177 protein-coding genes, 1 tRNA gene and 3 pseudogenes (2 of these 181 only partly in view) are annotated in these 230,686 nt (G+C 73.2%); 82 read left to right on the top strand and 99 right to left on the bottom strand.

The genetic code is table 11. The features are described 5' to 3' along the window. A protein-coding gene (locus WMF24_RS46985; RefSeq protein ID WP_437734017.1) for a DUF4328 domain-containing protein crosses the window boundary here: on the top strand, positions 1-179 show its final stretch. Its footprint begins 652 nt before the window's first position; only the last 179 of its 831 coding nucleotides appear in the window; its start codon lies beyond the left edge, outside the window; its stop codon occupies positions 177-179. An 18-nt stretch (positions 180-197) separates the two neighbouring features. Further along, positions 198-1,400 carry a lanthionine synthetase C family protein gene (locus WMF24_RS46980; protein ID WP_437734016.1) on the top strand — a complete coding sequence of 401 codons (1,203 nt, stop codon included), beginning with the start codon at positions 198-200 and terminating at the stop codon, positions 1,398-1,400. A 125-nt stretch (positions 1,401-1,525) separates the two neighbouring features. Here the strand turns inward: WMF24_RS46980 and WMF24_RS46975 are convergent, their stop codons facing one another. The 9 genes from WMF24_RS46975 to WMF24_RS46935 all read right to left on the bottom strand — a co-directional run bounded on the left by WMF24_RS46975 (position 1,526) and on the right by WMF24_RS46935 (position 14,028). Further along, positions 1,526-2,533 (bottom strand): UDP-glucuronic acid decarboxylase family protein, encoded by a 1,008-nt coding sequence (locus WMF24_RS46975; protein WP_437734015.1) that lies wholly within the window; start codon positions 2,531-2,533, stop codon positions 1,526-1,528. Next, the gene (locus WMF24_RS46970) at positions 2,526-3,680 is read right to left on the bottom strand and encodes a CgeB family protein (protein ID WP_437734014.1); all 1,155 of its coding nucleotides are present in this window, start codon (positions 3,678-3,680) and stop codon (positions 2,526-2,528) included. Before WMF24_RS46970 ends, WMF24_RS46975 begins: the two co-directional genes overlap by 8 nt. Then, positions 3,677-4,918 carry a CgeB family protein gene (locus WMF24_RS46965; RefSeq protein WP_437734013.1) on the bottom strand — a complete coding sequence of 414 codons (1,242 nt, stop codon included), beginning with the start codon at positions 4,916-4,918 and terminating at the stop codon, positions 3,677-3,679. The genes WMF24_RS46970 and WMF24_RS46965 overlap by 4 nt, the downstream gene beginning before the upstream one ends. Continuing rightward, positions 4,915-6,039: a glycosyltransferase family 4 protein gene (locus WMF24_RS46960; RefSeq protein ID WP_437734012.1), complete on the bottom strand. Its 1,125-nt coding sequence runs from the start codon at positions 6,037-6,039 to the stop codon at positions 4,915-4,917. The genes WMF24_RS46965 and WMF24_RS46960 overlap by 4 nt, the downstream gene beginning before the upstream one ends. 49 nt (positions 6,040-6,088) lie before the next feature. Then, the gene (locus WMF24_RS46955) at positions 6,089-7,381 is read right to left on the bottom strand and encodes a TIGR04295 family B12-binding domain-containing radical SAM protein (protein ID WP_437734011.1); all 1,293 of its coding nucleotides are present in this window, start codon (positions 7,379-7,381) and stop codon (positions 6,089-6,091) included. Then, complete coding sequence (locus WMF24_RS46950) at positions 7,378-8,475, bottom strand: SDR family NAD(P)-dependent oxidoreductase (RefSeq protein ID WP_437734010.1); 1,098 nt, start codon at positions 8,473-8,475, stop codon at positions 7,378-7,380. The genes WMF24_RS46955 and WMF24_RS46950 overlap by 4 nt, the downstream gene beginning before the upstream one ends. 439 nt (positions 8,476-8,914) lie before the next feature. Next, entirely contained in the window at positions 8,915-10,339 is a 1,425-nt protein-coding gene (locus WMF24_RS46945; protein WP_437734009.1) for a hypothetical protein, read from the bottom strand. Between the two features lie 271 nt (positions 10,340-10,610). Continuing rightward, positions 10,611-11,726: a hypothetical protein gene (locus tag WMF24_RS46940; RefSeq protein WP_437734008.1), complete on the bottom strand. Its 1,116-nt coding sequence runs from the start codon at positions 11,724-11,726 to the stop codon at positions 10,611-10,613. A 43-nt stretch (positions 11,727-11,769) separates the two neighbouring features. Further along, positions 11,770-14,028, bottom strand: coding sequence for a substrate-binding domain-containing protein (locus WMF24_RS46935; RefSeq protein ID WP_437734007.1), 2,259 nt, complete (start codon positions 14,026-14,028; stop codon positions 11,770-11,772). 258 nt (positions 14,029-14,286) lie between these two features. On the opposite strand from WMF24_RS46935, the gene WMF24_RS46930 reads away from it, so the two are divergent. The 3 genes from WMF24_RS46930 (at position 14,287) to WMF24_RS46920 (ending at position 16,904) form a co-directional block, all read left to right on the top strand. After that, on the top strand, positions 14,287-15,495 hold the full coding sequence (locus WMF24_RS46930; protein ID WP_437734006.1) for a hypothetical protein: 1,209 nt from the start codon (positions 14,287-14,289) through the stop codon (positions 15,493-15,495). A gap of 342 nt (positions 15,496-15,837) precedes the next feature. After that, positions 15,838-16,353, top strand: a complete 516-nt coding sequence (locus WMF24_RS46925; protein ID WP_437734005.1) for a DoxX family protein — start codon at positions 15,838-15,840, stop codon at positions 16,351-16,353. A gap of 110 nt (positions 16,354-16,463) precedes the next feature. Beyond that, complete coding sequence (locus tag WMF24_RS46920) at positions 16,464-16,904, top strand: VOC family protein (protein ID WP_437734004.1); 441 nt, start codon at positions 16,464-16,466, stop codon at positions 16,902-16,904. Between the two features lie 208 nt (positions 16,905-17,112). Here the strand turns inward: WMF24_RS46920 and WMF24_RS46915 are convergent, their stop codons facing one another. From WMF24_RS46915 to WMF24_RS46895, 5 genes are all read right to left on the bottom strand, one after another. Further along, entirely contained in the window at positions 17,113-17,448 is a 336-nt protein-coding gene (locus WMF24_RS46915) for a hypothetical protein (RefSeq protein ID WP_437734003.1), read from the bottom strand. After that, positions 17,445-17,828, bottom strand: coding sequence for a phage holin family protein (locus WMF24_RS46910; protein WP_437734002.1), 384 nt, complete (start codon positions 17,826-17,828; stop codon positions 17,445-17,447). Before WMF24_RS46910 ends, WMF24_RS46915 begins: the two co-directional genes overlap by 4 nt. 341 nt (positions 17,829-18,169) lie before the next feature. Beyond that, positions 18,170-19,366 (bottom strand): glycosyltransferase family 4 protein, encoded by a 1,197-nt coding sequence (locus WMF24_RS46905; RefSeq protein ID WP_437734001.1) that lies wholly within the window; start codon positions 19,364-19,366, stop codon positions 18,170-18,172. Beyond that, a complete protein-coding gene (locus WMF24_RS46900) occupies positions 19,363-20,646 on the bottom strand; it encodes a phenylacetate--CoA ligase family protein (RefSeq protein ID WP_437734000.1) in 1,284 nt (427 codons plus the stop codon). Before WMF24_RS46900 ends, WMF24_RS46905 begins: the two co-directional genes overlap by 4 nt. 473 nt (positions 20,647-21,119) lie before the next feature. Further along, positions 21,120-25,148: a protein kinase domain-containing protein gene (locus tag WMF24_RS46895; protein ID WP_437733999.1), complete on the bottom strand. Its 4,029-nt coding sequence runs from the start codon at positions 25,146-25,148 to the stop codon at positions 21,120-21,122. Between the two features lie 214 nt (positions 25,149-25,362). Here WMF24_RS46895 and hisC (WMF24_RS46890) point away from each other — a divergent pair, with 214 nt between their 5' ends. After that, positions 25,363-26,445 (top strand): histidinol-phosphate transaminase, encoded by a 1,083-nt coding sequence (gene hisC, locus WMF24_RS46890; RefSeq protein ID WP_437733998.1) that lies wholly within the window; start codon positions 25,363-25,365, stop codon positions 26,443-26,445. A gap of 61 nt (positions 26,446-26,506) precedes the next feature. Here the strand turns inward: hisC (WMF24_RS46890) and WMF24_RS46885 are convergent, their stop codons facing one another. Both WMF24_RS46885 and WMF24_RS46880 read right to left on the bottom strand, forming a co-directional pair. Continuing rightward, positions 26,507-27,259, bottom strand: coding sequence for a hypothetical protein (locus WMF24_RS46885; protein WP_437733997.1), 753 nt, complete (start codon positions 27,257-27,259; stop codon positions 26,507-26,509). A 291-nt stretch (positions 27,260-27,550) separates the two neighbouring features. Beyond that, complete coding sequence (locus WMF24_RS46880) at positions 27,551-28,735, bottom strand: cytochrome P450 (RefSeq protein ID WP_437733996.1); 1,185 nt, start codon at positions 28,733-28,735, stop codon at positions 27,551-27,553. A gap of 43 nt (positions 28,736-28,778) precedes the next feature. Here WMF24_RS46880 and WMF24_RS46875 point away from each other — a divergent pair, with 43 nt between their 5' ends. The 3 genes from WMF24_RS46875 to WMF24_RS46865 all read left to right on the top strand — a co-directional run bounded on the left by WMF24_RS46875 (position 28,779) and on the right by WMF24_RS46865 (position 31,229). Then, positions 28,779-29,534, top strand: coding sequence for a helix-turn-helix domain-containing protein (locus WMF24_RS46875; RefSeq protein WP_437733995.1), 756 nt, complete (start codon positions 28,779-28,781; stop codon positions 29,532-29,534). 74 nt (positions 29,535-29,608) lie between these two features. After that, on the top strand, positions 29,609-30,781 hold the full coding sequence (locus WMF24_RS46870) for an aminotransferase class V-fold PLP-dependent enzyme (protein ID WP_437733994.1): 1,173 nt from the start codon (positions 29,609-29,611) through the stop codon (positions 30,779-30,781). A gap of 73 nt (positions 30,782-30,854) precedes the next feature. After that, complete coding sequence (locus tag WMF24_RS46865) at positions 30,855-31,229, top strand: hypothetical protein (RefSeq protein WP_437733993.1); 375 nt, start codon at positions 30,855-30,857, stop codon at positions 31,227-31,229. 90 nt (positions 31,230-31,319) lie between these two features. Here WMF24_RS46865 and WMF24_RS46860 read toward each other — a convergent pair whose 3' ends face one another. Together WMF24_RS46860 and WMF24_RS46855 are read right to left on the bottom strand one after the other, a co-directional pair. Further along, complete coding sequence (locus WMF24_RS46860; protein ID WP_437733992.1) at positions 31,320-32,564, bottom strand: phosphatase domain-containing protein; 1,245 nt, start codon at positions 32,562-32,564, stop codon at positions 31,320-31,322. Positions 32,565-32,712: 148 nt separating this feature from the next. After that, positions 32,713-33,765 carry a hypothetical protein gene (locus tag WMF24_RS46855; protein ID WP_437733991.1) on the bottom strand — a complete coding sequence of 351 codons (1,053 nt, stop codon included), beginning with the start codon at positions 33,763-33,765 and terminating at the stop codon, positions 32,713-32,715. A gap of 162 nt (positions 33,766-33,927) precedes the next feature. Between WMF24_RS46855 and WMF24_RS46850 the strand changes: the two genes are divergently transcribed. Beyond that, positions 33,928-34,647, top strand: coding sequence for an HAD family hydrolase (locus WMF24_RS46850; RefSeq protein WP_437733990.1), 720 nt, complete (start codon positions 33,928-33,930; stop codon positions 34,645-34,647). Here WMF24_RS46850 and WMF24_RS46845 read toward each other — a convergent pair. Next, positions 34,644-35,237, bottom strand: a complete 594-nt coding sequence (locus WMF24_RS46845; protein WP_436613954.1) for an RNA polymerase sigma factor — start codon at positions 35,235-35,237, stop codon at positions 34,644-34,646. The two genes, WMF24_RS46850 and WMF24_RS46845, sit on opposite strands and share 4 nt — an antisense overlap. A gap of 342 nt (positions 35,238-35,579) precedes the next feature. Here WMF24_RS46845 and WMF24_RS46840 point away from each other — a divergent pair, with 342 nt between their 5' ends. Continuing rightward, a complete protein-coding gene (locus WMF24_RS46840; RefSeq protein WP_437733989.1) occupies positions 35,580-36,944 on the top strand; it encodes an ATP phosphoribosyltransferase regulatory subunit in 1,365 nt (454 codons plus the stop codon). 110 nt (positions 36,945-37,054) lie between these two features. Next, positions 37,055-38,338 carry an adenylosuccinate synthase gene (locus WMF24_RS46835; RefSeq protein ID WP_437733988.1) on the top strand — a complete coding sequence of 428 codons (1,284 nt, stop codon included), beginning with the start codon at positions 37,055-37,057 and terminating at the stop codon, positions 38,336-38,338. Positions 38,339-38,474: 136 nt separating this feature from the next. Here WMF24_RS46835 and WMF24_RS46830 read toward each other — a convergent pair whose 3' ends face one another. The 5 genes from WMF24_RS46830 to WMF24_RS46810 all read right to left on the bottom strand — a co-directional run bounded on the left by WMF24_RS46830 (position 38,475) and on the right by WMF24_RS46810 (position 46,215). Next, complete coding sequence (locus WMF24_RS46830; RefSeq protein ID WP_437733987.1) at positions 38,475-40,880, bottom strand: FAD-dependent oxidoreductase; 2,406 nt, start codon at positions 40,878-40,880, stop codon at positions 38,475-38,477. 8 nt (positions 40,881-40,888) lie between these two features. Continuing rightward, entirely contained in the window at positions 40,889-42,451 is a 1,563-nt protein-coding gene (locus WMF24_RS46825) for a patatin-like phospholipase family protein (RefSeq protein ID WP_437733986.1), read from the bottom strand. Next, positions 42,448-43,824 (bottom strand): esterase/lipase family protein, encoded by a 1,377-nt coding sequence (locus WMF24_RS46820; RefSeq protein WP_437733985.1) that lies wholly within the window; start codon positions 43,822-43,824, stop codon positions 42,448-42,450. Before WMF24_RS46820 ends, WMF24_RS46825 begins: the two co-directional genes overlap by 4 nt. A gap of 121 nt (positions 43,825-43,945) precedes the next feature. Then, a complete protein-coding gene (locus WMF24_RS46815; protein WP_437733984.1) occupies positions 43,946-45,448 on the bottom strand; it encodes an MBL fold metallo-hydrolase in 1,503 nt (500 codons plus the stop codon). A 374-nt stretch (positions 45,449-45,822) separates the two neighbouring features. Next, on the bottom strand, positions 45,823-46,215 hold the full coding sequence (locus WMF24_RS46810; RefSeq protein ID WP_437733983.1) for a hypothetical protein: 393 nt from the start codon (positions 46,213-46,215) through the stop codon (positions 45,823-45,825). Between the two features lie 612 nt (positions 46,216-46,827). Between WMF24_RS46810 and WMF24_RS46805 the strand changes: the two genes are divergently transcribed. The 4 genes from WMF24_RS46805 (at position 46,828) to WMF24_RS46790 (ending at position 51,136) form a co-directional block, all read left to right on the top strand. Continuing rightward, the gene (locus WMF24_RS46805) at positions 46,828-47,826 is read left to right on the top strand and encodes an SDR family oxidoreductase (RefSeq protein ID WP_437733982.1); all 999 of its coding nucleotides are present in this window, start codon (positions 46,828-46,830) and stop codon (positions 47,824-47,826) included. A gap of 337 nt (positions 47,827-48,163) precedes the next feature. Beyond that, positions 48,164-48,904, top strand: a complete 741-nt coding sequence (locus WMF24_RS46800; RefSeq protein ID WP_437733981.1) for a type 1 glutamine amidotransferase domain-containing protein — start codon at positions 48,164-48,166, stop codon at positions 48,902-48,904. Positions 48,905-49,102: 198 nt separating this feature from the next. Next, complete coding sequence (locus WMF24_RS46795) at positions 49,103-49,906, top strand: class I SAM-dependent methyltransferase (protein ID WP_437733980.1); 804 nt, start codon at positions 49,103-49,105, stop codon at positions 49,904-49,906. A 567-nt stretch (positions 49,907-50,473) separates the two neighbouring features. Further along, a complete protein-coding gene (locus tag WMF24_RS46790; protein WP_437733979.1) occupies positions 50,474-51,136 on the top strand; it encodes a DUF4142 domain-containing protein in 663 nt (220 codons plus the stop codon). A gap of 171 nt (positions 51,137-51,307) precedes the next feature. Here the strand turns inward: WMF24_RS46790 and WMF24_RS46785 are convergent, their stop codons facing one another. Then, entirely contained in the window at positions 51,308-51,976 is a 669-nt protein-coding gene (locus WMF24_RS46785; RefSeq protein WP_437733978.1) for a hypothetical protein, read from the bottom strand. A gap of 195 nt (positions 51,977-52,171) precedes the next feature. Between WMF24_RS46785 and WMF24_RS46780 the strand changes: the two genes are divergently transcribed. The 3 genes from WMF24_RS46780 (at position 52,172) to WMF24_RS46770 (ending at position 55,775) form a co-directional block, all read left to right on the top strand. After that, positions 52,172-53,407, top strand: a complete 1,236-nt coding sequence (locus tag WMF24_RS46780; RefSeq protein ID WP_437733977.1) for a hypothetical protein — start codon at positions 52,172-52,174, stop codon at positions 53,405-53,407. Next, positions 53,404-54,420: a tetratricopeptide repeat protein gene (locus WMF24_RS46775; RefSeq protein ID WP_437733976.1), complete on the top strand. Its 1,017-nt coding sequence runs from the start codon at positions 53,404-53,406 to the stop codon at positions 54,418-54,420. Before WMF24_RS46780 ends, WMF24_RS46775 begins: the two co-directional genes overlap by 4 nt. 260 nt (positions 54,421-54,680) lie before the next feature. Beyond that, a complete protein-coding gene (locus WMF24_RS46770) occupies positions 54,681-55,775 on the top strand; it encodes a hypothetical protein (protein ID WP_437733975.1) in 1,095 nt (364 codons plus the stop codon). Positions 55,776-56,299: 524 nt separating this feature from the next. Here WMF24_RS46770 and WMF24_RS46765 read toward each other — a convergent pair. Next, entirely contained in the window at positions 56,300-57,142 is an 843-nt protein-coding gene (locus WMF24_RS46765) for a Uma2 family endonuclease (RefSeq protein WP_437733974.1), read from the bottom strand. 413 nt (positions 57,143-57,555) lie between these two features. Between WMF24_RS46765 and WMF24_RS46760 the strand changes: the two genes are divergently transcribed. Together WMF24_RS46760 and WMF24_RS46755 are read left to right on the top strand one after the other, a co-directional pair. Then, complete coding sequence (locus WMF24_RS46760; RefSeq protein ID WP_437733973.1) at positions 57,556-59,394, top strand: TolB family protein; 1,839 nt, start codon at positions 57,556-57,558, stop codon at positions 59,392-59,394. 276 nt (positions 59,395-59,670) lie between these two features. Next, positions 59,671-62,151, top strand: coding sequence for a beta-propeller domain-containing protein (locus WMF24_RS46755; protein ID WP_437733972.1), 2,481 nt, complete (start codon positions 59,671-59,673; stop codon positions 62,149-62,151). Positions 62,152-62,214: 63 nt separating this feature from the next. On the opposite strand, the gene WMF24_RS46750 is transcribed toward WMF24_RS46755, so the two are convergent. After that, the gene (locus WMF24_RS46750) at positions 62,215-62,952 is read right to left on the bottom strand and encodes a glutathione S-transferase family protein (protein ID WP_437733971.1); all 738 of its coding nucleotides are present in this window, start codon (positions 62,950-62,952) and stop codon (positions 62,215-62,217) included. Between the two features lie 200 nt (positions 62,953-63,152). Next, the gene (locus tag WMF24_RS46745) at positions 63,153-64,013 is read right to left on the bottom strand and encodes a helix-turn-helix transcriptional regulator (protein WP_437733970.1); all 861 of its coding nucleotides are present in this window, start codon (positions 64,011-64,013) and stop codon (positions 63,153-63,155) included. Positions 64,014-64,171: 158 nt separating this feature from the next. Between WMF24_RS46745 and WMF24_RS46740 the strand changes: the two genes are divergently transcribed. Then, positions 64,172-64,936: an SDR family oxidoreductase gene (locus tag WMF24_RS46740; protein WP_437733969.1), complete on the top strand. Its 765-nt coding sequence runs from the start codon at positions 64,172-64,174 to the stop codon at positions 64,934-64,936. Between the two features lie 158 nt (positions 64,937-65,094). Beyond that, on the top strand, positions 65,095-67,575 hold the full coding sequence (locus tag WMF24_RS46735; RefSeq protein ID WP_437733968.1) for a substrate-binding domain-containing protein: 2,481 nt from the start codon (positions 65,095-65,097) through the stop codon (positions 67,573-67,575). 82 nt (positions 67,576-67,657) lie between these two features. On the opposite strand, the gene WMF24_RS46730 is transcribed toward WMF24_RS46735, so the two are convergent. From WMF24_RS46730 to WMF24_RS46720, 3 genes are all read right to left on the bottom strand, one after another. After that, positions 67,658-68,236 carry a Uma2 family endonuclease gene (locus WMF24_RS46730; protein WP_437733967.1) on the bottom strand — a complete coding sequence of 193 codons (579 nt, stop codon included), beginning with the start codon at positions 68,234-68,236 and terminating at the stop codon, positions 67,658-67,660. 79 nt (positions 68,237-68,315) lie between these two features. Beyond that, positions 68,316-68,585 (bottom strand): DUF2277 domain-containing protein, encoded by a 270-nt coding sequence (locus WMF24_RS46725; protein WP_437733966.1) that lies wholly within the window; start codon positions 68,583-68,585, stop codon positions 68,316-68,318. Positions 68,586-68,656: 71 nt separating this feature from the next. Then, positions 68,657-69,445: a Uma2 family endonuclease gene (locus WMF24_RS46720; protein ID WP_437733965.1), complete on the bottom strand. Its 789-nt coding sequence runs from the start codon at positions 69,443-69,445 to the stop codon at positions 68,657-68,659. Between the two features lie 220 nt (positions 69,446-69,665). On the opposite strand from WMF24_RS46720, the gene WMF24_RS46715 reads away from it, so the two are divergent. Beyond that, positions 69,666-70,448: an HAD family hydrolase gene (locus WMF24_RS46715; protein WP_437733964.1), complete on the top strand. Its 783-nt coding sequence runs from the start codon at positions 69,666-69,668 to the stop codon at positions 70,446-70,448. 22 nt (positions 70,449-70,470) lie between these two features. Here the strand turns inward: WMF24_RS46715 and WMF24_RS46710 are convergent, their stop codons facing one another. Together WMF24_RS46710 and WMF24_RS46705 are read right to left on the bottom strand one after the other, a co-directional pair. After that, positions 70,471-71,409, bottom strand: coding sequence for a hypothetical protein (locus tag WMF24_RS46710; RefSeq protein ID WP_437733963.1), 939 nt, complete (start codon positions 71,407-71,409; stop codon positions 70,471-70,473). Between the two features lie 216 nt (positions 71,410-71,625). Then, positions 71,626-72,183 carry a glycine cleavage system protein R gene (locus tag WMF24_RS46705; RefSeq protein ID WP_437733962.1) on the bottom strand — a complete coding sequence of 186 codons (558 nt, stop codon included), beginning with the start codon at positions 72,181-72,183 and terminating at the stop codon, positions 71,626-71,628. Between the two features lie 169 nt (positions 72,184-72,352). On the opposite strand from WMF24_RS46705, the gene hisC (WMF24_RS46700) reads away from it, so the two are divergent. Both hisC (WMF24_RS46700) and WMF24_RS46695 read left to right on the top strand, forming a co-directional pair. Continuing rightward, the gene (gene hisC, locus WMF24_RS46700; RefSeq protein ID WP_437733961.1) at positions 72,353-73,441 is read left to right on the top strand and encodes a histidinol-phosphate transaminase; all 1,089 of its coding nucleotides are present in this window, start codon (positions 72,353-72,355) and stop codon (positions 73,439-73,441) included. A 307-nt stretch (positions 73,442-73,748) separates the two neighbouring features. Next, positions 73,749-75,302 carry a DUF4832 domain-containing protein gene (locus WMF24_RS46695; RefSeq protein ID WP_437733960.1) on the top strand — a complete coding sequence of 518 codons (1,554 nt, stop codon included), beginning with the start codon at positions 73,749-73,751 and terminating at the stop codon, positions 75,300-75,302. Positions 75,303-75,345: 43 nt separating this feature from the next. On the opposite strand, the gene WMF24_RS46690 is transcribed toward WMF24_RS46695, so the two are convergent. Further along, positions 75,346-76,023 (bottom strand): DUF4336 domain-containing protein, encoded by a 678-nt coding sequence (locus WMF24_RS46690; RefSeq protein WP_437733959.1) that lies wholly within the window; start codon positions 76,021-76,023, stop codon positions 75,346-75,348. Positions 76,024-76,073: 50 nt separating this feature from the next. Here WMF24_RS46690 and WMF24_RS46685 point away from each other — a divergent pair, with 50 nt between their 5' ends. Further along, positions 76,074-76,607, top strand: a complete 534-nt coding sequence (locus WMF24_RS46685) for a MarR family winged helix-turn-helix transcriptional regulator (RefSeq protein WP_437733958.1) — start codon at positions 76,074-76,076, stop codon at positions 76,605-76,607. A 192-nt stretch (positions 76,608-76,799) separates the two neighbouring features. On the opposite strand, the gene WMF24_RS46680 is transcribed toward WMF24_RS46685, so the two are convergent. Beyond that, positions 76,800-77,822 carry a hypothetical protein gene (locus WMF24_RS46680; RefSeq protein ID WP_437733957.1) on the bottom strand — a complete coding sequence of 341 codons (1,023 nt, stop codon included), beginning with the start codon at positions 77,820-77,822 and terminating at the stop codon, positions 76,800-76,802. Positions 77,823-78,014: 192 nt separating this feature from the next. Here WMF24_RS46680 and WMF24_RS46675 point away from each other — a divergent pair, with 192 nt between their 5' ends. Continuing rightward, a complete protein-coding gene (locus WMF24_RS46675; RefSeq protein WP_437733956.1) occupies positions 78,015-78,395 on the top strand; it encodes a hypothetical protein in 381 nt (126 codons plus the stop codon). A 53-nt stretch (positions 78,396-78,448) separates the two neighbouring features. Here the strand turns inward: WMF24_RS46675 and tam are convergent, their stop codons facing one another. Then, a complete protein-coding gene (gene tam, locus WMF24_RS46670) occupies positions 78,449-79,219 on the bottom strand; it encodes a trans-aconitate 2-methyltransferase (protein ID WP_437738942.1) in 771 nt (256 codons plus the stop codon). A 263-nt stretch (positions 79,220-79,482) separates the two neighbouring features. On the opposite strand from tam, the gene WMF24_RS46665 reads away from it, so the two are divergent. The 7 genes from WMF24_RS46665 to WMF24_RS46635 all read left to right on the top strand — a co-directional run bounded on the left by WMF24_RS46665 (position 79,483) and on the right by WMF24_RS46635 (position 90,657). Next, complete coding sequence (locus WMF24_RS46665; RefSeq protein WP_437733955.1) at positions 79,483-80,991, top strand: PQQ-dependent sugar dehydrogenase; 1,509 nt, start codon at positions 79,483-79,485, stop codon at positions 80,989-80,991. A gap of 13 nt (positions 80,992-81,004) precedes the next feature. Then, the gene (locus WMF24_RS46660) at positions 81,005-81,361 is read left to right on the top strand and encodes a c-type cytochrome (RefSeq protein ID WP_437733954.1); all 357 of its coding nucleotides are present in this window, start codon (positions 81,005-81,007) and stop codon (positions 81,359-81,361) included. Positions 81,362-81,477: 116 nt separating this feature from the next. After that, positions 81,478-82,200 carry an HAD family hydrolase gene (locus WMF24_RS46655; protein WP_437733953.1) on the top strand — a complete coding sequence of 241 codons (723 nt, stop codon included), beginning with the start codon at positions 81,478-81,480 and terminating at the stop codon, positions 82,198-82,200. Positions 82,201-82,296: 96 nt separating this feature from the next. Then, the gene (locus WMF24_RS46650) at positions 82,297-86,001 is read left to right on the top strand and encodes a thioester reductase domain-containing protein (RefSeq protein ID WP_437733952.1); all 3,705 of its coding nucleotides are present in this window, start codon (positions 82,297-82,299) and stop codon (positions 85,999-86,001) included. Between the two features lie 194 nt (positions 86,002-86,195). Continuing rightward, a complete protein-coding gene (locus WMF24_RS46645; RefSeq protein WP_437733951.1) occupies positions 86,196-86,807 on the top strand; it encodes an NADPH-dependent FMN reductase in 612 nt (203 codons plus the stop codon). A gap of 195 nt (positions 86,808-87,002) precedes the next feature. Next, the gene (locus tag WMF24_RS46640; RefSeq protein WP_437733950.1) at positions 87,003-89,120 is read left to right on the top strand and encodes an aliphatic sulfonate ABC transporter substrate-binding protein; all 2,118 of its coding nucleotides are present in this window, start codon (positions 87,003-87,005) and stop codon (positions 89,118-89,120) included. A gap of 919 nt (positions 89,121-90,039) precedes the next feature. Next, a complete protein-coding gene (locus WMF24_RS46635) occupies positions 90,040-90,657 on the top strand; it encodes a hypothetical protein (protein WP_437733949.1) in 618 nt (205 codons plus the stop codon). 136 nt (positions 90,658-90,793) lie between these two features. Here the strand turns inward: WMF24_RS46635 and WMF24_RS46630 are convergent, their stop codons facing one another. Continuing rightward, a complete protein-coding gene (locus WMF24_RS46630) occupies positions 90,794-91,783 on the bottom strand; it encodes a LysR substrate-binding domain-containing protein (RefSeq protein WP_437733948.1) in 990 nt (329 codons plus the stop codon). 85 nt (positions 91,784-91,868) lie between these two features. Here WMF24_RS46630 and WMF24_RS46625 point away from each other — a divergent pair, with 85 nt between their 5' ends. Then, positions 91,869-92,723, top strand: a complete 855-nt coding sequence (locus WMF24_RS46625) for an arylamine N-acetyltransferase family protein (protein ID WP_437733947.1) — start codon at positions 91,869-91,871, stop codon at positions 92,721-92,723. A gap of 92 nt (positions 92,724-92,815) precedes the next feature. After that, positions 92,816-93,541, top strand: a complete 726-nt coding sequence (locus tag WMF24_RS46620; protein WP_437733946.1) for an alpha/beta fold hydrolase — start codon at positions 92,816-92,818, stop codon at positions 93,539-93,541. Between the two features lie 92 nt (positions 93,542-93,633). Here WMF24_RS46620 and WMF24_RS46615 read toward each other — a convergent pair whose 3' ends face one another. Next, positions 93,634-94,197 carry a PadR family transcriptional regulator gene (locus tag WMF24_RS46615; RefSeq protein ID WP_437733945.1) on the bottom strand — a complete coding sequence of 188 codons (564 nt, stop codon included), beginning with the start codon at positions 94,195-94,197 and terminating at the stop codon, positions 93,634-93,636. A 37-nt stretch (positions 94,198-94,234) separates the two neighbouring features. Next, positions 94,235-94,579 carry a hypothetical protein gene (locus WMF24_RS46610; protein WP_437733944.1) on the bottom strand — a complete coding sequence of 115 codons (345 nt, stop codon included), beginning with the start codon at positions 94,577-94,579 and terminating at the stop codon, positions 94,235-94,237. A gap of 145 nt (positions 94,580-94,724) precedes the next feature. On the opposite strand from WMF24_RS46610, the gene WMF24_RS46605 reads away from it, so the two are divergent. Continuing rightward, complete coding sequence (locus WMF24_RS46605) at positions 94,725-96,143, top strand: STAS domain-containing protein (protein ID WP_437733943.1); 1,419 nt, start codon at positions 94,725-94,727, stop codon at positions 96,141-96,143. An 11-nt stretch (positions 96,144-96,154) separates the two neighbouring features. Here WMF24_RS46605 and WMF24_RS46600 read toward each other — a convergent pair whose 3' ends face one another. Further along, positions 96,155-98,371, bottom strand: coding sequence for a prolyl oligopeptidase family serine peptidase (locus WMF24_RS46600; RefSeq protein WP_437733942.1), 2,217 nt, complete (start codon positions 98,369-98,371; stop codon positions 96,155-96,157). Between the two features lie 405 nt (positions 98,372-98,776). Between WMF24_RS46600 and WMF24_RS46595 the strand changes: the two genes are divergently transcribed. From WMF24_RS46595 to WMF24_RS46580, 4 genes and pseudogenes are all read left to right on the top strand, one after another. Further along, the gene (locus WMF24_RS46595) at positions 98,777-99,457 is read left to right on the top strand and encodes a glutathione S-transferase family protein (RefSeq protein ID WP_437733941.1); all 681 of its coding nucleotides are present in this window, start codon (positions 98,777-98,779) and stop codon (positions 99,455-99,457) included. A 200-nt stretch (positions 99,458-99,657) separates the two neighbouring features. Continuing rightward, entirely contained in the window at positions 99,658-100,839 is a 1,182-nt protein-coding gene (gene ribB, locus WMF24_RS46590) for a 3,4-dihydroxy-2-butanone-4-phosphate synthase (protein WP_437733940.1), read from the top strand. A 343-nt stretch (positions 100,840-101,182) separates the two neighbouring features. Next, a pseudogene (locus WMF24_RS46585) lies at positions 101,183-101,371 on the top strand (nitrilase-related carbon-nitrogen hydrolase); the annotation flags it as partial. A 29-nt stretch (positions 101,372-101,400) separates the two neighbouring features. Beyond that, on the top strand, positions 101,401-101,523 hold the full coding sequence (locus tag WMF24_RS46580; RefSeq protein WP_437733939.1) for a hypothetical protein: 123 nt from the start codon (positions 101,401-101,403) through the stop codon (positions 101,521-101,523). 178 nt (positions 101,524-101,701) lie between these two features. On the opposite strand, the gene WMF24_RS46575 is transcribed toward WMF24_RS46580, so the two are convergent. After that, the gene (locus tag WMF24_RS46575) at positions 101,702-102,178 is read right to left on the bottom strand and encodes a hypothetical protein (protein WP_437733938.1); all 477 of its coding nucleotides are present in this window, start codon (positions 102,176-102,178) and stop codon (positions 101,702-101,704) included. 249 nt (positions 102,179-102,427) lie between these two features. On the opposite strand from WMF24_RS46575, the pseudogene WMF24_RS46570 reads away from it, so the two are divergent. Continuing rightward, positions 102,428-103,250, top strand: a pseudogene (locus tag WMF24_RS46570) (hypothetical protein). A gap of 25 nt (positions 103,251-103,275) precedes the next feature. On the opposite strand, the pseudogene WMF24_RS46565 reads toward WMF24_RS46570, so the two are convergent. Then, positions 103,276-103,381: pseudogene (locus WMF24_RS46565) on the bottom strand (ATP-binding cassette domain-containing protein); the annotation flags it as partial. 475 nt (positions 103,382-103,856) lie between these two features. On the opposite strand from WMF24_RS46565, the gene WMF24_RS46560 reads away from it, so the two are divergent. Together WMF24_RS46560 and WMF24_RS46555 are read left to right on the top strand one after the other, a co-directional pair. Continuing rightward, positions 103,857-104,987: a substrate-binding domain-containing protein gene (locus WMF24_RS46560; RefSeq protein ID WP_437733937.1), complete on the top strand. Its 1,131-nt coding sequence runs from the start codon at positions 103,857-103,859 to the stop codon at positions 104,985-104,987. Between the two features lie 494 nt (positions 104,988-105,481). Then, positions 105,482-105,874 carry a hypothetical protein gene (locus WMF24_RS46555; RefSeq protein ID WP_437733936.1) on the top strand — a complete coding sequence of 131 codons (393 nt, stop codon included), beginning with the start codon at positions 105,482-105,484 and terminating at the stop codon, positions 105,872-105,874. A gap of 78 nt (positions 105,875-105,952) precedes the next feature. Here the strand turns inward: WMF24_RS46555 and WMF24_RS46550 are convergent, their stop codons facing one another. Further along, positions 105,953-107,623: a 5'-nucleotidase C-terminal domain-containing protein gene (locus WMF24_RS46550; protein ID WP_437733935.1), complete on the bottom strand. Its 1,671-nt coding sequence runs from the start codon at positions 107,621-107,623 to the stop codon at positions 105,953-105,955. Then, entirely contained in the window at positions 107,620-107,949 is a 330-nt protein-coding gene (locus tag WMF24_RS46545; RefSeq protein ID WP_437738941.1) for an Rpn family recombination-promoting nuclease/putative transposase, read from the bottom strand. Before WMF24_RS46545 ends, WMF24_RS46550 begins: the two co-directional genes overlap by 4 nt. Positions 107,950-108,026: 77 nt before the next feature. Here WMF24_RS46545 and WMF24_RS46540 point away from each other — a divergent pair, with 77 nt between their 5' ends. Beyond that, the gene (locus WMF24_RS46540; protein ID WP_437733934.1) at positions 108,027-110,270 is read left to right on the top strand and encodes a cytochrome C peroxidase; all 2,244 of its coding nucleotides are present in this window, start codon (positions 108,027-108,029) and stop codon (positions 110,268-110,270) included. Between the two features lie 22 nt (positions 110,271-110,292). Here WMF24_RS46540 and WMF24_RS46535 read toward each other — a convergent pair whose 3' ends face one another. Then, a complete protein-coding gene (locus tag WMF24_RS46535; RefSeq protein WP_437733933.1) occupies positions 110,293-111,033 on the bottom strand; it encodes a 3-oxoacyl-ACP reductase family protein in 741 nt (246 codons plus the stop codon). Between the two features lie 101 nt (positions 111,034-111,134). On the opposite strand from WMF24_RS46535, the gene WMF24_RS46530 reads away from it, so the two are divergent. Then, positions 111,135-111,758 carry a TetR/AcrR family transcriptional regulator gene (locus WMF24_RS46530; protein ID WP_437733932.1) on the top strand — a complete coding sequence of 208 codons (624 nt, stop codon included), beginning with the start codon at positions 111,135-111,137 and terminating at the stop codon, positions 111,756-111,758. Positions 111,759-111,862: 104 nt separating this feature from the next. Further along, the gene (locus WMF24_RS46525) at positions 111,863-112,825 is read left to right on the top strand and encodes a class I SAM-dependent methyltransferase (RefSeq protein WP_437733931.1); all 963 of its coding nucleotides are present in this window, start codon (positions 111,863-111,865) and stop codon (positions 112,823-112,825) included. 207 nt (positions 112,826-113,032) lie between these two features. Here the strand turns inward: WMF24_RS46525 and WMF24_RS46520 are convergent, their stop codons facing one another. Then, the gene (locus WMF24_RS46520; protein ID WP_437733930.1) at positions 113,033-113,758 is read right to left on the bottom strand and encodes an SDR family oxidoreductase; all 726 of its coding nucleotides are present in this window, start codon (positions 113,756-113,758) and stop codon (positions 113,033-113,035) included. A gap of 391 nt (positions 113,759-114,149) precedes the next feature. Between WMF24_RS46520 and WMF24_RS46515 the strand changes: the two genes are divergently transcribed. The 10 genes from WMF24_RS46515 (at position 114,150) to WMF24_RS46470 (ending at position 127,372) form a co-directional block, all read left to right on the top strand. Continuing rightward, positions 114,150-114,923: an ABC transporter ATP-binding protein gene (locus WMF24_RS46515; protein WP_437733929.1), complete on the top strand. Its 774-nt coding sequence runs from the start codon at positions 114,150-114,152 to the stop codon at positions 114,921-114,923. After that, on the top strand, positions 114,920-117,025 hold the full coding sequence (locus WMF24_RS46510; protein WP_437733928.1) for a TonB-dependent receptor: 2,106 nt from the start codon (positions 114,920-114,922) through the stop codon (positions 117,023-117,025). The genes WMF24_RS46515 and WMF24_RS46510 overlap by 4 nt, the downstream gene beginning before the upstream one ends. A 38-nt stretch (positions 117,026-117,063) precedes the next feature. Beyond that, positions 117,064-118,497, top strand: coding sequence for a DUF3526 domain-containing protein (locus WMF24_RS46505; RefSeq protein WP_437733927.1), 1,434 nt, complete (start codon positions 117,064-117,066; stop codon positions 118,495-118,497). Beyond that, positions 118,494-119,996, top strand: coding sequence for an ABC transporter permease (locus WMF24_RS46500; RefSeq protein WP_437733926.1), 1,503 nt, complete (start codon positions 118,494-118,496; stop codon positions 119,994-119,996). Before WMF24_RS46505 ends, WMF24_RS46500 begins: the two co-directional genes overlap by 4 nt. Positions 119,997-119,999: 3 nt before the next feature. Then, positions 120,000-120,788, top strand: coding sequence for a methyltransferase (locus WMF24_RS46495; RefSeq protein WP_437733925.1), 789 nt, complete (start codon positions 120,000-120,002; stop codon positions 120,786-120,788). Positions 120,789-120,802: 14 nt separating this feature from the next. Continuing rightward, positions 120,803-122,167, top strand: coding sequence for an MATE family efflux transporter (locus tag WMF24_RS46490; RefSeq protein WP_437733924.1), 1,365 nt, complete (start codon positions 120,803-120,805; stop codon positions 122,165-122,167). Between the two features lie 69 nt (positions 122,168-122,236). Beyond that, positions 122,237-124,042: an asparagine synthase (glutamine-hydrolyzing) gene (asnB, locus tag WMF24_RS46485; protein WP_437733923.1), complete on the top strand. Its 1,806-nt coding sequence runs from the start codon at positions 122,237-122,239 to the stop codon at positions 124,040-124,042. Between the two features lie 354 nt (positions 124,043-124,396). Next, positions 124,397-125,317 carry a phytanoyl-CoA dioxygenase family protein gene (locus WMF24_RS46480; RefSeq protein WP_437733922.1) on the top strand — a complete coding sequence of 307 codons (921 nt, stop codon included), beginning with the start codon at positions 124,397-124,399 and terminating at the stop codon, positions 125,315-125,317. 13 nt (positions 125,318-125,330) lie between these two features. Then, positions 125,331-126,167: a nicotianamine synthase family protein gene (locus tag WMF24_RS46475; RefSeq protein ID WP_437733921.1), complete on the top strand. Its 837-nt coding sequence runs from the start codon at positions 125,331-125,333 to the stop codon at positions 126,165-126,167. Between the two features lie 53 nt (positions 126,168-126,220). After that, on the top strand, positions 126,221-127,372 hold the full coding sequence (locus WMF24_RS46470; protein WP_437733920.1) for a methionine aminotransferase: 1,152 nt from the start codon (positions 126,221-126,223) through the stop codon (positions 127,370-127,372). 49 nt (positions 127,373-127,421) lie between these two features. Here the strand turns inward: WMF24_RS46470 and WMF24_RS46465 are convergent, their stop codons facing one another. The 5 genes from WMF24_RS46465 to WMF24_RS46445 all read right to left on the bottom strand — a co-directional run bounded on the left by WMF24_RS46465 (position 127,422) and on the right by WMF24_RS46445 (position 132,685). Then, positions 127,422-128,303, bottom strand: coding sequence for an S-methyl-5'-thioadenosine phosphorylase (locus tag WMF24_RS46465; protein ID WP_437733919.1), 882 nt, complete (start codon positions 128,301-128,303; stop codon positions 127,422-127,424). A 126-nt stretch (positions 128,304-128,429) separates the two neighbouring features. After that, positions 128,430-129,158 (bottom strand): acireductone synthase, encoded by a 729-nt coding sequence (gene mtnC / locus WMF24_RS46460; protein ID WP_437733918.1) that lies wholly within the window; start codon positions 129,156-129,158, stop codon positions 128,430-128,432. Continuing rightward, positions 129,155-129,700, bottom strand: coding sequence for a 1,2-dihydroxy-3-keto-5-methylthiopentene dioxygenase (locus tag WMF24_RS46455; RefSeq protein WP_437733917.1), 546 nt, complete (start codon positions 129,698-129,700; stop codon positions 129,155-129,157). Before WMF24_RS46455 ends, mtnC begins: the two co-directional genes overlap by 4 nt. Continuing rightward, positions 129,697-130,341 (bottom strand): methylthioribulose 1-phosphate dehydratase, encoded by a 645-nt coding sequence (locus WMF24_RS46450; RefSeq protein WP_437733916.1) that lies wholly within the window; start codon positions 130,339-130,341, stop codon positions 129,697-129,699. Before WMF24_RS46450 ends, WMF24_RS46455 begins: the two co-directional genes overlap by 4 nt. Before the next feature lie 130 nt (positions 130,342-130,471). After that, a complete protein-coding gene (locus tag WMF24_RS46445) occupies positions 130,472-132,685 on the bottom strand; it encodes a DUF5916 domain-containing protein (RefSeq protein WP_437733915.1) in 2,214 nt (737 codons plus the stop codon). A 140-nt stretch (positions 132,686-132,825) separates the two neighbouring features. Here WMF24_RS46445 and WMF24_RS46440 point away from each other — a divergent pair, with 140 nt between their 5' ends. After that, positions 132,826-133,680 carry an aspartyl/asparaginyl beta-hydroxylase domain-containing protein gene (locus WMF24_RS46440; protein ID WP_437733914.1) on the top strand — a complete coding sequence of 285 codons (855 nt, stop codon included), beginning with the start codon at positions 132,826-132,828 and terminating at the stop codon, positions 133,678-133,680. A gap of 188 nt (positions 133,681-133,868) precedes the next feature. Beyond that, positions 133,869-134,375 (top strand): hypothetical protein, encoded by a 507-nt coding sequence (locus WMF24_RS46435; RefSeq protein WP_437733913.1) that lies wholly within the window; start codon positions 133,869-133,871, stop codon positions 134,373-134,375. Positions 134,376-134,428: 53 nt separating this feature from the next. On the opposite strand, the gene WMF24_RS46430 is transcribed toward WMF24_RS46435, so the two are convergent. From WMF24_RS46430 to WMF24_RS46410, 5 genes are read right to left on the bottom strand one after another with little or no spacing between them, the layout of a single operon-like run. Next, positions 134,429-134,785, bottom strand: a complete 357-nt coding sequence (locus tag WMF24_RS46430; protein ID WP_437733912.1) for a response regulator — start codon at positions 134,783-134,785, stop codon at positions 134,429-134,431. 40 nt (positions 134,786-134,825) lie between these two features. Next, positions 134,826-135,560, bottom strand: coding sequence for a response regulator (locus WMF24_RS46425; protein ID WP_437733911.1), 735 nt, complete (start codon positions 135,558-135,560; stop codon positions 134,826-134,828). Positions 135,561-135,574: 14 nt separating this feature from the next. Further along, positions 135,575-137,122 (bottom strand): sensor histidine kinase, encoded by a 1,548-nt coding sequence (locus tag WMF24_RS46420; RefSeq protein WP_437733910.1) that lies wholly within the window; start codon positions 137,120-137,122, stop codon positions 135,575-135,577. Then, a complete protein-coding gene (locus WMF24_RS46415) occupies positions 137,119-138,030 on the bottom strand; it encodes an ATP-binding protein (protein WP_437733909.1) in 912 nt (303 codons plus the stop codon). Before WMF24_RS46415 ends, WMF24_RS46420 begins: the two co-directional genes overlap by 4 nt. Positions 138,031-138,076: 46 nt before the next feature. After that, a complete protein-coding gene (locus tag WMF24_RS46410) occupies positions 138,077-138,700 on the bottom strand; it encodes a response regulator (protein ID WP_437733908.1) in 624 nt (207 codons plus the stop codon). A gap of 707 nt (positions 138,701-139,407) precedes the next feature. Here WMF24_RS46410 and WMF24_RS46405 point away from each other — a divergent pair. From WMF24_RS46405 to WMF24_RS46385, 5 genes are all read left to right on the top strand, one after another. Beyond that, positions 139,408-139,899: a GreA/GreB family elongation factor gene (locus WMF24_RS46405; protein WP_437733907.1), complete on the top strand. Its 492-nt coding sequence runs from the start codon at positions 139,408-139,410 to the stop codon at positions 139,897-139,899. Between the two features lie 169 nt (positions 139,900-140,068). Then, positions 140,069-141,202: a Spy/CpxP family protein refolding chaperone gene (locus WMF24_RS46400; RefSeq protein WP_437733906.1), complete on the top strand. Its 1,134-nt coding sequence runs from the start codon at positions 140,069-140,071 to the stop codon at positions 141,200-141,202. 29 nt (positions 141,203-141,231) lie between these two features. Next, on the top strand, positions 141,232-141,798 hold the full coding sequence (locus WMF24_RS46395; protein ID WP_437733905.1) for an RNA polymerase sigma factor: 567 nt from the start codon (positions 141,232-141,234) through the stop codon (positions 141,796-141,798). After that, complete coding sequence (locus WMF24_RS46390) at positions 141,791-142,204, top strand: hypothetical protein (protein WP_437733904.1); 414 nt, start codon at positions 141,791-141,793, stop codon at positions 142,202-142,204. Before WMF24_RS46395 ends, WMF24_RS46390 begins: the two co-directional genes overlap by 8 nt. Next, positions 142,201-142,665 carry a hypothetical protein gene (locus WMF24_RS46385; protein WP_437733903.1) on the top strand — a complete coding sequence of 155 codons (465 nt, stop codon included), beginning with the start codon at positions 142,201-142,203 and terminating at the stop codon, positions 142,663-142,665. Before WMF24_RS46390 ends, WMF24_RS46385 begins: the two co-directional genes overlap by 4 nt. 25 nt (positions 142,666-142,690) lie before the next feature. Here the strand turns inward: WMF24_RS46385 and WMF24_RS46380 are convergent, their stop codons facing one another. Together WMF24_RS46380 and WMF24_RS46375 are read right to left on the bottom strand one after the other, a co-directional pair. Beyond that, positions 142,691-143,278 carry a Uma2 family endonuclease gene (locus tag WMF24_RS46380; RefSeq protein WP_437738940.1) on the bottom strand — a complete coding sequence of 196 codons (588 nt, stop codon included), beginning with the start codon at positions 143,276-143,278 and terminating at the stop codon, positions 142,691-142,693. Between the two features lie 205 nt (positions 143,279-143,483). Then, positions 143,484-144,407: an NAD(P)/FAD-dependent oxidoreductase gene (locus WMF24_RS46375; RefSeq protein WP_437733902.1), complete on the bottom strand. Its 924-nt coding sequence runs from the start codon at positions 144,405-144,407 to the stop codon at positions 143,484-143,486. Between the two features lie 188 nt (positions 144,408-144,595). On the opposite strand from WMF24_RS46375, the gene WMF24_RS46370 reads away from it, so the two are divergent. Then, positions 144,596-145,762 (top strand): DUF4349 domain-containing protein, encoded by a 1,167-nt coding sequence (locus WMF24_RS46370; protein ID WP_437733901.1) that lies wholly within the window; start codon positions 144,596-144,598, stop codon positions 145,760-145,762. A 41-nt stretch (positions 145,763-145,803) separates the two neighbouring features. On the opposite strand, the gene WMF24_RS46365 is transcribed toward WMF24_RS46370, so the two are convergent. The 13 genes from WMF24_RS46365 to WMF24_RS46305 form a co-directional block, all read right to left on the bottom strand. Then, positions 145,804-146,571, bottom strand: coding sequence for a class I SAM-dependent methyltransferase (locus WMF24_RS46365; RefSeq protein ID WP_437733900.1), 768 nt, complete (start codon positions 146,569-146,571; stop codon positions 145,804-145,806). 222 nt (positions 146,572-146,793) lie between these two features. Continuing rightward, a complete protein-coding gene (locus WMF24_RS46360) occupies positions 146,794-147,714 on the bottom strand; it encodes a cyclase family protein (protein WP_437733899.1) in 921 nt (306 codons plus the stop codon). A gap of 182 nt (positions 147,715-147,896) precedes the next feature. Next, complete coding sequence (locus WMF24_RS46355; RefSeq protein WP_437733898.1) at positions 147,897-149,297, bottom strand: pyridoxal-phosphate dependent enzyme; 1,401 nt, start codon at positions 149,295-149,297, stop codon at positions 147,897-147,899. A 312-nt stretch (positions 149,298-149,609) separates the two neighbouring features. Continuing rightward, positions 149,610-151,331 carry a PHP domain-containing protein gene (locus WMF24_RS46350; protein WP_437733897.1) on the bottom strand — a complete coding sequence of 574 codons (1,722 nt, stop codon included), beginning with the start codon at positions 151,329-151,331 and terminating at the stop codon, positions 149,610-149,612. Positions 151,332-152,638: 1,307 nt separating this feature from the next. Next, the gene (locus WMF24_RS46345; protein ID WP_437733896.1) at positions 152,639-153,052 is read right to left on the bottom strand and encodes a hypothetical protein; all 414 of its coding nucleotides are present in this window, start codon (positions 153,050-153,052) and stop codon (positions 152,639-152,641) included. Positions 153,053-153,246: 194 nt separating this feature from the next. Further along, complete coding sequence (locus WMF24_RS46340; protein ID WP_437733895.1) at positions 153,247-154,866, bottom strand: hypothetical protein; 1,620 nt, start codon at positions 154,864-154,866, stop codon at positions 153,247-153,249. Between the two features lie 152 nt (positions 154,867-155,018). Beyond that, a complete protein-coding gene (locus WMF24_RS46335; protein ID WP_437733894.1) occupies positions 155,019-157,949 on the bottom strand; it encodes a hypothetical protein in 2,931 nt (976 codons plus the stop codon). A gap of 65 nt (positions 157,950-158,014) precedes the next feature. Further along, on the bottom strand, positions 158,015-158,446 hold the full coding sequence (locus WMF24_RS46330; RefSeq protein ID WP_437733893.1) for a hypothetical protein: 432 nt from the start codon (positions 158,444-158,446) through the stop codon (positions 158,015-158,017). 282 nt (positions 158,447-158,728) lie between these two features. Beyond that, complete coding sequence (locus WMF24_RS46325) at positions 158,729-160,102, bottom strand: SIR2 family protein (protein ID WP_437733892.1); 1,374 nt, start codon at positions 160,100-160,102, stop codon at positions 158,729-158,731. Positions 160,103-160,181: 79 nt separating this feature from the next. Beyond that, positions 160,182-161,258 (bottom strand): hypothetical protein, encoded by a 1,077-nt coding sequence (locus tag WMF24_RS46320; RefSeq protein WP_437733891.1) that lies wholly within the window; start codon positions 161,256-161,258, stop codon positions 160,182-160,184. A 4-nt stretch (positions 161,259-161,262) separates the two neighbouring features. Then, complete coding sequence (locus tag WMF24_RS46315) at positions 161,263-163,491, bottom strand: biotin carboxylase N-terminal domain-containing protein (protein ID WP_437733890.1); 2,229 nt, start codon at positions 163,489-163,491, stop codon at positions 161,263-161,265. A 493-nt stretch (positions 163,492-163,984) separates the two neighbouring features. Continuing rightward, positions 163,985-165,301 carry a FecR domain-containing protein gene (locus WMF24_RS46310; RefSeq protein ID WP_437733889.1) on the bottom strand — a complete coding sequence of 439 codons (1,317 nt, stop codon included), beginning with the start codon at positions 165,299-165,301 and terminating at the stop codon, positions 163,985-163,987. Then, the gene (locus WMF24_RS46305; RefSeq protein WP_437733888.1) at positions 165,298-166,086 is read right to left on the bottom strand and encodes an RNA polymerase sigma factor; all 789 of its coding nucleotides are present in this window, start codon (positions 166,084-166,086) and stop codon (positions 165,298-165,300) included. The genes WMF24_RS46310 and WMF24_RS46305 overlap by 4 nt, the downstream gene beginning before the upstream one ends. Before the next feature lie 303 nt (positions 166,087-166,389). Between WMF24_RS46305 and WMF24_RS46300 the strand changes: the two genes are divergently transcribed. Beyond that, the gene (locus tag WMF24_RS46300) at positions 166,390-166,614 is read left to right on the top strand and encodes a hypothetical protein (protein WP_437733887.1); all 225 of its coding nucleotides are present in this window, start codon (positions 166,390-166,392) and stop codon (positions 166,612-166,614) included. A 310-nt stretch (positions 166,615-166,924) separates the two neighbouring features. After that, positions 166,925-167,944, top strand: a complete 1,020-nt coding sequence (locus tag WMF24_RS46295; RefSeq protein WP_437733886.1) for a hypothetical protein — start codon at positions 166,925-166,927, stop codon at positions 167,942-167,944. 69 nt (positions 167,945-168,013) lie between these two features. On the opposite strand, the gene WMF24_RS46290 is transcribed toward WMF24_RS46295, so the two are convergent. Together WMF24_RS46290 and WMF24_RS46285 are read right to left on the bottom strand one after the other, a co-directional pair. Continuing rightward, a complete protein-coding gene (locus WMF24_RS46290) occupies positions 168,014-168,949 on the bottom strand; it encodes a ferritin-like domain-containing protein (protein WP_437733885.1) in 936 nt (311 codons plus the stop codon). 437 nt (positions 168,950-169,386) lie between these two features. Next, positions 169,387-170,757 (bottom strand): serine/threonine-protein kinase, encoded by a 1,371-nt coding sequence (locus WMF24_RS46285; RefSeq protein ID WP_437733884.1) that lies wholly within the window; start codon positions 170,755-170,757, stop codon positions 169,387-169,389. Positions 170,758-171,035: 278 nt separating this feature from the next. On the opposite strand from WMF24_RS46285, the gene WMF24_RS46280 reads away from it, so the two are divergent. From WMF24_RS46280 to WMF24_RS46270, 3 genes are all read left to right on the top strand, one after another. Continuing rightward, positions 171,036-171,887: a hypothetical protein gene (locus tag WMF24_RS46280; RefSeq protein ID WP_437733883.1), complete on the top strand. Its 852-nt coding sequence runs from the start codon at positions 171,036-171,038 to the stop codon at positions 171,885-171,887. Positions 171,888-171,894: 7 nt separating this feature from the next. Further along, complete coding sequence (locus WMF24_RS46275; RefSeq protein WP_437733882.1) at positions 171,895-176,361, top strand: serine/threonine-protein kinase; 4,467 nt, start codon at positions 171,895-171,897, stop codon at positions 176,359-176,361. A gap of 540 nt (positions 176,362-176,901) precedes the next feature. Beyond that, positions 176,902-177,768 (top strand): nucleotidyltransferase family protein, encoded by an 867-nt coding sequence (locus WMF24_RS46270; RefSeq protein WP_437733881.1) that lies wholly within the window; start codon positions 176,902-176,904, stop codon positions 177,766-177,768. Positions 177,769-177,771: 3 nt separating this feature from the next. Here the strand turns inward: WMF24_RS46270 and WMF24_RS46265 are convergent, their stop codons facing one another. The 5 genes from WMF24_RS46265 to aceB form a co-directional block, all read right to left on the bottom strand. Continuing rightward, complete coding sequence (locus WMF24_RS46265; RefSeq protein WP_437733880.1) at positions 177,772-181,719, bottom strand: serine/threonine-protein kinase; 3,948 nt, start codon at positions 181,717-181,719, stop codon at positions 177,772-177,774. Between the two features lie 10 nt (positions 181,720-181,729). Then, complete coding sequence (locus WMF24_RS46260) at positions 181,730-182,500, bottom strand: hypothetical protein (protein ID WP_437733879.1); 771 nt, start codon at positions 182,498-182,500, stop codon at positions 181,730-181,732. A 305-nt stretch (positions 182,501-182,805) separates the two neighbouring features. Next, positions 182,806-185,163: a glutamine--tRNA ligase/YqeY domain fusion protein gene (locus WMF24_RS46255; protein WP_437733878.1), complete on the bottom strand. Its 2,358-nt coding sequence runs from the start codon at positions 185,161-185,163 to the stop codon at positions 182,806-182,808. 270 nt (positions 185,164-185,433) lie between these two features. Beyond that, on the bottom strand, positions 185,434-186,732 hold the full coding sequence (gene aceA, locus WMF24_RS46250; protein ID WP_437733877.1) for an isocitrate lyase: 1,299 nt from the start codon (positions 186,730-186,732) through the stop codon (positions 185,434-185,436). A gap of 75 nt (positions 186,733-186,807) precedes the next feature. Then, positions 186,808-188,427, bottom strand: a complete 1,620-nt coding sequence (gene aceB, locus WMF24_RS46245; RefSeq protein ID WP_437733876.1) for a malate synthase A — start codon at positions 188,425-188,427, stop codon at positions 186,808-186,810. 215 nt (positions 188,428-188,642) lie between these two features. Here aceB and WMF24_RS46240 point away from each other — a divergent pair, with 215 nt between their 5' ends. Next, positions 188,643-190,073: a helix-turn-helix domain-containing protein gene (locus WMF24_RS46240; RefSeq protein WP_437733875.1), complete on the top strand. Its 1,431-nt coding sequence runs from the start codon at positions 188,643-188,645 to the stop codon at positions 190,071-190,073. Here WMF24_RS46240 and WMF24_RS46235 read toward each other — a convergent pair whose 3' ends face one another. Genes WMF24_RS46235 through WMF24_RS46225 form a run of 3 tightly spaced genes read right to left on the bottom strand, consistent with a single transcriptional unit; the run spans position 190,074 to position 192,594 of the window. After that, positions 190,074-190,445 carry a response regulator gene (locus WMF24_RS46235; RefSeq protein WP_437733874.1) on the bottom strand — a complete coding sequence of 124 codons (372 nt, stop codon included), beginning with the start codon at positions 190,443-190,445 and terminating at the stop codon, positions 190,074-190,076. Then, the gene (locus WMF24_RS46230; protein ID WP_437733873.1) at positions 190,442-191,137 is read right to left on the bottom strand and encodes a histidine kinase; all 696 of its coding nucleotides are present in this window, start codon (positions 191,135-191,137) and stop codon (positions 190,442-190,444) included. The genes WMF24_RS46235 and WMF24_RS46230 overlap by 4 nt, the downstream gene beginning before the upstream one ends. A gap of 23 nt (positions 191,138-191,160) precedes the next feature. Then, the gene (locus WMF24_RS46225) at positions 191,161-192,594 is read right to left on the bottom strand and encodes a sigma-54-dependent transcriptional regulator (RefSeq protein WP_437733872.1); all 1,434 of its coding nucleotides are present in this window, start codon (positions 192,592-192,594) and stop codon (positions 191,161-191,163) included. A gap of 823 nt (positions 192,595-193,417) precedes the next feature. Here WMF24_RS46225 and WMF24_RS46220 point away from each other — a divergent pair. Together WMF24_RS46220 and WMF24_RS46215 are read left to right on the top strand one after the other, a co-directional pair. Next, positions 193,418-193,873: a hypothetical protein gene (locus WMF24_RS46220; protein ID WP_437733871.1), complete on the top strand. Its 456-nt coding sequence runs from the start codon at positions 193,418-193,420 to the stop codon at positions 193,871-193,873. A gap of 75 nt (positions 193,874-193,948) precedes the next feature. Further along, positions 193,949-194,428, top strand: a complete 480-nt coding sequence (locus WMF24_RS46215; protein ID WP_437733870.1) for a hemerythrin domain-containing protein — start codon at positions 193,949-193,951, stop codon at positions 194,426-194,428. Between the two features lie 117 nt (positions 194,429-194,545). Here the strand turns inward: WMF24_RS46215 and WMF24_RS46210 are convergent, their stop codons facing one another. The 4 genes from WMF24_RS46210 to WMF24_RS46195 all read right to left on the bottom strand — a co-directional run bounded on the left by WMF24_RS46210 (position 194,546) and on the right by WMF24_RS46195 (position 196,362). Further along, positions 194,546-194,851, bottom strand: coding sequence for a hypothetical protein (locus WMF24_RS46210; protein WP_437733869.1), 306 nt, complete (start codon positions 194,849-194,851; stop codon positions 194,546-194,548). Between the two features lie 15 nt (positions 194,852-194,866). Continuing rightward, complete coding sequence (locus WMF24_RS46205) at positions 194,867-195,085, bottom strand: hypothetical protein (protein WP_437733868.1); 219 nt, start codon at positions 195,083-195,085, stop codon at positions 194,867-194,869. Between the two features lie 61 nt (positions 195,086-195,146). Beyond that, the gene (locus WMF24_RS46200) at positions 195,147-195,704 is read right to left on the bottom strand and encodes a hypothetical protein (RefSeq protein ID WP_437733867.1); all 558 of its coding nucleotides are present in this window, start codon (positions 195,702-195,704) and stop codon (positions 195,147-195,149) included. Between the two features lie 493 nt (positions 195,705-196,197). Further along, a complete protein-coding gene (locus WMF24_RS46195; protein ID WP_437733866.1) occupies positions 196,198-196,362 on the bottom strand; it encodes a DUF1328 family protein in 165 nt (54 codons plus the stop codon). A gap of 539 nt (positions 196,363-196,901) precedes the next feature. Here WMF24_RS46195 and WMF24_RS46190 point away from each other — a divergent pair. From WMF24_RS46190 to WMF24_RS46180, 3 genes are all read left to right on the top strand, one after another. After that, the gene (locus WMF24_RS46190; RefSeq protein ID WP_437733865.1) at positions 196,902-199,748 is read left to right on the top strand and encodes a PAS domain-containing hybrid sensor histidine kinase/response regulator; all 2,847 of its coding nucleotides are present in this window, start codon (positions 196,902-196,904) and stop codon (positions 199,746-199,748) included. A 355-nt stretch (positions 199,749-200,103) separates the two neighbouring features. After that, positions 200,104-200,520 (top strand): response regulator, encoded by a 417-nt coding sequence (locus tag WMF24_RS46185; RefSeq protein WP_061606753.1) that lies wholly within the window; start codon positions 200,104-200,106, stop codon positions 200,518-200,520. Next, positions 200,517-202,154 carry an ATP-binding protein gene (locus WMF24_RS46180; RefSeq protein WP_437733864.1) on the top strand — a complete coding sequence of 546 codons (1,638 nt, stop codon included), beginning with the start codon at positions 200,517-200,519 and terminating at the stop codon, positions 202,152-202,154. The genes WMF24_RS46185 and WMF24_RS46180 overlap by 4 nt, the downstream gene beginning before the upstream one ends. A 547-nt stretch (positions 202,155-202,701) precedes the next feature. On the opposite strand, the gene WMF24_RS46175 is transcribed toward WMF24_RS46180, so the two are convergent. The 6 genes from WMF24_RS46175 to WMF24_RS46150 form a co-directional block, all read right to left on the bottom strand. Then, a tRNA-Leu gene (locus WMF24_RS46175) sits at positions 202,702-202,783 on the bottom strand. A gap of 267 nt (positions 202,784-203,050) precedes the next feature. Continuing rightward, positions 203,051-204,286, bottom strand: coding sequence for an ATP-binding protein (locus WMF24_RS46170; RefSeq protein WP_437733863.1), 1,236 nt, complete (start codon positions 204,284-204,286; stop codon positions 203,051-203,053). 57 nt (positions 204,287-204,343) lie between these two features. Beyond that, complete coding sequence (locus WMF24_RS46165) at positions 204,344-206,050, bottom strand: carboxypeptidase-like regulatory domain-containing protein (RefSeq protein ID WP_437733862.1); 1,707 nt, start codon at positions 206,048-206,050, stop codon at positions 204,344-204,346. Between the two features lie 389 nt (positions 206,051-206,439). After that, complete coding sequence (locus tag WMF24_RS46160) at positions 206,440-214,344, bottom strand: hypothetical protein (protein ID WP_437733861.1); 7,905 nt, start codon at positions 214,342-214,344, stop codon at positions 206,440-206,442. Between the two features lie 131 nt (positions 214,345-214,475). Then, positions 214,476-216,272 carry a S49 family peptidase gene (locus tag WMF24_RS46155; protein WP_437733860.1) on the bottom strand — a complete coding sequence of 599 codons (1,797 nt, stop codon included), beginning with the start codon at positions 216,270-216,272 and terminating at the stop codon, positions 214,476-214,478. A gap of 58 nt (positions 216,273-216,330) precedes the next feature. Continuing rightward, positions 216,331-218,412: a zinc-ribbon domain-containing protein gene (locus WMF24_RS46150; protein ID WP_437733859.1), complete on the bottom strand. Its 2,082-nt coding sequence runs from the start codon at positions 218,410-218,412 to the stop codon at positions 216,331-216,333. A gap of 652 nt (positions 218,413-219,064) precedes the next feature. On the opposite strand from WMF24_RS46150, the gene WMF24_RS46145 reads away from it, so the two are divergent. From WMF24_RS46145 to WMF24_RS46135, 3 genes are all read left to right on the top strand, one after another. Continuing rightward, entirely contained in the window at positions 219,065-220,183 is a 1,119-nt protein-coding gene (locus tag WMF24_RS46145) for a hypothetical protein (RefSeq protein WP_437733858.1), read from the top strand. A gap of 190 nt (positions 220,184-220,373) precedes the next feature. Then, entirely contained in the window at positions 220,374-220,718 is a 345-nt protein-coding gene (locus tag WMF24_RS46140; RefSeq protein ID WP_437733857.1) for a YtxH domain-containing protein, read from the top strand. 199 nt (positions 220,719-220,917) lie between these two features. Then, positions 220,918-221,436: a hypothetical protein gene (locus WMF24_RS46135; protein WP_437738939.1), complete on the top strand. Its 519-nt coding sequence runs from the start codon at positions 220,918-220,920 to the stop codon at positions 221,434-221,436. 263 nt (positions 221,437-221,699) lie between these two features. Here the strand turns inward: WMF24_RS46135 and WMF24_RS46130 are convergent, their stop codons facing one another. The 4 genes from WMF24_RS46130 to WMF24_RS46115 all read right to left on the bottom strand — a co-directional run bounded on the left by WMF24_RS46130 (position 221,700) and on the right by WMF24_RS46115 (position 225,003). Continuing rightward, positions 221,700-222,011 carry a hypothetical protein gene (locus tag WMF24_RS46130; protein ID WP_437733856.1) on the bottom strand — a complete coding sequence of 104 codons (312 nt, stop codon included), beginning with the start codon at positions 222,009-222,011 and terminating at the stop codon, positions 221,700-221,702. Positions 222,012-222,021: 10 nt separating this feature from the next. Next, entirely contained in the window at positions 222,022-222,231 is a 210-nt protein-coding gene (locus WMF24_RS46125; RefSeq protein ID WP_437733855.1) for a hypothetical protein, read from the bottom strand. Between the two features lie 277 nt (positions 222,232-222,508). After that, on the bottom strand, positions 222,509-223,222 hold the full coding sequence (locus tag WMF24_RS46120) for an HAD family hydrolase (RefSeq protein WP_437733854.1): 714 nt from the start codon (positions 223,220-223,222) through the stop codon (positions 222,509-222,511). 2 nt (positions 223,223-223,224) lie between these two features. Continuing rightward, positions 223,225-225,003 (bottom strand): AMP-dependent synthetase/ligase, encoded by a 1,779-nt coding sequence (locus WMF24_RS46115; protein ID WP_437733853.1) that lies wholly within the window; start codon positions 225,001-225,003, stop codon positions 223,225-223,227. Between the two features lie 480 nt (positions 225,004-225,483). Between WMF24_RS46115 and WMF24_RS46110 the strand changes: the two genes are divergently transcribed. Next, on the top strand, positions 225,484-227,526 hold the full coding sequence (locus tag WMF24_RS46110; RefSeq protein WP_437733852.1) for a serine/threonine-protein kinase: 2,043 nt from the start codon (positions 225,484-225,486) through the stop codon (positions 227,524-227,526). 102 nt (positions 227,527-227,628) lie between these two features. Here the strand turns inward: WMF24_RS46110 and WMF24_RS46105 are convergent, their stop codons facing one another. The 4 genes from WMF24_RS46105 to WMF24_RS46090 all read right to left on the bottom strand — a co-directional run bounded on the left by WMF24_RS46105 (position 227,629) and on the right by WMF24_RS46090 (position 230,109). Further along, entirely contained in the window at positions 227,629-228,324 is a 696-nt protein-coding gene (locus WMF24_RS46105; RefSeq protein WP_437733851.1) for a hypothetical protein, read from the bottom strand. A gap of 189 nt (positions 228,325-228,513) precedes the next feature. Continuing rightward, positions 228,514-228,870: a YXWGXW repeat-containing protein gene (locus WMF24_RS46100; protein ID WP_437733850.1), complete on the bottom strand. Its 357-nt coding sequence runs from the start codon at positions 228,868-228,870 to the stop codon at positions 228,514-228,516. Next, positions 228,867-229,829: a prepilin peptidase gene (locus WMF24_RS46095; protein ID WP_437738938.1), complete on the bottom strand. Its 963-nt coding sequence runs from the start codon at positions 229,827-229,829 to the stop codon at positions 228,867-228,869. The genes WMF24_RS46100 and WMF24_RS46095 overlap by 4 nt, the downstream gene beginning before the upstream one ends. Positions 229,830-229,839: 10 nt before the next feature. Then, positions 229,840-230,109: a hypothetical protein gene (locus tag WMF24_RS46090; RefSeq protein ID WP_437733849.1), complete on the bottom strand. Its 270-nt coding sequence runs from the start codon at positions 230,107-230,109 to the stop codon at positions 229,840-229,842. A 138-nt stretch (positions 230,110-230,247) separates the two neighbouring features. On the opposite strand from WMF24_RS46090, the gene WMF24_RS46085 reads away from it, so the two are divergent. Beyond that, positions 230,248-230,686, top strand: partial view of a formylglycine-generating enzyme family protein gene (locus tag WMF24_RS46085; RefSeq protein ID WP_437733848.1) — the start only. Its footprint extends 860 nt past the window's final position; only the first 439 of its 1,299 coding nucleotides appear in the window; the start codon lies at positions 230,248-230,250; the stop codon falls past the right edge of the window.

The raw sequence follows: 230,686 nt of genomic DNA, 5'->3' as shown, positions 1-230,686 counted from the left end.
CGATAGCGGCCGCGCTGCTCGCCATGCGCGTCGTCCGGGCCGTCGACAGCCGCATCGCCGAGCGGCATCGACGGCTGCGGTACGCGTCCGACGACGAGCTCGACGGCCGCCTCGTCGAGCGAGATCGCCAGTTGCGGCAGGACCTCGCGAGGTTGCCCGGATTCGACGCGCCCCGGTAGCGCGCGCGGAGGCAAGGAATGACCCTCTACATCCCGACACGACATGTCGCGCTCCCCCGCGAGGCGTGGGACCCCGGCCGGGTGCAGGCCTGGCTAGAGCGATGGGCCGCCGACGCGCTGGCGATCCGGGCCCGGCAGCACTGGCCGCTGCATCCGCGCGACGCCGAAGATTTCGGGGGACAGGAGCCGCCCGGCCCGCTCCAGAGCCTGTACTTCGGCGCGTGCGGCGTCTGGCTCTCCCTCGCCCGCGTCGCCGCGGCGGGCCTCTGCGAGCTGCCGATGAGCCTGCCCGAGATCTTCGAGCAGGTGCTGGACGACTACGCGCGCGCGCCCGACACCGGCGAGCGCGTGCCGTCGTGGTTCCTCGGCGAGAGCGCGCCGCTCACGATGTGCTGTCTGGCGCGCCCCGACGCGCACAAGGCCGATCGCCTCGCCGGGATGATCCGCGACAACCGCGCCAACCCGACGCGCGAGGCGCTGTGGGGCGCGCCAGGGACGATGCTCGCGGCGCTGTTCCTTCACGAGGCGACGGGGGACGAGCGCTGGGCCGATCTCTTCCGCGACAGCGCAGCGGCGCTGTGGGAGAGCTGGATTCACGACGAGCCCCGCGACGTCTGGTTGTGGGAACAGGACCTGTATGGCCAGCAGGTCCGCTATGTCGGCGCCGGCCACGGCTGGGCCGGCAACCTCAATCCGCTCTGGCGCGGTCAGGCCCTGCTGAGCCCGGCGCAGCGGGCCGAGCTGCGCGCGCGGACGCTGCAGGGGCTCGGCCGTCTGGCGGAGATCGATGGAGAGCTGGCCAGCTGGCCTCCCCTGACGGAAGGGCCGCCGAAGCCGCTCGTGCAGTGGTGCCACGGGGCGCCGGGGATCATCACGTCGCTGCGCCACGCGGAGCTGCCCGAGGCGCTGCCCCTGTTGATCCAGGGCGCGCGGCTGATCGTGGCCGCCGGGCCGCTGGAGAAGGGGGTGGCCCTGTGCCACGGCACCGACGGCAACGGGGCCGCCCTCCTCGAGATGTACCGGCGCACCGGAGACGCCTCGTGGCTCGAGCGCGCCCGCGACTTCGCGATGTGGGCCGTGGCGCAGTCCGAGGCCGAGCTCAAGCGAGCTGGCCAGTGGCGCTACACCTTGTGGACGGGGGACGCTGGGCTCGCGTGCTTTCTGATCGACTGCCTCGAGGGGCGCAGCCGCGGCATGCCGGGAATCGACAGCTTGTGGTGACGGGCCTGATCGTCGCCGCCCGACCGCAGCCGGCGGGCCTGGCCGCCGCAGCCTGACCGCAGATCGCGGCCACGCCGGTTGAACTCATCGGCTCGCTCCTCTGGAGAGGGCGCCGGATCGACCCGTCAGCTCGCCAGCGCCGTCTCCCGCCGCGCCCCCTCCCCCGCCCCAGCGAGCGCCGCCCGGAAGCTCTGGATCGTCGCGTAGAGCCCCTGGCGCAGCGCGACGCGCGGCTCGAACCCCAGCGTCCGCCGGGCGAGATCGATCATCGGGCGCCGCTGCCTCGGGTCGTCCTCGGGCAGCGGCCGGAACGCGATCCGGCTCGCGCTGCCCGTGAGCCGCACGATCTCCTGCGCCAGCTCGAGCACCGTCACCTCCACGGGGTTCCCCAGGTTGACCGGCCCCACCTCCACCGGGTGCTCCATGAGCCGCAAACACCCCTCCACGAGATCGTCGACGTAACAGAAGCTCCGCGTCTGCGAGCCGGTCCCGTAGATCGTCAGCTCCTCGCCCCGCAGCGCCTGCACGATGAAGTTGCTCACCGCGCGCCCGTCGTCGATCGCCATCCGCGGCCCGTACGTGTTGAAGATCCGCGCGATCCGCCCCGACGCGCGCCCCTGACGGTGGAAGTCCATCACGAGCGACTCCGCGCAGCGCTTGCCCTCGTCGTAACAGGCGCGCACGCCGACCGGGTTCACCCGGCCGAGGTAGCCCTCCGGCTGCGGGTGGACCTCGGGGTCGCCGTACACCTCGCTCGTCGACGCCTGCAAGAGCCGCGCGCCGTGGCGCTCGGCGCACGAGAGCGCGTGCAGCGCGCCGAGCACGTTCGTCATCGTCGTGCGCACCGGATCGACCTGGTAGCGCGCGGGGCTCGCCGGAGACGCCATGTTGTAGATCCGGTCGACCTCGTGATCGAACGGCACGGTCACGTCGTGCTCGACGAGCCAGAAGCGGCTGCTCCGCATCAGGTGCGCCACGTTGGCGGGCGAGCCCGTCGAGAAGTCGTCGAGCGCGATCACCTCGTGGCCGTCCGCGAGGAGCCGCTCGCACAGGTGCGAGCCGATGAAGCCGGCGCCCCCCGTCACCAGGATGCGCATGCACCTCCCCACCGTCCTGCCGTTCGCGTCAACCATCGGAACACCTCCGCTGTCGCAATGCCGCCCCTCGTACACCGCCGAGCCCACCCCCGCCGCGACGGCGGCTCCCCGCGTCGAGGACCTCGCGCGTGTGGCGCTCGAGCGCCTCCGCCCTGTGCGCCGCCGTGTGCTCGGCGAGGGCGCGCCGGCGCGCGCGGCGCCCGACCGCGGCGCGCGCCCGGTCGGGCATGTCGCAGAGCAGCCGCAGCGCGTCCTCCGTCGACCGCGCGATCAGGATCTCCTCGCCCGGATGGAAGAAACGGTCGATCCCAGGCCAGCCGTCGCTCACGATCGCCGCGCCGCACGCCGCCGCCTCGAACAGGCGGGCGCCCGGCGAATACCCGGCGTCCGCCGCGCCCCGCGGCGTCACGTCGAGCGTGAACCGCTGCGCGCTGTAGAAGCCCCTGTGCGCGCCCGCCGGGATGCGGTCGACGCGCGACACGTTCTCCGGAAAGTCGACGCCCGCCGGGTAGCCCGCCCCCGCGACGGCGAAGCTCGACCGCGGCAAGAGGCGCGCGGGCTGGAGGAGCAGGCGCTCCAGCGGGCCGTGGACATCCTCCCGGTGATCGCCGAGGTGGCCGAGATCCCAGACGCACGCCGACGGCTCGGGGAAGTAGATCTCCGGATCCACGCCGCAGTACAGCGGGCGCGCCCGCGCCGCGCCGTGACGCCGCTCCAGGAGCTCGATCGTCGGGCCGCCCGCCGACGACAGGTAGAGGTCGTAGCGGGGCAGCAGCGCCGGCGTGATGTGCTCGTGCTGCCCCGCCGCGAGATCGCGGAGCGTGCCGTGCGTGTCGAGGTCGTGGAACGCGGCGCGGCCGCCCGCCTCGCCCGTCGCCCACGCGCCGACGGCGGCCCCCTCGGGCACGCGCGATCCGACGATCACGAGATCCGCCCGCCGCACCGCCCCGGAGAACCGGTCCTTCAGCTCCTCGAGGCTCGCGTACCGCGCCACCTCGCCGCGCCGGCGCGCCGCGAGGTCGCCGTCCGGGCAGGGCGTCTCGTCGCGCTCCAGGAACAGCGCCGTGTGCCCGCGCTCGACGAGCGCCCGGAGCAGCCCGCGGTAGGTCGTCGCGTGCTCGTCGCCCCGCGGCGAGGTGATGGGCGGCCCGAGGAAGACGTAGCTGTAGCCGGACGCGCTCATGCGAGCGGGCTCCTCGGGTGCGCGGGGCGGCAGCGGCGGACGCCGGACGGCGGGCCGCGATGATCCACCTCGTCCTCCCCGTCGCCGGCGGGCCGGAGCGACGGCGCGAGGAGGAGCTCGTCCACGAGGTCGAGCAGCGTGTCGACGCGGTGCGCGCACGTGTGGCGCGCGAGCACCGTCCGGCGCCCGTGCTCGGCGATGCCGCGCGCGAAGCCGGGGTCGGCGAGGAGCGCGCGCAGGTGCTCCGTCATCTCCGCGCCGGTGCGCGCGACGAGGTAGTCGCGGCCGGGCGAGAGGAGGCGCTCGGCGTCGCCCCACGGCGCGCTCACGAGCGGGATCCCGCACGCGAGCGCCTCGAGGGCCCGCATCGCCGGGGCGCCGCCGCGCCGCGCGTCCCGCGGCCGCGGCGGGATGTGCACCGTGACGCGGGCGCGCGCGAGGGCGTCGGGCACGAGGTGGGCCGGCAGCCAGCCGGCGAGCTCGACGCCGGCGTCCGCGAGCTCCGCGCGCGCGCGCTCGGGGTAGCCCGCCCCGTGCACGCGCGCGCGCAGCCCGAGCGCCCTCACCGGCTCGATCAGGAGCTCGCGCAGCGCCGCGGCCCGCTCGCCGTCCTCCCAGTCGCCGATCCACACGAGATCGCGCTCCTTCTCGACCTCCGGCAGCGGCCGGAAGAGGCGCGCGTCGGCGGCCTCGTGCCACACGACCGCGCGCCCCGCGACGCCGAGGCGCAGGTACAGCTCGCAGAGGCTCTTTGCGGCGCCGAGCACGCAGTCGTACCCGGAGAGATCGCGCCGCACGATCGCGGCCGGATCGGTGAGCAGGCGGCGCTCTGCGTCGTGGAAGAAGAGGCTGTAGCCGCCCGCTATCGCGCGGTGCTCGCCGAGGCGCCGGACGAGCGCGGCGTCGCTCCGCTCGTGGACGAGCGCGGCGTCGACGCCCTCGAGCGCGGCGTCGAGGTCCAGCGCGGCGAGCGCGTAGCGGCGCGGATACAGGCGCGGGTAGACGGCGGCCGCGTCGAGCCACGCGGCGTGGGCGCAGGCCGCGGCGGCGCGCGGGGCGGGCCGGGCGTCGCCCAGCGCGGAGGGCGGCGCGGAGGGCTCGGGCGGGTCGAGCGGCTCGAAGACGAGGACGTCGTGACCGCGCGCGTCGAGCTCCGCCGCGACGCCGCGGAGGAAGCGCGCGCTCCCGTGGTGGTCCCGATCGGAGAGCAGCGAGCGACAGAAGAGCGCTATTTTCATGGTGTCCCGCAGGGCGTCGTCGAGGAGGGAGGGCCGTCCAGCCGGGGCGCCGCTGGCCGGGCCGCGAGCGCGAGGGCGTAGACGTCGAGGTAGCGGCGGGCCATGGCGCGCGGGCTGAAGCGCACGGCGCGCCGCCGGGCGAGCGCGCCGAGCGCGTCGCGGCGCGCGGCGTCCCGGATGAGCTGCTCGAGCGCGCCCGCGAGCGCGGCCGCGTCGTCCGCGGGGACGTAGACCGCGGCGTCGCGCCAGATCTCGCGCAGGCTCGGCAGGTCGCCGAGCACGAGCGCGCAGCCCGAGAGGCCGGCCTCGAGGATCGACATGCCGAACGGCTCGTACCGCGCCGGGGAGGCGTAGATCGCGGCGCGGCCCATCCACCACGCGAGCTCGCCCTCGCTCACCCACCCGAGCGAGCAGAGGCTCTCCCCGCTGCGGCGCCCGACGCCGCCCGGCGCGACGTCGCTCCCCGCCACGAGCACCGGCCACGGGAGGCGGGGCGCGACCTTCTCGAGGGCGGCGAGGTTCTTTGCCTCGTCCCAGAGCCGGCCGGCCGCGAAGACGAACGCCTCCTTCGCCGCGGGCGCGAACCGCCGCCTGTCGCGCGCGTGCGGGATGACGTGGCCGCGGCCGACGCCGAGCGCCCCGTACTCGCCCGCGAGCGCGCTCAGCATCGCCGCGCTCGGCGCGACGACGGCCTCCGCGGCGCGGAGCCCCTCCGCGACGCGCGCGCGGTACCGCTCGTAGCGCACCGGCGCCGGCCGCCGGTGCACGGCGCGCCACCACGACAGCGCGCACGCGTGCGCCACGACGACGCGCGGCGCCACGAACGGCAGGGCCGCGTGGCAGTACCCGTTCAGATGGACGAGGTCGGGCCGCGTCCGCTCCTCGAGGCCGAGCAGCCAGTCGCCCGCGGCCGCCACGTCGTCCCACGGGTCGTCCATCCACTCGAGCCGGTAGGCGCCCTCGGCGAGCTCGAGCCCCGGGATGGCGGCCGCGTCCGCGCGCGCCGCGGGCGACAGCGGCTCGCCGAGCACCGCGAGCACCGTGGCCACGCCGGCGCGTGAGAGCGCCCCGGCGAGCTCGATCGCGGAGGTCCACACGCCGCCGTGCGGCTCGGCGGTCATCAGCACGCGTCCAGGCCGCGGCCGAGGCGCCGCCGCCGGGGCGCCGCCGTCACCGCGCGCCATGCTCGAGCTCCGCGAGCGGCAGCGGCCGGCTGTCCTGGAGATCGCCGAGCTTCCGGTGCTCGGCGATGTAGTGGGCGTGCGCCCGCTCCCAGGCGCCGTCGTCCGGCGCCCCCCACCGCGCGGCGTACGCCGGGGAGCCGGGGTACGGGAACGCGGGGGCCGGCTCGTTGGCCCACACGCCGAGCCCGAGCAGCCGCTGCCGCCACGCCTCCACCGCGCCCGGATCGTCGTCGCTCGACGAGACGAGGTTGGCCTGCACGAACGGCACGCTCCTGCGCGCGTGGACGAGCAGCGCGGTGAGCTCCTCGGCCGACGCGCTGCACCGCCTCGCGGGCGCGTCGGCCGCCTCCCTCGACGGGCCGTCGACGCAGGCCTCGATCGAGACGCACCCCGCGCGGCCGAGCCGATCGAGCATCTCGCGCGACCAGCTGTCGATCCTCAGCTGGACGCCGAACACGACGTCGCGCGCGCGCAGCGCCTCGAGCAGGGCCCTGTCGGGTGGGAAGCGCTCGTCGATGAAGTAGACGTACCGGACGCCCTGGGCGAGGAGGCCGTCGAGCTCGTCGAGCACCGCCTCGTCCGGGCGCCTCCGGGGCCGCTCGCAGAGGCCCTCCCCCGCGCGGGCGGCGCGGCGGTAGGGGCAGCCGCGCGAGGCCTCCAGCTCGGCGCCCGGCCCCTCGGGCACGGCGTCGAAGCGGCCGTGGTGGTGCAGGTGCCGCGCGATCGTGGCGCCGTCCCACCGCAGGGCCACGAGCTCCCTCGGGCTCGTGGCGTGGGGGCCGCCCTGCACGTGGTCGACGCCGTTCCTGCGGTAGGCGATCGACGGGATCTGCCAGAAGCGCGACTCCGGCGCGCCCGCGAGCCGGACGAGGATCTCCTCGCACTCGCCGAGGACCACGACGTCCACGCCGAGCTTGCGGAGGGCCGCGCGCGGCGTCGACGAGCCGTGGGGCCCGACGGCGACGAGGAGGCCGCCGTGGCCGCGCAGCGCGGCGGCGGTCGCCATGGGCACGCGCAGCTCGGGCGGCGGACAACGCCAGGAGAGGTAGCTCGGCGCCGTCGCGATCGCGGTGAGGTCCGGGCGGAGCGTTGCGACCTCGGCGCGCAGCGCGACGAGGTCGATCCCGCGCGCGTGGGCGTCGAGGAGGGCGGCCTCGTGCCCCGCGCGCTCGAGGAGCGCCCTGGCGTACCCGAGCTCGAGCGGCAGGTGCGGCTCGCGGCAGCCGAGGTACACGCTCCCCTCGAAGCTCCAGGGCGGGTTGACGAGCGCGACCTTCATGAGGCCATCCCGAGCCGGCCGTGCCGGCCGAGCCCGGCGGATACGGGGGCGTCCGCGTAGGCGGCCTCGAGGCGCTCCTCCACGCCGAGGCGCCATTGATAGAGCGCGCGCAGCCCATCGCGGACGGCGACGCGCGGCGCCCAGCCCGTGAGCGCCTGGAAGGCGCGGCAGTCGGAGACGTAATAGCGCTGATCGCTGGGCCGCCACCCGGCGAGCGAGACGGCCGGGCGTCGCCCGTCGAGCTCGGCGATGAGGTCGAGCAGCTCGACGAGGCTCACCGCCCTCGCCGGGCCGCCGCCGACGTTGAAGGCGCGGCCCGCCGCGGGCCGGATGTCGCGCCGCGCGAGCAGGAGGGCGTCGACGAGATCGTCGACGAACAGCGCGTCGCGGACCTGGAGCCCGTCGCCGTACACCGTGATCGGGTCGCGGCGGATCGCGCGCGCGACGAAGTGCGCGATCCACCCCTGGTCCTCGCTCCCGAACTGCCGCGGGCCGTAGGTGCAGCTCACCCGCAGCACGGCGGCGTCGAGGCCGAAGACGCGCGCGTAATCGAGGACGTACTGGTCCGCGGCGCCCTTGGAGCACCCGTGAGGGGTCTGGAGATGGATGGGCCGCTCTTCCGAGATGCCGTGTTCGCGCGTCCGCTCGCAGCGGGGCTGATACCGCTCCTCGCCGCGCTCGAGCGGGAGGTCGGCGAGCGCGCCGTAGACCTTGCTCGTGGAGGCGAAGAGGAGCGGCGGGGGCCGCTCCATCTTGCGGACCGCCTCGAGCACGTTGAGCGTGCCGCGCGCGTTCACCTCGAAGTCGAGCGCCGGGTCCGAGGCGCTCCGCGTGGCGGCGACCTGCGCGGCGAGGTGGAAGACGAACGAGGCGCGCCGCACGGCGTCGATCACCGCCTGCTCGTCCCGGATATCGCGTTGCATGATCTCCACGCTGCCGCCGTGGCGCTCCTTGAGGAGCGCGACGTTCCGCTCGACGAACGCGCGCGCGAGGTTGTCGAGGACGAGGACCGGCTCTCCGTGGCGGAGGAGCCGATCGGCGAGGTGAGAGCCGATGAACCCGGCTCCCCCCGTGATCAGGACATGGTCAGGCATAACTTGCTCCGTTCCGGTCTGGACGAGCAGCCGTCGGCGAGAGAGCGCACCTCGGGAACGGGCGGCGAAAGGCGGCGCACGAGGCAGATCGTCTGCCCGCCGCGCGATGTCCCCCCCCGGGTCCGCGCCGCGCTGCGCGGGGTTCTCTGGGGACACCGATTAACATGCGGTGTCGGGCCCCGCAAACCGATAAGAGGCGCTTTGTCTCTCGGGCTGTGTCGCGCCTGGCGCGCTCCCTGGGCCGCGTACGGGGCCGCCGGATGGCGGCGTCGACTCGATGTGTCGCAAACCGCTCTCGACGCGAGATCCGGTGTTCGAAGAGGCGATGAGAGCGGCCCGGGACAGGGCCGAGAAGGAGGGCGCGCGCTCGGCGCGGGGCGGAAATGGCGGGGGTGAGGCGGAGGCGGCGGGGACGCGCGCTCGGCGCGGCCTCCGGGGGTCAGCTCGCGATCGGCTGGCCGGTCAGGCGCAGGTAGATGTACGCGTACCCGAGGGCGGCGATGGGCGCGGCCACGATCGTGCCGACGCAGCAGGCGAGCAGGCCGCCGAGGATGAGCGCGAAGGCGAGCAGGGCATAGACGAACAGACCGCCCTTGTGCCCGGTCGTGATTCGCCAGCTTTCCTTCATCGCGTCGATGGTGCCGAGGTTCTTATCGACGATGCACATCGTCGTCATGCTCAGGCCGAGCCCGAGGATGACGCCGGGGACGATCAGGAAGAGGGCGCCGACGAAGACGGCGATGGATGTGAGGATCTGCGCGCCCAGGATCGGGAGGAACCACTGGCCGCCGGCGAGGATGTCGTTGAACGAGTAAGGCTGACCGCGCGCCACCTTCAGCAGGAGCAAGGAGAGGCCGCCGGCGAAGTAGCTGCTGATCGCGAGGCCGACGAGCTGGAGCAGGAGCTGGACGGCCGCCCCCAGACCCGGCGCGTCCCTGGCGAGCGCGCCCTGGATGCCGCCGCCGAGGCCGTTGGGGAGGCCCGCCGCGATGCCGACGACGGCGACGGCGCCGATGATGACGGCGGGGTCGCGCTTCACGCGCTCCCAGCCGAACGACGCCGCGTCGGCTGCTCCCCATGCGGTCGAGCCGCCCGCGCCCGGGGGCTGGCCGTAGGCGCCGCCGCCCGGGGGCTGGCCCCAGCCGCCGCCGCCGCCCGGGGGTGGACCGTAGCCGCCGCCCGGAGGCTGGCCGCCCGGAGGCTGCCCCCAGCCGCCGCCGCCCGGGGGCGGACCGCCCGGAGGCTGCCCCCAGCCGCCGCCGCCCGGGGGCGGACCGTAGCCGCCGCCCGGCGGCTGGCCGCCCGGAGGCTGCCCCCAGCCGCCGCCGCCGCCACCCGGAGGCGGGCCATAGCCGCTGCCGCCCGGCGGTTGACCGTAGCCGCCGCCCGGCGGCTGCCCGTACGCTCCACCCGGCGGCTGCCCGTACGCTCCACCCGGCGGCTGCCCGTACGCTCCACCCGGCGGCTGCCCGTACGCTCCACCCGGCGGCTGCCCCGGCGGCTGCCCGTACGCTCCACCCGGCGGCTGCCCCGGCGGCTGCCCGTATGCGCCCCCCGGCGGCTGCCCCGGCGGCTGCCCGTATGCGCCCCCCGGCGGCTGCCCGTATGCGCCCCCCGGCGGCTGCCCGTACGCTCCACCCGGCTGGCCATACGCGCCGCCCGGCGGCTGCCCGGGTTGACCATAGCTCCCGCCCGGCGGCTGACCTTGCCCCGGCGGCTGGCCGTAGCCGCCGCCCGGCGGCTGACCTTGCCCCGGCGGCTGGCCGTAGCCGCCGCCCGGCGGCTGACCTTGCCCCGGCGGCTGACCGTAACCACCACCGCCCTGACCGCCCCCCGATCCCCCGCCCCAGCCGCCTTGGCTCATCTTGTCTCCATCGGTATCGGTGTGAACACCAACTACCCCCCAGCCGACCAACGCCACCACCAGCCGACCAACGCCACTATACGTGGAGCGCGTCGTCGCGGAACCACCAACACGCCCCTGGCGCGCGCCGAAAGCCCATGTCCTCGGGACGGCTCGCTCCACCTACCTGCATACCTGCCTGCGCTGCTTGCGCTGCCTGCTACCTGCCGCGCGAACGACATCGGCACGAAATGAACGGGCAAGAAACCGGAGAGCACGAAACCGAGGAGGATCACCTCGGCGGCGCGCCATCCAGGCAGAGGCCGGCGATGCTGCTCGTGAACGAGGTTCCATCCGCACGACGCACCTCGACGGAGTTGCCCGTGAGCGGCGATGAGAACACCTCCTCCACGACGCCGGTCCCCTCCTTCGCCGTCACCGCGCGGCCGACGAGCGCGCCCGGCGACACGGCCTCGATCGGCGCCCCCGGCGCGAGCGCCTGCTCCTCGGGCAGCTCCGTGCGCCGGAAGCCGCCGAACCGCACCGCCGCGCCGCCGTCCGTTCCTGACGCAACTTTTCCGACACACTGTCCAACCGGCGTGCTGACGACCGCGTAGCGCACGGCGGCGTCCACCGGCGGCCGCCTCGACTCGGCGATCACGACGGCGACGACGGCGACGGCGAAGACGGCCACCGGGACGACCAGCGCGGTCGCGACGACCGCCGCGGCGGCGCCCGACGTCGCCCGGCCGAACGAGGCGAGCTCGGCGCTCACGGCCTGCTCGAACGACCGGAAGATGACGACCTGCCGCGCGCGCACGCGCTCGAGGACGGCGGGCGCGACGAGGTTGTCGGCGCCGCAGAACCCGCAGCGCGCGATCATCCCGCTGCCGCCGTCGTCGCCGCCGCCGTCGAGCGGCGCGCCGCACACGTGGCACGCCGCCGGCTCACCGGGGGCCGCGGGCGGTCGCGCGGCGCACGCCTCCTCGAGCCGGCGCTGCCGGCGGCGCACCAGCGCGAGCACGGCGGCGCCCGCGCCGACGGTGCCGAGCCACGCGGCCACCACCATGCCCCCGGTGACGAGCCTCCCGTCGCGGTCGGCGCTGATCCAGAGCCCCAGCAGGACGAGCGCGGCGAACCCGGTGATCGGCACCGACGCGAGCGCGAACACGACGAGGAGCCGCGCGTGCCGCCGCGACGCCGTGGCCAGCGTCCGCCGGAGCGCATCGGAGAGCTGGCGGCGGCGCACGTCGGCCTGGAGGACGATCTGCGCCGCGGCGCGCAGGCCCTGCGCCGCCTCCGCGGGCGGCGGGCCGCGGTGGTGGCACGCCGCGCACGCCATGAGATCCGGGCTGGCGAGGGACACCGGCGCAGGTCGCCCGCAGCGCGGGCAGTGCACGGCGAGCATCGGCCGATTCTACGGCAGCCGCGTCTCGGCACGTCAAGGCGCCTCACCGCGCGTCCCGCCTCGCCCCGCCGGCCCGCCTCCCCGCCGGCGCGAGCTCGCGGAGCGCCGCCGACAGCGAGGAGAACGTGGCCAGCCCGTCGAGGTCGACGTCGACGAGGCCCGTCGCGATCTCGGGGCGCACGCCGACCAGGTAGACCCGCGCCCCGAGCAGCGCCGCCGCGCGGCTCGTCATGCCCAGGAGGTGGGCGACCTGGGCGTCGACGAACGCGACGCCCGTGAGGTCGAGCAGCACGCAGCGCGCCTCGTGCCGGCTCACCGCCTCGGTCACCTTCTCGAGCACCTGCTGCGCGCGCCCGCCGTCGATCATCCCGATCAGCGGCACGAGCAGCACCCCGGGCAGGAGCGGGATGATCGGGCAGCCCAGCTCGCGCACCGTCTCCGACAGCGCGCGCTCGATCGCGAACGCCTTCTGCAGGTCGGCGTGCTGCGTCGACAGCGACTCCAGCAGCGCGTCGCGCTCGAGCGCCGCGCCGAGCAGCGTCCCCCAGATCGCGACCGTGCCCTCGTCCCCGGTCATCGCGACGACGGTCGGGCCGACGAGCGCCAGGATCCCCCAGTCGCGCTGGGCAGAGCGGATCGGCAAGAGAAGCACCATGAACGTGCCGTCCGTGGCCGACGGCGGCAGCATCTCCGCCGGCGGAAACGCCTCGATCGCGCAGCGGCTGCCGTCCGGGGGGACGGGGCTGCCGTCGCGGCTGTAGGCGCCGGCGACGACGAGGCCGTCGCGCGCGGCCGGGTCCTCCCACAGGGCGAGGCAGCCCCAGACCACCGTGGTCGTCTCGAGCCACCCGAGCGACCTGTATTCCTGCCGGGTGCCGCCGAGCAGCGCGAAGCTCACGTCGTGGTTCGTCCTCGCGAGCACCCCGAGCTGGTGGACGTGCTGTGTCTCGGCGCCGAGCCGGGCCCGCGCGATCGCGAGGCGCGTCAGCTCGAGGAAGTCGTCCACCCGCCGCCGGGCCGCGGCGTCGAGGGGCGCGCCGCGCCGCTCGGGGAGCTGGCCCATCAGCCGGGCGGTCGCCATCAAGGTCCCGAGATCGGGCGTGATGTCGACCGCCTGCCGGTAGGCCCTCTCGAGCTCGGCGGCCGGCGCCGGCGCCGTGCCCCGGAGCGCCGCGAGGAACATGTCGACGACCCGCGCGACCGCCGGCCATACCGCCGTCGGCGGGGTGTCGGGCGGGAGCGGCTGCGGCACGAGCAAGAGCTCGACCATCTGCCGGGCGAGGGCGCCGCCGGCGTCCTCCTCGGACGCCGCGCTGGGCGCCGCGCCGTCCGTGTCGAGGAAGCTCTGGATCACGTTGCACCCGCACGAGCTCCGCTGGATCAGCGCGTTCGCCGTGCGCACGCCCCCGGGCGGGGGGGCCTCGCCGTCGATCATCGAGGCGATGAGATCGCACGCCGCTCTCCCCATCATCTCGAACCGCTGGCGTATCGTGGTCAGCGGCGGATCGGCGCTCTGCGCCTCCACGACGTCGTCGAAGCCGACGATCGCGAAATCCTCGGGGACACGGACGCCCGCCGCCTTCATCGCCGACATCATCCCGAGCGCGTTCTTGTCCGTGCCGAAGACGGCCGCCGTGCACGCGGGCAGCTTCGAGAGCAGCGCCGGCGCGGCGCCCCGGCCGCCGCTGTACATGTTGTTGTCGCACGCGATGACCAGGTCGGGATCGAGCGGGATCCCCGCCTCGGCGAGCGTGTCCTTGTAGGCGTCGCGGCGCTCGCGCACGTCGTACGCGGCGAAGTTGCCGACGAACGCGATGCGCCGGTGCCCGTGCTCGATGAGGTGGCGCACCGCGCTCCGGATGCCGCCGTGGTTGTCCGGGAGCACGGCGGGGCAGTCGATGTCCGAGGGGCGGGCGCCGAGCGTGATGAACGGGACCCCGGCGCGCGCGAGCTCCTCGAGGCCGTCGAACTCGATGATCACGATCCACCCGTCCACCTGCTCCCTGGCGAGCGCGGGCGCCCGGACCTCGGACGGCGTGCCGCGCAGCACCAGCGTGCGGATCCCCCGCTGCTGCGCCGCCTCGTGAATGCCGATCAGGACAGGGCCCCAGAAACTGCCGGAGAGGATGGGGGCGATGACCCCGACGGTGCGAGGGCGGGCCGCCCCGCGCGCGGGCTCGGGCGGGCGCGCCTCCGGGCCCGGGGCGCCGACCTTTGCGCCGGGCTGCCGCCCCGCCGTGCCGGGCAGCTCGCCCCACTGCTCTGGCAACGGAACCCCACTGCCCTGGCGACCCTGACGCATGCCCAACCGCCTCCTGCTCCGCGCCTGGCCGCCCTCCCCACGATTCGTGCGGAACGACTGCAGCGTACACGCTGTCCCGACCGCCCGGGCGAGAAGTATGATGTTTGCCCCTGAACGCGGGGGAAATCGTCAACCTGCTGACATGGCCACCTCACGCGCGGCGTGCGGGCGTGCGACCCGGCCGCCGTCGCCCGACCACGCGCGGCGCTTTCCGGCGGCGGGCGCATCGGGCGAACCGCTGGGTGGTATCGTCGTGCGATGCGGTACCGCGACGAACGGGACGCGCTGCGCGGGCGCGTGGAGAGCCTCGAGGAGCAGCTCGCGACGGCCAGAAAGGAGCTCGAGGACCGCCGCGACGACGACAGGGCTGCCCGCGTCGAGCAGATCGAGCGCCAGATGGCGGACGCCCGTCGCGTGCTCGACCAGCTCGGCCGCGAGCTCGACGCCGTGCGCGGCCGGCCGAGGCGGACGCCGTCCGCGCCGGTCCTGGCGCTGATCGCGGGACTCGGGCTCTGCGCCGCCGTGCCCGTGTACGTGCTGTCGCGGTCCGCGACCGAGGCGCCGGCGCGCCCGGTCAACGCCGTTGCGCTGCCGACCCCGCTCCCTGCCGCGCCGCCGCCCGAGCCGCCGGCCGCGGCCCCCGCGCCGGCGCCGCCGACGCCGAGCACGCCGGCCCCCGAGAGGCCGCTGCGCACCGCGACAGCGACCTGGAAGGCGACCGTCACGCGCGCCACGGGGCTCCCGCTCGCGCCCGGCGCGGCGTGCACCGTCGAGGCGGAGCTCTCGAGCGCGGGCGACGACGTCCGTGTGCCCTCGCTCCAGGTCGTTTGCGGCGGCAAGCCGATCTACCGTTCGAGCGATCCGCTCAACGGCATGTCGATGTTCAGCAGCGGCGTGGAGGAGGACTCCGGCCCGGAGCCGGGCACCCATGCCTATGCGATCTCCTACCAGGACAAGGGCGATCGCGTCGGGGACCGATCCGAGGTGTCGCTCGACAGCATCCGCAGGGCCGGCGCCGTCTGGCGCGACGCGGCGCCCGCGTACCGCGTCGAGCTCACGCTGGCTTACCAGAGCTCGCCGGTCGCGGGGGAGCCGCTCCTCGACGCCACCCGCAGGGCGGTGCGCCGGGCCGCGCGCGTCACCGAGGCCACGGGACCGAGCCCGGTGAAGGCGGGCGCGAGGTGCGCGCTCCAGGTCTCGCCGCTGCCGCGAGGCGGCAAGTGCCTCACGCGCATCGCGTGCGGCGGCCGCATGCTCTACGGCGCGGGCACGACCGGCGTCTCCGAGTGCACGGTGGAGGGGGACCAGGTCGCCCGCGTCCACGACGGGAACACGACCCAGAGCGGGGGCGACCCGGCGCTCGATCTCGATCTCGCGACGGGGCGCGCGACCGTGCGCGACGAGGAGAAGCGCGGCGCGTGGACCGTCGGCATGCAGCTCGATCCGGCCGCGGGAGAGGGCGAGTGAGGCCCGGGGCTCGACGTCGATCCACGTGAATCGACACTTTCCCTTGCCCGGATGAGAATTCCAGACGAGTCGACGCAAGTATTCGACACTCGCCACGCGCTGAAAACGTCGCATTTTGCGCGATCGCCTGAGTCCTCGAGGTGGTATGTCTGCGGCGCTCGGCACCGCTGGGGGTGACCCGCACCTCAGGCGGTGACCCGTCGCACACCGGACCACCTCGCGCCGGGTCGGGCCGCGTGCCCGGCGGCCGGGCGGCGGAGCCGGTCGATTTTTTTTCGAGGCACCGATGATTTCGATCGGGCGCGAGGGTCCATGGATTCGAACCCGGACAGAGAGGCCACCATGAACGCGATCTCCACCGCCATTCACCATGCCGCGCCGACCCGAGACGAGAACGACACGCCCGAGGCCGGCGTCGCCCCCGGCGCCGCCGCGACCGGCTCGCCGAGCGAGCACCAGGGGCCGGTCCTGCGTTCCAGGAAGGCGCTCTGGGCTGGCCGGATCCTGAGCGGCCTCGCCGTCCTGTTCCTTGGCTTCGACGCCACGGGCAAGCTGCTCCAGCCGCCGGAGGTCCTGGAGGGCACGACGAGCCTCGGGTACTCGGCGAGCGTGATCTTCCCGCTCGGGGTGCTCCAGGTCGTGTGCCTGCTCTTCTATGTCATCCCGCGCACGGCGGTGCTCGGGGCCGTGCTCTGGACGGGGTATCTGGGAGGCGCCATCGCGACGCACGTGCGCATCGGCAACCCGCTCTTCACCCACACGCTGTTCCCGATCTACGTCGCGGCGCTGATCTGGGGCGGGCTCTGGCTGCGCGATCGGCGGCTCCGCGCCGTCCTCCCGCTCCGGTCCGAGGTGTGAGGGGAGACGACGCCCGCGAGGACCGGTGAGCTGGAGTCCCTCGCGACATCGAGGCATCAACGCATCGCAGAGACAAGGACGTTCGCGGCGCGGGCCGCACGGAGGCAGACATGTCGATCAAGAGCCTGAATCCCTATCTGATGTTCGACGGGACGGCCGAGAAGGCCATCAAGTTCTACGAGAGCGCGCTGGGCGCGAAGAGCGAGGGCCCGCCGATGCGCTTCGGCGACATCCCGGGCGACAACCCGGCCCCCGAGAACAAGGACCGGATCATCCACGCCACGCTGCGTATCGGCGGGGGAGTCATCATGATCAGCGACACGATGCCCGGCATGCCGGCCCCGAAGGGGAGCAACACCGAGGTCTGCCTGCACTTCGAGGATGCCGCCGAGATGTCGAAGGTGTTCGACGCGCTCGCCGCGGGCGGCAAGGTCACGATGCCCCTCCAGGACACGTTCTGGGGCGCGAGGTTCGGCACGCTCACCGACGCGTTCGGCATCCAGTGGATGTTCAACTGCCAGAAAGAGAACTGTCAGGGTCAGCAGACGTGATGTAGAGGCGTTCGCCGCGCCGCGGCCGAGGCGGCGCTTCGGAGGCCGCTCCGCGGGCGCGCCTCATCGCATCTATCACGTTGAGCGAGCCAGAAATGAACCGCCAAGACGCCAAGGACGCCAAGAAGAAGACGATGTCTTGGCGTCCTTGGCGTCTTGGCGGTTCGAAGTCCTGCTCGTTTCAGGCGGGTTCAACCCGTTTGTCGCTCTAGCGCCGCAGCGACTTGTAGACCATGTAGCCGAAGCCGAGCGTCAGCACGGCGAGGATGGCTCCGCCGAGCGTGACGTACGGCAGGATCTTCTCCCGCGCTTGCCGCTCCATCTCGCCGACGCGGCTCACGAGGTCCTCGCGGACCGCGTCGGCCCGCTGCTCGAGGCGCTCGCGCTCCGGCGAATTCTTCGCCTCGCTGTCCCTGACCGCGGGGCCCGCGGCGCCGGGGGTCACGGTGATCCGCTCGAGCTCTTCCAGGTTCGCGCGGACGTGGGAGCGGAGCAGGGCGGCGCGCTGTTCCAGGTCGTCGATGCCATTTGCGTTGGTGCTCATGCGATCTCTTCCTTCAGCAGGTTGGCCTGGGCCTGGGCGTGCTCCTTCGTGGCGTCGAGCGGCGGCTCTCGCGGGATGGCCCGGTAGCCGACCAACCCGGCGATCGCCGCCGTGACGAGCAGGACGCCCGCGATGACGAGCGCCGGCACCGCCCCGCCCAGCGCGAGGGCGGCCGCGACGAGGAGCATCGCGAGCATCAGGATGGCGGCGGCGAAGGCGACGCCGAACGCGATCGCCGCGTTCCTGAGCCTGGCGAGGTCCTGCTTCGTCTCGTTCCTGGCGAGCGCGATCTCGATCTTGATCAGCTCCTGGGTGTCCTCGATGGCGTCTCTGACGAGATCGACGAGCCCGCTCTCCTTGGGCTGCTGGTTGTTCGCCATGGCTTCCTCGCGTGTGATGGGTCGGTCGAAGGACCCCCATCCGGCGTCTCGCCGGCGGGTTCGTCCGGTCATGCGCACTGGCCAGCTCGTCCACCGCCAGTTCGTGGGACCTCCAAATGCATCGACCGGACCAGCCGGCGCGCGCTCCCGGGATCTCCGCCGAGCCGACAGCACGGCCGAGGGGGCGATCGACGTCCATCACGCCACATGTGGCGAGCCTGCGCGTGCGGCGTGAACACGCCTGTTTCCGCGCCCACGTCCTCCGTTTCAGGTCCCGAGAGCTCGTCGAGCGCGGCCGGGAAAGCCTCTTTTCCTGAGGCCCCCCCGAGCTCGTCGTGGTCCTACCCGCCGCCCCCGAGCACCTCGGCGTAGAGCTCCTCGTACGCCCGGATCATCCGGTCCATCCCGAACCGCTCGATCATCCGCGCCCGCCCCCGCCGCCCCATCTCGCCGCGGTCGTCCCGCACCGCCACCGCCTCGAGCGCCGCCGCCAGCGTCTCCGGCTCACCCGGCGGCACGAGCACCCCCGTCTCGCCCTCCTGGACGATCTCCGGATTGCCCCCCACGCGCGTGGCCACGATCGGCAGCCCCGCCGAGGCCGCCTCGATGAGCGTGAGCGAGATCCCCTCGGTCAGCGACGCGAGCACGAACACATCGAAGGCGGGCAGCAGCTCCGCCACGTCCCCCCGCGTCCCCGTGAACGTGACCGCCCCGGCGACCCCGAGCCGCGCCGCCTGCTGCTCGAGCGCCGGCCGGACCGGCCCGTCGCCGATCAGGGTCAGGTGCGCGTCGGACCGCACCTCGCGGAGCCGCGCGAACGCCGCGAGCAGCGTCGCGTGGTCCTTCTCCGGCGAGAGCCGCGCGACGCACCCCACATGGTACCCCCCGGCCGGGACGCCCAGCTGCGCCCGCGCCGCGCCCGCGTCGCCCGGCCGGAACACGTCCGTGTCCACGCCGTTCAGGATCGTCACGACCTTCGCCGGATCGACCCGCTCCACCTCGAGCGCGACCGCGCGCGCGTCGTCGCTCACCGCCACGACCCGGTCCGTGAGCGCCGTCGCCAGCCGGTTGACCAGCACCTTCCGCCTCTGCTTCGGGTAGTTGCGCCCGTGCTTCGTGTGGATGACGCGCGGCCCGCCCTCGCCGCCCGGCAGGCCCGCCGCCCGCGCCAGGCGCGCCGCCAGCGCGCCGTAGAGGTGCGGCCCCGGGTTGTGCGTGTGCACGAGCCGGATCCCCTCGCGCCGCAGCCACGCCGAGAGCCGCACGGGCAGCCCCGGATCGAGGCCCGGCTTGCGCGGGATCACGACGAGCGGCACGTCGAGCCGCGCGAGCTCCTCGGCCAGCGCGCCGGGCTCCTGCAGCGCGCACACGATCGGCGCGAACCGGTCGCGCGCCGTCCGCTCCAGCAGCCGGAGCACCACCCGCTCGAGCCCGCCCACGTTCAGCGACAGCACGACGTGCGCGACCCTCGCCGGCCGGACTGGCGCGGCGCGCTGCCCTGCCCCCGGCGTCGGCAGGGCCTCGGGGGCTCCCGTCACGCCGCGACCTCGCGGCCGAACTCGATGGGCACCTCGGACACCGTGAAGCGGAACTTGCCCCCCGACGTCACCGGGATCTCGTCGACGAGCTGGACCCGGATGTCCGCCCGCTCGCCGAGGAACCGGCGGAGATCGCGCTCGATCGCCAGCGACGTCTCCGGCTGGTAGCCCGGGCCGGGGATGATCCGGATCGTGATCGCCCGCGTCTTGTCCTGGTGGACCTGGTAGCGCTCCACCGTCGGGTTGTCCTTGAAGAAGTACGGGAAGAACACGGACGAGAGGAGCTGGCCGTCCGGCCCGACGATCATGTCGAGCACCCGCCCCTCGACCGAGGCGAGCAGCGGCAGCCCGCGGCCGCACGAGCACGACTTGTCGGCCGCGACGACCACGTCCTCGTTCTTGTAGCGGATGAGCGGCATCGACCGGCAGATGAGGTCGGTCAGGATCACCTCGCCCGGCTCGCCCGGCTTCGCGTGCCGGCTGCCGCACTGCACCTCGACGAAGATGTTCTCGATGTTGAGGTGCTTGCCCTCGCGGCGCTCGCACTCCGCGCCGATCAGCATCATCTCCCGGCAGCCGTAGCGATCGTAGACAGGCGCCTGGAACGCCTTCTCGATCGTCTCGCGCTGGTGCGGGAAGAGCCGCTCCGCCGTGGCGATGATCCCCTTCGGCGTCGGCAGCCGGTGCCCCGTCTCGAGCGCGTAGCGGGCGGTGTAGTAGAGCGGGCTCGTGTACCCGACGACGAGGTTCGGCTCGTAGCGGCGGATGTCGTCGACCACCCCCGCGAGCTGCTCCTCCGACAGGTTCCACGCGCTCACCGTCTTCTTCCGGATCGCGGCCTCGTGGAGCGTGCGCTTCAGCTTCTTCCACCGGGGCTCCTTGGTCGGGATGCCCCAGATGTAGAGCTCCTTCTCGCCGATCCGCCCGCCCGCCCACGCGTCGGCCCGGAGGGCCGCCGCGCTCCTACACTCGTAGGTCGTGTGATCGTAAAAGAACCGCGCCGGCTCGCCGGTCGAGCCGCCCGTTCCGCTACGGAAGAGCTTGCCGTTCCACCCCTCGGCGATGAGCTCGCTGCCGTGCGCGCGGAGATCCGCCTTCGTGAGGACGGGAAAGCGCACGAGATCCTCGGGCGCGTGCACGTCCTTCACCCGCACGCCGTACTCGGCGAAGCGGCGCCGGTAGAAGGGCACGTTCTCCTCCGCGAACTGGAGGGCCGCCAGCATCTTTCGCCAGTTGAGCTCGCGGAGCTCGCGCTCCGGCCGCCACTGGGACCGCTCCATCTCCTCGAGGTACGCCAGCGTCGCCCTCCTTCGGAGTTTCGTCTCGTAGAATGGATAGAGGACATTCCGAAAGAGCGCTGAATACATAATGGGTGCCGATTCTTCCGAACCTTCGTGAGGCCGTCAAGCCGCCCGCAGGCCGCCGCCGCGCGCGTCGACATCCGGTTCCAGTTCCCGTTCCGGTAACCAGGCTGTCGCGCTGTCGTGGTCGAACTCTACATCACGGCGGGACGCCGTGCCGTACGCCCAAAGGCGACACGCCCGCTGCGCGCGGCACGTCATCCAGCGCCGCCGCGCCCGCGAAGCGGCCCGGTCCGGGCGAGTTCCGTCCAGGCGCATCGCGAGGCGCGAGGGTCGCTCGAGACGAATCCGTGCGCTCGGCAGAAAAGAGCGACGAGTTTCCTGGCTTCTCGCCCTCACCGAAGGTCCTCCGGCGGACGCGGCAACGACCCGCCGGGGCACAGCGCGGCACCTCAGCCCAGGGTGGGCTCCGTCTCCTGCTGCCAGAGCGCCGCCAGCGCGAACGTCTTGGCGTTCTCCGGCACGGCCTGGCAGAAGCTCTGCCGCCGCGTCGGATCGTGGATCCACTGGGCTCGCGTCACGAGCCGCTGCATCGCCACGGCGATCGCCTCGCGCGCCGCCTCGTGGTGCCCGGCGGCCCGGAGCGACTCCGCGTACACGAGCCGGATCTGCGCCTCGCCCTCCTCCGTCCCGCCGACCGACACGAGCAGCCCGAGCCCGCGCCGGGCCGTCTCCAGCGCCTCGTGCGCGCGCCCCTGCTCGAGCAGCACCCGCGCGCGCACCGCGAGCGCGAGCGCCTGGAGCGTCGGCACGTGCGCCAGCATCGCCACCGCCGCGCCCGCCTCGTTGTCCGCCGCGCCGAGGTTGCCGAGCCGGGTCAGGATCGCGGCGAGGTACGCCCGCGACCGCGCCTCCTGCCGCCGGTTCGCCTGCGCCGTGAACGCCTCCACCGCCTCGGCCGTCACCGTGCGCGCCGTCGCCAGGTCGCCCTGCTGCGTCCAGAGCAGCCCCAGGTTCTGCTTCGCGAACGCCGCGACGTTGTGCAGCCCCATCCGCTCCGCCTCGGCGAGCGCGTCGCGCAGCTCCGCCTCGGCGCGCTGGTACACCCCGAGCTGCACGAGGCAGTGCGCCGCGTTCACGCGGCTCAGGCACGCGTTCCTCAGATCGCCCGTCTGGAGGTACGCGGGGATGCTCTGCTCCGTGCACTCCAGCGACGCCGCCGGGTCGCCGTAGCAGAGCGCCCGCGACGCGCGGAGCGCGTGGATGCGCGCCGCCACCGCCGCGTCGCGCTCCGCGAGCGGCATCGCCACCCGCGCGAGCTCCTGCACGATGTCCTCCGCCGCGGCGTACTGGCCCCCGTGCAGCAGCGCCCCGGCGATGCGCGCCAGCGCGCTCACCGAGGCGCCGGTCGGCTCCTCCACGTAGCTCGGCGGGCCGCCGCCGCGGCTCGCCGGGCCGCCGCCGTGGGCCGCAGCGCCGCCGTGGGCCGCAGCGCCGCCGTGTGCCGCGGCGCCGCCGTGGCCCGCGGCGCCGCCATGGCCCGCAGGGCCGCCGCGGAGATCCTCGACGAGGTCGGCGAGCCGGTCGCCCATGCCGAGGCGCACGCGCATCGACGCCGCCTCCGCCGCCGCCGCGTACCAGAGCGCGCTCTTCCGCGGGAAGCCGCGCATCGCCAGGACGGCGCACCGCTCGGCCTCGGCCGCCTCGCCGAGCCACTTGTGCGCCTCGGCCTGCACGAGGCGCAGCGCCGCGAAGAGCTCCCCGTCCGCGTCGGCGCTCGCCGCGCCCCGCTCCGCCCGCTGGATCGCGGCGCGGAAGTCGTTCGCCCCGAGCGCCTGCTCCGCCGCGCGCCGGAACCAGACGACCGCCCGCTCGGCGTCGCCGCCGCGCTCGAAGTGCTCGGCCAGCAGCGCCGCGTCGCGCTCGCCGGCCGCCTCGAGCCACTCGCCGGCGAGCAGGTGGCCGAGCGCGCGGTCCTCGTCGGTCAGCGTCGCGTACGCCGCCTCGCGCACGAGCGCGTGCCGGAACGCGTACTCCTCCTCGCCCCGGAACTTCCCCTCCCCCCGCCGCGCGATGAGCTCGCGGTCGACCAGCACCGCGAGCCACCCGTCCACCTGCGGGGCCCGCCGCTCGCCGCCGAGCAGCGCCATCAGCCCGCCGCGCCAGAACTTCTGGCCGAAGACGCTCGCCGCCCGGAGCACCCGCCGCGCCTCGGCGTCGAGCGCCTCCAGCCGCGCCTGCACCATCGACAGCACCGTCTCGGGCAGCGCCTCCGTCCGCCCCGAGGCGGCCGCGCGGATGAGCTCTTCCAGGTAGAACGCGTTGCCCCCGGCGCGCTCGCACAGCCGCGCGCACACGTCGGGCGTCACCGCGTCGCCGAGCACCTCGCGCACGAGCCGCTCGCTGCCGCGCCGCCCGATCTCGCGCAGCCGGATCTCCTGCACGCCGCGCGAGACCCACACCTTCGGGAACACGCTCTCGACCTCGGGCCGGGCCAGCGCGAGCACCATGAGCGGCTGGTCCCTGTGCGCGAGCGCCGCGTCGATGAGCTTCACGGTGGGCACGTCGCCCCACTGGAGGTCCTCGAGCACGAGGAGCACCGGCTCGCCGCGGCACTCGGCGAGCACGAAGTCCTCCCAGGCGCGCCGGATCTGGTCGCCCATGAGCATCGGGTCGCTCCGCGCGGCGCGCAGCTCCACGCGGCCCTCGTCGGAGAAGCGGATGCGCGCCACCTCGCCGAGGAACTCCGTCACGCGCGCGACGTCGGCGTCGCTCAGGTAGCGGCCTACCCGCGCGCGCAGGCGCTGCTCCCGCACCTCCTGCGGCTCGCCGCCGGAGAGCCCGGCCTCGCGGCGCAAGAGCTGGCGCAGCATCCCGAAGGGCGAGCCGGCGCTCATCGGGTCGGCGTGGCCGAGCCAGACCTGCACCCGCTCGTTGCGCTCCTCGACCCGGCGCAGGAACTCGTAGCGAAGCCGGCTCTTGCCGAGCCCCGCCGGCGCCGTGATCAGCACGGCGCGCGCGGTCGGCTCGGAGAGGCACTCGTCGAGCACGGCGTCGAGGATGGCGAGCTCGTGGTCGCGCCCCACGAACGGCGTCGCGCGCCCGAGCAGCGTCCGCGCCGCCTCGACGAGGTCGCGCTCGGCCCGCAGCACGAGCCCCGTCGCGTCGCCGCCGACGTCGAAGCGCGCGTCGAGCAGGCCGGCCATCACCTCGTCGAGCCGGATGACCCCGCCCTCGGCGCGGTCGAGCAGCTTCACGGCGCGGTCGATGGTCGGCCCCACCGGGAGCCTGTCGTCCGCGGCGGCGCGGCCGGCGACGAGCGCCATCTGGACGCCGGGCAGGAGGTCGCGCACCTCGATGGCGCACCGCGCGGCGCGCGCCGCCTGGTCGGTGATGAGGCCGCGCCCCTCGAGCGTGATGAGCAGCAGCCCGTCCGCCAGCGTCTGCAGCGCCCCGCCGAAGCGCGCGGCCACGCGCTTCACCTCGTCCTCCGGGACGACGCGCGCGAGCGGCATCGTCATCGGGAGGGTCATCGGCATGGTCGGCCCTTGCCAGGCCGCCTCCTGCGGGCCCATCCGCGCGAGCATCAGGCAGAGCGTCCGGCGCTCGCCGGTCGTGAGCGCGCTCTGGCGCCGGCTCACGGGCGCCGGCGGGGTGCTCTTGATCTCGCCCACCCGGAGCAGCTCGAGCGCCACGGCGGCGCCGCTCGCCGGCCGGCTCGCCGGGTCCTTCGCGAGCATGCGCGCCACGACGGCGTCGACGGTCTCCGGGACGTCGGCGCGCAGGTCGCGGAGGCGCGGCGCCTCGTCGAGCACCACGCGGAGGAGCGCGGTGTGGATGTCGTCGCCGACGAACGGCGGGCGCCCGGTGAGGCAGTGGAACAGCACGCAGCCGAGCGCGAACACGTCGGCCTGGGGCCCCACGGCGCGCTCGCCGCGCGCCTGCTCGGGGGCCATGTAGAACGGCGTGCCCATGACGACGCCGGTCATCGTGAGGGGCGCGAGCGACGTGAGCCGCGCGATGCCGAAGTCGAGCAGCTTGACCTGCTCGACCGCCTTGTCGACGAGGTACAGGTTGCTCGGCTTGAGGTCGCGGTGGACGATGTTGTTGCGGTGCGCCTCGGCGAGCGCCTCGGCGACGCGCAGCCCGAGCACGACGCTCTCGCTGACGGTGAGCCCGCGCCGTCGCAGCCGGTCGGCGAGGCTCTCGCCCTCGAGCCACTCCAGGGCGAGCCACGGCTCGCCGCTCTCGGTCGCCCCCTGCGCGATGTACCGGACGATGCCCGGGTGCCTGAGCTCGGCGAGCACCTGCGCCTCGCGGGCGAAGCGCTCGCCGTGCTCGAGGCCGCGGCCGGACATGACCTTGAGCGCGGCCGTCTCGCCGGTGTGCCGGTCGAGCGCGCGGTAGACGGAGCCCATCCCGCCCGACCCGGCGAGGCGCTCGATCAGGAAGCGGTCGGCGACGATGTCCCCGGGTTTCATCGGGACGGCGAGTATCACACGGAGCGCGGACGGAGAGGCCAGATCCCGGCGCCCGCCGCGCGCACGGGGGCCGACCGCGCCGGCCGCGCCCGGCGCCCTGGAGGATCTGCGCAGCGAGCGGCGGAGGGGCGCGCCAGCGCGGCGACGCCCGGGACGAGGCGGCATGTGTCCCGGTGTAGGCAGGGCAACGAGCCAGGTGATAGGATGCGCCCCCATGTCTGCGCTTGTTTTGCCCACCGTCGAGAACCTGGTGCCGTACGAGGGCGGGAAACCGCTCGATGAGCTCGCGCGCGAGCTCGGCGTGACCGACGCCGTGAAGCTCGCGTCGAACGAGAACCCGCTCGGGCCGAGCCCGCGCGCCGTCGAGGCGGCGCGCCGGGCGCTCGACAGCATGAACCTCTACCCCGACGGGGCCGCGTACCGGCTCCGCGAGCGGCTCGCGGCCGTCCACGGCGTCTCGATGGACGAGATCGTCCTGGGCAACGGCTCGAACGAGCTGCTCGACCTCATGGTCCACACCTTCGCGACGCCCGGATCGCACATGGTGTTCGCGGATCCGGCGTTCATCGTCTACAAGATCTCCGCGCTGGCGTACGGTGTCCCGTACACAGCCGTGCCGCTGCGCGACCTGCGGCACGACCTCGAGGCGATGGCCGCGGCGGTCACGCCGAAGACGCGCCTTCTGTTCGTCGCGAACCCGAACAACCCGACCGGCACGCACGTCGGCCGCGCCGCGGTCGAGCGCCTGCTCCGGGAGGTGCCGCCCGAGGTCATCGTCGTGATGGACGAGGCGTACCTCGAGTACACGGACGCGCCGGACTACCCGGACTCGATGCGCCTCCGCGGCCTGCGCGAGCGGCTCCTCGTCGTGCGCACCTTCTCGAAGATCTACGGGCTCGCGGGCCTCCGCGTCGGCTACGCCGTCGGCCCGGCCCAGCTCATCGACTACATGAACCGGGTGCGCGCGCCGTTCAACGTGAGCGCGATCGGCCAGGCGGCCGCCCTCGCGGCGCTGGATGACGCCGAGCACGTCGAGAAGAGCCGCACGCTGAACCTCCGCGAGCGCGATCGGCTCACGCGCGCGCTCACCGCGCTCGGGCTGTCGGTGGCCCCGAGCCAGGCGAACTTCGTGCTGGTGGACGTGAAGCGGCCGGCGCGCGCCGTCTACGACGCCCTGCTCCGCAAGGGCGTCATCGTGCGGCCGTTCGGCAACCTGCCGACGAGCCTGCGCGTGACCGTCGGCACCGAGCGCGGGAACCAGCGCTTCCTCGAGAGCCTGTCGGCCGTGCTGAAGTGACGCGGCGGCCGCCCTGGTTCCGCGCGTCAGGGATCCCTGACGGGGTTTCTGACGCGCAGGGCTAAGGGCGCCTCGCCTCCGGCCCCGCGGTGCGCGCCGCCGCGCGCATCATGCCGCCGAGGCTCAGCGGCACGAGCGCGATGAGCCCGTACCCCTCCGCGGGCCCGGCGTGCGCCGAGACGAAGCACCGGACCGCGGGGTTCTCGTAGAGGTGGAGGAAGTCGCAGCTCCCCTGGGGCTCGCTCCCCCGCCGCGCGACCTCGAACGCGAGAAGGCCGCCGTGCTCGCTCGGATCGAGGCCGAACGAGGAGGCGAGCCGGGACATCCGCTCGTCCGCGCCCGCGAGCCGGCTCTCGGCCGGGCTCGTGTCGGTGATGTCGACGAAGCGCGAGAGCAGGGCGTAGCTCGACGGGTGCGCGAGCGAGCACAGGAAGAACACGGGTCGGCCGGGGCGAGAGAGCATGTAGCGGAGGAGGCGCTCCAGGGCGGCGCGCAGGACGGCATCGCTGCTCGCCGGGCGCTCGCCGAGCGCCCCGGACTCGCTGCGCACGATCGCGATCGTCGCGCCGGCGACCTCCCGCTCGACGATCTGCATCGCGAAGTAGCCGACGAGCCGGCCGCCGGGGCTCCGCTGGAGCACGAGGGCGCCGTGCTCCGCGGCGGCGTGGACGACGTGGGCGGCGAAGCTCCTCTCCCGCCGCGATCGCTCGAAGATCGCGCGGCGCAGCGCGCAGAGATCGTCGTCGAGGAGCTGCCGCTCCTCCGGGGTCATCTCGCGTGGAACACGGACCTCGACCGAGGTCTGCTCGTTCATGGACTCCTCCATGCCTGCCGCTCTTGCCGGCACCCCGGCCGCGGGACGGCGGTCCGCCGGGCCTTACCGGCGTTGCCGGCGTCGCCGGCGCTGCTTGGTCAGCAATGGAGGTGCCAGCGGTGCGACAGGCGACGACCCGCAGCGGGGCGCCGCCATCCCGCGGGCGCGCCGCGGCGCGCGCCGGCGGCGAGGCTGCAGTGGGGACAGGGTGAGGCGGGGTGAGGCCCGCAGGCATCAGACCGGCAGGCCTCAGCGGATCCCGGGGAGCGGCGGCGCGCGGCGCCCAGGGCCTCACGCCCCGAGGCGCGGCGACGGCGCGAAGCGGATCGGAAGGCGGGTCGGCCCGTGGACGTGGATGGCCCGGCGCGGCTCCCACGGCGCGTCGCTCGCGCGCGAGAGGCCCGTGAGCCGCGCGAGGAGGTCCGACAGCGCGACCCTTGCCTCGAGGCGCGCGAGCGGCGCCCCGATGCAGAAGTGGATGCCGTGCCCGAAGGCGATGTGCGGGTTCGGGTCGCGCGCGATGTCGAAGCGCTCAGGCTCGCTGAACTGCCCGGGATCCCGGTTCGCGGAGCCGATCATCGCCAGCACCGGCTTGCCGGCCGGGATCACCTGGCCGTGCATCGGGACGTCGCGCCGGGTCACGCGGAACATCGCCTGGACCGGCGCGCGGTAGCGCAGGACCTCCTCGATCGCCGAGGGCAGGAGGTGGGGCTCGGCCCGGAGGCGGCCGAGCTCGGTCGGGTGCTCGAGGAAGCACAGGATCGCGTTGCTGATCAGGTTCGTCGTCGTCTCGTGGCCGGCGACGAGGAGGAGCTGGAAGAATCCGAGGATCTCGTCCTCGTTCAGCCGCTCTCCGTCCACCTCGGCCCCGACGAGCCGGGTCAGGAGATCGTCCCGCGGCGACGCCCGCCGCGCGGCGATCAGGCCTCGCAGGGTCGCCTGCATCTCGGCGGTCACCTCGGTGAACGCGGCGATCGCCCGGGCCGCCTCCTCGCTGCCCGAGACCGTGTAGCTGAGGTCCAGGATCACGTCGCTCCAGCGCTTGAACCGCGGCTGGTCCTCGACCGGGGCGCCGAGCATCTCGGCGATCACGAGCAGGGGCAGCGGGACGGCGTAGTCCTCGACGAGGTCCATCTCGCCACGCTCGATCGTCCGGTCGAGGAGCTCCCGCGACAGCGCGCGGATGCGCGGCTCGAGCTCCGCGACGGCCCGCGGGGTGAAGGCGCGCGAGATGAGGGCGCGCAGCTTCGTGTGCCGCGGCGGATCCGAGAAGATGAGCCACTCGGAGGTCCGGTTGCCCGGCGGCGACACCACGGAGCTGAACGCCTCGTGATCGTGAAGGGCCCGCCTCACCCCGTCGTGATCGAAGATCATCCAAAGGTCGGAGGGTGGATAATGGAGCACCGGAGAGCTGCTCCGGATCTGGTCGTACAGCGGGTACGGGTTTCGGCGCATGTCCTCGGAGAACAGGTTCATCGCTTGCGACCTCCGTCGCGGGCCAGGGTAGGATTCCGGCTCGGTGGGCCGCTTGAACGAATCCCGGATCGGCGCCGTGATCGCGGAGGCGTTCGCGGTGCGCGCCTCGACCGCGATGAGGTCGACGCTCCACGCCGAGCACGGCGCGGCGATCCTGGTCGGGCTCGACAGCGAGGTCACCGTGTCCTTGCCCGGGCCTGGCGGCGCGGTGGTGCGCGGGCGCATGGTCGCGGTGCCCCCCGACGTGTGGCACGCCGCCTCCTGCCCCGGCCCCACGCTCGGGCTGCTGTACGACCCCGAGGAGATGCCGCACGTCGCCGGCTACACGCGCCTCCGCGGCGGACCTTGCCCGCTCGACGGCGCCCTCGCCTCGCGCTTCGAGGGCGCGGCGGCGGCGCACGGCGCGTCCCTGTCGCGGCCCGAGGTCCTCGACGGCCTCGCGCGCGAGCTCGCGGGCTGGCTCGCGAGGGCGTCGCCGCGCCGCGCCCCGGACGCGCGCGTGGCCCGCGTCCTCGAGGCGCTGCGCGACCCGGCCGCGGCCCGGCGCCTCGCGACCGCGCGCGCCGGGATCTCCGAGGCGCACCTGCAGGCGCTGTTCGTGCGCGACGTGGGGTTGCCGATCCGCACCTACAAGCTCTGGCGCCGGCTCCTTGTCGCGCTCGTCGCGTTCTCGCGCCTCGACGCCACCGGCGCCGCCCACGCCGCCGGGTTCGCCGACCTGGCGCACTTCTCTCGGACCTGCCGCCGCATGCTCGGTTACTCTCCGACCGAGCTGCGCGGCGGGCTTCTCGTGGCATAGAGTCTTCCGGCGCCGCCGCTGCGCCCGAGCGGCCGACGCCGGCGGCCGCTCTGTCTCGCGAGGAAGAAGGCATCATGACGATGGACATCGCCGCGCTGCGCCGCGACACCCCGGCCTGCGCCGACGTCGTGCACTTCAACAACGCGGGGGCCTCGTTGCCCCCGACCGTCGTTGTCGACACGGTGGTCGATCACCTGCGCCGCGAGGCGGCCATCGGCGGCTACGAGGCGGAGGCGGAGGCGGGCGCGCGGCTCGAGGCGGTCTACGGCTCGATCGCGCGGCTCATCGGCGCGGGGCCTGACGAGATCGCCCTCGTCGAGAGCGCCACGCGCGCCTGGGACATGGCCTTCTACGCCCTGCGCTTCGGCCCGGGGGATCGCATCCTGACCGCGCGGGCCGAGTACGCCTCGAACTACATCGCGTTCCTGCAGGTGGCGCGACGCACCGGCGCCGAGATCGTCCCCATCCCGAGCGACGAGAGCGGCGCAGTCTCGCTGCCCGAGCTCGATCGCCTGCTCGACGAGCGGGCCAAGCTGATCGCGATCACGCACATCCCCACGAGCGGCGGGCTGATCAACCCAGCAGAGGAGATCGGCCGTCGGGCCAGGTCCGCGGGCGTGCCGTTCCTGCTCGATGCGTGCCAGTCGGTGGGGCAGTTGCCGATCGACGTCGAGGCGATCGGCTGCGACATGCTGTCGGCGACGGGGCGCAAGTACCTGCGCGGGCCGCGCGGCACCGGCTTCCTCTATGTCCGGCGCGCGTTGCTCGGTCGGCTCGAGCCGCCGTTCCTCGATCTCCACGCCGCCCGCTGGACGGCGCCGGACCGGTACGAGCTGCGGCCCGACGCCCGGCGCTTCGAGAGCTGGGAGAGCCACGTCGCCGGCCGGCTCGGCCTCGGCGCGGCCGTGGACTACGCGCTCCGGCTGGGCCTGCCGGCGATCCGCGACAGGGTCTGCGCCCTGGCCGAGCGGCTGCGCGCGCGGCTCGCCGAGCTCCCGGGCGTCGCGGTGCGCGACCTCGGCGAGCAGCGCTGCGGCATCGTGACCTTCACGAAGGCGGGCGAGGACGCCGCGGCCATCAAGGCGCGGCTCGGCGCGCGGGCGATCCACGTCAGCGTCTCGACCGCGGCGGGGACGCTCCTCGACTTCGAGGCTCGCGGGATTCCCGATCTCGTGCGCGCGTCGGTGCACTACTACAATGACGAATCCGAGATCGACCGCTTCGTCGCCGCGCTCGCGGCGGCCTGAGGGCGAGGACCGGCGCTGCGTCCGCTTCGTGCTCGCCGTTCTGGGCGAGGGTGGACCGAGCTATCATCGGACGATGCAAAGATCCTTGAACGTGCTTGGTAAAACGGTGTTCCTTGGTGCGATGGGCCTGCTCGCCGCGTGCGGCCCTGTCGATGTGAACGACGGGCCTGGCGGCTCGGACGACGCGGGCAGCCCGGACGCCTTGCAGGCGTGCCTGGATTACTGTCACGAGCTGGAGGCGAGCAACTGCGCTCCCGGGGCGGGTTGCGCCGACGGCTTCTGCGAAGAGCAGATCCAGCGCGCTGGCCCCGCGTGTGAGGACGAGTTTGGCGCGGCCTTCGCGTGCTACACACCCTTCGCGGGGGCCCAGTGTGGCTTCGAGCCGCCCTACTCGTGCGTGGACGAGATCCGGGCGCTGGAAGCGTGCACCGATCTCTACAGCCCCTGATCATCCCGGCGAGGGCGACGAGCTCCTCGTTCTGAGCTTGCCGCCTTCAGGCGCTCTCTTCCCGAGACTCTCGAGATCACCGGGCGCTGCTCACACGGCTGTCTCGACCCGCAGGGGCGCCGGCAAGGCCTCGTTCAGCCGCGCGAGGTCGCGCACCATCTCGAGGCGGCGCGGCTCGCGGTCCTCGTGCGACGGGAACGGGACCGCGGTGAACGCCGCGAGCGCCGCCTCGGCCACGCGCGCCGCGCCCTCCGGGCCGAGGAGGGCGGGCTCGAGCGCCTCGCGCGCCGCGCCGATGTACGTGTCGAACAGGCGCACCCCGCCGACCGCGAGCTCCCGCCGCGCGACCTCGGGCGTCGCGACGACGTCGTGGATGAAGACGGCTTTGACCGCCTCCGGCGCGAGCTCGAGCATGCGCTGGCCAAAGTGGATGTCGCCCTGCCCGCTGTCACCCACGAAGACGAAGCCGTACTCGGGGTACAGCCGCCGGTACTCGAGGAAGTTCTCGAGCTTCTTCTCCGCGATGGTGCGGTTGCCGATGAGGCGCGTGAACGAGCCCGCGAGGACGGTCGCGGTGAGCTGGCCGCGCGCGGCGAGCGCCTCGAGGGTCGCGCTCTCGACGAGGCCGAGGCGGTCGCCGGGGCGGGCGGTGACGAACGTCACGTCGCCTGGACGGCCGGGCTCCGGGCCCGGCCCGCGGTCGAGCTCCGCGTAGAACTGCAGGACGCCGGGATAGACGGTCTTCTCCGGGTACCGGGCGTCCTTCCAGTTCGCATAGAAGGTGTCGTCGATGTCGGAGAGGATCTTCACCTCGCCCGTCGAGACCATCGCCGCCTCGCGCGCGATGTGCTCGAGGAGCTCCTCGCGCAGGGCGTCGTCGTCGATGTCGTGATAGAAGAGCTGGTGAAGGTCGTGGTAGCCGCCCCGGCCGTCGAGCGCGTTCTTGAGCCGCGTGAGGTCGGCGCCGCGCGTACCGAGCCAGATACGGCGCAGCGCCTGCTCCTCGACGCGCCCCGTACGGCCGCGCTGCAGCGCCGCGGCGAGCGCAGCGCGCGCCGGGATACCCAGGTCGCCGAGGCGATCTCCGGTCAGCAGATCGAGCAGCGCCGTGCGGTTGTCGGGGCCGAAGAGGCGATCGTCGACGTCGCCGAGCAGCGCGCGCAGATCGATCTGGAGGAGCATCTCGTCGAGCTCGACGGCGGCCGCCCCCGCGAGGATCTCGAGGATCCGCCGCTCGTCGTGCCGGTCGGTGTGGGCGGCCATGCGCTGCCGGATCTCGTCGAGCTTCGGCAGCACCGACGGGATGGGCGCGTCGGGGGTCGTGTCGATCGTCATGGCGTCCCCGCAACATAACGGATCGGCTGGCGCCCTGTCCGGCTGTCCTCCGCGGTGCGAGCGGCGATGGCGGAGCGGCGGGCGGCCGTGACGGCGCGGCGAGCGGTAGCGACAGCGCGACAGGCGGCGGTGGCAGCCCGGCCGGGGCTCACCCGGCGCGCCACCCCCGGCCGCCGAGCGCCTCGACGAGGGCCGCGAGGACGCCGTCGACCCGCGGCGCCGCGCTGCGCAGCGCGCGCAGGAAGCTCACCAGATCGGGCGCGAGCAAGTGAACTGGAGAGGTATAGTCGCCGGCGGTCATGTAGATCTCCGCGGTCCCCACGCGAACTGCTAGATAGAGGGCCACGGTGAGCTCGACCTCGACGCCGTGATCGCACTCCGTGTGCACGATGTGCCCCGGCAACGGGACGAGCGTGAGGAGATCCATCGCTCCCATCCTGCTCGACGAGCTCGATTTGCGGAGGACGGTCACCTTCTCTAGCGGCGACACGAGGACGACCGCCGCCGGCGGGAGCACCGCGGGCCACGGCACCCGGGCGGGTGAAGAGCCCAGGTCGAGGAGGGCCAGCCCGTCGACGGAGGCATAGAGCGCCTCGATCTGCGGGTGAAGCGCCCCGCGCCGCGCCTCGAACGCGGCCACCTCGCGCGCTCGGTCCGGAGAGGGGGTCTTCACCGCGACGGACCAGCCGGCGCGCGGCGCGGAGGAGGCGAAGCTTCCCCGCACGAGGGCGCTGCGGAGCGCGTCGTCGATGCGGTCGTCCGCGGGCGGCGTGCCCCGCTCGCCCGCGCCGGGCGCCGCGCGCGGCGGGCCGAGGCAAGCGTCGATGAGCCGCGCGAGCGCCTCGTCGACGGCCGCGTCGGCGCGGAGCGGAGCGCGGTCGAGGAACGGCGCGTAGCGGAGATCGGCGGCGATGCGGGCGACCTCCTGGCGGCCGCGCGCGCCGTGGCGCCGCTCGAAGTGCGCGCGCCAGGCCAGCGCCGCCTCCGCGAGCGCCGGGAGCGCCGCGCGCACGAGCGCGTTGACGTGCTCGCCGGCGAGGACCATCCCGAACACCATCCCTCCGCCGCGCTCCACCGCGATCAGGCCCTGCAACACCGAGGTGAAGCGCGCCTGCGCTTCGGTGAACGAGACGGCGTCGTCCGGCTGGTGGCGCGCGAGGGTCTCGGCGAACCACGCAAGCAGGCGTCCCGCACCGTCCATCGTGCCTGCATTCTACTCCTGGCACGGCACCGGCCCAGACCGATACGAGCTCTTCTGTACAGAGGCGCTCGAGCCGCCCCCCCACCTTTCACCCCTCCACGCGCGGGCTAGGTGCTCGCCACACCTTCCGTCAGCGAGGGCACCGGCGTACGCTCCCGGGCGATGGTCTCTCCCACTGCGATCGTGTTCGACCTCGACGGCACGCTGATCGACAGCCGAGGCGACATCGTGGCGGCGGTGAACCACGCGCTGGAGGCGACGGGGCGCGCGCCGCTGCCCGGCCAGGTGATCGTCCGGTACGTGGGCGACGGCGCGCGCGCGCTGTGTGCGCGCGCCGCCGGGCTCCCCGAGGCGTCGCCCGAATCGTCGCCCAAGTCGTCAGAGGACGTCGAGGAGCTCCTCCGCCACTTCCTCGCGTACTACGAGCGGCACCCGCTCGATTTCACCCGGTGGATGCCGGGCGCGCAGGAGATGATCGAGCGGCTCTGGGACCTCGGCGACCTCTCGCTGTGCGTCTGCACGAACAAGCCGCGCTCGACGACCGACGCGGTGCTCGCCGCGCTCGGCGTCCGCGGGCGCTTCCAGGCCGTCGTGGCGGGCGGCGACATCCCCGAGAAGAAGCCTTCGCCGGCGCCGCTGCTCCACCTCGCCGAGCGCCTCGGCGTCCCGCCGCGCCGGATGGTGATGGTCGGCGACGGCCCCCAGGACATCGAGTGCGCGCGCCGCGCCGGCGTGCGGTCGATCGCCGTCCTCGGCGGCTTCGGCGCGCACCAGGAGCTCCTCGACGCGCGGCCCGACGTGCTCCTCCAGAGCATGGGCGACCTCTGGGACGTCCTCCGCCGCTGGCGCGACGCGACCGTCCGGATCTCCGCCGGCCGCTAGGCCGCCACGCCCTCCGCGATCTCGCGCCCGAACGCCGTCGCGTTGAGGATCGCCCGCAGGCGCACGCGCGCCCGGTGCAGCCGCGAGCGCACGGCGCTCTCGCTCACGGCGAGCTTCTGCGCGATCTCCTGCAGGCCGAGGTCCTCGTGGTAGTGCGCCAGCACCACGTCGCGGTAGTCCTCCGGCAGCTCGCACAGCGCCTCGCGGACGTACGCCTCCCGCTCCGCCGCCGACGCGGCGTCGTCCTCGCCGATCGTGCTGCGCATCGTGGGGAGCAGGCCGAGCTCCTCGAAGTCGAGCCCCTCGACGATGCGGGCGCGCTGCCGGCGCTGCGACCGCATCAGCATGAGCGCCTCGTTCGCCGTCACCCGGAACAGCCACGTCGTGAAGCTCGAGTCGCCCCGGAACGAGCGGATCGTCCGGACCACCTGCAGCAGCGTCGACTGCACGAGGTCGAGCCGATCCTCGTCGGACACCGGGTAGCGCGCGAGCTGCCGCTCCACGTGCGGGCGGATGAGCCGCGTCAGCTCGTCGAGCGACTCCCTGTCGCCCTCCTTGGCCCTGCAGATCACCTCGGCGAGCGGGCCCACGCTCGCGGCGCCACGGCGAGCTGACGCAGGGCGCGACCCGACCGCGGCGGGCGGGGTGAGACCGCACGGCGCCAGAGGAGTCTCGGGCCTCGTGCTGGCGCTCGGAACATCGGTCGGAACGGCGGTCAGAGCCATGAGCCATCTCTCCGTCGAGGGCGCCGCGTGCGCTTCCGGCCCACGGGCCCGGTGGTGCGCTCCGATCAGCAAACGCCTTGCCACGGCAAGCTCAACGGACGTGCGCGCCGCGTGCGCACCGCGTGCTCAGCCGGTATAAGCGGGGCCAACATGTCCAGCGACGCTCCGCGATGGGACCCCTCCCGAGGGGGAGACCGCCATGTTCCGATGCCCGAGGTGGACCGCCCAGCGCCGGCCGCCGCGGCGCCGCCGCGCGCGCTCGCGCACCCGCTGCCCGCCGGCATGCGCGACCTCCTCCCCGAGGAGGCGCGGCGCCGCCGCGCGCTCGCCAAGCGCGTGCTCGACCACTTCGTCCTGTACGGCTACGAGCCTGTCGCGCTGCCGGCCTTCGAGTTCGCCGAGGTGCTCGAGCGCGGGCTCGGCACCCTCGACGCCGCCGACGTGCTGCGCTTCATCGAGCCCGAGTCCGGCGAGGTGGCGGCCCTCCGCCCCGACATGACCCCGCAGATCGCGCGGCTCGTGGCCACGCGGCTCGCCGACGCGCCCCGCCCGATCCGCCTCTGCTACGAGGGCACCGTCCTCCGCCGCCGCCAGGGCCGCGCGCGCCGCCACCGGCAGATCCCGCAGGCCGGCGTCGAGCTGTACGGCGTCGGCACGCTCGGCGGCGAGCTCGAGATCCTCCGCCTCGCCGCCTCCGCGGTGCGCGAGGCCGGCCTCGACCGGTTCGTCGTGGACCTCGGCCACGCGATGATCGCGCGCTCGCTGCTCGACGCGGTCCCGGCCGGGCTCGCGGCCGAGCTCTCGGAGGTGCTCGAGCTGAAGGACGCCTCGCGCCTCGCCGCCGTGCTCGCGAGCCCGCGCGCCACCGACGTCCCGCGCCGCATCGTCGAGGCCATCGCCGCGCTCCCGGACCTCGCGGGCGGCGGCGTGGGCGACCCGGACGGGGCCGCGGTCTTCGAGCGGGCGGGCCGCCTGCTCTCCGGCACGCCCGCCGAGGCGCCGCTCGCCGAGCTCCGCGCCCTCTGGGATGCGGCAAGGACGAGCCCCGAGCTCGGCCCGGCGCTCCGCGTCGACCTCGGCGAGCTGCGCGGCCTCGCCTACTACACGGGTGCAATTTTTCACGTGCTCGCCGAGGGCCCCGGGGAGGCGATCGCTGCGGGCGGGCGCTACGACATGCTGCTCTCGCGCTTCGGGCTGCCGATGCCGGCCGTCGGCTTCGGCCTGAACCTCGACGCCCTGGCCTGGGCGCGCGACGCGGCGGGCGCGGCGGACGAGCCGGCGCCGCGGGTGCTCCTTTCGGTGCCGCCCGAGCGGGCCGAGCGGCTCGCGGCGGCGCTGCGGGGGCTCGGCGTCCCGGCCGTGACGCACCCGCCGGACCAGGATCCCGAGGGGTACGCGCTGTCCTGGCGGTTCTCCCACCTGGTGCGCGAGCGGGACGGGGCGATCGTCATCGAGGCGCCGCCCGGCTGCGGGCCGGCCGGGGTGACCGCCGTCTCGGCCACCCTCGAGGACGTCGCGGTCGCCCAGGCGATCGTGCTGAAGACGAGGGCGACCCCCCCGGGCGAGCAGTAGACGCTCGCTCGTCACGCGCGCCTGGGGTAAAGGCGAACGTGAACCCGGAAGAGCCGCTCGATGTGACGGGCGGGCACAGCACGGGCCACGTGACTCGGAGGAGCTTCGGAATGACCGCGATCGTGATCGTCGGCGCGCAGTGGGGCGACGAGGGCAAGGGGAAAGTCGTCGACCTTTACACGGAGAGCGCCGACCTCGTGGTGCGCTACGCCGGCGGACCCAACGCCGGACACACGCTGGTGGTGGGCGGGGAGAAGCTCATCGTACGGCTGATCCCGAGCGGCATCCTCCGCTCGAACGCCCGCTGCGTGATGGCGCAGGGCATGGTGGTCGACCCGGGCGTGCTCGTCTCGGAGATCGACGCGGTCGAGGCGCGGGGCTGCTCGACGCAGGGGCGGCTGTTCGTCTCGGATCGCGCGCACCTGATCCTGCCGTTCCACCCGCTCGTCGACTCGCTGCGCGAGGCGAGCGCGGCGGACGGGGTGCGGCTCGGGACGACGAAGCGCGGCATCGGGCCGTGCTACGAGGACAAGGCGTCGCGGCGCGGGGCGCGGCTCGGCGATCTGCGCGACATGAAGCGGCTCGCGCAGCTCGTGTCCCGCTCGATCGAGGCGTGGACGCCCACGCTGCGCGCGCTCGGCGGCGAGCCGCCGTCGCTCGACGCGATCCTCGACGAGCTCACGCCCCTGGCGAAGCGGATCACGCCGCTGCTCGCCGACACGTCGCAGCTCATCGACGGGGCGCTCCGCCGGGGCGAGCGCGTGCTCCTGGAGGGCGCGCAGGGGACGCTGCTCGACATCGACCACGGCACGTTCCCCTTCGTCACGTCGTCGTCGGCGATCGCGGGCGGCGCGTGCGTGGGGGCCGGGGTCGGCCCGACGCGCATCCGCCGGGTGCTCGGCCTCGCCAAGGCGTACTGCACGCGCGTGGGCGAGGGCCCGTTCCCGACGGAGCTCGGCGGCCCGCTCGGCGAGCGGCTGCGGTCGGTCGGCGGGGAGTACGGCTCGGTGACCGGCCGGCCGCGGCGGACCGGCTGGCTCGACCTGCCGGCGCTTCGCTACGCGGCCCGGGTGAACGGCCTCGACGGCATCGCGCTCACGAAGCTCGACGTGCTGACGGGCATGCCGGAGCTCAAGGTGTGCGTCGCCTACGAGACGCCGTCCGGGCGGACGCGGGAGTTTCCGATCGACGAGCTCGGGGTGGCGAAGCCGGTGCTCGAGCCGGTGACCGCGTGGAGCGAATCGATCGACAGCGCGCGCTCGATGACCGAGCTGCCCGCGGCGGCGCGGCAGTACGTGGAGCTCGTCGAGAAGGAGACCGGCGTGCCGGTGGACGTCGTCTCGGTCGGCGCGGATCGCGACGCGACGATCGTCCGGCGCAACGCCTTCGCGTGACGCGGCGGGCGCTCGCCCGCGATGACCTCGCGGGCCGGGCGCCGTCGCCGGGCTGGAGCGCAGCCCGGCCGGCACGGAGCGACGCGCGGCCGGCACGGAGCGACGCGCGGCCGCGCTCCGGTCGGGAAAGGCGCGGCTACGCTCCGGGCGGGGGGACGCTGGGGGCGCGCCCCAGGGCGACCTTCGCCAGGTTGCCGACGTAGAGCTGGAGGAGCTCGAACCGCGCCTGCACCTTCTCGAACGGGCTCGTACGGCCGAGGTCGTGGACCGACGCAGCCGTCCGGACGACCTCGTGCAGGCCCATCCGCAGCACCCCTCGCCCCCTCACGGACCCCCGCGGATCCGACCCTTCGTGGATCTGGAACTCGAGCGTCGTGTTCTCGTCCCATAGCCCGACCCCGGGGCGCGGGGTGAACACCTTCGCGCCGTGGAGCGTGTAGGGACGGCCGTCGCCCCCCTGGAACGGGAGCGTGTACCGGATCTGCCGCGACCGGCCGTCGCCATGGGGGACGAACAGGTTCCACACGCCGTTCGTGATGTCGGCCGCTCCCTTCGTGAGGCCGCCAACGACGACGGTCCCGGTGACGACGCCGACGTGGGCCGGATCCGCGACGAACTCGGCGATGTCCGGGATCCTGATCTCCAGGTCGCATTCCGCGCCCGAGCGGTGCCCGGTCACGGCCTCCCAGGAGCCGCCAAGGCGCTCGCGCAGCCCGAGGCCCAGCGCCGCCTTCACCGGGGGCGCCGTGCCCTCGGGCGGGATGGAGACCTGCGACAGCGCGTCCACGAACGGCTGGACGTCCTTGCGCTCCGGCGGCGACCAGTCGGGTTGCCCGGTCACGCGACGGACGATGCGCTCGATGTTCCGCTCCGCCACGGCGGCGATCGTGTGCGACGGGTTCACCCCCGTCGCGCTCGGCAGGACGGCCCCATCCATCACGAACAGACCGGGGTAGTTGAAGACCTCGCCGACGTCGCTCGTGACCCCTTCGGCCTCGCTCTTCGCCATGCGGCAGCCCCCGAGGCTGTGCACCGTCACCGGGAGCCGCGCATACCGCCAGAACGGGCTCGGCCCGTACGTGCCGCCGAGCTGGCCGACGAAGTCGTGAATGAAGCGCTCCTCGAGGCTGTACAGCTGGAGGTTATTGCACACGCTCCATTTCACGCACAGCGTCTGGTCCGAGAGCAGATCGAGCTGGCCGTTCGCCATGTCGCGCCCCATGGCGAGGAACACGGCCGACCGCGCCATGCGCGCGGGCACGGCGGGCGTCATGGGCCTGCTGTGCGCTCCGTCCGGCGCGATCGGCAACGATCTCACCGCCTCGCGCCGGTAGGTGTCCTGGATGTCCGGCGTCAGCGGGGGCTCGGCCCGCGTCCCCGCCGGCGCGGCCTCGTCCGTTTCGTTCGTGACGCGCGCGGGCGCCGACGCGGCCGCGCCGTGGTTCCACCCGTTCGTGAACGGCGGCGAGGAGCCCGGGAGCGCCGCCGTCAGCCACACCTGCTTCGGCGTGGCCAGCTTGACCAGCGACCAGAGGTGCTGTGAATAGCCGCCCTCCTCGAGCAGGAACCAGCCGCGGTCGTCGTCCTTCCGGCCATCGTAGAGGACGGCGGAGGTGATGGTGGGTCCCTTGTCGGGCGCCCACTCGTCCGCCACGTCGAACGCGAAGGCGAGGAGATCGCCGTTGCCCGAATAGCCCATCCCGAGCTGGGCGCTCACGCGCGGGAGCCCCCCGGCCGCGCGCGACCGGAGGAGGAGCTCCGTGGAGTTGACCGCCCCCGCGCAGACGAACACGTGATCCGCCTCGATCGATTGCCGCTCGCCGCGCGACCAGTCCACGATGTCGACGCGATAGCCCTCGCCGGGGCCGAGCGACCAGATCAGCTTGACCTCGCACTCGGTCCGCATCACGGCGCCGTGGCGCTCGGCGACGGCGAGGTAGTTGCGATCGAGCGAGTTCTTCGCCTTCGCGTCGCAGCCGATCACGCACTCGCCGCAGTAGGTGCAGCCCGCCTGAGGCACGCCGAACTTGTTGGGCCGAAGGCCGGGCGCGTCGCTGAAGTTGACGGCGATCGCCGGGTAGAAGAACTGGTCCTCGCGGCCCAGCCCCTCGGCCGCGTCGCGCATGCGGAGCGCCTTCAGGGGCACGCCTTGCGGCGACGACGTGATCGGCTTGATGTCGAGCATGTGGGCGACGAGGTCGTAGTAAGGGTCGAGCGCCTCGCGGCTGTACCCCTCCGGCCATCCCTCCGCGAACACCTCGGTCGGCGCGCGCAGGTGCACATTGGCATAGATCAGCGAGCCGCCGCCGTAGCCGGCCGCCTGCACGATCTGGATCTCGGAGACGAGCCGTACATCGAAGAGCCCGCGCGACGGGTCCCAGAGCCATGGATCGAGCACCGTGCGGGGCAAGCCCGAGCGAGCCCCGTCGTAGCGCCGCCCGCGCTCGAGCACCGTGACGTCGAACCCCGCCTGCGCCAGCCGGCAGGCGGCGACCGCGCCGCCGAACCCGCTCCCGATGACGATTGCACGCTTCTTCGCCATGGTTCACCTCAGAAGGGGCCGTACGCGACGATGTCGCGCCCGTACACGTCCCAGAGCTTGCCCAGGAACAGCCTGCCGAAGCGGAGGAGCGCCTCCCTGCGTTCGGCCGCCGTCTCTCCGTGGGCGCGGAATGTCGTGAGCTGCCGCATGAAATCGAGCAGGTGAATGCGGAGGATCCCGGACGCGACGACCTCCGCCGTGGGCTCCAGCGCGGCGGAGACGTGCCCGCGGTAGATGCGGGTGGTGAGCGTCGACGTGTCGTCCCAGAGATCGAGCCCGGGGTCGTCGCGGACGTCCTTGCGCCCGCTCAGCGTGAGCGCGCGGCCCCTGTCGTCACGGAAGAAGAGGCGATACAGCATGTGCTTGCCCGTGGGGTCCGGCGCGCCGTCCGTCCGCTGATCGAGGAGCAGGTTGAACGTCCCGCGCTCGATCGGGAGCGCGCCGCCGAACGCGTCGCAGACGACGTTCCCCTCGACCTTCGCCTCGTGCTCCGGCGATGTGACGAAGCGGTCCACGCCGTCGACCGTGATCGTGAGGCGGACTTCGAGCGGCGTGCCCTCACGCTTCCCCCGCGCGAGCGCGTCCCTGGGATCGAGGTCCCCGCGCGCGATATGGCCCTTCATGACCTCGCTGAACGAGAGGCCTGGAGACGTCCTTGGCGCGTCGACGTCGCGCGCGGGATCGCGGCCGGGCTTCCGCGGGACGCCGTTCGCGTCGCACCACGCGCGCGCCTCGCGCACGCCGAGGTGCACCGCCTCGGCGAGGCGGTCGGCGCTGAGCGCGAGCACGTAATGGACAGGGACCTCGGACCGGAGGATGCGCAGGCGGATCACGCGGTCGAACTCGCCGCGTTCGCCTCGCGCGATCGCCGCGTTGCTGTCCTCGATGCGGCGCACGATGCGACGGAAGTTGCTGTTGGCCGCCATCTCGATGATCTGGAAGTAATGGGCGATGAAGCCGTCGTTCCAGTCGCCGCGCTCGCTGACCGTCCAGATGACCCATATCTCGTCGGCGCCGCGCCGGATCGCCTCCTCCAGGTTGGCGTCGGTGCTGAAGACGGAGTCGACGTAGGTGTCGCCGCCGATGACGACCGGCGGGAACCACATGGGCAGCGAGATCGCGGCCATCAGGTGATCTTCGGTCATCACGGACGGGGGCAGCGCCTCGAGCGCGTGCTTCGTGAAATTGTAGACATTGAACGTGGCGTCGACGTGGCTCGCGCGGATCGCGCCGAAATCCAGCCGCCAGGCCTCCCGGATCGCCCTGCGGAAGCGATCGAGCGTCGCGATCGACTCCGCGCGAAGGGGCCTCATGTACTCCTCGAGGTTCAGGTCGAAGCCGAGGCTCGGGTCGAATCTCCGCCAGCTGTCCGCGATCTGCGAGCCGCTGAGCCCCTGGCAGAGCATGGCGAGGTTGAGGGTGCCGCCGCTGGCGCCGTCGACGTGATCGAAGGTGAGCCCTGCCTCGTCGAGCCACACCTCGAGCACCCCGGCCTGGAACGCCACCTTCATCCCGCCGCCGGCGAGGATCAGCGACCGCCTCGTGGGCCTCTCGTCTCGCGCGGCGCTCACTGGACCACCCCTTCCGCCCCGAGGATCGACGCGGGCGCATCCGCCTCGGCGCGGGGCGCCGGGGCGCTGTCCATCGCCGCGGCCGGCTCGGCCTCGGCGTCGGGGATCCTCGCGGCGAGCGCCGGCAGGACGACCCGCGGGAGCGGCGCCCTGCGGTCCCGGCCCGACTCGGAGGCGAACGCGAAGCTGCGCACCGAGCGCCACACATCGAGGAAGCGCTCGCGGTTGAAGCCGGAGCTGGACAGGAAGATGTCGTACCGCTTGTGGGCGGGGTTCACGACGTCCTCGTCCGGCGCGCCGGGCCCGCCGTGGTGCCCGATGATGTCCGCGTGATCCGCGTCGACGAAGACGCTGTCGTCCGGCGTGGGCCACACCATGGATACGCAGTTGACGATCCCGTCGTTGTGCGCGCGGTCGAGCGCCACGCTCCCCGCGGCGTCGAGCCTGCGGACCGAGCAGCCCGGTCCGAGCTCCTGTCCGGGCTCGCACGCGGTCCATCGGTGGAAGATCTTGAACAGGTCGTGTTCCGGCGTGCCCGGGAGTGGCTCGGCCCTCGTCACGATCGAGCGGAGGCGCACGTGCGCGTACGTCGTCCTGAAGAGCTCCTCCGCCTGGACGGAGTCGGCGGCGTGACGGGCCGGATCGAGGTCCGCGACGACGCCGAAGTCGTCCGAGGCGTCGTTCAGCCATTTCAGCGTGTCGAAGTAGACGCCCCTCGCACGCGCGCGCGCCAGGCCGTCCTGCTCGTCGCAGGCGCTGAACAGGCTCATCGTGTCGAGGATCGCGTGGACCCAGCCGGCCGACCACCCGAGCTGCTTGAGCGCGCTGGCCAGGAGGCGCGCGCCCGGCTGGCGAAGGGTGCGGCTCGTCTCGTAGAGCACCGTCACGAGCGCCTGGAGCTTGCCGGACCAGCCGCCGACGACGCGGGCCAGGTTCGAGCCGCGGTGCGGCGTGGACAGGAACTGGACGGAGCAGATGCTCCGGATGATCGCCTCCGCGGGGAACTTCTCGATCGGCTCGTTCCTCGCCGCGTGCTCGTGGAGGTACTTCATCATCCACCGGACATCCATCCCGCCGGTGGAGTGTCCGATGAAGTGGATATAGTCGCCGCGGTTCAGGCGGAGGATCCCCCGCTTGTACCGCTGCAGGAGCCAGTCCAGGAGGAGCTTCGCGCGCGTCTCGATGCGGGCCGTGGGCAGGTTCGGGAAGTAGTGGAGCGTGAGCGGCGCCTCGTACATGGCGCCCTTCCACCCCCGCAGCGCCTCGGTCACGCCATGGTAATAGTGCAATGAGCCCAGGGCATCGAAGCCCGCGAACCCGGGCACGAGGATGAAATGCGTCCTCGGCTCGTCCGTGCGAGTCATCACGTTCATGGAAGCGTCTCCTCCGCTCTGTGATCGCCCTACCGCGCGCGGGCGTGTGGGCGTGGACCGTTGTGGATGTAGCCGTTATCGACGAACGATGCGTGAGCGCGCCGAGCTGCCTGCTCGACGCTCACAAGGCGCTTGAATCCGAGCTCACGCTCGGCATTGGCCCCGTCGAGGCGCTGGCCGGGCGCGCGGGTCGCGCCGCGGGCCGGGGGCTGGCGTTCTGAGCGCGGCTCTCGACGAGCTCGTACATCCAGCGGATGTTGCTCTCCGCGCTCGTCCAGACGAGCCGCCCGCGATGCGACACGGGCAGCTTCTCGAGGTCCCACGGCGAGAGATCGACGAGCAGCACCGCCTCGTCCGCGGTGGCGCCGCGCCGGACGACCTCCTCCACAGAGGCCTTGAGCGACTCGAGGTAATCGGCGAAGCGCACGAGATCTCCGGCCCGGGCGATGGGGCCGTGGCCGGGCACGAAGGCCGCGGTGGGATGAGCGGCCGCGAGGCGGCGGATCGCCGCCGCGAGCCCGTCGATGTCGGCGCCCGTCGGGGAGAGGTCGAAGAAAGGGTAGTGCTCGTGAAAGACGAGGTCGCCCGTGGCGACGACGTCCGCGTCGGGGACGTGAACCCACAGGTCCCCGTGCGTGTGCGCGGCTCCCGGGTGCCCGACGCGGACCTTCCGCCCGCCCACGTCGAGCTCCGCGCCTTCCTCGCCGACGAGGACGACGGGCACCCCGTCGCGGTGCGATGCCCAGTACTTGCCGTCCTCGGCGTGCATCGAGGCGGGGACGGTGTGGTACGCGACGAGGGAGGCGCGAGGGTAGAGGGCGTTCCCCCGCGTGTGGTCGTAATGGTAATGGGTATTGACCACGGTCTTCACCGGCGCGGCGACGTGCTCCCTGATCCAGCGCCGCAGCATGTACGAGCCGGGGAAGAACTTCGTGTCGACGAGGAGCGACTCCCCGCGCCCCTGGACGACCAGCGAGTTGCCGCCGCCGCCGAAGACGGCGTGGACGCCCGGCCCGAGCTCGACGGCCGACTGGCGGACATGGGCGCGGTAGAACGCGAGGGCTGCCCCCGCGGGCGACGCCGCCTCGCGGAGCAAGGGGTGCGAGCGCGGAAGGAGCTCCGGGGCGAGCCGCCCGTGCTGCTTGTACACCGTCTCGAGGAGCCGCGCCCCCGCGAGCGACCGATCCTTGACGAACGTGAAGTGGGCAAGCCAGAAGTCGCGCATCGCCCGGAAGCTCGGCCCCATGGCCTGCTCCCAGGAGCCGAAGCGAGATCGGCCGTTGCCCGCGTCCTCCACGAGGTAGCTGTGGCGCGCATGGAAGCCTGGCAGGGCAGTGACTTCCCAGGTGACCTTCCTGCGTGGCTCGACCTCGACGACGTCCGCGACGGCCGGCATCACGTAGGGATAGAAGGGATGGATGGGACGGAAGCACCAGGTCAGCCGCTGACCGAGGGCGAGCCGTTCGTTATGCACCCAGAGGAAGCAGGGGTTCCAGCGCGGCCAGGCGCGCGCCTGGGTGAAGAACTCCCAGAGGACGTCGACGGGGATGTCGACCTCGATCGTGCCGGCGACGGGCAGCATGTCGCGCGAGTGCTGAAAGGCCGCGGTGTCGTGGGTCGTCATGGGATGATCTCCAGCGCTCGGCGTGCACGCGTCGGGCTGTGCACGAGGAGTGCACATCTCCCCTGACGCGTCACCCTTGATGGGAGAAGTGAGCGGGCAGGATGGCGCTGCGAGTGACCACCCCGAGCTCCCTTCCGACAGGTCCGACCGGACGGGTCGCTCGATGGCGAACCCTGTCGCTGTCGTCGTCGGTGTCCCAGGCATGTCCCGCGCCATCCGGGCTCAGCGCGCGTTCGGGGGCGGATCGACCGCTGGAGCGCGCTGGATGCAGCGATCGCGGTCGGGCCGCTCACGTTGCGAGTCGACCTCCGGTTGCGCAATCCCGCAGGAACTTGCGCAGCGCCCGGTGCTGCTGAGGAGGATGGAGGCGGGGTTCACCGGCCGGAGCCGCTACCGGTCGCAGGGGTGCTGCCGCCCTGCGTGCCGGTGCCGCTGCCCTTCGTGCCGGTCCCGCCCTGCGTGCCGGTCCCGCCGCTCGGCGGCGTCAGAGAGCTACCGCCGTGCGTACCTGAGCCGCCCGTCGCGCCGCCGCCCGGGGTGCCGCCCGTCGTTCCGCCCGTGCCGCCCGGAGTGCCGCCCGGAGTGCCGCCCGGGGTGCCGCCCGTCGTGCCGCCCGGGGTGCCGCCCGTCGTGCCGCCCGTGCCGCTGCCCGGGGTGCCGCCCGTGCCGCTGCGCGGGGTGCCGCTTCCCCATTCCTGCGTGCCGCCCTGGGTACCAGCCCCGCCCTGAGCGCCGCCTTCCGGCGTCCCCGTATCGCCGCCGGGCATCGCGCCTGTGCCGGGACTTCCGCTCTCAGGTGATCCCGTTCCCTCGGTGCCCGCGGGGGTCTCTCCGCCCGTCTGCCCGGCTCCGGGCGAGGTCGTCTGTTCGCCGCTCCTGCTCCCCCCGCAGGCCATGAGCGGCACCGCGGCCACGACTACCAGAAACATGCTTCTCATGTTGTGTCTCCCAGGTCGTCTTCGTTCGCGGCTCGTGCCGAGCCGCCGGCGATGCGGACGCGTCCGCGCGCACGAGGCCGGCCAGGGCCTGGCGTAGCGTCCCACGCTCGACATGCTGGGGCCGGCTCCGGCCCTCGGAATCGAGACGAGTCCGGAACGGCGCATCGGGCGACACCCGATGGAACACCGCTTCTCGCGGAGCAGACAGGCCTGCTGATGCCAGCGCTCACGGGCGCTCGTTGTCGATGAGTTATCCGCCGGCCCCGCAGCGAGCGAGTCGAAGCGTCGCGCGACGAGCCAGCCGCCGCCGCGGCGGACAGCGCCGGCTCCCATGCGGCTTGCCCGGCGCTTGCATGAGGGCACGAGCACCTGTGATCGCGGAGCACGCCGCGCGCCGGCCGCGGCCGCTTGCGCTCCGCGGCGCAGCAGAGGGGGTGAGGCATGCGCGAGAGATTCCGGAACGCGGTCGTCGTCATCACGGGCGCTTCGAGCGGCATCGGCCGCGCGACAGCGCTGGAGTTCGCCAGCCGCGGGGCCGCGGTGACGCTGACGGCCAGGCGCGAGCAACCGCTGCGCGATCTCGCCGCCGAATGCGAGAAGGCCGGGGGCAAGGCCCTCGTCGTGCTCGCCGACGTGACGAACGAGGCCGCAGTCCTGGAGGTCGCGCGCCGCACCACCGAGGCGTTCGGCCGGATCGATGTGTGGGTCAACAACGCGGCGGTGACGCTCTTCGGGCTGTTCGAGCAGACGCCCTCCGAGCCCTACCGGCGCGTCATCGAGACAAACCTGTTCGGCTACGTCCACGGCGCCCGCGCCGCGCTGGCGCAGTTCCGGCGGCAAGGTCACGGCGTGCTCATCAATGTCGCGTCGATGGTGGCGAGGCTCTCGGAGCCCTACGTCAGCGCGTACGTGGCCTCGAAACATGCGATCCGCGGTCTCTCCCAGAGCCTGCGGCAGGAGCTCGAGGTGCTCCGGGCCCGCCATATCCATGTCTCCACCGTCATGCCGGCGACGATCGACACACCGTTCTTCCAGCACGCCGGCAACTACACGGGGCGCACGCCAAGGGCCATGCCTCCGGTATATCCGCCGGAGCGCGTGGCGCGCGCCATCGTTCGTCTGGCACGGACACCCCGGCGGGAGGTGTTCGTGGGCAACGCGGCACGGCAACTTGCTCTGCTGTCGTTCCTGGCGCCCGGCCTCGCCGAGCGCCTGCTCGCGCGGAGCGTCGACAGGCTCCACCTGCAGCACGACCGGACAGCGTACGCGACGAACGGCAACCTGTTCACGCCCCTGCCAGAAGGGACCACCGCGAGCGGCGGATGGAAGCCGCGCGGGAAGAAGCGGGCGCTGCGCGCCGCGGTCGTCGGACTGGCTGCCCTCGCGCCCGCCGTGCTGGGACTGCTGTGGCTCCGCCCGAGGCTCCTCGCGGCGCGGTGACGGCGCTCTGCGCAAGCCGCACGTCACCCTCGTCTGGGACCATGATCCGCCTGTCGCAAAAAGACACACTCGCCGCGTCGGCCGCGGTGCGCGGCCACGGCTGGGCTCGCGGAGTCCATGAAATCTGCTCTGGCCTCGGTTGCGACGCGGGGCGCCGGCTCTAGAACAACGACCACGTTGATCGAGCGAGAAATGAACCGCCAAGACGCCGAGGCCCCCAGGGAGAAGCCAGAGTCCTGGCGTCCTCGGCGTCCTGGCGGTTCGACGTCCTGCTCGTTTCAGGCGGGCTCAACCCGCTTGTCGCTGTAGGTGGGTCGGAGGAGACGTTGAGGGGAGCATGAGAGAGCGAAAGAAGCTTGCAGGGAAGCGGATCGCGGCGCTCGTGGCGGACGGGTTCGAGCAGATCGAGCTGACCGTGCCGATGAAGGCGCTCCGCGCCGCGGGCGCCGAGGTGGACGTCGTCTCGCTCCGCCACGGCAAGATCCGCGGCATGAACCTCCACGAGCCGGGCGGGAGGGTGCGCGTGGACAGGACCGTCGGCGAGGCGGATCCGGCCGAATACGATGGGCTCCTCTTGCCAGGAGGGTTCATCAGCCCGGATCTGCTCCGGCAGAGCGAGGAAGCGCGCCAGTTCGTGCGCGCCTTCGACGCGCTCCGCAAGCCGATCGCGACCATCTGCCACGGCCCCTGGGTGCTCGCGTCGGCGGAGCTCGTGAGCGGGCGACAGCTCGCGTCCTGGCCTGGCATCCGCGACGACGTCGTGCACGCCGGCGGCGTCTGGCGCGACGAGGAGGTGGTGCGGGACGGCAACTGGCTGTCGAGCCGCGGGCCGCAGGATCTGCCGGCGTTCGTGCGGGAGATGGTCGATCTGTTCACCGAGACGGCGCCGATCCACGCGGCCGTGGCGTCGCCGCTCGCCGCCCAGTCGGCGCCGGCGCGAACGTCGCCGCCGCTGGCGGCGCTCAGCGCGACGGCGTTCCTGCCGTCGCCGTCCACGGGGCGGCGGATCCTCGGCGGGGTGGCCACGCTGGCGGTGGGTGGGCTCGCGGTGATGGCGTTGCGGCGGGCGGTCGCGTAAGGGCCCCGGGGTTCAGCGGCGCCTCGAAGATCCACGTCTGGACGTATCTGCGGGAAGAGCGCGGCTGTTCAGCCCGACCCGAACGGCACACGACCGTGTGTCGCTCAACACATCGAAGCGACCGCGGGGCGCTCACGCGTGGGCCGTGCGGAGAAGTTCGCTTCTTCGCCGACGGAGTTCGACTAGTATGTCCATCCCATGGCCGAGAGTAGCTATGTCTTCGCTGGTTCGGAACGTGCGCGAGAGCTCGAGCGCCTGCGGCGGATCGAGGGCTTCTTCGACCCCGGCAGCCGGCGCCTCCTCAAGGCGGCCGGGATGGGTCCGGGCTGGAGCTGCCTCGAAGTAGGAGCCGGCGCCGGGTCGATCGCCTCCTGGATGGCAGAGCGCGTCGGCCACGAGGGCGAGGTGGTCGCGGTCGACCGCGACGTGGGATTCCTGGACGCCGCTCGGCTGCCCGGCGTACGGATCATTGAGGGCGATATCCGCCAGCTCGACTTCCACGCAGCCCGGTTCGACCTGGTGCACGCCCGCTACGTGCTCATCCACAACGCGGATTTCCAGGTGATCCTCGACGCGATGCTGGCGGCGCTGAAGCCCGGCGGCCACCTGGTCCTCGAAGAGCCCGACTTCACCGCGGCGAGGGGCGCCTCCGGCGCGGATATCGACGCCTTCAACCGGGTCAACCAGTCGATCCTCGCGATGTACGAGGCCGGCGGCATGGACCCGGGCCTGGGCTTGCGGCTGCCCGCGATCCTCATGGCGCGCGGGCTCGCCATCGAGGCCGTCGAGAACGAGGTGCCGCTGTGCCCGGGCGGGCATCCGCTGTCCGAGATCATGAGCCTGTCGGCCGTTCAGCTCCAGGACAGGTATCTCGCGACCGGGCAGATCAGCGAGGAAGATCTCTCCGGCTACGCCCGGTTCGCGTCCGATCCCTCGGCGTGGGGCATTTACTACGGCAGCGTCGGCGTCCTGGCCCGCAAGCCGGCCAGAACCGCGGACTGACGCGCCGCCCGCGCCCGGGTCGCCGGGCGCCGATACCCCTGCCTCGGCCCCGTCCTCCAGCAAAGCGACGGTATCCATCCTGCCGCCTCCGTCGCGCGCGCACACGGCGAGCGCGCCGCACCTGCGGGCGCGCCGCCCCCTCGCCCGGCCAGCCCTCCCCCGAGGGCGCCGGCGCCGCCGCCCGGGCGCGCGCGCGTCCGTTCACCGACGCCGGGATGTGGCACCTGCGCGCCGGTGCGTCGCGCGGCGCGGAGGGTTCAACCGATCCTGTGCGGTGGTGAGCATTGGTTATTTGATGAGATCGCGCTTGCGTCTCCCGGCGCCGGTTCAAGATACATGGCGGGGCGGGCCAGGCATCACCGCCAAGCGCTTCAGCGCCGGACCCGCTTCCGTCAATGACATGGGGGGATTATGAGCATTCGAATCGATTCTCTTCGTTTTGCATGGTTGACAGCCCTGGCGCTCGCGGGAGCCAGCGCCTGCTCCGTCGCGGCGGAAGACGGTGTTCTGGCGTCGGCGGACGAGGACGAGGCGGTCCAGTCGACCTCACAGGCCTTCACGCTCTCGATGCCTGAGCTCGCAGCGGTGCTCGCGGCCTTCGACGCGGCCGAGCTCAACGCGGCGCAGCTCGCGTTGAGCCGCGCGAGTGACCCGCACGTCCTCGAGTTCGCTCAGGAGCTGCTCGAGCATCACACCCTATCGAGCCAGCGGCTCCTGGCCGCGGTCGGGCAGACCGGCGTGAGGCCGCTGGACAACCAGATCAGCCTGGCGCTGGCGGAGCAGGGCGCGGCGGATCAGCAGACGCTCGAAGGCCTCACCGGGCAGCTCTTCGACTGGGGGTTCGTTGACCTGCAGATCCACCGGCACCGGGAGTACCTCGCCCATCTCCAGGAGCAGATCTCCGTCGTCGGGCCCGAGCTGCACCCGGGGATCTCCCACCTCGTTCCCGAGGTCCGGAACGCCACGTCGCGGCACCTCGCGCACGCCACGTCGCTCCCCGCGATGATCGGCAGCCCGTACGTCCGGGATTACGGCCCGCTGCCCGGCGCACCCTATTACGGCTATGGCACGCCCTATCACGGCGGTTACGGCACCGTCATCCCTGGCCCGAACGGGCCCTACTCGCCGGCTCGCCCCTCGTACCCCTATTACGGGTATCCCGGGCGCAGCGGGTCGTTCGGCTCAGGCGCTCCGGACCCGTACGCGCCGTTCGGAGGCCGTCGCCCGTGAGCCTGGCCAGGTAAACGGCGGGCGGCGCGCTCGCCCGCACCGCGGCGCCTGAAACAGCCCGCGCCGCGGCGCCTGCGCTCGATGGAGCACGGGCGCCGCGGCGCTCCCACCTCGTGCGCGAGAGCATCCGTGACGCCCACAGGCGACGCCGGCGGTAGACGGCGCGGCGCGCTACAGCCGGCGCCGCGCGCGGCCGCGATCCGGGATGACGCCGTGGATCTCCGCCTCGCTGAAGCCAGCCGCCTTGTAGAGGCGCTTCAGGTGCACGAGCTCGATGTGCGCGCTCTTCGCCACCGCGGCGCGGATCCGATCCAGCACGCTGAGCCGCTCGAGCGGGAGCCGGGTCGCCTCGACCGTCGAGCGCAGCGCTGCGGCGGCGGACTTCACCTCGGCCGCCGCCGCCTGCGCCTTGTCCAGGCTGAGCTTCGGGTGGATCCCCGAGCCGAGGAGCTGCGCGAGCACCTCCAGCCGATCCGGCTGCCCGGTGATGTCGCCGTCCTCGTGGTCGGCGAAATAGGCCATGCCGCCGGGGAACAGGATCGACAGCGCGGGATCGGCGGTGGGGCGCCCGACGGCGCTCCAGACGTCGTCGGCCACCTTGCTGAGCGCGTCGTCGGCGCGCGCGGACTCGGCCTCGACCTTGGCGAGCAGCGGCTCCGCCTCGGAGCGCGCGGCGTTGCGCTGCGCCTCCACGCCGTCGAAGAGCGTCAACACGGGCACGAGCCGCTGCTCGGCGAGCTCCCGAAGGGGCCCTCCCTTCGCAGAAGCGCTCTGGAGCGTCGCGCGCACGTCACCGATGATGTCGTCCGCTGGCGCATCCTTGCGAATCACCTCGCCCATGATGTCGATCCTCCTCTGGCCTCACGAGGCTCCAAGGCTGCGGAGTCCGGCGATACACGACCCGCGAACGCCCCCCGTCGGCGCTGTCACCTCGGGCACCATAACGGAGCATCGACCGCGCGATCAACCGGATCGCAGCCCCGCGCCTCCGGCCGGGCGTGAGCCTCCGGAGCGCGTCGCTGGTACACTCGCCGCGTGCACCTCGGCTCGCTCTTGCTCCCGGCCCTGCTCGCTCTCCCGCTCGCCGCGCACGCCGGACAGAGCAGCGGCGATCTGGTCGCCGCCGCCGCGGCGGCAGGGCGGCCGCCCGAGTGCTCGGCGCGCACGAGCCGCGCGATCGCCCGGGGCCCCACCGTCTGGGAGAGGGCGCGCGCGCCGGAGCTCCCGCGTTACTGCGACCTCCTCGCGCGCGGTCAGGCGCAGCTCGGCAGCAGCCCCGAGGCGGCGCGCGAATCGGCGCGCGTCGCGGACCAGATCCTCCCGGGGCACGCCGCGCCGCAGGTCCTCCTCGCGCGCGCCGCCCTCGCGCTCGGCTCGCCCGAGGACGCCGCGCGCGCGTTCGACCGCGCGCGGCACATCGACCCCCGCAGCGTCGAGGACCCGCACACATTGCACGACCTCGCCCGGTCGCTCGCCCGCACCGGCAAGCGCGACGAGGCGCTCGCGATGTACCGCGCGCTCGTCCCGCGGATCGACCTGCTCGGCACCCCGGATCAGCGCGCGCTCGTGCTGCTCGAGGCAGCGCACCTGTCGATGGCCGCCGCGGGCGCAGCGGCGTCGGCCGCCGGCGCGGCTGCGTCGGCCGCCGGCGCGGCCGCGTCAGCCGCCGGCGCGGGCTCGGCCGGGGCGCCACCCGCCGGCGCGCGCGGAGAGGCCAGCCGTGCCGATCTCGACGAGGCGATCGCCTACCTGCGCGAGGCGCGCCAGCGCGCGCAGTCGCAGCTCGCCCGCGACGTCACGCTGTCGCTCGCGCTCGCGCTCGACCGCGCCGGCGACCGCGCCCAGGCCGACGCCGCGCTCGAGGGCGAGGTCGCCGGGGCCGCTCCCCAGGCGATGCGCGCGCGCGGGGCCGATCCGCGCGCCGGAGCGGCGGCGCGCGAGCACGCCGACGACGACCTCGCCAGCGCGGCGGCGCGCCTGCGCTCCGTCGACTACCTCGCGGTCCCGGAGGACAGGCTCGCCCTGGAGGCGCTCGCACTCGAGCGGACCTCGGAGGCGGCGGCGATGGCGCGCTGGGAGGCCTACCTGTCGGGCGCCGGTGGCAAGGGACCGTGGGCCGCGGCGGCGCGCGCGCGCCTCGACGCGCTCCGGAAGGGCGCCGGCGCCGGAGGCCACCGGCCGGCGCGCGCGGCCGGCTCGACCGCGGGGCCGGGCGCGCGCGCGCCGCGGGAGCGCGTCGCGCCCGGGCCGAAGGCAGGAGGGGCGCCGTGAGCCGGCGATCGCCCCTGGCCGGCGCCACGGCGCTCGTGTCGCTCGCGCTCGCGGCGATGGGCGCGCCCGGCCCCGCCGCCGCGGCGCCGACCGTCTGGTCCCGCGCGCTGGACCCGGCGGCCGACGAGCGCGCGGCGCTCATCGCCCAGGCGGACGGGCTCCTCCTCCGGTACGACCGGCTCCGGCGCAGCCCGCTCCTGGAGCGCGTCGAGGAGATCGGCCCGCTCTGGCTTCGCGAGGCGCGCACCCTGTACGAGCGCGCCGGCGCGGCGACCTCGCGCGACCCGTCGGTGCGGCTGCGCTACGCCGACATCCTCGAGCACCTCGGCGACGTGGAGGGCGCCGCCGCGACGCTCGAGGGGCTCCTGCGCCTCCATCCGCCGGCGCCTTTCCGGGCCGACGCGTCGCACGCGCTCGCCGTCTGCTACGCGCGGCTCGGCAGGTACACGGACGAGATCAAGGCGTATGACGAGGCGCTCGCCCTCGAGCCCCACGCCGCGTCGCGGGCCCTCCTGCTGGCCAACCAGGCGGAGGCCTACATGGCGCTCGGCGACATCACCGCCGCGGTCGAGGGGTACCGGGCCGCGCTGGCGACGCTCGGCTCGCTCGACATGTTCCGGTACGGCGTGACGACGCTCTGGGGGCTCGCGGTGGCGCTCGACCGGTCGGGCGACCTGGAGGGCGCCCTCGAGCACATCCGGCTCGCGAGGACCTACGATCGGAGCGACCAGCAGATCAACGGATCAGGCTGGTTCTACGTGCCTGCCCACGACGACGCCTGGTACGCAGCGCTCGGCCGCTGGGCGGCTGCGCGGAGCGCCGAGCTCGGCGCCGCGCGCGCGGAGGCGTACCTGCAGGCCGTGGCTGCGTGGGAGTCGTACATCGCGCGCGCGCCCGCGAACGACCACTGGCTGCCGCTGGCGAAGGCGCGCCGCGCGCAGTGCGAGAGGGAGCGGGAGCAGACGATGAAGCGCCTGCGGAAGCCCGCGGCCGCGGCGCCCGGGCGGCGCTGAGCGCAGCGCGCCGGCGCTCGCCCCGCGTGCTGGGCAGCCTCACATCCCTTCCGGTTGCCCCCGCAGCGCGCTCCGGTCGCGCCCGGATTGCGCTCGGTTCGCGCCCGGATCGCGCTCGGTTCGCGCCCGGATTGCGCGGCAGCGCGGGCGGCGATGCCCCCCTTTACGAGCCAGCCCGGCGGGGTCACCTTACCGATCGTTGCCGCTCTCGCGCGCGAGGGCGGCGCCGGCCAGCTCACCACGAACGGAGATCCGTCGAGATGCGCGACTCGGTTTTCAATGAGACCGTGCTCTGGTCCGGACGTCCCAAGGTCGTCGCGACGCCGCTCCTCTACGTCGTGGCCGCGGCGGTCTGCGGCGTGACCTCCGCGATCAGCACGGCGTCGGCCATCGTCGTGACCAGGGCGCTCGGCGCGTCGCCGACCCAGCTCCTCGCGTTCGCGGCCTGGATGGCGAGCCTCGCGGTCGCGTTCAGCTACCTGCCCCGCTGGTGGCGCTCGGAGCTCGAGTACATGCTCACCGACATGCACATCGTGGTGCAGCGCGGGAAGCTCCGGCGCTCGATCGAGCGGCGGTCGATCAGCTACGCGCGCATCCACTGGCACCCGAAGCACCCGGGCGTCGGCGACCTCGAGCTCGTGAGGGCGGTGCCGACCGGCGCCCTCCGGCGGCGGCTGTCGATCGTACTGAACGGCGTCGTCGCCCCGGATCGCGTCTGGGCGATCCTGCGGGGCGTGGTGCCGTCGGCGCCAGCGGGCGACGGTCACCGGCTGCTGTCGCAGCGCCTCGACGAGGGCGAGCGGGTGCTCTGGTCGGCGCACCCGGCCGACGGCTGGCACAAGTGGCTCCCGAGCGGCCTTCGCGGCGTCGTCTCCGTGCTGCTCGGCGTGCTCCTCGGGGGCTTCGCGGTCGTCACGGCGGTGCACGCGGTGCGGAGCATCCGGATCGTGACCGCGGCGGGCATGGATCCGCAGAGCGTGTCGTTCGTGGCGCTCGTCGCGTCGCTGTCGCTCACGATCGTGCTGCTCGTCGCCGCGGGGGCGGCGATGCTCTACGTGTCGGTGGTGCGCCCCGCCCGGCTCGCGGCGCGCACGCGGTACCTCATCACCGACCGGCGCGTGCTCATCCAGCGCGGCGACGAGGAGCTGCACCTCGATCGCTCGCGCATCGTCGACGTGATCGACGCGCCGGGCGCCGGGGGCCTCCGGGACGTGTTCCTCGTGCTCGACGGCCCCCGGGCGCGCGCCGTCGCCGCGAGCGGCGCCTTCGGCGAGGCCTCGGGCGCCGGGCTTCAGCCGGTGCTGCACCGGGTCGCGGACGTCGACTCGGTGCGCCAGATCCTGCGACCGGCGTAGCGCGAGCGCCCCTGGCGCGCATCGCGGGGTTGCTGGGTCGGCGCTTCGCGCCAGGCGTTCGAGGAGCCGCCGCCGCTGGGTGAGCCGGCCGATGCGACGGCGGATGGGACTCCGCCGGAGGTGCGGTCGACGCTGCGGAAGGCGGAGGCGGCTCTGGTGGCGACGGAGGCGCCCCTGATCTCGACGGAGACGACTCTGGCCTCGGCGAAGGCGGCTCTGGCCTCGGCGGAGACGACTCTGACCTCGGCGGAGACGACCCTGACCTCGACGGAGACGACCCTGACCTCAGCGGAGACGACTCTGACCTCGGCGGAGACGACTCTGGCTTCGGCGGAGACGACTCCGAAAAATCAAGGACTGGACGCGCACTTACATCGCTTCGCCTGGCCCGCGCGTGCCCGTCTGCCCCCTGCTCCCGGGCCCGGTGATAAGGCAGACAGCGTCATGTAGGAGCACCTGCTGACGAAAAGACGATGAGCGGAAGACGGAAGAGGGGAGACGGCGACGGGGCCCGGGGGGGCTCCTCACCTGCGGGAGACGCGCGCCTCGAGGTCTCTCACGCGCGCCTCCAGCTCGCGCACGCGCGCCTCGGCGGCGGCGCGGGCGCGCTGCTCCGCGACGCGGGCGCGCTGCTCCTGGGCGCGCGCCTCGCCCTCGGCGCGGAGGGCCTCCTCCTCGGCGGGCACGAGATCCGTCGCGCGCGAGCTCCGCGCGACGCGCAGCGTCGGGTGCGGGCCGTCCTTCAGCACGACCAGGTGCGCGTCGAGCGCCTCGATCCAGAGAGGATCGGCGCCGGCGTGGACGCGCAGGTACGTGCCGTCCGGGTCGCGCCGGTAGAGCTGGAGCGGCACGCGCTCCTCCGCGAGCGGCGCGCGCGCGGCGGCGGCCTCGGGATCGAAGAGCAGGAGCTCGGGGCAGCCGAGCTGCCAGTACTTGGCCGGCGCCTCCTCGTAGACGCGACGCCAGTCGCCCGCGACGATCTCCAGCGCGAACCGCGGCGGGCGATGGTTCGGCAGCCACGTCTGCCACTGCCGCGGGAGCGGCGGCAACGGGCGGTGATCGAGCACGTAGAGGTCGGGCAGGACGCGCACGAGCGGCTCGCCCCGCACCCACGCGAACGCGTGGTCGGCGCCGGCGTACCAGTCGGCCCAGCCGCGCTCGCGCGCGAGCTGCGAGAGCACCGAGAGCAGGAGGCGGACGATGCCGGAGCGCTCGGCCTTGCCGGGGCGCTCCGCGTCGTCGGGCAGGTACCAGCCGGACCAGTCGATCGCGGCGCTGGCCTCCTCCGGCGACAGATCGCGGAGCACGAGCGCGCGGGGCGGCCGCCGGGGGTTGAGCGGGAGCCCGAAGCGATTCACCGATGCCACGCGCTCACGCTAGCACCCCGGCCGAGCCCGCGGTCAGGCGGCGACGCGGCGATGCGGCGACGCACGACGATCCCGCCCGGTGTCGAGGCGTCATGACCCGGCGAGGCGCTTGACGGCGCAAAGCTTCCGTGTCTTCCTATCTGCTCACAACTTTCTTCACATCATTCACGGCGTCAGCGGCACCAGCGTCGCGCTGAGCGCTCTCGCGATCCGCTGCTGGCCGCCTGGAGCCCGGCGAGACGACTCCGCACCACGGCGGCCACGCGACACCGCGTCAGCCCGGTCTGGGGCACATCGATCTCGCGTCCGGAAGAAGGAACGCCGGCCGCGGCCTCGAGATCCCGCCCTCGGGCGACGGCGTCCGCGCTGATCGGGCCGGAGCGAGCCCTGGGCGCGCGCACGGAGGAACCTTCATGAGCACCTTGCAACAACGGATCGGGACTCTGGTCATCGGCTCTCTGTGCGCTGTCGCCTGCTCGGCGACCGCGGGCCCCTCGTCCCCCCAGGGGCAGGGCACCGGCGGCTCGGGCGGGCTCCCGGACGACATCGGCGCGGGGACGGGAGACATCTTCGGCGTCGGCAGCGGCGTCCCCGTCGAGCCGCCCCCCTGCGAGGTCTGCGAAGATTTTCCGGCGACGCCCGTGTTCGACGAGAGCGGGACGCCGCCGCCGGCGAACGCGCCCGAGCTGTTCGGCGAGCCGGGCAGCGGCGCGCAGGGCGGCCCGTGCCTCGTCGAGCCGGAGATCGGGGCGCTCTTCCCGAACAACTGGCTTCGACCGAGGTTCCGGTGGACCGCGCCGCAGGGACAGGACCTGTTCGAGATCCGCGTGCACGCCGATCGGGAGAAGAACGACCTTGTCGTCTACACGACGAACAGGGAATGGAAGATGCCAAAGGACATGTGGGAGAAGCTCGCTGCCCACGTCCGCGACGAGCCGATCACGATCACGGTCCGCTCCGTGTCGACGAGCGCGCCGGGCGCGCCGCTGCTTGGCAGCTCCGGGCCCATCACCATCGCGCCGGCCCCGGCCGGCGGCAGCATGGTGTACTGGGCGGCGATCGGCGAGGGGCCCGCGGACGCGTGGCTCGCGGGGTTCGGCGTGGGCGAGGAGGGGGTCGTCGACGCGCTCCGCGTCGACCAGGTCCAGCAGGGCGGCCGGCGCGACGAGAACGGCAACGTGCGCGGCGACGGCCAGGTGCGCTGCATCGGGTGCCACACGTCGACGCCCGACGGCGAGGCCGTCATGTTCATGGATCACTGGCCCTGGGACCTCGCCATCGCGTCCGTGAAGGAAGACTCGGTCGGCGCCGTCCCCGCCTACGTGACGCCGGGCGGTTCGGAGGCGATGAACCAGGCCTGGCTCGGGCCGCCCAAGATGTCGCCCGCGCACTTCGCGCCCGGGGACCGGATCTTCATCACCTCCTATGGCCGGCACAACGGCAGCGTCTGGGATGGCCAGTCGCACACGAGCATGCCGAACGCGCGCCTCGCGTGGTTCGACCTCGAGGCGTCAGCGCCGGCCTATCCCGAGTCGACGAACGCCACGACGGCGAAGAGCGAGATGGCCGCCGCGGAGGGCGCGGCGTTCGGGTTCATCGCGCGCGACGGCGACACGCGCGGGGCGATGATGCCGGACTGGAGCAACGACGGCACGACCATCGTGTACGTGTCGACCGACGCCGGCAAGGACGGGCGGCTCGCCGCCGGCGCCGGCGATCTCTACACGGTGCCCTACAACAACAAGCAGGGCGGCGCGGCCACGCCCCTCGAGGGCGCCGCGGAGCCGAATTTCAACGAGTATTACCCGGCCTTCTCGCCCGACGACCGGCTCATCGCGTTCAACCGGACGCCGGGCCCGGGGGAGATGTATTACAACCCCGACTCCGACATCCACGTCGTGCCCGCGGCCGGCGGCGCGGCGACGCGGCTCGCGGCCAACGACCCGCCCGCGTGCCTCGGCGTCACGAGCCCGGGAATCCACAACAGCTGGCCTCAGTGGTCGCCCGAGGCCACCACCGTGGACGGCAAGACCTATTACTGGGTCATCTTCTCGTCGTCGCGCGACGGCTACACCCTCCAGAAGGACCCGGGCAAGAAGGCCTCGCAGCTCTACGTGACCGGCGTTGTCGTCGAGGGGACGACCGTGCACACGTACCCGGCGATCTACCTCTGGAACCAGGACGCGGGCACAAGCAACCACACGCCCGCATGGGACGTGTTCAAGATCCCGCCCGCGCCCGTGCCCCTCTGAGGCCGCGCGGGGCCGCCAGGCCGGGAGCGCCCCGCGATCCCGCGGACAGGCACGCGCGCACCGGGTGTGCTGTCCTGGATCCATGGATGTCCACAGCATCGCGCGCCGACGGAGGTATCCAGTGATACCACCTGCATGGCACACCTGTGCCAGGTGCTCCTGGCCGGTGCAGGGGATGTCGTGCTCCTGCGGCGGCGCGGGGCCCAGCGTGCGGTGAACCGCGGAAAACCTGCGGAGCGGACGGCTGGCGCGGGGCTTGCCGAGATGCCCGGCACCATGCGAACACACCGCGCCCTTTCCTCCCTCTGGCTTCTCCTTGCAACAGGCCTCCTCGCCGCCGGATGCGACCCGGAGTCACCGACGGACGGCTCGCAGAACGGGTCGCAGAGCGCGGCGCTCCAGCGCGCGCAGTCCTGCGAGGACCTCGAGACGCTGCTGAAGCGGGACGCGCTCAGCAAGATGAACGCGCAGATCGACGCCATGATCGCGAGCTACTCCGTGTACGGAGAGATCCGCGGCGGCGGCGGCGTCATCGGCGTCCCTGGCAGCGTCGACACGCCCACCCAGGGCGCGGATCCGAGCGCGCCCTCTCCGGCGCCGCCCGGCGGCGAAGGCGCGGGCGCCGCGGACGACGGCAACGGCGCCCCGACCCACTCCGAGACGAACACCCAGGTCGCGGGCGTCGACGAGGCGGATATCGTCAAGACCGACGGCAACAACCTCTACGTGCTTCACGGCCAGAGCTTCTACACGTTGGCCGCGTGGCCGGCCTCGTCGCTCGCGGTGGGCAGCTCGCTCGCGATCGAGGGGCAGCCGCGCGAGATGTTCGTGGCGGACGACAAGGTCGTCGTGTACTCGGATGTCAACGGGGCGTCGATCTACGAACGAGCGGGCGTCGAGCCGCGGCCGGTTTACTACGACTACATGCTCGTCGACAGCATGGTCGGCGGCGGCGTCGCCCGGCCCGTCCCCGGGGGCGGAGGGGTGCCGGACGAGGCGCCGGAAGCCCCCGCGAGCGGCGGTGGCGACACGCCCATGGCGCCGTCCGGCGGCGACAGGCCGGCGCCGCCGGACGGCGGCGCGGACGACCCCGAGGCGCCCGCGAGCGACGGCGAGCCGAGCGACCCCGACGCGCCGGCGAGCGACGGCGAGCCGAGCGACCCCGGTGCGCCGGAGGACAACCCGCCCCCCGTCGGCGAGCCGGTGCCCGGAGATCCCGCGGGGCCCTGGGTCTACGCCCCGCTGACGAAGCTCACCGTCCTCAGCCTCGCGGGCGGCGCCCCCAGCGTGGTCAAGGAGCTCTACTTCGAGGGGAGCTACACCTCGGCGCGGCGCGCCGGCGAGAACGTCCGCACGGTGCTGAACGGCGGCGCCCACGGCCCGGCGCTCGCCTACTGGCCCGAGAGCCTCGTCGAGTATCCCGAGACCGCCGAGGCGTGGGCCGCGGCGTTCGAAGAGCTCCGCGCCGAGAACACGGCGATCATCGAGGCCGCGCCGCTGTCGACGTGGCTGCCGTACCGCTTCGAGAAAGAGGGGGAGACGGTCACGGAGCTCGGCGCGAGCTGCGCGGACTTCTACGTTCCGGGGGCGGGCACGACGTCGTACGGCCTCACGCAGATCGAGGCGATCGACCTCGGCGATCTCGACGAGGCGCCGGCGTCGACGTCGATCATCGGCGCGACCGACACCGTGTACTCGAGCCACGACGCGCTCTATGTCGCCGCGCGGGGCTGGCAGGAGCCGGCGTCGCCGGGCGCGCCCGGCGAGGCGTTCGTGATCAGCGATGTCACGCACCTGCACAAGTTCGATCTGACCGCCGATCCGAGCCAGCCCAGGTACGTCGCGTCGGGCTCGGTGCCCGGCCACATCCTCAACCAGTTCTCGCTCGATGAGCACAACGGCAAGCTCCGCGTCGCGACGACCGCGATGGTGCAGGCGGAGCCCAGGTGGACGACGAGCAACAGCGTGTTCGTCCTCGAGGCGCAAGGCGCCGAGCTCGCGCGCGTCGGCGCCGTCACCGACCTGGCGCCCGGCGAGCAGATCCGCTCGGCCAGGTTCTTCGGGGATCGCGGCTATGTCGTGACGTTCCTCCAGGTCGACCCGCTGTTCGTGCTCGACCTCTCCGACCCGGCGGCGCCCTCCGTCTCGGGAGAGCTCAAGATCCCCGGCTTCAGCGAGTACCTGCACCCGCTCGGCGACGGGCACCTGCTGGCGATCGGCAGGGACGCGGACGAGGACGGCAGGGTGACCGGCCTGGCGCTGCAGATCTTCGACGTCACGAACCCGTCGGCGCCCGCGCAGCTGCACAAGGAGACGATCGAGGGGCCGTTTGCGTCCTCGCAGGCCGAGTACAACCACAAGGCGTTCACGTACTACGGCGAGCACAGCGTGCTCGCCTTCCCACTCGTGAGCTACGACGCGGAGACCGGCGCTGTCGCGAGCACGCTGGAGCTCTTCAACGTCGACGTCGAGGACGGGTTCACCAGGCTCGGGGCGGTCGACCACAGCGGCTTCTTCACGCCGACGCCGGGGTGCTATTACTACGGCAGCGCCGACGTGTGGCGCGGCGTGTTCATCGAGGATCACGTCTACTCGATCTCCAACGGCGGCGTGCTCGTGAACGCGCTCGACGACCTCGCGACGCCCGTCGCGTCGGTGGCCCTGCCCGCCTCGACCTCGTGGTACGCGTGCGGCGGCGACGTCGCCGAGCCCGCGCCGACGCCCGCCCCCGCGCCGGCGCCCGACGGCGGGGAGTAGCGCCGCGCGGCAGCGGCGCTCCCGCCGCGGCGCCGCGCCCTTCGAGGCGGGGCGCCGCGGCGCTCAGGCCCCCGGCCGCGCCGGCGGGGGCGTCTCCCACGGGTGATCCGGGTAGAACGCGCGCATCAGCCGCGCGGTGTACGCGACGAGGTTCGCGAAGCCCTCGGCCCTGCGCCGCAGCGGCGAGTCGAAGAACGGCGTGAGGAGGCCGGCCAGCACCGCGAACGCCGTCGCGTCGACACCCGCGGGGCGCGCGCCGAACAGGTAGGGCCTGTCCCCGAGCAGCACGGAGAGCGCGGAGAGCGAGCGCGCGCCGAGCTCGACGATCTCGTCGTCCGAGTGCCGACCGATGCCCATCGCGCGATAGTTGTCGCGGACGCGCGCGAGGAGCTCCTCGCGCAGCTTCGGGCGCAGCGCCTCGGGCGCGCCGTCGACGAAGTGCGCCGGGCCCTTCGCGAAGTTCTCCGGGATGAGCCAGCGCGCGCAGCCCGTGGCCACGGCGAGCTGGCTCTCGAGCATGCGCTCGACGGCCCACGCCTCGGCGCGCTGGCGCGCGTCGAGGCCGGCGTCGAGGTCCTTGCCGTGCTTCTTCTCGAGGTGCTCGCGGATGAAGTGCGAGTCGGCGATGCGCTGGCCGTCCTCGTCGATGAACGGGAGCTGGCCCTTCGGGGACTGGTCGGGCCGGCCGCGCTCCTTCCGGTACGGGAGGCCCAGCAGCTTGAGCTGGACCTCGGTCTTGGTCACGAAGGGGCTGGCTTCCGGCAAGCCGAACATGGGGCCGAAGCCATGGAGCGTGATCATGAGCAACCTCCGAGGGTCTGGGTCCGTCGTGGACCGCGCTGGATGTAGCGCCGGCCTGCTGACAGCGTGGTGTCAGCAGCCTCGCGCGGCGCGTCGATCGGAGCGCGAGCGCGCCGTGTGGCCCGCGCTGAGCCGCGCCCGGCGGCCAGCCGCGCCCGGCGGCCAGCCGCGCCCGGCGGCCAGCCGCGCCCGGCGGCCCATCACCCGCCGTCGCCCCCGCACAGCGCCGCGAAGCGGCGCTCTTCCTCGGGGCCCCCCGCCGCGCGCGCCGTGAAATAGATGAGCTGCTGCCGGCTCGACGTCGTCGACGCGAGCGCGTGCCACTCGAGCACGAGCGGCGCGCCGCTGCCGTCGCCGCCCTCCTCGACGCGGAAGGCCTTCGTGCCGCTCACCTTGGCGCGGACCTCGTGGCGCGCCCAGATCACCCGGAACGCCTCGCTCGACTCGAGGAGGTCGGCGATGAGCGCGTCGAACTCCGGATCTCCCACGAACGAGCTCGCGCTGAAGCGGAACGCGGCCACGCTCTCCCGCTCGATCACGCCGAGGTCCGCGTAGCGCGCGCGGTAGCCCGCGTGCCGGAAGGTCATCCAGAGCAGGTTGCGCCGCCGCGGGGGGACGTCGCCGAAATCCACGAGGAGGCGGCACGCCGCCGCGTTCCACGCGAGCACGTCGTACCGCGCGTTGAAGACGCACGCCGGCACCCGCATCGCCTCGATCGCGCGCGCCAGCGCCGGCTCGGCCCGCTCCTTTTGCGCCGCGGAGCGCGCCGAGCCCCCGGCGGGCTCGGGGCGCGCCAGGTAGAAGAGGTGCCCTCGCTCGTCGTCGTCGAGCTTGAGCACGCGCGCGATGGCCTCGAGCGTCTCGCGCGACGGGTTCACGTCGCGCCCCTGCTCGAGCCGCGTGTACCAGTCGACGCTGAGCCCGGCGAGCTGCGCGAGCTCCTCGCGCCGGAGGCCCGGCGTGCGCCGCCGCTTCCCCGGGAACGCGCCGCCCGCGATCGGCGCCGCGCGCATCCGCCTCCCTCGAAGGAAATCCGCCAGCTCGCTCCGCCTGTCGCTCACGATTCCGCGCGCCTCGGGCATGCGGGAAAGATGCACCGGCGGAGCTGCCGTATCCAGGGATTGCGAATCCCAGGATCGCCGCCCATCTTCCTCGGCTCGGCGCGGAGATCCAGAGTGCGGCCATCCCCCGAGCGGGGACCCAACCAGGAGCAGACACCATGTCCAGAACTCTTCCTCTCGCAGGTCGCATCGCCGTCGTCACCGGAGCCTCGAGCGGCATCGGTGAGGCCACCGCGCGCAAGCTCGCGGCGGAGGGCGCGGCCGTCGCGCTCCTCGCGCGCCGCAAGGACCGCCTCGAGTCGCTCGCCCAGGGCATCCGCGCCGCGGGCGGGCGCGCGCTGGCGCTCTCCGTCGACGCCACGAGCGGGACCGCCGTCGCCGAGGCCGCGCGGATCATCGCCGCGGAGCTCGGCACCGTCGACCTCGTGATCAACAACGCCGGGGTCATGTTGCCCTCCGGCGTCGAGGAGCACCGGGTCGCCGATTTCGAGCAGATGATCTCGGTCAACCTCACCGGCGCGATGCGGATCGTCGACGCGTTCGTCGATCCGCTCGTCGCCGCGGCGAAGAAGGGCGGCCCGTCGGACCTCATCAACGTCTCGTCCGTCGCCGCGCACGGCGTGTTCCCGACGTTCGCCGTCTACTGCGCCACGAAGGCGGCGGTCACGCACCTCTCGCGCAACCTGCGCGCCGAGCTCGGCCCGAAGAACGTCCGCGTCTCGGTCGTCGAGCCCGGCTTCGTCGACACCGAGCTGCAGGGTCACATGACCGACGAGGCGGCCAAGGCGTGGATCGCCCGCGCCAGGCAGGAGATCACGTGGCTCACGGCGGACGACCTGGCGAGCACGATCGCCTTCACGGTCGGCCTGCCGCGGCACGTGAACCTGGCGCACGTCACCGTCATGCCGACCCAGCAGGTGTGAGCCGCGCGCGCCGGACGGACCGCGGCCCGGCGCGCGAAGCCGAGCGCCGCGGCCCGGCGCGAGCCTGGCGAGGGATTCTTGACAAGCGGCGGGCCGATCGCGCCTGCTAGCGTCGGCCCTCGCGGCGCTCGGTCGGGTGGGGCCTGGGTTGAACGCGCATGAGCACCGGTCTGGACCTCGCCGCAGCGCTGCACCGCATCGTGGAGGACGCCACGGACAGCGTGCCTGGCGCGCTGCGCGGCAGCCTCCTGATAGAAGACGGGGATCGCCTGATCTACCGGGCTGCCGTGGGCTTCGACGGCCTGCTGCGCGTCCCGTCGGACGCGGGGCCGGCCAGCGCGGGCCCGCTGCCCGATCCGGGCGGGGGCGCCCGGGTCGTTCCGGCGGACGCGTGGTACAGGGCGCGCCTGCCGGACGCCGCGGCGCTCGGGCGGCGCGGCGCGGGCGCGGCCGTCGCCCTCGCGCCGGTGTGCATGCACGGCCGGCCGATCGGCGTGCTCGCCGTCGAACAACCGGCCGCGGATCCGCCCCCGGACGAGCGCTGGGCCCTGCTCCTCGCCGTGGCCGAGAGCGCCAGCGCGGCGCTGGAGCGGCGCGAGCTCTACGACGACAAGGCGCGCTCGGCCCACGAGAACCGCGTGCTCGAGGAGGTGCTGAACGCGGTGGCCACGCAGGCCAGCCCGCAGGAGCTCGTGGAGATCGTCTCGAGCGGGATCAAGAGCATCCAGCTCCGGCCGCAATGGAGCGCCGTGGAGCTCGTGCTGCTGGAGGACCCTGCCCGCGGGGGCGCGCCGGCGAGCGACCCCGGAGGGGCCGTCGACGTCCGCGTCTACCGCGTCCCGCGGCGCGCGCCGACGAGCTATTGGAACAACCTCCGCGACGGCGCGCTCGCCGCGGGGCGCAACCTCGGCGTCGACCTGACGTTCCGCTTCGGCGGCGCGGACGGCGAGGGCAGCCAGGTCGCGATCCTCGACGAGGGGATCCGCCGGGGCGTGCACGGCATCGCCGTGGCGCCGATCGACGCCGCGCGCCTCGAGCCGGTGGTCCGGCGCGCCAGGGAGGCCGGGATCCCGGTGGTCATGTTCGACTCGCCGCCGGTGGAGGGCAGCGGGGCGCTCGCCTACGTCGGCACGGACAACGAGGCGGCAGGCCGGCTCGCGGGCGAGATGATGGCGCGGCTCCTGCCGGACGGCGGCGCGGTCGGCGCGCAGATCGCCTCGGTCCGCGCGGTCAACGGGGTCGAGCGCGTCGCCGGGTTCCGCGCGGCGGTCGCCGGGGCGGGCATCGCGGTGCAGCCTCCCTCCGAGAACGTGTACGACACGTCGCGGGCGCTGGAGCTCGCCATGGCGGCCTTGCGGAAAGGAGAGCTCGCCGGCGCCTTCGGCGGGTGCGCCGAGAACGGCCCGGCCTGGGGCATGGCCGCGAGGGCCCTAAGCCGGGCGGGAGACCTCAAGATCGTCGCGTTCGATCTCGTCCCGGAGACCATCGCGATGCTCCGGGAGGGGACGATCCACGCGACCGTGGTCCAGCGCGAGTACGACATGGGCTATCGGGCGATCCAGGTGCTCCACGACATGGTGTCGAGCGGCGTCGAGGAGGCGCTGGCCGGGCTCCCGGCGCCGAGGCAGGGTGATTCGCGGCGCTCGGTGCGCTTCATCGACACCGGCGTCGACGTCGTGACCCTCGAGCGCACGCCGTGGTCGCGCCCCCTGTCGGAGCACCTGGCCCTGGAGACGGCGCGCAAGACGGCGAACCGCCGGCGAGGGCAGGCGCGGGCGACCCGTCCGATCGAGCTGCTCGCGGTCGGCGTGGAGGTGGGGGAAGAGGGCTTCGTCGAGGAGAGCTGCCGCCTCGATCCGGGCTCGCTCGTCGGCCGGGTGCTGAGCGACGGCCGCTCCATCGTCGTCGACGCCGTCGACGAAGCGGGCGACGAGACGGGCGACGAGGCGGCCGGCGTGCTCCACCGCTTGCCCGACGTCGTCGAGGCGCGCCGGGGCGGCGCGCTCACGCTGGTGGGCGTCCCGCTGCTCGCCCGGGGGGTCGCGCTCGGCGTCCTCGTCCTGTACAGCGAGCGGCGCGCGGCGTGCTCGGCCGAGGATCTCACGCAGATCGAGCGCATCACCGACACGCTGGCCGTGGCGCTCGAGAACGCGCAGCTCGTGCGGCGGATCACCGAGCGGACCGGGGCGCTCGAGGAGGCGAACGAGCGCCAGGCGGCGCTGCTGGGCACGATCCAGGAGCTCTCCAGCCCGGTCGTGCCCATCGCGCCGAGCATCCTCGTGATGCCGATCATCGGGGCGATGGATGTGCAGCGGACGGGCCGCTTCCTCGAGTCGATGCTGCGGGAGATCTCCGAGCGCCGGGCGCGCGTTGTGCTGATCGACGTGACGGGGATGGCGGTGGTCGACGCGGTCGCGGCCGATCACCTGATGGCGGCGGCGCGGGCGGCGAGGCTGCTCGGGGCCGAGGTGGTGCTCGTCGGCATCACCCCGGCGGCCGCGCAGCTCATGGTGCAGCAGGGGCTGGACCTCGGGTGCGTCGTCACGCGCTCGACCCTCGAGCTCGGGTTCGCGTACGCCCTGTCGCAGACGGGCGGCCGGGTGGTTTACCGCCCGTCGCCGCGCGCCCGGCGGTCCTGAGCCGCGCGCGGGCAGGCGGCGCGCGCAGTCCACGTGCGCGGGCCGCGTGCGCAGGCGACGCGCGCCGCCGTGCGCTCGCGACTCAGCCGGCGTCGAGCTCGAAGGCGCCCTCGTAGATGGCGTCGATCGGCAAGGTGGCGCCGTTCGCCAGCGTGATCGAGCCTCCCGCCTCGATCACGCGGTAACGCCATGAATCGTCGGCCTCGCGCCGGTAATGCTCGACGCGCACCGACACCTGCGAGACGAGCAGGTAGTCTGTCAGCGAGGGGATGCGCTGGTATGCTCCCCATTTCCCGCCGCGGTCATACGCCTCGGTGCTCGGCGAGAGGACCTCGACGACGACGCTCGGATTCGCGAGGACGTCGCTGGCGCCCGGCTCCATCCGCACGCCGCCGCACACGACGACGGTATCGGCGTAGACATAGCGTTCCCCCTGCTTCGCGGAGATCCGCTGATCGGACGACAGCACGTGACACGGCTTCCCGCGCACCGCCGCGCGGAGCTCCGCGCCCATCGCGCTCGAGAGGAAGTTGTGCCGCGGGCTGCCGCCGGCCATCGCGAAGATCTCGCCGAGGTGATACTCGTGCTTCGCGGCCTGCGCGCGCTCCCACTCCAGGTACTCTGTTGCGCTCATGCGCTGCGCGGAGGCGGCGTTGCCCATGGACGCGAAGCTAACGTGGCGGCGGGGCCTCGGCCAGCCCTGGCGGACCGGAGCGCGGTAGAGCACGCCCTCTGGCGCGTCAGGAGCCGAAGCGGCGCAGATTGCGCGCGCGGGCCTTCGCGGCCTCGACTTCCTTGTTCTTCGGTGGGGCCGTTGTCTCCAGCGACTCGACGAGCTGGCGCGTGATGGCGGCGATGTCGTCGACCGCGCGCTCGAAACAGGCGATGTTCTTGCCGCTCGGGCTGCGGGTTCCGCTCACCTTGCGCACGTATTGCAAGGCCGCTGCCCGGATCTCTTCCTCCGTCGCCGGCGGCTCGAAGTTGAACAGAGGACGGATGTTTCGGCACATGCCGCGAGCGTACCGCCGAACGCTGCGCGAGGCCAAAGCGGGCGGGCGTCCTTCGCGGCGCGCGCCGCGCGTCAGCCCTGCGCGAGCTGCTCCAGCTCGCGCACGCGCGCCTCCAGCTCGCGGACGCGCGCCTCGGCGGCCTCCCTGGCGCGCGCCTCGGTCGCGGCGACCTCCTCCTGGGTGGGCACGAGCTCGCCCTTGCCGCCGGGGCGCGCGAGGCGGAGCCGGGCCTCGGCCCCGCTCCCGACCACGCAGACCCAGCTGTCGAGGGCGGGGCTCCACACGGGGCCGGCGCCCGCGTGCACGCGCACGTACGCGCCGTCGGGATCGCGCCGGTAGGCCTGGAGCGCGACCCTGCCGGCGGGCGGACGCTGCGAGGCGGCCTGGGGGTCGAAGATGGCGAGCTCTGGACAGCCGAGCTGGCAGTACTTGAGCGGGATGTCCTCGTAGGCCTTCTGCCAGTCGCTCGCGACGATCTCGAGCGCGAAGCGCGGCGGCCGGTGGCCGGGCAGCCACGTCTGCCACTGCTTGGGCAGCGGCGGCGTGGGCCGGTGGTCGAGCAGGTAGACGTCCGGCGAGACGCGCACGAGCGGCTCCTCGCGCACCCAGGCGAAGAACCGATCCGAGCCGGCGTGGTGGTCGGTCCAGCCGCGCTCGCGGGCGAGCTGCGCGATCGACGAAAGGAGCAGGCGGGAGATCTCGTCGTGCTCGCCCCACGCGCCGATGCCGTCCCCATCGTCGAGGTACCAGTCGGACCAGTCGATGGTCGCCCGGAGCTCCTCGGGCTCCGGATCGCGGACGACGAGCGCGCGCGGCAGGCGCGTCGCGGCGGGGTTGGCTCCGGTGCGAACAGGCGGCACGAGCCTCCAAGGTAGCACCCCCGGCGCGGCGGCGGGAGCCGCAGACGGGCGCGGCCGGGCGCCGCACCCGCGGCGCGGCACGGCCCAGCGCGGCGGCGCGCCGCACCAGCGCGGCGGCGCGCCGCACCAGCGCGGCGGCGCGCCGCACCAGCGCGCCGCATCGGCGCGCCGCTGCGCGCCCGGGGCTCCCGGTGCGGCGCGCCGGCGCCATGTCGGCGGCATGCGTTTCGAGGGGGTCCTCTTCGACATCGACGGGGTGGTCGTCGACTCGCCGCACGAGCGCGCCTGGCGCGAGGCGCTGGAGGCGCTGATGGCCACCGAGTGGCGCGCGATCGCGCCCGAGACGCGGTACGCGCCCGAGCGGTTCACGACGGCCGTCTACCAGGCCGAGGTCGCCGGCAAGCCGCGCGAGAGCGGCGCACGCGCGGTGCTCGACTACTTCGGCGTGCCCGGCGCCGGGGCGCGCGCCAGCGTCTACGCCGAGCGCAAGCAGGAGGCGCTGCTCCGGAAGATCGACGCGGGGGAGCTCGTGGTCTTCCCGGACGCGACGCGGCTGATCCTGGGGCTCAAGGCGCGCGGCGTGCGCCTCGCGGCGGCGTCGTCGTCGAGGAACGCCAGCCGCCTCCTCCGCCGGATCCGCGCCGACGCCCTCGCCGAGCCGCAGGGCGTCCGCCGCCCGCCCGTCGCGCCGGGCGCGACGCTGCTCGACCTGTTCGACGCCGACCTCTGCGGCGCCGAGGTCGCGCGCGGCAAGCCGGCGCCGGACCTGTTCCTCGCCGCCGCGGAGGCGCTCGACGTCCCGCCGACGAGCAGCCTCGTGGTCGAGGACGCCCCCGCCGGGGTGATGGCCGCGAAGGCGGGCAGGATGACCGCGCTCGGCGTGGCCCGGCACGCCGACCGCGCGCTGCTTGTCGCCGCGGGGGCGGATCGCGTCGTGACGACGCTCGACGACGTCGACGCGGACGCGCTGGCGGAGGGGCGGCTCGCGGCGCGCGCGGCGTGAGCTGGGCGGGCTGCGGAGCGCCTCAGCCGCCCTGCTTGCGCACGAGGGAGAGGCTCCAGATCTCCCCGGCGCTCGTCCCCACCCACAGGCTCGGCGACCCCTTGCCCGCGACGGCCAGCGCCGTGGGCTCGCCGCGGGCGCCGAGCGTGACGCTGGCCGTCGGCGCGGGCGGCGCGGCGGAGGCGGCCTCGATGGCGGCGCCGTCGAACAGCGCGACGCGACCGTCCGCGAACGCCGCGAACAGGCAGGACTCGAGGACGGCCACGTCGGCGACGGGCTCGCCCAGCTCGATGAGCCTGGCGGTCAGCTTGCCCGACGACCGGACGACCGCGCACACGGCGCTCGCGCCGCGCTTGTACACGGCGGTGAGCTTCGCCCCGGCGCGCACGCGGTTCAGGTTCTGGGCGGCGCGCGGCAGCGAGGCGCGCAGCGTCGGGCCGGGCTCGGGCGTCGGGCCGGGGTGGACGCGCAGCTCGCCCCCCTCCCCCGCGCCGTCCATCACGACGTGCGTCTCGGTCTCGGTCAGGTCGAACGCCCGCGCCGCGCCGCGCACCGCGAACGTGCGGCCGTTCACCTCGTTCTTGTCCAGCTTCAGCTCCGTCGCGCTGCCGTCCCAGCCGAGCGCCAGCGCCGTCGCGCCCGACGGGCACGTGGCCAGGAGCCGCGCGTCGCGGCCGACCTGGTCGAGCTTCGGGCCGTGCGTGATCCCGAGCAGCGCCCACACAGCGTCCTCGCTCCGCACGACGGCCACGTCCTTCGAGAGGAGCGCCACGTCCTCGGCGGAGGACAGCGACAGGTTCGTCGTCTTCGCGCCGGAGCCTCCGACGGGGCAGACGCCGAGGCGCACCGGATCGGTCGAGACCATGGCGACGAGACCGGGGGTCGCGAGGAACGCGGCCCCGCGGATCTCCGCGTCGAGGCTGTGCACCTTGCGGGGAGAGCTGAGGTTGCTGAAGGGCATGGCCCACGACGATAGCGCTTCTTCCGGCCGAGTGGCCGGCGTTCTCGCAAGGCGGCCGCGAGCTCGCCGCGCCGGTCGCCACAGGCGCCGGGGCAACGCGACCAGCGCCGGAGCAGCGGCGGCGTCCAGGGCGTTAGCTCGTGGGTGTCGGCGCTCCCGGCGGCTGCGCCGTTCGCGCGTTCGGCGCCGGCCCTCGCGGCGCCTGCCGTCACGGCATCACGCCTTGATGAGCGAGCGGACGTCGATATCGAGGTTCTCGGACTCCGCCACGGCGTCCATCGCCTTGCGGAGCTGGGCGAGCGTCACCCCGGCGGGGACGTCGACGCGGGCCTCCATCCGGAAGAGCTGCGAGCCGGTGACCGGCGCCTCGTAGGCCGAGGTCTCGAGCGAGACGATGTTCACGCCGGCGCCGTGGAGCGCGCGCGACACGGCGCGGACGATCCCCTCGTGATCGAGCGCGTCGACCGAGATGACGCACGGGATGCTCGCGGCGCGCCGGTGCGACTCGGGGCTCTTCGTCCTGCGGCTCTGCACCGAGAGCCCCGTCGCCCGGGTGAGCGCCTCGGCGTCGCGCTCCACCGCCTCGATCGCGCCGGGCGGGCCCGACGCGAGCAGGAGGATGCCGAACTCGCCGCCGAGCACCGCCATCCGGCTGTCCTCGACGTTGGCGCCGCGCTCGGTCAGGTAGTGCGTCACCTCCGCGACGAGGCCCGTCCGGTCAGGGCCGAGGCAGGAGAGGACCAGGAAGGTTTCGGGCTCGGGCGTCGTCGTCATGCGGCGCATCTTAGTCCGATCCGCGCGGCCGGCGCGACCAGCGCCCGCCGCCGCGGCCGCGCGTCTCCTCGTTCGCGCGGGGCGGAGCTCTCCCCCGAGGGGCGAGCGAATCCAGCGGACGAAGCGCTTGTCTCCGGCGGGCCAGTGCGCGAGAGGGACTGCCATCCCCATGCCGTACGAACGCGACAACATCCATCGCCTCACGCCGTACACGCCCGGCGAGCAGCCGCAGCGGGCCGACGTGGTCAAGCTGAACACGAACGAGAACCCCTATCCGCCGCCGGACGCCGTGCTGGAGGCGATCCAGCGCGTCTCGGCCGATCAGCTCCGCCGCTACCCGCCGCCGCGGGCGCAGCAGTTCCGCGAGACCGCCGCGCGGCTCCACGGGCTGTCGCCCGAGCAGGTGATCGCCACGAACGGCGGCGACGAGCTCTTGCGCCTGGCGGTGACGGTGTTCTGCGAGCCGGGCGGCCGCGGCCTCGGCGAGACGTACCCGACCTACTCGCTCTACGACGTCCTCGCGGACATCCACGGCACGACGATCACCCAGGTCCCCCTCGAGGAGGACTGGGCGGTCCCGGAGGATTTCGCGAGCCGCCTGAACGATGGCGGCTGCCGGCTCGCGCTCCTCGTGAACCCGCACGCGCCGTCGGGGCGGCACGAGCCGCTCGACAAGCTCGAGCGGCTGGCGCGGGCGTTCCGCGGCGTGCTCCTGATCGACGAGGCGTACGTCGACTTCGCGGAGACCGACGCGACGCCGCTGCTCGACCCGGCGCGGGGGCTCGACAACGTGCTCTTGCTGCGGACGCTGAGCAAAGGGTACTCGCTCGCCGGGCTCCGGTTCGGGTACGGGCTCGGGCACCCGCGGCTGATCGAGACGCTCGACAAGGCGCGCGACAGCTACAACACCGATGTCCTCTCGCAGGCCGCGGCGACCGCGGCGCTCTCCGCGCGCGACGAGGCGAGGAAGAGCTGGGAGAAGGTGATCGCGGAGCGAGCCCGGCTGACGCGCGCGCTCGAGGACCGGGGGTTCACGGTGGCGCCGAGCCAGAGCAACTTCGTCCTGGCGACGCCGCCGGCCGGCGGGCTGTCGGCGCAGGCGCTGTACCGGGCGCTCCACGACCGGGCAATCTTCGTGCGCTACTGGGACGCGCCGCGCATCGCCGACAAGCTGCGGATCACGGTGGGCACACCGGAGCAGTGCGACGCGCTGCTCGGCGCGATCGACGAGCTCTCTCGCGCCGCCGCCGGGGCGTGACAGGCCACGAGCCCCGGGCCGCGGGCGCGGGCTGCGCGCTGGCAAGAGAGCAGCACACTCCATCCGAGATCCTCGCCGCAGTGCAGGCGGCCCCATCGGTCGCTCCCCGCTGACCGACCTCACCTGCTGTCCGCTGCATGCGCAGGTGTACGATCGCTGCGCAGCTCCTGGTCTCCGCGCCCCCCGTTCCTGCGGGCTGCGCCGGTGGCCTCGGCCATGCATCGAGGCTCCGCCGAACGCGCGCTCGACAGCGCGATCGCAATCCAGTGCAGTCCAGCTTCAATTCTTCATCACCAGGAGCTCGCTTATGCGTCACCAGAGCAGCCGGTCATCGTTTCACGTCCTGTCGCGCTCTCTTCGCGCGGGCAGCGTCCCCTGCCTTGCCCTGGCCCTCCTGAGCGCGTGCGGCGCGGGCGCGGGCGACGGCGGCCCGGTCGACGCGCTGGCCTCCAGCGGGACCGGCGCGGGCCTCCCGCTGATGGACGGCAGCGCCGGCGGCGGCGGAAGCAGCGGCGGCAACGGCGGCAACGGCGGCAACGGCGAGCCCGGTGAGCCGCCCGGCGCCTGCGGGCTCGGCGGCGCCACCGTGGAGCGCTCCTATGCGCCAAGGCTGTTCGCGGCGGGCGAGGATCCCTCGACAGACCCCGAGTGCAGCGGGGTGCTCAACCCCGAGCGCGGCGTCTTCCGCTTCAAGGACCTGCGGAGCCTCGATTCGCTCTCGAACCTCCGGGCCGACGGCTACACGCTGGTCTACGGCAAGGTGCTCATCGACGATTACCGCACGCGGGACATCGACGAGCGCCTCATCGACCAGCTCGACGCGAGCTTCGCCGCCGTCCGCTCGGCGGGGCTCAAGGTGCTCCCCCGCTTCTATTACGCGGACACGGGCACCGCGCCGGACGCGCCGCTCGGCCGCGTGCTGTCCCACATCGACCAGCTCAAGCCCGTGCTCGAGCAGAACGCGGATGTCATCGCGGTGCTGCATCCCGGCTTCGTGGGCGCCTGGGGCGAGTGGCACTCCTCCACGAACGATCTCACGAGCCCCGACAGCCGCAAGCAGATCTTCGACGCGCTGCTCGAGGCCATCCCGGAGAACCGGATGATCCTCGCGCGCCGCCCCTCGCACAAGCGCGAGGCGTACGGCGGCCCGCTGACCGAGGAGACCGCGTTCTCCGGGGCGCCGCTCTCGCGCGTCGGCCACCTGAACGACTGCTTCCTCGCGAGCGCCGATGACGTCGGCACCTACCAGCTCCCCGGGGAAAAGGACTACGCCGTCGCGGACTCGGCGTTCGTTCCCGTCGGGGGCGAGACGTGCGGCCTAAACCCGCCGCGCAGCGCGTGCGGCTCGGCGCTCGACGAGCTCGCGCTGCACCACTGGAGCTTCATCAACACGGACTATCACGAGCAGGTGATCGAGGGCTGGCGCTCCGAGGGCTGCTTCGAGGCGATCGCCTGCCGGCTCGGGTACCGCTTCGTCGTGATGGGGCACGAGTCGCCCGAGCAGGTCGCGCGCGGACAGTCGCTCTCTCTCCGGCTGCGCGTGTTCAACGACGGAGTCGCCCGAGCTTACAACCCGCGCCCCGTCTACCTCGTGCTCCAGCAGGGCGCCACGCGGCGCTTCGTGGAGGTCGACGCCGACCCGCGGCGCTGGGCGCCGGGCGAGGAGAGCGAGCTCTGCCTCGGGGCGCAGCTCCCGGACGACCTCCCCCCGGGCGACTACCAGCTCGGCCTGTGGCTCCCGGACGAATCCGAGCGCCTGCGCGGCGACCCGCGCTACGCGATCCGGCTCTCGAGCGGCGCGACGTGGGACAGCGAGAGCGGCGTCAACCTGCTCGACGCCGCGGTCAGGGTGGTCGAGTAACGACGCCGCGGAGGCGCCGCCCGAGCGCCCGCGCCCCTCCCGCTCACAGCACCCGCTCGAACGCGCTCTCCAGCGCGGCCTGCCCGCCACGCTCGACGACGTCGCCGTGCGCCACCACGATGCGCTCCGGCGCCCACGCGATCATCCGCTTCACCGCCGCGCCCACCGCCGCGCGATCGCGCATCATCGAGCGCGCGACGCGCGACGGCCCGAACCGCCCGTAAGCCCCGTTCAGGCGCATGAGGAGGCGCGTCGGGAAGTGCTCGCTCTGCGTGATGTGAAAGCAGAGATCCCAGAGAAAGAGGGTCTTCGAGGGCCGGTGGAAGAACGCCACCTCGTCGAGCCTGGGCATCCCGCCGACCGCGACCTGGTCGAGCTCCGCCGACCAGAGCGGGTCCGGCGCGTCGTCGAGCGCGCCGGTGAACGTCACGTCGGGGCGCTTGTCGCGTAGCCCGCGGGGGCCGTACACCCGCGCTCCCGGGAACAGCCGCGCCGCCGGCGCGAGGCCGAGGTGGTGCATCAGGTTGGGCGCCACGATCGCCCGCACCTCGCCGAGCGCGCGGATCTCCCCGGCCACCTGCTCCACGCTCGGGAGCGGCGAGAAGAGGATGAGCCCGCCGCCCTCCAGGCGCACGACAGGAGATCGCACCGGGAAATGGACGCCGGGCAGCTTCAACGTGTCTTCGGCGGCCCAGAGGGCTTGATCGAGTTGTCTCAGCATGCTCCAATTGGTAAACTTGCTTGACCATTTAGTCAAGCAACTTGACCATCATGAGCAAGCACGACCTCGATCCCAGCGATGTCGCCGAGCTCGAGCGGCGCAAGCGCGCGAGCCTCGGGCAGCTCCTCCTGCGCTCGGCGCGGCTGCTCGACGAGCGGGCGGTGGCGCGCGTGGCCCGGGGCGGCGCGCCCGGGGTGCGGCGGGCGCACACGGCACTGATGCCGTACATCGACCTCGAGGGCACGCGGCTGACGGACCTGGCCGAGCGCGCCCGGGTGACGAAGCAGGCGGTGGGGCAGCTCGTCGAGGAGCTGGAGGCGATGGGCGTCGTGGAGCGGACGCCGGACCCGGACGACCGGCGGGCGAAGCGGGTGCGGTTCACGCCCCATGGCATCAAGGCGCTCCTCCACGGGCTCGGGGTGCTGCAGGAGCTGGAGGAGGAGCTCACGCGGTCGCTGGGCGAGAAGCAGATGGCCTCGCTCAAGAAGGGGCTCACCGCGCTGCTCGCGGCGCTGGAGGCGCCGGAGCCGCCGGAGGTGCCGGAGCCGCCTGCGCCGGATGAGGCGCGGCCGGGGCGCCGGTGACGGCCGGCGCCCTTCACGGCACGTTCACGGCGGCGTGGCGCGGGCGCGGGCGCTCCAGATCGCGCGGCGGCTCCAGGACGAGGAGCTCCTGTTCCGGGCAGAGCGGCTCGCGCGGCGCTGAGACAGGGCGCGTTCGTCGGTCTCGGGGGCTGTCGGGGAAGCCCGCGAGGCGAGCCGGAGCGTCAGGAGAAGTCAGGAGAACACGTCCGAGGCGCTCTTTGCTCCGAGGACGTTGTCGACCCACCGATCCAGGGTCGCGGGGTCCGCGCACGCCTGGATTCGCGCGAGGTCGTCGGCGGTGAGCGAGATCCCCGCGCGAGCGACCAGCCGCAGCAAGGCGTCGCGCTTTCCCTTGAGCTCCCCCTCGCGGACGCCGTCGAGCTTGCCCTCGCGGATGCCTTCGAGCCGGCCGCGCTCGATGAGCTGCTGGGCGAACGGGGGGAAAGTTGCCTTGCCTTCGGTCTGCCGTTCCATGATCAGCGCCTCCAGGGCCCTCCGCATGGGGTCACGCAACGCATTGTAGACGATCTGAAAGTACACCGCCGCGTGCTCGCGGTCGAACCGCCCGAGCGCGCCGAGCGCGGCCTGGACCACGGCGAGCCCGTTCGGTCCGTTGCCGTGCGACACGGCCGAGAGAATGGCGAGCTCCGTCTCCTTTTCCGCCTCCGCCTGATCCGTCACCTCGGGCACGATCGCGGGACCGATCACCAGCGGCTGGAGCGTCCCGAGCCCCAGGCCGAGATCGATCTTCTGCGCGGCCCAGGCGGCCACCTCGGCGTCGGGCGCGACAACGACCACCACGGCCTGGCACTCCTTCTGAGCCCGCACGACCGCGACATAGACTGGCCACGAGTAGGACTTGCGCCGATCGATGTCGCGCTGGAGCTCGAGGACGATGGACAGCACGATCGTCCCGCGGTCGTCCCGGAGATCGAGCACCAGATCGGCGCGGAACTCGACCGGGATGAGCTGATCGAGCGAGGACTCGACCACCGCGACCGTGGCATAGGGCGGGAGATCCAGGTGAAAAAGGAGCTTGAGGAGATGGGGCGCGAGCTCTGGATTCTCGCGGAACATGTCGACAAGGCCATTGTGCTCGAGTGTCGGCATGGGCGAGACGCTACTGCGCGACAGACGGCTGGGCAAGCCGGCATCCAGCAATTCATTCACTCTTCCATGCGAGCGAATTAGCAAGATGATCCGCGACTCGACCACGTAAGCATCCGTCTTGGCTCGACGTGTAAAAGACGAGCTGTGTCCGTGATGACCCCGTAAAGCACCTGCGCAGCTCGGCGGCACCACCGGTCGGGCCTCTCGGCCAGAAGCCGCGGGCAGCCTCGGCCCGAAGCTCCGTCGCCGCCCGCGACAGGGCTTCCACCGGGACCGCCGCCGCGATACGACAGCACCGTGACACGCACGATCGCCCTGTGGGCCCCTCTCCTCGCAGCGCTGGCCTCCGGATGCGCCCCGCCGCCGGCCCCGGCCGCGCCGACCGCCGACGAGACCGCCGCCCGGAGAGCGGCGAGCGTCGCGCTCACCGCCCTCTCGCACCGCAGCTTCGATATCGGCGGCTGCGACGCCTCCGGGGCGCGCGTCGTCGAGGAAGCCGAGGCGCGCGCGGGCACGCCTCAGGGCGAGCGCTGCGCCATCCTCATCGCGCGCCGGAGCGACAGGACGTGGCTCGTCGTCGTCCGCTCCTCACTCTCGTCGAGCTCCGTCGGCGCGCAGGCGCTCGTGACCGTCCTCCCCGAGGCCGAGGGCGTCAGCGCCATCGAGTACACGCGCTGAAGAAGCACCCGACTCCGTCCGCTGCGCTGGATCTCCGCCCCCAGCCCCTCACCTCACCTCGCCCGCGCGACGAGGAACAACCTCCGGAACGGAAACGGCGTCTTCCCATCCGCCGCCTTCGGATACGCCGCGGCCACCCGCCGCCCGTACTCCGCCAGGAAGTCGGCCCGCTCGTCGTCGTCGAGCGCCGCGAGCAGCGGCCGCAGCGCCGTCCCCTTGGTCCACTCGACGACCGGCCCCTCGCCCTCGAGGACGTGCAGGTACTCCGTCTCCCAGATCTCGATCTGCGCGGCGTGCGGCGCCAGCACCTCGTAGTACACCCGGGGCTCCGCGACCGGGCTCTCCCGCACGACCGCCGCCAGCTTGCCGCGGAAGCGCGGCATCCGGCTCGCCTCCACCATCGCCGTGTGCGACGGCGCCCCGTGGTTCCGCGGCATCTGCACCGCCAGCACGCCGCCCTTCGCCAGCCGCCCGAGGAGCGCCGGGAACAGCGCCCCATGATCGTCGAGCCAGTGGAGCGCGGCGTTGCTGAAGATCAGCGCCGGCGGCGCGGCCGGCGCGAAGCGCGCGATGTCTCCCTCGATGAACCGCGCCCCGGGCAGCGCAGCGCGCGCCCTGGCCAGCATCTCGGGAGAGCTGTCGACCCCCACGACCCCCCGCTCCGGAAAGCGCCGCGCCACGAGGCGGGTGATGTTGCCGGCCCCGCAGCCGAGATCGACGATGTCCCCCGGCACCGTGAGGTCGATCCGGCCGAGCAGGTCGACCGCCGGTCGCGCCCTCTGGTCCTCGAACCTCAGGTACTGCGCAGGATCCCAGTCCGCCATCGCGCCCTCCCGCGGGCCAGCATAGCAGCACGCGAGCGCCGCCCCGACGCCCGACGCACGCTGCGTGGCGATTTGCCCCATGCCACGCCAAGTCGCCACGACCCCGACGAGCGCGCCGCGCGGGCGCGCGCCGTCGCGGCGCCGCGGTGCTCGGCATGTGCGTTGCTCGAGCCGCGCCCCGAGGGCCGCGGCCGCTTCACGCGCCGTCCAGGCACGCAGCCGCCGGCCGCCGTCGCGCGCCGGCACGCATCCGAGGAGATCTCTTGAACGCCCAAGCCAAGCACCGTCCACCACCGCGCTCTCGACCGAGACCGACTTTCGCCCTGGCGCTCGCCGCGCTCGCGGCGGCGCCAGGCTGCTTCAGCGCCCGCTCCTCCTCGGGCGGCGGCGAGACAGCGAAACCGCCGCCGCCGACAAGGACGATCCGCACGTCGGACATCGCGCTGCCCAGCGGGTACGTCATCGAGGTGGTCGCCACGGGGCTCAACTTTCCGACCGGCGTCACGTTCGACGACGCCGGTCGCGTCCACGTCACCGAGTCCGGGTACTCCTACGGCGAGGTCTTCACGACGCCGCGGCTCCTCCGGATCGAGCCGGGCGGCGGCACGACCGTCGTCGCGACGGGCAAGAACCCGCCATGGACCGGGGTCGCCTGGGCCGACGGCGCCTTCATCGTCTCGGAGGGCGGCGTGACCGAGGGCGGCCGGATCATCCGCATCGCGCCCGATGGCAAGACCCAGACCCTCGTCGCGGGGCTCCCGAGCTTCGGCGATCACCACACGAACGGGCCCGTCGTCGGCCCCGACGGCTACATCTACTTCGGCCAGGGCACGGCAACGAACAGCGGTATCGTCGGCGAGGACAACCACAAGTTCGGGTGGCTCAAGCGACACCCCGAGTTCCACGACGTCCCTTGCAAGGACGTGACGCTCACCGGCGCAACCGTCACCTCGTCGAACCCGCTCACGCCGCGCGACGAGGACGACAAGGCCACGACCGGCGCGTTCGTCCCGTTCGGCACGCAGACCCAGAAGGGGCAGGTCATCCCGGGCAAGGTGCCTTGCAGCGGCGCGGTCATGCGCGTGCCGGTGCGCGGGGGGACGCTCAACCTCGTGGCGTGGGGGTTCCGCAACCCGTTCGGCCTCGCGTTCTCGCCCGACGGCAAGCTCTTCGTCACCGACAACGGCTATGACGACCGCGGCAGCCGCCCGGTCTGGGGCAACGCCGACTATCTCTGGGCCGTGACGCCGGGCACCTGGTACGGCTGGCCCGACTTCGCCGACGGCCGCCCCGTCTCGCAGGATCGCTATGCCCCGCCCGGGGGACCGACCCCGCCCGCCCTCCTCGAGACACGGCCGAACCCGCCGCCGCAGCCGGTCGCGCTCTTCGCCGTGCACAGCTCGTCGAACGGCATCGACATCGCGCGCGACCCGTCGTTCGGCTTCGTCGGCGAGGCGTTCGTCGCGCAGTTCGGCGATCAGGCGCCCGACGTCGGCAAGGTCCTGCACCCGGTCGGCTTCAAGGTCGTCCGCGTGGACCTGAAGACCGGCGTCATCCGCGACTTCGCCGTCAACCGCGGCAAGGACAACGGCCCCGCGTCGCGGCTCAAGTCGGGCGGCCTCGAGCGCCCCATCTCCGTGCGCTTCGACCCCGCGGGCAGGTCGCTCTACGTCGTCGATTTCGGCGTCATGCTCATGGATGAGCGCGGCGCAAAACCGCAGCAGGGCACGGGCGCGCTCTTCCGCATCACCCGCGCGGCCAACGCAGGCTGAAGGAGGAGACACCATGGTTCACCGCGCTGTCCTTTGCTGTCTCCTCGCCACGTCCCTCGGGCTCGCGATCGGCTGCGGCTCGTCCCGCAGGAGCGAGCCGATCCTCGGGCCGCCCCCGCTCGACGAGCCGCCCGAGCGGCGAGGCGAGGTGGTCTTCATGAGACAATGCCACCAGTGCCACCCGGGCGGCGCAGGCGGCCTGGGGCCCGGCCTCAACAACAAGCCCGCGCCAGCGGCGGCCATCCGGCTCCAGATCCGGAGCGGGCTCGGCGCGATGCCCGCCTTCTCGGAACAGGAGATCTCCGACGCCGACGTGGACGCGGTCATCGCTTACATGATGTCCATCAGGACCTACGAGAAGGACGACTGAGCGGGCGGCCGGGGGCGCAGCGCCGCGCCCGGCGCGACACAGCCGCCCGGCAGGCCGCCTCGAAGAGGCGGAGTCCCACGCCAGCCAACCAGCAACAACAGGAGAGGAGCCGGGTCATGGCATCCATTCGCGGCGTAATTTTCGATGTCGACGGCACGTTGATCGACAGCAACGACGCGCACGCGCGCGCCTGGGTCGATGCGCTGGAGGAGTTCGGGCACAAGGTCCAGTTCGAGGAGGTGCGGCGCCGCATCGGGATGGGCGGCGACAAGCTCCTGCCCGAGGTGACGGGGATCTCCAAGGACAGCCCGGAAGGGGAGAAGATCAGCGCGCGCTGCTCGGAGATCTTCATGGATCAGCTCCTGCCCGGGCTCCGCGCCTTCCCCGGCACGAAGGAGCTCCTCGAGGCGCTCCACCGTCGCGGCCTCAAGATCGTCGTCGCGAGCTCCGCCCAGAAGGAGAAGCTCCGCGAGCTGCTCAAGCTGACCGGCGCAAACGGGGTGTTCGAGAGCGCCACGTCGTCGAGCGACGCCGAGAATTCCAAGCCGGATCCGGACATCGTCGAGGCGGCGCTCCACAAGCTGGGGCTGCCGCCCGGCGAGGTCGTCATGATCGGCGACACGCCGTACGACGTCGAGGCCGCGGCGCGGGCTGGCCTGCGCACGATCGGCTTCCGCTCGGGCGGCTGGACCGACAGCGGGCTCGCGGGCGCCATCGCCGTCTACGACGGGCCGGCCGATCTCCTCGCGAAGCTCGACGCCTCGCCGCTCGGCGGCGGCGCGGACGGCGCGAGCACCGCTCCCCAGGCCGAGAAGACCCCGCAGCAGCGGTACACCTGAGCGCGCGAGCGATCGCTGCCTCGGCCCTCGAGGGGCGCCGAGCCGACGGCAGCCCGAGGCTTGCCCAGGGGCGGGCGCCGCTCAACGTCCGCGCGCATGATTCCATCGAGCGACATCCGCGATCCACGAGAACCGGAGATCCTCCAGAACGACGATTCCAACGAGGCGCTGCTGACCCGCTCGCTGGAGCGGTGCGCCCGGCTCCTCGAGACAGACGAGGAGCTCCGGCGGGCGCTGCCGTCCCCGGAGGCGCTGGAGAAGATCCGGAGCCGTCGGACCGCGATCGAGTCCGTGGAGACCGCGTTCGCGCTGTACGCGGATCGCCCCTGCCTCGGCCGCCGCGCGCTCGACGCGGCGGCGCTGGACCGCGACGGCTCGCCGCGCCCGCTGCCGGCGTTCCGCACGATCAGCTACGCGGACATGTGGTCTCGCGTCGAGGCGTTCGCCAGCGGGCTCCGGCACGACCGGCTCGCGGACACCGGCGATCTCGTGGGTATCATGGGGTTCGGCAGCGCCGACTGGGTCGTCGCAGACCTCGCCTGTCTGTACCTCTCCGCCGTCTCGGTGCCGATGCAGACCGGCATGATCCCCGCGGATCTGCAGCACATCGTCGCCGAGGCCGAGCTCGCGTGCGTCGTGTGCAGCGTGGACCAGCTCGCGCAGATCGAGGCTGTGCTGCCGCGGTGCCCCTCGGTGCGAGCGATCGTCGTCATCGACCTCGTGGACGGGGATCGCCGCGCGCAGGACGAGCTCGAGCGGGCGCGACGAGCCCTGCGCGCGCTGGAGGGGGAAGGCCGCCGCCTCGCCGTGCGGACGATGCAGGACGTGGAGAACCTCGGTCGGCAGCAGGGCACCGTGCCGAAGGTCCTGCCCGAGGAGCGGGGCGAGCGCGATCCGCTGATGACGCTCATGTACACGTCCGGGAGCACCGGCTCGCCGAAGGGCGCGATGCTCCCGGAGAGCCTGTGGTGCCGGTACTGGCAGCACGCGTTCACGAGGAACCACGATCCGCGCCTCGACGTCCTGCCGCACGTGGGCCTCAACTACAGCCCGATGAACCACCTCATCGGACGCGCCCAGGTCGGCCGCTCCCTCATGCGCGGCGGGGTCACGCACTTCGTGCTGAGGAGCGACATGTCCACTCTGTTCGAGGACATCCGCCTGGCCAGGCCCACCACGCTGTTCCTGGTGCCCCGCATCGCGGAGATGATCCACCAGCAGTTCCAGGCCGAGCTCCTGAAGCGCTCTCGCGATCTCGACATCGCAGAGGACCGGCTCGAGCGCGAGATCATGGCGGACATGCGCGCGTCGTTGCTCGGCGACCGCCTGCTCCTCGCGAGCGTCGCTTCGGCGCCGACGCCGCCCGAGGTCCTCTCGTTCCTGAAGCGCTGCTTCGAGGTGCCCATCATCGACGGCTACGGCTCGACGGAGGCCTCCTCCCTCACGTTCGATGGCCACGTGGATCGAGACGTCGTGACCGCGTTCAAGCTGGTCGACGTGCCGGAGCTCGGCTACCGCACCACGGACGAGCCGTACCCGCGCGGCGAGCTGCACGTCCGCTCGACGCTCATGGTGCCCGGCTATCACAGGAACGAGCAGGCCACGAGGCAGCTCTTCGACGAGGAAGGGCTGATGAACACCGGCGACATCGTCGAGCAGCGCGGGCCCGACACCCTCGTCTGGATCGATCGCGCGCGGAACGTCCTCAAGCTGTCGCAGGGAGAGTTCGTCGCCGTCTCGCGGCTCGAGGTCCTGTACAGCGCGGGCAGCCCCTTCATCCACCAGGTCTTCCTCTACGGCAACAGCGCCCGCTCTTACCTCCTCGCCGTCGTCGTCCCCGACCTCGACGCCGTCTCCGCCCAGCTGCGGCGGCGCGGGACAGCGCCCCACGAGGCGGCCGTCAAGCAGCTCCTGCGCGAGGAGATCGACCGCATCGCCCGAGAAAACAAGCTCCGTGGTTACGAGATCCCGCGCGACTTCCTGGTCGAGGACGCCCCGTTCACCCGGCAGAACGGCCTGCTCACGGAGACGGAGAAGCCGGCGCGCGCGCGGCTCAAGGCCACGTACGGCGCGCGCCTCGAGGCGCTGTACGCGACGATCGAGCGCACCCAGATCGAGGAGCTCCGCGGGCTGCACGAGGAGATCGGGGCGACGACCGCGTCCGCCGCCCTCGTGGTCAAGAGGGCCCTCGAGGCCACGCTCGGGCTCGCCGACGTCGAGCCGCGAGGCCCTCAGAGCTTCGCGCAGCTCGGCGGCGACTCGCTCACCGCCGTCCGCTTCAGCCGCCTCATCGAGGACATCTCCGGCGTGGCCGTGCCCGTGGGCCTCGTGCTCGACCCGACGAGCAGCGTCGGCGCGATCGTCGCTCACCTCGAGCGCGCCCTGGCGGGCGGCTCGGCCCGGCGCCCCGCGACGTTCGACGCGGTGCACGGCGCGGGCGCGGAGCGCGTGCGGGCCGCGGACCTGCGGATCGACAGGTTCCTCGGCCCGGACGAGCTCGCGGCCGCGGCGCGCTCGGCGCCGGCCGCGGCGCTGCCGGCGCGCGCCCGGGTGGCGCTCCTGACCGGCGCCAACGGGTTCCTCGGCCGGTTCCTCGCGCTGGAGCTCCTCCAGCGGCTGCCCGAGGAGGGCCGGCTCTACTGCGTCGTGCGCTCGCCCGACGACGCCCGCGCCTTCGAGCGGCTCCGCGCGCCCTACGCGACGGATCCGGCCCTCCTGGGCAGCTTCGACGCGATGACGGGGCACGGCCGGCTCGTCGTGCTCGCCGGCGACCTCATGAAGCCGCGGCTCGGCCTCGCGGACGACCTGTACGCGCGCCTCTGCTCGGAGGTCGACTGCGTCGTGCACAACGGCGCCCTGGTGAACCATGCCCTGAGCTATCCGCAGCTCTTCGAGCCGAACGTCCTGGGGACGGTGGAGGCGATCCGCTTCGCCGTCGCCCGCCGCGTCAAGTCGATGAACTACGTGTCGACCATCAGCGCGGTGAGCGGCCTCGACCGGCGCGGCCCCATCCGCGAGGACGAGGACGTGCGGGCGCTGTGGCCGGAGCGCCCGCTCGACGGCGGTTACGCCGCCGGGTACGCGACGAGCAAGTGGGCGAGCGAGGTGCTGCTCCGGGACGCCCGCGACACGCTCGGCCTGCCCGTCAACGTCTATCGCCCGAGCAGCATCATGGCGCATCGCCTGTACCGCGGGCAGATCAACGCCCCCGACTTCTTCACGAGGCTCCTGTACGGCATCGTGCACACCGCCCTCGCCCCGAGATCGTTCTACGAGGACGCGCGCCCGGAGCACGCGGGCCACTTTGACGGCCTCCCGGTGGACGCCGTGGCGCGGAGCATCGCCGCTGTCGCGGTCCATCACGAGCGGCCGCCGGCCGGTGCGGGCGAGAGGGCGCACCACGCCACGTACCATGTCGTGAACCCCTACTGGGATGACGGCATCTCCCTCGACGTCATCGTCGCGTGGGTGAGATCGGCGGGTTACCGGGTCGAGCGCATCGACGCGTATGCGGCGTGGTACGCCGCGTTCCGCGACCGGCTGATGCAGCTCGGCGAGCCCGAGCGGCACGCCTCGCCGCTCGCCATCCTGCATGCGTGGGAGCGCCCCGCGCGCGCCGACGGCGAGGTGTTCGACGCGGAGCGCCTCCTCGCCCGGCTGGAGCGGATCGCGGCGCGAGGGGGGTCGGGCGATCTCGCGATCCTGCCGCACGTGAACGAGCAGCTCATCCACAAGTACCTGGACGACATGGTCGCCCTGGGCCTCATCGAGCCAGCCGCCGTGCGCGCGGCGGCCTCCTGACGCCGGGCGACGCCCCCTCCTCACGGCGCGCGCGAGCGGATCCACCCCGGAGCGGCCCGCCCTCCGCTGCCGGCCGGTGATCCCTCGACCCGCCGCGCGGGTGCGGGGTAGCATCCCCCCGCACCATCCCGTGCTCATCACCCGATAACACCGAGGAGCGCCGCGGGCCCCGTCGCCCGCTGCACGCAGATCGAATGAAGCTCGCTGTCATCTCAGGCAGTCACCGCAATGGATCCGAGTCGGGGAAGGTCGCCCGCTACGTGCAGCAACAGCTCGCGTCGTCGGCGGACGTCACCTCGACGTACGCGCTCGATCTCGCCGACAACCCGCTTCCGCTCTGGGACCCGGAGGTCCGGCAGCCGTCGGAGAAATGGGAGCGCGCCTGGTCCCCGATCTCCGCAGAGCTCGCCGCGTCCGACGCCTTCGTGATCGTGGCGCCGGAGTGGGGCGGCATGGTCCCCGCCGGCTTGAAGAACTTCTTCCTCCTCTGCTCGCGCGGCGAGCTCGCGCACAAACCGGCGCTCATCGTCGCTGTCTCCTCGGGCACGGGCGGCGCCTATCCGATCGCCGAGCTGCGCATGAGCAGCTACAAGAACACGTACCTCTGCTACATCCCGGACCAGGTGATCGTCCGGAGCGTCGCGGGCCTCCTCAACGACCCGACGACGCCGCAATCTCAGGACGACGAGCGAATCCGCACGCGGCTCCGCTACGCGCTGGGCGTCCTCCTTCAGTACGGCAAGGCCCTGCAGCAGGTCCGCGCCAGCGGCGCCACCGACCTCGCCAGGTACCCCTTCGGCATGTAGCCCCCTCCCCGCCCCATCGCCGCGGCAGCGGCCAGCGCACACGTTCACGCACATCAGACCACATTAACGCCCGGAACAACGCGACGCGTCATTCAACGAATGTGACATTCGTCCGCTATGGTGGACGCATCGTCTGTTAAACTGGCGCTCAGCACCATGACGATGCCATTGCTCACGCTTCCGAACCCGAGCGCGATGTCGTCATCGATTCGCGCCAAGGCTGTGGTCTTCGAGGACGAGCGATCGCGGGCGTTGCTCGACCGCATCCGGCGGCTCGCGCCGAGCGACGCCACGCTCCTTGTCACCGGCGAGACCGGGACGGGCAAGGAGATCGTGGCGCGTCACATCCACGCGCTGAGCCACCGGGCGCGGCGGCCGTTCGTCGCGGTGAACTGCGGCGCCCTGTCGGAGTCGCTGGTGGAGAGCGAGCTGTTCGGCCACGAGAAGGGGGCCTTCACCGGGGCGACGACGGCGAAGGCGGGCTGGTTCGAGGCGGCGGACGGCGGCACGCTGTTCCTCGACGAGGTCGGCGACCTGCCGCAGCAGCTCCAGGTGAAGCTGCTGCGGGTGCTCCAGGAGCGCGAGGTGGTGCGGCTCGGGTCGCGCCAGCCGATCCCGATCGACGTGCGGCTCATCGCCGCGACGAACGTCGAGCTGGAGGCGGCGGTCGCCGCGCGGCGCTTCCGCGAGGACCTCTTCTACCGGCTCAACGTCGCGACGGTCTCGCTCCTGCCGCTGCGCGAGCGGCCGGGCGACATCCTCCCGCTCGCGCGCTACTTCCTCTCGGTCCACGCGAACCGGGTCGGCGCCGTGCCGGCCGAGCTGACGCCGGAGGCGGGGCAGCGGCTCCTGGAGCACCCGTGGCCCGGGAACATCCGGGAGCTCGAGAACGCGATTCACCACGCGCTCCTCGTGTGCAAGGGCCACCGGATCACCCCCGCCGACCTGCGCCTGACGGCGCTCCAGCCGAGGGTGTCCACGCTGCCGCCGCCCGCGCAGGTGCCGTCGCTCCGGGCGCTGCCGGGCGGCTGGACGGCCCCCGAGGCGCCGCAGACGACGCCCGAGGCGCCGCTCGCGGCGCTGGAGAGCGCGCTGCTGGCCCTGTTCGAGCAGAACCGCCCGGGCCTGTACGAGCACATCGAGGAGGTCCTCATGCGCACGGCGTACCGCCATTGCCATCGCAACCAGCTCCAGACGGCGCGGCTGCTCGGCATCAGCAGGAACATCGTGCGCGCCCGGCTCCTCCAGTTCGGCGAGCTCGCCCGCTCCGCGCGCCCGCGCGGCGGCGAGCCGCCCGAGTCGGGGCCTGTCTCGAGCGGTCCATGCGGGGTCGACGAGGCCGCGTGCGACGGAGAGGAGCGGGGCGCCGCGATCGACACGGTGCGGATCGGGTGCCAGAGGTTCGGGCTGCTCATGCGGCTCGTGAAGCTGAAGGGCTCGCTCGAGCGCGCCCTCGGGCGGCGCGGCGTGAAGGTCGCGTGGGTCGAGTTCCCCGACGGCGCGCAGCTCGCCGAGGCGCTGCGGGCGACGCAGGTCGATCTGGGCCTCGTGGGAGAGGCGCCGCCGATCTTCGCGCTCTCGGCGCGCGCGCCCATCGTGTACCTCGCGGCGGAGCCGCCGGCGCCGGAGGGCGAGGCGATCATCGTCCACCGGGACTCGCCGATCCGGACGGTCGCGGATCTCAAGGGAAAGACGGTGGCGCTGAACAAGGGCTCGAACGTCGACTACCTGCTCATCCGGGCGCTGGAGGAGGCGAACGTCCGCTACGAGGACGTTCACCTGACGTTCATCCCGCCCTCGGGCGCCCGTGCGGCGTTCGAGCGCCGCGAGGTCGACGCGTGGGCGATCTGGAACCCGATGCTGTCGTCGGTCAGGGACGCCACCGGGGCGCGCGTGCTGCGCGACGGCAGGGGGCTCGCGACGAACACGGCGTATTACATCGGCGCGCGGGGGTTCGCCGACGCCCACCCGGATGTCGTGAAGCTCTTCCTCTCGGAGGTGAAGGCCGTGGGGGAGTGGGCGAACGAGAACACCGAGGCCGCGGCGGAGCTGCTCGCGCCGCAGCTCGGGTTGCCGCAGGCGGTGCTCGTCGCGGCGCTCCAGCGGCGGCGGTTCGGCCTGCGGGCGCTCGACGCCGAGCTCGTCGCGTCCCAGCAGGAGGTCGCGGACGCGTTCCTGAAGCTGAGGCTGATCCCGCACCCGATCCGCGTCGCCGAGGCGCAGTGGGCCCCGCCCACGCGGTGGGATCGGGCGGCGCGCTGCGAGCCGGCGGGAGCCGTCGCGTGCGCGGGGGGCGGCGGGCGATCCGGATAGAACAACGAGCACGTTGAGCGAGCGAGAAATGAACCGCCAAGGCGCCAGGGACGCCAAGAAGAAGACAATGTCTTGGCGTCTTGGCGTCTTGGCGTCTTGGCGTCCTTGGCGTCTTGGCGGTTCGACGTTCTGCTGGTTTCAGGCGGGTTCAACCCGTTTGTTGCTCTAGCTTGCTGAGCGTTGTTGCTCGCACCGAGCCGTCGCCGCCGGGCGGAGCTCGAAAGTAGCGAGCTGTTGAACATCCGTCGCGTCCCTCACAGATCGCCGACCCCGGCCCCGTAATTGCTGATCGAGGTGCCTGCGACTCCTCACCTTGTGTGCAGCAGCAGGCCGGTGACGGGGCGGATATAGAAGGAGCGCCAGAACACCCCGAGCATGTCCAGGGGGAATCACCAGCCTCACATCAGGCGACAGAATGCTCCTTTCGCGATCCGCCTCTCCCCTGGAGAAGTGACGCTGCATCAACGACGCTTTCATGCATCGACGGGGCCGCCTTCACTCCACAGGATGCGGGCGCGTGTGCGACGGCAATCCTTGCCACATCGCTGCCTTTCGGCGCTGGCAATCTTTGCCAGGACGGCAAGGATTGCCATGCGCAGGCTGGCCCCGCGGGCGAGCCGGATCGTCGCCAGCACTCGTGCGTTGCGTTCGTTCGTCGCGCCGTCCCCTCTCGTCGGAGAGCGCCCTCACGGGCGGCGGGGCGGCATGCCGGTTGCGATAGCGCCCTGCCAGCCGGCTGCCACGGTCGGGGCTCACGATGCCGGGCATCCTGGCCACACCGCGCGCTCACCCAGGCACTGCCCCCGCACGGATCGGAGGACGGCAGGCAGCCGACGGCGCGCGGCCCCGAAGACAGCAGCTCCCGAGCACGCCTCGATTGCGTGCCTCGCCCACAGAAAAAGAAAGCAGGAGAGCCGCGATGAGACGTAGCATTCGCACTGGCTGGCTCGTGTCGGTGATGGCCCTGTCCACGCTGGTGGCGTGCCGTGGCAGCGGCGGCGAGCCGAGCGGCGGCGACGGCGGCCATGGCGGGAGCGGCGGCGGCGAGGCGGGGGGCCCGGACGGTGTGCAGGCGTGCGTGGATATCTGTGAGGCGCACAAGATGTACGGCTGCGACCCGCCGGAGCGGAACTGCGCCGAGTCCTGCGGACTGACCCTCATGCTGGCCGGCAGCGGGTGCGAGGACGAGCTGGCCGCGATGTACTCGTGCTACATGTCCGGCGCGGCCGCGTGCGAGGACGGGGTGCCCGCCGAGTGCAAGGACGAGGAGGACGCGGCGCTCTCGTGCGTCGCCGCCGACGGGTGCATCGGGCTGGAGTGCACCTACCCGCACGGCGTGGAGGGCAACGAGTGCGCGTGTTCGTCCACGTGCCTCAGCAAGAAGCACGAGGTGCAGTGCGGGCCGGAAGCCGACGGCAAGACGATGTGCGCGTGCCTCGTCGACGGCGTCGAGGTCGGGACGTGCGAAGGCGCGGAGAGGGAGGTGTGCCACCTCAAGCAGGGCTGTTGCCAGGAGTTCTTCAACCTTCCCTTGTGACGCATCTCCGCTCACCAGCTCTCGTCGCGGCCCGACTCCACGGCGCGCACCGCCAAGGAGTCATCCAGGGGGACACGCCGGAGCTCGAGAGGAAGCCTGTCTCACGCGTCCTCGAGGCAGGTGGACCCGTGAGCGCTCACCTCCCCTCTTCTTTCTCGTCAGAACGAGATCGGGGCCCGGCTCGCCTGCGCGGTGGATCGACGCTCGATCCGCCGCGGCGCGCCCCGCGCCCCACGAGCCGCGGGACCTCGTTCGCGAGGAAGTCCGCGAGCGCGCGCACCGCCGGGAGCTGCCCGCGGCGCGAGGGCACCAGCATCGTCACGCGGTGATCGCCGACGTGCCACTCGGGCAGCACGCGCCGCAGCTCCCCGCGCGCGCGCTCGTCGCGGCACGTGTACTCGGGCACCGCGACGATGCCGAGGCCCGCCACGGCCGCGCCGAGGAGCGTCACAGGGTCGTCGGTGCGCAGGCGCGGCACGAACGGGATCTCCTCGGTCGCCTCGCGGGAACGCAGCGTCCAGACCGCGCGTGAGCTCGGCCCTCCGTGCAGCAACCCGGTGTGCGCGCGGAGCTCGCCCGGCGTCGCGGGCACTCCGCGCGCGTCGAGGTAGCGCGGCGCGGCCATGAGCACCCAGGGCGTCGGCGAGAGCAGCCGCTGCACGAGCCCCGTGTCGGGCAGCGGGCCGCCGTAGCCGCGGAGCGCGAGGTCGAAGCGCTCCTCGACGAGATCCACGATGCGATTCGTGGCGTGGAGGAACACGTCGACCTTCGGATAACGCGTCATGAAGCGCGGCAAGAGCGGCGCGACGAGGTGCTTGCTCATGCCGACCGAGCAGGTGACGCGGATCATCCCGCTGGGCTCCGCGACGCGGTGGCGCGCCACGCTCTCGACAGCCTCGGCCGCGACGCGCATCGCGCGCGCGTGCTCGAGCACCTCCTCGCCCACGGCGGTGAGGATGAACTTGCGGGAGGTGCGCTGGACGAGCCGCACCCCGAGCCGCTCCTCGAGGAGCTGGAGACGCCGGCTCAGCGTCGTCTTGGGCGCGCCGAGCGCGCGCCCCGCCGCCGATAGCCCGCCGTGCTCCGCGATGTGCACGAACAGCGCGAGGTCGTTCCATTCGTCCATCGGTCCGGTGATCGTACCACCTGGTGGACGATGCGTCCAAACGTGGCCTCTACCGGATGGATCGTCCACGAAGCAGGATGATCGCATGAACGACAGGGACCTTCTCCGAGGTGATCGCACGATAGCGCTCGACGCCTACCTCGCGCGCATCGGCCACGGCGGCCCGCGCGCGCCGACGCTCGATACGCTGCGCGCCATCCACGCCCTGCACCCGCGCGCGATCGCGTTCGAGAACCTCGATTCGTGGTCGGGGCGGCGGGTCGACCTCTCCCCCGCGGCGCTCGAACGCAAGCTCGTCCACGGCCGCCGCGGCGGGTACTGCTACGAGCAGAACGGGCTGCTCGCGCACGCGCTGCGCGCGCTCGGGTTCGAGGTGCGCGGGCTCGCGGCGCGCGTGCGGTGGGGCGCGCCCGAGGGCGAGACGAGGCCGCGCAGCCACATGCTCCTCCGCGTCGAGCTGGCGGAGGGGCCTCACATCGCCGACGTCGGGTTCGGGGTGATCGCGCCGGTCGCGCCGCTCAGGCTCGTGAACGACGTCGAGCAGGAGACGCCGCTCGAGACCTTCCGGCTGCGCGGGGAGGACGGCGGTCACGTGCTCGAGGTGAAGTCGGGCGAGGCCTGGCGCGCGCTGTACTGGTTCGACACGACCGAGCAGCTCGCCGCCGATTACGACCTGTTCAACTGGTGGGTCTCGACGCACCCCGAGTCGCTCTTCGTGCGGAGCCTCGTCGTGGCGCGACCGACCGCCACAGGGCGCGTCACGCTGTTCGACCGCGAGCTCACGCACCGGCACCGCGACGGAGACGTCGTGCAGCGCACGCTCGCGAGCGCGGACGCGCTGCGCGACGCGCTCGAGGGGGACTTCGGGCTCGACCTTTCGGGCCTGGATGGAATCGACGAGGCCTTGCGCCGCCTGGCAGAGGCCGAGCGCGCGCGGTGATCCGCTAGTCAAATTTGACTAGCGAGTCTGGACCCTGTAGACTCATGGTATTCAAATTTGAGGACTGGCTTGCCAGTTCCAGAGGAGGTACCGTGACCATCCACCACGAGACCCACGGCCAGGGCGCTCCGTTGCTCCTCGGCTTCCCGCTGATGGCCTCTGCGTGGCCAGGGGATCCCGAGCTCGCCGTGCTGAAGGGCTACCTCGACCGTCTCACCGACCGGTACCGGGTGCTGGTGGTGGACTACCCCCAGCTGGGTCCGGGCATCGGCAAGAGCGACCCGATCCCCGCGAGCGAGCTGACCGCCGATCGCGTCTGCGCCGACCTGCTCGCCGTGGCGGACGCCGCCGGATTCGATCGCTTCGCCTTCTGGGGGTTCTCGTGGGGCGGGGTCGTCGGCCTGCAGCTCGCGTGTCGAACGGACCGGCTGACCGCCCTTGTCTGCGGCGGCTGGCCGCCGCTCGGTGCCCCTTACGGCGACATGCTGCGCATCACCCGCAAGATGGCCGCCGCGCCGGAGGTCCCCGTGCGGGTGGATCAGTTCGTCACGTTCTACGAGAGCGTCCAGGGCTGGCCGGAGGCCGAGGCGGTCGAGCGCATCGCGTGCCCCAGGATGGCATTCACCGGGTCCGAGGATGAGATGGATTACCCCGGGGAGATCAAGCTGCGAATCGCCGCCACCCTCCGCGAGCGGCGCCGCGAGCTGGAGCAGCTCGGATGGCACGTGACCGAGATCCCCGGCCGCGATCATGGGGTCTTCACGGATCCAGCCACGGTCGTCCCGACGGTCCGGGAGTTCCTCGATCGCGCTGCCTGAGCCGTCCGTCAGGGCGGCAGGGAGCCGCGGTCCGGCGCCGCCGGCGGTCTCGGGCGGCGGCGCGCCGGCGCTGCCGCCGGAGAGGGCGGAGGTCAGCCGGCGCTCGCGTCGTCCGCCATGACGTACTCGCCCGCTTCAAGGCGCTTGATCAGCGCCTCGGTCCACGTCGCCGTCGCGGCGAGCCCGCCGATCCACAGCGCGAGGAGGTCCTGCGTGTGGGGCGGCTCGTCGCGGCGGGGGAACGACGGAATCAGCGTCTCGAGGTAATCGCGGTTCTCCGTGGCCCGGCGGTGCTGCGCTCTCAGCAGGTCGATGACGTGCCGGCGCGGCAGCGTCTGCATGAACGCGACCCCCGCGCCGAGCTCCTCCATCTGGAAGCTCGACAGGGCCGCGTCGAGGAGCTGGCGGAGCTCGCCCTCGCCTTCCTGGGTCAGCTCGTAGAGCGTCCTGCCCGGCCCCTCGGCGCTCTCCTCCGTCCCGACGGCGCGGAGCTTCCCCTCCTTCGTGAGCTGCTTGAGCGCGTGGTAGATCGAGCCGGGCTTCACGCTGGTCCAGGTCTCGACCTTCCAGGAGAGGAGCTCCCGATGCACCGCATACCCGTGCGCCCGCCGGTGCATCCGGATGACGCCCAGGACCAAGAGCCTGACCACCGACATTGCGCTCACCGTCCCCGGCCGCCCGTTTGATGGAGTTTTACCACGCTCCGGGGAGCGCGGCGCGTGCGACCACGGGGCCGCCTCCGCCGCGCCCACCGGGGCCACGGCGCGTGGTCGATGAAACGCTGGCCGCCCTGGCCCCGGCGCTGACGACGCCCTGCTCCGCCCTGTTCCACGCGGCATGGCCACGGCGCGCCAGCCGCACGTCCTCCTCGACGAGGAACGCCGCGAGGGTCGCGACGCCGAGGCCTGCCCTGGCGGCGTCCAGCGCGAGCTCCTGCGCGCTCACCGTGAACCGCCCGCGCACCGGGACGCTCGCGCTCCGGCGCCCGCGCCGGAGCGACCACACCGGGTCGATCGCCGGCGGCTTGAACACGATCATCGCGCGACTCCCCCGCTCGCGAAAGCTGCCTATGAGAGAGCCCTTACACGAGCTCCCGTTGGGGGGGAGATCCAGTGCGCCATCCATGGACGAGCTCGGCTGTTCGGTTGACGCTGCACACGAAGCCTGCGAGGCTTGTATCCGCATGGATCAGCCGGGCACGAGGCGCTCGATCGAGCTCAACCGGATGAGCATCACCTGGGAGCTCGATCAGGGCCGGATGCTCACCTTCGGGAACCCGGCCGTGACCCTGTGGCTCCGGCCGTCGCTCGAGCGCCTCTTTCACCCCCTGGTCGCGGAGATGGGCATTCCGCTCTTCCGGCTCCTCGTCGCCCACGAGTCGAGCGCGGGCGCCGGGGAGGACTACCGCGCCATGGTCACGACGCTCGGGTCGACGTTCGAGGAGGGGTTCCTCGCGTGGGGCGCCTGCGTCGCCGCTTCGGGGTGGGGCAGCTTCGCGCTGCCCGTCTTCGACAGGGCGGCGCGGCGGGCGGTCGTCGCCGTCACGAACCCGTGGGAGCTCGCGATGCAGCGCGATCTCGCGGACCACGAGCGCTGGGGCTGCCCCTTTCTCCAGGGCAAGATCATCGGCATCTTCTCGCACGCCTTCGGGGTGAACTGCTGGGCCGACGAGGTGGGCGCAAAGATCGACGGGGCGTCGTCCACCATCGAGCTCCACGTCCACGCCGACGACAGGACGATCCCGGACGAGATCGCCGCGCTGCGCGGCGAGCAGCGGGCCGAGGCGCAGCGCAGGCTGGCCGAGGTGACGCGGACCTTGCGGGAGAGCGAGGAGCGGCAGCGGGCGATCCTGTCGTCGCTCAGCGAGGTGGTCTTCACGCTCGACCCGGAGGGCCGCTTCACGAGCTACCATGTCCCGGAGGAGCTCGCCGGCGTGTACGCGCCGAGCGAGGCCGTGATCGGGCGGACGCTGGACGAGCTCTTTCCGAGGCGCTCCGCGGACGCGATGCGCGCGGCGCTGGCGCAGGTGCTCTCGGGCGGCAGGGCCGAGTCGCTCAGCTACGAGCGCGTGCAGGGCGGCGAGGTCCGCTTCTTCAACGCCAGGATGTCCGTCCTCCGGGGCTCCGGCGGCGCGGTCGCGGGCGTGACGGTGATCGAGCGCGATCTGTCCGAGCGCCTGGCCGCCGAGCGGGCGCTCGCGGAGCGGGTCGATATCATCGCGCGGCAGCAGGAGACGATCCGCGCGCTGTCCACGCCCGTGCTGGAGGTCTGGGAGGGGGTGCTGGCGCTGCCGGTCATCGGCGCCGTGGACAGCCAGCGCGCCGCCGCGATCACCGAGGATGTCCTCGGCGCGCTCGTGCGGACGCAGGCCCGCTGTGTGATCCTCGATCTCACGGGGGTCGAGGAGATCGACGCCGCCACCGCGGATCACTTCGCGAAGATCACCCGCGCCGTGGAGCTGCTCGGCGCCGAGAGCCGGGTCTGCGGCATCCGGCCCGCGGTGGCCAGGGCCATGGCGGCGGTGGACGCGGCGCCCGCTCAGGCGAGGACCTACAGCACGATGCGGAGCGCGCTGATGTCGGCGATCCGCCCCTCGCGCTGAGCGCCCCCGCGTCAGCGGGCGATCTGCGAGAGCGCGAACGCGTACGCGTCGGCGAGCTCCTCGATCGTCGACTGGACCCTGTCGCCGCCGCCGTGCCCGGCCTTCTCCTGGACGCGCAGCAGCACGGGCCCGCCGGTCGAGGCGGCCTGGAGCGCGGCCGTGAACTTGCGCGCGTGCATCGGGTCGACGCGATCGTCGCTGTCGACCGACATGATGAGGAGGCTCGGGTAGGCCGTCCCAGCGCGAACGCGATGGTACGGGGAGTAGGCGATGAGCGTGCGGAAATCATCGGGGTCGCTGGCCGAGCCGTACTCCTCGATCCATGTCTTGCCCGACCCGAACAGGTGGTATCGGACCATGTCCATCAGCGGGACCTGGCACAGCGCCGCCCTGAAGAGGTCGGGGCGCTGCGTGATGGCCGCTCCCACGAGCAGCCCGCCGTTCGAGCGGCCCTCGATGACGAGCCGGTCGGGCCGCGTGTAGCCCTGACGGACCAGGTGCTCCGCGGCGGCGATGGCGTCGTCGAAGACGTTTTGCTTGTTGTGCCGCATCCCCGCGCGGTGCCAGGCTTCGCCGTACTCGCCGCCGCCCCTCAGGTTCGCGACGGCGAACAGGCCTCCTCGCTCGAGCCATGGATACGCCTTCGACAGGAAGCTCGGCGTGAGCGCCATCGAGAAGCCCCCGTATCCATGGAGCACGGCCGGCGCCGCCCCGTCGCGCGGCGCGTCCTTCCTCCGGAGCACGAACATCGGCACCCGCGTGCCGTCCTTCGACGTCGCGAAGATCTGCTCCGTCATGTAGGCGGCGGTGTCGACGGGCACGCGCGTCCTGTACGTCACCTGCGTGCGCCCCGTCGGCACGGAGAGCTCGTGGACCTCGGGCGGGAGGGTGAACGACTCGAACGTGAAGTACGCCTCGTCCGCCTCCGGATCACCGCGCAGCGTGGAGACGCTCCCGACGCCGGGCAGCCTCACCTCGTACGCGGGGCTGCCGTCGAGCTCCCGGACCTCGAGGCGCGCGGCGACGTCCTTGAGGTAGACCAGCCCGAGCCGATTGCCCACGATCTCGAGGTGGTCGAGCTTCTCGTCCCGGCGCTCCGGGACGATCTCGACCCAGCGATCTCGCCCGGGATCCCGGGGATCGGCGCGGAAGACACGGTAGTTGGGCGCGCCGTCGTCGGTCAGGATGTAGAGATTGTCGCGGTGCGGCTCGACAAGGTAGATGTGCGGCTCCGCCTGGACGAGGGGCTTCCACGCCGCCTTCGTCCCCGCGCGGAGATCCTGGATGTACACGTCCGTCGACACCCAGCCGTGCTGCACGGTGGCGATCAGCCAGCGTCCGTCGCGCGAGGCGGCGACCTGGTGAAACGTCTTCGGGTCGCGCGTGGCCTCGCGGACCAGGCGATCGCGCGCGGGGTCGTCGCCGAGCGCGTGATACCGGATCTCGGCCAGGCCGGGGCGGTCTGCCGCCGACACCCGGCGGCCGAGCGGCGGCACCTTGACGTAGTAGATCCCGGCGCTCCTCCCGTCCCACGCCAGCGCCGTCCTGTCCGCGTACTTGGCCCCCTCGATCACCTCGGGCAGCTTCTTGCCTGTCGCGACCTCGATGATCTCGAGCGTCGCCTCGTCGGAGTTGTTCTTCTTGACCTGGTAGGCGACGTACCGGCCATCCCAGCTCGGGACCCAGCTCCCGAGCGACACGCTGCCGTCCGGCGACCACGCGTTCGGGTCGAGCAGCACCTTCGGCTCTCCCGTCTTGCCCTGGCGCCAGGTGACGGCCTCCTTCTCCTGACCGACCGATTTCTTCGACCAGAAATAACGGCCGCCGCGCTGGAGCGGCGCGCCCACGCGCTCGATGTCGTAGAGCTCCCGGAACCGCTTCAGGAGCGCGTCGCGCTCGGGCAGCTTCGCGAGCTCGGCGCGCGCGAAGGCGTCCTGCGCCCCCGTCCACGCCTGGACCTCGTCGGACTCGCCGTCCTCCAGCCACCGGTACGGGTCCGGCACCGGGACCCCGTGGAGGACGTGCACGACATCGACGCTCCTCGACGGCGGATACGCGCGGGCCGGGGCGCTCGGGGGCGGGGCGGCGCTCGACGAGCTCCCGCCCGCGCCGGCGCTCGGCGCGGCGGCCTTCGGCGGCGGCGCGGGGCGCGCGGGGGCGGGGTCGGCGCCGGCGCACGCGGACGTGAGGATCACCAGCGCGGCCATGGTGCGTCTCGCGACGAGCATGGCCCTCACGCTAGCGCCGGCCGCGCGAGCCTTCCAAGAGGGAAGAGACCGCCGGAGGCGCCGCGGAGCGGGCGCCCCGGAGCGGGCGCCGCCGGCGGGAGCTCGTCGCGCGGATCGCCATCGTGGGCCGCATCGCCAGCGCTGCCGCGCCGGGCCGCCCGGCGATGCCCCCGGGGCGGCCGGCCCCGTGCCCGGACGGCCGGGTTGCTCTGGAGCAATGAACGGGCTGAACCCGCCTGAAACGAGCAGAACTTCGAACCGCCAAGACGCCAAGACGCCAAGACGCCAAGACATTGTCTCCTTCTTGGCGTCCTTGGCGTCTTGGCGGTTCATTTCTCGCTCGATCAACGTGATCGTTGTTCTAGAGTGGTCCCGAGGACGCCAGCACGACAGATGAGGACGACGATGAAGCTTATCTACTTCCCCGTGCGCGGGCGCATGGAGCCGGCGCGGCTCATGCTGGAGCTGGTCGGCGCGCGGTACGAGCTCGAGACGATCCCCTTCGAGCTCTGGTCGGGGCCGGAGGGCAAGGCGCGGATGCTGGAGCAGACGCCGTTCGGGCAGCTCCCCGTGCTGGAGGACGGGGACTTCGTCCTGTCCCAGTCGCAGGCGATCAACCGCTATGTGGCGCGCAAGCTGAACCTCCACGGCGACACGCTCAGGGAGAGCGCGCGCATCGACGAGGTGACCGAGACGGCCAACGACCTCCTGCACGACGTCGGCGTCGTGTGCTGGGATCCGCGCTTCCACGAGATCCGCGCCGAGCACCGCGCCGCGACGCGCGAGAAGCTCGAGCTGCTGGAGAAGCACTTCCTCCGCACGAGCGCCGACGCGGAGCACTGGGTCCTGCCCGGCCGCTACACGCTGGCCGACGCGACGATGGCGTTCGCCCTCGAGTCGATATGGCCTCTCCAGCCCGGGCTGCTCGACGATTTCCCGAGGATCCGACACGCCATGACGGCGTTCTTCGAGGCCGACGGCGTCCGCAGCTACGTTCGCAGCGACAGGCGATTCCGCACCTGGACCACCCCCAGCGCCGCGTTCGGCGGGAGGCCCGAGGAGACCCATCACTGGGCCGCAGACTGACCGCGCAGCGCCGCGGTCGGGCCGGTGATCCCTCGCCGGGCGGCGGGCGCGTTCCGCGCGCGGCAGGCCGCTCCGCTGCCCTGGCAGCACCCGAGCAGCACCCGTTGCTGCCCTGGCAGCAGCGCGGCGCGGGCTGCGGGGGAGCGCGCACGGGAACCCGGAGGCGGCGCTGGCACGGCGTGTGCTGACCCGGCGCCGCCATGACGGGTTCATCGTCGACGTCGCGCGTGCAGGCAGCCCTCGAGCAGCTCCGGGCCGGGGGCATGGTCATCCTCCTCGACGACGAGGCGCGCGAGGACGAGGGGGATCTCGTCGTGATGGCGGAGCACGCGACGCCGGCGGCCATCAACTTCATGGCGACGCACGGCCGGGGGCTCATCTGCCTCGCGCTCACGGAGGAGCAGGTGGACCGGCTCGGGCTGCCGCTCATGGCCACCCGTGCGGGCACCCGGCGGTCGACGGCGTTCACCGTGAGCATCGAGGCGCGCGAGGGCGTGACGACCGGCATCAGCGCGCACGACAGGGCGCGCACCGTCGCCGCCGCGATCGCCCGGACGGCGTCGCCGCGCGACCTCGTGTCGCCGGGGCACGTGTTCCCGCTCAGGGCGCGCCGCGACGGGGTGTTCGACCGCGAGGGGCACACCGAGGGCGCTGTCGACCTCGCGCGCCTCGCCGGGGGGCTTCCGGCCGCCGTGATCTGCGAGATCATGAACGATGACGGGACGATGGCGCGCCGCCGTGACCTCGCGCGCTTCGCGGCGCGCCACGGGCTGCCGCTCCTCACCCTCGGCGACGTCGTCCGCCACCGGGTGGAGAGCGAGCACGTCGCCGCGCGCGTCCGGACCGCCCCGTTCCGGCCCGCGGGCCTGAGCGGCGAGTGGCGGGCGCACACGTACAGGATACGGCGCGATCGGCAGCTCCTCCTGCTGACGCTCGGCGCGCCGGCGCCGGGCGGCGACCGCGCGTCCATCGTGTACACCCACCGGGCGGCGCTGGTCTCCGATCTGCTCGGCGACGCCGATCTGTTCGACGCGCTGCGAGACATCGAGTCTGCCGGCGCCGGCGCGGTGATCTACGTGCCCCCGCCGGCGCACCAGCTCGGCGCGCACGAGGAGGCCGGCGTCGGCCTCGAGCTCGCCGTCGCCGAGCGCGAGCTCGCCGTGCTCGGGTATCGCCGCGTGACGGTGCTCGACTCGAGGGCTCCGTGGCCCGCGGGGCCGAAGAGGGAGCTCGATCTGGAGACGGGCGACGCGCTGGCCGCGCCGGAGCCTCCCGGGGCGCCGCTGCCGTCGCGCGGCCGCGCGGCCGCCGGGCCGGCGCGATCGGCGCGCGGCGGCGTGCTCGGCAGGATCGCCGAGCCGGAGGACCGCGCGACGGGGTGAGCTGCGCCATGTGTAGCCGCGGATCTTCGTCCCGCGGTCCACGGCTGGGGCCGGGATCGATGTCGTGGGTGAAGGAGGCGCCCTGGTCGTGAGCCGCGGCCGGGCGTTCGCTCCGCCCCGGCCGCTCCCGCTCGGAGGCCCGCAGCCCATCCGGACCGGCGAGCCGGCCTTGATCGACCGCGCCGGCGATGGCCAGCTGGATGTCGTCACGACGCTGAGCACGTGGGCTCAGGGTACGGATTCAGGCTGGGCGTCCAGACGATCCTGAGCCGCCCCCGCGCCTGCGACGGGCGCCGTTCCGCGAGCCGACGACGCCGACGCCGGACGCGCTACACAACGGACCATGAGCGCGTCCCCACCTCCTCGCATCAAAGCCGCTGCCGTACAGGCCGCTCCCGCGTTCCTCGACCTCGACGCCGGTGTGGACAAGGCCGTGGGCCTCATGGCCGAGGCGGCGCGCCACGGCGCCTCGCGGATCGCCTTCCCGGAGGCGTGGCTGCCCGGCTACCCGTTCTGGATCTGGCTCGGCTCGATCTGGACCTGATCCCGCTCGCCAAGGCGGTGGCCGACCCGACAGGGCACTACGCGCGGCCGGACGTCCTCCGGCTGATGTTCAACGACAGACCCCAGCCGATCGTCCAGCGCTTCGACGCGGAGCCCGGCGGCGCTGACGGGACGGCGTGAGCCGCCGGCAGATCCGTGCTCCGGGGCCGTGGCTCGGCGGTTGAGCCCGCATTGCGTCCGTCGCTTCCCGCCGCCGGGGATTGCGGCGTCAGCGCTCATCACGTCGGTGAAGCGGGCGGTCCAGGCGCCCATCACGGGCGACCTTGCATGGCTTCACGACGCGGGCGGACGCGATCGATCAACGATACGGTCCCTGGCGCGGCGCCTCACCATCGAGCACCGACACGTGCTCGTCGAGCCCCTCGAGCTCCTTCACGTGCCACTCGACCAGCATGCAGCGCGCGCAGATGTACGCCTCGAGCTTGCCGACCCTCCGGCTGCTCCAGACGCTCGGCTTCGCGATGGCGAGCTCGCTCCGCCCGTCGGCGTCCGCGTCGAGGACCTTTGGCGCGTGGAGGATCTTCCTCGCGCCGCATGCGGGGCAGCGGAGCTCGTCGCGCATCGATGTGGATCGCCGCTCGAGCAGCGCCTGGACCTCGCGCTCGAGCCGCCCCACCCGCTCCTCGAGGGAGCGCTCCGCCGGCGCGCTCGCGGCGTGGGGATCGGTGACGGGATCCGCGACGGGCGCGCTCGCGGCGCGGGGGAGCCGGGCGCCGCAGTCCAGGCAGCAGACATAGGCCTCCGGGTTCGAGCGGCCGCACGTGGGGCAGTCCATGCCGACAGGATACCTGCGATTTCCCGCGGAGCGAACAGCAGGAAAGCCCGATCTCACGCCACCAGGATCCCCACGCGAGCGCGATCCCTCGACGTCCGCCAGCGTCCCCTGACCCCTCGGTCGAGGCGAGGTCCAAGGGCAAGGCACCCTGGCCGCCTCCAGGTGGTGCGTATCATCCTTCCGGCGGCCAGGGCACCTTGCCGTCAGTCCCGCCTCACCTCGAACGCTAGCCCGCTTCAGGAGCGCGTGATGCGACCCCTTCGGTATTCGTTCAACGTCACATCGGACGGGTGCTGCGACCATCGTGCGATGTTCGCGGAAGCGGCCGGAGACTGCATCCGTGCTTCGTCGTGTCATCAGAGAGGAGCTGCCTCGCTCGTCACGCGAACAATTGCTCCTTTTTTTTTCCGGCGACGGCTCGTCATCGACCGGTCTTCCTGGCGGCACTGTTCCGCGGGGGCGAACCGGCGCGATCCGTCGGATCTCCGGGCTTTCGGGGAGGGCGCGACGTCGGATCGCACCCCCTCGGACGGCACGGACCCAACCCCGGCCCAATTGCCGAGCCCTGGACCTCGCGAGTGCCCGCAGGCTCTACTGGGATCGCCCGCGCGCGGTCGTTGCGTGCCGAAGCGCCCTTACACGCGCGCCACCATCAGCGGGTCGAACGTGGGGGCCAAGCCCGCGTCCGCCAACTTCCTGATCTGGTGCGATGCGGACGAGCTGCGGGAGCTGCAGAACAACACCTCGGTCACGAAGTACGGCGGGAGCACGCTGCAGAGCTGCAGCCAGTGCGCCTCGAACAACGGCTCGAAATCCACCCCGGCGCTCACGGCCGACCTGCTCGGCGACTGGCGGGAGGAGATCGTCTGGAGCGAGTCCGACAGCTCGGCGCTGCGGCTGTACACGACCACGGCCATGACCTCGGCGCCTCTACACGCTGATGCACGATCCGCAGTACCGCATGCAGTTCTCTTCCGAGCAGACCGGGTACAACGAGCCGCCTCACCCGAGCTTCCATATCGGCGGCGGCATGGCAGCGCCGCCGAGGCCGGATATCCACGTCAAGCGATAAAACACGATCGCGCGGAGAGCGCCTTGTCGAGATCGTTGGTGGGCTCGTCGAGGATGATCACGTTGACGCTCTTGGGTGAGCATCTTCGCGAGCGCCACGCGCGCCCGCTCCCCGCCGGAGAGCGAGCCGACCGGCTGCCGCGCCTTGTTCGGGTCGAAGAGGAACCGCTCCAGGTGGAAGCGCTCGCGGGAGAACCGCGTGCTCACCTCTCGGCTGAGGAGCCGCCAACCACGTACAAGGAACGCGATCTCCGAGGATGGATCCTGGTCCGAGAGGTTTCCACAGCAGCTTGGCGTGATCCCGCATCCAGATTGGAAGCTTTCGCCCTGGACGCCACTTGACATGCGGCTCCTCGCTGTGATGCGATGTCCATCAGGTCGCGCAAGGACTCGATGTGACCTGTCGCGCCGCATCGCTCCGGGGGAACAGGCACGTGATGCGCTGGCCGCTTGTCCCGCTGCCGACTCGATCGTCGTGATCGAGTGGGCCATCTCCTGACGCCGGGCGCGCATCAGGTCTGATCTGCGCGCGAGGGCGCCGCGCGAGGGCGCCGCGCGCGACCGCACGAATCACGTACGAACGAGCGACAACGTAGCAGGGGGTCTCATGACGATGATTGGGCGAAACTGGGCAGTGGCCATCGGGCTCATGCTGACGACGGCGGCATGCGGCTCGAGCGATCCGGACGCGGCACAGACAGCCACGCCCATCCAGCGAACGCCGCTTCCTCGGAGCGAGTTCATCCCGCTCGAGATCGAGGCGACGATCGACGAGCTCGTCGCCGAGATCAACAAGAGCTCGATCGAACCGATGCAGATCGCGGTGTTGCTGAAGTCCCTCGACGGCTTCTTTGCGCCGATCGCCACGGGCGCGAACCGAGCCATGGGTGAGCTCGGGGTCTCCGGGAGGGCCACCGGGAACGTGCTCGGGCCTTACAGTACCGAGACAGAGCTAGAGGAATTGACGAAATTCCAGACTCAACACATCGAGCAGTCGGTGGCGGAGGGCGCCGAGGGGATAGTCATCACGCCCGTCGGCGAAGGCAACGCGGCCGCGCTCGACGAGGCCATCGCGAAGGGGATCCCCGTGGTGACGCTCGACGCCGACCTGGTGAGCTCGAAGCGCGAGATCTACGTCGGGGCACTCAACGAGTATGCCGGGGCCCTGGCAGGGAACACCCTGCTCAAGATGCTGCCCGAGGGGCCGGGCACGGTGCTCATCCACGGCTGGGCCGACCCGATCTGGGCCGACGGCGTCAATCGAACTCGGGGCGCCAGGGGCGTGTTCGAGGACGCCGGTTACCACGTTGTGGTACATCAGTCCATCTATCATGACCCAGCCAGGGACGTCGAGTTGATGAGAGGCGAGATCGAGGACGCCGACCCGCCCGTCGTGGGCCTGATCGGAATGTTCATCGACTCGTATCGATGCGTGCTGGCCGCGGACGCCGCGGACGCGCCGGACCTCCCCATCGTCACCTTCGACTTCGCGCCGGAGACCGCCGATTATATGCGCCAGGGTCGCATCAAGGCCACGCACGTCCAGCGGCAGTACTACGAGGGGTACCTCGGGCCGTACATCGTCTACGGCATCAAGAGCATCGGCCTCGACGCGATCAAGGAGATCCTCGCGCCGCATCTCGAAGGCAGCCAGTTCGACCTCGGCGTCGACGTGGTCCCGTGGGAGAAGGTCGACGCCTACAACGCCTTCCTCGACGAGGTCGGCGCAGAGCAGTAGCGGCGCGGAGCTCGAGGAGGATCTGCTCCTCGCCGCGCTCGAGGTCGTCGCCGATCCTCCGGCCGTGACTCCCCCGTCGGGCTTCACGCTCGCGCACGACCAGCCGTCGTCCACGAGCGACGGGCCCATCCACGCCATGGTCTACACGAAGGTCGTGGGCTCGAGCGAACCTGCCGAGTACACGTTCGATGTTCCGGCGGGCGTCCCAGGACCGAGCCATCACGACGCTCGCGGTCCCACCCTTCGGTTTGCTGCACTACGCTTCCTCACGCTGCATTCCGGCTTTGGCCGCGTACCCCCGCGGCGGGGGGCGCGTTGGCCCGGCGAGGCGGGGTGGCGGCGCCGAGCCACATTCCGCTCTCACTGCAATTGGTCGCAAATTTCTGAATCCAAGTCGGCTCGCGACGGAGCACGCGCTCGATGTCCTCTTGCAGGACCCCGACCCGCGCGCCAGATGCTGAACCACGTGGTTCAGCATTCGAGTGCCCGCCTCGATGCTTCCTGCCGCGGCCGCGCTCGCGCACTTCGGCCTCTCGCTCCACGTGCTCTCGAACGGCCACCCGATCGAGGATTCGTACATCCTTTACATCTACTCCGAGAGCCTCGCGAGCGGACACGGGATTACCTACTTCAAGGGCGGCGAGCACGCGGAGGGCGCGACGGATTTTCTCTGGATGATGCTGCTCGGCGCAGGGAGCTTCCTCGGGGTGGACGTAGCCGTCGCCGCGGCCGCACTCAATACGCTCGGGCTCGTCGTGCTCGGTTATCTTGCCATCGCGCTCCTGCGCAGGCGCTACGAGGGCAAGACGCTCGTCGCCGCGTCAGCATGCGCGCTTCTCGGGATCGGCTCCTCGCAGATCGCCGCGTGTCCCTGGCGGGATTTCTGACCCGCGGTACCGGCGTGGAAGCGGCGCGAGCGGGGGAGTCGCTGCGGCAGGTGAACGACGACCGAGCGCTGGCGCGGCTCAGCCAGGCTGTCTCTCGCCCGGCTCCCGCGCCTCTTCTCCAGCAGCCGCAGGCGCGTCCTTCAAGGGGGCCAGCGCGCCGGCCTCGTCGAGGCTCACGCGGCTGTCGCCGTCCCGATCGAGCGCCCTCAGCATCTCGCCGACCACCACCTCGGAGGGCGTCTCGGACGTCGCCCTCGAGACAGCGGCCCTCAGCTCGTCCGCCGACACGGCGCCGTCCCGGTCCTCGTCGATGGACGCGAACGGCCCGAGCTGACGCCAGAGCTCCACGGCAAACGACTCGACGAGCACGAGCTTCGGCTCACGGCCGCTGTCCGCCGGCGGCACCCGCTCCGGGTGCTCCTGCGCGAAGCGGACAAGCGGCGCGATGTCATCCATGCCCCCGAGAAGCCCTCGAACGGTCGCTATCCGGTACTCGCGATCATCGACCAGCGGGAGGCCGCCGATCGCGATCAGCGCGCCTCCCGCGTCCGTCGCCATCCGGTCGTCGATCTGGAGATAACCGCCGTGCTGTGCCGGGGCGCGCGACCGCGACGCGGCGACGGCCTCGCGGACGACGCGGCCGGGCATCGCGACCACCACCACCTCGTTGCTGAAGGGGACCTCCGCCTTGAGATCTCCGTAGGTGAAGCGCTCCCGGTACTCGCGGCCGCCGCGGATGCCGCCGCCGTTGAACAGGCATCCATCCGCCTGGAGCACGTCGCGGATCCGCGAGCAGATGAGCTCTCCGAGCGAGGTCTGCCGCGCCCGCGTCCCGACCGACGACAGCGTCTTCCCCGGCGGGAGCCGGAGGAGCGTGGCCGCGTCGAGGTCGCGGACGATCTGCATGTGGCGGTCCACGCGCGCGCGCATCGCCGGATCCTCGGGATAGCCGGCGACGTGCTCTATCCGGACGGCGACCGCGGGCAGGTCGTGCGCGCCGGCGGCGGGCGCCTCGGCCGGCCACACGAGGTCGACGATGGCCGCGCTCACCGCGTCCGTGCCGGCCTTGACGACCCAGGTGCCGTCCACGTCGTCGAGGAGCACCTCGTGCTCGTGGCCGCCGAGGATCACGGGAAAGCGCGGCGCGCGCTGCATCCGCGCGAGCGCGAGATCCTGCTCGCGGCTCTGGTGCGTTATCGGGATCACGCAGGCGCAGCCCTCCTCGCGGACGAGCCGGTCGACCCAGCGGACGGCCGTCTCGTTCGCCGGCTCGATCGCGTATCCCCCGAACGCCCCCCGCCGGTACAGGCCCGGGACGTGGACGAGAAGGCCAAGGAGGCCGACGCGGACCGTCCGCCCGCCGGGGCTCGCGATCTCGAGGATCTCGTGCGTTGGCAGCGCCGGAGCGAACGAGGGCATGTTGGTGTTGAGCCACGTTCCCCGGAACTCCCGCACCCGCGCCCTGAGCTCCCGGATGTCGATGTCGGCCTCGTGGTTGCCGAAGATCGCGTGCGTGATCGGCAGCGCGTTCATGCAGTCGATCATGCCTCTTCCGTGGTCGAGGCTCGACAGCAGGCTCGGCGCGAGGAAGTCGCCGGCCATCACCACCAGGAAGCGATCCGCCGGCCCCGCGGCGTGGCGCCGCACCAGGGTCGAGAGGCGCGGGAGGTTGTCGAGCGCGTAGACGTCGTTGACGCAGACGATCCGAAGCGAGGGACCGCTGGGCTTGCCTTCGGGGCAGGTGGTCATGTCGCCCGAAGATACCGCAGCGCAGCCCCACCGCCGGGCGCGCCGCGCACCTCCCGGACCACCTCGTACCAGCCGGACAGCCGCGCCACGAGCTCCTCGGGGCGGCGGGCATGCCGGAAGCACCAGAGCACCAGCCGCCCCAGCGCCGTCATCGCCCGCGCCCGCAGCGCCTCGTCCGTCTCCGCGCTGATGTCGTCCAGCACGAACCGGAAGTGCGGGATGTGCTCCGCCACCAGCCGCAGCACGTCCGGCGGCAGGTCGATCACGTCCTGGAACGCGACCGCCGCGGTCCAGCCGGTGTCGCTGTGGTGCAGCACCACCGGCAGGGATGTCGTCGCCGCGATCTGAGATTGCGCCGGAGGGCGCCTGTCACACGCTCGACCGCTCGCGCGATGGAGCCGGCATGAGAGCCGCCGCCCCGACCGCCGCCGCCTTCGTCCTGCTCGCCTGCACCCCCGGCCCGCGCGACCCGGCCCCTGCGCCGCACGCCGCGCCCGCGCCGAGCGCCGCCGCCCTCGCCGCGCTGCCGCCCCCTCCCCTCTGCGCCCGCCGCGGCGCCGGCCCCGCGCCCGCGCCCCTCGACCGGACCCACGCCGGCTCCGGCGTCGCCCTCGCGGGCCTCGGCGGTCGCACGCTCGCCTTCGTCGCCGACGAGGACGACGCCGCCCTCCACACCGTCGACATCGACGCCCGCGCTGCCCTCGCGCGCACGCCGCTCGCGGGCCGCCCCGCCCAGGTGATCGTGCTCGGCGACGGCCGCGTCGTGGCCTCGCTGCGCGACCGCGCCCTGCTCGAGGTGCTCGAGCCGGTCGACGCCGGCGCCCCGCTCGAGCGCCGCTGCCTGGTGCCCGTGGCGAGCGAGCCGGTGGGGCTCGCGATGACGCCCGACCGCGCGACGCTGCTCGTCGCGAGCCGGTGGGGCCACGCGCTCACGAGCTTCGCCGCCGCCGACCTCCGGCGGATCGGCGAGCTCCCCCTCGCGCGCGACCCCGGCGCGGTCGTCGCGTCCGCCGACGGCCAGCGCGCGTTCGTCTCCCACGCGGTGGGCGGCCGCATCAGCGTCGTCGCGCTCGGCCAGGGCGGCGCGCCGACCGAAGCCCGGGAGCTCTCGACCCGCGGGGTGGAGTGGCGCTTTGCGACGCCCCTGCCGAAGAAATTCATGTCCAGCGCGTTCCCCTCGGACCCGCCCAGATCGCCCGCGCCCATGCCGAGCGCGCCCGCGCAGCGCGCGACCTTCGATCCGTTCGGCGGCGCGCCCGTCGCGGAGCGCCGCGCGTCGTCGCGCGTCGAGCGCCATGGCTCGCAGGGGTTCGCGCTCGCGCGCGCGCCGAGCGGCGCGGTCTTCGCGCCCATCGCGCTCGTGGATCCGGGGCCGGAGACGCGCAGCGGCGGCGGCTACGGCACCGCGCGCGCCCAGACGGTGATCGATCACATCGCGGTCGTCGACGCGGAGGGCGAGCGCGCGGACGTCCCGCCGGTCTCGAGCCACCTCGGGACGCTCGGCTGCCAGCTCCCGCGCGCGGCCGCGATCGAGCCCGGCGAGGAGGTCCTGCTCGTCACCTGCCTCGGCCGCGACGAGGTGATCGCGTACGACGCCCGCGCGCAGATCCCCGGCCAGCCGCCGCCGGTCGGGTCGGTGCGGAACCGGGAGCTCTTCCGCGCCCGCGTGGGCGCCGGGCCCACGGCCATCGCCGTCGACAGCGCGCGCCGGCGCGCCGTGGTCTTCTCCCGGTTCGACGGCGCGCTGACGATCCTGCCCGCCGCGCGCGACCCGGGGCCGGCCGAGATCCGCGCCTTCGGCAAGGAGCTCGCGGGCGAGCTACCGGTCGTTGTCCTGCCCCGGGCGTCGCGCCTCGACGCGCAGCGGGCGGAGGGCCAGCGGCTCTTCCACGCGGCTGGCGACCGGCGCACCGCGTTCGACGGCCGCGCCTGCGCGAGCTGCCACCCCGACGGCCGCGACGACGCGCTCACGTGGTCGACACCCGAGGGCCCGCGCCAGACGCCGATGCTGATGGGGCGGCTCGACGGCACGGCGCCGTACGGCTGGGAGGGCGACAAGAAGGACCTGGAGGGCCACTTCGCCCGGACCATGTCGCGGCTCGCAGGCACCGGCCTGAGCGCGGAGGAGCGCGACGCGATCTTCGCGTACCTCCGCGGCATGGAGCCGCCCGCCGAGGCAGCGGTCCTCACGGCCGAGGAGCGCGCCGTGACCCTGGCGCCGCCGCCCGTCACCAGCAGCGCCGCCGCCCGCAGCGCCGCCGCCCGCAGCGGCGCGCGCGCCGACGCCGCCGCCGCGCGCGCCGACCTCGCCGCGCGCGCCGACCTCGCCGCGCGCGCCGACCTCGCCGCGCGCGGCGACGCGCTCTTCCACAGCCGCGAGGCGGGCTGCTCGAGCTGCCACCTCGGCGACGAGCTGACCACCGACGGCGCCCGCCACGACGTGCGGAGCGCGACCCGCCTCGACGCCGTGCGCGCCTTCGAGACGCCCTCGCTGCGCTTCGTCGGCAGGTCCGCGCCGTACTACCACGACGGCCGCTACCCGACGCTGCTGGCGCTCGTCGAGGGCGTCGACGGCGCCATGGGCCACACAGCGCACCTGTCGGCCGACGACCGGCGCGCCCTTGTCGCCTACCTGGAGTCGCTCTGAGCCGCCTCGCGCGCCGCCGCCCTCAGGCCGCGAACCCGCCGTCGACGGCGATCGTCGCGCCCGTGATGAAGCGCCCGCCCTCGCCGGCGAGGTGGGCGACCGTGGCGGCGATGTCGTCGGCGCTGCCGTAGTGGCCGACCGCGAGCAGGCTCCGCTGCGCGTCCGCCCCGGGGCCCCCGGCCGGGTTCATGTCCGTGTCGATCGGGCCAGGCTGGACGAGGTTGGCGGTGATGCCGCGCGGCCCGAGGTCGCGCGCGAGGCCCTTGGTGAACCCCACGAGCGCGGCCTTGCTCATCGAGTACAGGGTGGTGCCCGGCCCCGGCGCGCGCTCGGCAAGGCAGCTCCCGATGCTGATGATGCGCCCGCCGGCGCCCATGTGCCGCGCCGCGGCCTGCGAGGCGAGGAAGACGGCCCGCACGTGGACCGCCAGCGTCCGGTCCACCTCCTCGAGCGTCACGGCCTCGAGCGGCCCCATGAGCGCGATGCCGGCGTTGTTCACGAGGATGTCGATACGGCCAAGCTCGGCCACCGTCCGCTCGACCGCGCCGACGACCGCCGCCGGATCCGCGCTGTCCGCCGCGATCGCGAGCCCCCGCCGGCCCGCCGCCTCGACCTCGCCGACGACGGCGCGCGCCCCGCCCGCGGCGCTCACGTACGTCAGCGCCACGTCCGCCCCGCCCCGCGCGAGCCGCCTCGCGATCGCCGCGCCGATCCCGCGGCTCCCCCCCGTCACCAGCGCCACCTTGCCCTCAAGCTCCAGCATGTCCACCTCTTTTCTGTGCCGATCGATACACAATGTATACTTGGCGGCGTGGACGGAGGTCAACCGATTTATTTAACGATCGGCACAGAAAGGTTCGGTTGATGGTCGGACGAGGGCGCCCGCGCAGCTTCGACAGGGCCGCTGCGTTGCGGCGGGCGATGGAGGTGTTCTGGGAGCGGGGCTACGAGGGCACGTCGCTCAGCGATCTCACGGCCGCGATGGGCATCAACTCGCCGAGCCTGTACGCCGCGTTCGGCTGCAAGGAGGCGCTGTTTCGCGAGGCGGTGGCGCTCTACACCGAGGTCGAGGGCGCGGCGACGAACCGCGCGATGCGCGAGCAGCCCACGGCGCGCGCGGCGGTCGAGGCGATGCTGCGGGGCAACGCGGAGGCCTACGTGTGCCCGGGCAGGCCGAGCGGCTGCATGATCGTGCTCGCCGCGACGCTCGGCACGCCGGAGAGCGAGGCCGTTCGCAGCTTCCTCGCCGAGGTGCGGCGGGGCGCGCAGGACGAGCTCCAGCGCCGGCTGGATCGCGGCGTCGCCGAGGGCGACGTGCCGGCGGGCACCGACACGGCGGCGCTCGCCGCGTTCTACACGACCGTGCTGAACGGCCTCTCCCTCCAGGCCCGCGACGGCGCCTCGCGCGAGGCGCTCCAGGCGATCGTCGACTGCGCCATGGCCGCCTGGGACGTACTGACCAGGCCGCGCGCCGCGGCCGCTGTCTGAGCGGGCGCGCCGGCGCGGCGCAGGTGGCGCGTTGCGCCTGGGCGGGCGGCGACGATACGGTGAGGTCGGTTGACGCCGTCGAGGCCCGCACGAGGTGCGTTGTCATGGGAAATGAGTTCGCCGAGCACCCCTCGCACTCGGCCGAGTATTTCGGCGATACGCGCGACGGCTGGTGGAACCCCGATTACGTCGAGCTGCTCGCGCGGCGGTGGGGCCTGAGCCGCGTGCGCGAGGTGCTCGACGTCGGGTGCGGCGTCGGGCACTGGGGGCGCGTGCTCGGCCGCGTGCTGCCGAGGGCGGCGCGCGTGACCGGCGTCGACCGCGACCCGGTCTGGGTCGAGAAGGCGGCCGAGCGCGCGGCGGCGCGCGGGGACGCGGAGCGGTTTCGCTATCGGGTGGGGGTGGCCGAGGCGCTGCCGTTCGATGGCGACACGTTCGACCTCGTGACGTGCCAGACGGTGCTGATCCACGCCGCGGATCCGGGCGCGATGCTCGCCGAGATGGTCCGCGTCACGAGGCCGGGCGGGCTCGTCGCCGTGGCCGAGCCGAACAACCTGGCCGGCGCGCTGCTGCGCGCGGCCGTGCTGCGCGCGCCGGTCGAAGAGACCCTCACCCTCGTCCGCTTCCAGCTCCTGTGCGAGCGGGGCAAGGCGGCCCTCGGCGAGGGGCACAACTCGCTGGGCGAGCTCATCCCCGAGCTCTTTGCCAGGCACGGTCTCACGGACATCCAGGTCTACCTGAACGACAAGGCGAACGTCGTGCTGCCGCCCTACAGGTCCGCGGAGCAGCGGGCCACGGTGGAGGAGATCGAGGACTTCGCGCGGCGCGAGTTCTGGATCTGGAGCCGGCGCGATACGCAACGGTATTTCCTCGCGGGCGGGGGCGAGGAGCACGAGTTCGAGGGCTGCTGGGCGGCGGCGATGGGGGCGGCCCGGAGGACAGCGGAGGAGCTCGCCAAGGGCACGTACGCGAGCGCCGGGGGGAGCGTCGGTTATGTGGTGTCGGGGACGAAGCCGTCGCCGCCGTCGAGCAGGCACCTTCAGGGGGGCGTGTACCGGAATCCGTGATTCGGAGGCGCCCGGCCCCCGGAGAGGGTGTTCGCCGGGGGGCTACGGCAGGTGGTCTCGCGCTAGAACAACGATCCATCACGTTGAGCGAACGAGAAATAAACCGCCAAGACGCCGAAGACGCCAAGAAGAAGACAATGTCTCGGCGTCCTGGCGGTTCGAAGTGCTGCTCGTTTCAGGCGGGTTCAACCCGTTTGTTGCTCTCGTCTAGGTCGCCTCGTTCATCGGGCGCATGACGATCTGCACGATGCGCGAGCGATCCCGGGGGAGCGCGGCGAGGACCACGGCCTCGGCGACGTCCTCCGCTGTGGAGAAGCCCTGCATGCGCTCGGAGCCCGCGGTGCGGCCGTCGCCGAGCGCGAAGTGCGTCTCGACGCCGCCAGGACAGACGGCGCTCACCTTGATGTTCTCCTGCCAGAACTCGCGATCGAGCGCCTGCGTCAGGCCGACCTGCGCGAACTTTGACGCGCTGTAGATGGCCTCGTTCGGATACCCCTGGAGGCCGGCGACGCTGGCGACGTTGATGATGTGGCCGCCCCCCTGGCGGCGCATGTGCGGGATGACCTCGCGGCAGAAGAGCCAGGTCCCCTTCACGTTCGTCGCCATGATGCGGTCGTAGTCCTCCTCCGACCACTCGAGGAAGGGCCGGTAGCCGCCGATGCCGGCGTTGTTGACGAGGATGTCGATGCGGCCAAGCTCGCGGATCGCCCGCTCCACGCACGCGGCGACGGAGGCGGCGCGCGTGACGTCGGCCTCGATCATGACGCCGCGCACGCCCGACGCGCGGAGCTCCCGCTCGAGCGCGCCGAGGTCCGCCGCGGTGCGCGCGACGCCGACGACGACGGCCCCCTCGCGGCCCAGCGCGAGCGCGCTGGCCCTCCCGATTCCCCTGCTCGCCCCGGTGACGAGCGCGATCTTGTCCTTCAGGCGCACGGTCTCCCCCTCTCCGCCGCGCGCAGCGTGGAGCGAAGCGCCGCTCCCCCGCGCCGGCGCGGGCACCGTATCACGGGCGCGGCTTGCCGGCGCGCAGCCAATAGGCAGGCTCGGGCGGAGCGCCGCCTTCGAGCCAGGCCCGCGCGCGGTCGCCCTCGCCCCCCGGGTTGACCCACACGATCGTCCGGAGCGCACGTACACGCCGCGAGGCGCCGGCGAACAGGCCGCGCGCCGTGTCGTCCAGGGAGAGGATCGTCGGGCCGCCGCCTGCGCCGCGTCGGCACGACCGACACACGATCCCGATGCAGATGCATCACATTTGCAATTGACTTTCAGTTGAGCCGATCGCATACCGTGCGCCGCCGGCGGCGGTGGCCCCGGCGGCACGGTCATGCTCACGGCAAAGAAGCTTTCGAAGTCCTACGGGGGCGTCCCCGCGCTCGACGCGCTCGATCTCGAGATCCCGGCCGGGGAGGTGCTCTGTCTCCTCGGCCCGAACGGCGCGGGCAAGACGACCACGCTGAACCTCTTCCTCGGGTTCATCAGGCCGTCCTCCGGCGCGGCGTACGTGGGCTCCGCCCACGTGGAGCCCGATCCGCTCGCGGCGCGGCGACAGATCGCCTACGTCCCGGAGCAGGTGCGGCTCTATCCGCACCTGACCGGCCGCGAGAACCTCGCGTATTTCCTCGGCCTGTCGCAGGCGCGCGTGCCTCCCCCCGCGGAGCTCTCGCGGCTGCTCACGGCGGCCGGGCTGCCCGAGGGCGCCGTGCACCGCCCGGCGAGCGGCTACTCCAAGGGCATGCGGCAGAAGGTCGTCCTCGCCCTCTCGCAGGCAAAGAACGCCGGCGCGCTGCTCCTCGACGAGCCGACCTCGGGCCTCGACCCGGGCGCCGTCCGCGACCTCTGCGCGGCGATCCGGCGCGAGAGCGACCGCGGCGCCGCCGTGTTGATGGTGACCCACGATCTCGGCGCCGTCGCGAGCATCGCGCACCGCATCGGCGTCATGAAGGCCGGCCGGCTCGTCGAGGTCGTGAGCGCCGCGGGCCTGTCCGAGGCCGATATCCTCTCTCTGTACCGCCGCCACTTCGATCCCCCCGGCGACGCGGCTCCCCGGCTCGCCACGAGCAGCGGCGCGCCCGCCGGACCGGCGGAGGCCCTCTCGTGATCCCGCGCGCGCGCACCTCCCGGCTCGCGACCGCGCTCGCCGCGCTCCTCTCGACGCGCGCCGCCGCCGCAGCGCCTCCCGTCGACGCCGCGGCGCCCGAGGCAGACCCCGCGGAGCCCGAGGCCGCCGCTCCCATGATGGGCGAGGAGGTCGTCGTCATCGGCCAGCGAATCGGCCCGCTCGACAGCGCCGACGTCGTGACCTCGGTCGACATCCTCGGCGGCGAGGAGATCCAGAAGCAGAGCGCCGCAGAGCCGCTCGAGCTGCTCCGGCGCGTGCCGGCGGTCTACGTCGAGTCGTTCAACCAGGGCATCATCAACGCGGACGTGGGGCTCCGCGGCTTCAACACGCAGGGCGACGTCGCCCACACGAAGCTCCTCATCGACGGCATCCCCAGCAACCACCACGTCGGCCTGCCCGACATGAAGGCCGTGTTTCCGCTCGAGATCGAGCGCATGGAGGTGGTCAAGGGCACCAACGACCCGCGCTACGGGCTCAACAACGTCGCCGGCAACATCCACGTCGTCACCCGCAAGACCGGGAACGAGCGCATCGCCCGGCTCCTCGCCGGGAGCTTCTGGACCGTGGAGCCCCAGGTGCTCGTCGCGAGCGAGAGCGGCGCGCTGAGCCAGACCTACTTCGCAGGCTACCGCGGCTCGGACAACTACCGCGATCACGCGCGCAGCGACAAGCTCGCCGGCTCGGCCAAGTGGTTCTACGAGCCGTCCAGGGAGCTCAGGGTCGGGCTCATCCTGCGAGGCATGCTCCTCGACGCGGACGCCCCAGGCTACCTGTCCGCGGAGGACGCGCGCGCGCGCCCCACGGCCTCGCCGGCCTACTCGGCGACCGACGGCGGCCGGCAGGCGACGCTCCACGCGAGCGTCCACGTGGATCACGAGCTCACCGAGGGGCTGTCCTGGCAGCTCAAGGGCTACGGGCAGGCGTTCCTGCGGGACCGCTGGGTGAGGTTCGACGCCGACTCCGCCCAGCACCTGCGGGCGGAGGACGACAGGCAATACGGCGCGATCTCGGTGCTCACCTACCGGGCGCGCGAGCCGCGCGCGCTCGACCTCACCGTCGAGTGGGGCGTCGACTACCAGCTCCAGGACAGCAGGTACCAGCGCATCCCCACGGTCGACCGCGCGCGCCAGGGCGCGGCGTTCCGCGACGAGGACTTCGACCTCCACGCCGTGGGCTCGTACCTGCAGGCGAGCGCGCGGCCGCTCGAGCCGATCAAGCTCGTGGCCGCGTTGCGGGCCGATCGCCTGGCCGGCTCGGGCAGCTTCCTCGAGCAGCCCGAGGGAGAGGCGCCCCGCAGGGTCGACCGCGGCCTCAACGACTACGGCTTCATCTGGCAGCCCAAGGCGAGCGTCATGGTGACGCCGGTGAAGGGGCAGAGCGTGTATGCGAACTACGGTCGCTCGTTCCAGATCGGCACGGGCAAGGGCGCGTACGCCACCCAGGGCGCGCCGCTCGAGCCGTCGATCAACGACGGCTGGGAGGTCGGCTACCGGTCGAGCCTCTTCCCCTGGCTCAAGAGCCACGTCGCGTACTGGGAGCAGCGCGCGAGCGGCGAGGTGCGCGACAAGGGGGACGGCTCCGGCGACGCCGAGAACGTCGGCAAGACGCTGCGCCGCGGCTTCGACGTCGAGCTCACGCTGCGCCCGTTCGACTTCCTCTCCGTGTGGGGCGCGTTCAGCCGCGCCATCTCCGAGCAGGTCGAGCCGGGCCCGGCGCTCGCCGCGAACAAGGGCAAGGAGCTCGACCACGTCCCGAGCTTCAGCGCGAAGGCCGGCGTCGACGTTCACCCCACGCAGGAGCTGCTCGTCTCGCTCTGGTGCTACGCGCAGGGCGATTACTACCTGACCAAGGAGAACCATACCGAGGAGAACGGCTCGCAGAAGGTCGGCGATTACGTCGTCATCAACGCGAGCGCGGCCTACGACGTGTCCGAGTCGATCGCGCTCGGCGTCGAGGTGCACAACCTGCTCGACCAGTCGTACGACACGTCCATCTGGTACAAGGACTTCGGCGCCGCCGGGGCCCAGCACAACCCGGGCGACGCGCGCTCGGCGTACGTGACTGGCACCCTGAGCTTCTGAGGCGCCGCGGTCCGACAGGACCCACAGGGAGTCAGCGCATGAGAGCCCTCTCGACAGCGGCGCGGCACGAGGCCATCCGCGCGCTGCGCAACCGCACCGTCCGCATCGCCGCCGCACTCGTCGCGGCGCTCCTCGTCGCCGCCTTCCTGCTCGAGGCGGCGCGGCACACCCAGGAGGCCCGCCAGCGCGCGGCCTTCCAGGAGCTGGTCCACCGCCAGTGGGTCGACCAGCCCGATCGCCACCCGCACCGCGCCGCCCATTACGGCACCTTCGCCTTCCGCGCCCCGAGCCCCCTCGGCTTCTTCGATCCCGGCCTCGAGTCCTTCGCCGGCACGTCGCTCTTCCTCGAGCCGCACCAGCGCAACGCGCTGAGCTTCAGCGAGGCCGGGCAGTCGAGCGAGCTCGCGCGCTTCGGGACCCCGAGCGCCGCCTTCGTCCTCCAGGTGCTGCTGCCGCTGCTCATCTTCTGCATGACGTTCGCCAGCGTCGCCGGAGAGCGCGAGTCGGGGACATGGCGCCTCGCCGTCTCCCAGGGCGTCGACGCGCGCGTCCTCGTCGCCGGGAAGGTCATCGGCGCGCTGCTCGCCGTCGCGCTGTGGCTCGCGCCGCTCCTCGCGCTCGCGCTCGCGGGCGCCGTGCTCACGGGGGTGCTCGACGCCTCCCGGGACACGCTCGCCCGCGCCGCCGTGCTCGCGGGCGGCTATGCCGTCTATCTGACGGCCTGCACGGCGCTCGGCGTGCTCGTCTCGTCGTTCCACCGCCGCGCGCAGGGCGCGCTCCTGACGCTGCTCGGCCTGTGGGTCGCGCTCTGGATCGTCGTGCCGCGGCTCGCCACCCAGGCCGCGAGCCGCCTCCACCCCACGCCGTCGCGGGCGCAGGTCGAGCTCGACCTCGCGCGCGCGATGCGCGAGGTCGGCGACAGCCACGATCCGAACAACCCCCACTTTCAGGAGCTCCAGCGCCGCACGCTGGCCGAGCACGGCGCGTCGCGCGTCGAGGACCTCCCGGTCAACTACGGCGGCGTGGTGATGCGCGAGGGGGAGAAGGTCACGACGGCGGTGTTCAACGACTACTACACGCGCCTGTTCGAGGCGCACCGCGCCCAGGACGCGCTCGCGCTCCGCGCCGGCCTGTTCACGCCGCTGCTCGCGATCCGGTCGTTCTCGATGGGGCTCGCCGGCACCGACGCCCACCACCTCGTCGACTTCGAGGAGCAGGCCGAGGCGTACCGCTACGCCTTCATACAGCACCTGAACGACCTGCACATCACGAAGATCCGCTGGCACAACGACAAGGCGCAGCGGGTCGATCGGGCGGAGTGGAGCGAGTTCGCCCCCTTCCAGCACAGGAGGGCTCCCGCCGGGTGGGCGCTGTCCCGCGTGGCGCCCGCCGGCCTCGCGGTGCTCGCGTGGGCGGCGGCGCTCGCGCTCGCCGTCGCGCTCTTCACCCGCCGCCAGGGAGAGGCGTCATGAGCTCCTTCGTCGTATCCTTTCTCGTCCGTGCGCGCCTGGAGCTCCGCCAGATGCTCCGCGCGCGGACAGCCCTCGTCGTTGCTTCCCTCCTGCTCGTCGCCGGCGTCGCCGCCATCGTCGACGGCGCGGCCCGCGTCGCCCACGAGCGCGAGGTCATCGCGGCGCTCGAGCCGGCGCTCAGGGAGGAGGAGAGCTATCTCCGCAAGACGCACGCGCCCCAGGACGACCTCGGCCTCGTCCTCTACTACCTCGCGATGCCGGTCGCGCACGCGCCGAACGAGTGGACGGCGCTCTCGACCGGGCTGCGCGACGTGCACCCGTACAGCCGGCACCTGCGCTTCATCGGCCTCGCGCCGCAGCTCTACAAGACCGACATCGAAAACCCGCTCAAGCAGCTCTCCGGCAGCTTCGACTACGGGTTCGTCCTCATCTTCCTCGTCCCGCTCTTCATCATCGGCGTGAGCTTCGATGTCCGCTCGCGCGACGACGACCTCGGCACCGAGCCGCTCGTCTGCTCCCAGCCGACGCGCCTTTCCCGCGTGCTCGCCCTCCGGCTCGCGCTGCGCGCCGGGCTGGTCTCCGCCGTCTGGCTCGCGCTGCTCGCCTTCGCCGTCGCCTGGCTCGGCCTCCCGCTCGACGCGCGCGCCGGCGCCTTCGCGCTCGCGTCGCTCGCGTACATCGCGCTCTGGTTCGTCGTCGTGTTCCTCGTGGCCTCGCTGCGCCGCTCGTCCGCGTGGAACGCGATCTCGCTCGTGGGCGTCTGGATCGCGTGGTGCGTCCTCCTGCCCGCGCTCGTCAACCTCGCGATCCTCACGGCCGCTCCCGCGCGCGGCGGCGTCGAGCTCACGCTCGCGCAGCGGCAGGAGATGAACGCCGGCTGGGACCGGCCGAAGCGCGCCACCCTGGATCCATTCTTCGCGCGGCGCCCCGAGTGGTCCCAGACCCCGGTGCCGGAGGACCGCTTCTCCTGGCCCTGGTATTACGCCATGCACGAGATGGGCGACGCGCACGTCGCCCGGCAGGTCGAGGACTACCACGCGGCGCTCGCGCGCCGGGAGCAGTGGACCGCGCGGGCCGCCCTCGTCCTGCCGCCGCTGGCGCTGGAGCTCGTGCTCGACCGGATGGCGGGCACGGACATGGCCACGGAGCTCGCCTTCAGGGACAGCATCGCGGCCTACCACGAGCAGCTCAAGCACTATTTCTATCCGCTCATCTTCAACTACAAGGGCCTCGCCGCGTTCGACATCGACGCGGTCCCGCGCCACCGCTTCGACGGCGCCCCGCGGCCCTTGAACCTCTCCGGGCTCGCGGGGCTGCTCGGCGTCCTCGCGCTGCTCGGCGCCATGATCCCGCTGGCCGTCCGACGCATCGACGCGACGCCGTGGCTGGAGGAGGCGAGCCCCTCGGGCAAGGGCTCTTCCAGGCCGGCCGCCGGCCGGGAGCCGTCGAGCGAACCTTACACGCTGCTGTCCCGCGAGGGGAAAGCACGGGAGATCTGAGCCATGGACGATCGAACGCCGCGGATCGAGGACATTCACGGTCTCGGGCTGGACCCTCGCGAGGTCGCCGCGCTCGACGAGCCGATCCGACGATTCTATCTCTCGCTGCCGCCCATGCTCTCCGCCGAGGAGATCGAGCAGGTCAACCGGGGCACCAAGGTCCTGGGAGGCGACTACGTGTACCGCGGGCTCGATTTCGCGGTCCCGCCCGGCGTCCTCGTGCCGGGCGGGACGAGCGAGGTGATCTTCGACGCCCTCCACGACGGGCTCGTCGAGACGCAGGGCGCCTCGGTCGTCGTGATGGGGTGCGGAGCGGGCGTCGAGCCCGTCCTCGCGCGGCAGCGCGGCGCCCGCGAGATCTACGCGATGGACATCCATGAAGCGAGCGTCGCGTCGAGCCTCGCGAGCTTCGAGCGGCACACGGGCCCGCGCGACCCCGGAAGGCACCATTTCATGGTCTCGGATCTCTTCTCCGCGCTCCCGCCCGGGACGCGCGCCGACGTGATCGTCTTCAACCCGCCCGCGAACCCGCTGCGCTCCGACGATCCCGATCTCACGCGGGTGAACTTCTCGGGCTCCGCGATCATGGTGCGCTTCTTCGACGAGATCGCCTCTCGAGAGCTGCTCGCGCCGGGGGGCAGGGTCATCACCGTGCTCTCGAACGCCAGCAACCTCCAGGGCATCACGGGGCACGCGCTTCGCCGGGGGTTCCGGCCCGAGCTCCTGAGGCGGAAGACCTGGTCCGCTCCCTACGACAGGATCCTGACACACCTTCTCTCCTTCACGTTGTGACGAGAGCTCGACCGATGGCCCAGCACCGCACGCAGCCCCGCCAGGAGGCCTTGAGCTTCGGATCGTACTGGAAGCTCGCCCTACCCCTGACCCTCGCCGGCCTGTCGGGGCCCATCATGAACGCCACCGACACCGCCGTCATGGGGCACTTCGGCGACGCGGCCACGATGGGGGGAGTCGCCGTCGGCAGCCAGATCTTCAATACCCTCTACTGGCTCCTCGGCTTCTTCCGGACCAGCACGAGCGGCTTCGCCGCCCAGGCGCGCGGCGCCGAGGACCGCCAGGATGCCGCGCTGCAGCTATTCCGTCCGCTGGTCTTCGCGGGCCTGGTCGGCTGCGTCTTCGTGCTGCTGCAGGGCCCCCTCGGGGCCGCCGGCCTCGGTCTGATGGGGGCCCACGGACAGGTCGAGTCCCACGCGGCGGCCTACTACGAGGCGCGCATCTGGGGGGCTCCCGCGGTGCTGATGGGCTACGTGATCGCGGGCTGGCTCATCGGCATGGCCGAGGTGCGCTGGGTGACGCTGCTCTATGTCGGGATGGACCTGCTCAACCTCGTCCTGACCGTCACCTTCGTCACGGCGCTCGACCTCGGGGTGAGCGGCGTCGCCTGGGCCACCGTGCTGGCCGAGGTGACGAAGGCCGTCGTCGGCTTCCTGGTGATCTGGCGCAAGGGCCACCTGCGCGGCGTGGAGCTACGATGGCAGCACCTCGCGGATCTCCACGCCATCACCCGCATGTGGCGCGTGAACAGCGATGTCCTCGTGCGCACGACGTGCCTGCTCGGCGTCTTCGGCTGGATCACCCGCCAGAGCGCGCTCCTCGGCCCCGAGGTCCTGGCGGTCAACGCGATCCTGATGCACATGCAGCTCGTCATCTCCAGCGCGCTGGGCGGGCTCGGGAACACCGCGGGCATGCTCGCCGGCCAGGCGATAGGGGCCCAGTCCCGGGAGCGCTTCCACGACACGATCCGGCTCTCGTTCTGGACGGCATCGTTGTCCGCGCTCGCCATCAGCCTCGCGTGCCTGGTCGCGCAGCCGGCCATCCTCGGGCTGTTCACGCCGCTGGAGTCGATCGCGCAGATGACTGGCCGCTACTTCGTCTGGATGGTCCTGTTCCCGCTCGCGATCTTCTGGAGCATGATCCTCGAGTGCGTCTTCACGGGCGCGACGCGGGCCGGCCCCGTCCGCAACTCGCTGCTCGCCGCCACCCTGGTCTTCTTCGTCACCTGGCCTGTCGCCTCGGCCCGCTGGGGCAACCACGGGCTCTGGATGGCCTTCCTCCTGTTCAGCCTGACGCGCTCCCTCTATCTCCACCTGGCGCTCCCGAGGCTCCTGCCCCTGGCGTTCCCGGCGCGCCGTCGGGAGCCCGTCACCGCCTGACGCGCGCCTGCGGGCCGCGCTCCGCTGCACGTCGCATCACGTCACGTTCCAGCTCCAGGAGAGTGCTCGATGTGTTCGATCGCTGGCATCTTCAACAAGAAGCGGCCCATCGGCGCCGCGCAGCACGACGAGATGGCGTCGCTGCTCGAGGCGATGCACCACCGCGGACCGGACGCGCGGGGCGCCCTGCAATGCGCGAGCTGGGCCCTCCTCGGCAGCAACCGGCTGCGCATCACCGACGCCGGGAACCCCGGCGCGGACATGCCGCTCACCTCGGCCGATCAGCGCCTCACCATCGTCTTCAACGGCGAGATCTACAACCACCGCGACCTGCGCGCGCGGCTGTCGCGGTTCCCGTTCAGGACCGCATCCGACACCGAGGTCATCCTCGCGGCATACGAGGCCTGGGGGCTCGCCTGCGTGGAGCGGCTCGAGGGCATGTTCGCCTTCGCCCTGTTCGACAGCGCGACACAGACGGGGCTCATCGCCTGCGACCCCACCGGCCAGAAGACCGTTTACGTGTGGGAGGACGACGACGCCCTTGTCTTCGCCTCGGAGATCGACCCGCTCATCAAGGACCCCTACCGCAGGAAGGACTGGGACCTCGACGGCCTCGCGGAGTTCACCGCGCAGCGATTCATCCTCGGCAGCGCCACGCACATCCGGCAGATCCGCAAGCTCGAGTCCGGCACCTGGCTGACCAGGACGCCCGAGCGGCAGGAGACGGGGCGCTTCTACCGGATCCCGCGCGGGGACCTGACGAGGACCGACGTCCCCGCGATCCAGCAGGAGATCAGGGACGCCGTCGTCGACGGCTGCCGCAGCACGTTTGGCCTCGAGGTCCCCTACGGCCTCCTGCTGAGCGGCGGCATCGACTCCACGGCGGTCCTCGCCGCGGCCCGGCGCGCTGGCCTGCCGATGAGGACGTTCTCGATCGGCTTTCAGCCGACGGGTCAGCTCCTCCCGAGGAGCACCAGCGTGTTCGACGAGTTCGCCTATTCGAGAGCGCTGGCCCGCGAGCACGCCACGCAGCACACCGAGATCACCCTGTCGGACACCGACTACTGCGCTTACCTCGACCGGTGGATCGAGATCGCCGGCGAGCCGCTCGGGTCCCAGGAGGCGCCCTGCCTCCTCCGGCTCTTCGAGGAGGCCGGGCGCGAGACGCGCGTCATCTTCTCCGGGAGCGGGCCTGACGAGATCTTCGACGGGTACTCCTACGGCCGGGCGATGGCGGACGTGCGCCTCCCCGAGCTCGCCGAGCGCTACTTCGCCGCCTTTCAGTGGTCCGGGAAGACCGACCTGAGGCAGCTCATGCCTCACCACGACGCCGCGCGCCTGACGACCGACAAGTACCGCGCGATCCTCTCGCTCTACGGCGACTGGCCGCTCGACAGCCTTCAGGCCGTGCAGCTCCTTCACTTCCACGGCCGGCTCGCCGTTTACGAGTTCCGCCAGATGGACCTCATCAGCATGCGCCACAGCGTCGAGGCCCGCTCGCCCCTCGCGAACACCGAGCTCGTCCGCGTCGCGTTCGATTTCGAGAGCAAGCTGAAGCAGCTCGACGGCTCCGAGAAGGGCATCTACAAGCAGGCCCTCGCCGATCTCGTCCCCCCGGTGATCGCCTCGCGCAAGAAGCAGGGATTCCCCATCCCCGCGGAGATGTGGTTCTCGAGGCCGTTCGCGGAGAGGGCCGCCATCCTCTTCGACCGGGGCTGCGTGCTGAGCGGCGCCGGCCTCGTCGACCAGAGCTACCTGCGCAGGCTCTGGGAGGATCCGGACCCGGCCACGCGCAACCTGTTCTCCCGCCTGGTCACGGCCGAGGGCATCCTCCGGCGCCAGGCGCCGCACCTCGCACCGTCGCGGGTCACCTGATCCCAGGCTCAGCGGGGAGGGAAATGACAGCCCTGTCGCAGCGCTCGCGCCCAGAAAATGCAAAACGTTTGCAATTGACATTTCATTGCTGGTGACGCATAAGTGGCCTGCCAGCGTCGGCGAGCTCGCCGGCGGTCCCGGCATGCTTGCGGCGCAGCAGCCTCCGGAGCCGCGCGGCGAAGCCCTCGCGCGCGGCGCGCCTGGCCTCGAGATCAGCGGCACGCCCGACGAGCTCGCGCCAGATCTCCCGCCATGCCCCGGTGCGCCCTTCGGCGCGACGGCCAGCGCTCCCTGCCGCCTGTCGGTCGCGGCGCCGTGATTCGGAGGGGCACGTTGCTCAGGAAGGGAGTCCTCATGGAGTTGATGGTCGAGCCGATCGCGAGCCCTCTTCCCGAACCATCGCCGTGCACGGCAGAGCGGGCGCGCCTCTTGTCGGAGGGATACGCCGTGATCCCCGGCGTCCTCGGGCGGGACGAGGTGGGCCGCTACCGCGCGCTCGCGCGAGGGATCCTCGCGCCGCAGCAGTCCAGGGAATACCAGGAGAAGCACGCCGCGATCGGCAGCCTGCTCGATATCCTGCGGGAGCCGGGGTTCGTCGACCTCATCGCGCACCCGCGGTCGCTCGCGGCCCTCCGCGGCCTCGGGTGCGACGAGCCGCGGTACCTCCACGGCATCGTCTTCAACAAGCTACCGAGGACGCCGCGGACGTTCTGGCACCAGGACTGCACGTTCTGGAACCATCCAGCCGCGTACGAGCCGGCGCCCCACGAGCTGATCCTCATCTATTACCTCGTGGACACGACGCCCCATAACGGCTGTCTCCGCGCCATCCCGGGCAGCCATCTGAGGCGCCACCCGCTCCATGAGCCCCTGCGCGGCGCCTGCATTCCGGATCTGGAGCGCATGCGGGATCCGAGCTCGCCCGCCTTCCAGACCTACCCCGACGAGGTCTCGATCCCGGTCAAGGCCGGCGACCTCGTCGTCGTCGACGTGCGCCTCCTGCACGCGACGCACGCGAACGACAGCGACGCGGAGCGCACCGCGCTGAGCCTCTGGTACATCCCGGACTGCGACGCTCTCCCCGAGGGCGTCCGCGCCCGGTTCACGCTCCGGACAGGGCTCGATGAGCGGCTCCCGTATGTGCCGGCGGGCTGGCCCGAGGACGCCGCGGCGCGGCTCCGCGCCCTCCTGCCGGCGGCCTACGAGGGGAGCGCCGCTCCGTTGCCCTGGCACACCGATCCTGACGAACGGCTTCCCGACGAACGGCTCCGCTGATCTGGAGGGCCTCATGAACACGGTCATCGATTCTTCGCTTTCAACACGCATTCACCGCATCTACCAGGAGCTCGCGAGCATGGGCTCCCTCGAGCCGAGCCAGCGGGTCAACCACCTGTTCAGCGAGCTCGTGAGCATCTCGATGTCGCGCTCGCACGGCGAGGCCGACGAGGTGCTCGGAGATCCCGCCGTGAGCGAGATCCGGGAGGGCCTCTGGCGCGTCTGCTCGCGCGGCGAGTACGAGCTGGAGCGCCACTGGGCGCGGCGCGTCGCCGCCGCGGACGACCCGGCGGCCGAGCTCCGGAGCTTCCCGTACGCCGTGAACTACGAGAAGCTGACCCGGCTCGAGCTCTCCGGCCTGCGGGGCGTTCGCGACGAGCCGCCGCGGCGCGTGCTGTTCATCGGCTCCGGCCCGCTGCCCTTCACCTCGATCCTGCTCGCCGAGCGCCTCGGGCTCCCGGTCAGCAACATCGACGTCGACGAGGAGGCGTGCGCCGACGCCCGCGCGCTCGCGCGTCGGCTCGGGCTCGCGGAGAAGCTCGAGTTCATCTGCGCCGACGCCCTGTCGTGCTCCGACCTCTCGGAGTTCGACTGCGTGTTCCTCGCCGCGCTCGTCGGCATGAACCTGCGCGAGAAGGTCCGCCTGCTCCACCACCTCCACGGGGTGATGCGCCCGGGCGCGCTGCTCCTCGTCCGCAGCTCGCAGCGACTACGCACGCTGCTCTACCCCGAGGTCGACATCCATGGAATGGCGCCCTTCGAGCCGCTCCTGGAGATCCATCCGCACGACGAGGTGATCAACTCGGTGATCATCGCGGAGCGGCCGGCGCACGACCCGATCGCCGGCTGAAGAGGCGACATGCTAAGGTCCCGGCCTGTCAGCACCTGGCCGAGGAGCCCATCATGACCACGCCCGCGATCCCATCGAAGCTGCCGTCGACCGGCGTCAGCATCTTCACGGTGATGACGCGCCTCGCGAACGAGCACGGCGCCATCAACCTGTCGCAGGGGTTCCCGGATTTCGACTGCGCGCCGGAGCTGGTGGAGACCGTGGCCCGCCACATGCGCGCCGGCCACAACCAGTATGCCCCCATGCAGGGCGTGCTGGCGCTGCGCGAGGCGCTCGCCGCGAAGATCGAGCGGATCTACGGGCGCCGGTACGACCCGGCGACCGAGATCACGGTCACCTCGGGCGCGACCGAGGGCATCTTCAGCACGCTGACCGCGCTCGTCCGGCCCGGCGACGAGGTCATCCTGTTCCAGCCTTGCTACGACTCGTACGCGCCGGCCGTGCTGCTGAACGGCGGCACCCCCGTGTTCGTCACGCTCCGCTTTCCGGACTACCGCGTCGACTGGGACGAGGTGCGGCGCGCGATCACGCCGCGGACCCGGCTCCTGCTCATCAACTCGCCGCACAACCCGACCGGCACGATGCTGTCGGCCGACGACATGCGCGAGCTCGCCCGGGTGGTGGACGGGACCGACGCCCTCGTCGTCGGCGACGAGGTGTACGAGCACATCGTCTTCGACGGGCGCCGGCACGAGAGCCTCGCGCGGTATCCGGAGCTGGCCGACCGCTCCGTGGTCATCAGCTCGTTCGGGAAGACGTACCACACGACGGGCTGGAAGGTCGGCTATTGCGCGGCGCCGCAGCCGCTCTCGGCCGAGATCCAGCGGGCGCACCAGTTCGTGACGTTCGCGGTGAACGCGGCCATCCAGCTCGCGTATGCCGAGGTCGTGGCGCGCGATCCGCTCGCGGCCGATCTCGCCCCCTTCTACCAGGCGAAGCGCGACCGGTTCCTGAAGCTCATCGAGGGCTCGCGGCTGCGCCCCCTGCCGTGCGAGGGCACGTATTTCCAGCTCGTCGATTACTCCGACATAACGACCGAGCGAGACGCCGATTTCGCGCTGCGCCTCATCCGCGAGCACGGCGTCGCCGCGATCCCGATCTCCCCGTTCCTCTCCGGCGCGGAGCCCGGGCCCGTCCTGCGGTTCTGCTTCGCCAAGCGGGACGAGACGCTCGAGCGCGCGGCGGAGCGGCTGCGCCGGGTCTGAGCGGCGGCGCGCCGTCAGGCGCCCGCGCGCGCCGGGGCCTCGGCCGCGCTCAGCGCAGCACCCGGCCGGCCACCGCGGAGAGCCGCTCGACGAGCGCGGGATCGCGCGCCTCCGGGGCGGTGATGATCGCGCTGTCCAGCGCCGTCTGGCAGCCGTGGCGGCAGGGGCCCTGGTGGCTGCCGAGGAGCGGCGCCACGTTCTTCACCAGCGCGCGTGCCCTGTCCGCGTTGCGCTGCAGCACGGAGACCACCTGGTCCACGCTGACGGCGTCGTGGCCCGGGTGCCAGCAATCGAAGTCCGTCACCATGGCCACGGTCGCGTAACAGAGCTCCGCCTCCCGGGCGAGCTTGGCTTCGGGCATGTTCGTCATGCCGATGACGTCGCAGCCCCAGCTCCGGTACAGCTCGCTCTCGGCGAGCGACGAGAACTGCGGCCCCTCCATCACGAGGTACTTGCCGCCGCGCCGCACGTTGATGTCGAGGCCCTCGCAGGCGGCCATCACCGCGTCGCCCAGCCGCGGGCACACAGGCCTCGCCATCGACACGTGCGCCACCACGCCCGTCGAGAAGAAGCTCTTGTGGCGCGCGAACGTGCGATCGATGAACTGGTCCACCACCACGAAGCTGCCCGGCGGCAGGTCCTCGCGCAGGCTGCCCACCGCGGACAGCGAGAGGACATCGGTGACGCCGCTGCGCTTGAGCGCGTCGATGTTCGCCCTGAAGTTGATCTCCGACGGCGGGACGCGATGGCCGCGGCCGTGCCGCGGCAGGAACACCACGCGGTGGCCGTCCAGCGTGCCGAAGCACAGCTCGTCCGAGGGGTCGCCGAAGGGCGAGGAGACCTTGCGCCAGGTGACGTCGCTCAGGCCGTCAACCTGGTACAGGCCGCTGCCGCCGAGGACGCCGAGCACGGGAGTGGGGGTTCGCGACATGGGAGGGCTCCTGGAGTTGTGCGCGGGATGGGGAGGCCGTGAGAGGGGGAAATTTGAACCACAGAGGCACAGAGGGCACAGAGGAGAAGAGAGAAGAGAGTCTGCTTGTGCTGTGCTCTGCTCGACTCACGCTACCGGGCCATCCATCCGCTCCCTGCGCGGGAGCGCGGACGGATCGAGGCGTTCGAAGCTCGTGAACACGGGGTGGCCGTGCCCAGGGGCGACGGGCGCCTCGCCCCGATCCAGGCACGCGGTGCGCAGCCCGGCGTCGCGGGCCGCGCAGAGCTCGGCCACGCTGTCCGAGAGGAAGAGGATGTCCTCGGGGGGCAGCTCGAGCGCCCGGGCGATGAGGGCATACGACCGAGGCTCGACCTTCGGGCCGGTCGTCGTGTCGAAGTAGCCGGAGAACAGCGGTGTCAGATCGCCGTGGGCCGTGTGGCCGAACAGCAGCTTCTGCGCGGCGATCGAGCCGGACGAGTAGATGTACAGGCGGAGCCCGCGCGCGCGCCACGCCCGCAGGGCCGCCGCCGCGTCCGCGTGGACGTGGCCCGTGAGCTCGCCCCGCGCGTAGCCCTCCGCCCAGAGGAGCCCCTGCAGCGCCTTGAGCGGCGTGGCCTTGCGGTCCTCGTCGATCCAGCGCAGCAAGAGCGCCACGGTGCCCTCGTCCCCCGGCGCCGCGTCGCCGGCGAGCGCCCGCGCCTCGTCGAGGTGCCGGCGCACCGCCGGGTCGTCCCGGCGCGACGCCACGAAGGCCGGGAGGCGCTGGCGGGCGAAGGGGAAGAGCACCTCCTTCACGAAGGCGATGGAGCTGGTCGTCCCCTCGATGTCGGTGACGACCGCGCGCACCGCGCTCACGGCGCGTACCTCGGGAACCGGTCCGCGATGTCGCTCCCCGTGAAGTTGCCCACCCAGCCGTCCGGGCGCTCGAAGAAGCGGATGGCCGCGAACAGGGGCCGAGGTCCCATGTCGAACCAGTGCCGCATCTCGGCGGGCACGCTGATGAGATCCCCGCGCGTGCACACGATCTGGAGCACCCGCCTCCCGGCGTGCAGGTAGAAGCAGCCGCTGCCCTCCACCAGGACGCGGGACTCGTCCTCGGTGTGCGTGTGCTCGGACAGGAACTTCTTCCGCGCCTGCTCCGCGTTCGGCGCGTCCGGCCTCATGCGCACCACGTCCACGATCTCGTAGCCGTGCGCCGCGCGCTCGGCCTCTACCACGTCGCGGTAGGCGGCGAGCACCTCCTCCTGGCCGGCGCCGTCCGGCAGCGGGATGGAGGCGTCGACGCGCTCGAAGCGAACGCCGACGGCGCCGAGCTCGCGGCGGATGCCGTCGAGATCCGTGTACACGGCCGACGGCCGGTCCGGCTGTTCCTCAGGATAGATGGTCAGGTGACTCATCGACAGAGCCTCATCCTCTCGAGCTCGCAGGTGAGCAGGTGTTCCAGCGCCACCGTGTGGCGGCGCGCCTCGCGCACGGATCGGCCCCAGGCATAGAGCCCATGACCCGCGATGAGGTAGCCCACCGCCTCCGGGCGGCGGGCCAGCTCCGCGGACACGCGCTCGGCGAGCCGCGGGACGTCCTGATCGTTCGGAAAGACGGGGATCACGACGGTCGCCTCGTGGGTGCGCGTGTCGCCCAGCGCCTTGAGCAGCTCGAAGCCGCGCAGCGCGATCGCCCCCTCGGCCTCGCGCAGCGACGACAGGAGCGCGCTGACCACGGAGTGGGTGTGCAGCACGGCGGCCACCCCGGGGCGCTCGCGGTAGAGATGGAGGTGCAGCGGCGTCTCCGCCGAGGAGCCCGGCGGCGGCGGCGCGTGGATGTCCGCCACCAGGACGTCGGCCTCGGCCAGCTCGCCCTTGTCCACGCCGGAGCGCGTGACAGCCGCGGTGCGCGCGTCGAGCCGGCGCGAGAAATTGCCGCTGGTGGCCGGCACGAAGCCGCGCAGGCTCAAGAAGCGACCCACCTCCACGAGCTCCCGCGCGGCCTCGGCCAGGGTGGACGAGGCCGAGGAGGTCGCCATGGCAGAAGCTGCCGACATGCTCACCTGTCCTCTCCTGGGCCGCCATCTACAACGGGAGTCACATTGATGCAACTCATTTGCGTTTACTCCTCGCCGCGCTGGGCCGGCCCCGAGCACGGCGACGCGCGGTCACGGCTCCGGCGCCGCCTCAGCGCGCGATCGCGTGCGTGTACTTGAGCAGGAGCGCGCGCTCGTGGGCGGCCGCCGCGCCGCCGAGGCGCTCGTCATAGACCAGCCACAGGTCCGTCCCCTCGCGGACGTGGTGGCGCAGGCGCACGTTGATGCTCGTGCGCTCCGTGACGCTGCTGTACTGGAGGAAGGCGCTGAGCGAGGCGTGGATATTGAACCCGAGCTTCAGGCGCAGCCTCGCGATGTGCGCGTCGAGCGAGGCGCCCCGATCGGGAAAGCGGATCGCGTCGAACCGGTACTCCCCGCCCAGGCCGAGGTGGGCCGACGGGCTCCACGCCGGGCTCAGCGTGGCAGAGAAGCTGTAGCCGTCATAGAACCCGCCCGCCTCGACGGACACGTCGCAGCGCAGCCTGCGGCCGTCTGGCATGTAGAGCGCCGCTCCGGCGCGGTGGAAGTCGTAGCGGCCCACCGGAACCTCGATGCCCTCGATCTCGCCGCCGAGCACCAGCCGATCCCACACCTCCTCGCGCCGGTGGCGGCTCACCACCTCGATCTCGTCTCCGCTCGCAAAGGTGAGCCCCACGAACGGGCTGACCTGCGCCGACTCGAGGGCATCGTCGCGGCTCCGCTGGTACGCCCGTCCCTCGGCGCCGAGCCGCGCCGCGCTCACGGGCGCGCCGGCGTCGAGCAGCCACTCGTGCTTCGCGGAGAGGTCGGCCGAGCGATACCCCTGGTACGGCTCGAAGCCGACGCCGGGGTCGAAATCGGCGCCGGCCCAGCCGAGCTCGGCCCGGTAGCTGAGCCCCTCGGCGCGCCTCCGCTCCCACGCCGCGAGCGCGCGGCCGCTGTCCAGCCACCGCGCCGGCTCCGCCTCGTCCGGCCGCCTCGAGCGCGCGCTCTGCGCCCACCGCAGCGTGAGGAACTCGTCCCCGACGACGTGGAGGGTGCCGTCGACCCCGTACGCGGTGTTGTAGCGACCGTCGAGCCCGACCCTGCTCGTGAGCATGCCGCCCACGCTCGAGAGCGGATCGTCGAGCTGGCGCCGCAGCCGGAGCACGCCGAAGTTCTCGGACGGCAGCGCGTCGCCCTCCGCCGTCTGGAGGCTCAGCGCCCCGATCTCCCACCGCCCGACGCGGCCGGCGAGGCGCGCTCCGCCGAGGATCGCCACCGGCTTGCCGTCAGCGAGCCCGATGCGCCGGCTATGGAACAGCCGGCCGTCCCCTGCGAGCGGGAACTCGAAGATCCCGGCGCGCTCGAGGAAGAACTGCCGCTTCTCCGGGAAGAAGAGGGGATATCGGGTCAGGTTGATCTGCTCGTCGTCCGCCTCGACCTGCGCAAAGTCGGTGTTGACGGTGACGTCGAGCGTCAGGTTGCTGGTGATCCCGTACTTGACGTCCACGCCCGCGCTGTACGCGGCCGCCTCCTGGTCCGGAGCGCGGCGCCCGGCGCCGCGCGCGGCGGCCGGGCTCTCGACCGAGTAGCCGACGAGCGCGTAGGGCGTGATGGTCAGCGCGCGGCGCGAGGCGACGCCCGTGAGCACGACGTCCCGCAGCCTGGACGGCTTCGCGTAGGCCCGCGGCCACCTCGGCGGGACAGGCGGCCAGGTGTGCCGCTCGCTCTGCCGCGCCAGCCAGCGATACACCGACAGGCCCATCGTCACGCGACCTGTCTCGCTCTGGAAGCCGAGCGTCGAGAACGGGATGCGCATCTCCGCCGACCACCCGTCGCGCGTCCTCTGCGCCGCCGCGTCCCAGCGGCCGTTCCAGCTCCAGTCCGGCTCGCCGGAGGCCATGTCCGACGAGACCGTCCCGTCCACGCGCGCGCCGGTCGGCATCGTGTAGAACCAGAGCGCCGTGGTGTCGTCGTTGAAGGGATCGACGATGAGCCCCACGGTGTCGTCGCCGGCGTACTCGTCGCGGTACAGCGAGTTGGCCCTCACCTCCGCCGGCTCCGTGTCGCGCAGCCGCGCCGCCAGGTAGAGGTGCTCGTCGTCGTGGGCGACGCGGATCTCCGTGATCTGCGACGGCGCGCCCCCGAACACCGGCTCGTAGGCGACGACCGGCACCGGGGCCACCGCCCGCCACGCGGCGTCGTCCACGGCGCCGTCGACCACGACGGGCCCCGCGAGCCTCGGCAGGCGCATGGGCGCCGCGGCCCGCGCGGGCCTCGGCGCGCAGAGCGCCAGCGCGGCGGCGGCGAGCGCCGGCGCCGCCATCCGTAAACTACATTTCATTTGCAACCAAGTTGCTTTAGCAGTAACAGCGAGCGCCGCCGGGATCAAGCCCGGCGCCGCGCGCGGCGGCCACGCGGCAGCGTCGATGGTTGACTCGCCCGGCCGCCCCTGGCTGCCGGGCTCCGCCGAATGGAGGCCTCATGCTGAAGTACACGTCCCAGCTCGGAGCGATCCCCCGCGACGTCGTCGACGGCATGCTCGACGACGTCGCGCGCGCCGACATCCCGTGGACCGAGAACTACTCGCGGTATCAGTCCGGCGGGTGGAAGACCGCCGCGCTCTACAACGCGAGCGGCGACTCGCAGGAGAACGACCTCGCGGACTGCGCGCCAGTCCCCACCGAGGTCGTCCCGCGGCTGCCCCGGGTCCGCGCCTTCATCGAGGGATCAGGCCTCAAGCTGATGTGGGTCAGGCTGCTGCGGCTCGACCCGGACGCGTTCCTGTGGGAGCACACCGACTACGGGGCGCACAACCTGAGCCGCGTTCCCCGGCTCCGGCTCCACGTCCCCCTGAAGACCAACCCGGACGCGCTCATCGTCCTGCCGTCGCGCTCGGTCCACATGAAGAGCGGCTTTCTCTGGAAGCTGTCTCCCCACGAGACGCGCCACGGCGCCTGCAACCGCGGCTCCGAGGAGCGTATCCATCTGATCCTCGACTGCTACATGAACGGCCACCTGGAAGAGCTCGTCGCAAAGGAGCTCCTCGAGCCCGACGCCGTGCGGGAAAAACCCGGGCTCACGGAGGAGCGCTTCGCGGAGCTCTGCCGCGACGCCGACGCGCTGATGAGCAGCGGGCGAGAGGGCGCCGCAGAGGACCTGTTCCGGAAGGTGTTCCACAGCCATGACCTCGGCAGCCTGTCGAGCTACGACCTGCTCGCGCGCTACTTCGAGGGGCGCGGCGACGCCGCTCGGCGGGATCAGTGGTTGAAGGAGAAGATCACCTTCCTGAACCTCAACGTGCCCGGACATCCGTTTTATCAGCCCGCCCTCGCGTGATACCCGGGCAGCGGGCGCCCTGCCCGCGGTCCCAGGTTCACCCACATCCGCGAGCGCACACCGCCTCCGGCGGGTCCGGCGGCGCCCGGAGCGGAAAGATACGCCTGCTTGCCAGCGCCGCCGGAACTCCATAGCATCGAATCTTGCGGGCTCGCGGGGGCTCCGCGCTTACCTGGAACGGGCCTATCATGCTTGAGATCACGCACGCACGGACAGGCGCGCTCGAAGACCTCTCGCCGGGCGTCGCGGACGCGCGCCCGGCGCCCCACCGAGCGCGGGAACGGCGCGCTGACGCCGTCCGCCCTCGCGACGCCGCCGCCTCGCCCGCCGACGCCCGCGCCAGGCAGGCGCCCGCGCGGCGCAGCGTCACGGCGCGCGCCGTCCGCTCCGACATGCTGCTCGTGCTGCTCACCGCGCTCGTCGCGATCGCCGCGGGCGGCGCCCTCGGGTGCGGCCACGCCTGCAACTACGGATTCTCGCCTTGCACGGCGGTGTCCTCCGCGTCCGCCACGCCGAGCCCGTCGGTCGTCGACAAGGCCGCCTGCCCGACCGAGTATCGCCCGCTCTGCCTCGGCAAGGACTCGCGCTGCGTGACCGACCAGAACGGCTGCCAGGTCTGCGATTGCGTGGAGAGCGGGTCGCCCGTGACCACGCCTCACCCGCGCGACGTCCACGATCCGCGCGAAGGGCGCTAGCCTTGCGCCCCGAAACTGGCAGATAGCCCGCGCGCGCCTGCCCGCGCGCGGCCTCACCCGAGCAGCTTCCGGATCGCCTGGAGCAGCTCCGGGAAGGCGCCCCCCTTCGACAGCGCCGCGTCGGGCGCGGGCGCGCCGCCGAGGTCCTCGTCGCCGGTCCCGCTGAGCAGCACCGCCCTGGCGCGCGGCAGGCGCGCTCGCAGCGGCCCGAGCAGGTCGGTGCCGCGGCCGTCGCCGAGGTTCCTGTCGAGCAGCGCGACGTCGTACCGCGCGCCCTCCGCCGCGAGCTTCCGGGCGGCCTCGGCGAACGAGCCCGCCACGTCGACCTCGAACCCCTCGTCCTCGAGCAGCGCGGCGAGCACCAGCCGCGACGCCTCGTCGTCGTCCACGATCAGCACCGCTACGCCCACGCCGCCCTCCGGCGCCCCGCGGCGCGCTGCCCCGCGGCCCTCAGCACCACCGCGGGTCGCTCCGGGCGCGCGCGATCGCGTGCATCAGCTCGCGCACCTCGAACGGCTTGCGCAGGCAGGCGTACCCGCCGCGGCTCGTGAAGGCGTGGATCATCTCCGGCGGCGCGTGCCCGGTCATCGCGATCACCCGGATCTGCTTGCTCATGCGCCGGAGCTGCTCGTACGTCTTCACGCCGTCGAGCGCCGGCATCACGAGGTCGAGCACGCACACGTCGACCGCCTCGTCCCGGGCGCGCTGGATGGCCGCGTACCCGTCGTACACCGCCTCGGCGCGCAGCCCGGCCGCCCGGAGCCCCGCCACGATCGCCTCCGCCACGTCGGGCAGGTCGTCCACCACGAGCACGGGGCGCGACTCCAGCGCCCGCGCGACGACCCGCACGAGGTGCTCCATCGAGAACGGCTTGTAGATGACGGCGTAGACGCCCTCGCCGATGCCCTCCTCGATGAGCTTCTCGATCGCGAAGGCCGTCATCAGCACCACCGTGAGCCCCGGCTGGATCCGCCGCAGCTCCCGGAACGTCTCCACGCCGTTCAGGCCGGGCATCTTCACGTCGCTCAGCACGAGCGCGAAGCGCTGCTGCCGCGCGAGCTCGAGCGCGTGCGCCCCGTCGCGCGCCTCGACGACCTCGTAGCCCTCGAGCTCGAGGTTCGCGGCGAGCGTGGCGCGCATCCCCTCCTCGTCGTCCACCACGAGCACCCGCCTCGTCGTCTGCATCGTCGTCCCACCTCTCACGCCGGCTGCGCGGCCCCCAGCCCAGGCGCCGCCGCGCGCGGCAGCCGCACCGTGAACGTCGTCCCCGCCCCGGGCTCGCTCTCCACCGCGATCGTCCCGCCGTGGAGCCGGACGATGCCGGCGGTGATGGCGAGCCCGAGGCCCGTCCCCTTCAGCTTCGTGCTGAAGAGCGGCTCGAAGATCTTCGCGAGGTGCTCGCTGTCGATCCCGGCCCCGTTGTCGGCGACCGACAGCACCACCTCCCCGTCGCACGCGCGCGCCGTGACGCTGACGCGCCCCTCGCGCCCGGCCGGGATCGCCTCGGCCGCGTTCTGGATCAGGTTCACGAGCACCTGGCGGAACTGATCCTTGTCGAGGCTCGGCACCGGCAGCCCGGGCGGCACCTCGTTCGCGAGGCGCACGTGCGCGGGCGCCTGCACGACCGAGATGGCGTCGTCGACGAGCGGCCCGAGCGGGCACGCCGAGCGGCAGAGCCGGCGCTCCCGCGCGAAGTCCAGGAGATCGTCGATGATCCCGGCGCACGAGAGCAGCTCCTTCTCCATGAGCGCGAGGAACTGCGCGACACGCGGCTCGGCGCCGAGCTCGGTGCCGGCGAGGCGCTTCTTGAGGTAGTACGCCGCGTTCCTGACCGCGCCGAGCGGGTTGCGGAGCTCGTGGCCGACGCTCGCCGCGAGCTGCCCGATCGCGGCGAGCCGCTCGACGCGCAGCCTGGACTCCTGCGCCTCGCGCAGGCTCTCGGCCATGTGGCGCAGGGCCGCGCCCATGCGCCCGAACTCGTGCCGTCCCAGGTCGGGCACGGCGTGGCCCAGGTCGCCCCCGGCGATGCGCCGCGCGCACTCGGTGAGCGCGCTGAACCCGCGCGCCATCGTGCGCAGGAGGCCGCCGAGGAGCACGACGAGGATCAAGAGCGCCGACGCCATCAGGGCGATCCCCGCGCGCCGGATCTCGGCGCTGGCGCGGCCCGCCTCGTCGGAGCTCTGCGCCACGCCGCGCCGCGCGTCGGCGATCGCGGCGTCGATGTGGGGAACGAACCCGCGCTCGTACGCCCGCTCGGGTGACTCGACGAACCGCCGGTTGGCCGCCAGGCGGTTCCCGCCGCTCGCCATGCGGGTCACCTCGTCCATGTCCCCGGCGATCGTCGTGAAGCTCACGCGCATCCGGCGCAGGCGCTCGTCCACCGCACGGGTCGCCGCGCGGCCCGCCTGCTCGGCCTGCGCCTCGGGCTCGCCGCCGCGGAGGCGCTCGTCCTCGATCCGGGCCCGGCCGAGCGCCTCCACCGCGGCGAGGTCCCGCGCGACGAGCGCGCCGAGGTGCCGCAGCTCCTCGGTGTCGCCGCCGCCGAGGGAGATCTCCGCGGCCTCGCGCATGTAGCGGCTCGCGTCGTTGGCGAGCGTGACGTGCCGGGTGAGGTCCTCGTAGGCGAGCTCGGAGCGCCGCTGGAGCAGCGCCATCCGGCCGGAGGTGACGTGGAGCGCCAGGGTCGCGAGCAGGACGACCGACGCGGCCACGACGAAGATCAGCGCGAGCCCCGTCCGGATGCTCATCGCGGCGCCCCGCCCGCGCCCGCGGTCACGCCCGCGCCGGCTACGCCCGCCGCGCCGGCTACGCCCGCCGCGCCGTCCTCGCCCGCCGCGCCGCCCGCGCCGCCCTCGCCCGCCGCGCCGCCCTCGCCCGCCGCGCCGCCCTCGCCCGCCGCGCCGCCCGCGCCGCCCTCGCCCTCCGCGCCGCCCGCGCCGCCCGCGCCGCCCTCGCCCGCCGCGCTGGACAGGGGCAGCTCGATGCAGGCCCGCGTCCCGCGCGGCGCGCCGCTGACGAGGGTGAGCGTGCCGAGGTAGCGCCGCGCCACGCGCGCGGCGATGTTGAGCCCGAGGCCGAGGTGGCCTGGTTTTGTCGTGTAGAACGGCCGCGTGATCGCCTCGATCTCCGCCTCGGGCACGCCCGCCCCGGTGTCGCTCACCTCGATGCGGTAGCGGGCGCCGACGACGCCCGCGCGCAGCGTCACGACGCCGCCGCCCTCCATCGCCTCGGCCGCGTTCTCCACGAGGCACCGCACCGCCAGCGACAGCTCGGCCGGGTCGAGCTCGACCACCCCGTCCGCCGCGTCCACCTCGACGCGGATCCCGGGCGCCGCGATGCGCGCGCAGGCCGCCGCCGTCCGGACGCACTCGAGGGCGCTCGCGCTCACCGTCCGGCGCAGGGGGCGCGCCCGCGACCCGATGACGTCGTCGACGAGCGCGCTCGCCGCGATCGCCTCCTCGTCGATGACGTGAATGAACTGCTCGACGCGCGGGTCGTCCCGAAACACCTGCTCCCGGGCGACCTTCCGCTTGATGAAATACGCCGCATTGCGGATCGTCCCGAAGCAGTTGCGCAGGTCGTGGCGCAGCGTCGCCACGATCTCCTCGGCCGTCGCGGCCTGCTCCGCCGCGCCGAGCGGATCCCGGCTCATCATCGCAGGCGAAGCCCCTCCTCGGCGCGCTCCCCGCCTCGCCCGGCGGTCACTTGAGGGTTCGGCCCGGGAGACCGACGTCGCCGAGCCGCGTCGCGAGATCGCCGAGCCGTGTCGCGCCGACGTGGCTCGACGCGCGGGAGGACGGCGGCGGGAACGAGCTCACCCGCGCGCGCTGCGAGGAGTCCGGCGGCTCCCGGACGTCCGGCGCCCGCCCGGACGTCGGGAACCTCCCCGAGGCGGGCGCGGCGGCCTCGCGCCCCGCAGAGGAGCTCGCGAGGCCGCCGACCGCACGCCGCGTCTGGGCGAGGCGGGCGAGCTCGAGGACGATGCGGGTGATCCGGGCCGGCTCGAACGGCTTGAGGATCACGTAGTGGCGCCCCCCCTCGCTGGAGCGGATGTACTCCTCGGCGCCCGTGATCAGCACGCAGCTCGTGTAGAGCGGCAGCTCGCCCACCCGCTGGAGGAGCGCTTCGCCGTTCATCCCCGGCATCTTGTAGTCGGAGCAGACGACGTGGAACTGGCCAGTCTGCAGCAACTCGAGCGCCCGGTGGGCCGATCTGCAGGTGGTGACGTCGACGTCGTCCGAGAGGATGGCCGCGATGCTGTCCAGCATCCTCTGCTCGTCGTCGACGACGAGCACGCGCAGCCTCTCCTGGGCATACAGGCTCACGTTGCTCCTCTTGTGTGTTCGTGCGGGGATCGGGCTCTGCTGCGGCGTCCGGCGGCAAGAGGCCTCACGCGCCGCGCGCGCGACAGGTCCGCTCGCTCGAGCGGAGGCTCGCCGTGCAACCGCGCCGCGACCTCATGCCGTCGTATCGATACGCGCCGTCGCGAAGCAACGGCATGAGCAGAGTGGGAATCTACATCACGGACCCTACTCCCGTAAAGCGATTCCTGAGCATGTCGCGCGCTCGCCATCGCGGGGCGGTCTCGTCGGCGTCTTGTCCTGGTCCCGGCCCTGATCGCGGCCCCCGCGCTGTTCACCGATCTGAAACATTCGAGTCACGGAAACGATAAGCGTGTCGGCAGGCGCCGCGCATGGATTGCAATCCTGCAAGGAGGGTATCGGTCATGCCTGTGTCGCGCGTCGGTTGTTTGCGCCTGTCCTGCGCTTCGCCGTGAGCGCCTGTCACCGATGTGCGCTCCTCGCAGGTGCGCACGGCGCGCCGACGCGCGCGGCGGCCCCGGCGGCTGCGTCGCCCGGCGCCGCCGCGCGCGTCGGCGCGCGTCGGCGCGCAACCCGGGCGGGAGGAGCCCCAGCCGTCCAGGCGCGACGGTCGCCCCGGGGCGCACCAGCAGCCGGCCGCCTCGAGCACGGCGCCCGGCTGACGGCGGAGTGACCACTGCGATCCGGTCTGGTAGGGTGCGCCGGTCCCCATGCCTCCGGCCATCGACAAGCGCGCGCTCCTCGCGGCCCTGAAGGAACAGCTCGCCCGCGAGCTCGAGCGCTCCACCGAGCGGGCGCGCGACGCCGCCAGCGCCGCGACGCACGAGGAGAACCGCGCCGAGGGCGACAAGGACATGCGCGCCACCGAGGCGTCGTACGTGGCGCGGGGGCACAGGGAGCGCGTGCTCCAGGTCGAGCAGGCGCTCGCGAAGCTCGGCGCCGTCGAGGTGCGCGACTTCGGTCCGGGCGCCGGCATCGAGAGCTCGGCGCTCGTCGAGCTGGAGAGCGGCAAGCGACGCGCGCTCTACTTCCTGCTGCCGGCGGCCGGCGGCGAGCGCATGCAGTTCCAGGGGGTCGAGCTGCAGACGCTCGCCACGACGAGCCCCCTGGGCGCGTCCCTGCTGGGCCTTTCGGACGGCGACGAGGCCGAGGTCGTCACGCCGCAGGGCACGCGCACGTACCTCATCACCAGCGTGCGGTGATCTCCGGCCGCGCGGCGCCTCGCCGGGCCACCCGCCCGGCGGCGGAGCCGTTGCCTGCCGAGCCTGCCTTCGAAAAAAGCGCGGGCCCCCGTAGGGAGCCCCGCCCCGCCGGCGTCCCAGGGATGAACGACCCGCTCGGCACGACGCGGGCGACCCAGGAGAAGAGTCCATGATGCAGTCTCGTTGGTGGAGGCTTGGTGGGATCTTGCCGCTCGTCGGCGCGCTGGTCGGCGCGTCCGGTTGCACCGCGGAGACGGGCCAGAGCGACACGTCCCCGAGCGAGGAGGCCGCCGAGGCGGCGCTCGCCGAGGGGCGGACGAAGGGCGGCCGCGGCGGTGACGCCGGCGGCCACCGGATGGGCTTCGGCCACCGCGGGGGCGCGCACGGCCCCGAGCACCTCCTGCGCGCGGCGCTCCACGAGCTCGACCTGTCGGACGCGCAGGAGGCGACGATCGAGGGCGCCTTCGAGGGCCTGCGCGACGGCGCGAAGGAGCGCCCGGAGCGCGGGGCCGTCTTCGCGGCGCTCGCCGAGGGCGTGCGCGCGGGCAAGATCGATCGGGCCGCGATCGAGGCGAAGCTGCCCGACGCCGGCCGCATGGCCGAGGAGCGCCGCGCGCGCGTCGCCGGGGCGCTGAGCACGCTGCACGCGACGCTCACGAAGGAGCAGCGGCGCCAGCTCGTCGACGCGATCGCCGCGAGGATGGACAGGCACGGGGAGAAGGGCGACCGCGGCGATCGCCACCGGGGCCCGGACGGCGACCACGGCGAGCGCGGCCCCGGCATGAAGGGCGGCCCCGGCATGAAGGGCGGCCCCGGCATGAAGGGCGGCCCCGGCATGAAGGGCGGCCCGCTGGGGCACCTGCTCCGCGGCCTCGACCTGCGCGACGATCAGCGGGCGCAGATCGACAAGGCGCTCGAGCGCGCGCGCCCGGCCGGCGCCGCCGGGGAGGCGCGGAAGGAGGATCGCGCGGCGAAGCGCGCCGAGGGGCGCGCGGAGATGCGCGCGCGGCTCGAGGCGTTCGCCGCCGACCGGTTCGACGCGAGCGCGTTCCTGCCGCCCATGGACGCGACGGTGGGCCCGCGGGCGCACCTCGGCCACATGATCGACGCGCTCGCCGCGATCGTCCCGGTCCTCGACGATGCGCAGCGCAACGAGCTCGCCGATCGCCTCGAGAAGGGCCCGGCCGCCGGCAAGCTCGGGCGCGGCCACCGCGGCCCCGGCCGCGGCGAGCACGGCCCCGGCCGCGGCGAGCACGGCCCCTGGCGCGGCGAGCGCGGCGAGGGCGGCCCCGGGCGCCGCTGAGCGCCGGTCCCCATGGCGCGCGCGTGGCGATGGGAGCAGAATCGCGAGGGCTCGTGATCGTCGACCTGAGGCTCGTCGCAGCGCGCGTCGCCCGGGGCGACGACGCGGCCTTCCGGCAGATCGTCGATCATACGCGCGCGCCGATGTACCGCCTCGCCGCGCGCCTCGTCGGCGACCTCGGCGAGGCCGAGGACGCCCTGCAGGAGGCGTTCGTCGACGCCTACCGCGCCCTGCGCGAGGGGCGCTACGACGGGAGATCGAAGGTGGAGACCTGGCTGTACCGCATCGTGACGAACGCCTGCCTCGACGCCCTCCGGCGTCGCCGCGACACCCCGCGCGAGGCGCCAACCGAGCCGCGCTTCGACGGCCTCGTCTCCGCGGAGGCGCGCGTCGCGCTGCGCGAGCTCGACGCGATGCTCGCCGGGCTGCCGCCGCAGGAGCGCGCCGCGCTCGTCCTCGTCGCCGTCGAGGGGCTGCCCGCGAAGGAGGCGGCGGCCGCGCTCGGTTGCTCCGAGGGCGCTGTCGAGCAACGTTTGGTGCGCGCCCGGGCCGCGCTCCGCGCGCGACAGACCGAGAAGGAGGCGCCGCATGCCTGACCGCGACGACGACCGGACCGACCTCGATCGGGACCTCGCGCGCCTCGCGGCCGCGACCGACCGGCTGGACGCCGACGACCGCTTCACCGAGGCGGTCCTCCGCGCCGCCGCGGCCGCCGACGACCCGCTCGCCCGCATCGCGCGCGCGACGGAGGATCTCGCGCCGGACGCCGCCTTCACCGACGCGGTCCTCCGCGCCGCCGCCGCCGCGCCCGCGACGGCCGCGCCCGCGGCGGCTGCTCCCGCGCGCCCCGCGGTGGCCGACGGCATCGTCCGGTCGGGCCGCGCGGCCATCGTCGTGACCGCCCTCGCCGCGGCCGCGAGCGTGCTGTTCTTCCTGCGGACCCAGAGCGACTTCGACAGCGCGGTCATGGCCTCCGTGGACACCCTCGAGGCGAGCGAATGACAGAGCGCCCCGCGCCCCCGCCCTCCCCTGCGCGCTGGAAGCCCCTGGCCGTGCTCGCCGCCGTCTTCCTCTTCGGCGGGGTCGCCGGCGCCGCCATCGGCCGCGGCACGGCCCTGAGCGACCTCGAGGCCACCTTCCGTCGCCCCCCGACCGAGGCGCGCGCCCAGTTCCGCCTCCGGGCGATGCGCCGCCACCTCGACCTCACGCGCGACCAGGTGCGCGAGCTCCGGGCGACCCTCGACGAGGCCGAGGCCGAGCGGGAGCGGCTCCTCGCCGCGTGCCGCCCCGCGCTCGACGAGCTCCGCGACCGCACCGACGCCCGCGTGAAGAGCGTCCTCACGCCCGAGCAGCGGGCCCGGTACGAGGAGCTCGAGGCGGAGCGGCGGCAGCGCCCCGGTCCGCCGCACGGGCCGGGGCACCGCGGGCGCGGGCCCGGGCGCGGGGGTGACGAGAGGGACTAGAAACGCGAGGTCGCCTGGAGCTCTGCTACGCCCAGAGCACCGAGAGGTCGAGCTCGATGGCGTCGAAGGGCTCGACGCGGACGCGCGCAGCGTCGCTGTGGACCACTGCAGACCCCCAGCGACGATCCCCACCGAGCACGTGGACCTCCAGCGTCCGCGCGATCGGGTCGACCAGCCACGCGTGCCGCACGCCCTCGCGCGCGTAGATCGGCATCTTCTCGTCCCGGTCGTATCCCTCGGTCGACGGGCTCAGGACCTCGCAGATCCAGTCCGGGGCGAGCTCGAAGTAGGCCGTCCTGGGCAGCTCGGGCATGCGCCCGCGGCGCCAGCCGGCCAGGTCGGGCACGAGCGCGTCGATCTCGCCGGGCGCCTCCGGATCGGGGAAGTGAAGCTCGGGTTCGACAAGAATGCGCCAGCCTCCTGGGCCACCCCGCCCCCGCTGGAAAGGACCGAAGAGCTCCCCCTGCAGCGCGCTCTCGGCGCTCGCGTGCCGCGGCGTCGGCCGGGGGAACACGTGCAGGGTGCCGCGGACGAGCTCCGCCACCTTGTTCGGCGGGACGGCTTCGAGGTCGGCGTACGTGGCGCGGCGCTGCTTCTCGGCGGGCTGGCCCATCACCGGAGCCTGCCCGGGGACGCGCGGCGCGGCAAGGCGGCGGCCGTCCGCCCGCGCCGCGCACATCCATCGGCCGCGTGAAGAGAAGATGTTGTCGACCGCGCCGTTGTCGCGGGGCGGGTCGATGAGCGGCCAGTCCGCCCGCGTGACGGCCAGCGGATCCCACGGGTGGCAAAACGACACACGTCGTCTGCTGCCGACCTCGCTAGGCGAGATCCTCTTCTTGCAGCGCGCAGTTGATCCCGAACGCCGCGTCGGCCCCCTCGGCGGCGGCCATGATGGCGAGCAGCACGTCCCGCGACGCGTCCCCGGCGACGAAGACGCCCTCGCACGTCGTCTCCTCGTGCTTGTCGGCCGTCTCCACGCCGTGCGCGTCCGTGACCTTGCAGCGGAGCTTCTTCGCGAGATCCGACCCCTGCACGAGCGTCGTCTTCAGGAAGAGCGCGCGGCGCTCCACGGAGCTGCCGTCCTCGAGCACGACGCGCTCCAGCATCCCGTCCCTGCCCTCGAGCCGGGCGATCCGCTCCTCGCGCACCCCGACGCCGTGCCGCTCGAGCCGCTGCGCCTCGGACTTCGGGATCCGGGCCGGGCCGTCGGTGAAAAGGACGACATCGTCGCTCCACGTCCTCATGTTCACGGCCATCAAGATCCCCGTACACCCCTGTCCGTAGACGCCGATCGGCTGATCCCGCACCTCCCAGCCCTCGCAATAAGGGCAATGGTGGACGCTCTTGCCGTACATGGGCTCGAGGCCCGGGAGGTCGGGCAGCCTGTCGACGAGCCCGGTGGCGAGCAGCAGCTTGCGGCAGAGCAGGCGCTCGCCGCCCTCCAGCGTCACCTCGAAGCGCTTCGCGTCGCGGCGCACATCCGCGACGGTCACCTCGCGGATCTCGACGCCGTAGGGCCGGAGCTGCTCGCGCCCTATCCGCCTGAGCTCGGACGGCGCGATGCCGTCGCGCGACAGGAACCCGTGCATCGCGTGCGCCGCCTCGTTTCGATACCGGCCGGAATCGCACACGAGGACACGCCTCCGGCACCGCCCCAGGATGAGCGCGGCGCTGAGGCCGGCGGGCCCTCCGCCGACGATGATCACGTCGTATCCCGGGAGCTCCTCTTCGTGTGTGGACATGGGTGACCGGCCCGCCTCGCAACGGGCGCGCCGGACGCCGACGTTCTCGCCCGTGGCGGTCCCGCGGTCCGTCGGGAATGTGCTGGATACCGCTCAGCTCGGAGGCTCCTCGTGCGGGCGTGAGCGTGGGGGTAAGACCGGGGGTAAGAGCGGGCGTAAGGTCGCCGCCCGCCCGCCGTTCCCCGGGCATGCCCTGGAGCCGACCTCCTCGCCCCCTGCGCGTGCGCGCGAGCCTGTCCGTCGCACTCGTCTCGGCCGCGGTCCTGACCGGCGCGTGCGCCCGCGCCGAGCGCGCCCCCTCGGCGGCGATGGAGCCCGCCGCGGCGCCCGCGCCCGCGGCGACGGCGATCCACCTGCCATCGCAGGGGCCCTCGCCCGGGGCGCCCCCGCTCTCCCAGCGGGCGATGCGGATCACGGTCGAGACCACGGTGCTCGTCGACGCCTTCGATCCGGCGCTGCAGCGGCTCCGGGCCGCGGTCGAGGAGCACGGCGGCTACGTGAGCGACGCCCGGGTGCACGGCGGACCGCACCACAGCGCGTCGCTCGAGGCGCGGATCCCCTCGGCGAGGGTGGGCACGTTCCGCGCCGTGGTGGCCTCGGTCGGCGAGGTGGTCTCGGACGCCGAGAAGGCGGAGGACGTGACCGAGCAGCGCGCGGACATCGGCGCGCGGCTCCGCAACGCCCGCGCGCAGGAGAAGCGGCTGCTCGACCTCCTCTCGGACCGGACCGGGAGCCTCGCGGACGTGATCGCCGTCGAGAACCAGCTCGCGACCGTGCGCCAGACGATCGAGCAGATCGAGGCGCAGGAGCGGCTCCTGGAGGGCCAGATCGCCTATGCGACGGTGAAGCTCTCGATCACCACGCGGTACGACGCGCCGGCCGTGGGCGCCGGCGGCAGGATCGCCCGCGCGGCCAGGGAGGGCGTCGAGAACGCGGGGGCCTTCCTGGTGAACGCCGCCGTCGTCGCCGCGACCGCCGGCCCCACCCTGCTGCTGCTGGCGGCGATCGGCGCGGTCCTTTACTACGCGCTCCTCGCCGTGCTCCGGCGTCGCGCCGCGGCGAGGCCGCGCCCGCCAGTCCATGCGGGCCCCCCGGGGCCGTATCCGAGCGGCCCGGCGGCGGCGTACGGCCCCTACGGCCCGATGGTGGCGGCGTACGGCCCGTATGGCCCGCAAGGCGCGCCGCAGCCGCACGGCGCACCGGCGGAGCAGGACCCGAGCGGCCCGCAGGGAACGCCGCAGCCGCACGGCGCACCGGCGGAGCAGGACCCGAGCGGCCCGCAGGGAACGCCGCAGCCGCACGGCGCACCGGCGGAACAGGACCCGAACGGCCCGCAGGGAACGCCGCAGGCCTGACGTCCACGAGGCGTCGCCGGCGCCCTCGGCGCGCGACCGGCTCAGGGTTTCCGGCCGACCGTCGCCCAGAAGTGCAGATCGGAGACGAGCGAGAGCGCCTCGCCGCGCTCCCTCGCCCTCGCTTCCTCTCTCCGGATGCGCTCGACCCCTCGCGCGTGGGCCTCCGGGGACAGCAGGGCGAGCTGGCTCGTCACGCGCGGGTCGATCCCGTCCGCGAGCAGCTCCGCGGCGGGGCGCCGCCGCCCGAGGCGCATGGCGAGCCGCGTCTCGTCGGCGATGAACCCGGCCTGCTCGAGCCACCGCTTCAGCGTGGAGGCCGAGGCGAACCGCGCGCGGTCGAGCGCCAGGGTCTCGTCGAAGTGATCGTAAACGAACCAGCGATCGATCCCCCGGTGCGGATCGAGGCCGATGTTGAGCAGGAGCCCGCGGGCGCGGAGCACCCGGAACGCCTCGGCCATGAACGCTGGCGGATCGGGGAAGTGGTGCAGCGCATTGACGCAGAGCACGCAATCGAGCTGCGCGTCCGGGAGCGGGAGCCGCTCGGCCGTTCCGAGGAGAAGCGCCGCCGCCGGAAGCCGGGCGCGCGCCTGCTCGAGCATGGCGGGGGACGCGTCGAGCCCGGTCACCTCGAACCCGTGATCGTGCAGGAGCTTCAGCCAGTGCCCCGTCCCGCACCCCACCTCGAGCGCGCGCCGGCCGGGCGAGGACCCGAGCACCTCGAGCACCATCCGCTCGAGCCCGGCATAGGCGCCGCCCTCGTAACGCCTGTCGAAGACCTCCGCGATGGGTTCGTAATCGGTCTTTCCCATGTCGCGCCTCCTGCCCCCCTGTCCGCGCTCGCGCTCGCCGTCGCGCCGCGCCGCGAACGACAAGCCCCCTCGGGATGTCGAGCCTGGAGCGCGCCGCCGGCCCGCGCCGCCGGCCCGCGCCGCCGGCCCGCGCCGCCGGCCCGCGCCGCCGGCCCGCGCCTCGCCCCGCGCCGCCGGCCCGCGCCTCGCCCCATCGAGCGCGCCGCCGGCCGCGCCTCGCGCCTATTTCGCCGCGCCGCTTCCGGCCGGCACCAGCGCCAGCACCCGGGCGGGCGCGCCGCTGCCGCGCCCGAGCGGGAGCGGCGCGACGACCACGACCGCGCCTGTCTCGGGGAGCTGCTCCAGGTTGGCCAGGTTCTCGATGTGATAACCGCCCTCCCCGAGGAACGCCCTGTGCTGCTCGAACGTCTGGCTCGGCCCCGGGTCGGTCGAGAGGGTGTCGATGCCGAGGCCGCGGACGCCGCGCTCGCGCAGGTAGCGGCTCGCCTCCACGGAGACCCCGGGGAAGTGCATGACGCCCTTCGCGTCCTGGTTGAGGTACTTCGCCGGATCGGACCAGCGGGCCCCCCAGCCCGTCCGGACCAGCACGATGTGCCGCGCGCCGAGGGCCCCGTGCCGCGCCTCCCAGCCCCGGAGATCGTCCGCGGTGAGCTGGTAATCGGGGCTCGCCGCCACCTTCGCCGTCACGTCCACGACCGCCGCCGCCCCCATGAGCTGTTCCGGCGCGATCTGCTCGACGGTCGCCGCCCCGACCTTGAAGTGCGCCGGCGCGTCCACGTGCGTGCCCGCGTGCTCGTCCATCGCGAATCGATTGGAGTAGTACGCGTCCTTCTCGACGGTGCTGAGCGTCTCGAGGGCATAGGGCTTGTTGCCGGGGAACAGCGGCATCCCCGGCGTGATCGGGTGCGTCAGGTCGACGACCCGCGCCGCGACGATGTCGAGGCCCGCGGGCGCGCCCTGCCCGGCGGGCGGCGCCGCGCCCTCGGCGTGCGCGGCGGGCGGCGGCGCCGCGGCGGGCGGCGATGCGGCCGCCGGCGCGCACGCCGAGAGGGCGAGCGCCGCCGGGCACAGCGCGTGGGCCGCCACCATCTTGGCGCCCGCGGGGAGGAAGCTGATCACGCTGGTTCCATGCGCCTTCTGCATGGCGCACACGTCACCACAGGCCCGCCGGCGCCACAAGGCGCGGCGACATGATCACACGCCCGCCGGCGCCACGAGGCCCGGCGACATGCCCACACGCCCGCCGGCGCCACGAGGCCCGGCGGCGCGGACAGCGCGCCGCGGCGGCCGTGAGCCCGTCGCCGGCGCGCTCCCGGGCGCGCCGCTCACACCTCGTGCAGCTTCACCCGGCGCCGCAGGTAGTTCAGCAGATCGATGCGCGTGACGAGCCCGACGAACTCGTCGCCGTCCGTCACGATGGGCACGAGCCCCGCGTCGAACATCGGGAGGAGATCGCGAATCGGCGTCCGCACGTCGACGGTGCGGAGCCGCGTCGTCATCGCCGTCTCCACCGGCTGGCGGAAGCGCGACACGTCGTCGACGGCGGCCAGGAGGAGATCGGACTCGTCCACGAGGCCGACGATCTTGCCGCCCTCCAGGACGGGGAGCTGCGACACGTCATAGAGCTTCATCCGCGCGTAGGCGACGAGGAGCGCGTCCTGCCGCTGCACCGTGACGACCGCCCTGTCGGCGTGGCGCCGCGTGATCACGTCGCGCAGATCGCCTGTCGGCTCGCGGTCCGTGAAGCCTTGATCGGCCATCCAGAAGTCGTTGTACATCTTCGACAGGTACTTGTTGCCGCTGTCGCAGACGAGGGTGCAGACGCGCTTCGGCGACGACTGCTCGCGGCAGTAGCGCAGGGCCGCCGCGAGCAGCGTCCCGGAGGACGAGCCGGCGAGGATGCCCGTCCTGGCGAGCAGCATCCGCGCCGTCTCCAGGCTCTCGCGGTCGGGGATCGTGTACGCGTGCTGGACCCGGGAGAGGTCCAGGATCGGCGGCAGGAAGTCCTCGCCGATGCCCTCCACGAGCCACGAGCCGGCCTTGCCGAGGTTGCCCGTCTTGACGTAGCCCGCGAGCACCGAGCCCTCCGGGTCGGCGAGCACCATCTCGCAGCGCGGCTGCGCCTTGGCGAAGTAGCGCGAGAGCCCGGTCATCGTGCCGCCCGAGCCGACGCCGCACACCATCGCGTCGATCCTGTGGCCGAGCTGGGCGGCGATCTCCGGGCCGGTCCCTGTCTCGTGCGCGAGGGCGTTCGCGGGGTTCTCGAACTGGTTCACGTAGAACGCGCCCTCTTCCTGCGCGATCCTCGCCGCCAGGTCCTGGTAGTAGCTCGGGTGGCCCTTCTCGACGTCCGAGCGCGTCATCACGACGTTCGCGCCGAGCGCCTTCAGGTGAAAGACCTTCTCCTGGCTCATCTTGTCGGGGATCACGAGGGTCAGCCGGTAGCCCTTGCGCGCGGCGACGAGCGCCAGCCCGAGCCCGGTGTTGCCGGCCGTCGCCTCGATGATGTGGCGCCGGTCCCCGCCGAGCTGCCCGGCCCTCTCGGCCGCCTCGATCATCGAGAGGCCGATGCGATCCTTGATGCTGCCGCCCGGGTTCTGGCTCTCCATCTTGAGGAAGAGCTCGCACGGCCCCGTGTCGAGCTGAGCAACCTTGATCATCGGTGTGTGGCCGATGAGAGAGACGATGTTCTCGGCGGGCGGAGGGGTCGGCATTGGCGTCGTCATGACAGCTCAACGGTCACACGACGCGCACCGCCTGTCGAGGCGCTCGGCCCCGGATGACGCGCGCGTCAAGGACGGGCAGCCCTGGAAAACGGACAAACGTCCGCTAGGATGGATTGTACGCTGCGGCGCATGTGCGTTGGGGGCGCACGCGACGGGCGTGCGCACGGGGTGGCGGGCATCCGCACGGCGGCGCGCGTCTGGCCCCGCGCGCGCGCGCCAGACTCCGCGTGCGCGCGCCAGACTCCGCGTGCGCGCGCCAGACTCCGCGCGCGCGTCAGTCGCTGCGTGCGCGCGTCGGGCGCCGCGCGCGCGTCACGCGGCGGGGCGCACCGCCTTCTTGAAGGCGGCCGGGCCGAGCGCGTTCAGCACCTCGCCGCGGCGGAGGCCGCCGCGCCGGGCGGTCCCGACGCCGAAGCGCAGGTTGTGGAGCGCGTTCGTGGAGTGCGCGTCCGTCGAGATCACGAAGCGGATACCGCGCTTGCGCGCCTCCTTGATCCACCGGGGCTCCATGTCGAGGCGGTACGGGTCGCCGTTCACCTCGACGGCGGCCCTCGACTCGGCCACGGCGTCGAGCACCTCCTCGACGCGGCACGCGAACGGCTCGCGCCGCTGGATGAGCCGGCCGAGCGCGTGCCCCCAGATCTTGAAGACCGGCTGCTTCATCGCGCTCACGAGCCGGCGCGTCATCTGGTCGGCGTCCATCTTCATGCGCGAGTGGATGCTCGCGATGATCACGTCGAACTGCTCGAGGATCGCGTCCGGATAATCGAGGTTCCCCGATTCCAGGATATCCGACTCGGTGCCCCGGAGGAGCTTCACGCTCACGCGCTCCTGCACCCGGGCGATCTCGTCCCATTGCTGCTTCAGCCGGTCGAGGCCGACGCCGCCCGCGTAATGGGCGGCGGGCGAGTGATCGGTGATGGTGAGGTATTTCATCCCCATCGCCTCGGCCTCGAGGGCCATCTCCTCGATGGTGTTCTTGCCGTCCGAGTACACGGTATGGCAGTGAACCATCCCCTGGATATCGCCCTCCTCGATGAGCGCGTCGTCGCGGACATCCGGGGCCAGGGCCGCGGCGATGTCGTTTTCGCCCTCGCGGAGCTCGGGCGCGATGAACGGCAGGCCGAGGTGCCTGTAGAGGTCCTCTTCCGTCTTCACGGCGAGGCGCTTTGTGCCGCGGAGGAGCCCTCTCTCGTCGAGCGTGAAGCCCAGCTCGCGCGCGAGCGCGCCGAGCGCGCCGAGGTAGGCGGGCGAGCCGGTCCGGTGGTGGAGCGCGGCGGCGTAGTCCCGGGGCGGCACGCAGAGGAGCTCGCCGCGCAGGCCGCTCGAGAACCGCACGGCGCACCGCGATTCGCCCCGCTCCTCGACCTCGGCCACGCGCGGGAAGCGAGCGAAGCAATCGATGACCTGCCCGGCGTCGTCCGCGGCGGCCACGAGGTCGACGCGCGCCACCGTCTCTTCCCAGCGCCGGATGCCGCCGGCGAGATCGGCCTGCTCGGTCGCCTCGCACCCGCGCACGAGGGCGAGGAGCGGCTCGGCGAGCTCGAGCGCGTCCACGAGGAGGACGCGGTCGTCGTGCGTCTCGTAGCGATGGATGCCCTCGAGCAGGCTCGACTCGATCTTGGCGCCGAAGCCCTTCACGCCGCGGACCTTGCCGGTGAGGCACGCCTGCTTGAGCTCCTCGACGCTGCCGACGCCGAGCGCCTCGTGGAGCGCCTTGATCCGCTTGAGCGTCATGCCCGGCACCTGCGAGAGCTCCAGGACGCCGCGGGGAAGCTCGGCGCGGAGCTTCTCGAGCTGCTCGGAGCGCCCCGTCTGGTAGAGCTCGGCGATCTGCGCGGCGAGCGCCGCGCCGACGCCGCGGATGTCGGTGAGCCTCCTGGCCGTGACGAGCGCGCCGAGGTCGTCCTCGAGCCCCTCGAGGGCCTCGGCGCCGGCCTCGTAAGCGCGCGCCCGGTAGGGGTTGTCTCCCTTGATCTGGAGGAGCAGCCCCATCTCGCGGAGGGCGCGGGCGATGTCGAGCTTGTCGAGCATGGGTGGCTGCGATGATAGCACCCGCAGGCCGGAAGATAGACAGTGTAGCTTTTTGCAACGTGGCAGTTTGCCACATGAAGTCCCTCGGTCGCGAGGTCGCGCCCGAGGCGGACGCGCTCAACGGGTCGCGGTGCGAAGCAACAGCTTCGAGGGCGTCGCCGGCAGCGCGGCGTCCATCTTTCGCCTTTCGTCTTCCGTTCCCCGTCTGGCCTCCTCGTGCGCGTGCGCGTGCGCGTTCCCGTGCGCGTTCGTGCCGCTATACGTCTCTCGAGGACGGCAGAAGAGGATAGAACGCGCACGCGCACGAATGATGGGGGACGGGGGACGGCAGGATTTGGTCGCCCCCATCTCCCGATGGACGTGCCTCCATCAAAAACATGGGTCGCCCCCATCTCCCGATGGACGTGCCTCCATCAAAAACATGGGGCCCACCCATCTTCCGGTGGACGTGCCTCCATCAAAACATGGGGCCCACCCATCTCCCGGGGGACGTGCCTCCATCAAAAACATGGGTCCCCCCCATCTTCCGGTGGACGTGCCTCCATCAAAACATGGGGCCCACCCATCTCCCGGTGGACGTGCCTCCATCAAAAACATGGGTCGCACCCATCTCCCGATGGACGTGCCTCCATCAAAACATGGGGCCCACCCATCTCCCCGATGGAGACGCCGCCCTCCGGCGCCTCCGGGACCAGCAGGGAGCTCGGAGACGGCGAGGCCTCCCCCCTACCTGCACCCCAGCCGGCACACCATGGCCGCCGTGTAGGCGCACCCGTGGTCGCCCCAGATCGACGAGCTCGGCCCCGTGCACCGGAACGCGCACCCGCGCCCGTCCGCGATCGCCTCCGCCGTGAGCGGTAGCCCTCGGCGTTGACGAGCGCGCCGGACCTGCGGCGCGCCCGCTTCGACCACGCCCGCGTTCAAGCCCGGCACGCGCCGCGCCCTGACTCTGGGCCCGTACCGCGGCGCGTGCGCCGCAATGGGGAAGCTCCATGGCGTGAGGGGTGATCGCGTCGCGCGCGGCGCCTGGAGGATCGTGTGTGCGCTGCTCCTGATGGCGCTCCTCGCTGCAGATCGGTCCGAAGGCCATTCGCCGGAGGCCGTCGCGCAGCGCCCCGCCGCTGCCGCCGGCGTTCCGGCGCGGCGGATCGTCGCGGAGGCGCTCGAGTTCATCGAAGGAAGCCCGCGGGCTGCGGGGGAATCGCCCGCTTCTTCCGAGTAGCGCCTATCCCTCGATTCTGCCGAGGAAGTGCCGTGCCGGCTCAGCTCCCCGCAACCTGCAGCCCGTCGAGCAACCGTTCGGGTCCTCAACCCCTCGACGGTTCGGTCCACTCGCCGCGGGCGAAGTGGAGCGCCTCCGCCTCGATCGTGGTCGCGAAGCTTGTCGCGCCGTCCTGGCGCGTGAGGCGGTTCACCTGCAGCAGGCCCGCCTGCGTTCCAACCAATACCGCCGTCCGCGCGAAGCTCGACGTGATCTGTACCCGCATGCCGTGCATCGCCGCCTCGAACGCGGCGTCATTGCGCGCGGACGCCTGGCGCATGTCGACGACGATGCCCGCGCTCCGGTGTCGCGATGCGATCAACCGCAGCACTGCCGCGTTGGCGCTGGTGAGCTCCTCGATGGAGGCGAAGGGCACCGGCTGGCGCACGAGCCACACGACGCGCCCGTCGCCGTCCTCCTCCATCAGCCAGTGGGTGCTCGCAAGCAGCGTCGTCTTCACCGTATCGGAGGGAATTATGGCACCCCATGGGCACGAGGGGCAGAAACCCACGTCCTTTGCAGCTGAACGCCGCGAGACGGCTCTCTTCGCGGCCGCCGCGGCGAAGCCGCGCAAAGCTGGGTCGGTTCACGACAACGGATCGCGCCAGGCCGGAGCCGCCGCGGAGCGCGCACGGCCCACCGCGCCGCCCGCCCCTACTTGCTGCACCCCAGACGGCACACCATGGCCGCCGTGTAGGCGCACCCATGGTCGCCCCAGATCGACGAGCTCGGCCCCGTGCACCGGAAGGCGCACCCGCGCCCGTCCGCGGTCGCCTCGGCCGTCAGCCGGTAGCCTTCCGCGTTGCAGCTCCCCGTCGACGACAGGCAGCTCGACATCTGCGGCTCGCACTGCTCCACGACGTACCCGGCCGGACACGTCCAGTCGACGCTCGCCCGCCCGTAGTCCGGCGACCTCCCCGTCTCTGTCGCGACCGGCTCGTGCTTCGAGAAGGTCGGCATCCCGGTCGTGACCTGGAGCGGCACCGCGACCGCTCGCTGGCGCGGCGTCACCGGAGAGGACGGATCCTTCGGCTCCACGACGAACGTGTCCCGCCGCGTCTGCCGCTCGCAGCCGGCGGTCTCGCCCTCCGGCGTCCACGAGAACGCGAGCTCCGCGCTCCCGTGCGCGGGCACCTCGACCGTGCGCTCGCCGTGGGTCACCCGGATGTCGACCTGCGCCCGGTTCGTGAGGAGCGCCTGCGCCGTCGCCGTCGCGCCGTACGGCACCACGCCGAGGTCGAGCGGCAGCGGCGCGATCTCCGGCTCGGGGAGCGAGAAGCGGCACACGTCCGCCACCGGGTAGATCGCGTACGCCAGCGGCACCGCCTTCTTCACCTCGAGCCGCAGCGCGCCGAACGCCTGCCCGCCCTTCGCGCCCGCCACCGGCGCGCCCTCGACGCCCTCGATCGCCAGCTCGCCGACCGAGGTCATCGTCACGCGGCGGTCCCCCGCCTCGATCCGCGCCTTGAACAGGGCCATCGCCGTGCCGTGCGCCTCGCCGGCGGTCACGTCCGTCTCGTAGGCGACCATCGCGCCGCGCTTCACGGCCCCGATGAAGTGCGTCGCCCGGCCGCACGCGCAGCCGCCGCCCGGCGCCGGCACGACGCTCTCGGTCGGATCGAAGAACTGCGGATCCTCGTCCGCGACGAGCGCCATCGCCACGAGCCGCAGCCGGCGCCTGTCGAGCGTCCCCCCGGCGCTGAAGTACGCGGGCAGATCGACGTCCGCGCCCACGAGGACCGAGTCGACGGCGATGCCGACGTAGCGGAAGTCGATCGCGCGCTCCCCCGCCCCCGGCGCGGGCGCTCCTGTGGTCGCCGGCGCGGGCGCCCCCGGCGCGGCCGCGCTCGCGGGCGCTCCTGGGGTCGCCGGCGCGCCCGTGCTCGCCGGCGCGCCCGCAGCCGCCGGTGCGCCGGTGCCGCCGCTCGCTGCCGGCGTCGCCGTCCGGCTCACGCCGACAGGCGTCGCCGCGCTCGCGGACGCCACCGAGACGGCAGGCGACGCCTGCTCTGTCTTGGGCCGCGCGCACGCGACGCCGACCGGCGAGAACACCCCCGCCGCGCTCCGCGAAAGCCCGCGGCCCGGCACCATCGCGCTCGACGTATCGAGGAGGTAGTCGTGCCGCACGTCGCTGAACGCCCGCGCGGCCGCGATCAGCGCCTCGGCCTGCGAGCAGCCGCTCCCCTTGCAGGCCGGCAGCACCGCCGCGCCGGCCGGCCGTCGCGGCGGCACGGGCGGCACCTCCGGCGGCCCGGGGCAGCCGAGCGCCGACACCAGCAGCCCCAGGAGCAACGCGCCGGCGCGCACAGGCGCCGCGCCCGCCCCGCCGCGCGCACGCGCCGCGCCCGCCCCACCGCGCGCACGCGCCGCGCCCGCCCCGCCGCGCACACGCGCGGCGCCCCGCCAACGAGCGCGCCCCGCGCCGCTCACGGCCATGCGATCGTCATCCACCGGACGCGCCCCGAGCCGCTCACCGCGTCGTCCGCGAAGAACAGCGACGCGCCGGACCGCCCCGCGAACGCGGGCGACACGTCGTGCGACGCGCTGCCGGTGAGCCAGACCAGCGGCTTCATCGCGGGCGCCGCCGCCTCGCCCGGCGGCAGCGTGAAGGCGCTCAGCACCACCGAGTCCCCCGGCGCCGACGCGAGCACCCCGCGGCAGACCTTGTCGCAGGCGAGCGCGACAGAGGCCACCGGGGCCCCGTCCGGCGCGGCCACCGCGAGCGCCGGCCCCTGCGCCGCGCCGCCGTTGTCGAGCCGCAGGAACCGCGCGTGCCCGCCCGCCGCCCCGCCCCCGCCCGCCGCCGCGCCCTCCGCGGCGACCTCGTCGACCCAGCCGACGAGGACCCCGCCCTCGTGCGGCGCGAGCACCGGGCTGCGCGAGTGCTCGGGCGACGCGTGGAGGCGCGACTCGTCGCCGATCCGCTGCAGCGTCTTCGCGTCGAGCCGCGCGAGGAAGATGTCGCCGCTCGCCTCGCCGCCCGGGTCACCCGCGCCGCCGGCGCCGCCCGCAGCGGCGTCGCCAGCCGGGCGCGCGTCCGACCACACGAGCCACGCCTCCTGGCCGCGCACCGCGATCTGCACCTCGGCCGCGTCGAGCGGCGCGTTCGTGATGCGCCGGTCCGGCACGGTCCGGTTCAGCGCGCGGTCCACCCGCGCCGCGTACACCTCGGCGTTGCCGTCGCGCGTGTCGACCCACGCGACGATGAAGCCCCCCGCGCCGTCGTACGCGATCGCCACGTCGGTCGCCTCGCTCGCGGCGCCGCCCTGCTTCTTCCGCGGCGCCGTGGTGAGCTTCTTCTGCGCGACCTTCGCGCCCGTCGCGTCGAGCTTCGTCACATACACCTGCGTCTCGCCCCGCTCGCGCGCGACCCACGCGAGCACGCTCTCGCCCTGCGCCGCCCCGCCCTTGCCCTTCGCGTCGGCCGGCGCCGGCGGCGCCGCCGCGATCGCGACGCCGCCGAGCGACGACGCCTTCTGCGAGATGACGTTCAGCTTGCCGGGCCCGCCCGGCGACGCGGCGCGCACCGCCAGCGTCGCGGAGAGGTCCTGCCCGCGGGGCGCGCTGTCCGACGCGCCCTCGACGAAGTACGTCACCCACGCCGACACCACGGCGCCGCCGTCGAGCTCGGCGGCCGCCACCCTGGCGATGGAGTCGCCCTCGGCGAGCGCGCGCACCGAGGTCGCGCGCGGCAGCGCGTCCCTGTCCTCCCGGAACGCGGGCGCGCGCCACGGGCTCTCGCGCACCGGCAGCGACACGAGCGCGAGCGGCGCGCGCCCACCCGCCGCGCCCGCCGCCCCGCCCTGCTGCGCCGGCGCGCCGGCCGCGGCGCTCGCGAGCGTCGTGCACGCGCCCTTGTGGCAGGTCAGCCCGCGCACGAGGTACGGCACGCCGTCGGTCGCCGCGAACGGCGCGGCGCGCACCGGCTCCGCCGCCCGCACCGAGAGGTCCGGGCCGAGGCGCACGAACGTCGGCCAGACCGGCGGCGCCGCCTCGCCGCGGCCCGCCTTGAGCGCCGCGGGCGCGAGCGTCACCGCGGCGAAGCCGTCGCCGTCGGCCGCGAGATCGGGCGGCCCGCTCGCGCTGAAGACGAGCCCCGCCCGCTCCGCGCTGAGCGCCCCGTCCGGACCGACCGACGCGAGGTGGATCAGCCGACCCTGCCCGCCGGCGCCCGCCCCGCCCGCCTCGGCGCCGCGGGGGCGCAGCAGGTCCTCCCACGCGAGCAGCGCCCGGCCGCCTCCTCCGGCGGCCGGCGCGACGAGCGAAACAAGCGCCTGCTCGCCCGACGGCGGCGTCGCCTGCCGCGGCGCCACGGCCACCTTGCCGCCCGGCTCGACCGCCGCGAGGTACACGGCGCTGTCGATGTCCCGCTCGTCCGTCCAGGTGAGCAGGTAACGCCCGCCGACGGAGACGATCTCGAGATCGATCTGCGCGGTCGGCTCGGGGCTGACGGTCACCGGCCCGGACACCTTCCCGGCCGGGTCGATCTCCAGGAGCGCGACGGATCCGAGCTTCGGCGCCGCGGCGGCGTCCTCCGCGTCCGCCTTGCGCGCCGGCTTGCGCTCGCCCCTGGCCGGAGGCCCGGCCGGCGGGAGCACGAGGGCGACCGCCGCGCCCCGCTCGGTCGCGACGGCGTTCCACCCCAGCACGCCGCGCGCGACCGACGCGGGCGCCGTCGGCTTCGTCGCGGCGCCCTTGCCCTGCGCCACGACGCTCAACACCACGTCGACGCGGTCCACGCTCTGGGCCGCGCTCTGCTCGGCGCTCTGGTCGGCGCTGTCCTGGGCCTCGCGCGGCATCTCCCACAGCACGAGCGCCCCCGCCGCGTTCGGGAGCACCTCGAGCCACGTGATGTCCTCGGCCGTCTGGGCCACGAGGCTGGCCGGGCCCACGGGCTTGCCGGCCGGGTCGAGCGCGAGCACCCGCACCGCGCGGCTCCCCTCGGTCTGCTCGATCCAGGCGGCGACGTAGCCCTGCGGCCCGGCGCGGAGCGCGGCGACGGGCACGTCGGCGGCGGCCGGCCCGACCTCGACGGCGTCCCCTCGCGGCGCCCCGTCGGCGCCGAGGACGCGCGTCCTCCACCGGCCCCCCGCCGCATAGAGCAGGAGCGCCTCGTCGCCCCGCCGGGCGAAGTAGGGCGTCGCGTCCTCGTCCTCGAGCTCCGCGATCACGCGGGCGGGCAGGAGCGGCACCCCCTCCGGCGCCTTCGGCTGCGCGCGCGGCGTCTTCACGACGGGCGCCGGCCGCGCCGCGGGGGCCTTCGCCGCGCCGGAGCACCCGAGCAGCAGAGCGAGCGCGGCGCCGGTCAGGCCGCGCGAGCCGCATCGAACCCAGGAAAGACCACTGCGGACGAGCATGGCGCCGACCATGCCAGAAGCGCCCAGCCCCCGCTACATGCCCGATCGCGGGCGAGCGCAGCGCGTTAAAATGCGAGCAGGCGCCCGAGGAGCGACCTGTACCTGCGCAGGGCGAGCCGGTACTCCTCCGTCGACGCCTCCGACGTCCCGAGCTCGCTGTCCAGCAGACGTTGCAGCGCGCTGCGCTCCTCGCGGAAGCTCTGCGCGACGCGCTGGATCACCTCGGTCACGAGCGCGTCGGCCTGCTCGACCGCCAGGCGCGGCGCCTCGATGAAGCTCGCCTGGATCGCGCTCCAGCGCTCGGACAGCTCGCGCGCCTCGTCCGGCGTGAGGACGGGCGGCCGGTCGGGCCAGGGCTCGCCGGTGGGCCCGCCGCGCGCCGTGTAGACGGCCGGCTGCCGGCCCGACTCGGGCGGGGGCTCCTCCTCATGGCTCCGCGTCTCGGGCAGGCTGCTCTCGCGCGCCGTCACCATTCGCTCTCTGTGCAATGGGCTCACGATGGCCACCTCTCCGCTCGTTCGCGTTGTCCGCCCAGCGGGCCAAGCAAGCCTCATGCGCGTCCCGCTGTGCATCCGTGCCCGTCGTGCGCACCGCGCCGCGACAAGGCCAGAGGCCCAGAAGGCCCGAGAAAACCCCGAGAGCCCTCGGCGCCCGCCGGGCCCCGGCGGCGGGCGCGGCGAGCCCTCACGGGCCGACGAGGCGGAAGAGTCAGGAAGAGCGAGGAAGACCGCGGAATTCCCGCGCTGCACGGCGGATCCGCGGGGCGAGGCGCCCGGGGCTCACGCGAGCGCGGCGCGCAGCTTCGTCACGACGGCGCGGAGCTCGCGCACCACCTGGAGGAACGCCTCGTCCTCGTCGGCCCACTTGCTCACGGGCTTCTTGTCCCGCGGCACCGCCTGGAGCTCGGCGAAGCGCGTCGTCTCCCAGTCGCACGGGCGGAGCAAGATCGGCACGACCGCGGCCTGCCCGGCGGCGCGCCGCTCCATCGCGCGCGCCACCTGCGCGTCGCCCTGCTCGGACGCGAGGTAGCTCGCGCTCACGAGGAGCAGGATGAGATCGGCCGACTCGAGCTGCTCGCCGATCGCGCGTTCCAGGTCCTCGCCCGCGCCGATCTTCCCGCTGTGCCACGGCGCGATGAGCCCCTCGCGCCTGAGCGGGCTCATGTGCGCCTCGAGGCGCGAGAGGAGCTCCTCGTCGCGCGACGCGTACGAGAAGAAGACGCGCACCGGCCGCTGCCCAGGCGCGCGCGCGGTCGGCGGCGCGACGGTCGGGCGCGCCGCCGCCGGAGGCGCCGCGCCCGGGGCCGGCGAGGGCGCCGCGGCGCGGGGCGGCGGCGGCGGCGCCGCGCCCTGCTCCAGGCCGAGGAGGATCTCGGCGACCTCGGCGTGATCCCCGGACTGGTTCTCGTAGACGATGAGCCGGACGCCCGACTCCTCGAGCAGCTTGCGGCGGAACGGCGGCACGCCCTTCGGGAGCAGCGCGAAGTGCATGGGCGGCTGCCCGCCCGAGAGCGCGCGCACGCGGGCGAGCGTCTGGTCGATGTTGTCGTCGGCGAGGCCGAAGCCCACGAACAGCATGGAGTGCGTGCGGTAGAGCGCGCCGAACGCGTCCTGCAAGAGGGGCGCGCCGAAGATCGCGCGGTCGTACTGATCGCGCGAGAACACCCACGTATCCCACGCGCGCAGCGTGCCGTGCAGCTTCAGGATGAAGCGCCTGTCCATGGCGATGTCGGCCGTCGGCCGATCGAGGACGCGCCACTCGCCCTGGAACGCGCGCTCCAGGAAGCGGTCGATGTTCGTGGTGAGCACCGCCTTGAGCTCCGGCTTGAGCGCCGCGATCGCCTGCGCCACCTCCGGCACGTCGCGGCCGGTGTCGTCGAGCTCCTTGTCGACCGTCCAGTTGAAGTCCTGCGGCCCGAGCGCGAGCTTCGCGGCGGAGAGCGCGTTGATGAGCTGGTTCGAGGCGATGTACTGCTGGATCTCGTCGACGACGGCCGGATCGGCGCCCCGCCGCCGCGCGCGGTCGCGCAGCTTCTCGGCGAGCTGCTTCCATGTGGGCAGGCCCGCCGCGGCCGAGACGCCCGCGCCAGCGAAGACGATGAGGTTCCCTGACGCGTAGCGCTCGCGGAGCTGCTCGAGGATCTCGTCATCCATCGGCGATCACGATACCGCGGATCCGCGCCCGCGGGCGGCGCCGCGCCCCTCACCGCGGCGGCGGCGAGCGCCGCGCCCCTCACCGCGGCGGCGAGCGCCGCTCGGTGGCGAGCGAGAGCCCGACCCCCAGCCAGGCCCCCTCCACGGCGCCCGCCGCGCCGGAAGCGTCCCTGTACGGCGCCGGCCGGAGCACGACCCCGGGGTCCAACGTGAGCCCGAGCCACACCGGGCCGCCCAGCCGGGTCTCCACGCCGAGCCCGACGCCGGCGCGGGCGGACCACGTGTCGCGCTCGTCCGGGACGCCGTCGACGGAGGAGGCGGCCGGCAGCCTGACCGAGGCGATCGAGGCCGCGGCGCCGACCGACAGGCGCCACGAGGCCGTGAGCCAGAAACGGTAGTCGCCCGAGAGGCCGGCCTCCAGCCAGCGCATCGCGTCGTCGCCGGACGGCGTGGCCAGCAGGCGGGCGAACAGCGACTCGGTGAGCCGCAGGCGCCGCACGCCGAGCGCGATGCCGGCCCCGCCGAGCGTCCGGGGCCCGCCCGACACGACCGCCGCGTACGGCCCGGCCGAGACGGAAAGCGCGTCGAGATCGCGCGAGGCCAGCTCGATCTCGTCCGCGGTGGGGCGGCGCGGCGGCGGCGGCCGCCGCGGGGCGCGCGCCCGGCGCATCTCGGCGACGATCATCTCGGAGGCGGCGATCGCGACGAGGCGCGCGGCGACGTCCGAGGTCAGGCCGGAGACGGCGATCTGCCGGCGAACGACGGCGCGGCCGTCGAGGCGCACCTGGATCTCGAGGCGCGCGGCGGTGGGCCGGTCGACCCACACGGTCGCGACGCGGTCGCCGAGCGGCCCGACCGGCTCGGCCGCGAGCGTCACGCCGTCCGGGAGCTCGATCTCGAGCAGGCGCCGCAGCCGGACGCTCGAGACCTCCTCCGCCGCGCCGCGCGACAGCGCGACGCGCGCCTCGACGGGCCCCGGCGCGGCGGGCGGCGGCGGCGCGCTCGGCGCAGGCGCGCGGCCGCCGCTCGCCACGGCGACGTGGGGCTCGGCCGCCGCCGCGGGGGCCGCGGCGAGCAGCAGCGCGCAGCTCAGCAGGCTCGGGCGCGCGAGCCGCGGCGACGCGGGCAGACCGCGGCGAGGGCGCGCCGTCGTCACCCGATCATCCCTCCGCGCGGAACGCGGCGACGACCCAGTTCACGTGGCGGCCTCGATCGTCGTTGCTCGAGTGCCGCTTGAACAGGGGCAGCTTCAGGATGCGCACGTGATCCTGGATGTTCGTCATGAACGGCGAGCCAGCGATCGGCGTCCCGTCGGGCCGCACCTGCCGCCCCTCGATCTTCAGCTTCTTCAGCACCTCGAGCGACGCGAGCCGCAGGAGCTCATAGGCCCTGTCCGGGTCCTTGCTGCTCACCGACACGATGAGCTTGCCGAACGTCGGGTCCTTGTTGACGAGGACGTCGCCCTCCTCGAAGCCGCAGTCGAAGCGGATCTTCAGGTCGGTGAGGTCGTTGTCGTCGAGCGCCTCGCGGATCGCGTCGACGTCCGGGAGCGCGATGCGGTCGAAGACGCCGGCGTTCGGGAGGAACAGCCCCTTGCCGCCGTCGCGCGAGTCCCTGAGCTCCGGCTTCCAGCTCTCCGCGTTGATGCGGAACTCGCGGCTGCAGTGCGTCTGGACCACGTGCTGCTGCTCGAAGTCGATCGCCTGCCCGTCCGCGATGCGCATCTGCCACGCGACGAGGTTCACGGGGGCGCGGCCGCGCTTGCGCTTGATGCCGTAGCTCTCCTCGCTGACCGGGTGCTCCACCTGGATCCGCGTGTTCATCTCCAGGAAGTAGAACTTCCCGTCCTTGAACATCAGCTCCACGGTGCCCGCGCCCACGTAGCCCACGCGCTCCGCGATCCGCACGGCGAGCCCGCAGATCCGCTCCTCCAGGCCGGGATACCGCCGCAGCAGGGCCGGCGGCGCCTCCTCCTGGATCTTCTGGCTCGCGCGCTGCTCGCTGCAGTCGCGCATGCCGAAGTGCCGCGTGTTGCCGTAGCGGTCGCGCAGCACCTGGACCTCGAGGTGGATCGTCTCCGGGATGTTCTGCTCGAACATCACGCCGGGCTGCCAGTTGTACGTCTTGATCTCGCCGAGGACCTTCTGGATGGCCTGGGGCACCTGCTCCTCGGTCGGGATGACCGCCTGCCCGCGCCCGCCGCCGCCGTTCGCGGCCTTGAGCCGCCCCGGGAAGGTGAAGCCCCCGGCCGCGTGCGTCTCCAGGATGATCCGCTGGATCTCGGCCGGATCGTCGCTGTCGATGACGAGGCCCGGGGTGACCGCCGCCGGGTCGAACTCCTGGGCCATCAGGCGAAACTTGCGCTTGTCGCCGGCGTTCTCGACGACGTCCTGCATGGGGCCGACGAAGACGATGTTCTTCTGGCGGAAGTGCCGGATGGCCGCGGCGTTCTCCGCGAGCGGGCCGTAGCCGGGGTAGAGGCCCGCGCGCGCGAGCTCCTCCTCCCACGCGTCCCCGAAGCGCCGCGCGAACTCGGCCCTCACCTTGTCCGCTATCTGGACGTAGTTCGCGTAGCTCTCGCGGAAGTTCCCCTCGAGGCCCACCGCGAAGCCGCCGCCCTCCCGCGCGATCCGCACCTGCAGCGCGTCCTTGTCGTCCGTCAGGCTGTGGAGGACGACGGGGATCTTGCCGAGGGCGATGGCCTCGCGCGTGGCCCGGACGCCCATCTCGCCCTTGTCCGCCACGAGGATGTACCTGAGCTGGCCCGCGCTCACGGTCGTGGCCGGATAGGTGTCGAGCCGGTGCACCGCGGCGTACAGGAGGTCGAGCACCTGCGGGTCGTCCCGGTACAGCTCCGCGGCCCTGGCGTGCAGCAGCGCCGCCGCCTGGTCGCGCAGCGAGGGCTCGTCCTGCTCCAGGATCAGGAACTTGAGGAAGCGCTCGTCCTCGAACTCGCGGCGCTTGAGCGCGCGCAGCAGCCCGCCCTCCAGGTACGCCGCGAACCCGTCCCGGTCCGCGGGCGTGATCGACGCCCGCGCGTCGCGCAGGCGCAACAGCAGATCGTCCGCCTCGGACACGAGGTCCTGCACCCGCACCTCGTCGTTGAGCTCCCGGCGCAGCGCCGTCTCCAGGGAGCGCTGCCAGCCGAAGTGCGTCCTCCACACCTCGCCGTTCGCGATCAGGTAGCGCAGCCCGAGGAGGCGGTGCGCGTCCTTGCCGCCCGCCAGCGTGCCCAGGTCGAGCAGCACGAACCCCGGGACGCCCATCGCCGTGGTGAGCGCCTCCGTCGAGGAGACATAGCCGCCGCGCGGCAACACGAGCTTCCAGGGCGGGAGGGCCTGCGGATCCTTGCGAACGGGGAGGGAGCTGATGCGGACGGCTGTGGTCATTCCAAGCGGTTCTCCGGCGCGGCAAGCAAGCACCGAACCGTTACGGGATGTCAAGCTCCTCCGCCGTGCGGCCGCGTGAGGCCCTCACCGCTCACCCGCCGCGTTCACATGCACACGAGAACACGACATCGTGGCCGTACAGGCACCCAGAACAATGATCTCGTTGAGCGAGCGAGAAATGAACCGCCAAGACGCCAAGGACGCCAAGGACAAGAAGAAGACAATGCCTTGGCGTCTTGGCGGTTCGAAGTCCTGCTCGTTTCAGGCGGGTTCAACCCGTTTGTTGCTCCAGAGCGAGCGCGCGCTGGGCTCTTTCACGGCAGATCATCGCCAGAGCCTCTCTGGAGACAGGCGATCTTCGAGCGCCGCTGTCTCGTGGGCAGTCGCGCGCGGGCGCGGCGGCGGAGCGCGGACACCGCCGCTCGGAGGCGGCGGCGAACCGCGGGGAAGGCTCAGCTGGAGGAGGCGGGCGCGGGGGACGGGCGCCGGCGGATCAGGGCGCGGGGCTCGCGTCGGGGGCCGCCGGAGACGACGGCTGGGGCGGCGCGGCCTCGGGCTCCCCCTCCGCCGCCGCCTCCTCCTCGCCCTCGCCGGAGATGATCCGCCGGACGTCCTCGCAGCGGCCGTCCGGGTACTTGGCCGCGTACTCCCTGGCCATCTCGGACGCCTCGTCCTTGTGCCCGGCGACCACCTCGGCGCGGATGCGCTTGCAGAACGAGTCCTCCGCGAGGTTGCCCTCGGGGGCCAGCGACCGCGCCTTCTCGTAATACTTGGCCGCCAGCGCCTGCTCGCCCATGCTGGCGTGCATGTCGCCGAGCTTGTACGCCGCGATCGGCGCGTTCGCGTCCGTCGGGAAGCTCTCGACGACGCGCGCGAACGCGCGCATCGCAGCGGACCGGTCGCCGCCCTTCGTGCGCAAGAGGTCGCTGAGGTCCATCAGCTCCCTCGCCGTCTTCGCCGAGGCGATCGCCCCGTCGACGCCGCCGCTCTGCTGCTGCAGGATCTGCAGCGCATCGGCGACGTTGCCCGCGTTGTACCGCGCGCGCCAGTCCGGCGGCGGCGGCGCGGCGACGGGCGGCGACGGCGACTCGGCAGACGCCACCGGATCGATCGAGCGCGGCGGCGACGCCGCGCGGGACCTCCGCGGCTGCGGGGGCGCCACCGCCGCCGTGCGCTCGCGGATCGGCACGCCCTCCTCGGCGTCGCCGCGCCCGAGCTCGCGCGAGCCGGCCGGCGACGTCAGCTTGACCGAGCCATCCGTGACGTCGACGTCGATGTCGTCGACGTTGTGCCTCACGCGCAGCGCGCTGCCCGACGCCATCGCGAGCCGCGCCTCCCCCGCGACGAGCGAGAGCGCCGCCGCGCGCGGCCCGCTCACGGTGTCGAGCGACGCCTCGCCCTGCACGAGCCGCAGCGTCAGCGCGCCCCCGTCCGCCCGCTGCTCGACCTCGACGGTCGTGCCCGGCGTGAGCGCGATCGTACCGCCGCCCGGGAGCTGGAAGGTGCGCGCCTGCGAGCCCGCGGCGAACACGTCGACGAGCGACGGCACGTCGTCGGTCGGCGCCACGGCCGTGGGCGCCGGCGCGGCCCGCCCCTCGCTCCAGATCGACTTGCCGAGCCACAGGCCGCCAGCGAACGCGGCGAACGTCGCCGCCGCGAGCATCGCGGCCGCGCCCGCGCGGCGCGGCGACGCCGGCTCGCGCGCCTGAAGGTCGTGCTCGATGCGGTCCCAGACGCGCGCGATCCGCTCGTCGGTCGCGTGGTCGCGAAGATCTGCCGGACTGATCCGGGGTAGCCCTCGGCGGCTCATGGTGACGCCTCGCTGCTGGTGGAATCCACAAAATGCCCGTCGAGGAAGTGTTGCGCCCGTGAAATCCGCCGCTTGACGGTCGCCAGCGAGCAGTCGGTCATCTGCGCGACCGTCTCGAGGTCGTGCCCCTCCACCGAGCGGAGGATCCACGCGATCCGGTCGTCGGCCGGCAGCGTCTGGAGCAGGGCGTAGATCTGCGCGATCTGCGCGCGCATGTGGGGAGAGGCCGCCGGGCTCGCGAGGGCGTCGAGATCGACAGGCTCGCTCGACTTGCCCATCCCGAGCAGGCCGAGCAGCCGGGCGCGCCGCATCCGCGAGCGGACCTTGTGGACGACGATCGACCCGAGCCACGCCCGGAAGGCCGCCGGGTCCACGAGATCGCCGAGGCGCTCGAAGGCGCGAAGGAAGGCGTCGTGAACGATGTCCTCCACGTCGCGCGCCGAGCCCTCGATCCGCGTCGCCAGGTGGATGGCGAACGCCGCGTGCCGCCGGTACAGCTGCTCGAGGGCGCTCACGTCCCCGCGGGCGCCGAGGATCACGAGCTGCGCGTCCGGCAGCTCCGTAAGGCCTGCCCCGCGCTCCGCCGCTCCCGCCGCGGCAGAAGGCCGCCTGTCGCCGACGCTCCCCCCGCGCGCGCCCCCGGGCCGGCCCCCCCTGCCGCCGCGCTCCTCCGGGGCGAAGGCGGACCCGACGTCGCGCGCACCCTCCTGGGCCTCCGCGACCGGGGCGGCCGGGGCGACCGGTTCGACAAGGCGCAGGCGCGCTCGCTGAGGTCTCACAGCCATGGTTCGTACCCGAAGAAGAGGAGCAGGAGAAAGAGGGTCGCGCCGCGCGCGCGGGGAGCTGCCCCTCGGGCCGTGAACGACGCTTCGCACCCCGGGTGCTGCTGTTCCGAGCGGAGTCAGGAGCGCCCTGAGCCGCCCACCATTTTCTAGACGCCTGGTGGGGCTCGGGCGGCTCATCGAAAAAACTGTGAGCCGTTCTGTCGACCCGCGGCGTCTGGGTGGGTGGCCGCCGGATTCGACGCGCGGCTCATACGTCTGCTGGTTGGGGGCGGCGCTGCCGCCTCTTTTTCGGAGGATTTTCCAATGAACAAGCTCGTTCTTGCGCTCGTCGCCGTGTCGGTTTCGTCCCTCGCCGTTGCGTGCGGCGGCGGCAGCGCGCCCGCGTCCGACCCGTCGACCGCGGCCCCGGCGGCCGATCCGGCGGCGGCCCCGGCGGACACGGCCCCGGCGTCGACGCCCGAGTCGTCGCCCTCGGCTCCGGCTGACCCGGCGGCTCCGACGGACCCCGCCGCGGCCCCGGCGCAGTGAGTCCACGCCGCGGCGCGCAGCTTCCCTTGTGAAGCGCGCGCCGCGAAGCGCTTTGGGCGGCGCCTCTCCGGAGGCGTCGCCCTCTTTCATTTTGTGCCGCGGCGGCCGTGCTTTGACGCCAACCTGCGGGCCTTTCCGTGTACCTTCCGTCCGCACGCCTCGCTGCGGGCGGCCCGGCGCGGCACAGCCGCGGCCCGCGAGCCGTTCCCGCTCCTCTCGAGACCAGACCTCTCACGTCCCAGGGGCCGATCGAATGGGTACAACAAGCCGGCTGAGCTCCCTGCTGCGGTCCGGGCGGCATCGCCCGGGCATGTCCTTCCCGCGCGCGGTCGCCTGGTCCGCGCTCGTCGCCCTGGCGGCGGCGGGGCTCGGCGCGGGCTGCGGCCGCACCGAGACCTGGGACGACCTCGGCCCGCCCGCCGTCGAGCCCACGGCGTGCGGCGACGGCGTCTGCGACGGCTCCGAGGACTGCCAGCGCTGCGCCTCCGACTGCGGCGCCTGCCCGGCGTGCGGCGACGGCGCGTGCAGCGGCGGCGAGACCTGCGGGAGCTGCGCCTCCGACTGCGGCGCCTGCCCGGCGTGCGGCGACGGCGCGTGCAGCGGCGGCGAGACCTGCGGGAGCTGCCCCGGCGACTGCGGCGCCTGCGCCTCGTGCGGCGACGGCGCGTGCGCCGGCGGCGAGACGTGCGCGAGCTGTCCCGGCGACTGCGGCGCCTGCGCCTCGTGCGGCGACGGCGCGTGCAGCCGCGGCGAGACGTGCGGGAGCTGCCCCGGCGACTGCGGCGTCTGCGCCTCGTGCGGCGACGGCCGCTGCGTCGCGCCCGAGGACTGCGCCTCGTGCGCCCCCGATTGCGGCGTCTGCTCCACGTGCGGCAACGGCGCGTGCGAGCCCGGGCGCGAGAGCTGCTTCTCGTGCCCGGCGGACTGCGGCGCCTGCGCCAGGTGCGGCGACGGCGTCTGCTCGGGGACGGAGACGTGCGCCTCGTGCGAGCGCGACTGCGGCGTGTGCTCCGTCTGCTCGAACGGCGTCTGCGAGCGGTTCGAGACGTGCGCCGCCTGTCCGGCGGACTGCGGCGCGTGCGAGCCCGCGACCTGCCTGGAGGTGCTCACCTGCGCGTTCGGGTGCGTCGATCTGGAGAAGACGCCGCCGGACATCGGGATCGCGTGCTTCTCGAACTGCGTGGCGCAGGGCTGCGCCAACGCCCAGTTCCTCGGCGAGCGGGCGATGGCGTGCGTCCTCGCGGCGGCCCCCGCGTGCAACGGCGACACGGACTGCATCGACCGCCGGTGCTCCATCGAGATCGCGGCCTGCGTCGGGTCCCGCTGCTGATCTCCTCCATGGGCCCGCGCGGGCGTCCGCCCCCGCCGCGCGGGCCATGCCGCCTCGGTCGCCCTCGCGTCAGGCGTCGTCGAGCAGCTCCTTGGCCGTCAGCTCGCTGGCCGAGCGCCCGTGCTCGTACTCGAGGAGGCCGAGCGCGGCGTAGCGCGGGCGGATCCGCCCGGAGAGCAGGCCGATGCGCTTCAGGTTGGGCACGATCCGCTTGAACATCGTCCGGCGGAAGAACCCCATCAGATCGCTGGTCAGCATGAGCTCGTCCCACTCGCAGCGCGTCATGCGATGGGCGTAGAACTCGTCATAGAACTCGTGCGCCAAAAACCGGTTGCGCAGGAGGAGCGAGAGCTCGAACGCCCAGTCCTCCCGCTCCCTCCGCGCCCGCTCGTCGATGCCCTCGCGGTAGAACCTGCTCAGCGCGAGGACTCCATAATGCACGTGGCGCGCCTCATCGGTGATGACCGAGCGGAGCACGTCCTTGAGGAGCGGCTCGCCCGTCATCTGCCGTATCGAGCCGAACGCGCCGAGCGCCAGGCCCTCGATCATGATCTGCATACCGAGGAACTTCATGTCCCACCGGCCGTCGCTCATGATCGCGTCGATGACGACATACAGGTTGTCGTTGATCTCGTAGAGCTTCTCCAGCTTCTGCGTGAGGTAGGCGTGAAACACCTCGACGTGGCGCCCCTCGTCGGCGACCTGCGTGCTGCCGTAGAGCTTCGCGTCGAGCGAGGGCACGGACTCGGTGACCTGCGACGCGGCGAACAGGGCGCCCTGCTCGCCGTGCAGGAACTGGCTCAGCATCCAGGAGAGGAGGCCATGGCGCTGCGTCGCCCGCTCCCGCTCGGAGAGCCGGCCCCAGAGGGGCAGCCTGGACGGCGGCATCCAGCTGTCGGGCAAGAGCGGCATTGCCGGGTCGAGCCAATCGACGTCGCGGGACCAGTCGAGGTCGGTCGACGCGTTCCACTGGGACGTCTTGGCCACGTGGTAGAGCCTCGCCATCTCCGGGTCGTCCCGCCCGTAACTCCAGTTAAAGCTGGCCTCGTAACCAACAGAGATATCGGTCGAGCCCACCCCCTTGCCGCGCCGCTGGACGAAGCCGCGAAACGCGGGCCCGAGCAGCGACGCTAGCACCCGGACGTTGCCGCTCATCGATGCGTCGCGGAGGAGAGGGGCGGAATCGAGGAGGGTCTGGATAGCTTGTTGGAAGCGCATGGACATGAGAGCTTTCCGAAGCGACCAGGCGCGATCCGGCGCCCGCGGTCAACCGTTATAATGACATCCATCACCCAGCGGCAATCGTCAGATCACCGTTTTTGCGTCGTCATCATGGCTCCGGGAGCTCCCGAGTCCGCCAGGGGGAACTCGCGGAGCGCGCGCCCGTCGCTCACCTGACATGACAGCCGCGGAGGAGCCGCGCCGGCGGCGGGCGCGCCGCCTCAGCTCGCGCCGCTCCGCAGCGTCGGCGCGGGCGAAGAGCCGAGGGGCGGTCGCTCGCCGATCAAAAGGAGACCCGGCGGCCCTGCCGAGAGCTCGAGTCCATCGACGCCCCTCACCGCGTCCTCGGTCGCGCAGAGGCCGTACACCTCCTCGACCGGCGCCCACGCGCCCACCCGGGCCAGGTCGCCGCCGATGATCTCCGGGTGGATCATCGAGCGCACGACGACCTGCCCGGCGTGCAGGCACAGGTTCGGGTGCACGCGCCCGCGCGCGCGGCCCCGCAGCGCGATCTCCTCGTGGAGCGCGGCGGCGATCTCGATCACCGCCGCGCGCTCCCGCAGCGCCTGCGCGGGGTCGCAGGAGAGCAGGCGCACGGCGAGGATCTCGCTGCCGGTCATCGACGCCAGGGTGAGCCCGGCGTCCCGGAGGCGCTCCTCGGCGAGGTCGAGCGCGAGGCCGAGCTCGTCGGCGAGCGCGTCGTCGAGGTCGTCGGCGTCGGTGCGCGCGCGGAGGTCGAGGTAGACGGCGATCGCGTCGGCGGCGAGCTCGGGCAGGCTGCTCCGCCCGGACGACGGCTCGCCCACCGCCTCGCGGAGCGTGCAGAGGAAGCTCTTCACCGAGGGGTAGCGGTGCTCCGGCTGCTTCTCCAGGCAGCGCAGCACCACCGCGTCGAGCGCGGCCGGCAGTGGCGTCCGACGGCTCGGGCGCGGCGGCGGCTCCTCCAGGTGCTGCCGGAGCAGCTCGGTCTCGTCCGTCGAGTAGAACGGCAGCTTGCCCGTGAGCAGCCGGTGGAGCAGGACGCCGAGCGCATAGACGTCCACGCGCGCGTCGATGGGCCCGCCGAGGATCTGCTCCGGCGCCATGATCGTGAGCGTGCCGGGCGCCCTGCCCGCGGTGGTGAACCCGGTCGGGCCCTCGTCGGGCTCCATCAGCTTGGCGATCCCGAAGTCGAGCAGCTTCACCTTCGGCGGCGCGCCCCGCGAGATGAAGATGTTGCTGCCCTTCACGTCGCGATGGATGATCCCCGCGGCGTGCGCCGCGTCGAGCGCCGAGCAGACCGGATCGAGCAGATCGAGCGCCTGCTCCGGCGACAGCCGCCCCTCCTGCCGGAGCAGCACGTCGAGCGTCACCCCTTCGAGGTGCTCCATCACGTAGAACGGCCTGCCGTCCGCGAGCTCGCCGACGTCGTAGATCTCGACGATTCCGGGGTGGTTGAGCCGCCGCACGACGTCGATCTCGCGCAGGAACCGCTTCACCATCTTCGGCGAGGCGGCGAGCGTCCCGTGGAGCACCTTCATCGCCACGCGCGCGCCGGTCCGGAGCTGCCTCGCCTCGTAGACAGCCCCGCATCCGCCCCGGGCGATGGGCATCACAACACTGTAATCACCCGCACGCGCACCGCACGGGAGCTCACCTCGGGAGAACGACCTCTCCTCCAGCGAAAATGCCCGCGTTTCATCATTGTGCGTCGCCAATCCATCCATCGTCATGATCCCCCCCGATACGACTAAGGCCTCGCCTGAGCGACGTTTTTCCCCGCGCGGAACGCGCATGTTGCCACTACACGTCGCTCCCCCTGGTGGTACAGTAAATCCATCGTTATCTAGACGGTAGCCTATTCCATCTGCTGGCAGAATAGGGGGGACAGATGAAGGGGCGAGTCCACGCGCGTTACCTGCGGACGTTTCTGTTTGTCACATTGCCCTGCTGCGGTGGCGGCGACGGATTTCCCCTGGAGTCGGGGTCGGTCGAGGCAGCCTCAAGTGCGCTCCAGAATCACAACGCCCTCAACCCGAACGCCCTCAACCCGAACGCGCTGAACCCGAACGCCCTCAACCCGAACGCCCTCGCCCCGGGTCGGCTCGAGGAGAGCAGCCTCTCGGAGAGCGCCCTCAGCGCCATCACCGAGCCCGGGGAGATCGGCGCGATCTCGCGGCAGCTCCTCCAATACATCGTGAGCTGCGCGCTGAGCTCGGCGCAGTCGTTCCGCTTCTCGTGGCGCGACGGGCTCGGCGAGCTGCACGAGGAGAGCTACCCGGGGCACCTCGGGCTCGCCGCGAGCTGGAGCGACGAGCCGCTCAACCCGTCGCGGCGGCAGTGGGTCTCGGCCTGCGTGGCGTCGCGCGCCAACCGGGCCGGCGTGTCGGTGATGATCTCGTCGCGCGCGACGCACCCGGCCCTCAGGTACCCGGACAGGGGCGAGGTCGAGTCGTTCCCGCGAGAGGAGGGCGCGTTCTGGGGCAATCTGTTCACGAGCCCTCCCCGACTCTATGCCTGCTACAAGGATGCAAATGTCGCGAACTCTCGCGCCCTCGGCAGGGACTGCGCGGCTGGGCGACTCGACCCCGCCGGCGCCGCCCGGGAGTGCCCGAATATCCACATTGTCGGCTCATGCGATCTCGCGTGCGACGCGCTGAGCGCCGCCGGCGGCCATCGCCCGCGCTGCACCGATGATCGGGGCGAGCGGTCGTTCGCCGTGATCACGACGTTCTTGCCCTGAGGCCCCGATGCAGCCCGAGGCTCATCGAGGCGGAGGCGCGGCGCGCGCCGGCGCGGCCCCCGCGCGGTGCAGGGAGTGCGGCCGGCGGGTGGCGCACGCCGATCCAGGGTGCCCGCAGCACGGCCCCGCGGTGCGGCAGGCCTGCCCGGAGCCCCGCGCGGCGAGCGGCGCGGACGACACCGGCGCCGGCTGGCTCCGCGCGACCGCGCCGCCCACGGTCGCGGGCTACCGCGTCACCCGGCTGGCCGGCGTCGGCGGGTTCGGGGCCGTGTTCGCGGCCGAGCCGGAGGGCGGCGGGCGCGCCGTGGCGATCAAGGTCGCGCGCGCCGATCGGGAGGACGCGCGCGCGCGCCTCGTCGAGGAGATGCGGGCCCTCCACGACATCGGGCCGCCCCACGTGCCCGCCGTCTACGCGAGCGGCCAGCTCGCCTCCGGCCAGCCGTACTTCGTGATGGAGTACCTCGACGCCCCGACGCTCGCCGATCGGATGATCGCGCCCGGCGTCGCCTGCCCCGTGCCGCCGCGCGAGGCGTGCGCCCTCGCGCGCGCCGCGCTCCGGGCGCTCGACGAGATCCACGCGCGCGGCTACGTGCACCGCGACATCAAGCCGGAGAACATCTTCGTCTCCGGCGCGCCGGCCGCCGACGGCGCCGGCGGCTACCGCGCCACCATCATCGATCTCGGCCTCGCGGCGGGCGGCCGCGGCCGGCGGCTCGACCTCGCCGCCGAGCGCGACGCGCCAGGCACCGCCGAGTACATGGCGCCCGAGCAGTGCGACGGCCGCGGCGACGTCGACGCGCGCGCGGACGTCTACGCCCTCGGCGTCGTGCTGTTCGAGCTGCTCACCGGCAAGCCGCCGTTCTGGGGCCCCGCCGCCGTGGTGCGGCAGGACCACCTGAGCCGCCGCCCCCCGCGGCCCTCGTCGATGGCGCCGATCGGGCGCTCGCTCGAGCAGATCGTGCTCCGGTGCCTCGCCAAGGACCCCGGCCAGCGCTTCGAGAGCGCCGCCGCGCTGTGCGCCGCCCTCGAGGCCTACGAGCGCGCCCAGGAGCGCCGCCCCTCGCGCCCCAGCCCCGCCGCGGAGCCGCCGGCGACGAGCGGCCGCAGCGTCGGCCGGCGCGCCGTCGCGCTCCTCTTCTTCGAGGCCGAGCTCGACGTCGTGGCGCTCCAGCGGCGGCTCAGCGCGCTGGGCGGCCAGCTCGCGCACGCGGCGGGCCGCCGCGTCGTCGCCGTGTTCGACCACGAGGACGGCGCGAGCCCGCTGCGCCGCGCGATGCACGCCGCGCGCGAGCTCGAGCAGCAGCGCGTCCTCACCCGCGGGCTGCTCGACCTCGCGACCGTGTCGGTGCAGACGCGGCCCGACGGCGCGCGGCGGTTCCTGAGCCCGCTCTTCCACCGGGACGACCGCCTCGCGCACGTCGGCGCCGCGGGGCTCGCCCTGTCGCCGGCCGCCGCGGCGGCGCTCGGCGACGGCGCCTCGCCGGCCGCGGGCGACGGCCTCGCGGCGGGCTCGTCGCAGGGCTCCCCGCACAGCGCGCGGCGCGGCTCCTCTCCCTGCCTGTCGCGGGGTTCGTCGCGCGGGCCGTCGCGCGGGCCATCGAATGATTCCCCATCCGGGCCGGCCTCGGTCCAGCCCGGGCCGGCCTCCACCCTGACCGACGCCGACACGGCGGTCGACGCGAGCTCCCAGCCGTTCTTCGGCCGGAGCGACGTCCTCGACGCGCTCGTCGCGGGCGCGCGCCAGGCCGTGACGACCGCGACGCCCACCATCGCCAGCGTCATCGGCGTGGCCGGCCAGGGCAAGAGCCGCCTCGCCGGCGCCCTCGTGCAGCGGCTGCGCGCGCTCGACAGCGGCGCCGGCGTGATCGAGCTCCGGACCGGCGAGCCCGTCGCCGGCGGGGCCGACCGCGTCATCCGGGAGATCCTCCAGCAGGCGCTCGGGCTCCCCTCGTCGCCGCCGCCGGACGGCGGCGGAGAGCTCCTCCGGCGCCGCCTCGGCCCGTCGCAGCACGCGCGGCTCGGGGGCGCCGTCGCGCTGGCGCTCGGCTGGATCAGCGACGGCGCGCCGGCCGAGGAGCGCTACCCGGAGCTCCGCGCGCTCTCCGCGGCGCCCGGCGCGCTCCGCGCCGCGCTCGCCGTCGCGGCCGGCGAGGCGCTCCGCCGACGGTCGCACCGCACGCCGCTCTTCGTGGTGCTCGACGACGCGCACGAGGCGGACGACGCCGCGCTCGCCGCCCTCGAGTACGCGGCGCTCGCCGAGGCGCGGAGCCCGCTCTTCATCTGCGCCCTCGCGCGGCCGACGTTCGAGGGCGCGCGCCCTTCCTTCGGTGAGCGCGCCGCGCGCCGCGAGACCCACCGCCTCGAGGCGCTCGACCGGGAGAGCGCGATCGCCCTCTGCCGGCGGCTGCTCCTGCCCGCCGAGGACGTGCCCGAGCCCGCGCTCGCGCACCTCGTCGAGCGCGCGCAGGGCGTCCCGCTCTTGCTCGTCGAGCTCGTGCGCGGCCTCAAGCGCGAGGGCATCGTGCGCCGGCACCCGCGCGGCGACGCCTGGTACCTGGCCACCGACGAGCTCGATCGCCTCCCGGACATGCCGCTCCTCGACTGGCTCGCGCTCGGCGAGATCGACGCGCTCCCGCCCGCGCTCCAGGCGCACGCGCGCCTCGTCGCGCTCCTCGGCCCCGACGTCACCGTCGCCGAGGTGGCCGGCGTGCTCCAGCGGCTCGACGAGCACGGCGAGGCCGGCGATCTCCCGCTCGACGCCGCGGTCGCGGTGAAGCGCCTGCTCGCCGCGGGCCTGCTCGTCCAGGATCGGCGGGGCCGCATCGGCTTCCGCCACGCGCTGGTCCGCGAGGCCGTGGCGCGCGGCGCGCCCGAGCCGCTCCGCCGGCGCGTGCACCTCGCGGCCTTCAAGCTGCACCGGGACGCGATCGGCGGCGACGGCGGCGACGGCGGCGAGCGCGCCGCGCCCCACGACCGGGACGCGCGCCTCCTGCCGTTCGCGTACCACGCCGCGCAGGCGGGCCTCGCCGAGGCGGCCGAGGCCGCCTACCTCACCCTGGCCGAGCGCGCGCGCGCCCGGCACGCCTACCTCGACGCGGAGACGTTCTACAGCCGCGCGCTCGAGCAGCCGCTCGCCCCGGCGGCCCCGGGCGACGGCGCGCCGGCGAGCCCGCCGCGAGACGGCGCGCCGGCGAGCCCGCCGCGAGACGGCGCGCCCCGGAGCCCGCGAGACGGCGCGCCCCGGAGCCCGCGAGACGGCGCGCCCCCGGGCCCGCCGCGCGCGCGCCCCGACCGCGCGGCCGCGCACCGGGGCCGCGGCCTGATGCGCTACCGCCTGGGCCGCTACCACGACGCGCTCGCCGACTTCGCCAGCGCACGGGCGATCGCGCGGGCGCGGGGCGACGTCCCGGCGCAGCTCGACATCCTCCTCGACGAGGCCACGGCGCTCGACTGGATGGACGAGTTCAAGAGCTCCGAGGAGCGCGTCGAGGAGGCGCGCGCGCTCGCCGCCTGCATCGCGCTGTCGCCGGCGCTCGCCGCGCGCCTGTCGCTGGGCGTCGGGCGCTCGCTCCACCGCTTCAGCCGGGAGGACGAGGCGGCCGCCGCCCTCGAGCGCGCCGCGGCCGCGGCCGCCTCGCTCGGCGACGACGGCTACGAGACGCTCGTCATCTCGCTGCTCATGCTCGGCTTCGTCCTCCAGGGGCTCGGCCGGCTCGACGACGCCGAGGACGCGCTCGGCCGCGCGATCGCGCTCTGCGAGGCGCACCGCGACACGCTCCACCTCGGCTCGGTCACGAACAACCGCGCGCTCCTCTGGGCGTGCCGCGGCGACAAGGCGCGGATGATCGCCGATCTCGAGCGGGTGCTCTCGCTCGCGCGCGAGCTCGGCCAGAGCGGGCTGGAGCGGGTCGGCGAGTACAACCTCGGCGAGTACCTCTACCTCATGGACGACCTCGAGGCGGCGAAGCCGCACATCGAGCGCGCGCTCGACATCGAGCAGCGCCGGTTCTGCGGGGCGTGCCGGCCGGTCGCCCTGCTCCTCAAGGCCCGGTTCCTCTTCTACTGCGGCGACGAGGCCGAGGCCCGCGCGCTGTTCGAGCGGATGCTCGACATGCAGGACCTGGCGCGCGCCGAGGGCCGCGCCGACGCGCTGATGGTCCCCTCCGAGGAGGTGCTCTGCGCCATGATCGGCCTGGCGACGGGCGACGGGGGCGACGGCGCGTGGGACGCCCTCGTCGACCGCTCGGCGCAGAGCTCCGTCGGCCAGGAGCACATCGAGGTGCTCGAGATCCGCGCGGTGGCCGCCCTGCGCCGCGGCCGGCTCGCCGCCGCGCGCGCCGCGCTCTCGGCCGCGCTGCGCGCCGCGGAGCGCATCCCGAACGTGATGGGCGACCGGCTGCGCCGCCACGCCGCCGCGCTCGACGAGCTCGACGCCGCCGAGCCCGCCCCGGATCCGGCGACGCTCCCCTCGTAGGCGCGCCCCTGCGAACCCATCCCACCCCCGCCCACCCGCGCCACGTCGCTGTCTCCTCCTGACAGAACGCTGACACCGACCCTCGGACCGCCGCGGCGCTACGTCCCGGCCTGATCCGCGCTCAGGGGCATTCTGTACAACCCTGCCCGTGCGCGGGTGCACGCGCGTCCGCGAGATGCGCTTTCGAGAGTGTCAGTTTCCGGACACGGCCACATCGCATCAATCAATTTTGCGCCAAGCAGAGTCATATTTTCGTCTGGGAGCATTTCGCCTTCTCGCACTTGACAATCCAGGCACTCAGCGCGTCTTGACAGGCCAGAATCCCGGGCCCGCTTGACGGATGGGGTCTTGAGCTCGACGTGATCCGCGCAGTCGCAATCACGATGTCGAACTCCAATTCACGCGAGCAGGAAAGGAGCCGCCATTCAATCGCGCAAGGTCCTCTGGCCGCGCCGGCGAGCGGCGCTCCGCGACGCGCGAGGGTTTATAGAAGTGACGAGATCCATTGACGAAATCGGGGTCAGCGGGAGAGAGCCCACCGTGTGGGGAATCATCCCAGCCGTCGGACGGGAGAGCAGCGCTCGGCCCGCCGCCTCCTCGAGAGGGCTGCTCCCGGTCGGCAGCCGCCTCGATCGGGGCGTCGAGCGGCCTCGCGCGCTGAGCGAGCACCTCGTCGACCGCATGCTGCTCGCCGGCGCCACGAGGATCTGTTTCGTCATCCCGTCCGGCAGCTCGGACGTCCTCGACTACTACGGGGCCACGCGCGGGCAGGCGAGCCTGTCGTACGCCGTCCAGCCGGAGCCGACTGGCCTCTGCGACGCGATCTTCCGCGCGCTCCCGCTCGTCGCGCCGGAAGATCTCGTGTTCGTCGGCCGGCCGGACACGATCTGGTTCCCCGAGGACGGGCTCTCGGCGCTCCGGTCCCGCGCGCTCTCGTTCCTCCTCTTCCCGGTCGATCGCCCGGAGGTGTCGGACGCCGTCGTCACCGACGGCGACGGGCGCGTCCTCGAGATCCAGGGGAGCTGCCGCGCCCTCGCGTCGCGCTGGGTCTGGGGCGCCTTCAAGCTGACCGGCGCCGCGCTCCAGGAGCTCTGCGACCTCTGGCGCGCCCGGAGCCGGCGCGACAAGCACATCGGGCCGCTCCTTAACGAGTACGTCGCCCGCGGCGGCGTGGCGCTCGGCGTCCGCGCCGGGACGGCGTACGCCGACGTCAGGACGCTCGACGGCTACCGCGAGGCCGTGCGCCTCCTCGGCGCCCGGATGAGCCCTGGGGCGCCGCTGGCCGTCGTCGACGGCGCGCCGCTGGCCGTCGTCGACGGCGCGCCGCTGGCCCTCGCCGACGGAGAGCGGATCGAGCCCTCCGGCGCCGCCGCCCCACGGCACGCGACCGAGGGCGACGCCCCGTGAGGATCACCCGGCGGCGAGCGCCAGCGTCCTCGCGTTGTCGGGCACGCACGTCAGGAACCGCTCGCGGAACGTCGGGTCGCTGATCTTCGCCGCGCGGCCGAGCAGGTGCTCGCGCGCGGCGGCGAGCGCGGCGGCGGCCTCCCGCGCGGCCCCCGCGGCCGCGAGCGCCTCGGCGTAGGTGAGCCGCACGAGCGACTCCCCCTCCTCCAGCGAGCCCGCCTCCTCGAGCTGCGCGAACGCCTCGCGCGCCGCCGGCAGCGCCTCCGCCGGGCGGCCCTGCGCGAGCAGCGCGCGCGACAGCACCGCGACAGCGGCCGCGCGGAGCGGCGGCGCCACCTTGAGCGCCTCGACCGCCGCGCGCGCCTCGCGCTCCGCGCCCGCCGGGTCGCCCGAGCGCAGGAGGATCTGCGCGAGGTACGTCAGCGCCACCCCCTCCATCCGCCGGTCGCCCTGCTGGTGGAACGCCGCGGCGGCGCGCTGCTCGAGCAGCTTCGCCTCCTCGATCTGCCCGAGGTGGGCGATGACGTAGCCGAGGTTCTGGAGCGCGGCCGTCTCCAGGTCGTCGAGGCCCATGCGCTGCGCCGCCGCGAGCGCCGTCCGGAGCGCCGACTCGGCCATCTCGAAGTCACCGACCTCGCCGTACAGAAAGCCGAGGTTCGAGCGCACCGAGCAGGCGTTCCGGCGGTCGCCGGCCTGCTCGAACGCCGGCAGCGCCGCCGTGAGCCCGCTCAGCGCCGCCCCGATGTCGCCCTTCGTCTGCGCCCGGATCGCGCGCACCTGCTGGTAGAGCCCCGCCGCCTGCGGATCGAGCCCGGCCGTCTCGCTCGCGACCCCGTCGAGCATCCGGATCAGCGTGTCGGCCGCCGCGTAGCGGCCGCCGAAGATCAGGTACGTCGCGCCCTCGCACAGGCACATCACCCGGGCGCTGAGCGCGCCCACCGCCTCGGCCGCCCGCGCCGCCCACGCCTCGACGCGATCGAAGTGGCCGAGCTTCCCCTCCGCGACGATCACCTGCCCGATGGCGCGGAACCACGACGGGCTGCCGGGCCGCACGAGGCTCGCCGCCTCGGTGCCGCGCTGCGCCGCGAGCGCCGTCTCCTGCTGCCACAGGCTCACCTCGGCCTCCACGAGCCGCAGGCGCCCGAGCTCCTCGTCGGTCGCCCCGCACTCGATGCCCATCACCGCGCGCGTGCTCGCGCTCGCCAGGTCGTTCGCCTCCATCGCCTGCTCGGCGGCCCGCCGGTACCACCGCACCGCGCGCGAAGGCTCGCCCCCGAGCCGGAAGTGCTCCGCCAGCGCCATCGCGTCGGTGTGCCCGCTGCGCTCGAGCCACTCGCCCGCCAGCTTGTGGCCGAGCGCGCGGTCCTGCTCGGTCAGCATCGCGTACGCCGCCTCGCGCACGATCGCGTGGCGGAACACGTATTCCGTCGGGATGAGCCACCCCGGCGTGGACGCCGGCGCGATGAGCTCCCGCGCCGCGAGCGCGTCGAGCCACGTCTCGGTCTCCTTCACGCGCGAGGCGCCCCCGAGCAGCGCCGCCACCGCGAGCTTCGAGAAGCGGTCGCCGAAGATGCTCGCCGCCCGCAGCACGCGCTTCGCCTCGTGCCCCTCGGCGTCGAGCCGCGCCTCGACCGTGCCCAGCACCGAGTCGGGCAGCACGTCCCCCTTGCCGTTGGCGACCGCGCGGATCAGCTCCTCCAGGTAGAACGGGTTGCCGTCGGCCCGCTCCACGACCCGCGCCACGGTCTCGGCGGGCGTCTCCTCGCCGAGCGCGCTCCGCACGAGCCGCTCGCTCGCCTTCGCCGGCAGCGGCCCGAGCTTGATCGTCTGCACCTCGCGGTCGGTCCACAGGCCGGGGAACTGCTTGCTCACCTCGGGCCGGGCCAGCGCGAGCAGCATGAGCGGCAGGTCCCTGAGGTTCCTGAGCGTCTGATCGATGAGCCGCACGGTCGCCGGGTCGCCCCAGTGCAGGTCCTCGAGGACGAGCAGCACCGGCTGGGCCGCGCACTCGGCCGCGAGCCAGTCCTCCCACGCCGCGCGCGTCGCGTCGGCCATCAGCATCGCGTTCTCGCGCGCCGCGCGCAGCCCGCTCGTCTCGCCGTCCGGGAACGGCGTCCGCGTGAGCTCGCCGAGGAAGGCCGCGATCCGGTTCAGCGCGTCGCCGCTCAACCGGCGCCCCACGAGGCGCTTCAGCTTGCGCCGCCGGGCCTCGACCGGCTCGCCCTCGCGCATCCCCGCCGCCTTGCGGATCGCGTCGGCGATGAGCCCGTACGGCGACCCCGCGGCCACCGACTCGGCCCTGCCGGAGAGGATCTCCACCGCCCCGAACTGGCGCCGCACCCGGGTGAGGAACTCCAGGCGCAGCCGCGACTTGCCGGCCCCGGCCGGGCCGATGACGAGCACCGCGCTCGCCAGCGACTCGCTGACGCACCCGGAGAACACGCCCTCGAGCATGGACAGCTCGCGGCTGCGGCCGACCCAGGGGCTCGGCTTGCCGAGCAGGACGGGGGTGCTCTCGTCGGCGGCCGCCGTCTCGCTGGCGAGGAACGGCCCCTTCTCGTCCATGTCGACCTTGAGCCGCCCGCCGACGACGCTGGCGGTCACGTCGTCGAGCCGGACCACGCCCGCCTGCGCGGCCCGGAGGGCGCGCATCCCCCGGTCGATCACGTCGCCCTCGATGAGCTTCGCCGACGACACCCCGCGCCCCGTCGCGACGGCGAGCGGGATGCCCGGGAACCGCGCCCGCAGCGCGAGCGCGCACCGCGCCGCCCGCTCGGCCCTGTCCACGGCGCTCCCGGCGCCGGCGAGGATCGCGATGAGCGACCCGCGCGAGATCTCCGTGATGTGCGCGCCGTAAGGCTCCACCGCGGCCCGCACCTCCGAGCGCGGCACCGCCGACCCCGGGCCCTCGTTCGAGAGCTCCTGGAGCACGCTCGAGACGTCCGACGCGCTCGGCACCCCGCCCGCCGCCGCCACGCTCATCTCGACGTCGTCCGGCTCGCCGGCGAGCACGAGCGACACGAGCCGCTGCTCGCTGCGCGTGAGGAAGCCCGGCGGCCGCGCCGACCGCATCGTCGCGTCGCGCTCCGACGCGAGCGTGGCCGGCCGCGGCGTCGCCCAGGCGTCGAGCGCCTCGGCGATCTGCGCGAGCTGCGCCCCGACGTCGCCGCAGTCGCGCGGCCGGTCCTCGGGGTTCTTCGCCATCATCCGGTTGACGAGCGCCTCCAGCGGCTCCGGCACGTCCGCGCGCGCGTCGCGCAGCCGCGGCGTCTGCTGGAACAGGAGCTTGGCGAGCGCGGCCATGACGTGCGCCCCCTCGAAGGCCGGCCGGCCCGCGATGCACTCGTAGAAGACGCACGCCAGCGAGAACACGTCCGCGCGCGCGTCCAGGGCGCCCCCGCCCTCGATCTGCTCGGGCGCGATGTACCCCGGCGTCCCGAGGATGCCGCCCGTGTAGGTCAGCCGCCGCGACTCCCCGTCCGGCCGCGCGATCCCGAAGTCGACGAGCTTGAGCTGGCCGACGTCGCCGGCCACGAGGAAGATGTTGCTCGGCTTGACGTCGCGGTGGATGATCCCGCGCGAGTGCGCGAACGCGAGCGCGTCCGCCGTCCTGCGCAGCACCGCCAGGCTCTCGGCGACGGTGAGCTTCCGGCGCGCGAGGCACGCCGCCAGGTCCTCGCCCTCCAGCCACTCCATGGCGAGGTAGTGGTCCCCGGCGCCCGTCCGCCCGTGCGCGACGTACCGCACGATCCCCGGGTGGCCGAGCTCGGCGAGGATCTGCGCCTCGCGCTCGAACCGCTCGACGTCGAAGGCCTCTCGGCTCTGGAGGATCTTGAGGGCGACCGGACGGGCGTCGAGGCGGTCCTGCGCTCGGTAGACCGTCCCCATCCCCCCGGCCGCAACTTGCCGCTCGACGACGAAGCGGCTCGCGAGGATGGCGCCGGGATCCACCCGCTCGAGCTTACTCGAGGAAGACGGTCACCGAGCTCTTGTAGCGATCGGTCCGGGGCGGGAAGATGCGCGTCCCGCACGGCAGCTCGATGAGCGGCTCGCGATCGCGGCAATGCAGGAAGCTGCCGTCGTGCCGTGGCCCGTCGCACACATCGCTACAATCGCCCACGACGTCGACGACGCAGTCGTCGAGCGAGTCCCCGCAGACGCGCGGGATCGACCTCTCCCCGGGCGCGAGGCACGCGAAGCGGCGCTGATTCTCCAGGAAGACGTTGCCGTAATAGGTCGCCTCCGGCACATCGTACCTCTCGCGCTCCCGCTTCGTGGACGAGAGCGCGTCGTTCTGGCCGCGGATCGAGATGGTGACGTGCTCGCCGAGGTGGTTCACGCGGGCGAGCAGGCACGCGGAGACCCACTCCTGGCACGTTTCATCACACGAGCCCCGGCGCGTGCCCCACTCGGGCGCGAGGCCGAGCTCGCCCTGGAAGGTGTAGGACTTGCGGCCGACCTCCACTTCGAAGCTCTCGTCCTCGGGGAGCGCGCAGCTCACGATGAAGCTGAGGAGCTCCCGCGACTCCGGGTCGCGGAGCGCCTCCTTGGTGAACGAATTGCCCATCAGGGCGTTACGGGTGAGCGCGTTACGGGTCAGCGCGTTGCGGGTCAGCGCGTTGCGGGTCAGCGCGTTGCGGGTCAGCGCGTTGCGGGTCAGCGCGTTGTGGACGACGACCTCCTGCTGGACCTCCGCCACCACCTCATCATCACCCTCGAGCTCGGTAGACACGACACAAGCGGCCTGCGAGGACGCTACAGCCACGCAGGCGATGAGAGCGAACTGGCGTGCAGATTCCATAGTCCTAATTTCATCTACACCAATGACGATCTCGAATTCAATTTTTTTATGGACATTTTCGTGGACATGTTTCTGCACACTGCGGTGACACGCATCACGTAGTCAGGTGCTGGGCGGGAGAATCCGCAGAGCGCAGCACTCGCGCGCACCCCGCGTCGGGGAGGAAGCGAAACAGCGTGTGGGTGGGAGAGTTGCGCCGGGTACGCCGGTCAGGCCGGGTACGCCGGTTATGGCGGTTACGCCGGTTGCGAGAGCTTCCTGGTCAGCAGCGCATTGACCAGGTCCGGGTTCGCCTTGCCGCCGGAGGCCTTCATGACCTGCCCGACGAAGAACCCGATCAGCTTCGTGTTGCCCGCGCGGTAGCGGGAAACCTCCGCGGAGTGCGCGGCGACGACCTTGTCGACGATGCGCTCGAGGGCGCCCTCGTCGGCGACCTGCCGGAGCCCTCTGCGTTCCACGATGGCCTTCGGGCTACCGCCCTGCTGCAGCATCTCAGCCAGGACATCTTTCGCTATCTTTCCGGAAATCGTCCCGTCATCGATCAGCGCCAGAAGCTCGCCGAGCTGCGCACCTGAGAAGGGAAGGTCGCCTGTCTTCCTGTCCTTCAGCTCGCGCGAGATCGAGTGGATGACCCAGTTGGCGGCGCTCCGCGGGTTATCGTGGACGGCGACGGCCTCCTCGAACAGCCGGAGCAGGCCGTCGTCCTCGGCGAGGACGACCGCGTCATCGCCGGGGATCCCCCGCGCGTCGATGAGGTGTCTGGCCCTCTCGGCCCGCGCCGGCTCGAGCCGCGCGATCCGCTCCTCGATCGGCGCGCGCTCGCCCTTTGGCTTCGCCGGCTGGGGCCTCGCGGCCGCGCTCTCGGGCGCCGGCGCCGGCCTCTCCGCGGCGAGCTTCGACCACGAGTCCTTGAGCGCCACCGTGCGGTTGAAGACGGGCGCCCCGGGCGCGGAGTCGACAGGATCCACGAAGAAGAACCCCTGCCGCTCGAACTGGACGTGGCTCCCCTTCTCGATGGTGGACAGGCTCGGCTCCACCCGACACCCGGTCAGGGTGACCAGCGAACCTGGATTCAGGTTCTCCAGAAAATCCTTCCCTTCCTCCACCGCGTCGGGCCGCTCGACCGCGAAGAGCCGGTCGTAGAGCCGGACCTCCGCGGGGATCGCGTGGGCGGCCGACACCCAGTGAAGCGTCCCCTTCGGCTTCTTGCCGCCGGGCGCCTCACCTGCCTTCGTGGGGTGATCGTAGGTGCAGCGGAGCTCGACCACCTCCCCTGTCGCCTGGTCTCTCACCACCTCGCGGCAGGTGATGAACCCCGCATACCGGAGCCGCACCTGCTGCCCCGGCGCGAGCCGGAACCATTTCTTCGGCGGGTCCTCGAGGAAGTCGTCGCGCTCGATGTAGACGACCCGGGAGAGGGGCACCTTGCGGGAGCCCTGCTTGGGCACGTCCTCTGGCCAGTAGGGCGCGTCGATCTCTTCCACCTGCCCCTCGGGGAAGTTCTCGAGGACGACGCGGAGCGGGCGCAGCACGGCCATGACGCGCGGGGCGCGGAGGTTCAGGTCGTCGCGGACGCACGACTCGAACTTCGCGATATCCACCATGCTGTTCGTCTTGGCGACGCCGATCTCCTCGCAGAAGGCGCGGATGGACTCGGGCGTCACGCCGCGGCGCCGGAGGCCGGCGATGGTGGGCATGCGCGGGTCGTCCCAGCCGCTCACATACCCGCCCTTCACGAGCCCGAGCAGCTTCCGCTTGCTCATCACCGTGTAGTTCAGGTTGAGCCGCGCGAACTCGTACTGGCGGGGGCGGGACGGGACGTCGAGGTTATCGATGATCCAGTCGTAGAGCTCCCGGTTGTTCTCGAACTCCAGCGTGCATATCGAGTGGGTGATCCCCTCGATCGCGTCGGAGAGGCTGTGCGCGAAGTCGTAGAGCGGGTAGATGCACCAGGCGTCGCCCGTGCGGTAATGGCGCGCGCGCTTGATGCGGTAGATCGGCGGATCGCGCATCTTCATGTTGGGAGCGGCCATGTCGATCTTGGCCCGCAGCACGTGCGCGCCCTCCGGGAACTCCCCTGCTCTCATGCGGGCGAAGAGGTCCAGGTTCTCCTCGACCGACCGGCTCCGGTAGGGGCTCTCTCTCCCGGGCTCGGTGACGGTGCCGCGCATCTCGCGGGTCTCCGCCTCGCTGAGGCTGCACACGTACGCCTTGCCCTTCTTGATGAGCTCCACCGCGAACGCGTAGAGCCGCTCGAAGTAGTCCGACGCGAAGAAGAGGTTATCGCCCCAGTCGCCGCCGAGCCATCGCACGTCCCGCTGGATGGACTCCACGTACTCCAGGTCCTCTGCCGCCGGGTTCGTGTCGTCGAAGCGCATGTGGCACGCGCCCCCGAACTCGGTCGCGAGCCCGAAATTGAGCAGGATGGACTTCGCATGTCCGATGTGCAGATAGCCGTTCGGCTCGGGCGGGAACCGGGTCACGACCCGCTTGTGTCTGCCTGCGGCGAGGTCCTCGGAGATGATGTTGCGGATGAAATTCGACGCGGCGCCGCCGCTGTCGGCGTCGCTCGGTCTCTGGCTCTGCGTTGTCACAGCTCTTTTCCACCTCGGCTCGGGCGCGGGCGCCCGAGCGGAGCCTACTCGAACGGCCCCCCCTGGACCACCGTGGAGAGGGCGCCGCGCGGCCCCCGCGCGGGGCGGAGCGGGGAGGCGCAGCAGGGGCGGGCCTGGCGAGGGGGGACGGGCGCGGCAGCGCGGAGGGCGGCAGCGCGGCAGCGCGGGGAGCGCGCGTCCTTTCGGGCGAGGCGCCCGGCAGGGCGGCCGCGGGGCGCGCGGGCGGGGCCGGCGCGCCCGCGCGGGCGGTCAGAACTGGGCGGCCTCTGTCGACTCGTGGAGGGCGAGCGTCGACGCCAGGCCGCCCGAGATCACCTGGGCGACCTCGTCGAAGTAGCCCGTCCCGACCTCGCGCTGGTGGCGCGTGGCGCTGTAGCCGAACTGCTCACCGGCGAACTCGGCCTGCTGGAGCTCGGAATACGCCGACATGCCGCGGCGCTGGTACTGCCGGGCGAGCTCGAACATGCTGTGGTTCAGCGCGTGGAACCCGGCGAGGGTGACGAACTGGAACTTGTACCCCATGGCGCCGAGCTCGCGCTGGAACCGCGCGATGGTCGCGTCGTCGAGGTGCTTCTTCCAGTTGAACGACGGAGAGCAGTTGTAGGCGAGCAGCTTGCCCGGGAACTGCTTGTGGATCCCCTCGGCGAAGCGCCTCGCCTGGTCGAGGTCCGGCGTCGACGTCTCGCACCAGACGAGATCGGCGTACGGCGCGTACGCGAGCCCGCGCGCGATGGCCGCCTCGAGGCCGCCCTTCAGCACGTAGAAGCCCTCGGGCGTGCGCTCCCCGGTGACGAACGGCCTGTCGCGCGGGTCGATGTCGGACGTGATCAGCTTGGCGCTGTCGGCGTCGGTGCGGGCGACGAGGACGGTCGGCACGCCCATGACGTCGCTGGCGAGGCGCGCCGCCACGAGGGTGCGGATGAACTGGCTTGTCGGGACGAGGACCTTGCCGCCCATGTGTCCGCACTTCTTCTCGGAGGCGAGCTGGTCCTCGAAGTGCACGCCCGCGGCGCCCGCCTCGATCATCGCCTTCATCAGCTCGAAGGCGTTGAGCGGCCCGCCGAAGCCGGCCTCCGCGTCCGCCATGATGGGGGCGAGCCAGTAGCGCCCCGACTTGCCCTCGGCGGTCTCGATCTGGTCGGCGCGGAGGAGCGCCTGGTTGATGCGGCGCACGAGCGTCGGGACGCTGTTCGCGGGATACAGGCTCTGGTCGGGGTACATCGTGCCGGCCTCGTTGTTGTCGGCCGCCACCTGCCACCCGCTCAGGTAGATCGCCTTGAGCCCGGCCCGCACCTGCTGCATCGCCTGGTTGCCGGTGAGCGCGCCGAGCGCCGCCACGTACGGCTCGCTGTGCATCAGGTTCCAGAGCCGCTTCGCCCCGAGCGTCGCGAGCGTGTAATCGATGCGGACGGTGCCGCGGAGCCGCGCGACGTCGGCCTCGGAGTACGGGCGGACGATCCCGCTCCATCGGCCGGGGGCGACGTCGCTCGTCGTCGCGTGGAGGGAATCGGCGGAGATGGGCGTGTTCAACGGGAAAGCAGCGGACATGACTGTGCTCCTAGCGTGTTGGGGTGACGGGCGGCACCGGCCGCTGTGTTGACATCAAAGCAGGTGAGATGATCGTCACGAGCGCTGCTCTTCGGCCCTCGTGATCAGGAGCTCATAGGCGGGCAACGTCAGGAACTCCTCGAAGTCGTCCCCGACCGACAGCCGCTCGAACAGCGCGCGCGCCTCGGCGAAGCGGCCTCCGTCGAAGCGCGCCTCGCCGAGCGCGCCGCGCAGGGCGGCCATCTCGCCGTCGACCGCCGCGCGGAAGCGCTCCACGGTGAGCGGCTTGCCGTCGTCCAGCGTCGCCTGGTGGCGAATCCATTGCCAGACCTGCGTGCGCGAGATCTCCGCGGTGGCCGCATCCTCCATCAGGTTGTAGAGCGGCACGCAGCCGAGCCCGCTGATCCAGGCCTCGAGGTACTGGACGCCGACGCGGATGTTGTGGCGGAGGCCGGCCTCGGTGCGCGCCCCGGACGGGACCTTCAGCAGGTCGGCCGCCGTGACGCGGACGTCCTCGCGCTTCTTCTCGATCTGGTTCGGGCCGGGCATGTGCGCGTCGAACACCTCGCGCGCGAGCGGCACGAGCCCCGGGTGCGCGACCCAGGTGCCGTCGTGCCCGTCCTTCACCTCGCGCAGCTTGTCCGCGCGCACCTTCTCGAGCGCCGCGCGGTTCGCCTCGGGGTCGCTCTTGATCGGGATCTGCGCGGCCATGCCGCCCATCGCGTGGACCCCGCGGCGGTGGCACGTCTTCACGAGCAGCTGGGTGTACGAGCGCAGGAAGTGCTGCTCCATCGTCACCAGCGAGCGGTCCGGCATCACGCAGGCCGGGTCGTTCCGGAGCCTCTTGATGAAGCTGAAGATGTAATCCCAGCGACCGCAGTTGAGCCCGGCCGAGTGCTGCCGGAGCTCGTACAGGATCTCATCCATCTCGAACGCCGCGGGCAGCGTCTCGATGAGGACGGTCGCCTTGATCGTGCCGGCGGGCAGGCCGAGCGATTCCTGCGCGAAGAGGAACACATCGTTCCAGAGCCGCGCCTCCAGGTGACTCTCCATCTTCGGGAGGTAGAAGTACGGCCCCGTACCGCGGCGGACGAGCTCGCGCGCATTGTGGGAAAAGAAGAGCCCGAAATCGAAGAGCCCGCCCGGCAGCGGCTTTCCGTCGAGCTCGACGTGCTTCTCCCAGAGGTGCCAGCCGCGCGGCCGCACGAGCAGGGTCGCCAGCCTGTCGTTGAGGGCGTATCGCTTGCCCGTGGCCGGGTCCTCGTGGCGGAGCTCGCGCCGCGCCGCGAGCTTCAGCGCCGCCTGCCCCTCGATGAGGTTCTTCCAGGTGGGCGAGGTGGCGTCCTCGAAGTCCGCCATGAACACGCTCGCGCCGGAGTTCAGCGCGTTGATGATCATCTTTGGATCGACAGGGCCGGTGATCTCCACGCGCCGGTCGAGGAGATCCGCGGGCAGCGGCGCGACCGTCCAGTCGCCCTCGCGCACATTCCTCGTTTCGCCGAGGAATTCGAACCTCTCGCCCGCGTCGAGCCGCGCCTGCACCTCGCGCCGGCGGGCGAGCAGGCCCGGCACCCGGTCGGCGAACTTCCGTCCCAGGCTCGCCAGGAAGCGAAGGGCCTCTGGCGTGAGGACAGCGTCGTCGCCCGCGACCCTGGGAGCGAGCAGCCTGAGGTTCGTCTCGTGATTCTGGCTCATCCACATCTCCTGCAACGCTGCGCGTCGTTACAAGCAAGCTATGTTTGTCGACGGGGTTTCAGCGTCAACTTCGCTCTGAAATGCAGGCGGATAAGGATGTCGACGAAAGGCCTTTACACGCGGTCAACGTGTAAACTATTGTAAATTTCTAGCGTGGCGAGCTGCCTCATCCAGGTGGCGGCTCAGTAGGCTCGTCTACGTTCGGGAGGGTTTCCATGGCCGATGCACCGCTTCTCGGGGCCAAGGTCCGCGCGCTGCGGCGTCGCGAGCACATGACGCAGGTCGATCTGGCGGAGCGCCTTGGCGTCTCGGCGAGCTACCTGAACCTCATAGAGAACAACCGCCGTCCGTTGACAGCGCCACTTCTCATCCGGCTCGCCCAGATATTCCAGCTCGATCTCCAGAACTTCGCGTCCGAAGAGGATGTCCGGCTCACCGCCGACCTCCACGAGGTGTTCGGCGACCCCATCTTCGAGAGCCACGGGCTGACGAACGCGGATCTGCGCGAGCTCGTGGCGGCGTCCCCGAACGTCGCGCGCGCGGTGCTCACGCTGTACCGCTCGTACGCGACGACCCGGGAATCGCTGGCCACGATGGGGGAACGGCTGGCGGGCGACGGGTTCGTCGCGGTGGACAACTCGCGCCTGCCGTCGGAGGAGGTGAGCGATCTGATCCAGCGCCGGATGAACCACTTCCCGGAGCTCGAGGAGGGCGCCGAGGCGCTCTGGCGGGAGGCGGAGCTCGACGCGGATGACGTCTATCGCGGGCTCGTCCGGTACCTCCACGCGACGCGGGGCATCGAGGTGCGCATCGTCCGCGTCGCGGACGAGCGCCAGGCGATGCGGCGCTACGACCCGGACAGGCGGGTGCTCAGCATCTCCGAGGTGCTGCCGCCCCGGAGCCGCCGGTTCCAGCTCGCGCACCAGCTCGGGCTGCTCACGCAGTCGGCGGCCATCGACCGCATCCTGCGCGACGAGAACCTGACGACCCCGGAGTCCCGCGCGCTCGCCCGCGTCGCGCTGGCCAACTACTTCGCCGCCGCGATCCTGATGCCGTACCAGCCGTTCCTCGAGGCGGCGCGCACCGAGCGCTACGACATCGAGCTGCTCGCGCACCGCTTCGGCACGAGCTTCGAGCAGGTGTGCCACCGGCTGACGACGCTGCGCCGCCCCGGCGCGGAAGGGGTGCCGATGCACATGGTCCGCATCGACATCGCGGGCAACATCTCGAAGCGCTTCAGCGGCTCGGGCATCCGCTTCGCGCGGTTCAGCGGCGCGTGCCCCCGCTGGAACGTCCACGCCGCGCTGATGACGCCCGGCATGATCCGGATCCAGCTCTCGCAGATGCCCGACGGCGCCGTCTACTTCTGTATCGCGCGCACCGTGCGCAGCGACCGCGGCGGCTACCACGTGCCGCACACGGTGCAGTCGATCGGCATGGGCTGCGACGTGCGCTACGCCCGCGAGCTCGTCTACGCCGACGGCGTCGACCTCGACAACATCGGCGCGGCCGTCCCGGTCGGCGTCACGTGCCGGACCTGCGAGCGCCTCGACTGCGCCCAGCGCGCGCTGCCGGCGCTGCAGCACCCGCTGCGCCTCGACGAGAACCGCAGGGGCGTCTCGTTCTACGCGTCCGTCGAGAAGTGATCAGCTCTGCCGCCCGAGCAGCTGGTTCAGCGTGGACACGAGCCCCGCCACGTCGACCGGCTTGACGAGGTGCGCGTGCGCCCCGGCCGCCCGGCTCTTCTCGCGGTCGTCGTCGCCGCCGAAGCCGCTCACGACGACGATGGCGCGCGGCCTGCTCTCGGTCGACGCGACGAGCTCGATGCCGCTGCCATCCGGGAGCGACACGTCCGTCACGAGGGCGTCGATCGCGCTGTCGGCGAGCCGCGCGCGCCCCTCCTCGCACGAGCGCGCCACGACGACGCGGAAGCCGCGGCGGCGGAGCGCCATGCCGAGCAGCGCCGACGTGTCGTCGTCGTCGTCGAGCACGAGCACCAGGGGAAGATCTGCGCTCATCGGGCACCTGCCTTGCGATCCGCCTCGTTCAGCGGCCACTCCAGGGTGATGCGCGTCTCCGCGCCGACGCGCTCGACCCGCGCCGTGCCGCCGTGCGCCCGGAGCACGCCGTCGATCACCCGGACGGGCAGCGCGCCCTCGTCGAGCGGATCCGAGTCCGGCGCGAGCGCGGCCTGGAACAGCTCCTCCACCGAGGTCGTGTCCGCGTCGCTCGTGAGCACGACGCGCGCCCTGTCGCCGTGGGCCGTGAGCTCCACGGAGACCCGCGCGCGGGCGGCGCGCAGGGCGAGCATGAGCGCGTCCGCGAGCGCCGCCGTCATCGAGGTCGCGTGCGCGAAGCCGCGCAGCGGCGCGAGATCGAGCGCCACCGAGACCTGGCGACGGCCATAGACGAACGACGCCTCCGAGACGGCCTGGCGCACGAGCGCCTCCAGGTCGAGCGGCTGCACCGGGGTGTCGAGCTGCCGCGCCAGCTCGGACGCGGCGGTGTAGCGGTCGGCCAGGCGCAGCAGGCGGCGCACGCCCCGCCGCGCCATGGTGAAGTACACGGCGTTCCGTGCGGTGGTCTCGCCCCCGAGGGCGAGCTCCAGCTCGTCGAGGGCGCCGGCCACGACGCCAGCGGGCCCGCGGACATCGTGGCCCGTCCGGGCGAACAGCTTGTAGACCGACTCGGGCAGCGCCTTTTGCGTCATTCGTTACGCCTCACCCGCCTCATTCAGCTCAGAGAAGAGCTCGCCGATCCGGGCGAAGAGGCGGCCTTGTCCTTGTCTGGGCCCTCGTCCCCGCCCGATCCATCCTGCTCGCCGTAGCGCTCCAGCTTGCGGTAGAGCGTCCGCCGGTCGAACCCGAGCATCTGGGCCGCGCGCGACTTGTTGCCCCCGACGAGCGCGAGCACGCGCTTGATGTAGCGCTTCTCGAGCTCATCCATCGTCATGATCTCCGCGGGCTCGTCGACGGCGACGACGAAGCGGTCGGGCCGGTAGGCCTGGACCTTCTCCGGGAGATCCTCGACGGTGATCTGCTCGAAGCGGGCGAGCGCCACGGCGCGCTCGATGCTGTTCTCCAGCTCGCGCACGTTGCCCGGCCAGTTGTACGCGGTGAGCTTCTCGGCGGCCGCGGTCGAGAGCGAGAGCACGCCCTTGCCGCTGCGCGACGAGAACTTCTCGAGGAAGTGCATCGCCAGGTGGAGCACGTCGGTCCCGCGCTCGCGCAGCGGCGGCAGGTCGATCTTCACGACGTTGACCCGGTAATAGAGGTCCTCGCGGAACCGCTTCTCGTACACCTCGGTCTCGAGGTCGCGGTTCGTCGCCGTCACGATGCGCGCGTCGAAGGGGATCTCGGCGTTCGACCCGACCGGCCGCACCTTCCGCTCCTGGAGGGCGCGGAGCAGCTTCGGCTGCACCTCGAGCGGCATCTCGCCGATCTCGTCGAGGAAGATGGTGCCGCCGCTCGCCTCCAGGAACAGGCCGGTGCGCTGGGTCTTCGCGTCGGTGAAGGCGCCGCGCGCGTGGCCGAACAGCTCGCTCTCGAGGAGCGCCTGGGGCACCGCGGCGCAGTTGACCGCAACGAAGGGGCCGGGGCGGCCGCTGGCCTCGTGGATCGCCCGCGCGATGAGCTCCTTGCCGGTGCCTGTCTCGCCGTGCACGAGGACGGAGGCGTCGCTCCGCGCCACGCGGCCGATCAGGTCGTACACGCGCTTCATCGCGGGGCTGCGCCCGACCAGCCCCTTGGTCTGCTGGACGTCGTGGGCCGCCTCACGCAGCCGCTTCACCTCGGAGCGGAGGCGCCGGTGCTGGACGGCGCGCGAGACCGTGAGCCCGAGGAGGTTCGAGTCGAGGGGCTTCGTGACGAAGTCGAACGCCCCGGCGCGCATCGAGGAGATCGCTGTCTCCATGCTCCCGAGCGCCGTCATGACGATGACGAGCATGTCGGGCCGGGCGCCCAGAATGCGCTCGCAGAGCTCGAGGCCGCTCATCTCGCTCATGCCGACGTCGGTCAGCACGACGTCGAAGTCGTCCTCGCTCACGAGCTCGAGCGCGCTCTTGGCCGAGGTGCGCGCCGCAACGGAGAACTCCTGCCTCTTGAGGAGGGCTTCGACTAGATCGCACGTCGCTTCGTCGTCATCGACGACGAGTATCCTGCCGCTCATCGCGTGTCCTTCCCCGGCAGCTCTATAGGTCGACCGCTGCCTGCAGTTGCAGGGAACGTGCCACGGAGACCTCCGGCCATCAAGCCCGGGGCGCTCTCATCCTTGCGTTCTCTCGCGTGACGTTTCGCCACAGGTGCGCGTTCTTGCCCCAACCATGAAGGCGCCGGGTCGTCTGCCGCAGCGCCGGTGCGCCGTCGGTCGAGCGGCCCGTGGGGCGGCGCCGGCTCCGGACCTCCCCAGGTCCTGGAAGCTTTACGCACAGCCTGGATTTCCACAGATCGGCAGCACCCCGCCCTGGAATGCACGCCGCGCGCCTCGTTGCTGGCGAGCGACGCGCGCCTCCCTCGCGCGCGTCTGGTGCGCCTCCCTCGCGCACACCAGAGGCGCGCGAGGGAGGCGCGGAGAGGAGCCGCGGCGCATCGCAGGCCGCAGCCGCGGCGCATCGCAGGCGGCAGATGAAGCGCCGCGGCGGAGGACACCGCCGCGTTGCCTCTCGCCGGCGCGGCAGGGCGGATGAGACCGAGGCCGGCAAGGCGCGCCAGGGGGAAGAACGAATTCGCGGGACTCCATGCGATGTGCGCGCGCCCGGCGAGGCATGAAACAACCAGGTGCCTGTCTGGAACTGGACATGACGCGGCGCGGACGTGTGCCGATGTTGGCATGATCGCCTCGTTTCACCGAACTGTCGGGTCCGTCCGAGCCGGCTCAGAGGCGAAATTCCACATCGAGGTCCATGTTCAGTTTCCGGCGTCTGTTCTGCCCTGAATGATCCTGCACGGCACGGCGCTTGCTAAAACTTGTGCCGATGAAAAACAGGGGGCGGATGGGTGAGCGTCGGGACGAGACGTGCGTTGTCATTGCCGAGTCCGGCGCTTCCTGGACGGAGTGCGCGGAGTGGCTGACCGCGCAGGTGCGCGATGTCCAGACGGTGGTTCAGCTCCCGGACGAGCACGCATCGATGTTCCAGTCGCGGCTGCAAGAGCAGCTCCGGCGCCTCGGGGACGTGAGCACCGCCGTGTTCGTCGCGACGTCGTCGGCGACGAAGCTCGCGCCCCGGTCCTCCCTTCTTCGCGCGGTGCTCGGCGCGCTCCCGGGCGTCAAGCGCGTCGTGCTCTGCCCGGGCTCGGACCCGCAGGCCCCTGCGGCGCTCGAGCTCGCGGGCCTGTCGCTGACGCTGCGCGAGCTGCGCGGCACCAGCGCGATCACCTTCTCGCTCGAGGGCCCCCGCGGCGAGCCGCTGCGGGGCCTCGCGCGCCTCGCGATCGACGCGGCCGCCTGAGCGGGCCGCGCGGCGACAACAAGGCTCCTCGCCCCGTCTCGACACCTCAACATCACGCTTCCGGGAGAAGAATGCATGAAAGCGACACAGCTCTTGAAGGGGCAACACCGCGAAGCCGAGAGGCTGTTCGAGCTGGCCCTGTCGGGGGTCGGCGATGTCCGGCGGGTGACGGACGAACTCACAAAGCACCTGCTCGCCCACATGCTCGCCGAGCAGGTGGTGCTCTTCCCGGAGCTGCTCGCGATCGAGCCTGATCTCGTCGGCGGTGCCTGCGAGGAGCACACGGTCGCGCGGTTCGAGATCCGCCGCGTCGTGAGCACGACGCCGGACGACCCGAGCTTCAGGGCCAGGCTCACGGCGCTACGAGACCTCGTCATGCACCACATCGAGGAGGAGGAGCAGGAGCTCGTGCCCTGCATCGAGGCGGAGCTGACCGACGAGATGAACGAGCGGCTCGGCCAGCAGATGCTGGAGCTCTTCGAGGCGCTCATCGCCCACTCCCGCCGCACCCACGGCGCGACGCGTGCCCCGCAGCGCACGGCGACGGCCGCCTGACGGCCCGCGCGTCGGCGCGGATTGCCCCCGCCGACGGGGCTGCCTCCGCGGCGTGGCCGCGACCCCGCGCGCTCCGGTCGAGGGAGATCGGAGCGCGCGACGACCGGTGCGTGAAGCTCAGGGGCTTGTCGCGGGCGCGGGCGCGGGCGCGTCGCCTGGGCCCGTGGGGCCGCCGTGGCCGGGCCCGTAGCCGTGGGACTCGCCGTAGCCGAGATCCTCGGGGACCATCTTGTCCGCCGCGCTCGACGGCGCGGACGGCGCGGGCGAGGCGGCGCTCCTCGCGTCGTCCGAGGCGAGCTCGTAGACGCCGCGCTCGAGCTCCACCTCCTGGAGCGCCGAGCCGCAGGCCCGGCAGGGCGTGGCCGCCGTCGACACATAGATGTACGTGCGGCCACACGACTTGCAGCGAAGCTCGCGGATCATCGCCGGCTCGCCTTGTCAGCTCGGCCGACCGCGCCGCGTGGCTTCCTGGGCCTCGCGCAGCTCGTCGCCCTCGGGGCCGTCGAGCGCGCGGGCGGCCTCCTCCGCGTTCTCCTCGATCTTGCCGCCCTTCACCGACCTCTCCACGCCCTCGCGGTAACGGCGGTCCGCCGTGTGGTTGCCCTCGCCCTCGAGGTCCGTCGACTGGCTCTGCTGGGTGGCCTTCTGGTTCTCCATCGTATCCTCCTGTTGTTGAAGCGCTCTCCGGGTCAGGACCGCGGCTTTTACATCGGATGCATCAGACGCGCCGCTTCGCCTCCTGGATGGCGCGGTCGAGCTCGTCCACGCGCTCCGAGACGCCCTTCTTCACCTGATCCAGGTTCGTGCTCGTCGCCGCGTCGAGGTCGCGCAGGCTCCTGCGGACGGCCTCCGACTTGTCCTGGATGTCCTTCATGAGCTTGTCGGCCTCGGCCTTGGACAGCTTCTTCTCCATCCTGGCGCGGAGCTCGGCGACGTCCTTCTCGAGGTCCTCCACCTTGCGCGTCATCGACGTGCGCGCGTCGTCGCGCGCCTTCGAGAGCTCCTCCTGGGCCTCCGCGGTCTTGTCTTGCGCCTCGAGGGCCGCCTCGTTGAGCTCCTTCGCGGCCTCGCGGAGCGCCTTGTCGGTCTCCCGCTCGGCGCGCTGGTCGATCTCCGCGACCTTCTTGTCGAGCTCGCTGGCGACCTCCGCGGCCTTTTCCTGCGCCTCCACCTGCGCGCGCTCGGCCTGGGCCTGCGCGTTCGAGGGGGAATCGCACCCGGCCGCGAAGGCGCTCACGACAACGGCGATGGGAAGGAACGTACGGACGATCTTCATGACTTGTATCCTCCGGTCTGCGGTTGAGGCTCGACCTCGGGCCCGAGCGAGCGCCGGGCACGACACGAGAGCCCCCATCGAAGCTCTCCGGGGTGGGCCTCTCGGCGCCCGGGATGGGGTCTGCACGGGGGTATTGCGACCGGCGTGCCACCCGGGACCGCGGAGATCGCTCGTCCTCGCGAGACAAATCGCCTCGATCGTGGCCCGCGCGTACGTGCGAGCGGGCGCTGCCAGCGTCGCGGCGACAGACGATAACGCGATGCGTTATGAGGTCTCGCTCGTGGCGCCGGCCGCGAAGATCCTGGAGTCCGCTGCGACGGACATCCCGGTTCGAGGCGGCGAGCTCGCCTGGATGAGTGGAGCTTTCAGCAGGGACGAGAGGGAGGTGCGCCGGGGGAGCGCGGGGGGCGACTCGGCACGTCGGGGCGCCCGCGCCCCCGTGGGCTCTTGTGGGACAGGAGCCCAGGGGCGCGCGAGGATCGGAGTGGGCGCTTCACCTCGGGACGCGGCGGCCGAGCGCGAGGGAGACGACGGCCAGCACAAGAAAGATGACGAAGAGCAGCTTCGCCACCGAGGCGGCGCTCGCGGCGATGCCGCCGAAGCCGAAGATGGCAGCGATGATCGCGATGATAAAGAACGCAACACTCCAGCTGAGCATGATAACCTCCTGATCGGGTGATCTGGTGTTCCAGTGGTTCCACCAAACCATGTTGCAGCCGCCGTGCCGCCGACGTCCCCTGTTCACCAACGCGGCTGGGCGCAGCGACGGGCGACAGCCCGCTCCGCTCGCCGCTGCACGCCGCCTCCGGCTGGAGGAGCTGCGGCAAATCGCCTCATCCGTGACGGCGCGCGGCGCACAGCGCCGTGGTTCCACGGCGGACGAGCTCGGCACAACGCTTGCTCGGGTCCATGCCTGTGCGCGAGGAGCCGAAGTCGCGACCTGCCAAACCCCCGTGTCGAGGCCGACCTCGACGCAAGGCGCGGGGCGGCACCCCCGTCGGGGCGGCGGTCGCCTGGTCGGCGGCGCGCGGGCTGCGCTGGCGGGGCGCCTTGTGGCGCTCGGCCAGCTCGCCGAATATGTCGTGCTCGCTGATGCCAGCCGCGGCCCAGGTCGCCCAGGACCGCTCGCCGGTCGCGGCTCGGGCTCCTGAAGGGGATGTCTGCCCACATGGAGCCCACGTCGCGAGCGACCCGATCATGACGACTCCGCTCCCCACGCTCATCAGGTCCCGCCGCGAGGCCATCATCGAGCGGTTCGTCGGCGAGCTGCGCAGGCGAAGCGCGGCCGTACGAGACATGCCGAAGCCGCTCATCATCAACGCGCTGCCCAGCTTCCTGGACGAGGTGGCCGCCGGCCTGGAGAACGGCGCGTCGACCCGCGGCGGCGACGAGGCGGCGCGCGAGCACGGCGAGGTGCGCTGGGAGGAGGGGTTCGAGCTGGACGTGATGGTCCGCGAGTACGGGGTGCTCCGCCGCTCGATCCTCCGCGAGCTCCAGGAGGCGGGGGTCACGCCGACGCTGGGCGAGCTGGAGGCGCTGCTCGACCGGCTCGACGCGGGCGTCGCCAGGGCGGTCACCGAGCACACGCGGCTGCAGCTCGCGGCGCTCGAGACCGAGCGCAAGCGCGTCGAGCTCGAGCGGGGCAGGAGCGGCTCGCTGCTCGCGCACGCGCCCGCGCCCATCTGCCTGCTCAAGGGCGCCGATCTCGTGTTCGAGCTCGCGAACCCGCTCTTCTGTCAGATGGTCGGCCGCGACGATCTCCTCGGCAAGCCGCTCGTCGAGGCGGTGCCGGAGCTGCGCGGGCAGCCGCTGCACGCGCAGCTCGAGGCGGCGATGACCACCGGCAATCCGAGCGTGGCGAACGAGATGCCGGTGCGGATCGCGCACTGGACCGGCGAGCTCGTGGAGCGGCTGTACAACGTCCTGTGCAAGCCGGTGCGCGACGTGAGCGACGCCGTCGAGGGCGTCATGGTGACGGCCTTCGAGGTGACCGAGCAGATCGGCGCGCGGAAGAAGGCCGAGCGCCTCGCGCTCGAGCTCCAGCAGAGCGTGGCCCAGCGCCTGCGCGCCGAGCAGGCGCTCCGGCTCAACGAGGAGCGCTTCCGCAAGGCGCTCCGGGGGTCGCCGGTCATGGTGTTCAACCAGGATCGGGAGCTCCGCTACACGTGGATGCACAACGGCTTCGGCAAGTCCGAGCGCGAGGTGCTCGGCAAGACCGACGCGGAGGTGCTGGAGGATCCCGAGGCGGCGCGATCGCTCGACCGGATCAAGCGCGAGGTGCTCTCCAGCGGGGTCGGCCAGCGCCGCGAGATCGCGCTGCACGTCGGCGGGCGCACGCAGTACCTCGACATCTCGATCGAGCCGCTGACCGACGACGCGTGCGAGATCATCGGCATCACCTGCACGGCGACGGACATCACGGAGCGGAAGTCGATCGAGCAGGCGCTCCGGGCGAGCGAGGCGCGGTTCCGCACCGTGCAGGAGGCGTCGCCGGACGGGTTCATGATCCTGCGCAGCGTGCGCGACGCGTCGGGGGCGATCTCCGATTTCGAGTGGGTCTACGTCAACCCGGCGACCGGGCCGATCGTGGGCGGCCGGGGCAAGGATCTCGAGGGCAAGCGGCTGTCGGTGGAGATGCCGGGCAGCGCGCTCGCGAGCGGCTTCGACACGTACGCCCGCGTGGTGGAGACCGGGGAGGCCGCCCGGGTCGAGATCTTCTGCGCCCACGAGGGCGCCCCGCAGACGTTCCGGGCCATCGCGGTCGCGCTGGGCGACGGCGTGGGCATCTCGTTCCACGACATCACCGAGCAGAAGCGCACCGAGGCCGAGCGCACGCAGCTCCTCGATCAGGAGCAGCGGGCGCGCCTGCACGCCGAGCAGCTCAACCGGCTCAAGGACGAGTTCCTCGCGACGGTGTCGCACGAGCTCCGGACGCCGCTCCAGTCGATCCTCGGCTGGGCGCGGATCCTCCGCACGGGCGAGGTGGACACCGAGTCGCTCGAGCGGGGGCTCTCCACGATCGAGCGCAACGCGAAGGCGCAGTCGCAGCTCATCGAGGACATCCTCGACGCGTCGACGATCATCGCGGGCAAGCTGCAGCTCCGGACCGATCCGGTCGACGTGCGGCAGGTGCTCGCCACGGCGCTCGATCTGGTGCGACCGACGGCGCTGGCGAAGGGGGTCACGGTCCACGCGTGGGTCGTCGACGACGTGGGCATCTTCCTCGGCGACGCCGACAGGCTGCAGCAGATCGTGTGGAACCTGCTCACGAACGCGGTGAAGTTCACGCCGTCCGGGGGCCAGGTCCGGGTCGGGGCGCGGCGGGTCGACGCGATGCTCGAGGTCGAGGTCGAGGACAACGGCGAGGGCATCCCGAAGAGCTTCCTGCCGTTCCTGTTCGAGCGGTTCCGCCAGGCGGACGGCGGGGTGACGCGGGCGCACGGCGGGCTGGGGCTCGGCCTCGCGATCGTGCGGCACCTGGCCGAGGCGCAGGGCGGCACGGTGCACGCCGAGAGCGACGGGGAGGGCAAGGGCGCGCGCTTCCGGGTCCGGCTGCCTATCCGCGCCGAGGCGCACCCGGCGCTGCCGTCCCCGCAGCGCCGGGGCAGCGACGCGCCGGGGGGCGCGGCGCGCCGCGTGCTCGAGGGCATCCGCGTCCTCGTCGTCGACGACGAGACCGACGCCCGCGAGCTGCTCGGCATCATCTTCGTGCGCGCGGGCGCGACGGTGCGCGAGGCCGCCTCGGCCGGCGCGGCGCTCGAGGCGCTCCGCGGGGGCGAGTTCGACGTGCTGGTGAGCGACATCGGCATGCCGGGCGAGGACGGCTACGCGATGATGCGGCGGCTGCGCGCGCTCGGGGCCGAGGTGCCCGCGAGCGGCATCCCGGCGCTCGCGCTGACCGCGTACACGCGCGTGGAGGATCGCCGCCAGGCGATCGCCGCCGGCTTCCAGATGCACCTGGCGAAGCCCATCGAGCCGAACAGCCTTGTCACGGCGGTGGCGCACCTCGTCGGCCGCGCGGGCAACCGCGGAAGCTGGCCGTAGGACCCCGGCCGCGCCCGCGGGCCGCGCGTGCGCGACGTGTCGCGCCGGGGCGGCCAGGTGGACAAGGGTGCCCCCGGAGCCCACCCTTGCCGCCCCCGGCTCACTCGGCTCTTCCCGGCGCCAGCTGCCCGCGGTAACGTCGACGGTGCCGGAACGGGCTGTGGCCGGAGCGGAGCTCGTGGAGACCCGAGTGAGCCGCGGCCGGCTCCGGTGCGCAGCAGGCCGTATGCGGTGTCTCCGTCCCCGGAAACAAGTGAGCCGGCCTCCAGCTCCGTCGCCATCGCCCTGCGTAGCGTGCAGCGTAGCTCTCGTGTGCTATCGACGGGCCAGCGTTTGCCCCTGAGCGAGGACGAGGATGGACGGTAAAATCCTGAATATTATCCTGGTCGAGGACGACACCGTCGACGTGATGAACGTCCGGAGGGCGTTCGAGAGGGGCAAGATCACGAACCCGCTCTGGGTGGCTGGCGACGGCGTCGAGGGCCTCGATCTGCTGCGCGGCACCCAGGTGCCGCGGGACCGCCGTCTCGTCCTCCTCGACCTGAACATGCCCCGGATGAACGGCATCGAGTTCCTCCGCGAGCTCCGCTCCGACGCCTCGCTGCGGGCGACGCCCGTCGTCGTGCTGACGACGTCGAACGACGATCGCGACAAGGTCGACGCGTACGACCTGAACGTCGCGGGCTACCTGCTCAAGCCGGTCACTTTCCTGAGCTTCGTCGAGCTGATGACGGCACTGAACCGGTACTGGACGCTCGTGGAGATGCCTTGAGCCATAGGTCGGTTCGTCTCCTGGTCGTCGACGACGACACGGTCGACCGGATCGCGATCCTGCGAGCGCTGCGGAGCGGCCGCGTCGACGCCGAGATCAGGGAGGCCGATTCGGTCGATTCTGCGCTCGCGGTGCTGTACGAGCAGCAGATCGACTGCGTGCTGCTCGATTTTTACCTGCCCGGGGGCGACGGGCTCGCGGTGATCGAGGCGGCGCGCAAGGCGAAGCTCACGGCGCCGTTCATCATGCTGACCGGTCAGGGGGACGAGTCGCTGGCCGTCGATCTGATGAAGCGGGGCGCGGCCGACTACGTGCCGAAGAACCTGCTGACGCCGGAGCGGCTCGTGCAGAGCCTGCGCTACGTGCTCCGGCTGAACGAGGCGGAGCGCCGCGAGGACGAGGCGCGCCGGGCGCTCGCGCGCCACGCGAACCAGCTCGCGCAGCTCACGGAGGCGACGCTGCGCATCCACAGGTCGCTGTCGCTGAACGAGCTGATCCAGCGCACAACGGACGAGGCGCGCGCGCTGCTCGACGCGAACGTCGCGGTCGCGCGGCTGGCCGCGCGGGGCGTGACGCAGCGGTCGCTGACGGGCATCTCACTCTCGGAGGAGTACGCCGCGCGGGAGGACCGCGAGGCGCTGCGCGAGATCGCGCTCGGCCTGATCGAGCGGAGGAGCACGAGCGTCCGGCTGACGGACGAGGAGATCGCGAGCGATCCCACGTGCGCCGACGTGCTCTCGCGCGCGCCGGCGGAGCTCCACCCGCGCTCGCTGCTCGCGGCGCCGCTGCGCGGGCGGGACGGCCAGTGCATCGGCAGCATCCAGCTCCTCGATCGGCGCGACGGCCCGTTCGTTGAGAGCGACGAGGTGCTGCTCACGCAGCTCGCGCAGTCGGCGTCGGTCGCCCTCGAGAACGCGCGGCTGTACAACGAGGCGCAGGCCGCGACGCGCGCCCGGGACGATCTTCTGGCGATCGTGTCGCACGACCTCCGGAACCCGCTGAACACGATCGCGATCACGGCGTCGCTGCTGCGGAGCGATCTGCTCCAGCGTCAGGACGGCGAGGAGGACGACGCCGTGCAGCTCGTCGACCGGATGGACCGCGGGATCCAGCGCATGACGCGGCTGATCGAGGATCTGCTCGACGCCTCGCGCATCGAGGCGGGGCGGCTCGTCGTGTCGCCGCGGGTGGAGCGGGGCGGTGCGCTCGTCCGCGAGGCGCTCGAGGCGGCGGCGTCGCTCGCGGAGGCGAAGGGCTGCCGGGTGACGCAGGGGCCGATGGACGCGGGGCTGGAGGTCCTCGCCGATCGGGATCGCGTGCTGCAGGTCTTCTCGAACCTGCTCGGCAACGCGCTGAAGTTCACGCCGAAGGGCGGGGTCGTCAGCGTGTCGCTCTGCCGGGTGGCCGATCAGGCGCGCTTCTCGGTGGCGGACACGGGCCCGGGCATCCCGCCCGAGCATCAGCCGCACCTGTTCGATCGCTACTGGAAGGCCTCGCAGGAGTCGCGCACCGGCGCAGGGCTCGGCCTGTACATCGCGCGCGGCATCGTCGAGGCGCACCACGGGACCGTCGCGGTCGAGAGCACCCCGGGGCGAGGGACGACGATCCACTTCTCGCTGCCGCTGGCGAGCTGACCGCGCGGCGCCCGGGGGCGGGCGCGGGGGAGCGGGCTGCGGGGCGGCGGCGGGCGCGGGACGAGGGCGGTGGGCGGGCGCGCGTCGCGCGAACTTACTGCAGACAGCGCCGCAGAGGATCGAACCGCCAAGGCGCCAAGAACGCCAGATGATTGAGATTTCTTGGCGTCCTTGGCGCCTTGGCGGTTCCCGAAATACCGCGCATTCGGCCGAAGTACCGCACGACCGCGCGCGACGCCGGCGGCGGCTCGTGACGCGTGACGCGCGGGCGCGCGTGAAGGAAGGGACAGGCCGGCTGGACCCGGGCCAGAGGAGGCAGCTCGTCAGACGAGCGCCGGTGCAGCGCTACGAGCGCGGCGCGTGTTCAACGCAGCGTGCGCGCGACGAACGCTTACGCCCAGAGCCGCTCGTCAAGAGCTCGCAGGTCCGAGATGGACCGCGAGATAGAGTCAGCGGCTGCGGAGACTTGATGCGTGGCGAGAGGAGCGAGGGGGGTTCCCTGTCTCGCTCATGGGTTGTTCAGAATCTCGATCGATTCAGAAGTCAGTGCGAAGGGGGGGACTTGAACCCCCACGGTGTTACCCGCTAGCACCTCAAGCTAGTGCGTCTGCCAATTCCGCCACCTTCGCGAGCGCGTTTGTGGGACGGAACCTACCCAGCCGGCCAGGGAAGTCAAGCTAATCCTCTCGATCTCGTGACACGACGTCGTCGCCGCACGCGTCCGCACGCGCCGCGAACGGCGCGCGCCGCGGCGAATCACGGCCGGGGCTGACCGCCCGCCGGTTCCGCCGGTCCCGCCTGTCACCGCGCGGCGCGGACGCCCGCGTCGGCGCCGCACCTCGCCCCTCCTCCCGCTCATCGCGAATGCCGCCCTTCGCGCGCGCCCGCGCGTCGCCTCAGCGGACGAGCGCCTCGACGATCTCGCGGATCTCGAACGGCTTGCGCACCCAGGACACGCCGCTGTTGGCCGGGAGCGGCGCGGCGCCGGCGCTGCCGGACATCACCACGAGCCGCACGTCAGGGTTGGCGCTGCGCACGGCAGAGACGGTGCCGAGGACGTCCTGCTCGATCGGCGAGATGTCGAGCAGCGCAGCCTGGAACGGCCCGGAGGCGAGCGCCCCCGGGAGCTCCACCGCGCTCTGCACGCTGACGATGCTCGCGCCGCGCGCCGTCAGCGCGGTGTCGAGCAGATCCACCACCGCGTCGTCGTCCTCGACAACAAGGATCCGGATGCCGTCGAGGACCGCCCCGGAGACCGGCGACGTCATGCTGCGCGGCACCGGCGGCTCGTCGTCGACCTCCGCGGCGGACGACGCGCTGTCGCCCCGCGCAGCGCCCTCGATGGGCCAGCGCAGCTCGAAGCGGGCGCCCTCGTCGGACGGGACGAGCGCGAGAGCGCCGCCCGCCTCGCTGGCCAGCGCGGCGGAGTGGCGGAGGCCGATACCCGCGCCGCCAGGGCGCGTCGAGACGCCGGAGCTCAACAGCGTCGCGCGGCGCGACGGCGGGACGCCGGGCCCCTGATCGGCCACGCCGACGATCACCGAGGCGCCGTCGAGCCTCGCGTCCACGCGCACCGCAGAGCCGCGCGGCGAGAGCGCCACGGCGTTGAGCAGCAGGTTCGTCAGGATCTGCACCACCGCGGCGCCGTTGCGCACGGAGGTGCGCGCGACAGCAGGATCGAGCGCGGCGCGGAGCGCGATCGCCGAGCGGCGCGCCTCGGGGATGAGCCCGGTCACGGCGTCGTCGATGACGTCGCCGAGCGAGCGCGCCGGCTCCCCCATCGGCCTCGACGCGACCTCGCCGTCCTCGGTCGGACGCCCCTCCGCGTCGGCGCCGATCGCCCGCCGGATCAGGCGGCGCGCGTCCCGCGCGCGCGACGCGGCGACGCCGAGCGCGCGGCTCAGCTCGGGGCCTTGCTCGCCCTGCGCCCGCTCGATGCAGCCCACGATGACCGTGAGCGCATTGGAGACCTCGTGAAGCGCGACAGCGAGCTCCTGCGCCGACGGGAGCGAGGTCTCGCCCGCACGCCCCTCCTCGGGGCGCTGCCCAGGCTCGGCTCGCAGAGGAGGCGCGCGCGTCAGGCCATCCTCTGTTGAAGGCTCCGATGTCCCACCGCGCGTCGGCTGCGCCACGGGCGCTAGCCTATCTCGCTCCGCGCTGGGCTGGTACCGCCCTTTTTCGCTCCGACTTCACCTGGACGTCGACGGGGGGAGCGGCAGGACGTAGGAGCCGTCGGGCGCCGACCGGGTCTCGCCGATCTGGATGACCCGCGAGGCCGCCTCCTGCGCTGCGTCGCTCGGGACCGGGAGCCAGGCCACGACCGTGGCGTCGCCGAGCGGGGCGCCCGACGCGTCGCGGACGACGCCCTGGAGCACGGCCGGGTACGGCATGGTGAGCTCGAGCTCGGTGACCGCGGCGCCGTCCGCGGAGACCGCGAGGCGCGGCCTCACGAGCCACGGGTAGGTCGAGCCCGGCGTCGGCCGGACCGAGAAGTCGAACTCCCCCGGGTCGGCGCCGAGGGAGAACGCGCCGTTGCGCAGGACCCCGGACGCCTGCCGGGGGAGCAGCGGCTCGGTGCTGAGCACCTTGCCGAGGTAGGTCTTGACCTCGCCGGGCGACGGGACCGCGAACACGCCCGCGCCGTCCATCAGCTCGCCCGCGGGCCCCTGGACACGGCCGCGCAGCGTCCCGGCCTCCGGGATGTCGACCGACTGGCCGCAGTAACAGTCCTCGCCGGCGGGGAACTTGAGCGACCGCATGGCCGTGGCCTTCGTGGTGTCGTTGATCGGCTGCGCGAAGATGACGTACTCGCCCGGCGGGAGGTCGGCCCGGAACAGCCCCTCCGCGTCCGTCTCGGTGTCCAGCTTGTAGGCGGCGTTCGGCGCCCGCTCGATGTCCGCGCTCTGGATGCGGACGGCGGAGAGCACCGGGTTGCCCTTCGCGTCGACCGTCTGGCCTTCCACCCGGCGCGCCACGGCGTCGAGCTGAAGCAGCGAGAGATCCAGGTTCCCCGTGGACCCCTGGAGCGCGATCGAGGCGAGCTCCCAGTAGACGGTCGGCCGCGGCACTCCATCCCTCGGACGCAGCCGGACGAGCGGGCTATTTCCCTTGCCGTCCCAGTGGAACTTCACGCTGAAGCCGACCTGCGTCGCCGTCCCCGGCTGGCCGGGATCGCGCTGCTCGAGGAGATCGACCTGGGAGATGACGCTGCCGGTGATCGGGTCGACGAGGTCGAGCCTCCAGCCGTCGACGCGCATGCCCCCCGGCACCTGCAGGCTGCCCTGCAGCACGGCAGGCGCCTCGGCGTTGACGCCGAGCTTCCACACCTCGGGGATCGACTGGCTCGGCAGGAAGATCGGCGGGGGGATGTCGTCGGTGCACTCGCTGTGCGCCTGCGGAACCAGGTAGATGTGGTAGTCGCCGGTGGGGACCGCGATCTGGAACGTCTGGCCGTCGGCGCCGTCCGGCTGCGAGAACGTCGAGTAGCTCTGCGCGGGCAGCCCCACGACGGGCGCGACGCGCCGGAGCTCGACCCGCACAGGGAATTGCCCGCCGGCGAGGCGACCGCAGTAGGAGCCGCCCATGCGCAGCGTGGCCTGCACGCGCGCGGGCGCGGGGATGTCGAGATCCAGGGACCGCACCTGCCCGCCGGCGTCGTGCGGCGAGAAGCTGCCGCCCGCGTCGACGTCGAGGAGGTGGGAGACCTCCGCGCCGAGCTCCTGCGAGGGGCGCGGCCGGACTTCGAGGATGAGCCCATCGAGCTGCGCGCTTGTCGAGACGCACGCGCGCTGCCCGCCGACCTCCGCGCACGCCGCGCCCGCGCCGCAGTCGGCCGAGCTGCCGCAGGCGTTCGTGGGGCCGGCCTCGCTCGTCGAGAGGGGGATGCTGCAGGCCATCGCTCCCGGCAGGCAGGCGAGCAGCGCCGCACGCAGGATCCGACGAGACGAGGAACGCAACGCGCGGTGCCCGAACGGGTCCGCACCCGAGCAGGCGCAGGAAAAAATCACGGTACGAAGAGAAGGCGATGTTCGTGCCAACCAGCCGCTGGTGTTCCGGGCAGCGCGCGGCGTGCGTCCTGTCGGCAGCGCGGTCCGCAGGGCGCGGCACGGCTGTGACAGCGGTGTCGCGTCGAGCTCGGAGCGCCGATGCGGCCAGGCCGCAACCGCCGCGCCAGGGCGGCGCCTGGGCGCGCATGCAGCGGCTTCGGGTAGGACGGGGTGCGACATGCTCGCCGGCGCCGCAGGGCGCGCCGCGACCGACGTCGGGGCGGCCGCGGCGTCGGCGCTCACGTGCCCGCGCGGAAGCGCGAGCTCCCCGCGTCGACACGCCGGAGCGAGGGCACCGTGCCGGGCTGCCATCGCGCTTCGGCGTACTCCATCCGCGTCGCGAGGCGTACGAGATCGGCGATCTCCGGGTGCGCCGCGCACGCGGCGGCGAGCCCCTCGGGCCTGGACAGCGGGACGGCGAGCTCCAGGCCGCGCTCCTTGATGGTCGCGCGCACCGCCGTGGCGACGCTGCCCGCGGCGAAGAGGCCCGCGCGGCGCATCGCGGTGCGGGTCGTCTTGATGGCGCCCTCGTAGGTCATCTTGCTGGCGCTGTCGCACATCTCGCGCAGGCGACGCTCGGCGCGCGGCGGGATGAGCTGCCAGAGGTTCTGCTCGAGCCGGACCACGGCGGGGTTGCCGCGGGTGCTGTGCGCGGTGGCCTCGAGCGGTCCGAACGCGGCGACGATGGCGGAGAGGAGCGTGCGGAGCTCGTCCTCGGTGCTCGTGTTCGCGAGGACGTGATCGGGCATGGCCCCGGCGAGGTGCGCGCCGAGCAGGTAACGCAGCTCGGGGGTGTCCTCGCGGACCTCGCCCCGCAGGAGCACGGCCGGCGGGTTCACCCGGACGACCTGGCCCTCCGGCGAGGACGGCGCCGGCGACGGGGCGCGCTGGTGGTAGAGCGCGGTGCGCAAGAGGCCCAGGTGACCGGCCACGACGCCGTAGATCTCCCCGAGGATCGTGGGCGAGGTCGGCTGGACCCGCTCGGAGGCGACGAGCCCGGCCTGGCCTGCGTCGCGGCGATAGAGGCCGGTCTCCCAGACGATCGCGAGCGCCTCGTTGACCGGAGACTCGAGGTCGCGGAAGAGCAGGGCGCTCACGAGCTCCGGCGCGTCGCGCTGCGCCGCGAGGAGCGGGGGCGCGATGAAGCCCTCGCCGCGATGATCGGACGCCTCGTCGCCCTCGAAGGCGCGCAGCACGTGCTCGATGGCGCGGGCATACGTCATGTTCTTGTCGGCGATCGCGGCCGCCTGGAGGCGCTCGAGGGTGCCCCGGTCGCCGAGCCGCAGGTGGGCCTGCATCCGGCGGACCGCCAGCGCCTCACGGGAGCGATCGTCGCGCGGGGCGAAGCTCTTCATGAGCCGCTCGCCAGCCTCGTACGAGCCCGCGGCGAGCTCGCGGAAGAGCGCGGCCTCCTCGAAGCTCTCGGCCGCGGACGGCGACCACGAGGTGAGGAGCCGCGTCGCCGAGGAGGGCGGCTGGATCGACGTCGGCGCAGAGACCGGCGCCGCGGCGAGCGGCGCGCCCGCAGCGGCGCGGCCCGACGGCGCGCCGCCGCGCACGGCGCTGCCCTCCGCGGCGCCCTGCGCCGCGCCGGCGGCGGGCGCCCGCGCGGGCGCGGCGGCCCCCGGACCATCGAGCAGGTCGTCGTCGGAGAGCGCAGGCGGCGGGGCCTGGGAAGCATCGGCGGCGATCAGCGACTCGTCGAGCGGATCGTTGAGCTCGACAAGATCGAGGTGCGGACCGCCGGAGGCCGGCGCGCTGCCGCTCGCCGGCGCGCGGGCGCTCGCGGGCCCGCTGCTCGCCGGCGCGCGGGTGCTCGCGGGCCCGCTGCTCGCCGGCGCGCGGGTGCTCGCGGGCCCGCTGCTCGCCGGCGCGCGGGCGCTCGCGGGCGCGCGGGTGCTCGCGGGCGCGGCGCCGCCCACCGCCGAGGGGGCGCTGGGCGATGCCTCGGGTGCCGCCAGGACCGGCTCCGCGGCGGCGCCCCGGACCTGGGCGTGGAGCACCTCCTCGGGCGGCAAGGTCGCTCGCTCGCTGGCGAGCTCGGCGTTCAGCTCGGCGATCTTCAGGCCCAGCGAGCGATCCGAGCCCGCGAGCACCGTGGCCTGGGCGAGGATCTGCGCCGCGCGATCCGGATCGGTCGACGCGTGCAGACGCGCGAGCTGCATCAGCGCGCGCGCGCGGTCGATCCCCGAGCTCTGCGCGACGAGCTCCTCGAGCGCCCTCCGGGCGGCCTCGGGCTCGCCGCGGGCCGCCGTGAGCTCGAGCTGGCGGCGCAGCGCGAGCGCGCGCGTCTCCGGCTCCGCCGCGGCCTCCTCGAGCAGGCGCGCGGCCGCCTCGAGGTCGCCGGCGTTCTGCGCGGTCTCCGCGGCGGCGAGCGCGACCCGCCCGCGGGCGCGCATGCCCTGGAGATCGCCGCCGAGCGCGCGCTCGAACAGCGGGAGCGCGGCCGAGAAATTCCGCTTCAGCGCCAGGCGCTCCGCCATGCCGAGCGCGACCAGCGTGCTCGGGCCGACCTCGGCGTGGCGCCGCGTGAGCTCGCGCATGCCCGCGCCGTGGCCCTGGATGACGTCGAGCGTCTCGGCGAGCAGGAACGCGTGCAGATCGACGTGCGCCGGGCGCAGGCGCGGCGCGATGCGGCCGAGCTCCTCCACGGCGGCCTGCGCGTCGCGCGGCGTCCCGGTGCCGCGCAGGCGATACTCGATGCGGCGCGCCTCGAGGACGGCGTCGGGGGACTCCGGGGCGAGCTTCACGGCGCGGCGGGCGCGCTCGAGGGCCGTGACGTCGTCGCCGAGCATCGAGGTGGCGCGCGCCGCCTCGACGAGGAGCTGCGCGCGCCGATCGGGGGCGTCGCGCGACGCGCTGGCGAGCTGATCGAGCGCCGCGGCGAGCGCGTGGCCGTCGCCCTCGCGGCGGGCGATCTCCACACGCAGCTCGATCACGGCCTCGCGCGGGGCGATGCGCGCGACGCTCTCCAGCGTGTCCTTCGCGGACTCGACGTCCCCGCCGGCGAGGTAGCTGCTGCACGCGCGGAGGTTGTACTCGGCGCGCTCGTCGGTGGTCGTCGCGAGGTCGCCGAGCCGGCACCAGAGCGGGGCCGCGCGGAGCGGGGTCCCGAGGCGCTCGTGGATGTCGGCGAGGAACCGCAGCGCGCTCACGTCGTCCGGCGACGCCTCGAGCAGGGCCTCCAGCTCGGCGCACGCCTCGTCGAGCAGGCCGAGGCGCTGCTCGAGCAGGGCGGCGCGCCGGAGCCGCAGCGCGCGCCGCGTGTCCGGCAGCGGCGCGGCCTCGATGCGGCGCGCGAGGAGGGCGGCCACCGCGGCGTGATCGCCGCGGTCGCTCGCGTCCTGCTCGACGACCTCGAGGGCGTAGAGGTCGGCGGGGTCGAGCCGCGCGATCGCCTCGTAGAACGCCACGGCGGCGCCACGATCGCCGAGCTCCTGCGCGAGCGGCGCGAGCTCGCGCAGCACGAGCAGCCGCTCCGCGTCGCCGGCGGAGGCGTCCTGGAGGCGCGTGAGCACGTCGAAGAGCAGCCGGCGGTCGTCGGCGCGCCGGGCGAGCCGGATGAGCTCGTCGAGGTGCGCCTTGTCGAACGGGGTCTTCTGCGCGGCGTCGAGGAGGAGCTCCAGCGCGCCGTGGAGATCGCCGCCGGCCGCGAGGAGGCCCGCGAGCTCGCGCGTGAGCTCGAGCCGGACCGCCCCAGGCAGGTCCACGCGCGCGAGCTCGGCCTGCACGAGCGCCTCGAGGTCGCCGCTGCGCCCCTCGGCCAGGTACAGCCGCCGCAGGCGGGTGACGATCTCGGTGCGCGCGTCTGCCTGGAGCTGTCCGCCGGCGAGCGCCCGCTCCAGGGCGACCGTGGCCTCGGCGCGCTGGCCCTCGCGCTCGTGCTTGTCGGCGAGGTGGAGCAGCGCCTCGAGGCGCCGCGCCACCGGCAGGGCGTCGTCCAGCGACCGCTTCAGCGCCTCGTCGCCGCTCGACTCGACCGCGGCCTCCGCCTCGTAGGCGAGCGCGTCGTCCTCGGGCGCGCGGCGCGCCGCCTCGACCAGGAGCGCCGCCGCGACAGGCGGCACGTTGAGCGCGCCCGCGAGCTTGCTCGCCCAGCGGAGCAGGCCGGGGCCGACGCTCGAGTGCGGCCTCATGGCGGCGGCGTACACCGCCGCGACGAGGTGCGACGCCGGCTCGGTCTGGCGCGCGAGCTCGCCCACGACGTCGAGGAGCGTCAGGAACTCGTCCACGTCGCCGTCGGCGAGCATCGCGCGCTCGATCGCGGCGAGGGCGAGCGCGGGCGCGTCGAGGACCTCGACGGCGATGCGCGCCATCGCGAGCCCCGCGCGAGCCCCCTCGGGGCCCTCGAGCTTGGCGATGCTGGCCTTGACCGCGCGGTCGAAGCGGATGGCCTCGACCTCGGGCTGCCCGGTGTGCGCGACGAGATCGCGGATGGCCGCGCCGACGTCCTCGACGATCGCCGGATCCGGGCGCACGACCATCGCGCGGAGCAGGATGTCGAGGCGCAGCCGGAGGCCCTCCTCGGTGCGGCCGGTGAGGGCCGCGGCGCGCTTCAGCCACGCGTTGCGCGACGCCGGGTCGGCCGCCGCCGCCACCCGCTCGAGGGCGCGCACGGCCTCGGACGGCTCGTCGACGTGCTCGGCGAGCCGCGCGAGCAGCACGTACGACGTGCCCTCGGTGGGCACCGCCTCGAAGCTGGCCACCGCGTGCGCGAGCGCGAGGTCGAACGCGCCGCGCCGCTCCAGCTGCCGCGCCGCGCGGTAGTGGGCGGCGCGGCGGCCATAGCAGCCCAGGGCCGCGTCGGCGAGCAGCCGGTAGGTCTTGTCGAGGACGGCGACGCCGCCGTCGGCGTCCGCCGATTTCTCGACGAGCGCGACGGCGTCGGCGCGCAGGGGATCGAGCTCGATCGCGCTCGCCGCCGCGGCGAGCGCCCGCTCGGGCAGGCCGTGCTCGTGCGCGAGGTTCGCGGCCTCGATCAGCAGGCTGGCGCGCCGCCTGCGCTCGGGGCCGACGTCGCCCGACCACCTGCCCTCCTCCCCGGCGGGCGGCGCCTCGACTCCGCCCCGCACCTCGGCGGCGCGGGCGACGAGCGCCTCGATGGCCGCCTCGACGCCGGCGAACTCGCACATGTCCCGCGCGTAGCGCTCGATCCCGCCGCTCGGCGCGACCTCGCTCGCCCGGAAGAGGGCCCGCTCGGCGCCGCGATGGTCCTCGGCGAGGTCCCAGAGCAGGCTGCCGAGCTCGCGCCACGCGGCCGCCGCCTCCTCCGCCGCGTCGCCGCCGTGCGCGGTGAGCGCCCTCGCCTTCGCCTCGGCCAGCGCGATCGCGCCGTCGGAGCCGAGCCCCTTCGCGTCGAGGAGCCACGCGTCGAGGCGATGGACGCGCGCGAGGACCTCCTGCGGGTCGGCCCCGGCCGCGGCGGCGCGCGCGAGCTCCCGCGCCGCCCCGTCGGGGTCGCTGCCGTCGAGGCGGCAGTCGGCGAGCATGAGCATGAGCTCGACGGCGTGCGCCGCGGTGATCTCGACGGCCAGCCACCGCTCCAGCACGGTCACCGCGAGGTGAGGATCGCCGGCGCGGCGCGCGAGCTCGAGGAGCCGCTCGCGCAGGAGCGCGTTCTGCGGGCCGAAGACGTCGAGCGAGCGCCTCGCGAGGGCCGTGCCGCGCTCGGGGTCGAGGTCGTAGAGCGCGTGCAGGGCGCTCGCGAGCGCGGCCGCCATCTCGCCGAGCGGCTTGGGCTGCGCCAGGATCCACGCGAGCGCGTCCGAGAGCCGGGCGGCGTCGCCCGCGGCCGCGGCGCGGCGGATGAGCTCCGCGGTCGCCTGAGGGGACCCGGGCCGCAGCGCGAGCCAGCGCTGCGTCCACGCGAGCGCGAGCGGCAGCTCGCCGAGGAGCTCGAGCGCCCTCGCGAGGCCGTCGCAGAGCGCGCCGCGCGGGAACACCGTCGTGATGGAGCGCTCGATCGCCGCGGCGACCGCCCGGTCCACCTCGAACGGCGGCGCCTCGCCCGCCCCGGCGGCGGCGGCGAGATCGGCCGTGAGGGTCGAGGCGAGCGTGGCCACGGCGCGGGTGCATGACGGATCGGCCTCGCAAGCGAGCACAGCGATATCGCGCGCGAGCGCCGCCTCGCCGACCCGCTCGTAGAGCGCCGCGGCGAGCGAGAGCAGCACCGCGCGCAGCGCCGGCCAGACCGGCGCCGCGAGCTGGACGATCGCGTCGGCGCGCTCCCGCGGGCGCCCCGTCCGCGTGGCCAGCACGAGCGCGACGCTGGCGGCGCCGCGGTGCCCCGGCGCGTCGCTGAGCAGCGGCAGCACCTCGTCGAGGGCGCGGGCGTCCTGGCCCTGCCGCCGGGCGATCGCCGACAAGAGGAGCCGGACGCGCGCGAGCTCGACCCGCGTCAAGGACGACGCGCGGATCGCCTCGGATCTCGCGGAGCGCGCGGCCTCGCCCTCCGCGGACGCCGGCCGCGTCGCCTCGGCCAGCCGCGCGCGGAGCAGGGCGTCGAACGCGGCGCCTCCCCCGGTCCGGCGGCTCAGCCGATCGAGCGCCAAGAGGCAGCCGCGGTCGGTCGGCAGCGCCCGCGAGAGCCCCACGAGCGCCTCCTCGTAGGCGGCGCGCGCGGCGGGGCGGCCCCGGTAGATCACGACGAGCCGGCGGAGCGCGTCGATCCGCGCCTCCGCAGTGTCCGCGCTGCGGAGCGCGCGCTGGGCCGCGGCGAGCGCCTCGTCCTGCGCCTTGAGCCGCTCCGCGATCCGCTGGAGACCCGCCGCGGAGCGCTCGGGGTCGCCGTCGACGCTCTTCAGCGCCTCGAACGCCCACTGCGCGAGCCCCGGATCGCCGATCTTCTCCTCGGCCAGGCGCGCGAGCTCCGAGAGCGCGTCGATCCGCCCCGCCGCGTCCTCCCTCGCCCTCGGATCCGAGCCCTCGCCGATGCGGATGAGGGCCTCGACGAGGGGCGCCATGTCGTGCAGGGTCGCCGCGTGCTCGCGCAGCGCGGAGCGCGCCGCCGCGTTGCCGCCGTCGCTCGCCGCGGCCTCGATCCAGGCCTCCACCGCGCGGTCGGGGCTCGCGAGCGGGCCGGCGAAGAGCCGCGCCAGCGCCGCGTACGCCTCCGCCCGCGGGGCCCCCTTCCGCTGCTCGGCGCGGATCTCGAGCCGCGCGGCCACGAGCTCGTGGAGCCCCGCCTGCTCGAGCACCTCGTCGATCTCGCGGGCGGCGTCGCCGTCGACCTCCGCGTCGAGCCCAGCGTCGAGCACGCACCCGACGGCGCGCGCCCAGTCGCCCTCGTTCGTCGCGCCCTGGAGCCGGTGACCGTGGACCTCCCTCGCGCGCTGCAGGAACGAGGCGCCCTCGGCCGCGCCGCTCTGCGCCCGCGCCGCGAGCGCGTCCGCGTGCGCGCGGAGCACCTCGTCGGCGGCGCCGTGCCTGCTCCGCACGAACAGCGCGGCGGCCATCGCCTTGGCGGCCAGGTCGTCGTGAGGGGCGATCTCGAAGGCGCGCAGGCGATCCTCGAAGGCCGCCTCCCGCTCCCGCGCCGCCTCGCGCCGCTTCGCGGCCTCGAGGTACGCCTTCGCCGCGACCTCCGGGAGCACCTGGTCCGACGCCCAGGCGGAGATCGTGCCGAGCAGCTCGCTCGCCATCGCGTCGTCCGGGGCGAGCTCGCTGGCCTCCTCGAGGGCGTCGACCGCGCCATCGACGTCGCTCGCGCGCGCGAGGAGCACGGCGATCTTCACGAGCAGCCGCGCCGTCGCGCCGGGCGGCTGCGCGTCGTCGCGCAGGCCGCGCAGCGCCGCCGCGGCCAGGGCCGGCTCGCCCAGCCCCGCCAGCCAGCCGGCCAGCTCGCTCCTCGTCGCGGGATCGTCGCCCAGCGAGAGCGCGCGGCGCGCCAGCGCCGCGGCCGTGTCGACCTCGACGCCGCGCGCGGCGAGGATCCTCGCGAGGGCGAGGGCCGCCTCGCGCTCGCCTTGCGCGTCGCCGGCGGCGCGGCGCTCGTCCACGCGCGCGCGCCAGTAGGCCTCTTCAGCCCGCGGGCCGCGGTGGCGCGACACCGGCGCGACCGCCCGGCTCCCTCCGATGAGGAGCTGCCCCGCAGAGGCGGGCCCCGCAGGCTCCATCAGCTCCAGCGACTGCGGCGCCCTCCGCACACCCGACGCTGATGCTGCCCGATCCGGAGGTGAAGAGCTCATTTCGGCGACCCGCTTCGGGTATGCTGATGCCGCTCAGCCTACCAGAACGACCGAGGTACAAGGCCAAACTTCCGGTGCGATTCTCGCGCTTACCGGAGCGTCACCGCGAACGGTAACACCGTGAGCGCCCGCTCTCCGGCCAGAAGAGGCGCCATCGACGCGGCGAACGTCCCGAGCTCCGGCGCGACGCCGAGCCACTCGGGCAGGAGGGCGCCCGCCATCGCTTCCCGCGCGCGCGCCTTGAGCGCGGCGCGGTCGGGGGTACGCGCGTCGCCGCTCTCGGCGGTTTCGTCGCCGGCGGCCAGGAGCTCGAGCAGCCCTCCATCGTCCTGCTCGACCTCGACGGGCGCGTCCTCGGGCAGGCTCGCCAGCTCGCGCGCGAGCGCGATCGCCCGCTCCAGCCCGCCGAGCTCATCGACGAGCGAGCGCCCGTGGGCCTCGGCGCCGCCGAAGATCCTCCCCTCGGCCGAGGGCGCGACCGTCTCCAGCGGGAGATTCCGCCCCTCGGTGATGCGCTTCAGGAACAGATCGTAAACCGCCTCCATGGAGGCGAGCACGCGGGCGCGGGTGGGCTCGTCCCAGGGCGTGAGCGCCGACATGTACGCGGCGCGCGCCGCGCGCTCCGGATCCGGGTTGGCCGCGACCGTCTCCGCGTTGATCCCGATGTCCGCGAGCGCCTTCCCCACGGCGAACTTGCCGCCCACGACGCCGATCGAGCCGATGACGCTCGTCGGCTCGGCGACGATCTTGGTGCCGGCGCAGGCGAGGTAGTAGCCGCCGCTCGCGGCCATCCCGCCGATCGAGACGACGAGCGGCTTCTCCTTCCGCAGCCGCATCAGCTTCTGCCAGAGCAGATCCGACGCCAGCGCGGATCCGCCGGGCGAGTCGATCCGGAGCACGACCGCCTTCGTGCTCGCGTCCTCGGTGAGGCGCGCGATCACCCGCCCGAGCTCGCGCTCGCCGATCCCGTCCGACGACCCGAGCGGCACCCCGCTCGCGGTCATGGTGATGCCGCCGATCGCCGGGACCACCGTCACGTGCGGCGTGCCCAGCGAGCTCGCCCCGGCGACCGAGCGGAACACGTCCACGAGGCTCCTCGAGAGGCTCGGGTCGCGTCCGGCGCCGCCGAAGCGCGGCACCGAGCGCTCGGTGCCGGCGAGCTTCTTCGCGTCCTCGAGCGCGGCCTCCACGTCGCCGAGCTCGTCCACGAGCCCCCTGGCCTTCGCCGCCTCCGGAGCGAACGGGCCGTCCTCGAGGGCCTCGCGGAGCTCCTGCTTGCCGCGCCCCTCCACGATGGCCGACAGCCACGCTTCACGGAGCCCGCCCAGCGCGGCCTCGAGCGACTGACGCGCCTCGGGGCTCGCCCCTTCCCGCGTGAACGGCTCGCTCGCGCCCTTGAACTTCCCTACCTGGAGGAAATCGACGTCCACGTTGAGCTTGTCGAGCAGCCCCTTGGCGAACACGAGCTGCGCCGCGATCCCCACCGTGTCGACCTGCCCGGCCGGGCTCAGCCAGAGCTTGCTGCAGGCGACGGCCGCCAGCAGCATCGACGCGTTGTTGTACTCGTCCGCGTGGCACACGACCGGCCGCCCCGCCTCGCGGACGTCGCCCAGAATCCGGCCGATCTCGTGGGCCCGCGCGAACGGGATGCGCGCTGTCCCGAGCCGCACGAGGAAGCCCTTCGCGCTCTCGGCCTCGGAGAGCGACCCGAGCGAGCGCACGAGCTGCACGTGCGTCCTGCTGCTCGGCGGGCCGAAGATCGACGCCGACGCGCTCTCGGGGAGCCCGCGCGAGAGATCGATCTCGACGACCGCGGGCTCCTCGATCCCCCCGGCGGCGGGCGCCGGCAGCGACGCTGCCCGCTCTCTCCCGGTGCAGCCTGCCATCGACGCTGCCACCGCGAGGACGCCGACGCCGGCCCACCCGCTTCGTCGCGTTCGGCGCTCACTCATGCTTTATCCCGGGCAGGTCGGAGGTATCGATCTCCGGTTGCGGCGCGGTCGCGCCCGGCGGCACGTGGACGCCGGGGAGGTCGCTCGTGTCGATGGGGCTGCCGCCCGGGGCGACGTAGTCGTCGGGCACGCGGCCGTCGTCCGGCGCCGGCGCGCGGCGGGGGCGAACGGACGCGGCCGGCGCGGCCGAGGGGCTCGGGTCGGGGGCGCCGGCCGCAGGGCCCTCGCCACGCGCGCTCGAGGCCGGCGCGGCGCCGCCGTCCGGCTTGCTTGGCGCCTTCTCGAGGCGATCGATGAAGGCCCGGAGCGGGTGCGCGAGCGGGTGCGGCCGGCTCATGGTGAGCAGGCGATCGTTCTCGGCGCGCGCGAGAGAGAGGTCGCCGGACCGCGCGAGCGCATAGACGAGGAGCGCCCGCGCCCGCCCGGGGATCTGCTCGCTGCTCGTCGCCGCCTGGAGCCGCGGGAGCACCGCGGCCCAGCTCGGGTGATCCTCGGCGAGATCGAGCGCGGCCAGCGTCAGGGCGTTCTCCGGCTGCGCGCTCTCGGCCGAGATCGTGCCGACGAGGCCCCGCGCGGCGGCGAGATCCCCCTGCATGCGGTGCAGATCGATCGCCGCGCGCTTCACCCCCGCGTCCTCCCGCGCGACGCGGCGCGCGTGCTCGATCGCCTTACCGGCGCGCTCGAGCGCGGTCTTCAGCTCGTGCCGCATCGCCTCCAGATCCGGGTCCTCCGGGGCGAGGAGCTGCAGCCGCAGCCACCGCATCTCCGCGTTCACCGTCTCGAGCTGGGCCAGCTCCGCGGCGACGCGCGGGTCGTCCTCGGCGAGCGCGCTCGCCTTGACGAGCTTGTCCCTCGCCGTCTCGATCTCCCCCTCCGCGAGGCTCCGCTTCGCCTCCTCGATCAGGGTCGGCACGCGATCGTCGCGCGTCACCGGCGGCGCCTGGACCGCTGGCTTCAGGTACTTCGGCCCGAGCGTCGCGGCGCTCACCACCGCGAGGCCGACGACGATGAGGCCGACGACCCACCGCGCGATCCCGGTCCTCCGCGTGGGCAGCGCGGTCATGCGCGTATCCCCGTCCGTGTCGTCGGCGTAGAAGGAACGGCCCTCGGGCTCCACCGGCGCGCTCTCGTGCGCCGGCGCCCCTGCGTGCCGCGCGGCGCGCTCCCCGCCGCGCCTCGCGATCGGGCCGTCCTCTCCCTGGCTGTCGCCCGCCGACGCCGCCGCAGGCTCTGCGCGCGGCGGCGGGACGCTGTTCGGGATCCGCAGCGGAACGGGCCCTGAGGCCCGCCCCTGAGAGTCGGCGCCCGCGTCCCCGGGCCTCGAGCTGCCGTGGCGCGCCTCGGCGACCCCGGCGCCGCGCAGCGTCCGTGGCTCCGGCCGCCGCGCGGGGTGCCCGTCCGGCAGCGGCGGCGCCTCTTCCGGCGGCACCACGACCCCGGGCAGCGCGTTCGGCTTGAGCATCGCCCGCGCGGGGGCGCCGGCCTCATCGTAGACGGCGGGCATCGTCGCGCGGCGCGGCGAGGGCCGTTCCCTGCCCGACTGGATCTCCCGCACCTCCCGCACGATCGTCTCGGCGTCGTGGATGGACTCGGGGGCGACCTCCGCGCTGCCCTCGGCCCGCGGGAGCGGGATCGCGACCGAGCCGTCGGTCTGCGCCGGCGCTGGGCCGCCGAGCCCCTGGGGCGTCACCGATCTCGAACGGCTGGGCAGCGGCGAGGGCCCGCCGATGCCCAGCGCGGTCCCGGCCATGACCACGCTGCCCGGGCCCTTGAAGAACGGCTCCAGCTCCGCGATCGACCCGAGCCGCCGCGGCCTGGCGTTGCCGCGCGAGATCACGTCGTCGCGGGTGATCTGGCCCTGCGAGATCGCGGCCTGGAGCTCCCGGAGCATCCTGAACTCGAGCTCCCTGCCGCCGAGCGTGCGCACCACCCACTTCTCCGGGAGGGTGCCGTCGGTGCGGCGCACCTTGAACTGGTAGCCGCAGTTCGTGCACTTGACCGACGTGCCGCGCTCCGACACGAGCGCGTCGTCGAACTCGTACTCGGTGCTGCAACGCTCGCAGGTGACATCCATCTGCTCGACCGGTCCCCGTGTCCTCGCGAACGGCTGGCCCCCAGGCGTCCGCCTGCCGGGGTTCCCTCGTTCGGAGGTGGCCGCCCGGAACTCGGCGGAACGGTAGCACGGGTTCCCCTGCGCGCCCCAAGGCGTCGCGCCGCACCGCTCCATCGCTGTCGCGCGCCGCTCCATCGTCCCCGGTCGCCAGCGGGCCTTCCCCGGTCGCCGGCGAGCTTCCCGGTCGCCAGCGGGCCTTCCCCGGTCGCCGGCGAGCCTCCCGGTCGCCAGCGAGCCTTCCCAGGTCGCCGGCGAGCTTCCCGGTCGCCAGCGAGCCTTCCCCGGTCGCCGGCGAGCCTCCCAGTCGCCGGCGAGCCTTCCCCGGTCGCCGGCGAGCCTCCCCCGGTCGCCGGCGCCCCTTGGCCTGCCAGCGAAGCGGCCTCACGCGGCGGAGCCGCCTCACGAAGGCGCGTCGCCGCGTACCGACGCGCACGCGGGCCACATGCCGACGTGAACGCAGCTTCACGGCGGCCGCGCGCGCGGCCTGAATGCGCGGCGCCTTGCCGAGCTTGTGCAGGGCATGTCCCTTGCTACGCTCGTTCGGTCGCGACCGTCACGCGCGAGGGCGCCGCCCCTCGACGCCGGGCGGCCGAATGCCTTCGGGAGACGGTGAATGAAGCGACTTACTCTGCTGGGTCTCGCGAGCGTGCTGGCGCCCCTCCTCGCGGGTTGCCCGATCTACGATGACGCCGACAGCCACTTCTGTGATGCGGAGGACTGCGGACCCAGCATCTCCGACGGCTGCGAGGTGCCGGCCGACTGCGGGATCAACGAGACCTGTGGCGAGGACAACGCCTGCCACGTCGGCGACTGCACGACGTGGGGGTGTAGCGCCGGCTTCGAGTGCGTCGTCGCCGACGACCTCACCGCCTCCTGCGTCGCGAGCGGCTCCTCCGGGGAAGGCGGCAGCGGCGGAGCCGGCAGCGGCACCGTGTACTGCGGCAACCCGGACGACTGCGCCCAGGGCGAGACCTGCGCCCCGGACGGCACGTGTCAGCCCGGCAGCTGCGATGACGTCCTTCCGAGCGGCGAGCCCCTCGGCTGCATCCACGGGTATGTCTGCGAGGGTGACGGCGCCGACGCGACGTGCGTGCCGGCGACCCCGGCCGCGTGTGGCGCCGACGAGGACTGCGCCGGCATCGGCGAGGACTACCTCTGTGTGAGCGGCGTCTGCACCGCGCCTCAGGACCAGTGCCTCGACCAGACCCAGTGTCCGGTCGACGACAGGTGCGTCGAGGGCAAATGCACGCCGGCCTGCAGCGACGACGCGGACTGCCCCAGCAGCTACCGGTGCGACACCGACCTCGGCGTCTGCTCCCAGCCTGCGCAGCCCTGCGTGATCACCGACGACTGCGGCGGCCCCTCCGCCGTCTGCGTCGACGGCGCCTGCGTCCCGAGGAGCGACGGCGGCGACTGCCCCGAGGGCTACGCCTGGGTCGAGAACGGCTGCGTCCCGGAGCAGTCGAGCAACTTCGTGTGCGGCGAGGACGGGGTGCAGGACGTCTGCGCGCCGGGGTCGATCTGCCTCCATCACAGCTGCTACATCTCGTGCGAGCAGCCGAACCCGAACGCCTGCGACAGCCAGTCGCCCTCGCTCAGCGAGTGCAGGACCGTGACGACGTTCTCCGGCGTGCACCAGGTGTGCGGATCGAGCGAGAACCTCGGCGGCGAGTGTGATCCCGAGACGCCCTGCAGCGACGGCAGGGTCTGCATCGACGGCTTCTGCCGCTAGCGTCGCGGCGCCACCGCCGCGACCGAATCCCCCGGCAGCGCGCCTCCGGCCCTGCTCCCTCCCTGCGCAATACGCCCTTGGCATGCGCGCTGCCTCACGTCCCGCCGGTCCCTGTTCCAGCCACGTGAATCCACGCCGAGGGATGCGCGATGCTCGCGCCCCGCGCGCGATGGGAACCGACGGAGCCACAATGAAGGCAACCGATCTCGTCAATTACATGGCCGACATGTTCCCCTACAGGAGAAGGAGCTCACTCGACTGGATCGTTCCCGTCGCGGTCGGGCTCGGTCTCGGCATCGGCGTCGGCGTCCTGGTCGCGCCGACGTCGGGCGACGAGGCGCGCCGCCGGCTGCGCGACGGCGCGGGCCGGCTCCGCGAGCGCGCGGGTCGGATGCGCGACAGCGCGGAGAGGACCGCGGAGCGGGCCAAGGACCGCGCCCTCGGGGCAGCGCATCGGGCCCAGGATCAGATCCAGGAGAGCGTCAGCGGGACCGCCGGAGAGCGCTCGTTCGCCGACGACCTCGGCATCCGCTGAGCGAGATCCAAGGGGGGCGCGAAGGCGCCGCACCGTCCCAGCGCGGTGCGGCGCCTTCCATCATTTCCCGCATGGTTCCCGGGCGCGTTCCGGCGGCCGAGCGACATCTGCGCAGCCGGAGCGGCACAAGCGATGCTTTTCCGAGCGCGGCTGGATGGAACGCGACACCTCGCGAAGCGCGTCACAGGGGCCCTTGTCGATGATGTACTACCGGACGCTCACTGCATTCTTCCCGGGTCGCACGGAAGCCGCTGGCGCCCTTGGCCGCCTCCTCGCCCTGGGCGTCGCGGCCGAGGACATCAGCATGGTGCCCAAGCAGCACCCCCGTCTGGCCGAGATCGAGCTCACGATTCACAGCAAGGCGTCCGAAGGGGCCGCCCTGGGCGCCGTGATCGGAGGGCTCGTCGGGGGCACGGTCGCCGCGATCATGGCGGGAGGCGCGCTGATCATCCCGAGGCTCGATGCGTTCCTGGCGGGGCCCATCGTCGCGTGCCTCGCGGGCGCGGGCGCGGCCGGCGCGGCCGGCACCCTGCTCGGCGCCGTGCTCGGCGCCCGCCTGCCCGAGTACGAGGCGCGCTGCATCGACGAGGCCAGCGGCATGGGCGGCGGCGCGCTGCTGTCGGTCCGGTGCCTGCCCGACGTGTCCCGCAGCGTCGAGGAGGTGCTGAGCGAGAGCGGCGGTCGCCGCATCCGCAAGACGTACAGCCGCAGGGCCTGAAGGACGCGCGCCTCCCGCGCGGCGGTCGAGGGCGCGCGGGACGGGCACCGTCCCGGCCGACGACACGCGCGCGGCGCGCATCGGATGACACGCGCGCGGCGCGCATCGGATGACACGCGCGAGCGCGGGCACCGCGCGGCCGGGACGCGCCGCCGAGACGTGTCCTTGTCGAGACGCATGGGACGGGAGGTTGCGCCGGACGGCGCGCGGCCCGGCGAGGCGGCGGCGCAGGTCGCGCCGCCGGCGCCCGCGGGGCCGTTGTGTCAGGGCGACGATCCGAGCTGGCTCTGGGCTCGCGCCTGCTCGTCGAAGAGGGTCCCGACCGCCTGGGCCAGGGTGTTCTTGACATAGCTCCGGGTCGCGAAGGAGCCGAGCCTGCTGAGCACCCGCGGCGTCAGACCGCCGCCGAGCAGGAACCCGAGCCCGGCCGCCGCCGCGAGCGCCACGTGCGGGTTCTCCCGCGCGAACGCCGAGACCGCCCGCGTGACCTCCGTCGCGTCGAGCCGGCCGGGCGCCTCGTCGCCCTTCTCCCGTCCGTCGCGCCCCTGTGTCGCATCGACCTCGCCTTCCGCCATGGTGACCTCCTCAACCCAGCCGCGTGACGACACGCCCGATCAGGTATCCCACCGCGGCCACCGCGCACAGCGTGGCCACGGGGCGCTCTTGCACGAGCGACACGAGCCTCTCGTCCGCGCGACGGACCTCGCCGAGGACACGAGGGACGACGGCGGGAAGCTCCGCTCGCTGCGCTGCGTACCCGGGCTCTTCTTCGATCCTTGCTTCGTTGACGACCATCGTGAGCCGGTCTCCAGCAATGCCCGAACCACCGGAAAGACGTGCATCGGCTGCACGATCGAGAGGCCGACGCCCCCGGACGGGCGGCATGGCGGGGAGTTCCAGGAGAGAAGAGCGCGCGGCGAGCGCGTGCCGGGTCGCCTCCCGGGACGTTCGTGCTCACCGACGGCGCGCGCTCGCGGACAGCGGAGCGCGAGAGAGCGTCGCCCGCGGCGCGCCTCGCTGCCCGTGCGCGCGCCCGGGCCGCTGTCCGGCGGCCGACGAAGGGCCCGCGCGGCTAGAAGCGTACGCCGAGCGCCCTGAGCGCGCGGCGCAGCGAGCCCGCGTCGTCGCACACGGCGACGCGCTCGGCGTGGGGCATCTGCGCGGCCCTCCCGGGATCGCCCTTGAACCAGACGGCCCGCATGCCCGCCGCGAGCGCGCCCTCGACGTCCGCGGCGAGCGAGTCGCCGACGTGCACGACCGCGCCGAGCGGCGCGCCGAGGCGCTCGGCCGTCCACGCGAAGATCTCCCTGCCCGGCTTCTCGAACCCGAGCCGCCCCGAGTCCGCGACCGCCACGAAGTGCGCGGACCAGCCGAGCTCGTCGACGAGCTCGTCGAGCCGGCCCTCCGAGTTCGACAGCACCGCGACCGGCACGCCGGCCTTCTTGAGCTCGACCGCGACCTCGATCATCCCCGGGATCGGCCGGCGCCACAGGTTCTTCCGGGGCTGCTCCGTCCAGAGCCAGTCGACCGCCTCGTCGAGCGCGCCGGCCGGGACGCCGCCCGCCTCGAGCAGGCGGCGCATCATGATCTTCCACGGGTGCCCGCCGAGCCCGCGCTGGATCGCCTCGTTGTACGCGCGCCAGCCCTCGTCCACGGCGCCGTCGAGCCGCTCCGCGGTCGCGGAGATGCCCCGCTCCGCGAGGCGAGCGGAGAGCAGCCCGGTGTCGAGCTCCACGAGGGTCTGACCAAAGTCGAAGGAGACGGCGGTCGCAGGGGCGTCACGCATGGTCACTCGGCGTACATCGCCTCGATCTCGCGCGCAAAGTTCTGGCTCACGTTGCGCCGCTTGATCTTGAGCGTCGGCGTCAGCTCGCCGTCCTCGATGGTGAAGCCACGCGGCAGGATCGCGAACTTCTTGATCGTCTCGACCTGCCCGAGCTCGCCATTCACCTCGTCGACGATCCGCTGCACGGCCTCCCGGATCGCGGGCGACGCGTGCGACGGCTCACCTGTCGGCCCGCGCTCGGCCGCGATCCGCTGCGCGGCGTCGGGGGCGAGCACGAGGAGGGCCGAGAGGAACTTGCGCCCGTCGCCGACGACCACCGCCTCGGCGATGAGGCCGTGGCGCTTCAGCGCCTCCTCGATGTTCCTGGGCGAGATGTTCTTCCCGCCGGCGGTGATGAGGATCTCCTTCTTCCGCCCGGTGATGTGGAGGAACCCCTCCTCGTCGAACCTGCCGAGATCCCCGGAGCGGAGCCAGCCGTCGACGAGCGCCTGCGCGGTCGCCTCCGGCTCCTTGTAGTAGCCGAGGAACACGTTCGGCCCCTTCACGAGGATCTCGCCGTCCTCGGCGATCCTCACGTCCACGCCTGGCACGACCGGCCCCACGGAGCCGAGCTTCGTCCTGCCCTTCACGTTGTAGCTCGTCGGGCCGGTCACCTCGGACTGACCGTAGACCTCGGTGATCAGGACGTCGAGCGACGCGAAGAACTCGAGGACCTCCTTCGCGATGGGGGCCGCGCCGCTGCTGCACGCGTGCGCCCGGTCGAGCCCCACGGCCGCCTTCACCTTCGCGTAGACCAGCCTGTCGAAGAGGCGGTGCTGCGCCGCGAGCAGCGGCCCGGGCGCCTCGCCCCGGGCGCGGAGCTCGCTGCACTGGAGCCCGACGCGCCTCGCCTGCTCGAGCGTGATCTTCTGCAGGCCCTTCGCGGCGGAGAGCTTCGCGCCGATGCCGGCCATCATCTTCTCCCAGACGCGCGGGACCCCGAAGAACGCGGTCGGCCGCGCTTCCTTGAGGTTGTCCGCGAGCGCGTCCATCGACTCGGCGAAATACACGGCCAGGCCGACCGACGCCGGGAGGTGGATCGTGAACATCTGCTCGGCGATGTGCGAGAGCGGCAGGTACGACAGCGTCACATCCCAGGGCGAGAGCGGGATCATGCGCGCCGAGATGTCGGCCACGCTCGTGAGGTTCTCGTGGCTCAGCATCACGCCCTTCGGCGGCCCCACGGTCCCGGAGGTGTAGATCAGCGTCGCGAGCCCCCTCGGCTCGAGGGCGTCGAGCCGCTGCTCGAGCAGCTCGTCAGGGACGCGGCTGCCCCGCGCGAGGAAATCGTCCCAGGACAGGACCCGCGGATCGCCCCCCGGCTCCGCGCCCCGCATCAGCACCACCCACTCGAGGTGCGGCAGCCGGTCCCACTGGCCGAGGATCTTCTCGAGCTGGCGCCGGTCCTCGACGAGCACGACCTTCGAGGCCGCGTGGTGGGCGATGTGGCGCACCTCCTCGGGCGAGCACGTCGTGTAGATGCCCGCGGGGGCGCCCCCGACCGCCATGCAGGCCACGTGGAGCACCACCCACTCGGGCCGGTTGAAGCCGAGCAGGCCCACCGTCGCGCCCGGCCCGACGCCGAGCGCGATGAGCGACTTGCCGGCGCGCCGCACCTCGCTCGCGTACTCCCGGAAGCTCGTCATCTTCCAGAAGCCGCCCTCCTTGACGTAGTGGGCTGGCGCCTCGGGCCGCACCTTCGCCTGGCCCAGCAGGCGCTGCGGGATCGAGTCACAGGGCATCGGCAACCTCGTTCAAGAGCAACGGTGCGCAAGCATTGGCGAATTTCCTGCATCCCCCCGGGGACCAGGAACCGCACGGCACGTGATTTTCCTCACAGTAGCAGGATTCGCGTCCGTTTGCGGAGAGCCGAACGCCTCCGCCGCGCGCGTCCGTCCAGCACGCTTTGATCCTGCGCTCCGCGGGGGCACGCGCTCCGCGGAGGGGCGGCGCGCGCTCCGCGGAGGGGCGGCGCGCGCTCCGCGGGGGCACGCGCTCCGCGGAGGGGCGGCGCGCGCTCCGCGGGCGGTACGCGCTCCGCGGGCGGCGAGCCCGGGCGCGCGGGCGCAGATCGACAAGGTCGAGGAGATCGCTCCGGCGGCCGGCAGGGACGCCGGCGCGCCGTCATGGACGCGCCCTCGTCGTCCGCGGGCGGTGGCGCAGGCAGTCTCCCGCGCTGCCGTCAGCTTGACTGGACCTCTCTGGATCAGGACCATTCGGCGGTGAGCGAGCAGAAGAGGACGGTTCGGGACGCTGACTGGGCGGCGGACTCCGCCCGCAGCGACGAGCTCGCCGCCTCCGGCCCGCCCGAGCACGTGCAGGCCGCGATCGAGGGCCGGACGCTGCGGTCCCACCAGCTCCCGGTCCCCGCGCCCGCCGAGCCCCCGCCGACGGTCCCGATGCGGCGCCCGGACCGCGACGCGCCGGCGGTCGTCGGCCGCGACGCGCCGGCGGACCCGTCGGCCTCCCCGGCCGACCGGCGCTCACGGAGCCTCGGCAAGTACCGGTTCATCGCGACGCTCGGGCGCGGGGGCATGGCGGACGTGCACCTGGCGGTCGCGGTGGGGCCGGCGGGCTTCAGCAAGCTCCAGGTCATCAAGCGCCTCCGGCCCAACATCGCCGACGAGCCCGAGTTCCGGGACATGCTGCTCGACGAGGCCCGCCTCGCCGCCCGGCTGAACCACCGCAACGTCGTGCAGACAAACGAGGTCGGCCTCGAGGACGGCGAGTACTTCATCGCGATGGAGTACCTCGACGGGCAGCCGCTCAGCCGGGTGATCTCCCGCGCGCGCGAGCAGGACCGCGCGATCCCGCTCGCCGTGCTGCTCTGGATCCTCGGCGAGGTGCTGGCCGGCCTCCACTACGCCCACGAGCTCGCCGACTACGACGGGACGCCGCTCCACGTCGTCCACCGCGACGTCAGCCCCCACAACATCTTCATCACGTACGACGGCCAGGTGAAGATCGTCGATTTCGGGATCGCGCTCGCCGCGCACCGCGTCGTCGAGACGCAGGCCGGCACGCTGAAGGGCAAGGTCGCCTACATGGCGCCGGAGCAGGCGTTCTCGCGCTCCTCGGAGATCGACCGGCGCGCGGACATCTTCTCGGTCGGCGTCATCCTCTGGGAGATGCTCGCCGGCCGCCGCCTCTGGCGCGGGCTGTCGGACCCGCAGATCATCAGCCGCCTCATGGGGGACATCCCGGACGTGCGGTCCGCGCGCCCCGACGTGCCGTCCGAGCTCGCGCGCATCTCCAGCCGGGCGCTCGCCCACGCGCGCGACGCGCGCTACCCGACGGCCGCGCTGCTGCGGGCGGAGCTCGATCGCTACGCGGAGCGCCTCCGGGAGCCGGTGACGGCCGAGCAGGTCGGCGAGCTCGTGCGCCAGCTGTTCGCCGGCGAGCGAGCCGAGATCCGCGCGATCATCGATCGCCAGCTCAGGCGGCTGCAGGAGCAGGGACCGGAGGCGGAGGGCGCGGAGCACGGGCACGCTTCGAGGCTGCCGTCGCTTCCGGTGCGCGGATCGAACGACTCGTATCCCCCTCCCCCGGACGAGGCGGCTGGCACGGACTCGTCGCCCTCGCAGCCTGCCCGCCCCGTTCAACGCTCGAACCCTCCGCAGGGGACGCTCCACGCTGTCGTGCGCACGGACCCGATCGCCGCCGCTCCGCCCGCGCCGGCGCGGCGGCGCTCCCGGCTGCCGCTGCTCGCGGCCGCCGCGCTCATCGCGCTGATCGGCGCGGGGACGCTGTACGCCGGGCTGCGCGAGCCGGCCCGGCAGCGCCTCGCCACGACCGCGCCGCCGGCCCAGAGCGCGCCGCCCGCAGAGCCGCCGCCGTCGCCGAGCGACGTCCCCTCGCCGCCGGCCACCGGGAGCAGCGCGCCGGCCGCGGAGGCGGACGCCTCGGTGCTTCGCGCGTCGATCAGGGCGCGCCCCGCCAGCGCGAGGATCTTCGTCGACGGGGTGGAGCTCCCCTCGAACCCGTTCGAGGGGAAGCTCGTCAAGGACGGCGCGGCGCACCGGATCGAGATCACCGCGCCGGGTCACATCCCGCAGCGGCAGATGCTCGTGTTCGACAGGGACATCGACCTGGAGGTGACGCTCTACATGGCGCAGAAGGCGCCCGCCCCCTCCCCCACGCCCCGCGCCACCCCGACGGCGACGTCCCAGGACGCCACGCCCCCCGCCGCGGCGACGTCCCGGGACGCCACGCCGCCGGCCGAGGTGGATCCGACCGTCCCGCCGCCGAAGCCCGATCCGTACTGACGGTAGCCGCGGCCAGAGCGCCTGACGGGGCTGCACCGCAAGCACGCCAAGTCATCAACATTACACGGGATTTATCGCCCGTCCGACGCCGCCCGGCGGCGGCTACAGGTCGCGGTATCCGGTCGGCGGCTCGACGAGCTTCGCCGCCTTCGCGACGCCGCGGAACACGTAGTCGGAGTAGCTGTACGGCCCGTCCGACCACACGAGGAAGTCGTCCTCGAGCAGCCCGTCCGGCGCGCCGTCGCAGAGCTCCGGCGCCGCGAGGACGGGGCCCTCGTTGTAGATCGGCGCCGACGCGTTCACCTCCTCCTCGGCCTCTTCCATGGCGGCCAGCGCGCCGGCGTGGCGGTCGGCATCGAGCTCGTCGACGGGATACAGCTCCCAGTCGAGCAGCACGAGCTCCGGGTGCGGCGGGTCGTCCGGGAGGGAAGCGAAGGGCGCGTGGGTGGCCTCGGGGAGGCCCGTGCGCGCGAGCGCCTCGAGCAGGCGGCTCCGGTAGCGCTGCGCCGCCTCGTCCGGGGTCCAGAAGGCCGTGAGGACGGCGATCACCTCCTCGGTCCTCGCCTCGCGCCACAGCGAGGGGTCGCGCGAGCCGAGCTCGATCCCGCGCTCCTTCTTCAGGCGCGCCTCGAAGGCGGCGGCGTGCGGCGCGAACTCCGGCAGCTCGGCGAGGGCGTGATCGACCGACCAGTGGAGCCGATGATCGACCTCGCGCACGTACCGGTGCTTGCCGAGAGCGCGGAGGAGTCGGGCGATTTCGTCGGGGGTGCGCGCGGCGAACGACCAGGCAAGCATCATGGGGCAGGGCTCATCGATCGGTGCGGGAACCGTCGGGAAAACGTGCGGGGAACCGTGCGGGAAAACGCGCGAGGAGCCGCGCGACAGGCGGCGCGCCGAGCCGGCCCGCCGGCGCCGGTCAGGCGGCGGCGAGCGCGGGCGTCGAGCGCCTCGGCAGCGTGAATTTCCATCGCGCGGCCGCGGTGTCGATCACTTCTTGCCGGGCACGTGCCATACCCCGGCGAACCACACAAGCGATCCGTCGGCGCGGCGCACGGTGGCGTTCGGAGCGAAATACCCACCCGGCGGCACGGGCTCCCAGCGTCCCGGCTGCCACGCCCAGCGGCGGCTCCGCCACTGCCACTCGCCGTCGATCCAGACGAGGCCTGGCCTGTCGGGGGGCGGGATGATCTCGACCCGCGCCGGGGGCGGCGGGTAGGGCACCACCACCGCGGGCTCGCTCGGCAGGTGGGGGCCGGTCGGGGGCACCGGGAGCGAGCCGCCGCAGCCGGCGAGGAGGAGCAGCGCCAGCAGGAGCCCGGGGGCGCGGCGGAGCAGGGCGTTCATCCAGCGTCGATCCATGAGAGATACGCGTCGAGGACGTCGCGCCCGACGAGCAGGCACTCCAGCGTCGCGAGCGCGAGGAACGGGCCGAAGGCGATGCGGGCCTGGCCGAACCCCTCGCCAGGCTCCTCCGCGAGCGGATCCTGAGCGAGCTCCTCCTCGGCGGCGGCGCGCTCCTCGGGGGACATCGCCGCGAGCTCGGCGCGGATCTGCTCCCGCTCGAGGCGCACGGCCTCGGGCTCCTCGATGCTGCCGCGCAGGAGCAGCATGGCGATCGCCACGAGCGAGCCCTGGACGGCGCCGGCGCCGAGCACGAACAGGGCGCCGCCCCAGCCGAACCACGCGCCCGCGAGCATGAGGAGCTTCGCGTCTCCGAGGCCCATGCCGACGCGGCCGCCGCGGATCCGCGGGTAGATCACGACGAAGGGGAGCCAGACGACGGCGAAGCCGACCGCCGCGCCGAGGAGCGCGTCGGCGAAGCCCATCGAGCGCAGCGACGCGGTGCCGACGCCGAGCACGGCGCCGCCGATCGTGATCCCGTCGGGGATGTACATGTGCTCGAGGTCGATGAACGTCGCCGCGAGCAGCCCGAGCGCGAGCGCGAGGTCGGCGGTGTACGTGGCCAGCGCGCGGAGGATCGGCGTCGTCTCCGGGAGCCGGAGGATGATGACCTCGACGATCGCGAGCGACAGGACGCCTCCGGCCGCCTCGACGAGCGGGTACCGCGGCGACACGGGCGCGCCGCAGCAGCGGGCGCGGCCGCGCAGCAGCAGGTAGCTGAGGACGGGGATGTTGTCGTAGGCGCGGATCGGCGTGCCGCACGCGGGGCACCGCGAGCCGGGGCGCACGACGCTGAGCTCGCGCGGGACGCGGTGGATGACCACGTTGAGGAAGCTGCCCCAGAGGAGGCCGAAGCAGATCGCGAAGGCGCGCAGGAACCAGGGGGGGAAGTCGGCGAGCATCACCGGCGGATCAGGTCCTCGAGGCGGCGAGCCGGAGCATCATCGTGAGCGCCTGCTCGAGCTCCGCGACGGTGGGCTGCACGGGGTTCTCGGAGAGCGCGGCCTTGAGGTCGACGAGGCGCCCGCCGAGCTCCTGGTAGTGGCGGCGCACGCCCTCGGTCGGCGCCTCGGCCACCCACCGCTTCACGATCTCGCGCAGCTCGTCGAGATCGCTGCCGGCGAGGAGCTGCGCCATCTGCGAGGCCATCGGATCCGGTGCGTCGCTCACGCCCTGCCCCATGCCGGCAGCATAGCGCGGGCACTTTGACGGGCGAGGGGTCCTGCGACATAAGGCGGAGCGCTTTCGAGGAACGCCCGAGGACATCCGAGGAACGGTCGACGGACGGCCGAGGAACATTCGAGGAACGGTCGAGGAACAGTGCCGACGAGGACGCCTGCCTTTGCCCTGAGCCTGATGGTCGCCGCCGGCGCCGCCGGAGGCGCCGGGTGCAACCGCGCGGAGCAGCAGCAGCAGCAGGACGCCGGCGAGACGCGCGCGGACGGAGGCGCCCCGGTGGCGCTCGCGCCGCAGGGGAAGGTGCTCGAGGCGGCCGAGAACGAGGCGCCCGCGGCCAGCGCGACGCCGCGGGCCGGCGCGGCGGCGGCGGGGCCGGCGCGCATCGAGATCCCCGCCGGGAAGCTCGTCGCGGGCAGCACGCCCGGGGACAAGGGGCGCGATCCGGCGCTGGAGCCGGCGCTGCTCGAGGTCGAGCTGGGCGGGTTCACCATCGACCGGTACCTGTACCCGAACGATCCCGCGCAGCCGCCGCTCACGGGCGTGACGCGGGCGCGCGCCTCGGAGCTCTGCCAGCAGGCCG

Origin of the sequence: Sorangium sp. So ce1335 (assembly GCF_051521615.1) — a bacterium.
GTDB lineage: Bacteria > Myxococcota_A > Polyangia > Polyangiales > Polyangiaceae > Sorangium.
The sequence above is the reverse complement of the archived record's forward strand: the minus strand, read 5'-3'. Positions and strand labels throughout refer to the sequence as shown.

Coding starts and splice junctions, on each gene's coding strand:
- WMF24_RS46970 (WP_437734014.1), bottom strand. CDS start 3,680: ATGAGCGCGTCCGGCTACAGCTACGTCTTCCTCGGGCCGCCCATCACC.
- WMF24_RS46415 (WP_437733909.1), bottom strand. CDS start 138,030: ATGATGAGCCGGGATCCGCTCGGCGCGGCGGAGCAGGCCGCGACGGCC.
- WMF24_RS46575 (WP_437733938.1), bottom strand. CDS start 102,178: ATGGACTGCCCCACGTGCGGCCGCTCGAACCCGGAGGCCTATGTCTGC.
- WMF24_RS46395 (WP_437733905.1), top strand. CDS start 141,232: ATGGGAGCAGAATCGCGAGGGCTCGTGATCGTCGACCTGAGGCTCGTC.
- WMF24_RS46530 (WP_437733932.1), top strand. CDS start 111,135: ATGGTCGGACGAGGGCGCCCGCGCAGCTTCGACAGGGCCGCTGCGTTG.
- WMF24_RS46405 (WP_437733907.1), top strand. CDS start 139,408: ATGCCTCCGGCCATCGACAAGCGCGCGCTCCTCGCGGCCCTGAAGGAA.
- WMF24_RS46630 (WP_437733948.1), bottom strand. CDS start 91,783: ATGGACGAATGGAACGACCTCGCGCTGTTCGTGCACATCGCGGAGCAC.
- WMF24_RS46315 (WP_437733890.1), bottom strand. CDS start 163,491: ATGACCACAGCCGTCCGCATCAGCTCCCTCCCCGTTCGCAAGGATCCG.
- WMF24_RS46655 (WP_437733953.1), top strand. CDS start 81,478: ATGGCATCCATTCGCGGCGTAATTTTCGATGTCGACGGCACGTTGATC.
- WMF24_RS46535 (WP_437733933.1), bottom strand. CDS start 111,033: ATGCTGGAGCTTGAGGGCAAGGTGGCGCTGGTGACGGGGGGGAGCCGC.
- WMF24_RS46380 (WP_437738940.1), bottom strand. CDS start 143,278: ATGGGCCAGCCCGCCGAGAAGCAGCGCCGCGCCACGTACGCCGACCTC.
- WMF24_RS46945 (WP_437734009.1), bottom strand. CDS start 10,339: ATGAGCCAAGGCGGCTGGGGCGGGGGATCGGGGGGCGGTCAGGGCGGT.
- WMF24_RS46555 (WP_437733936.1), top strand. CDS start 105,482: ATGCTTCCTGCCGCGGCCGCGCTCGCGCACTTCGGCCTCTCGCTCCAC.
- WMF24_RS46240 (WP_437733875.1), top strand. CDS start 188,643: ATGGCCGATGCACCGCTTCTCGGGGCCAAGGTCCGCGCGCTGCGGCGT.
- WMF24_RS46705 (WP_437733962.1), bottom strand. CDS start 72,183: ATGACGACGACGCCCGAGCCCGAAACCTTCCTGGTCCTCTCCTGCCTC.
- hisC (WP_437733961.1), top strand. CDS start 72,353: ATGCCGTACGAACGCGACAACATCCATCGCCTCACGCCGTACACGCCC.
- WMF24_RS46760 (WP_437733973.1), top strand. CDS start 57,556: ATGAGCACCTTGCAACAACGGATCGGGACTCTGGTCATCGGCTCTCTG.
- WMF24_RS46550 (WP_437733935.1), bottom strand. CDS start 107,623: ATGACCACCTGCCCCGAAGGCAAGCCCAGCGGTCCCTCGCTTCGGATC.
- WMF24_RS46770 (WP_437733975.1), top strand. CDS start 54,681: ATGCGCGACTCGGTTTTCAATGAGACCGTGCTCTGGTCCGGACGTCCC.
- WMF24_RS46735 (WP_437733968.1), top strand. CDS start 65,095: ATGAGCACCGGTCTGGACCTCGCCGCAGCGCTGCACCGCATCGTGGAG.
- WMF24_RS46130 (WP_437733856.1), bottom strand. CDS start 222,011: ATGGCGGAAGGCGAGGTCGATGCGACACAGGGGCGCGACGGACGGGAG.
- WMF24_RS46635 (WP_437733949.1), top strand. CDS start 90,040: ATGAGACGTAGCATTCGCACTGGCTGGCTCGTGTCGGTGATGGCCCTG.
- WMF24_RS46125 (WP_437733855.1), bottom strand. CDS start 222,231: ATGGTCGTCAACGAAGCAAGGATCGAAGAAGAGCCCGGGTACGCAGCG.
- WMF24_RS46820 (WP_437733985.1), bottom strand. CDS start 43,824: ATGAACGTGATGACTCGCACGGACGAGCCGAGGACGCATTTCATCCTC.
- WMF24_RS46480 (WP_437733922.1), top strand. CDS start 124,397: ATGGAGTTGATGGTCGAGCCGATCGCGAGCCCTCTTCCCGAACCATCG.
- WMF24_RS46910 (WP_437734002.1), bottom strand. CDS start 17,828: ATGGCGAACAACCAGCAGCCCAAGGAGAGCGGGCTCGTCGATCTCGTC.
- WMF24_RS46140 (WP_437733857.1), top strand. CDS start 220,374: ATGAAGGCAACCGATCTCGTCAATTACATGGCCGACATGTTCCCCTAC.
- WMF24_RS46850 (WP_437733990.1), top strand. CDS start 33,928: ATGGTCTCTCCCACTGCGATCGTGTTCGACCTCGACGGCACGCTGATC.
- WMF24_RS46710 (WP_437733963.1), bottom strand. CDS start 71,409: ATGCCCTTCAGCAACCTCAGCTCTCCCCGCAAGGTGCACAGCCTCGAC.
- WMF24_RS46785 (WP_437733978.1), bottom strand. CDS start 51,976: ATGGGCGAGGTGATTCGCAAGGATGCGCCAGCGGACGACATCATCGGT.
- WMF24_RS46815 (WP_437733984.1), bottom strand. CDS start 45,448: ATGACGACCCACGACACCGCGGCCTTTCAGCACTCGCGCGACATGCTG.
- WMF24_RS46920 (WP_437734004.1), top strand. CDS start 16,464: ATGTCGATCAAGAGCCTGAATCCCTATCTGATGTTCGACGGGACGGCC.
- asnB (WP_437733923.1), top strand. CDS start 122,237: ATGTGTTCGATCGCTGGCATCTTCAACAAGAAGCGGCCCATCGGCGCC.
- WMF24_RS46495 (WP_437733925.1), top strand. CDS start 120,000: ATGGACGATCGAACGCCGCGGATCGAGGACATTCACGGTCTCGGGCTG.
- aceB (WP_437733876.1), bottom strand. CDS start 188,427: ATGAGCCAGAATCACGAGACGAACCTCAGGCTGCTCGCTCCCAGGGTC.
- WMF24_RS46285 (WP_437733884.1), bottom strand. CDS start 170,757: ATGCCCATCGCCCGGGGCGGATGCGGGGCTGTCTACGAGGCGAGGCAG.
- aceA (WP_437733877.1), bottom strand. CDS start 186,732: ATGTCCGCTGCTTTCCCGTTGAACACGCCCATCTCCGCCGATTCCCTC.
- WMF24_RS46975 (WP_437734015.1), bottom strand. CDS start 2,533: ATGGTTGACGCGAACGGCAGGACGGTGGGGAGGTGCATGCGCATCCTG.
- WMF24_RS46235 (WP_437733874.1), bottom strand. CDS start 190,445: ATGAGCGCAGATCTTCCCCTGGTGCTCGTGCTCGACGACGACGACGAC.
- WMF24_RS46455 (WP_437733917.1), bottom strand. CDS start 129,700: ATGAGTCACCTGACCATCTATCCTGAGGAACAGCCGGACCGGCCGTCG.
- WMF24_RS46860 (WP_437733992.1), bottom strand. CDS start 32,564: ATGACGATCGACACGACCCCCGACGCGCCCATCCCGTCGGTGCTGCCG.
- WMF24_RS46095 (WP_437738938.1), bottom strand. CDS start 229,829: ATGCTCGCCGACTTCCCCCCCTGGTTCCTGCGCGCCTTCGCGATCTGC.
- WMF24_RS46725 (WP_437733966.1), bottom strand. CDS start 68,585: ATGTGCCGAAACATCCGTCCTCTGTTCAACTTCGAGCCGCCGGCGACG.
- WMF24_RS46715 (WP_437733964.1), top strand. CDS start 69,666: ATGCGTTTCGAGGGGGTCCTCTTCGACATCGACGGGGTGGTCGTCGAC.
- WMF24_RS46200 (WP_437733867.1), bottom strand. CDS start 195,704: ATGAAGATCGTCCGTACGTTCCTTCCCATCGCCGTTGTCGTGAGCGCC.
- WMF24_RS46360 (WP_437733899.1), bottom strand. CDS start 147,714: ATGCAGAAGGCGCATGGAACCAGCGTGATCAGCTTCCTCCCCGCGGGC.
- WMF24_RS46795 (WP_437733980.1), top strand. CDS start 49,103: ATGGCCGAGAGTAGCTATGTCTTCGCTGGTTCGGAACGTGCGCGAGAG.
- WMF24_RS46805 (WP_437733982.1), top strand. CDS start 46,828: ATGCGCGAGAGATTCCGGAACGCGGTCGTCGTCATCACGGGCGCTTCG.
- WMF24_RS46155 (WP_437733860.1), bottom strand. CDS start 216,272: ATGGCAGGCTGCACCGGGAGAGAGCGGGCAGCGTCGCTGCCGGCGCCC.
- tam (WP_437738942.1), bottom strand. CDS start 79,219: ATGGCGGACTGGGATCCTGCGCAGTACCTGAGGTTCGAGGACCAGAGG.
- WMF24_RS46685 (WP_437733958.1), top strand. CDS start 76,074: ATGAGCAAGCACGACCTCGATCCCAGCGATGTCGCCGAGCTCGAGCGG.
- WMF24_RS46220 (WP_437733871.1), top strand. CDS start 193,418: ATGGGTGAGCGTCGGGACGAGACGTGCGTTGTCATTGCCGAGTCCGGC.
- WMF24_RS46165 (WP_437733862.1), bottom strand. CDS start 206,050: ATGGCCTGCAGCATCCCCCTCTCGACGAGCGAGGCCGGCCCCACGAAC.
- WMF24_RS46300 (WP_437733887.1), top strand. CDS start 166,390: ATGAACAAGCTCGTTCTTGCGCTCGTCGCCGTGTCGGTTTCGTCCCTC.
- WMF24_RS46355 (WP_437733898.1), bottom strand. CDS start 149,297: ATGACGACGCCAATGCCGACCCCTCCGCCCGCCGAGAACATCGTCTCT.
- WMF24_RS46400 (WP_437733906.1), top strand. CDS start 140,069: ATGATGCAGTCTCGTTGGTGGAGGCTTGGTGGGATCTTGCCGCTCGTC.
- WMF24_RS46310 (WP_437733889.1), bottom strand. CDS start 165,301: ATGAGCCGCCGAGGGCTACCCCGGATCAGTCCGGCAGATCTTCGCGAC.
- WMF24_RS46605 (WP_437733943.1), top strand. CDS start 94,725: ATGGATCAGCCGGGCACGAGGCGCTCGATCGAGCTCAACCGGATGAGC.
- WMF24_RS46650 (WP_437733952.1), top strand. CDS start 82,297: ATGATTCCATCGAGCGACATCCGCGATCCACGAGAACCGGAGATCCTC.
- WMF24_RS46880 (WP_437733996.1), bottom strand. CDS start 28,735: ATGAACCTGTTCTCCGAGGACATGCGCCGAAACCCGTACCCGCTGTAC.
- WMF24_RS46835 (WP_437733988.1), top strand. CDS start 37,055: ATGACCGCGATCGTGATCGTCGGCGCGCAGTGGGGCGACGAGGGCAAG.
- WMF24_RS46275 (WP_437733882.1), top strand. CDS start 171,895: ATGCAGCCCGAGGCTCATCGAGGCGGAGGCGCGGCGCGCGCCGGCGCG.
- WMF24_RS46730 (WP_437733967.1), bottom strand. CDS start 68,236: ATGGGCAACGCCGCCTCCGCGCAGCGCATGAGCGCAACAGAGTACCTG.
- WMF24_RS46295 (WP_437733886.1), top strand. CDS start 166,925: ATGTCCTTCCCGCGCGCGGTCGCCTGGTCCGCGCTCGTCGCCCTGGCG.
- WMF24_RS46490 (WP_437733924.1), top strand. CDS start 120,803: ATGGCCCAGCACCGCACGCAGCCCCGCCAGGAGGCCTTGAGCTTCGGA.
- WMF24_RS46445 (WP_437733915.1), bottom strand. CDS start 132,685: ATGAAATGTAGTTTACGGATGGCGGCGCCGGCGCTCGCCGCCGCCGCG.
- WMF24_RS46195 (WP_437733866.1), bottom strand. CDS start 196,362: ATGCTCAGCTGGAGTGTTGCGTTCTTTATCATCGCGATCATCGCTGCC.
- WMF24_RS46425 (WP_437733911.1), bottom strand. CDS start 135,560: ATGCAGACGACGAGGCGGGTGCTCGTGGTGGACGACGAGGAGGGGATG.
- WMF24_RS46790 (WP_437733979.1), top strand. CDS start 50,474: ATGCCTGAGCTCGCAGCGGTGCTCGCGGCCTTCGACGCGGCCGAGCTC.
- WMF24_RS46640 (WP_437733950.1), top strand. CDS start 87,003: ATGTCGTCATCGATTCGCGCCAAGGCTGTGGTCTTCGAGGACGAGCGA.
- WMF24_RS46420 (WP_437733910.1), bottom strand. CDS start 137,122: ATGAGCATCCGGACGGGGCTCGCGCTGATCTTCGTCGTGGCCGCGTCG.
- WMF24_RS46965 (WP_437734013.1), bottom strand. CDS start 4,918: ATGAAAATAGCGCTCTTCTGTCGCTCGCTGCTCTCCGATCGGGACCAC.
- WMF24_RS46755 (WP_437733972.1), top strand. CDS start 59,671: ATGCGAACACACCGCGCCCTTTCCTCCCTCTGGCTTCTCCTTGCAACA.
- WMF24_RS46560 (WP_437733937.1), top strand. CDS start 103,857: ATGACGATGATTGGGCGAAACTGGGCAGTGGCCATCGGGCTCATGCTG.
- WMF24_RS46515 (WP_437733929.1), top strand. CDS start 114,150: ATGCTCACGGCAAAGAAGCTTTCGAAGTCCTACGGGGGCGTCCCCGCG.
- WMF24_RS46840 (WP_437733989.1), top strand. CDS start 35,580: ATGCCCGAGGTGGACCGCCCAGCGCCGGCCGCCGCGGCGCCGCCGCGC.
- WMF24_RS46190 (WP_437733865.1), top strand. CDS start 196,902: ATGACGACTCCGCTCCCCACGCTCATCAGGTCCCGCCGCGAGGCCATC.
- WMF24_RS46950 (WP_437734010.1), bottom strand. CDS start 8,475: ATGCCTGACCATGTCCTGATCACGGGGGGAGCCGGGTTCATCGGCTCT.
- WMF24_RS46470 (WP_437733920.1), top strand. CDS start 126,221: ATGACCACGCCCGCGATCCCATCGAAGCTGCCGTCGACCGGCGTCAGC.
- WMF24_RS46615 (WP_437733945.1), bottom strand. CDS start 94,197: ATGTCGGTGGTCAGGCTCTTGGTCCTGGGCGTCATCCGGATGCACCGG.
- WMF24_RS46120 (WP_437733854.1), bottom strand. CDS start 223,222: ATGCGTGACGCCCCTGCGACCGCCGTCTCCTTCGACTTTGGTCAGACC.
- WMF24_RS46595 (WP_437733941.1), top strand. CDS start 98,777: ATGAAGCTTATCTACTTCCCCGTGCGCGGGCGCATGGAGCCGGCGCGG.
- WMF24_RS46695 (WP_437733960.1), top strand. CDS start 73,749: ATGCGTCACCAGAGCAGCCGGTCATCGTTTCACGTCCTGTCGCGCTCT.
- WMF24_RS46810 (WP_437733983.1), bottom strand. CDS start 46,215: ATGCCCGGCGGCGATACGGGGACGCCGGAAGGCGGCGCTCAGGGCGGG.
- WMF24_RS46385 (WP_437733903.1), top strand. CDS start 142,201: ATGACAGAGCGCCCCGCGCCCCCGCCCTCCCCTGCGCGCTGGAAGCCC.
- WMF24_RS46475 (WP_437733921.1), top strand. CDS start 125,331: ATGAACACGGTCATCGATTCTTCGCTTTCAACACGCATTCACCGCATC.
- WMF24_RS46625 (WP_437733947.1), top strand. CDS start 91,869: ATGAACGACAGGGACCTTCTCCGAGGTGATCGCACGATAGCGCTCGAC.
- WMF24_RS46370 (WP_437733901.1), top strand. CDS start 144,596: ATGCCCTGGAGCCGACCTCCTCGCCCCCTGCGCGTGCGCGCGAGCCTG.
- WMF24_RS46390 (WP_437733904.1), top strand. CDS start 141,791: ATGCCTGACCGCGACGACGACCGGACCGACCTCGATCGGGACCTCGCG.
- WMF24_RS46450 (WP_437733916.1), bottom strand. CDS start 130,341: ATGTCGGCAGCTTCTGCCATGGCGACCTCCTCGGCCTCGTCCACCCTG.
- WMF24_RS46885 (WP_437733997.1), bottom strand. CDS start 27,259: ATGAACGAGCAGACCTCGGTCGAGGTCCGTGTTCCACGCGAGATGACC.
- WMF24_RS46925 (WP_437734005.1), top strand. CDS start 15,838: ATGAACGCGATCTCCACCGCCATTCACCATGCCGCGCCGACCCGAGAC.
- WMF24_RS46865 (WP_437733993.1), top strand. CDS start 30,855: ATGCAAAGATCCTTGAACGTGCTTGGTAAAACGGTGTTCCTTGGTGCG.
- WMF24_RS46150 (WP_437733859.1), bottom strand. CDS start 218,412: ATGGATGTCACCTGCGAGCGTTGCAGCACCGAGTACGAGTTCGACGAC.
- WMF24_RS46935 (WP_437734007.1), bottom strand. CDS start 14,028: ATGCGTCAGGGTCGCCAGGGCAGTGGGGTTCCGTTGCCAGAGCAGTGG.
- WMF24_RS46505 (WP_437733927.1), top strand. CDS start 117,064: ATGAGAGCCCTCTCGACAGCGGCGCGGCACGAGGCCATCCGCGCGCTG.
- WMF24_RS46090 (WP_437733849.1), bottom strand. CDS start 230,109: ATGGGGCAGGGCGTGAGCGACGCACCGGATCCGATGGCCTCGCAGATG.
- WMF24_RS46435 (WP_437733913.1), top strand. CDS start 133,869: ATGCTTGAGATCACGCACGCACGGACAGGCGCGCTCGAAGACCTCTCG.
- WMF24_RS46145 (WP_437733858.1), top strand. CDS start 219,065: ATGAAGCGACTTACTCTGCTGGGTCTCGCGAGCGTGCTGGCGCCCCTC.
- WMF24_RS46280 (WP_437733883.1), top strand. CDS start 171,036: ATGAAGGGGCGAGTCCACGCGCGTTACCTGCGGACGTTTCTGTTTGTC.
- WMF24_RS46100 (WP_437733850.1), bottom strand. CDS start 228,870: ATGAACGCCCTGCTCCGCCGCGCCCCCGGGCTCCTGCTGGCGCTGCTC.
- WMF24_RS46350 (WP_437733897.1), bottom strand. CDS start 151,331: ATGCTCGACAAGCTCGACATCGCCCGCGCCCTCCGCGAGATGGGGCTG.
- WMF24_RS46105 (WP_437733851.1), bottom strand. CDS start 228,324: ATGATGCTTGCCTGGTCGTTCGCCGCGCGCACCCCCGACGAAATCGCC.
- WMF24_RS46205 (WP_437733868.1), bottom strand. CDS start 195,085: ATGGAGAACCAGAAGGCCACCCAGCAGAGCCAGTCGACGGACCTCGAG.
- WMF24_RS46325 (WP_437733892.1), bottom strand. CDS start 160,102: ATGGATGACGAGATCCTCGAGCAGCTCCGCGAGCGCTACGCGTCAGGG.
- WMF24_RS46660 (WP_437733954.1), top strand. CDS start 81,005: ATGGTTCACCGCGCTGTCCTTTGCTGTCTCCTCGCCACGTCCCTCGGG.
- WMF24_RS46115 (WP_437733853.1), bottom strand. CDS start 225,003: ATGCCCTGTGACTCGATCCCGCAGCGCCTGCTGGGCCAGGCGAAGGTG.
- WMF24_RS46690 (WP_437733959.1), bottom strand. CDS start 76,023: ATGCTGAGACAACTCGATCAAGCCCTCTGGGCCGCCGAAGACACGTTG.
- WMF24_RS46305 (WP_437733888.1), bottom strand. CDS start 166,086: ATGGCTGTGAGACCTCAGCGAGCGCGCCTGCGCCTTGTCGAACCGGTC.
- WMF24_RS46930 (WP_437734006.1), top strand. CDS start 14,287: ATGCGGTACCGCGACGAACGGGACGCGCTGCGCGGGCGCGTGGAGAGC.
- WMF24_RS46940 (WP_437734008.1), bottom strand. CDS start 11,726: ATGCTCGCCGTGCACTGCCCGCGCTGCGGGCGACCTGCGCCGGTGTCC.
- WMF24_RS46525 (WP_437733931.1), top strand. CDS start 111,863: ATGGGAAATGAGTTCGCCGAGCACCCCTCGCACTCGGCCGAGTATTTC.
- WMF24_RS46135 (WP_437738939.1), top strand. CDS start 220,918: ATGATGTACTACCGGACGCTCACTGCATTCTTCCCGGGTCGCACGGAA.
- WMF24_RS46645 (WP_437733951.1), top strand. CDS start 86,196: ATGAAGCTCGCTGTCATCTCAGGCAGTCACCGCAATGGATCCGAGTCG.
- WMF24_RS46960 (WP_437734012.1), bottom strand. CDS start 6,039: ATGACCGCCGAGCCGCACGGCGGCGTGTGGACCTCCGCGATCGAGCTC.
- WMF24_RS46375 (WP_437733902.1), bottom strand. CDS start 144,407: ATGTCCACACACGAAGAGGAGCTCCCGGGATACGACGTGATCATCGTC.
- WMF24_RS46800 (WP_437733981.1), top strand. CDS start 48,164: ATGAGAGAGCGAAAGAAGCTTGCAGGGAAGCGGATCGCGGCGCTCGTG.
- WMF24_RS46980 (WP_437734016.1), top strand. CDS start 198: ATGACCCTCTACATCCCGACACGACATGTCGCGCTCCCCCGCGAGGCG.
- WMF24_RS46900 (WP_437734000.1), bottom strand. CDS start 20,646: ATGGAGCGGTCCCAGTGGCGGCCGGAGCGCGAGCTCCGCGAGCTCAAC.
- hisC (WP_437733998.1), top strand. CDS start 25,363: ATGTCTGCGCTTGTTTTGCCCACCGTCGAGAACCTGGTGCCGTACGAG.
- WMF24_RS46210 (WP_437733869.1), bottom strand. CDS start 194,851: ATGATCCGCGAGCTTCGCTGCAAGTCGTGTGGCCGCACGTACATCTAT.
- WMF24_RS46465 (WP_437733919.1), bottom strand. CDS start 128,303: ATGTCGCGAACCCCCACTCCCGTGCTCGGCGTCCTCGGCGGCAGCGGC.
- WMF24_RS46225 (WP_437733872.1), bottom strand. CDS start 192,594: ATGAGCGGCAGGATACTCGTCGTCGATGACGACGAAGCGACGTGCGAT.
- WMF24_RS46830 (WP_437733987.1), bottom strand. CDS start 40,880: ATGGCGAAGAAGCGTGCAATCGTCATCGGGAGCGGGTTCGGCGGCGCG.
- WMF24_RS46855 (WP_437733991.1), bottom strand. CDS start 33,765: ATGGACGGTGCGGGACGCCTGCTTGCGTGGTTCGCCGAGACCCTCGCG.
- WMF24_RS46185 (WP_061606753.1), top strand. CDS start 200,104: ATGGACGGTAAAATCCTGAATATTATCCTGGTCGAGGACGACACCGTC.
- WMF24_RS46750 (WP_437733971.1), bottom strand. CDS start 62,952: ATGATCACGCTCCATGGCTTCGGCCCCATGTTCGGCTTGCCGGAAGCC.
- WMF24_RS46500 (WP_437733926.1), top strand. CDS start 118,494: ATGAGCTCCTTCGTCGTATCCTTTCTCGTCCGTGCGCGCCTGGAGCTC.
- WMF24_RS46955 (WP_437734011.1), bottom strand. CDS start 7,381: ATGAAGGTCGCGCTCGTCAACCCGCCCTGGAGCTTCGAGGGGAGCGTG.
- WMF24_RS46895 (WP_437733999.1), bottom strand. CDS start 25,148: ATGAAACCCGGGGACATCGTCGCCGACCGCTTCCTGATCGAGCGCCTC.
- WMF24_RS46540 (WP_437733934.1), top strand. CDS start 108,027: ATGAGAGCCGCCGCCCCGACCGCCGCCGCCTTCGTCCTGCTCGCCTGC.
- WMF24_RS46870 (WP_437733994.1), top strand. CDS start 29,609: ATGACGATGGACATCGCCGCGCTGCGCCGCGACACCCCGGCCTGCGCC.
- WMF24_RS46215 (WP_437733870.1), top strand. CDS start 193,949: ATGAAAGCGACACAGCTCTTGAAGGGGCAACACCGCGAAGCCGAGAGG.
- WMF24_RS46440 (WP_437733914.1), top strand. CDS start 132,826: ATGCTGAAGTACACGTCCCAGCTCGGAGCGATCCCCCGCGACGTCGTC.
- WMF24_RS46740 (WP_437733969.1), top strand. CDS start 64,172: ATGTCCAGAACTCTTCCTCTCGCAGGTCGCATCGCCGTCGTCACCGGA.
- WMF24_RS46915 (WP_437734003.1), bottom strand. CDS start 17,448: ATGAGCACCAACGCAAATGGCATCGACGACCTGGAACAGCGCGCCGCC.
- WMF24_RS46335 (WP_437733894.1), bottom strand. CDS start 157,949: ATGCTCGTCCGCAGTGGTCTTTCCTGGGTTCGATGCGGCTCGCGCGGC.
- WMF24_RS46290 (WP_437733885.1), bottom strand. CDS start 168,949: ATGGCGAGGCTCTACCACGTGGCCAAGACGTCCCAGTGGAACGCGTCG.
- WMF24_RS46610 (WP_437733944.1), bottom strand. CDS start 94,579: ATGATCGTGTTCAAGCCGCCGGCGATCGACCCGGTGTGGTCGCTCCGG.
- WMF24_RS46365 (WP_437733900.1), bottom strand. CDS start 146,571: ATGGGAAAGACCGATTACGAACCCATCGCGGAGGTCTTCGACAGGCGT.
- WMF24_RS46600 (WP_437733942.1), bottom strand. CDS start 98,371: ATGCTCGTCGCGAGACGCACCATGGCCGCGCTGGTGATCCTCACGTCC.
- WMF24_RS46230 (WP_437733873.1), bottom strand. CDS start 191,137: ATGACGCAAAAGGCGCTGCCCGAGTCGGTCTACAAGCTGTTCGCCCGG.
- ribB (WP_437733940.1), top strand. CDS start 99,658: ATGACGGGTTCATCGTCGACGTCGCGCGTGCAGGCAGCCCTCGAGCAG.